The sequence below is a fragment of the Proteus sp. TSJ240517 genome (genome assembly GCF_047921575.1).
Lineage (GTDB): Bacteria > Pseudomonadota > Gammaproteobacteria > Enterobacterales > Enterobacteriaceae > Proteus.
This window is the reverse complement of record NZ_JBLRMH010000008.1, coordinates 1-230,686: the sequence shown is the minus strand read 5'-3', so window position 1 is coordinate 230,686 and position 230,686 is coordinate 1. Positions and strand designations below refer to the sequence as shown.

222 protein-coding genes, 8 tRNA genes and 5 pseudogenes (1 of these 235 cut by a window edge) are annotated in these 230,686 nt (G+C 38.3%); 161 read left to right on the top strand and 74 right to left on the bottom strand.

From position 1 onward, the window contains the following. The 3 genes from fadI to sixA all read left to right on the top strand — a co-directional run. Positions 1–109: the 3' portion of an acetyl-CoA C-acyltransferase FadI gene (gene fadI / locus ACNARN_RS14685; protein ID WP_109370932.1), read on the top strand. 1,196 nt of this gene lie to the left of the window's left edge; 109 of the gene's 1,305 nt are visible here — the last part of the coding sequence; its start codon lies off the left edge, out of view; the stop codon is at positions 107–109. Beyond that, positions 109–2,265 carry a fatty acid oxidation complex subunit alpha FadJ gene (fadJ, locus tag ACNARN_RS14680; RefSeq protein ID WP_198619750.1) on the top strand — a complete coding sequence of 719 codons (2,157 nt, stop codon included), beginning with the start codon at positions 109–111 and terminating at the stop codon, positions 2,263–2,265. The genes fadI and fadJ overlap by 1 nt, the downstream gene beginning before the upstream one ends. A 387-nt stretch (positions 2,266–2,652) precedes the next feature. Further along, the gene (gene sixA, locus ACNARN_RS14675; protein WP_196533845.1) at positions 2,653–3,126 is read left to right on the top strand and encodes a phosphohistidine phosphatase SixA; all 474 of its coding nucleotides are present in this window, start codon (positions 2,653–2,655) and stop codon (positions 3,124–3,126) included. Between the two features lie 88 nt (positions 3,127–3,214). Here sixA and smrB read toward each other — a convergent pair whose 3' ends face one another. Continuing rightward, positions 3,215–3,757, bottom strand: coding sequence for an endonuclease SmrB (gene smrB / locus ACNARN_RS14670; RefSeq protein WP_109370928.1), 543 nt, complete (start codon positions 3,755–3,757; stop codon positions 3,215–3,217). Positions 3,758–4,400: 643 nt separating this feature from the next. Between smrB and prmB the strand changes: the two genes are divergently transcribed. The 7 genes from prmB (at position 4,401) to ACNARN_RS14635 (ending at position 10,301) form a co-directional block, all read left to right on the top strand. Continuing rightward, a complete protein-coding gene (gene prmB / locus ACNARN_RS14665; RefSeq protein ID WP_232797528.1) occupies positions 4,401–5,270 on the top strand; it encodes a 50S ribosomal protein L3 N(5)-glutamine methyltransferase in 870 nt (289 codons plus the stop codon). 94 nt (positions 5,271–5,364) lie between these two features. Beyond that, the gene (aroC, locus tag ACNARN_RS14660) at positions 5,365–6,450 is read left to right on the top strand and encodes a chorismate synthase (protein ID WP_151435599.1); all 1,086 of its coding nucleotides are present in this window, start codon (positions 5,365–5,367) and stop codon (positions 6,448–6,450) included. 168 nt (positions 6,451–6,618) lie between these two features. After that, complete coding sequence (locus ACNARN_RS14655) at positions 6,619–7,419, top strand: sulfite exporter TauE/SafE family protein (RefSeq protein ID WP_198619753.1); 801 nt, start codon at positions 6,619–6,621, stop codon at positions 7,417–7,419. Positions 7,420–7,436: 17 nt separating this feature from the next. Continuing rightward, the gene (locus tag ACNARN_RS14650; RefSeq protein WP_088495095.1) at positions 7,437–7,991 is read left to right on the top strand and encodes an elongation factor P hydroxylase; all 555 of its coding nucleotides are present in this window, start codon (positions 7,437–7,439) and stop codon (positions 7,989–7,991) included. A gap of 154 nt (positions 7,992–8,145) precedes the next feature. After that, positions 8,146–8,418, top strand: a complete 273-nt coding sequence (locus ACNARN_RS14645) for a YfcL family protein (RefSeq protein ID WP_109370924.1) — start codon at positions 8,146–8,148, stop codon at positions 8,416–8,418. A gap of 328 nt (positions 8,419–8,746) precedes the next feature. Next, positions 8,747–9,643: a hypothetical protein gene (locus tag ACNARN_RS14640; RefSeq protein WP_416304606.1), complete on the top strand. Its 897-nt coding sequence runs from the start codon at positions 8,747–8,749 to the stop codon at positions 9,641–9,643. Between the two features lie 109 nt (positions 9,644–9,752). Continuing rightward, positions 9,753–10,301, top strand: a complete 549-nt coding sequence (locus ACNARN_RS14635) for a GNAT family N-acetyltransferase (RefSeq protein ID WP_198632658.1) — start codon at positions 9,753–9,755, stop codon at positions 10,299–10,301. A gap of 207 nt (positions 10,302–10,508) precedes the next feature. Here ACNARN_RS14635 and mnmC read toward each other — a convergent pair whose 3' ends face one another. After that, complete coding sequence (gene mnmC, locus ACNARN_RS14630) at positions 10,509–12,557, bottom strand: bifunctional tRNA (5-methylaminomethyl-2-thiouridine)(34)-methyltransferase MnmD/FAD-dependent 5-carboxymethylaminomethyl-2-thiouridine(34) oxidoreductase MnmC (RefSeq protein ID WP_416304605.1); 2,049 nt, start codon at positions 12,555–12,557, stop codon at positions 10,509–10,511. Positions 12,558–12,762: 205 nt separating this feature from the next. Here mnmC and fabB point away from each other — a divergent pair, with 205 nt between their 5' ends. Then, positions 12,763–13,974, top strand: a complete 1,212-nt coding sequence (fabB, locus tag ACNARN_RS14625; RefSeq protein WP_088495099.1) for a beta-ketoacyl-ACP synthase I — start codon at positions 12,763–12,765, stop codon at positions 13,972–13,974. A gap of 563 nt (positions 13,975–14,537) precedes the next feature. Here fabB and ACNARN_RS14620 read toward each other — a convergent pair. Then, on the bottom strand, positions 14,538–15,458 hold the full coding sequence (locus ACNARN_RS14620; RefSeq protein ID WP_109370919.1) for a DMT family transporter: 921 nt from the start codon (positions 15,456–15,458) through the stop codon (positions 14,538–14,540). 121 nt (positions 15,459–15,579) lie between these two features. Between ACNARN_RS14620 and ACNARN_RS14615 the strand changes: the two genes are divergently transcribed. From ACNARN_RS14615 to ACNARN_RS14565, 11 genes are all read left to right on the top strand, one after another. After that, positions 15,580–16,362, top strand: coding sequence for a helix-turn-helix transcriptional regulator (locus ACNARN_RS14615; RefSeq protein ID WP_349443297.1), 783 nt, complete (start codon positions 15,580–15,582; stop codon positions 16,360–16,362). Between the two features lie 149 nt (positions 16,363–16,511). After that, on the top strand, positions 16,512–17,654 hold the full coding sequence (gene pdxB, locus ACNARN_RS14610) for a 4-phosphoerythronate dehydrogenase PdxB (protein ID WP_198619757.1): 1,143 nt from the start codon (positions 16,512–16,514) through the stop codon (positions 17,652–17,654). Between the two features lie 45 nt (positions 17,655–17,699). After that, positions 17,700–18,710, top strand: coding sequence for an aspartate-semialdehyde dehydrogenase (locus ACNARN_RS14605; RefSeq protein ID WP_196533837.1), 1,011 nt, complete (start codon positions 17,700–17,702; stop codon positions 18,708–18,710). Further along, positions 18,710–19,594, top strand: a complete 885-nt coding sequence (gene truA, locus ACNARN_RS14600) for a tRNA pseudouridine(38-40) synthase TruA (RefSeq protein ID WP_232797506.1) — start codon at positions 18,710–18,712, stop codon at positions 19,592–19,594. Before ACNARN_RS14605 ends, truA begins: the two co-directional genes overlap by 1 nt. 24 nt (positions 19,595–19,618) lie before the next feature. After that, entirely contained in the window at positions 19,619–20,320 is a 702-nt protein-coding gene (locus ACNARN_RS14595; protein ID WP_109370915.1) for a DedA family protein, read from the top strand. 169 nt (positions 20,321–20,489) lie between these two features. Continuing rightward, entirely contained in the window at positions 20,490–21,452 is a 963-nt protein-coding gene (accD, locus tag ACNARN_RS14590) for an acetyl-CoA carboxylase, carboxyltransferase subunit beta (protein WP_109370914.1), read from the top strand. Then, positions 21,445–22,743, top strand: a complete 1,299-nt coding sequence (gene folC, locus ACNARN_RS14585) for a bifunctional tetrahydrofolate synthase/dihydrofolate synthase (protein WP_198625797.1) — start codon at positions 21,445–21,447, stop codon at positions 22,741–22,743. Before accD ends, folC begins: the two co-directional genes overlap by 8 nt. Next, entirely contained in the window at positions 22,733–23,386 is a 654-nt protein-coding gene (gene dedD, locus ACNARN_RS14580) for a cell division protein DedD (RefSeq protein WP_196533833.1), read from the top strand. Before folC ends, dedD begins: the two co-directional genes overlap by 11 nt. 185 nt (positions 23,387–23,571) lie before the next feature. After that, positions 23,572–24,063: a colicin V production protein gene (gene cvpA, locus ACNARN_RS14575; RefSeq protein ID WP_416304628.1), complete on the top strand. Its 492-nt coding sequence runs from the start codon at positions 23,572–23,574 to the stop codon at positions 24,061–24,063. A gap of 30 nt (positions 24,064–24,093) precedes the next feature. Continuing rightward, a complete protein-coding gene (gene purF, locus ACNARN_RS14570) occupies positions 24,094–25,611 on the top strand; it encodes an amidophosphoribosyltransferase (RefSeq protein ID WP_416304604.1) in 1,518 nt (505 codons plus the stop codon). 119 nt (positions 25,612–25,730) lie between these two features. Then, the gene (locus tag ACNARN_RS14565) at positions 25,731–26,312 is read left to right on the top strand and encodes a UbiX family flavin prenyltransferase (RefSeq protein WP_198619761.1); all 582 of its coding nucleotides are present in this window, start codon (positions 25,731–25,733) and stop codon (positions 26,310–26,312) included. Between the two features lie 341 nt (positions 26,313–26,653). Here ACNARN_RS14565 and ACNARN_RS14560 read toward each other — a convergent pair whose 3' ends face one another. Beyond that, on the bottom strand, positions 26,654–27,559 hold the full coding sequence (locus tag ACNARN_RS14560) for a TIGR01777 family oxidoreductase (protein ID WP_198630023.1): 906 nt from the start codon (positions 27,557–27,559) through the stop codon (positions 26,654–26,656). A gap of 66 nt (positions 27,560–27,625) precedes the next feature. Next, a complete protein-coding gene (locus ACNARN_RS14555; RefSeq protein WP_109374109.1) occupies positions 27,626–28,240 on the bottom strand; it encodes a glutathione binding-like protein in 615 nt (204 codons plus the stop codon). Between the two features lie 198 nt (positions 28,241–28,438). Here ACNARN_RS14555 and yfcD point away from each other — a divergent pair, with 198 nt between their 5' ends. Next, positions 28,439–28,981 carry an NUDIX hydrolase YfcD gene (gene yfcD, locus ACNARN_RS14550; RefSeq protein ID WP_099073791.1) on the top strand — a complete coding sequence of 181 codons (543 nt, stop codon included), beginning with the start codon at positions 28,439–28,441 and terminating at the stop codon, positions 28,979–28,981. Here yfcD and ACNARN_RS14545 read toward each other — a convergent pair. Next, positions 28,978–30,024 carry a LacI family DNA-binding transcriptional regulator gene (locus ACNARN_RS14545; protein WP_416304603.1) on the bottom strand — a complete coding sequence of 349 codons (1,047 nt, stop codon included), beginning with the start codon at positions 30,022–30,024 and terminating at the stop codon, positions 28,978–28,980. The genes yfcD and ACNARN_RS14545 overlap by 4 nt on opposite strands. A 227-nt stretch (positions 30,025–30,251) precedes the next feature. On the opposite strand from ACNARN_RS14545, the gene ACNARN_RS14540 reads away from it, so the two are divergent. The 4 genes from ACNARN_RS14540 (at position 30,252) to alr (ending at position 33,695) form a co-directional block, all read left to right on the top strand. Then, complete coding sequence (locus tag ACNARN_RS14540; RefSeq protein ID WP_198619763.1) at positions 30,252–30,695, top strand: PTS sugar transporter subunit IIA; 444 nt, start codon at positions 30,252–30,254, stop codon at positions 30,693–30,695. Between the two features lie 29 nt (positions 30,696–30,724). Next, positions 30,725–31,012, top strand: a complete 288-nt coding sequence (locus tag ACNARN_RS14535; protein WP_196533829.1) for a PTS sugar transporter subunit IIB — start codon at positions 30,725–30,727, stop codon at positions 31,010–31,012. A 10-nt stretch (positions 31,013–31,022) separates the two neighbouring features. Next, complete coding sequence (locus tag ACNARN_RS14530) at positions 31,023–32,279, top strand: PTS ascorbate transporter subunit IIC (RefSeq protein ID WP_196533828.1); 1,257 nt, start codon at positions 31,023–31,025, stop codon at positions 32,277–32,279. A gap of 192 nt (positions 32,280–32,471) precedes the next feature. After that, entirely contained in the window at positions 32,472–33,695 is a 1,224-nt protein-coding gene (alr, locus tag ACNARN_RS14525) for an alanine racemase (protein ID WP_416304602.1), read from the top strand. Positions 33,696–33,767: 72 nt separating this feature from the next. On the opposite strand, the gene ACNARN_RS14520 is transcribed toward alr, so the two are convergent. From ACNARN_RS14520 to ackA, 3 genes are all read right to left on the bottom strand, one after another. Then, positions 33,768–33,911 carry a Hok/Gef family protein gene (locus ACNARN_RS14520; RefSeq protein WP_109374114.1) on the bottom strand — a complete coding sequence of 48 codons (144 nt, stop codon included), beginning with the start codon at positions 33,909–33,911 and terminating at the stop codon, positions 33,768–33,770. A gap of 399 nt (positions 33,912–34,310) precedes the next feature. Then, on the bottom strand, positions 34,311–36,455 hold the full coding sequence (gene pta / locus ACNARN_RS14515) for a phosphate acetyltransferase (RefSeq protein ID WP_109374115.1): 2,145 nt from the start codon (positions 36,453–36,455) through the stop codon (positions 34,311–34,313). A gap of 77 nt (positions 36,456–36,532) precedes the next feature. Beyond that, positions 36,533–37,735, bottom strand: a complete 1,203-nt coding sequence (ackA, locus tag ACNARN_RS14510) for an acetate kinase (RefSeq protein WP_109374116.1) — start codon at positions 37,733–37,735, stop codon at positions 36,533–36,535. A gap of 392 nt (positions 37,736–38,127) precedes the next feature. On the opposite strand from ackA, the gene yfbV reads away from it, so the two are divergent. From yfbV to ACNARN_RS14485, 5 genes are all read left to right on the top strand, one after another. Continuing rightward, on the top strand, positions 38,128–38,583 hold the full coding sequence (gene yfbV, locus ACNARN_RS14505; RefSeq protein WP_069367978.1) for a terminus macrodomain insulation protein YfbV: 456 nt from the start codon (positions 38,128–38,130) through the stop codon (positions 38,581–38,583). Positions 38,584–38,722: 139 nt separating this feature from the next. Then, positions 38,723–39,217, top strand: a complete 495-nt coding sequence (locus ACNARN_RS14500) for a YfbU family protein (RefSeq protein WP_100158514.1) — start codon at positions 38,723–38,725, stop codon at positions 39,215–39,217. Positions 39,218–39,270: 53 nt separating this feature from the next. Continuing rightward, positions 39,271–39,933: a sugar phosphatase gene (locus ACNARN_RS14495; protein ID WP_198619764.1), complete on the top strand. Its 663-nt coding sequence runs from the start codon at positions 39,271–39,273 to the stop codon at positions 39,931–39,933. 109 nt (positions 39,934–40,042) lie between these two features. Then, on the top strand, positions 40,043–41,872 hold the full coding sequence (locus ACNARN_RS14490; protein ID WP_196735072.1) for an SLC13 family permease: 1,830 nt from the start codon (positions 40,043–40,045) through the stop codon (positions 41,870–41,872). A gap of 190 nt (positions 41,873–42,062) precedes the next feature. Further along, the gene (locus ACNARN_RS14485; protein WP_416304601.1) at positions 42,063–43,286 is read left to right on the top strand and encodes a hypothetical protein; all 1,224 of its coding nucleotides are present in this window, start codon (positions 42,063–42,065) and stop codon (positions 43,284–43,286) included. 47 nt (positions 43,287–43,333) lie between these two features. Here the strand turns inward: ACNARN_RS14485 and yfbR are convergent, their stop codons facing one another. Both yfbR and ACNARN_RS14475 read right to left on the bottom strand, forming a co-directional pair. After that, the gene (gene yfbR, locus ACNARN_RS14480) at positions 43,334–43,915 is read right to left on the bottom strand and encodes a 5'-deoxynucleotidase (protein ID WP_049203494.1); all 582 of its coding nucleotides are present in this window, start codon (positions 43,913–43,915) and stop codon (positions 43,334–43,336) included. Between the two features lie 135 nt (positions 43,916–44,050). Beyond that, entirely contained in the window at positions 44,051–45,265 is a 1,215-nt protein-coding gene (locus tag ACNARN_RS14475; RefSeq protein WP_100158515.1) for a pyridoxal phosphate-dependent aminotransferase, read from the bottom strand. Positions 45,266–46,125: 860 nt separating this feature from the next. Here ACNARN_RS14475 and hexA point away from each other — a divergent pair. From hexA to nuoN, 14 genes are all read left to right on the top strand, one after another. Beyond that, positions 46,126–47,043, top strand: coding sequence for a transcriptional regulator HexA (gene hexA, locus ACNARN_RS14470; RefSeq protein WP_109374122.1), 918 nt, complete (start codon positions 46,126–46,128; stop codon positions 47,041–47,043). A gap of 799 nt (positions 47,044–47,842) precedes the next feature. Then, positions 47,843–48,295, top strand: a complete 453-nt coding sequence (locus ACNARN_RS14465; RefSeq protein WP_036912633.1) for an NADH-quinone oxidoreductase subunit A — start codon at positions 47,843–47,845, stop codon at positions 48,293–48,295. 17 nt (positions 48,296–48,312) lie between these two features. After that, complete coding sequence (locus tag ACNARN_RS14460) at positions 48,313–48,987, top strand: NuoB/complex I 20 kDa subunit family protein (RefSeq protein WP_004243697.1); 675 nt, start codon at positions 48,313–48,315, stop codon at positions 48,985–48,987. Between the two features lie 76 nt (positions 48,988–49,063). Next, entirely contained in the window at positions 49,064–50,860 is a 1,797-nt protein-coding gene (gene nuoC / locus ACNARN_RS14455; protein WP_100158480.1) for an NADH-quinone oxidoreductase subunit C/D, read from the top strand. A gap of 2 nt (positions 50,861–50,862) precedes the next feature. Then, a complete protein-coding gene (gene nuoE, locus ACNARN_RS14450) occupies positions 50,863–51,408 on the top strand; it encodes an NADH-quinone oxidoreductase subunit NuoE (RefSeq protein WP_006533305.1) in 546 nt (181 codons plus the stop codon). After that, on the top strand, positions 51,405–52,769 hold the full coding sequence (gene nuoF, locus ACNARN_RS14445) for an NADH-quinone oxidoreductase subunit NuoF (RefSeq protein ID WP_023581728.1): 1,365 nt from the start codon (positions 51,405–51,407) through the stop codon (positions 52,767–52,769). Before nuoE ends, nuoF begins: the two co-directional genes overlap by 4 nt. 53 nt (positions 52,770–52,822) lie before the next feature. After that, positions 52,823–55,555 (top strand): NADH-quinone oxidoreductase subunit NuoG, encoded by a 2,733-nt coding sequence (gene nuoG / locus ACNARN_RS14440; RefSeq protein ID WP_198619768.1) that lies wholly within the window; start codon positions 52,823–52,825, stop codon positions 55,553–55,555. Next, the gene (gene nuoH / locus ACNARN_RS14435; protein WP_006533300.1) at positions 55,555–56,532 is read left to right on the top strand and encodes an NADH-quinone oxidoreductase subunit NuoH; all 978 of its coding nucleotides are present in this window, start codon (positions 55,555–55,557) and stop codon (positions 56,530–56,532) included. The genes nuoG and nuoH overlap by 1 nt, the downstream gene beginning before the upstream one ends. Before the next feature lie 14 nt (positions 56,533–56,546). Beyond that, the gene (gene nuoI, locus ACNARN_RS14430) at positions 56,547–57,089 is read left to right on the top strand and encodes an NADH-quinone oxidoreductase subunit NuoI (RefSeq protein ID WP_006533299.1); all 543 of its coding nucleotides are present in this window, start codon (positions 56,547–56,549) and stop codon (positions 57,087–57,089) included. Positions 57,090–57,101: 12 nt separating this feature from the next. Beyond that, entirely contained in the window at positions 57,102–57,635 is a 534-nt protein-coding gene (gene nuoJ, locus ACNARN_RS14425) for an NADH-quinone oxidoreductase subunit J (RefSeq protein WP_109374124.1), read from the top strand. Beyond that, a complete protein-coding gene (nuoK, locus tag ACNARN_RS14420; protein WP_099073810.1) occupies positions 57,632–57,934 on the top strand; it encodes an NADH-quinone oxidoreductase subunit NuoK in 303 nt (100 codons plus the stop codon). Before nuoJ ends, nuoK begins: the two co-directional genes overlap by 4 nt. Further along, positions 57,931–59,766 (top strand): NADH-quinone oxidoreductase subunit L, encoded by a 1,836-nt coding sequence (gene nuoL / locus ACNARN_RS14415; RefSeq protein ID WP_416304600.1) that lies wholly within the window; start codon positions 57,931–57,933, stop codon positions 59,764–59,766. Before nuoK ends, nuoL begins: the two co-directional genes overlap by 4 nt. A gap of 19 nt (positions 59,767–59,785) precedes the next feature. After that, complete coding sequence (gene nuoM, locus ACNARN_RS14410; protein WP_198619770.1) at positions 59,786–61,315, top strand: NADH-quinone oxidoreductase subunit M; 1,530 nt, start codon at positions 59,786–59,788, stop codon at positions 61,313–61,315. A 6-nt stretch (positions 61,316–61,321) separates the two neighbouring features. Next, positions 61,322–62,791, top strand: a complete 1,470-nt coding sequence (gene nuoN / locus ACNARN_RS14405) for an NADH-quinone oxidoreductase subunit NuoN (RefSeq protein WP_198619771.1) — start codon at positions 61,322–61,324, stop codon at positions 62,789–62,791. A 59-nt stretch (positions 62,792–62,850) separates the two neighbouring features. Here the strand turns inward: nuoN and ACNARN_RS14400 are convergent, their stop codons facing one another. Both ACNARN_RS14400 and ACNARN_RS14395 read right to left on the bottom strand, forming a co-directional pair. Further along, on the bottom strand, positions 62,851–63,894 hold the full coding sequence (locus ACNARN_RS14400) for an alpha-xenorhabdolysin family binary toxin subunit B (RefSeq protein WP_198619772.1): 1,044 nt from the start codon (positions 63,892–63,894) through the stop codon (positions 62,851–62,853). A gap of 15 nt (positions 63,895–63,909) precedes the next feature. Then, the gene (locus tag ACNARN_RS14395) at positions 63,910–65,124 is read right to left on the bottom strand and encodes an alpha-xenorhabdolysin family binary toxin subunit A (RefSeq protein ID WP_198619773.1); all 1,215 of its coding nucleotides are present in this window, start codon (positions 65,122–65,124) and stop codon (positions 63,910–63,912) included. Positions 65,125–65,334: 210 nt separating this feature from the next. Here ACNARN_RS14395 and ACNARN_RS14390 point away from each other — a divergent pair, with 210 nt between their 5' ends. The 7 genes from ACNARN_RS14390 to ACNARN_RS14360 all read left to right on the top strand — a co-directional run bounded on the left by ACNARN_RS14390 (position 65,335) and on the right by ACNARN_RS14360 (position 74,603). Continuing rightward, the gene (locus tag ACNARN_RS14390; RefSeq protein ID WP_109374130.1) at positions 65,335–66,666 is read left to right on the top strand and encodes an isochorismate synthase; all 1,332 of its coding nucleotides are present in this window, start codon (positions 65,335–65,337) and stop codon (positions 66,664–66,666) included. 346 nt (positions 66,667–67,012) lie between these two features. Then, entirely contained in the window at positions 67,013–68,707 is a 1,695-nt protein-coding gene (menD, locus tag ACNARN_RS14385; RefSeq protein ID WP_198630027.1) for a 2-succinyl-5-enolpyruvyl-6-hydroxy-3-cyclohexene-1-carboxylic-acid synthase, read from the top strand. After that, positions 68,682–69,449, top strand: coding sequence for a 2-succinyl-6-hydroxy-2,4-cyclohexadiene-1-carboxylate synthase (menH, locus tag ACNARN_RS14380; RefSeq protein WP_198619775.1), 768 nt, complete (start codon positions 68,682–68,684; stop codon positions 69,447–69,449). Before menD ends, menH begins: the two co-directional genes overlap by 26 nt. Positions 69,450–69,461: 12 nt before the next feature. Then, positions 69,462–70,319: a 1,4-dihydroxy-2-naphthoyl-CoA synthase gene (gene menB / locus ACNARN_RS14375; RefSeq protein ID WP_109374133.1), complete on the top strand. Its 858-nt coding sequence runs from the start codon at positions 69,462–69,464 to the stop codon at positions 70,317–70,319. After that, positions 70,319–71,290: an o-succinylbenzoate synthase gene (gene menC, locus ACNARN_RS14370; RefSeq protein WP_196533809.1), complete on the top strand. Its 972-nt coding sequence runs from the start codon at positions 70,319–70,321 to the stop codon at positions 71,288–71,290. The genes menB and menC overlap by 1 nt, the downstream gene beginning before the upstream one ends. After that, a complete protein-coding gene (gene menE, locus ACNARN_RS14365) occupies positions 71,278–72,702 on the top strand; it encodes an o-succinylbenzoate--CoA ligase (protein WP_416304599.1) in 1,425 nt (474 codons plus the stop codon). Before menC ends, menE begins: the two co-directional genes overlap by 13 nt. 173 nt (positions 72,703–72,875) lie before the next feature. Further along, positions 72,876–74,603 carry a M10 family metallopeptidase C-terminal domain-containing protein gene (locus ACNARN_RS14360; protein ID WP_416304598.1) on the top strand — a complete coding sequence of 576 codons (1,728 nt, stop codon included), beginning with the start codon at positions 72,876–72,878 and terminating at the stop codon, positions 74,601–74,603. A gap of 108 nt (positions 74,604–74,711) precedes the next feature. Here ACNARN_RS14360 and ACNARN_RS14355 read toward each other — a convergent pair whose 3' ends face one another. Beyond that, positions 74,712–76,166 (bottom strand): catalase, encoded by a 1,455-nt coding sequence (locus tag ACNARN_RS14355; RefSeq protein WP_198619778.1) that lies wholly within the window; start codon positions 76,164–76,166, stop codon positions 74,712–74,714. 283 nt (positions 76,167–76,449) lie between these two features. Here ACNARN_RS14355 and ACNARN_RS14350 point away from each other — a divergent pair, with 283 nt between their 5' ends. Next, a complete protein-coding gene (locus tag ACNARN_RS14350; protein ID WP_100158496.1) occupies positions 76,450–76,992 on the top strand; it encodes a YfaZ family outer membrane protein in 543 nt (180 codons plus the stop codon). Positions 76,993–77,077: 85 nt separating this feature from the next. Here the strand turns inward: ACNARN_RS14350 and tyrP are convergent, their stop codons facing one another. The 6 genes from tyrP to ubiG form a co-directional block, all read right to left on the bottom strand. Beyond that, positions 77,078–78,229, bottom strand: a complete 1,152-nt coding sequence (gene tyrP, locus ACNARN_RS14345) for a tyrosine transporter TyrP (protein ID WP_349443309.1) — start codon at positions 78,227–78,229, stop codon at positions 77,078–77,080. A 241-nt stretch (positions 78,230–78,470) separates the two neighbouring features. Then, positions 78,471–78,704, bottom strand: coding sequence for a YgdI/YgdR family lipoprotein (locus ACNARN_RS14340; RefSeq protein ID WP_109374138.1), 234 nt, complete (start codon positions 78,702–78,704; stop codon positions 78,471–78,473). Positions 78,705–78,795: 91 nt separating this feature from the next. Continuing rightward, on the bottom strand, positions 78,796–79,074 hold the full coding sequence (gene yfaE, locus ACNARN_RS14335; RefSeq protein WP_109374139.1) for a class I ribonucleotide reductase maintenance protein YfaE: 279 nt from the start codon (positions 79,072–79,074) through the stop codon (positions 78,796–78,798). Between the two features lie 25 nt (positions 79,075–79,099). Next, entirely contained in the window at positions 79,100–80,230 is a 1,131-nt protein-coding gene (gene nrdB / locus ACNARN_RS14330; protein WP_109374140.1) for a class Ia ribonucleoside-diphosphate reductase subunit beta, read from the bottom strand. Positions 80,231–80,241: 11 nt separating this feature from the next. Further along, entirely contained in the window at positions 80,242–82,533 is a 2,292-nt protein-coding gene (gene nrdA / locus ACNARN_RS14325) for a class 1a ribonucleoside-diphosphate reductase subunit alpha (RefSeq protein WP_198619780.1), read from the bottom strand. Between the two features lie 348 nt (positions 82,534–82,881). Then, on the bottom strand, positions 82,882–83,619 hold the full coding sequence (ubiG, locus tag ACNARN_RS14320) for a bifunctional 2-polyprenyl-6-hydroxyphenol methylase/3-demethylubiquinol 3-O-methyltransferase UbiG (RefSeq protein ID WP_109374142.1): 738 nt from the start codon (positions 83,617–83,619) through the stop codon (positions 82,882–82,884). A 172-nt stretch (positions 83,620–83,791) separates the two neighbouring features. Here ubiG and gyrA point away from each other — a divergent pair, with 172 nt between their 5' ends. Together gyrA and rcsC are read left to right on the top strand one after the other, a co-directional pair. Further along, complete coding sequence (gene gyrA, locus ACNARN_RS14315) at positions 83,792–86,419, top strand: DNA topoisomerase (ATP-hydrolyzing) subunit A (RefSeq protein WP_198619782.1); 2,628 nt, start codon at positions 83,792–83,794, stop codon at positions 86,417–86,419. Positions 86,420–86,612: 193 nt separating this feature from the next. Next, the gene (gene rcsC, locus ACNARN_RS14310; RefSeq protein WP_198619783.1) at positions 86,613–89,447 is read left to right on the top strand and encodes a two-component system sensor histidine kinase RcsC; all 2,835 of its coding nucleotides are present in this window, start codon (positions 86,613–86,615) and stop codon (positions 89,445–89,447) included. A gap of 389 nt (positions 89,448–89,836) precedes the next feature. On the opposite strand, the gene rcsB is transcribed toward rcsC, so the two are convergent. Next, positions 89,837–90,493 (bottom strand): response regulator transcription factor RcsB, encoded by a 657-nt coding sequence (rcsB, locus tag ACNARN_RS14305; protein WP_006533269.1) that lies wholly within the window; start codon positions 90,491–90,493, stop codon positions 89,837–89,839. A 2-nt stretch (positions 90,494–90,495) separates the two neighbouring features. Next, positions 90,496–93,204, bottom strand: coding sequence for a phosphotransferase RcsD (gene rcsD, locus ACNARN_RS14300; protein WP_198619784.1), 2,709 nt, complete (start codon positions 93,202–93,204; stop codon positions 90,496–90,498). A gap of 202 nt (positions 93,205–93,406) precedes the next feature. Here rcsD and ACNARN_RS14295 point away from each other — a divergent pair. The 4 genes from ACNARN_RS14295 to ACNARN_RS14280 all read left to right on the top strand — a co-directional run bounded on the left by ACNARN_RS14295 (position 93,407) and on the right by ACNARN_RS14280 (position 94,036). After that, a tRNA-Ser gene (locus ACNARN_RS14295) sits at positions 93,407–93,494 on the top strand. A gap of 6 nt (positions 93,495–93,500) precedes the next feature. After that, positions 93,501–93,576, top strand: a tRNA-Thr gene (locus tag ACNARN_RS14290). 290 nt (positions 93,577–93,866) lie between these two features. Continuing rightward, positions 93,867–93,954: transfer RNA gene (locus ACNARN_RS14285), tRNA-Ser, on the top strand. A gap of 6 nt (positions 93,955–93,960) precedes the next feature. Then, positions 93,961–94,036: transfer RNA gene (locus ACNARN_RS14280), tRNA-Thr, on the top strand. A gap of 122 nt (positions 94,037–94,158) precedes the next feature. Here the strand turns inward: ACNARN_RS14280 and ACNARN_RS14275 are convergent. After that, positions 94,159–94,896 (bottom strand): LexA family transcriptional regulator, encoded by a 738-nt coding sequence (locus ACNARN_RS14275; RefSeq protein ID WP_160230518.1) that lies wholly within the window; start codon positions 94,894–94,896, stop codon positions 94,159–94,161. 238 nt (positions 94,897–95,134) lie between these two features. Between ACNARN_RS14275 and ACNARN_RS14270 the strand changes: the two genes are divergently transcribed. The 18 genes and pseudogenes from ACNARN_RS14270 (at position 95,135) to ACNARN_RS14185 (ending at position 108,984) form a co-directional block, all read left to right on the top strand. After that, complete coding sequence (locus tag ACNARN_RS14270) at positions 95,135–95,950, top strand: antitermination protein (RefSeq protein WP_416304597.1); 816 nt, start codon at positions 95,135–95,137, stop codon at positions 95,948–95,950. Between the two features lie 362 nt (positions 95,951–96,312). Continuing rightward, positions 96,313–96,621 (top strand): phage holin, lambda family, encoded by a 309-nt coding sequence (locus ACNARN_RS14265; RefSeq protein ID WP_088495157.1) that lies wholly within the window; start codon positions 96,313–96,315, stop codon positions 96,619–96,621. Continuing rightward, positions 96,614–97,006: a structural protein gene (locus ACNARN_RS14260; protein WP_416304596.1), complete on the top strand. Its 393-nt coding sequence runs from the start codon at positions 96,614–96,616 to the stop codon at positions 97,004–97,006. Before ACNARN_RS14265 ends, ACNARN_RS14260 begins: the two co-directional genes overlap by 8 nt. Before the next feature lie 8 nt (positions 97,007–97,014). Then, positions 97,015–97,464 carry a lysis protein gene (locus ACNARN_RS14255; RefSeq protein WP_198619787.1) on the top strand — a complete coding sequence of 150 codons (450 nt, stop codon included), beginning with the start codon at positions 97,015–97,017 and terminating at the stop codon, positions 97,462–97,464. A 98-nt stretch (positions 97,465–97,562) separates the two neighbouring features. Beyond that, on the top strand, positions 97,563–98,075 hold the full coding sequence (locus ACNARN_RS14250; RefSeq protein ID WP_198619788.1) for a phage gateway protein: 513 nt from the start codon (positions 97,563–97,565) through the stop codon (positions 98,073–98,075). A gap of 8 nt (positions 98,076–98,083) precedes the next feature. After that, entirely contained in the window at positions 98,084–99,571 is a 1,488-nt protein-coding gene (locus tag ACNARN_RS14245) for a DUF3383 domain-containing protein (RefSeq protein WP_416304595.1), read from the top strand. A 10-nt stretch (positions 99,572–99,581) separates the two neighbouring features. Continuing rightward, complete coding sequence (locus ACNARN_RS14240) at positions 99,582–100,034, top strand: phage tail fiber protein (protein ID WP_109373851.1); 453 nt, start codon at positions 99,582–99,584, stop codon at positions 100,032–100,034. Between the two features lie 63 nt (positions 100,035–100,097). Next, complete coding sequence (locus ACNARN_RS14235; RefSeq protein ID WP_198619790.1) at positions 100,098–100,556, top strand: hypothetical protein; 459 nt, start codon at positions 100,098–100,100, stop codon at positions 100,554–100,556. An 82-nt stretch (positions 100,557–100,638) separates the two neighbouring features. Beyond that, complete coding sequence (locus tag ACNARN_RS14230; RefSeq protein WP_416304594.1) at positions 100,639–102,840, top strand: hypothetical protein; 2,202 nt, start codon at positions 100,639–100,641, stop codon at positions 102,838–102,840. Positions 102,841–102,944: 104 nt separating this feature from the next. Beyond that, entirely contained in the window at positions 102,945–103,433 is a 489-nt protein-coding gene (locus ACNARN_RS14225; protein WP_198619792.1) for a phage baseplate protein, read from the top strand. A gap of 12 nt (positions 103,434–103,445) precedes the next feature. After that, on the top strand, positions 103,446–103,766 hold the full coding sequence (locus ACNARN_RS14220) for a phage baseplate plug family protein (protein ID WP_196533794.1): 321 nt from the start codon (positions 103,446–103,448) through the stop codon (positions 103,764–103,766). Further along, a complete protein-coding gene (locus ACNARN_RS14215) occupies positions 103,735–104,547 on the top strand; it encodes a baseplate hub protein (RefSeq protein WP_416304593.1) in 813 nt (270 codons plus the stop codon). Before ACNARN_RS14220 ends, ACNARN_RS14215 begins: the two co-directional genes overlap by 32 nt. 2 nt (positions 104,548–104,549) lie before the next feature. After that, positions 104,550–105,242, top strand: a complete 693-nt coding sequence (locus tag ACNARN_RS14210; RefSeq protein WP_416304592.1) for a Gp138 family membrane-puncturing spike protein — start codon at positions 104,550–104,552, stop codon at positions 105,240–105,242. Then, positions 105,239–105,583 carry a hypothetical protein gene (locus ACNARN_RS14205; RefSeq protein ID WP_198619794.1) on the top strand — a complete coding sequence of 115 codons (345 nt, stop codon included), beginning with the start codon at positions 105,239–105,241 and terminating at the stop codon, positions 105,581–105,583. The genes ACNARN_RS14210 and ACNARN_RS14205 overlap by 4 nt, the downstream gene beginning before the upstream one ends. Beyond that, positions 105,576–106,763, top strand: coding sequence for a baseplate J/gp47 family protein (locus ACNARN_RS14200; RefSeq protein ID WP_416304591.1), 1,188 nt, complete (start codon positions 105,576–105,578; stop codon positions 106,761–106,763). Before ACNARN_RS14205 ends, ACNARN_RS14200 begins: the two co-directional genes overlap by 8 nt. Then, positions 106,760–107,416, top strand: a complete 657-nt coding sequence (locus tag ACNARN_RS14195) for a DUF2612 domain-containing protein (RefSeq protein ID WP_196533791.1) — start codon at positions 106,760–106,762, stop codon at positions 107,414–107,416. The genes ACNARN_RS14200 and ACNARN_RS14195 overlap by 4 nt, the downstream gene beginning before the upstream one ends. Positions 107,417–107,421: 5 nt before the next feature. After that, a pseudogene (locus tag ACNARN_RS14190) lies at positions 107,422–107,793 on the top strand (hypothetical protein); the annotation flags it as partial. Beyond that, positions 107,767–108,984: a pyocin knob domain-containing protein gene (locus ACNARN_RS14185; RefSeq protein ID WP_416304627.1), complete on the top strand. Its 1,218-nt coding sequence runs from the start codon at positions 107,767–107,769 to the stop codon at positions 108,982–108,984. The pseudogene ACNARN_RS14190 and the gene ACNARN_RS14185, both read left to right, overlap by 27 nt. A gap of 86 nt (positions 108,985–109,070) precedes the next feature. Here ACNARN_RS14185 and ACNARN_RS14180 read toward each other — a convergent pair whose 3' ends face one another. Beyond that, positions 109,071–109,988 (bottom strand): helix-turn-helix domain-containing protein, encoded by a 918-nt coding sequence (locus ACNARN_RS14180; protein WP_198625776.1) that lies wholly within the window; start codon positions 109,986–109,988, stop codon positions 109,071–109,073. A 373-nt stretch (positions 109,989–110,361) separates the two neighbouring features. Continuing rightward, on the bottom strand, positions 110,362–110,541 hold the full coding sequence (locus tag ACNARN_RS14175; RefSeq protein WP_036912664.1) for a GhoT/OrtT family toxin: 180 nt from the start codon (positions 110,539–110,541) through the stop codon (positions 110,362–110,364). Between the two features lie 700 nt (positions 110,542–111,241). Between ACNARN_RS14175 and ACNARN_RS14170 the strand changes: the two genes are divergently transcribed. Continuing rightward, a complete protein-coding gene (locus tag ACNARN_RS14170) occupies positions 111,242–111,784 on the top strand; it encodes a DUF924 family protein (RefSeq protein ID WP_198619797.1) in 543 nt (180 codons plus the stop codon). A 72-nt stretch (positions 111,785–111,856) separates the two neighbouring features. Here the strand turns inward: ACNARN_RS14170 and ACNARN_RS14165 are convergent, their stop codons facing one another. The 4 genes and pseudogenes from ACNARN_RS14165 to ACNARN_RS14150 all read right to left on the bottom strand — a co-directional run bounded on the left by ACNARN_RS14165 (position 111,857) and on the right by ACNARN_RS14150 (position 117,302). Further along, complete coding sequence (locus ACNARN_RS14165) at positions 111,857–112,633, bottom strand: dimethyl sulfoxide reductase anchor subunit family protein (RefSeq protein WP_198619798.1); 777 nt, start codon at positions 112,631–112,633, stop codon at positions 111,857–111,859. Positions 112,634–112,636: 3 nt separating this feature from the next. After that, positions 112,637–113,254 (bottom strand): DMSO/selenate family reductase complex B subunit, encoded by a 618-nt coding sequence (locus ACNARN_RS14160; protein WP_023581764.1) that lies wholly within the window; start codon positions 113,252–113,254, stop codon positions 112,637–112,639. 11 nt (positions 113,255–113,265) lie between these two features. Continuing rightward, positions 113,266–115,698, bottom strand: a pseudogene (locus ACNARN_RS14155) (DMSO/selenate family reductase complex A subunit). 358 nt (positions 115,699–116,056) lie between these two features. After that, a pseudogene (locus tag ACNARN_RS14150) lies at positions 116,057–117,302 on the bottom strand (mechanosensitive ion channel family protein). A 600-nt stretch (positions 117,303–117,902) separates the two neighbouring features. On the opposite strand from ACNARN_RS14150, the gene ACNARN_RS14145 reads away from it, so the two are divergent. Beyond that, entirely contained in the window at positions 117,903–119,525 is a 1,623-nt protein-coding gene (locus ACNARN_RS14145; RefSeq protein WP_416304590.1) for a hypothetical protein, read from the top strand. Between the two features lie 91 nt (positions 119,526–119,616). Here the strand turns inward: ACNARN_RS14145 and ACNARN_RS14140 are convergent, their stop codons facing one another. Continuing rightward, entirely contained in the window at positions 119,617–120,195 is a 579-nt protein-coding gene (locus tag ACNARN_RS14140; protein ID WP_416304589.1) for an HdeD family acid-resistance protein, read from the bottom strand. 192 nt (positions 120,196–120,387) lie between these two features. Here ACNARN_RS14140 and ACNARN_RS14135 point away from each other — a divergent pair, with 192 nt between their 5' ends. Further along, positions 120,388–121,242, top strand: coding sequence for a D-amino-acid transaminase (locus ACNARN_RS14135; RefSeq protein WP_198619803.1), 855 nt, complete (start codon positions 120,388–120,390; stop codon positions 121,240–121,242). 110 nt (positions 121,243–121,352) lie between these two features. On the opposite strand, the gene ACNARN_RS14130 is transcribed toward ACNARN_RS14135, so the two are convergent. Next, on the bottom strand, positions 121,353–121,913 hold the full coding sequence (locus ACNARN_RS14130; RefSeq protein ID WP_416304588.1) for a helix-turn-helix domain-containing protein: 561 nt from the start codon (positions 121,911–121,913) through the stop codon (positions 121,353–121,355). Between the two features lie 85 nt (positions 121,914–121,998). On the opposite strand from ACNARN_RS14130, the gene ACNARN_RS14125 reads away from it, so the two are divergent. Both ACNARN_RS14125 and ACNARN_RS14120 read left to right on the top strand, forming a co-directional pair. Continuing rightward, positions 121,999–122,661 carry an AzlC family ABC transporter permease gene (locus ACNARN_RS14125; RefSeq protein WP_109373833.1) on the top strand — a complete coding sequence of 221 codons (663 nt, stop codon included), beginning with the start codon at positions 121,999–122,001 and terminating at the stop codon, positions 122,659–122,661. Further along, entirely contained in the window at positions 122,661–122,987 is a 327-nt protein-coding gene (locus ACNARN_RS14120) for an AzlD domain-containing protein (RefSeq protein ID WP_416304587.1), read from the top strand. Before ACNARN_RS14125 ends, ACNARN_RS14120 begins: the two co-directional genes overlap by 1 nt. An 84-nt stretch (positions 122,988–123,071) precedes the next feature. Here ACNARN_RS14120 and ACNARN_RS14115 read toward each other — a convergent pair whose 3' ends face one another. The 3 genes from ACNARN_RS14115 to ACNARN_RS14105 form a co-directional block, all read right to left on the bottom strand. After that, entirely contained in the window at positions 123,072–124,475 is a 1,404-nt protein-coding gene (locus tag ACNARN_RS14115) for an ATP-binding protein (protein WP_198619804.1), read from the bottom strand. Continuing rightward, on the bottom strand, positions 124,476–125,141 hold the full coding sequence (locus tag ACNARN_RS14110; protein ID WP_198619805.1) for a response regulator transcription factor: 666 nt from the start codon (positions 125,139–125,141) through the stop codon (positions 124,476–124,478). A 688-nt stretch (positions 125,142–125,829) separates the two neighbouring features. After that, positions 125,830–126,561, bottom strand: a complete 732-nt coding sequence (locus ACNARN_RS14105; RefSeq protein ID WP_416304586.1) for a hypothetical protein — start codon at positions 126,559–126,561, stop codon at positions 125,830–125,832. Between the two features lie 162 nt (positions 126,562–126,723). On the opposite strand from ACNARN_RS14105, the gene ACNARN_RS14100 reads away from it, so the two are divergent. From ACNARN_RS14100 to ACNARN_RS14075, 6 genes are all read left to right on the top strand, one after another. Next, on the top strand, positions 126,724–127,062 hold the full coding sequence (locus tag ACNARN_RS14100) for a DUF5713 family protein (RefSeq protein WP_416304585.1): 339 nt from the start codon (positions 126,724–126,726) through the stop codon (positions 127,060–127,062). A gap of 242 nt (positions 127,063–127,304) precedes the next feature. Next, positions 127,305–127,583: a DUF2798 domain-containing protein gene (locus ACNARN_RS14095; RefSeq protein WP_109373827.1), complete on the top strand. Its 279-nt coding sequence runs from the start codon at positions 127,305–127,307 to the stop codon at positions 127,581–127,583. A gap of 173 nt (positions 127,584–127,756) precedes the next feature. Continuing rightward, positions 127,757–128,848: an NADH:flavin oxidoreductase/NADH oxidase gene (locus tag ACNARN_RS14090; RefSeq protein WP_416304584.1), complete on the top strand. Its 1,092-nt coding sequence runs from the start codon at positions 127,757–127,759 to the stop codon at positions 128,846–128,848. Between the two features lie 255 nt (positions 128,849–129,103). Further along, positions 129,104–129,733: a CatB-related O-acetyltransferase gene (locus ACNARN_RS14085; protein WP_198619809.1), complete on the top strand. Its 630-nt coding sequence runs from the start codon at positions 129,104–129,106 to the stop codon at positions 129,731–129,733. Positions 129,734–130,140: 407 nt separating this feature from the next. Then, positions 130,141–131,883 carry a YadA-like family protein gene (locus tag ACNARN_RS14080; RefSeq protein WP_198619810.1) on the top strand — a complete coding sequence of 581 codons (1,743 nt, stop codon included), beginning with the start codon at positions 130,141–130,143 and terminating at the stop codon, positions 131,881–131,883. Between the two features lie 134 nt (positions 131,884–132,017). After that, the gene (locus ACNARN_RS14075; protein WP_198619811.1) at positions 132,018–132,335 is read left to right on the top strand and encodes a hypothetical protein; all 318 of its coding nucleotides are present in this window, start codon (positions 132,018–132,020) and stop codon (positions 132,333–132,335) included. Between the two features lie 229 nt (positions 132,336–132,564). Here ACNARN_RS14075 and ACNARN_RS14070 read toward each other — a convergent pair whose 3' ends face one another. From ACNARN_RS14070 to ttrS, 7 genes are all read right to left on the bottom strand, one after another. Then, positions 132,565–132,975, bottom strand: a complete 411-nt coding sequence (locus tag ACNARN_RS14070; protein ID WP_023581781.1) for an acyl-CoA thioesterase — start codon at positions 132,973–132,975, stop codon at positions 132,565–132,567. 107 nt (positions 132,976–133,082) lie between these two features. Next, positions 133,083–133,862, bottom strand: coding sequence for a PhzF family phenazine biosynthesis protein (locus ACNARN_RS14065; RefSeq protein WP_198619812.1), 780 nt, complete (start codon positions 133,860–133,862; stop codon positions 133,083–133,085). 163 nt (positions 133,863–134,025) lie between these two features. Then, positions 134,026–135,561, bottom strand: coding sequence for a peptide MFS transporter (locus ACNARN_RS14060; RefSeq protein ID WP_416304583.1), 1,536 nt, complete (start codon positions 135,559–135,561; stop codon positions 134,026–134,028). Between the two features lie 420 nt (positions 135,562–135,981). Then, on the bottom strand, positions 135,982–137,190 hold the full coding sequence (gene mdtG / locus ACNARN_RS14055) for a multidrug efflux MFS transporter MdtG (RefSeq protein ID WP_100160056.1): 1,209 nt from the start codon (positions 137,188–137,190) through the stop codon (positions 135,982–135,984). 272 nt (positions 137,191–137,462) lie between these two features. After that, complete coding sequence (locus ACNARN_RS14050) at positions 137,463–138,404, bottom strand: Kdo(2)-lipid IV(A) acyltransferase (protein WP_416304582.1); 942 nt, start codon at positions 138,402–138,404, stop codon at positions 137,463–137,465. 74 nt (positions 138,405–138,478) lie between these two features. Continuing rightward, positions 138,479–139,081 carry a tetrathionate respiration response regulator TtrR gene (gene ttrR / locus ACNARN_RS14045; protein ID WP_075673842.1) on the bottom strand — a complete coding sequence of 201 codons (603 nt, stop codon included), beginning with the start codon at positions 139,079–139,081 and terminating at the stop codon, positions 138,479–138,481. A 10-nt stretch (positions 139,082–139,091) separates the two neighbouring features. Then, positions 139,092–140,855: a tetrathionate respiration histidine kinase TtrS gene (ttrS, locus tag ACNARN_RS14040; protein ID WP_198630083.1), complete on the bottom strand. Its 1,764-nt coding sequence runs from the start codon at positions 140,853–140,855 to the stop codon at positions 139,092–139,094. Positions 140,856–141,032: 177 nt separating this feature from the next. Between ttrS and ttrB the strand changes: the two genes are divergently transcribed. From ttrB to ttrA, 3 genes are read left to right on the top strand one after another with little or no spacing between them, the layout of a single operon-like run. Continuing rightward, a complete protein-coding gene (ttrB, locus tag ACNARN_RS14035; protein ID WP_072068548.1) occupies positions 141,033–141,776 on the top strand; it encodes a tetrathionate reductase subunit TtrB in 744 nt (247 codons plus the stop codon). Beyond that, entirely contained in the window at positions 141,773–142,801 is a 1,029-nt protein-coding gene (ttrC, locus tag ACNARN_RS14030; RefSeq protein WP_416304581.1) for a tetrathionate reductase subunit TtrC, read from the top strand. The genes ttrB and ttrC overlap by 4 nt, the downstream gene beginning before the upstream one ends. Next, a complete protein-coding gene (ttrA, locus tag ACNARN_RS14025) occupies positions 142,794–145,874 on the top strand; it encodes a tetrathionate reductase subunit TtrA (RefSeq protein ID WP_416304580.1) in 3,081 nt (1,026 codons plus the stop codon). Before ttrC ends, ttrA begins: the two co-directional genes overlap by 8 nt. Before the next feature lie 271 nt (positions 145,875–146,145). On the opposite strand, the gene ACNARN_RS14020 is transcribed toward ttrA, so the two are convergent. The 6 genes from ACNARN_RS14020 to ACNARN_RS13995 form a co-directional block, all read right to left on the bottom strand. Then, positions 146,146–146,748: a response regulator transcription factor gene (locus tag ACNARN_RS14020; protein ID WP_198619818.1), complete on the bottom strand. Its 603-nt coding sequence runs from the start codon at positions 146,746–146,748 to the stop codon at positions 146,146–146,148. A 294-nt stretch (positions 146,749–147,042) separates the two neighbouring features. Continuing rightward, positions 147,043–147,297, bottom strand: a complete 255-nt coding sequence (bssS, locus tag ACNARN_RS14015; protein WP_064720401.1) for a biofilm formation regulator BssS — start codon at positions 147,295–147,297, stop codon at positions 147,043–147,045. 211 nt (positions 147,298–147,508) lie between these two features. Next, complete coding sequence (gene pyrC / locus ACNARN_RS14010; protein ID WP_198619819.1) at positions 147,509–148,561, bottom strand: dihydroorotase; 1,053 nt, start codon at positions 148,559–148,561, stop codon at positions 147,509–147,511. A gap of 198 nt (positions 148,562–148,759) precedes the next feature. Then, positions 148,760–148,835: transfer RNA gene (locus ACNARN_RS14005), tRNA-Asn, on the bottom strand. 323 nt (positions 148,836–149,158) lie between these two features. Then, positions 149,159–149,234, bottom strand: a tRNA-Asn gene (locus ACNARN_RS14000). Between the two features lie 352 nt (positions 149,235–149,586). After that, positions 149,587–149,662, bottom strand: a tRNA-Asn gene (locus ACNARN_RS13995). Between the two features lie 296 nt (positions 149,663–149,958). On the opposite strand from ACNARN_RS13995, the gene ACNARN_RS13990 reads away from it, so the two are divergent. Continuing rightward, entirely contained in the window at positions 149,959–150,900 is a 942-nt protein-coding gene (locus ACNARN_RS13990; protein ID WP_232805435.1) for an AraC family transcriptional regulator, read from the top strand. Between the two features lie 89 nt (positions 150,901–150,989). Further along, a complete protein-coding gene (locus ACNARN_RS13985; RefSeq protein WP_198619820.1) occupies positions 150,990–151,583 on the top strand; it encodes an NAD(P)H-dependent oxidoreductase in 594 nt (197 codons plus the stop codon). 142 nt (positions 151,584–151,725) lie between these two features. Here ACNARN_RS13985 and ACNARN_RS13980 read toward each other — a convergent pair. Continuing rightward, positions 151,726–151,801: transfer RNA gene (locus ACNARN_RS13980), tRNA-Asn, on the bottom strand. Between the two features lie 156 nt (positions 151,802–151,957). Further along, positions 151,958–152,464: a YlaC family protein gene (locus tag ACNARN_RS13975; RefSeq protein WP_198619821.1), complete on the bottom strand. Its 507-nt coding sequence runs from the start codon at positions 152,462–152,464 to the stop codon at positions 151,958–151,960. Positions 152,465–152,919: 455 nt separating this feature from the next. Between ACNARN_RS13975 and cspE the strand changes: the two genes are divergently transcribed. The 17 genes from cspE (at position 152,920) to flhA (ending at position 174,513) form a co-directional block, all read left to right on the top strand. Then, positions 152,920–153,132, top strand: coding sequence for a transcription antiterminator/RNA stability regulator CspE (gene cspE / locus ACNARN_RS13970; RefSeq protein ID WP_004243573.1), 213 nt, complete (start codon positions 152,920–152,922; stop codon positions 153,130–153,132). A gap of 110 nt (positions 153,133–153,242) precedes the next feature. Then, on the top strand, positions 153,243–153,437 hold the full coding sequence (gene dsrB, locus ACNARN_RS13965) for a protein DsrB (RefSeq protein ID WP_099075784.1): 195 nt from the start codon (positions 153,243–153,245) through the stop codon (positions 153,435–153,437). Between the two features lie 403 nt (positions 153,438–153,840). Further along, a complete protein-coding gene (locus tag ACNARN_RS13960) occupies positions 153,841–154,539 on the top strand; it encodes an MgtC family protein (protein ID WP_072068540.1) in 699 nt (232 codons plus the stop codon). Between the two features lie 3,720 nt (positions 154,540–158,259). Beyond that, on the top strand, positions 158,260–158,610 hold the full coding sequence (gene flhD / locus ACNARN_RS13955) for a flagellar transcriptional regulator FlhD (protein WP_072063484.1): 351 nt from the start codon (positions 158,260–158,262) through the stop codon (positions 158,608–158,610). A gap of 2 nt (positions 158,611–158,612) precedes the next feature. After that, positions 158,613–159,194: a flagellar transcriptional regulator FlhC gene (flhC, locus tag ACNARN_RS13950; RefSeq protein WP_006533207.1), complete on the top strand. Its 582-nt coding sequence runs from the start codon at positions 158,613–158,615 to the stop codon at positions 159,192–159,194. A 134-nt stretch (positions 159,195–159,328) separates the two neighbouring features. Continuing rightward, on the top strand, positions 159,329–160,222 hold the full coding sequence (gene motA, locus ACNARN_RS13945) for a flagellar motor stator protein MotA (RefSeq protein ID WP_196571556.1): 894 nt from the start codon (positions 159,329–159,331) through the stop codon (positions 160,220–160,222). 2 nt (positions 160,223–160,224) lie between these two features. Continuing rightward, positions 160,225–161,271, top strand: a complete 1,047-nt coding sequence (gene motB, locus ACNARN_RS13940; RefSeq protein WP_416304579.1) for a flagellar motor protein MotB — start codon at positions 160,225–160,227, stop codon at positions 161,269–161,271. Positions 161,272–161,306: 35 nt separating this feature from the next. Next, positions 161,307–163,478: a chemotaxis protein CheA gene (cheA, locus tag ACNARN_RS13935; protein WP_198619823.1), complete on the top strand. Its 2,172-nt coding sequence runs from the start codon at positions 161,307–161,309 to the stop codon at positions 163,476–163,478. A gap of 21 nt (positions 163,479–163,499) precedes the next feature. Further along, positions 163,500–164,000, top strand: a complete 501-nt coding sequence (cheW, locus tag ACNARN_RS13930) for a chemotaxis protein CheW (RefSeq protein ID WP_023581802.1) — start codon at positions 163,500–163,502, stop codon at positions 163,998–164,000. A gap of 389 nt (positions 164,001–164,389) precedes the next feature. Beyond that, positions 164,390–166,096, top strand: a complete 1,707-nt coding sequence (locus ACNARN_RS13925; protein WP_160230501.1) for a methyl-accepting chemotaxis protein — start codon at positions 164,390–164,392, stop codon at positions 166,094–166,096. 59 nt (positions 166,097–166,155) lie between these two features. Continuing rightward, entirely contained in the window at positions 166,156–167,802 is a 1,647-nt protein-coding gene (locus ACNARN_RS13920; RefSeq protein WP_198619824.1) for a methyl-accepting chemotaxis protein, read from the top strand. 6 nt (positions 167,803–167,808) lie between these two features. Further along, positions 167,809–168,699, top strand: a complete 891-nt coding sequence (gene cheR / locus ACNARN_RS13915; protein ID WP_109373806.1) for a protein-glutamate O-methyltransferase CheR — start codon at positions 167,809–167,811, stop codon at positions 168,697–168,699. Then, on the top strand, positions 168,692–169,744 hold the full coding sequence (locus ACNARN_RS13910) for a protein-glutamate methylesterase/protein-glutamine glutaminase (protein WP_109373805.1): 1,053 nt from the start codon (positions 168,692–168,694) through the stop codon (positions 169,742–169,744). Before cheR ends, ACNARN_RS13910 begins: the two co-directional genes overlap by 8 nt. A 59-nt stretch (positions 169,745–169,803) precedes the next feature. Further along, positions 169,804–170,193 carry a chemotaxis response regulator CheY gene (gene cheY / locus ACNARN_RS13905; RefSeq protein WP_023581807.1) on the top strand — a complete coding sequence of 130 codons (390 nt, stop codon included), beginning with the start codon at positions 169,804–169,806 and terminating at the stop codon, positions 170,191–170,193. A 9-nt stretch (positions 170,194–170,202) separates the two neighbouring features. Next, positions 170,203–170,859, top strand: a complete 657-nt coding sequence (gene cheZ, locus ACNARN_RS13900; RefSeq protein ID WP_023581808.1) for a protein phosphatase CheZ — start codon at positions 170,203–170,205, stop codon at positions 170,857–170,859. A gap of 422 nt (positions 170,860–171,281) precedes the next feature. Next, positions 171,282–172,430 (top strand): flagellar biosynthesis protein FlhB, encoded by a 1,149-nt coding sequence (gene flhB / locus ACNARN_RS13895; protein ID WP_198619825.1) that lies wholly within the window; start codon positions 171,282–171,284, stop codon positions 172,428–172,430. Next, entirely contained in the window at positions 172,423–174,513 is a 2,091-nt protein-coding gene (flhA, locus tag ACNARN_RS13890; protein WP_198619826.1) for a flagellar biosynthesis protein FlhA, read from the top strand. The genes flhB and flhA overlap by 8 nt, the downstream gene beginning before the upstream one ends. A gap of 304 nt (positions 174,514–174,817) precedes the next feature. On the opposite strand, the gene ACNARN_RS13885 is transcribed toward flhA, so the two are convergent. The 3 genes from ACNARN_RS13885 to flgA form a co-directional block, all read right to left on the bottom strand. Beyond that, positions 174,818–175,255, bottom strand: coding sequence for a flagella synthesis protein FlgN (locus ACNARN_RS13885; RefSeq protein WP_232799390.1), 438 nt, complete (start codon positions 175,253–175,255; stop codon positions 174,818–174,820). Between the two features lie 16 nt (positions 175,256–175,271). Continuing rightward, a complete protein-coding gene (flgM, locus tag ACNARN_RS13880; protein WP_109396479.1) occupies positions 175,272–175,571 on the bottom strand; it encodes a flagellar biosynthesis anti-sigma factor FlgM in 300 nt (99 codons plus the stop codon). A 481-nt stretch (positions 175,572–176,052) separates the two neighbouring features. Continuing rightward, on the bottom strand, positions 176,053–176,709 hold the full coding sequence (gene flgA / locus ACNARN_RS13875) for a flagellar basal body P-ring formation chaperone FlgA (protein ID WP_198619827.1): 657 nt from the start codon (positions 176,707–176,709) through the stop codon (positions 176,053–176,055). 209 nt (positions 176,710–176,918) lie between these two features. Between flgA and flgB the strand changes: the two genes are divergently transcribed. The 11 genes from flgB (at position 176,919) to flgL (ending at position 187,088) form a co-directional block, all read left to right on the top strand. Continuing rightward, entirely contained in the window at positions 176,919–177,329 is a 411-nt protein-coding gene (flgB, locus tag ACNARN_RS13870) for a flagellar basal body rod protein FlgB (RefSeq protein ID WP_072068529.1), read from the top strand. Positions 177,330–177,339: 10 nt separating this feature from the next. Beyond that, positions 177,340–177,744: a flagellar basal body rod protein FlgC gene (gene flgC / locus ACNARN_RS13865; RefSeq protein ID WP_006533173.1), complete on the top strand. Its 405-nt coding sequence runs from the start codon at positions 177,340–177,342 to the stop codon at positions 177,742–177,744. A gap of 12 nt (positions 177,745–177,756) precedes the next feature. After that, positions 177,757–178,587: a flagellar hook assembly protein FlgD gene (locus tag ACNARN_RS13860; RefSeq protein ID WP_196534223.1), complete on the top strand. Its 831-nt coding sequence runs from the start codon at positions 177,757–177,759 to the stop codon at positions 178,585–178,587. Between the two features lie 27 nt (positions 178,588–178,614). Continuing rightward, positions 178,615–179,865: a flagellar hook protein FlgE gene (gene flgE / locus ACNARN_RS13855; protein WP_198619829.1), complete on the top strand. Its 1,251-nt coding sequence runs from the start codon at positions 178,615–178,617 to the stop codon at positions 179,863–179,865. A 21-nt stretch (positions 179,866–179,886) separates the two neighbouring features. Continuing rightward, positions 179,887–180,642, top strand: a complete 756-nt coding sequence (locus ACNARN_RS13850) for a flagellar basal body rod protein FlgF (protein ID WP_198626598.1) — start codon at positions 179,887–179,889, stop codon at positions 180,640–180,642. 19 nt (positions 180,643–180,661) lie between these two features. After that, entirely contained in the window at positions 180,662–181,444 is a 783-nt protein-coding gene (gene flgG / locus ACNARN_RS13845) for a flagellar basal-body rod protein FlgG (protein WP_109373796.1), read from the top strand. Positions 181,445–181,507: 63 nt separating this feature from the next. Further along, the gene (locus ACNARN_RS13840) at positions 181,508–182,251 is read left to right on the top strand and encodes a flagellar basal body L-ring protein FlgH (RefSeq protein WP_023581820.1); all 744 of its coding nucleotides are present in this window, start codon (positions 181,508–181,510) and stop codon (positions 182,249–182,251) included. 14 nt (positions 182,252–182,265) lie between these two features. Beyond that, a complete protein-coding gene (locus ACNARN_RS13835) occupies positions 182,266–183,372 on the top strand; it encodes a flagellar basal body P-ring protein FlgI (protein ID WP_099075765.1) in 1,107 nt (368 codons plus the stop codon). Further along, a complete protein-coding gene (gene flgJ, locus ACNARN_RS13830) occupies positions 183,372–184,358 on the top strand; it encodes a flagellar assembly peptidoglycan hydrolase FlgJ (protein WP_109373795.1) in 987 nt (328 codons plus the stop codon). Before ACNARN_RS13835 ends, flgJ begins: the two co-directional genes overlap by 1 nt. Positions 184,359–184,475: 117 nt before the next feature. Then, the gene (gene flgK, locus ACNARN_RS13825) at positions 184,476–186,116 is read left to right on the top strand and encodes a flagellar hook-associated protein FlgK (protein WP_198630080.1); all 1,641 of its coding nucleotides are present in this window, start codon (positions 184,476–184,478) and stop codon (positions 186,114–186,116) included. A gap of 27 nt (positions 186,117–186,143) precedes the next feature. After that, a complete protein-coding gene (gene flgL, locus ACNARN_RS13820) occupies positions 186,144–187,088 on the top strand; it encodes a flagellar hook-associated protein FlgL (RefSeq protein ID WP_416304578.1) in 945 nt (314 codons plus the stop codon). Positions 187,089–187,175: 87 nt separating this feature from the next. On the opposite strand, the pseudogene ACNARN_RS13815 reads toward flgL, so the two are convergent. The 14 genes and pseudogenes from ACNARN_RS13815 to fliF all read right to left on the bottom strand — a co-directional run. Beyond that, positions 187,176–187,301: pseudogene (locus tag ACNARN_RS13815) on the bottom strand (GNAT family N-acetyltransferase); the annotation flags it as partial. 156 nt (positions 187,302–187,457) lie between these two features. Then, positions 187,458–188,240, bottom strand: coding sequence for a flagellar biosynthetic protein FliR (gene fliR / locus ACNARN_RS13810; RefSeq protein WP_098942426.1), 783 nt, complete (start codon positions 188,238–188,240; stop codon positions 187,458–187,460). A gap of 5 nt (positions 188,241–188,245) precedes the next feature. Continuing rightward, a complete protein-coding gene (gene fliQ, locus ACNARN_RS13805) occupies positions 188,246–188,515 on the bottom strand; it encodes a flagellar biosynthesis protein FliQ (protein WP_072068516.1) in 270 nt (89 codons plus the stop codon). A 15-nt stretch (positions 188,516–188,530) separates the two neighbouring features. Then, positions 188,531–189,301: a flagellar type III secretion system pore protein FliP gene (fliP, locus tag ACNARN_RS13800; protein WP_109373791.1), complete on the bottom strand. Its 771-nt coding sequence runs from the start codon at positions 189,299–189,301 to the stop codon at positions 188,531–188,533. Continuing rightward, a complete protein-coding gene (gene fliO / locus ACNARN_RS13795) occupies positions 189,301–189,747 on the bottom strand; it encodes a flagellar biosynthetic protein FliO (protein WP_198632221.1) in 447 nt (148 codons plus the stop codon). Before fliO ends, fliP begins: the two co-directional genes overlap by 1 nt. Positions 189,748–189,750: 3 nt before the next feature. After that, positions 189,751–190,161, bottom strand: a complete 411-nt coding sequence (gene fliN, locus ACNARN_RS13790; RefSeq protein ID WP_006533153.1) for a flagellar motor switch protein FliN — start codon at positions 190,159–190,161, stop codon at positions 189,751–189,753. Continuing rightward, positions 190,154–191,185, bottom strand: a complete 1,032-nt coding sequence (gene fliM / locus ACNARN_RS13785; RefSeq protein ID WP_109373789.1) for a flagellar motor switch protein FliM — start codon at positions 191,183–191,185, stop codon at positions 190,154–190,156. The genes fliN and fliM overlap by 8 nt, the downstream gene beginning before the upstream one ends. Positions 191,186–191,190: 5 nt before the next feature. Beyond that, entirely contained in the window at positions 191,191–191,673 is a 483-nt protein-coding gene (fliL, locus tag ACNARN_RS13780) for a flagellar basal body-associated protein FliL (RefSeq protein WP_109373788.1), read from the bottom strand. A 177-nt stretch (positions 191,674–191,850) separates the two neighbouring features. Further along, the gene (locus ACNARN_RS13775) at positions 191,851–193,254 is read right to left on the bottom strand and encodes a flagellar hook-length control protein FliK (RefSeq protein ID WP_198619834.1); all 1,404 of its coding nucleotides are present in this window, start codon (positions 193,252–193,254) and stop codon (positions 191,851–191,853) included. Then, on the bottom strand, positions 193,254–193,700 hold the full coding sequence (fliJ, locus tag ACNARN_RS13770; protein ID WP_006533149.1) for a flagellar export protein FliJ: 447 nt from the start codon (positions 193,698–193,700) through the stop codon (positions 193,254–193,256). The genes ACNARN_RS13775 and fliJ overlap by 1 nt, the downstream gene beginning before the upstream one ends. A 36-nt stretch (positions 193,701–193,736) precedes the next feature. Continuing rightward, a complete protein-coding gene (gene fliI / locus ACNARN_RS13765) occupies positions 193,737–195,104 on the bottom strand; it encodes a flagellar protein export ATPase FliI (protein ID WP_198619835.1) in 1,368 nt (455 codons plus the stop codon). Beyond that, on the bottom strand, positions 195,104–195,823 hold the full coding sequence (gene fliH / locus ACNARN_RS13760) for a flagellar assembly protein FliH (RefSeq protein ID WP_109373785.1): 720 nt from the start codon (positions 195,821–195,823) through the stop codon (positions 195,104–195,106). Before fliH ends, fliI begins: the two co-directional genes overlap by 1 nt. Continuing rightward, complete coding sequence (gene fliG / locus ACNARN_RS13755) at positions 195,816–196,814, bottom strand: flagellar motor switch protein FliG (protein WP_109373784.1); 999 nt, start codon at positions 196,812–196,814, stop codon at positions 195,816–195,818. The genes fliH and fliG overlap by 8 nt, the downstream gene beginning before the upstream one ends. Then, positions 196,811–198,538, bottom strand: a complete 1,728-nt coding sequence (gene fliF, locus ACNARN_RS13750; RefSeq protein WP_198619836.1) for a flagellar basal-body MS-ring/collar protein FliF — start codon at positions 198,536–198,538, stop codon at positions 196,811–196,813. Before fliF ends, fliG begins: the two co-directional genes overlap by 4 nt. Before the next feature lie 276 nt (positions 198,539–198,814). Here fliF and fliE point away from each other — a divergent pair, with 276 nt between their 5' ends. The 7 genes and pseudogenes from fliE to ACNARN_RS13715 all read left to right on the top strand — a co-directional run bounded on the left by fliE (position 198,815) and on the right by ACNARN_RS13715 (position 203,137). Further along, on the top strand, positions 198,815–199,126 hold the full coding sequence (gene fliE / locus ACNARN_RS13745; protein ID WP_004248328.1) for a flagellar hook-basal body complex protein FliE: 312 nt from the start codon (positions 198,815–198,817) through the stop codon (positions 199,124–199,126). A gap of 487 nt (positions 199,127–199,613) precedes the next feature. Further along, positions 199,614–199,952: a GlpM family protein gene (locus ACNARN_RS13740; RefSeq protein ID WP_151435470.1), complete on the top strand. Its 339-nt coding sequence runs from the start codon at positions 199,614–199,616 to the stop codon at positions 199,950–199,952. A gap of 74 nt (positions 199,953–200,026) precedes the next feature. Next, a pseudogene (locus ACNARN_RS13735) lies at positions 200,027–200,125 on the top strand (DUF6500 family protein); the annotation flags it as partial. Between the two features lie 133 nt (positions 200,126–200,258). Continuing rightward, positions 200,259–200,474, top strand: coding sequence for a hypothetical protein (locus tag ACNARN_RS13730; protein ID WP_023581839.1), 216 nt, complete (start codon positions 200,259–200,261; stop codon positions 200,472–200,474). A 352-nt stretch (positions 200,475–200,826) separates the two neighbouring features. Continuing rightward, on the top strand, positions 200,827–201,960 hold the full coding sequence (locus tag ACNARN_RS13725) for a hypothetical protein (RefSeq protein ID WP_198626604.1): 1,134 nt from the start codon (positions 200,827–200,829) through the stop codon (positions 201,958–201,960). A 185-nt stretch (positions 201,961–202,145) separates the two neighbouring features. Continuing rightward, the gene (locus ACNARN_RS13720; protein ID WP_416304577.1) at positions 202,146–202,427 is read left to right on the top strand and encodes a DUF2622 domain-containing protein; all 282 of its coding nucleotides are present in this window, start codon (positions 202,146–202,148) and stop codon (positions 202,425–202,427) included. A gap of 251 nt (positions 202,428–202,678) precedes the next feature. Then, positions 202,679–203,137 carry a GNAT family N-acetyltransferase gene (locus ACNARN_RS13715; protein ID WP_416304576.1) on the top strand — a complete coding sequence of 153 codons (459 nt, stop codon included), beginning with the start codon at positions 202,679–202,681 and terminating at the stop codon, positions 203,135–203,137. A gap of 126 nt (positions 203,138–203,263) precedes the next feature. On the opposite strand, the gene fliT is transcribed toward ACNARN_RS13715, so the two are convergent. The 3 genes from fliT to fliD are packed head-to-tail and all read right to left on the bottom strand — an operon-like array spanning position 203,264 to position 205,484. Then, complete coding sequence (fliT, locus tag ACNARN_RS13710) at positions 203,264–203,617, bottom strand: flagellar protein FliT (RefSeq protein WP_023581843.1); 354 nt, start codon at positions 203,615–203,617, stop codon at positions 203,264–203,266. An 18-nt stretch (positions 203,618–203,635) separates the two neighbouring features. Further along, the gene (gene fliS / locus ACNARN_RS13705) at positions 203,636–204,034 is read right to left on the bottom strand and encodes a flagellar export chaperone FliS (RefSeq protein WP_023581844.1); all 399 of its coding nucleotides are present in this window, start codon (positions 204,032–204,034) and stop codon (positions 203,636–203,638) included. 19 nt (positions 204,035–204,053) lie between these two features. Beyond that, on the bottom strand, positions 204,054–205,484 hold the full coding sequence (gene fliD, locus ACNARN_RS13700; RefSeq protein ID WP_198619840.1) for a flagellar filament capping protein FliD: 1,431 nt from the start codon (positions 205,482–205,484) through the stop codon (positions 204,054–204,056). Positions 205,485–205,871: 387 nt separating this feature from the next. On the opposite strand from fliD, the gene ACNARN_RS13695 reads away from it, so the two are divergent. Beyond that, the gene (locus ACNARN_RS13695) at positions 205,872–206,981 is read left to right on the top strand and encodes a FliC/FljB family flagellin (RefSeq protein WP_416304575.1); all 1,110 of its coding nucleotides are present in this window, start codon (positions 205,872–205,874) and stop codon (positions 206,979–206,981) included. 227 nt (positions 206,982–207,208) lie between these two features. On the opposite strand, the gene ACNARN_RS13690 is transcribed toward ACNARN_RS13695, so the two are convergent. From ACNARN_RS13690 to ACNARN_RS13670, 5 genes are all read right to left on the bottom strand, one after another. Continuing rightward, positions 207,209–208,228, bottom strand: coding sequence for a tyrosine-type recombinase/integrase (locus ACNARN_RS13690; RefSeq protein WP_416304574.1), 1,020 nt, complete (start codon positions 208,226–208,228; stop codon positions 207,209–207,211). Between the two features lie 207 nt (positions 208,229–208,435). Beyond that, entirely contained in the window at positions 208,436–208,885 is a 450-nt protein-coding gene (locus tag ACNARN_RS13685; protein WP_235365437.1) for an HD family hydrolase, read from the bottom strand. 57 nt (positions 208,886–208,942) lie between these two features. Further along, positions 208,943–209,770, bottom strand: a complete 828-nt coding sequence (locus ACNARN_RS13680; protein ID WP_235365438.1) for a YfdQ family protein — start codon at positions 209,768–209,770, stop codon at positions 208,943–208,945. 65 nt (positions 209,771–209,835) lie between these two features. Next, positions 209,836–210,210, bottom strand: a complete 375-nt coding sequence (locus ACNARN_RS13675) for a hypothetical protein (protein ID WP_416304573.1) — start codon at positions 210,208–210,210, stop codon at positions 209,836–209,838. A 519-nt stretch (positions 210,211–210,729) separates the two neighbouring features. Continuing rightward, a complete protein-coding gene (locus ACNARN_RS13670; RefSeq protein WP_235365440.1) occupies positions 210,730–211,212 on the bottom strand; it encodes a hypothetical protein in 483 nt (160 codons plus the stop codon). A 103-nt stretch (positions 211,213–211,315) separates the two neighbouring features. Between ACNARN_RS13670 and ACNARN_RS13665 the strand changes: the two genes are divergently transcribed. From ACNARN_RS13665 to gp17, 31 genes are all read left to right on the top strand, one after another. Further along, positions 211,316–211,555: a transcriptional regulator gene (locus ACNARN_RS13665; protein WP_161748487.1), complete on the top strand. Its 240-nt coding sequence runs from the start codon at positions 211,316–211,318 to the stop codon at positions 211,553–211,555. Between the two features lie 84 nt (positions 211,556–211,639). Then, positions 211,640–212,098, top strand: a complete 459-nt coding sequence (locus tag ACNARN_RS13660; RefSeq protein ID WP_196533455.1) for a YmfL family putative regulatory protein — start codon at positions 211,640–211,642, stop codon at positions 212,096–212,098. Between the two features lie 88 nt (positions 212,099–212,186). After that, positions 212,187–212,396, top strand: coding sequence for a hypothetical protein (locus ACNARN_RS13655; protein ID WP_416304572.1), 210 nt, complete (start codon positions 212,187–212,189; stop codon positions 212,394–212,396). Further along, a complete protein-coding gene (locus tag ACNARN_RS13650; protein ID WP_235365443.1) occupies positions 212,386–212,577 on the top strand; it encodes a DUF4222 domain-containing protein in 192 nt (63 codons plus the stop codon). The genes ACNARN_RS13655 and ACNARN_RS13650 overlap by 11 nt, the downstream gene beginning before the upstream one ends. Then, positions 212,574–213,626, top strand: coding sequence for a helix-turn-helix domain-containing protein (locus tag ACNARN_RS13645; protein ID WP_416304571.1), 1,053 nt, complete (start codon positions 212,574–212,576; stop codon positions 213,624–213,626). The genes ACNARN_RS13650 and ACNARN_RS13645 overlap by 4 nt, the downstream gene beginning before the upstream one ends. A 171-nt stretch (positions 213,627–213,797) precedes the next feature. Next, entirely contained in the window at positions 213,798–214,505 is a 708-nt protein-coding gene (locus tag ACNARN_RS13640) for a phage antirepressor KilAC domain-containing protein (RefSeq protein ID WP_235365662.1), read from the top strand. Beyond that, positions 214,505–215,530 (top strand): DUF968 domain-containing protein, encoded by a 1,026-nt coding sequence (locus ACNARN_RS13635; RefSeq protein ID WP_311748418.1) that lies wholly within the window; start codon positions 214,505–214,507, stop codon positions 215,528–215,530. The genes ACNARN_RS13640 and ACNARN_RS13635 overlap by 1 nt, the downstream gene beginning before the upstream one ends. A gap of 27 nt (positions 215,531–215,557) precedes the next feature. Beyond that, positions 215,558–215,959 (top strand): antiterminator Q family protein, encoded by a 402-nt coding sequence (locus ACNARN_RS13630; protein WP_311748419.1) that lies wholly within the window; start codon positions 215,558–215,560, stop codon positions 215,957–215,959. A 436-nt stretch (positions 215,960–216,395) separates the two neighbouring features. Beyond that, the gene (locus ACNARN_RS13625) at positions 216,396–216,608 is read left to right on the top strand and encodes a hypothetical protein (RefSeq protein ID WP_160230483.1); all 213 of its coding nucleotides are present in this window, start codon (positions 216,396–216,398) and stop codon (positions 216,606–216,608) included. 72 nt (positions 216,609–216,680) lie between these two features. Next, positions 216,681–216,914, top strand: coding sequence for a hypothetical protein (locus ACNARN_RS13620; RefSeq protein WP_311747548.1), 234 nt, complete (start codon positions 216,681–216,683; stop codon positions 216,912–216,914). A gap of 232 nt (positions 216,915–217,146) precedes the next feature. Further along, on the top strand, positions 217,147–217,569 hold the full coding sequence (locus ACNARN_RS13615; protein WP_160230481.1) for a hypothetical protein: 423 nt from the start codon (positions 217,147–217,149) through the stop codon (positions 217,567–217,569). 65 nt (positions 217,570–217,634) lie between these two features. Beyond that, entirely contained in the window at positions 217,635–217,904 is a 270-nt protein-coding gene (locus ACNARN_RS13610; RefSeq protein WP_160230480.1) for a hypothetical protein, read from the top strand. Next, a complete protein-coding gene (locus ACNARN_RS13605; RefSeq protein WP_311747547.1) occupies positions 217,904–218,374 on the top strand; it encodes a lysozyme in 471 nt (156 codons plus the stop codon). Before ACNARN_RS13610 ends, ACNARN_RS13605 begins: the two co-directional genes overlap by 1 nt. Further along, positions 218,356–218,514: a hypothetical protein gene (locus tag ACNARN_RS13600; RefSeq protein WP_239739126.1), complete on the top strand. Its 159-nt coding sequence runs from the start codon at positions 218,356–218,358 to the stop codon at positions 218,512–218,514. The genes ACNARN_RS13605 and ACNARN_RS13600 overlap by 19 nt, the downstream gene beginning before the upstream one ends. Before the next feature lie 2 nt (positions 218,515–218,516). After that, positions 218,517–218,978: a lysis protein gene (locus tag ACNARN_RS13595; RefSeq protein WP_311747546.1), complete on the top strand. Its 462-nt coding sequence runs from the start codon at positions 218,517–218,519 to the stop codon at positions 218,976–218,978. A gap of 532 nt (positions 218,979–219,510) precedes the next feature. Next, on the top strand, positions 219,511–219,933 hold the full coding sequence (locus ACNARN_RS13590; RefSeq protein ID WP_129586838.1) for a hypothetical protein: 423 nt from the start codon (positions 219,511–219,513) through the stop codon (positions 219,931–219,933). Positions 219,934–221,277: 1,344 nt separating this feature from the next. Beyond that, positions 221,278–221,421 carry a hypothetical protein gene (locus tag ACNARN_RS13585; protein ID WP_235366030.1) on the top strand — a complete coding sequence of 48 codons (144 nt, stop codon included), beginning with the start codon at positions 221,278–221,280 and terminating at the stop codon, positions 221,419–221,421. Between the two features lie 325 nt (positions 221,422–221,746). Then, positions 221,747–222,259, top strand: a complete 513-nt coding sequence (locus tag ACNARN_RS13580) for a KilA-N domain-containing protein (RefSeq protein ID WP_161707179.1) — start codon at positions 221,747–221,749, stop codon at positions 222,257–222,259. Between the two features lie 80 nt (positions 222,260–222,339). After that, on the top strand, positions 222,340–222,747 hold the full coding sequence (locus ACNARN_RS13575; protein ID WP_135017195.1) for a hypothetical protein: 408 nt from the start codon (positions 222,340–222,342) through the stop codon (positions 222,745–222,747). Next, positions 222,744–223,082 carry an HNH endonuclease gene (locus ACNARN_RS13570; protein WP_416304570.1) on the top strand — a complete coding sequence of 113 codons (339 nt, stop codon included), beginning with the start codon at positions 222,744–222,746 and terminating at the stop codon, positions 223,080–223,082. The genes ACNARN_RS13575 and ACNARN_RS13570 overlap by 4 nt, the downstream gene beginning before the upstream one ends. A gap of 2 nt (positions 223,083–223,084) precedes the next feature. Further along, positions 223,085–223,297, top strand: coding sequence for a hypothetical protein (locus ACNARN_RS13565; RefSeq protein WP_006537823.1), 213 nt, complete (start codon positions 223,085–223,087; stop codon positions 223,295–223,297). A 124-nt stretch (positions 223,298–223,421) separates the two neighbouring features. Beyond that, positions 223,422–223,889 carry a phage terminase small subunit P27 family gene (locus ACNARN_RS13560; protein ID WP_161706176.1) on the top strand — a complete coding sequence of 156 codons (468 nt, stop codon included), beginning with the start codon at positions 223,422–223,424 and terminating at the stop codon, positions 223,887–223,889. Next, a complete protein-coding gene (locus ACNARN_RS13555) occupies positions 223,843–225,585 on the top strand; it encodes a terminase large subunit (protein ID WP_416304569.1) in 1,743 nt (580 codons plus the stop codon). Before ACNARN_RS13560 ends, ACNARN_RS13555 begins: the two co-directional genes overlap by 47 nt. Next, the gene (locus tag ACNARN_RS13550) at positions 225,586–226,908 is read left to right on the top strand and encodes a phage portal protein (RefSeq protein ID WP_416304568.1); all 1,323 of its coding nucleotides are present in this window, start codon (positions 225,586–225,588) and stop codon (positions 226,906–226,908) included. It abuts the gene before it with no gap. A 5-nt stretch (positions 226,909–226,913) separates the two neighbouring features. Beyond that, positions 226,914–227,765 carry a head maturation protease, ClpP-related gene (locus ACNARN_RS13545; protein ID WP_160230285.1) on the top strand — a complete coding sequence of 284 codons (852 nt, stop codon included), beginning with the start codon at positions 226,914–226,916 and terminating at the stop codon, positions 227,763–227,765. Positions 227,766–227,776: 11 nt separating this feature from the next. Then, the gene (locus ACNARN_RS13540; protein WP_160230286.1) at positions 227,777–228,991 is read left to right on the top strand and encodes a phage major capsid protein; all 1,215 of its coding nucleotides are present in this window, start codon (positions 227,777–227,779) and stop codon (positions 228,989–228,991) included. A gap of 45 nt (positions 228,992–229,036) precedes the next feature. Next, entirely contained in the window at positions 229,037–229,225 is a 189-nt protein-coding gene (locus ACNARN_RS13535; protein WP_099073699.1) for a hypothetical protein, read from the top strand. Continuing rightward, on the top strand, positions 229,225–229,551 hold the full coding sequence (locus ACNARN_RS13530) for a head-tail connector protein (RefSeq protein ID WP_161707262.1): 327 nt from the start codon (positions 229,225–229,227) through the stop codon (positions 229,549–229,551). The genes ACNARN_RS13535 and ACNARN_RS13530 overlap by 1 nt, the downstream gene beginning before the upstream one ends. Before the next feature lie 8 nt (positions 229,552–229,559). Beyond that, a complete protein-coding gene (locus ACNARN_RS13525) occupies positions 229,560–229,889 on the top strand; it encodes a phage head closure protein (protein WP_416304567.1) in 330 nt (109 codons plus the stop codon). Further along, positions 229,879–230,352 carry an HK97-gp10 family putative phage morphogenesis protein gene (locus tag ACNARN_RS13520; RefSeq protein WP_161729121.1) on the top strand — a complete coding sequence of 158 codons (474 nt, stop codon included), beginning with the start codon at positions 229,879–229,881 and terminating at the stop codon, positions 230,350–230,352. Before ACNARN_RS13525 ends, ACNARN_RS13520 begins: the two co-directional genes overlap by 11 nt. A 5-nt stretch (positions 230,353–230,357) precedes the next feature. Next, a partial coding sequence (gene gp17 / locus ACNARN_RS13515; RefSeq protein ID WP_416304566.1) for a tail completion protein gp17 occupies positions 230,358–230,686 on the top strand: 329 nt, incomplete at its 3' end.

The following is a 230,686-nucleotide window of genomic DNA, read 5'->3' as shown; positions in this document are numbered from 1 at the left end:
GGTCACACAGACACTACATGAGCTTAAACGTCGAGGTGGAGGTTTTGGGTTAACCACTGCTTGTGCTGCGGGTGGATTGGGTGCAGCGATGATTTTGGAGGTGGAATAATGGAACAACAAACAACACTAGAAAAATCATCTGTTTTTCAGTTCTCAGTTCGTAATGACAAAGTGGGTGTTATCAGCATCGATGTTGTTGGTGAAAAAGTAAACACGCTAAAAGCAGAGTTTGTGCAGCAATTTCAAGATGTTTTAAGGCAAGCTCAGCAACATTCTGGTGTAAAAGGATTAATTATCACCTCAGGTAAAACAGACAGTTTTATTGCGGGTGCGGATATCTCCATGATTGCGGGTTGTAAAACTAAAGAAGAGGCGAGTGCATTAGCAAAAGCAGGACAGGATCTTTTTACTCAACTTGAAAACTACCCATTGCCAGTTGTGGCCGCTATTAATGGCGCATGCCTTGGCGGAGGGCTTGAATTGGCCTTAGCCTGTCATGGGAGAATTTGTTCTGATAATAGCAAAACGCGTTTAGGGCTTCCTGAAGTGCAACTTGGATTGCTGCCTGGCTCCGGTGGTACTCAACGCTTACCACGTCTTATTGGTGTGACATCTGCGTTAGATATGATCTTAACGGGGAGACAAGTTAATGCGAAGAGAGCCTTAAAATTAGGTCTTGTAAATGATGTTGTCTCACAAGATATTCTATTAGAAGTTGCTGCTAAATGGATTTTATTGGGTAAAAAAGAACAGAAAAAACATTCAGTGATGGATCGTTTTTGGGCCAATACAACGTTAGGTAGAAATATTCTTTTTGGGCAAGCGAAAAAACGTACATTGGCAAAGACAAAAGGCCACTATCCAGCAGCAGAGCGTATTCTTCATGTTATAGAACGTGGTCTTGAAAAAGATATTCAAGCAGGGTTTAAAGAAGAGGCAAATGCGTTTGGTGAACTTGCTATGACGCCAGTTTCATCTGCATTAAGACATCTCTTTTTTGCTTCTACGGCACTTAAGAATGAGACAGGATCATCCGAAAAACCAGATAATTTGCATCATATCGGTATTTTAGGTGGTGGATTAATGGGGGGTGGTATTGCCTTTGTCACGGCGACAAAAGGTAATTTACCAGCAAGAATTAAAGATATCAGTGATAAGGGAATTGCTCAGGCACTTAATTATAGTTGGAAAGCGCTTTCAGCCAAAGTGAGTAAAAAAAGATTATCTGCACGTGAACGTCAGCGCCAAATGGGGCTGCTCTCGGGCTCCTTGGATTACAGCGGTTTCCATCAATCAAATATTATTGTTGAAGCTGTTTTTGAAGATCTTGCTTTAAAACAGAAGATGGTCGCAGATATTGAAGGCGTGGGGAAAGGTAAAATTATTTTTGCTTCAAATACCTCTTCGCTTCCTATTCATAAAATTGCAGAAACAGCAAAATACCCAGAAAAAGTGATCGGGCTTCACTATTTTAGTCCAGTAGAAAAAATGCCTTTGGTTGAAGTTATTCCACATGAAAATACGGATGAAAAAACGATTGCTACAACGGTAGCTTTTGCTAAAAAACAGGGCAAAGTTGCAATAGTTGTTGGTGATAAACCTGGATTCTACGTCAACCGTATCCTTGCTCCTTATATCAGCGAAGCATTGACATGCTTAGTACAGGGGGAGCCTATTGAGAATATTGATAAAGCACTTGTCCAGTTCGGTTTCCCTGTAGGACCTATTCAGTTATTGGATGAAGTGGGTATTGATATTGGCACAAAAATAACACCAATATTAGTGAATGCATTTGGTGAAAGATTTGCCTCTCCTCCTGCTGTGGATGCCATTATTGCTGATGATAGAAAAGGTCGTAAAAATGGACGAGGTTTTTATCTTTATGCAAAACATGCATTACCTTTCTCATTCAGTAAAAATAAAAAACAACCTGATCCAGCCATATATCGACTATTACAAATTAAGCCTAAAAACCAATTGTCTTCCTCTGAAATTACGGAACGCTGTTTATTATTAATGTTAAATGAAGCGGTTCGTTGTTTAGATGAGAATATTATAAAGCAACCACGAGATGGTGATATTGGTGCTGTATTTGGTATCGGTTTTCCTCCTTTTTTTGGTGGCCCATTCCGTTATATGGACAGTATGGGAACAACAAAGGTGGAAGAAAAACTTAACCAACTTGCCGATAAATATGGAGAAAAATATCGCCCTTGTGAGCGTTTAGTGGAAATGGCTAAACGAAATGAACGTTTTTACGATTAATATCATCTCTTTACCATTGCTTTTTCCTTTTGTGACATTTGTTTTGATTGAGGCGCTTAGGCGCCTTTTTTCTTGTACTCTTTGCGTCAGATTAATAATTGGTGAATTTTTAATGGAAAAAGAGGTCGAAAGTGTTAATTATAGCCAGATATGGCAAAATAGTTATTTGAAAATAAATTTAAAAACAAAGCTTTTTAAAATAAAATTCTGAAAATGATGTTAATTTGTAAACCAAGGGCATGACCTTAAAAAGATTAATAATGCTATTGCAATTAGGGTATTGACGATTTTATATGGGAACATATTGATTTAAAATGAATTAAATTAAGTATCTTACAAGTGTAAATACCAGTAATTACAAAAATAAAATAGGTTTAATAATTTACTATGCAAATTTTTATTATGCGCCACGGAGAAGCGGCTCTTGATGCTGCTAGCGATGCACTAAGACCACTGACTGAACGTGGGAAAAGTGAATCAATAAAAATGGCTGAATGGATGACAACGCAGGGACATACAATCGATTATGTTTTAGTTAGTCCTTATTTACGTGCTCAACAGACATTGGATGCCGTAAAAGCAGATTTAGCGCTACCTAGTAAAATAGAAATAGATGATGGGCTTATCCCCGGTGGTAATCCTTCACATGTTGCACATTACTTACGTGCCTTGGGAGATACAGGATATAAAAATATTCTTGTTATTTCTCACTTACCTTTAGTTGGCTATGTTGTCGCTGAACTCTGCCCAGCTGTGTGTGCTCCTATGTTTTCAACATCAACCATTGCTTGTGTTGATTTTGACTTATCAAAAGGAGCAGGGGAGTTGCTATGGCAAGTGTCACCCTCAACATTGAAATGAAATTTAAATCAATTATCTAAGTAAGTAATTAACACCTTATTTCACCTGATAGGTGATTTAAGGGTTAATGCGATAGAATTTTTTGGGTTTAGCGGCGAGCGATATCGTCGTTTTCCACTAAGACTAATAATGCAGCATCGCCTCCCCATTCTTTTGGGGCTTGATGAAAAGCGATAACATCAGGGTGTTGTGCTAACCAAAGTGGCGTTTGTTGTTTTAAAATATGTTTGCCATGACCATGCATAATACAGGCACAATAAACATGCTCTCGTCTACATGCCGCAATTAATGCGCCAATCTCTTGTTTTGCAATTAGTTGTGTTAATCCATGCAAATCTAGAAAAAACTCAGGTACATAATCACCACGACGTAGTTTTTTTAATTCATAAGCATTAGCGCCTTCTCTTAAATAGCGCATGGGGCCTTCTGTGGCTAAGTTAGGTTGAAATTCATCTGAAAAATAATAAGAGGCGTCAACTTGCTCTTGTTGTAAACGTTCAACAGCGTAGTGTGTCACTTTTTTACGTTTTGGTGAATGAAGTATTTTATCTTGAGCTAATTTCTTAGTGCCTTTTATCATCTCCTGAAATAACTCAATTTCAGAAGGCGGCAATGAAAATTTTTTATTCATTTTTTACGATTCTTCATAGTGTTACTGTCTTTATCAGGCAATAGTACATGAAATAGTGTTAGAGATAAAAAATATAGACTATAAATTTAGCATAAAAAAAGGCAGGGAATTTACCCTGCCGAAATAGTCACATAGTTAGCAAATATAGGCTGGTTAACAAGTTGCTCTACTCATGATATCTGTGGAACATAAAACGTTGTTATATCTTCAGGTTGCGATAAAAAACGATAAATTGATATCAAAAATAGTCTTTAAAATTAGCTATTTGCTTTAAAATGACTGTATATCGAATGAAAAAAATCTATAGGCGCATTTAGTACACAGTTAATTCTTTCATGTTTTAAGTATGGTTCAATTTCATTAACTTGCTAATAAAAGTTAAATTAAAAGTATAAAACACTAATTTTTATTTATGGGTAGATCGTAAATTTTGCTTTTAATTAGCTGATTGAAGTTTAAAACCATAGTAAGTGTGTGGTTATGGTAAAGAGAATAATAATGTAGTGATGTTTTTTTATGGTTTCCCGCTGATTTATCGCCATCTTCATGGCAAACTATAGACTTTCTATTTCTTCAGAGGACAACAGTTTTGGATATAACACTAAAAGAGGAAGCGGTTGCTGATCTAAGCACTATCCTAGATATGTTACGTTGGGCTATGAGTCAGTTTAATTCATCTGATATTTATTATGGTCATGGCACAGATAACGCGTGGGATGAAGCATTACAGCTTGTATTACCAACCATTGCACTTCCTTTAGATATTCCAGATGCACTGTTATCAACCAAGTTAACAACTTCTGAAAAGATGGAAATCATTACGCTTATCGAAAGCCGAATTGAGCAAAAAATTCCAGTCCCTTATTTAACTCATAGCGCTTGGTTCTGCGGTCACGAATTTTATGTTGATGAACGTGTGCTTATCCCTCGCTCTCCTATTGGTGAATTAATCAATAACCATTTTGATGGTTTAATTCAGCAAGAGCCAACACGCATTCTCGACTTATGTACTGGAAGTGGCTGTATTGCGATTGCTTGTGCTCATGAGTTTGAAGATGCTGAAGTCGATGCGGTTGATATTTCTGAAGATGCTCTGGAAGTGGCTGAATTTAACATTGAAAATCATGGTTTAGTGCATCGTGTTTATCCAATGCAATCAGATCTATTTAACGCTATTGTTCCAACGCCTTACGATATTATTGTGACAAATCCTCCGTATGTCGACGTCGAAGATATGGGTGATTTACCTGATGAATACCAAGTTGAACCTGAATTAGCATTAGCTTCGGGTATTGATGGTCTAGATATTACGAGACAAATCCTACTAAAAGCCCCTGAATATCTGAGTGAAAAAGGTATTTTAGTCTGTGAAGTGGGTAATAGTATGGTTCATCTTATTGAGCAATTCCCAGAAGTTCCATTTACATGGCTTGAGTTTGAAAATGGTGGACTTGGTGTTTTCATGTTGACCCGTGAACAACTTGTTGAACACTCACACTGTTTTATCCAATGATAAACGTTGATGTAACAGCAATGAGACGGTAGATTGTTACTTATTGCAAATAACATATTGATAACATCACACAGTAAAAGATAGGAATAAAGGGATGGCAGGAAACAGTATCGGACAATTATTCAGAGTCACGACTTTTGGTGAGTCTCATGGTATTGCATTAGGTTGCATTGTTGATGGTGTACCTCCTGGATTGCCTTTAACAGAAGCTGACTTACAAGTTGATTTAGATAGACGTAGACCCGGAACATCACGTTATACCACTCAGCGCCGTGAACCCGACCAAGTGCGCATTTTATCAGGTGTATTTAATGGTGTTACAACAGGAACAAGCATTGGTTTACTGATTGAAAACACTGATCAACGTTCTCAAGATTACAGTGAAATCAAAGATGTTTTTCGTCCTGGTCATGCTGATTATACCTACGAGCAAAAATATGGTTTGCGTGATTATCGTGGCGGTGGGCGCTCTTCTGCACGAGAAACCGCAATGCGTGTTGCTGCTGGTGCAATCGCAAAAAAATACCTAAAAGAGAAAATGGGTATTGAAGTAAAAGGCTATCTTTCTCAACTAGGCCCAATTACTTGTGATCTTGTTGATTGGTCTATCGTTGAAACTAACCCGTTTTTCTGCCCAGATCCTTCTCGTTTAGAAGCACTTGATGAATATATGCGTGCGCTTAAAAAAGAAGGTAACTCGATTGGTGCAAAAGTGACTGTGGTTGCAGAGGGTGTGCCAGCAGGATTTGGGGAGCCAGTTTTTGACAGACTAGATGCAGACTTAGCACACGCATTAATGAGTATCAATGCTGTTAAAGGAATTGAAATTGGTGATGGTTTCGGTGTTGTGACATTAAAAGGCACTGAAAATAGAGATGAAATCACTAAGAATGGTTTCACTAGCAACCATGCAGGTGGCATTTTAGGTGGAATTAGCAGTGGTCAGCCAATTGTTGCTCATATCGCTTTAAAACCAACATCTAGCATTACTATTGCTGGTAAAACGATAAATCGTGATGGCGAAGAAGTCGATATGATAACCAAAGGTCGTCATGATCCTTGTGTGGGAATACGCGCTATTCCGATTGCAGAGGCAATGATGGCAATTGTGTTGCTCGATCATGCATTGCGCCAACGTGGTCAATGTGGTGACGTTGTACCTCCATTAATGCAATGGTAATCATTCTACGTCAATAACGTAGTCGATAAACTGTTGTAAGTTTGATGTTAGCTTTAAAGGTGTGAGCGCCTAATTTTATTATGCTCAGATCGTGTTGCTGTAGCTTTTTTAAATAAATGAGATAAACACAGCAACACGTCCTTCATTCCTAATAATTCGGATAGATAAATGGATTGGCTCTTTTCAGATGGCATCTACCTTCTTCTCTTCTTTGTTGCTTTAATCGCAGGTTTTATTGATTCGATTGCTGGTGGTGGTGGGTTAATCACTATTCCAGCTTTGTTATCTGCTGGGATCCCGCCTGTTCAGGCTCTCGCAACGAATAAACTGCAATCGGTAGGTGGCTCGTTTTCGGCTACGCTCTATTTTATACGTCGAAAAGTTATTGATTTAAAAGCGCAGCGATTTGCAATTTTAATGACTTTTATTGGTGCGGTTTCTGGTGCCATGTTGGTACAGTTTATTAATCCAGAAATCCTTAAACAAGCACTTCCTATTCTTACCATAGCTATTGGTCTCTATTTTCTTCTTACTCCATCAATAGGCGCTCAAGACAGTAAACAACGTATTGGCTACTATACATTTGGTGCAGTGCTTGGTGGTGGTGTCGGTTTTTATGATGGTATTTTTGGACCAGGAACAGGCTCTTTTTTCGCTTTAGGTTATGTCATGTTACTTGGGTATAATCTCTCAAAAGCGACGGCTCATGCTAAGTTACTTAACTTCACCTCTAACTTTGGCTCTTTACTGTTTTTTATTATTGGTGGGCAGGTTATTTGGACTATTGGTTTAGTTATGCTTTGTGGGCAGTTTATTGGTGCTCGCTTAGGTGCAGGTTTAGTATTAACAAAAGGGCAAAAATTAATAAGACCTATGCTGGTCATTATCTCCTTTTTGATGAGCATCAAACTCATACATGACAATCATGGCGATACTATTGCACTTTGGTTTTCTGCTCTTTTTAATTAGGAATAGATGGTTTTTAAATGTCAGCACATCATTATCAACAGTTAATTGATATCTTTAATCAATGTTTTAGCGAAAGTTTCCAAACCCGTTTAGTTAAAGGGGATGATGAGCCGATTTATTTGCCTGCAAATGAAGAGACACCTTATCACCAAATTATTTTTGCTCATGGTTTTTATGCCAGTGCATTACATGAAATATCACATTGGTGTATCGCCGGAGAGGCTCGTCGTCAACAAGTTGATTATGGCTACTGGTATTGCCCAGATGGACGAGATGAAACCACTCAAGGACAGTTTGAAGTTGTAGAAATCAAACCTCAAGCATTGGATTGGTTATTTTGCCAAGCTGCTGGTTATCCTTTTAATGTCAGTTGTGACAATTTAGAAGGTAACTTTGAACCTGACCGCTATGAATTTAGAAATAAAGTTAGAGAACAAGTACTCGCTTATTTACGAGATAAAAACACGCCACCTCGAGCACAGCTATTTATTAATGCGTTACATTTGTTTTACAATACCCCAGAGCTAACGGAAGAGATGTTTCCTTATCAGGAAAATCCTTTAGTTAATTAAGGATTGCGAGAATAACTATCGCCTATCCACTGTGAAGGTTTTACCCAATAGGGTGGAGTCTGAAGTAGTAAGGTTGCTAGAACATACGTATTTATGCTTTGCTAATACAAGGTAAATATAAAAAAGTAGCAACATTATATATTGAGGATAAATAATGCTTTCTGAGTATGAAGCGTACTTATTAGATAAAATTGATAGCCGTGTTGAACATGCCTCTGACGATGAGTTATTTGCAGGCGGGTATTTACAAGGCCATATTACACTGGCTATTGCTGAACTTGAGCAAGAAAATAACACACAGTTAGAAGCGTTAAGAACGCGTGTAGAAGAGAGCATTCAAAAGGCGATAAAAGCAGGCGAGCTTTCACCTCCAGATCAAGCGTTAGTTTTGTCTACATGGCATGATTTAGTTAACTCAATTAATTAATTCGGCATGTCTACTAAGAGAACAACCGGCATAAATCGGTTGTTTTTTTCTTTCTTAAAATCTTATTAAGATCACTGCCTCTAAGTTATATTTAAGATATTTACTGTTGAATTAGATTGGTTTTTATACAAAAATTGATCCTTACTATTTATCAATTGTTTTTATTTGATTTTTCAAAGTCGATGTATCTCTCATTGATTAAGCATAATAGTGCTATCTTTTGTAACTCCTTGCCATTTCTGTAAAATTACTTTTAAATGTTTTTTAGGAATGTTTCTCGGGATGCAAATGATTTGCATAGAATATTTATGATAAGGATAACGATACGATGAAAAATTTCTTTAAAATAGGACTACTGACTAGCGCTGTTTTATTTTTATCTGCTTGTGATCAACTTGATTTAGATAATAAAAAAAATAAGTTTTATTACAGTAATCCAGGTGAAAAAGTCATTAGTTTTAGCGTCGATGGTAAAGAATATCAGGTAGAGCCGGGTAAAAATGGCTACATAACACTATCACCTGGTGAGCATAATTTAAAAGATAGTGCCGGTAATGATGCTCGATTTATGGTTTATGACCATAATAATGGTGGCATATTAAATCCTGATAATTTTATGTATTACACCCTTTCTGAAGTTTATGCAGTAAAGGGAAAAACAGATCAATTTAAACCTGTCGATTACCCAGTTATTATTAATGGCTATGAATTTGAACTTCCAGTGCGTAGTACTAATGCCACATTAATTGATGGTAATGTTTTTCAGTGTACTTATGCCTTAGGCGAGCCATTTCCTAATGAAATTCGCACTCGCAATAAAAATAATGACGGTAGCATAAAAAACAAATGCTTTGATAAACCTGAATTTATTAAATATATTTCAGCGGAATACAGTAAAGATTTAGCTCCGTTTACTCAAGAAGATGAATATAACGATTCTGTTAATCTTGATTTAGACTATATGTTACCGACAGCAGAATTTACTGATCCTGATATTCAAGCTGAAGCAGAAGAGCTAGTTTCATTATTAAATCAAATTCAAGAAAGTGAAGATCCGAAGATCCATAACACATTAAAAGATAAACTTTATAAGGCGACACTCGCTGTCTCTAGCGCGTATGCTAATAGAGCCGTGAAAGACTCTGTAGAAGACAACAAGTATTATAATCAGTTTATGGAAGAGAGTGGTAAATTTCAATCTTATGGCATATTACCTAAAGATTAACGATTTAAAAAATAAGAAATTATTTTAGCTTTAACATAAGCCATCCTGCGGGATGGCTTTTTAATAAATTAAGCATAAAAGTATAAAAACACCTGAGCTGGAAAAAGAGATGACAACAACACAAAACGAAATAAAAAATAACGATATTACTCTTCGCCCCACACAAATTGATGATGCAATTAAATTGCCTGCTATCGAGCAATCAGCAGGGCAACTTTTTAGTACTTTAGAAGATTTAAGTTGGATAAGTGAGAGTGGCGTACAAAGTGTTGAAAAACATTTAGCCTTTATTAACCATAAAGGGCATTGGGTTGCGGTTAATAGTGATAATGAACCAGTTGGTTTTATTATGACGATGCCATTACCTGAAAGTTTATTTATTCATGAGTTGTCAGTGAGTGAAGCTTGGCAAAATAGAGGTATTGGTAAATTACTTATTCAAAAAGTAAAAAATGAAGCAAAGGCACATCAATTTAGTGCCGTTACGTTGACGACATTTCGCCATGTTCCTTGGAATGCGCCGTATTATCAACGCTTAGGTTTTTCTATTTTGTCAGAAAGCGAAATTCCTCATTCTTTGCAAGAAATCTTAAATAATGAAGTTGAAAGCGGGGGTTTTGTAAAAGAAACGCGCTGTGCAATGAAATTTGAGGTTTAGTTTTTTTATACAAAGAAACGTTTTTTAGCGAAAAACGCCGTAAACCCTCGGCTAATGCGGGCGGGGAGCAGTCACCATTAAAAGTAGCTACATTGTAGCTACTTTTATGGCGTTTGGAGGTATGATATGAGTTATTTGGCTAAAATATTTTCTTTTATTATTAATAATCATTTCAATTAAGTGCTTCAATACTACTTATCACTTTGGCTATTTCACTTCAATCGGTTTTCCTCGTAGTAATGCTCTTACCCAAAAACGATTAGGGTGTAAGGCATTCAATACATCATCTTCAACCGGAAAAGGTTCATCAAAAATTTGGCTTGCCAGAATTTCAGCTGATAAAGGCGCTGAACATAATCCACGAGAGCCCAACGCACTGATAATATAAAGTTGATGATAAGCAGGAGCTAAAGCGGGTGTTTGTCTTCTACGCTTAAATCTATCTAAGTGCGTGTATGCCACGCGCAATTTTTCGAAATCAGGTACTTCACCTAATAACGGTAGGTGATCGCGAATAGTGCAACGAATCCCAATTCGCGCTTCATTTCGGCTAAAATCAACTTCTTTAACCCAAGGGGCTTTTGCTAAACACTGTATAAGATGAGCTTGGTTATTTTCTTGCTCTTGAGTCGAAATAGCTAAATCTAATCGATCGCGGCGAAAGCTTGCTCCTACACAATGCAAATTATCTTGGTGATCAACAGGCGTAAAATAGCCATCATAACAAAGTACCGTTTTTAGTTTTGATAATGTCTTTGTTGTTGGAATATGGCTAACTTGACCTCTAACTGCGCTAATGGGTAATTTTGCACTTTGAGTAAAGTCTGTGATTCGGTGTCCATTTGCCAAAATAACGCAATCATATTGTGATTGATATTGTGTCGCACTCACTCCATCGTGATGAACAATATCTAAGCACCAAGATGCTTTCTGCGCACTTATTTGAGTGACTTGATGATTAAATCGCAACGTTAAACCTAATTGTTCAGCGTATTTTAATGTATTGATCGTGAGCTCAGTCGGTGAAAGCCATCCCGCTTGTGGATAAAACAATGCATCACAATTAACATCTATTCCGCTGAGTTTATTGATTTCATTTTCATCGAGATAACATGCTATTTGAGCAAAAGGTATAGAATTATCCATAATTCTCTGTGCTTTTTTACGAACTTTCTCGTTATAAATAATCTGTGCGACACCAGACCATTGATGTGAAAAAGGAATACCTGCTTTACTCAAATTGTCATAAGTGCGATGAGCAAATAGAAATGCGGTTGTGAAAAATTGTTCTAGTTCATCGGATTTGCCATTAAGTAAAGGATATAACACACCTTGTCGATTGCCTGAGGCATTAGTTGCAGGTTGTTTATCTTCACAATATAAGGTGACATTGGCGCCTCTTCTTAGGCACGAAAGTGCCGTAAATGTGCTGGCAATACCGCCACCTATAATTGCAATATTCTGTGCTTTGGTTGCACTTGGTCTTGCATAGTAAGGGAGAAACTCAGGGCATGGAGTATGTGGAAAAACACCTGTCAGCATCTCTCTTTTTTGACCAAATCCTTTGATTTTATTTATCTCAAAACCAACATTTTGCAAACCTCGTTTGACGATCCCTGCGGCGGTAAATGTTGCAAATGTGCCGTTTTCTCTCATTGAATCAGCCATCGATTGAAAGAGAGTTTCACTCCACATTTGTGGATTTTTAGAAGGAGCAAAACCATCTAAGAACCATGCATCCACTTTGTTATGTAGCGCTTGGCGAGTTTGGGGTAACAAGGTGTTGATATCACCAAACCATAAATCCAATGTGATTGTTCCATCAGCAAGAATAATGCGGTGGCAACCTGCAATGGCTAATGGCCATTGAGAACAAAGCGCTTGTGAATATTTTTCGAGTTCAGGCCAATGGCGATGTGCAGATCGTAAATCACTTTTAGTCAGAGGGAATTTTTCGAAACTTACATAATGAAGGCGTTTTAAACGAGAGTCAGGAGACGTTTGTCTAAATTGCTCGAAAGCTTGCCATAGTGTTAAAAAGTTAAGCCCAGTACCAAATCCTGTTTCTGCGATAACACATTCAGAGCGTACATGTGTACCAAAACGTGATGGAAAATGATTTCCATGTAAGAACACATGTCGAGTTTCTTCTAGACCGTCTTGGTTTGAAAAGTAAATATCGCCAAATTGTTCAGAGATAGGCGTACCAAGTTCATTCCAACTTAAAGACGCAGTATTTATCGGGCTATTATTCACGGAACTGCCTGTATTTCTCGAAAAAATTATCCAACATCTTAGCGCTGTTAGGTAGCTTGTGCCAGCCTTAAAGGGGAAAGCGTTTTATTAGGTTATCTGTATTTTTGTAAAAAAGATCCTGATCGGACTTGTTCGGCGTACAACTGTACGCTAAAGTGCTAGTCAGAAATCCCGCAGCTACAACTATTATTGTAAAGAGGTATGAATGAAGCGCGCAGTGATCACGGGTCTGGGTATTGTTTCGAGCATTGGTAATAACCAGAAAGAAGTGCTGGATTCTTTAAAGGAAGGTCGTTCCGGGATAACTTTCTCAGAAGAATTTAAAGAGATGGGGCTTCGTAGCCACATTTGGGGCAACGTTAAGCTTGATACTGAAGGTCTTATTGACCGTAAAATCCGCCGTTTTATGAGCGACGCATCGGTTTATGCCTATTTATCTATGCAAGAGGCGATAGCTGATTCAGGTCTGACAGAAGACCAAGTTTCTAATATTCGTTCTGGCTTAGTCGTTGGCTCTGGTGGTGGTTCTCCACGTAACCAAGTGCAAGGTTCTGATGGCATGAGAGCTAAAGGCCTACGTGGCGTAGGTCCTTATATGGTAACTCGAGCAATGGCATCAGGTGTTTCAGCTTGTTTAGCAACACCTTTCAAAATTAAAGGCGTTAACTATTCAATCAGTTCTGCTTGTTCAACATCAGCACACTGTATTGGCCACGCTGTTGAGCTTATCCAGTTAGGCAAACAAGATGTTGTATTTGCTGGTGGTGGTGAAGAGTTAAGTTGGGAAATGACCTGCGAATTTGACGCAATGGGTGCACTTTCAACTAAATATAACGAAACCCCAACCAAAGCTTCTCGTACTTACGATAAAAATCGTGATGGTTTTGTTATCGCAGGTGGTGGCGGTATTGTGGTTGTTGAAGAATTAGAACACGCATTAGCGCGTGGTGCACACATCTATGGTGAAGTCGTAGGTTATGGTGCAACATCTGACGGTGCAGATATGGTTGCTCCTTCAGGTGAAGGTGCTGTGCGTTGTATGCAAATGGCGATGCAAGGTATTGATAAAGTTGATTATATCAATACACACGGTACTTCAACGCCAGTTGGTGATCTAAAAGAGCTTGAAGCTATCACGGAAGTGTTTGGTTCGCATACTCCAGCTATTTCAGCAACAAAAGCAATGACTGGTCACTCGTTAGGTGCTGCTGGTGTGCATGAAGCAATTTATAGCTTACTGATGTTAGAGCATGGGTTTATTGCACCAAGCATTAATATCGAAGAATTAGACGATAAAGCAATGGGGATGAACATCATTACTCAACCAACAGAACAGAAGCTGGAGACTGTAATGTCAAATAGCTTTGGTTTTGGCGGTACAAATGCTTCATTAGTCATGAGTAAATATAAAAAATAGTTAGATATACTTATATTTACTTATTAAAAAAAGCAGACTTCATTTTAATGGAGTCTGCTTTTTTATTTGAAATTTATTATGAAAAATAATTTATTATTCTAATAAAGATATTTTTCGAATAAAAATCATAAAAAAAAGATTATATAAATAACGTTTAAAAATACCTTTCCTAATAGTTACTCATTTTATTATTCTAATAAAATAGACAAAATTTGTTAATATGTTGTTTATATTGAGAAAAATAAATTAGCTTCATTTTATTTCAATCGTTTAATTTAATTCTATCCAAAATCATTAAATATTTTGTTTTATATGGAGTTAGGTGAATGGAAAAGTTGAATAAGACAAAAAGAGTGCAAAAAAATTGATCTGGGTTATTTTATTACAAATAAGTAGGAGCTATTTAATATAAAAGTTGGTAATGTTTGCCTCGGATACTTGTATTACTTTATATTTTATACTTTGATTTCTTGTGTCAGTTTTATTTATTAAACCTAACATTATGAATGTGACCGGCTAAGAATTTAGCCGGCATTTTTTATTGTTGTCTTTTTGACATTGACTCACATCTCCTGATGGCAATCTGCTTTTTTCTGAGCAGACTGACGTCGGAAATTCAGCGGCGTTCTAAGTTGTTGCACTAAGAGAACACCTAGTAACACAATACCACCACCCACTAAGTGATAACTATGCATTTCTTCACCGAGAAGCGCGATAGCAATCATTGCAGTAAATAATGGCATTAGGTTCATAAAAATAGAGGTCGTATTTGCACCTAATTTCATCACACCTAAAATCCACAGATAAGGTGCAAGAATAGAAGCTCCGATACCTGCGAAAATAACTAATCCAATATTATCTTTTGTTAACGCAACACTTTCGGCAAGAAAGAAGTTTGGCAATAATAGCAGAACACCAAATCCAATTTGCACATAAAGTGATTGCCAGTTAGGTAGTGCAATTGACCATCGTTTTGTTAATACACCGTAAAGGGCGTATGACGCCGAAGCAATAAACATCATCAGCTCACCATAACCCAAACCTTGAGAAAGCAATTGAGAGGGTTCGCCACGGCTAATTAGCCAAACTAAGCCACTAATTGAAAGCACTGTGCCTAAAACAATACCTACCGTAGGTACAACACGTAAAACAAAAATACTAATAATAACGGTTAATAATGGGATGAGAGAGTTCAGAATCCCCATAAATGTTGCGCTAACATAATGTGCTGCATAATAAGCTAAACTTTGGTACATCACCATCCCTAATGCACCAAGAATAAATAATTTCCACCAATATTGTTTGACGGTTTTACGATGATGCCAAACTGGCATGACCAAAAAAGGTGTCATAATTAAAAAGGCGAGGAACCAACGATAAAAAGAGATTGCAGCAGGATCGATAACAGACGCGGCTGCTTTATTGACAACTGCATTAATGGACCAGATTAACACCGCTAAAAGCGGAAAAATTGCGTTTTTCATTGTTCTCACATCTATTTTTAAACCAGGTCGCTATTGTAAGTCTGTCTGATTAGATATATATAATGAAAACCAGACAACAGATAGGCCAATAAAGACAACATGACAAGAGAACAACATAAAGATGACAATTGAACAACAAAAAATGCAATGGTTATTGTCTGATCCAGATACAGTTCGATTTCGTGATGAACAACTATTAGCTGAAACAGAGTTTGTTTATCATCAACATGATTTTGGTCAGTTACTTTATGTGATTTCTGGTGTCATGGATTTAGAAGCTGGAGGACAGCGGTTTTTAGCGCCACCAGAATTTAGTGTATGGATACCCAAAAATGTAGGGCATGCTAGTTACAATAAAAAAACACTCTCTTTTAAGGTGCTAGATATCGCACCAAGTTGGTGTGAAGGATTATTAGATAAACCTTGTTTGATTCAATTAAGTGCTATTTTTTCAACTATATTTTCCGACTTTTTTCATCGTGGTGTGTGTAAACCACAAACAGAAGAAGATTTTCGCTTAGCTCAAGTACTGATTGATCAACTTAAAATTTCGCCAATACATCATACTTATTTACCGTCTTCTAAAGATAAATTACTTGCTCCCATACTTTCTGTATTAGAGCAGGATCCAGCGGATAATACCTCGTTAGAAGAATGGGCTAAAAAGCGTTATACCTCAGAAAGAACACTTTCTCGTCGTTGCCAACAAGAATTAGGCATGTCATTTAGTGAATGGCGTAAGCGCCTACGCTTTTTACATGCAATTTCTTTATTAGAACAAGGGAAAAGCGTGAATGAAATAGCATTTGATGTGGGATATAGCTCTTCATCCTCATTTATTGCGATGTTTCAACAATATGCTGGCACAACACCGGAACGTTTTCGTCGATTACCCAATTGTTAAGTCTTCTTTTCATATATTTACTTAAAATCTAGGCGGATTTTACTGTCAATAATAGGCTTTACTGTGAATAAGTGGCAAAATAGATCGCTTAATTTTGTTTTTCGATTGATTGTTTACACACATAAATACCAAATCAGTGAGATAACACCGTGAAAATTCTGGTTGATGAAAATATGCCTTATGCGGAACAACTTTTCCGCCAATTAGGTGAGGTAAAAGCTGTTTCTGGTCGTCCATTACCTACTGATGAGCTTAATGATTCTGATGCCTTAATGGTGAGATCAATTACTAAAGTCAATGAATCCTTATTATCAGGCAAGCCAGTAAAATTTGTTGGAACCGCGACTGCGGGTTTCGATCATGTAGATATTGCATGGTTAAAACAGCAACAAATTGGTTTTTCATCAGCCCCAGGTTGTAATGCTATCGCGGTTGTTGAATATGTATTTTCTGCTCTGATGATGTTAGCAGAGCAAGATAGCTTTCAATTGACCGATAAAGTCGTTGGTATTGTCGGTGTGGGAAATGTGGGCGGTCGATTAGCAACGCGCCTTCGCGCATTGGGTGTAAATGTTTTACTTTGCGATCCACCAAGAGCGGATAATGGTGATGATGAAGAGTTTCATCCATTGGAAACATTGTTAGAAAAAGCAGATATTCTAACTTTCCATACACCTCTCAATAAATCAGGCTTATACAAAAGTTATCATTTAATTAATGAGAGCAACCTCGAAAAATTGCCTGAAGGTCGTATTTTAATTAATGCGAGCCGTGGCGAGGTTGTTGATAATCAAGCATTATTGTCTGTACTTGAGAAAGGTAAATCCTTACGTGTTGTGTTGGATGTTTGGGAGCCAGAGCCAGATCTCTCTATTGAGTTATTAAATAAAGTTGATATCGCAACACCACATATTGCGGGTTACACCTTAGAAGGTAAGGCGCGTGGTACAACTCAAGTTTTTGAAGCTTATTGTGATTTTATTGGACAGCCTCAAAAAGTTGAATTATCAACTCTGTTACCTGCACCTACTATTTCCACCATTTCAGTACAAGGTAAGTTAACTCAAACACTTTTAAAACAACTGATTCATCTTGTTTATGATGTGCGTCGTGATGATGCTCCATTACGAAAAGTAGCAGGAATAAAAGGGGAGTTTGATAAATTACGCAAATTTTATCCTGTTCGTCGTGAGTGGTCTTCACTCCATGTCATTTGTGATAATCAAACTACGGTTGATACATTAAATGCAATTGGCTTTAGTGCTACATATAAAAGTACTACACACAAATAAAGCAAAATATTATTTTTAAAAATTTATGTTATTGGAGGATATCTTATGGGAGAAGGTTGGAATATTGCAGTTGTTGGTGCAACAGGCGCTGTCGGTGAAGCGATTTTAGAACTGCTACAAGAGCGTGAATTTCCCATTGGTGAATTAACTGCAATCGCAAGTGAAGATAGCATTGGAAAATCGGTGCGTGTAAACAGCAAAAGTGTTGCGGTTCAAGGTATTCACAATATCGAGTGGGCTGATATTCAATTAGCTTTCTTTGCCGCACCAACAGAAATCAGTGCGCAATATGCACAACAAGCGGCTGATGCTGGCTGTATTGTTATTGATTGTAGTGGCATTTTTGCAATGGATTGGGATATACCATTGGTTGTTCCTGGCGTGAACAGTGCAATGCTAGCGGAATACCGTACTCGTAATATTGTTTCAATAGCTGATAGCATGGTAAGCCAATTATTACGTGCCATTAACCCATTAACAGAATCTGCGGGTTTAACACGCCTTAGCGTGACAAACTTAATGTCTGTTTCTCGTTTTGGAAAACAAGCCGTAGATGAACTGGCAGGGCAAAGTGCCCGTTTACTTAACGGTATTCCTCCTGAATTAGGTCGTTTTAATAAGCAATTAGCATTTAACATTTTACCTTTAATGGTTGATGACGAAGGCTCTATACAAGAAGAGCGTCGCATGGTTGACCAAATTCGTAAAATTTTGCAAGACGAAGGTTTGCCTATTTCTGTCACCACATTACAAGCACCCGTTTTTTATGGTAATGCGCAATCCGTGCAATTAGAAACATCTCGTCCAATGGGGAGTGATGAAGCGCGTGAGACATTACAAGAAAATGAAGATCTGAATATCAGTGATGAAAATGATTTTCCAACACAAGTGACTGATGCTTCAGGCAATGTGAGCTTGAATTTAGGTTGTTTCCGTAATGATTATGGTATGCCAGAAGCCTTACAATTTTGGTCAGTAGCAGATAACGTGCGCTTTGGCGGGGCATTAATGGCTGTTGAAGTAGCAGAGCAATTAATGCAGGAGCAGTTTTACTAATGAATGTGCAAGTGAGTGCTGAAGTGACAGAACAGCCCTTGACTGAGTCAGCGGTTGCCTCTGAAAGCACAACAATCAAAATTGCTTTAGGCGTTGAATATGATGGTAGTCGCTATTATGGCTGGCAACGCCAAAATGAAGTGCGTAGTGTACAAGAACGGCTAGAAAAAGCACTTTCACAAGTGGCTAATGAGCCTATATCGGTTTTTTGTGCTGGAAGGACAGATGCTGGTGTGCACGCAACGGGGCAAGTTGTCCATTTTGAAACAACGGCACATCGCAAAGATCCCGCTTGGACTATGGGAGTGAATACCCATTTGCCTGCGGATATTGCAGTACGTTGGGTAAAAACAGTTTCTGACGATTTTCATGCTCGCTTTAGTGCAACAGCAAGACGTTATCGCTATGTGATTTTTAATCATCGCTATCGTCCCGCTATCTTGTCATCTGGAGTGACACATTTTCATTATCCTTTAGACGCTGAACGCATGCATCAAGCAGCACAATGTCTACTGGGTGAAAATGATTTTACCTCTTTTAGAGCTGTCCAATGTCAATCTCGAACGCCATGGCGTAACGTTATGCATGTCAATGTTTCTCGATATGGTGACTATGTTGTCGTGGATATTAAAGCGAATGCGTTTGTTCATCATATGGTGAGAAATATTGTTGGCAGTCTTCTAGAAATAGGGTGTGGCAATCAGAATATTACTTGGATGGCTGAATTATTAGCCTTAAAAGACAGAACCAAAGCGGCTGCAACAGCCAAAGCAAATGGACTGTACTTGGTATCTGTGGATTATCCTGAGCAATTTGAATTACCAAAACCTGCAATGGGTCCACTATTTTTAGCGGATAACCCTATTGAGATATCTCAATCATAAAAACACCCAGTTTTCTGAGGATTTATGGAAATATTAACGCAATTTGTTGATTTAATAAAATTTCTAATCGATTTTATTTTACATATTGATGCCCATTTAGCTGAGCTTGTTGCTCAATATGGTACATGGGTTTATGCCATTTTGTTTCTTATTGTTTTCTGTGAAACAGGGTTGGTAGTAACGCCTTTCTTACCCGGAGACTCCTTATTATTCGTTGCTGGCGCTTTAGCTTCATTAGAAACTAATGATGTGAATGTTCATATTATTGTTTTACTGCTACTTTGTGCAGCTATTTTAGGTGATGCGGTTAACTATTCTATTGGACGACTTTTTGGCGAAAAACTGTTTAGTAAGCCTGATTCAAAGATTTTCCGTCGTGAATATCTAGATAAAACCCATGCTTTTTATGAAAAGCATGGTGGTAAAGCAATAATTTTGGCAAGATTCGTGCCGATTATCCGAACTTTTGCGCCATTCGTTGCAGGAATGGGTAAAATGTCATATCGTCACTTTGCCTTTTATAATGTTACTGGGGCAATTGCATGGGTACTGCTATTTACTTATGCAGGATACTTTTTTGGTGACTTAGATATAGTTCAAAAGAACTTAAAATTGCTAATTGTTGCCATTATTGTTATTTCTATTTTACCGGGCGTTATTGAGATCTTACGCCATCGTAGAGCGAGTGCAAAAGCAAAGAAAGAAAGTGATAACAAAGAGGTTTGAGCAGTTATCATCAGTTTTTGCCGTAGAATAGCCATAATAAAGAGATGCGCTGAAATTCAGTAAGCGGTATCATCATAAACTTTGCTAACCACACAGCCAGTGTATTGTGGTTGATACGCTAACAATAATTTTACTGGCGAAGGTCAGATTCAGACGAAAAGGTCCATTAATGAGCTGGATTGAAAAAATTCTAAACAAAAGCACTATCACAAGTTCACGTAAAGCCAATATCCCTGAAGGGGTTTGGACTAAATGTGATAGCTGTGGGCAGGTACTCTATCGCGCAGAATTAGAGCGCAATTTAGAGGTTTGCCCTAAATGTGATCACCATATGCGCATTTCAGCGCGCCGTCGCCTTGAGACTTTCCTTGATACAGGAAGTACAACAGAATTAGGTAGCGAATTAGAACCTAAAGATATTCTGAAATTCCGCGACTCTAAAAAATACAAAGACAGAATTAGCGCTGCTCAAAAGCAAACGCAAGAAAAAGATGCATTAATCGTGATGAAAGGAACGCTGAAAAAGATGCCAGTTGTTGCTGCATCCTTTGAATTTGCGTTTATGGGCGGTTCAATGGCTTCTGTTGTTGGGGCGCGTTTTGTTCGTGCGGTTGAACAAGCACTCGAAGATAACTGCCCATTAGTTTGCTTCTCTGCAAGTGGTGGCGCTCGTATGCAGGAAGCGCTGATGTCATTAATGCAAATGGCCAAAACCAGTGCAGCATTAGCAAAAATGCAAGAGCGTGGTTTACCTTATATTTCAGTTATGACTGACCCTACAATGGGTGGTGTTTCTGCCAGTTTAGCGATGTTAGGGGATATCAACGTTGCTGAACCTAAAGCATTGATTGGCTTTGCAGGTCCCCGCGTTATTGAACAAACAGTACGTGAAAAACTGCCTGCTGGCTTCCAACGTAGTGAGTTCCTGTTAGAAAAAGGGGCGATTGATATGATTATTCGTCGTCCTCAAATGCGTGATGAGCTGGCTGAATTACTGGCTAAGCTGACTCAATATGATTTAGTAGAAGATGAAGATGAAATCATCGGTGAAGAAATGATTGCTGATGAAATTGAATCTACAGACAACGAGCCAGAAATTAACATCGAAACGAATAAAAAAGAAGATGTCTAATATCATAACTGCTCCTAAAGCCACATCGCCTTTGTCGGTGTGGCTTTCTTATCTTGAACATTTACACTCCAGCGCCATCGATATGGGGTTAGAGCGAGTAGGCAAGGTAGGAAAAATATTAAATGTGTTACGTCCTGCGCCTAAGGTAATTACTGTCTCAGGCACGAATGGAAAAGGCACAACCTGTCATATGCTAGAGTCAATCTTGATAGCATCAGGATTGAAAGTCGGCGTTTATAGCTCCCCTCATCTTGTTCGTTATACAGAACGCGTTCGTATCCAAGGCAAAGAACTCTCCGAAAATGCTTTCTGTGAGGTTTTTGCAGAAATTGAACAAGCTAGAGGCGATATCTCGCTCACTTTTTTTGAATATGGCACTCTGGCTGCGCTGAAGTTATTTCAACAAGCACAACTTGATGTTGTTATTCTTGAAGTAGGATTAGGCGGTCGGTTAGATGCGACAAATATCGTTGATGCGGATATTGCTGCTATCACAAGTATTGCCCTCGATCATACTGATTGGTTAGGCGCAGATAGAGAGCATATTGGCCACGAGAAAGCCGGTATTTTCCGAGCTAATCATTATGCTGTTGTGGGTGAGCCAGATATGCCTCATTCCATTGCACAAGTTGCCAATGAAAAACAAGCCAAGCTTTTCCGTCGTGGAACAGATTGGTCCTTTGTTATTGAAGATGATCACTGGCATTGGCGTTGTGTTGACTGTGAATTTGATGCGCTGCCAATCCCTAATATTCCGCTAGCCAATGCGGCGACAGCGATGGGGGTTATTCGTTGCTTGCTTAAATCTGATGACAAAGTCAGCCAAGCAATAACACAGCAAAGTATTGTCGACGGTATGTCTCGTGCACAATTACCAGGTCGTTTTCAGGTAATTTCTCAACATCCTTTGGTTATCTTTGATGTGGCACATAATCCTCATGCAGCAGGATATTTAGCGGAAAAGTTATCACAATTACCACAAAAATCTGATACTCAAGTGCGTATTGTTGTTGGTATGCTGGGTGATAAAGATATTGCAGGAACTTTAGCGTGCTTAACACCATTGGCTGATCATTGGTATGTAGCTCCACTTAATGAATTTCGTGGCGCTTCTGCGGATGTGTTAGCTCAACATCTCGAGAAACCAATGGTATTCGATAGTGTTGAAAATGCATGGCAACAAGTAATGTCCGATGCTGCTCCTAACGATATTGTTGTGGTTTGTGGCTCATTTCATACAGTCGCGCATGTGATGGAACTTTTGGAAAAGGAGAGTGTGGGTGGCAAGTAAATTTCAAAATCGCTTAGTCGGTGCCGTTGTATTGGTGGCAGTAGGGGTCATTTTTTTACCCGCACTGCTCGACGGCGATAAGAAATATAACGAAGACCAGTTCGCCTCTATTCCTTTAGTACCCAAACCAGGTGATGAGCAAGAAATAGAATCTATCGCCCCGATAGAGCAAACTTCAGTGCCTTCTACTCCATCAGAAGGCGCATCTGAAGGTATGCTTTCTGAAGCTGTGACAGGTGTCGAGCAACCTGCTGTTACAACACCTGAACCACCTGCTGTTGTACCTGTTACACCACCGGTACAACCACCACAACAGCCAACGCCTACACCAGAGCCTCCGGCTGTGGTTACGCCACCAGTACAACCACCAGCACCACCAGTACAAGAAACTCAGCCACCGAAAGGCGAGGCTTGGGTTGTTCAATTAGGTGCGTTGAAAAATGCGGCGAAGGTAGAAGAAATTATTGCGAAAATGCATTTCTCAGGTTATCCGGTATATACCGTACCTGCACGTCCTGTTGCTGGACAAGTGACTCGAATTTACATTGGTCCTAGTGCATCTAAGTCAGAATTACAGGCTATTTTGCCTCATTTAAAAGAGCTTACGGGCTTACAAGGTGAGGTAAGGGCATATAAGCCTTAATTTTTTCTAAACGAGTCATCAGATGAGTGATGTAACAAAGCGTTAACTTATTGCGGCGATTATGATTTTTCATATCGCCGTAAATTATTTTGAAATTAGCGAAAATTAGCATTACGCAAACGTTTTCGTTTTCTGTTAGAATGCTTCCGTATTAATGCGGAGCATCATTATTGGATAAAGAATTTATGGTCTGGATAGATTACGCCATCATTGCCGTTATTGGTTTTTCCGCATTAGTCAGCCTGATCCGTGGCTTTGTTCGTGAAGCATTGTCACTCATCACCTGGGGTTGTGGTTTCTTTGTTGCTAGTCAGTTTTATCCTTATCTTGCCGTCTATTTTACCCGGTTTGAAGATGAGCTGGTTCGTAACGGGATTGCAATAGTCACGTTATTTATTGCGACACTGATTGTCGGTGCTGTTGTGAATTATGTGATTAGCTCTCTTGTTCAACGCACAGGGTTATCAGGTACAGATCGTGTATTGGGGGTCTGTTTCGGGGCTTTAAGAGGCGTGCTGATAGTTTCAGCATTACTTTTTGTTTTAGGCGCATTTACGCCTATGGCAGATAGCGCTGATTGGCAACGTTCTGAGCTTATTCCTCAATTCAACCATATTATTAGGTGGTTCTTTGACTACCTGCAAAATGCGTCAAGTTTCGTGTCGGAGAGAATATAACCTCTCCGTCTGGCTGATGAGGATCTATTCATGTGCGGTATTGTCGGTATCGCTGGAGCTAATCCAGTAAACCAATCAATTTATGATGCGTTAACGGTGTTACAACACCGAGGTCAAGATGCAGCAGGCATTGCAACAATAGACGGTAACAACGGCTTCCGTCTTCGCAAAGCGAACGGACTGGTTAAAGATGTATTCGAAACCCGTCATATGTTGCGTTTAAAAGGTACTATCGGGATAGGGCATGTCCGTTATCCAACTGCGGGTAGTTCTAGTGCATCAGAAGCGCAGCCTTTTTATGTGAATTCACCTTTTGGTATTACGTTGGCGCACAATGGTAATTTAACCAATGCGCATTTATTACGTCGCCAATTATTTGAAACAGCACGTCGCCATATCAATACCACCTCTGATTCTGAAATCCTGCTCAATGTATTGGCATACGAATTAGACCGTTTTGACCATTTCCCGCTTGAGCCTGATAATATTTTTGCAGCCGTTGCGGCAATGCATAAAAAACTCCGCGGGGCTTATGCTTGTGTTGCTTTGATCATCGGTCATGGCTTACTGGCTTTTCGTGATCCCTTTGGTATTCGCCCTTTAGTCTTGGGTAAACGTACCTTAGAAGATGGTCGCCATGAATATATGGTCGCATCTGAAAGTGTTGCGCTTGATACTTTAGGTTTTGAATTTTTACGTGATGTTGCACCGGGTGAAGCGGTTTATATCACAGAGCAAGGACAACTCTTTACTCGCCAATGTGCTGAAAATCCGCAGTTAATGCCTTGTTTGTTTGAGTATGTTTACTTTGCTCGTCCTGATTCCTTTATCGATAAAATTTCGGTTTATAATGCGCGTTTACGCATGGGGCAGAAATTAGGCGCTAAAATTGCCAAAGAATGGGATGATTTACACATTGATGTTGTGATCCCAATCCCTGAAACATCTTGTGATATTGCCTTAGAAATTGCGCATATTCTCAATAAACCTTATCGCCAAGGCTTTGTAAAAAATCGCTATGTTGGTCGTACCTTTATTATGCCGGGTCAGCAAGAGCGTCGTAAGTCAGTTAGACGTAAACTGAATGCAAATCGCGCAGAGTTTCGTGATAAAAATGTTCTGTTGATTGATGACTCTATTGTCCGTGGCACAACGTCAGAGCAAATTGTCGAGCTAGCAAGAGAAGCGGGTGCGAAGAAAGTCTATTTTGCCTCAGCTGCGCCAGAAGTTCGCTTCCCTAATGTGTATGGTATTAATATGCCAAATGCCAATGAGCTTATTGCTCATGGACGTGAAGTGGATGAAATTCGTAAATTAATTGGTGCTGATGGACTTATTTTCCAAGATCTCACTGATTTAATCGCTGCAGTACAAGAAGAGAATCCTGATATTAATCAGTTTGAATGTTCTGTATTTGACGGTGTTTATATTACGAAAGATATCGATCAAGATTACTTGGATTATTTAGAAAATCTACGTCGTGATGATGAACATAAAATTCGTGATCAGAATGAAATAGAAAATTTGGAAATCTATAACGAAGGCTGATTTTTCGGTAAGATACCTTCCTTATAAAGCGTCGATGCCAGTGTGTTCTGCATCGACGCTTGTTTTTTGAGGGTTAATCATCATAATGATTAACAAAGGTATATATTCTGAGGATTATAATGAAAAAGCTGATAGTTGGGCTAACAGGTGCCAGTGGTGCAATTTACGGTATACGTTTATTAGAGATACTAAAATCTGTGCCGTCAGTTGAAACACATTTAGTGATTAGCCAAGCTGCACGCCGTACGATTTCATTAGAAACTGATTATTCGCTAAAAGATATTCATGCTTTAGCGGATGTGATTTATGACGATCGCGATATTGGCGCATCTATCTCTTCAGGATCGTTTCGTGTCAATGGAATGGTCATATTACCCTGCTCAATCAAAAGCCTGTCAGGTATTGTTCATAGCTATACAGATACCTTAGTCACTCGCGCTGCGGATGTGGTATTAAAAGAAGGGCGTAAGTTAGTATTATGTGTGCGTGAAACGCCACTGCATTTAGGTCATTTGCGATTAATGACACAGGCTGCTGAGTTAGGCGCAGTGATTATGCCACCAGTACCTGCCTTCTATTTTCAGCCTAAAACGATTGATGATATTGTTAATCAAACAGTAAATCGTGTACTTGATCAGTTTGAGATTGATTTACCTGATGATTTATTTCAAAGGTGGGAGGGCGATAAGCCCACTCGCTAAGTATACTCGTCATTCTTCAAGTTGCAGCGTTGTTGACTGCGTTTATTCGCACTAGTCACATACTGATGTATGCTCCTAGCGACTCATTCACTTGTCGCCTAGCTGCATCTTGAATTATTTAGAGTATTTACTCGTCATTCTTCAAGGTATAGCGTTGTTGACTGCGTTTATTCGCACTAGTCACATACTGATGTATGCTCCTAGGCGTTTTTTCAAGGAATAGATTCACTTGTCGCCTAGCTGCATCTTGAATTATTTAGAGTATTTACTCGTCATACTTCAAGGTACAGCGTTGTTGACTGCGTCTCTTCGGTAGAATACCTAATTCGAATTAAAAGAGATTATTTTCCAGTGGTAATAATATCTTTTAATGCCTCTTCTAATTGTGGATAACGGAATTCAAAGCCTGCATTGAGTAATTTTTCAGGAATGGCTTGTTGTCCACCTAATACTAATGTCGCGCTTTCTCCCATCACTAGACGCAATACACTTTCGGGAACCGTCATTAATGCTGGGCGATTAAAAGCTTTTCCTAATAGGCGAGTAAACTCTTTATTTTGTACTGGGTTAGGTGCTGTTAAGTTAAAAGCGCCTTTAGCATCTTGGGTTTTAAGCAAGAAAACAATCGCACTGACCATATCATCGATATGTATCCACGGCATATACTGTTTTCCGCTCCCTAATTTGCCACCTAATCCTAATTTGAAAGGTTTGCTCATTTTAGGCAGTGCGCCACCGAGAGTTGAAAGTACAATCCCTGTACGCAACAAGCAAACTCGTGTTAATGGTGTTTGAGCTTCAAGCGCGATACGTTCCCATTTTGCACAGAGTTCATGTGTAAACTCAGGATTTGCTGGCGTCTCTTCTGTAACTCGTGTATCACCTTGATCGCCATAAAAACCTACTGCGGAGCCAGAAATGAAAACTGCTGGAGGAGAATCGCTAGCTTTAATCAAATCAACCAATTTCTGGGTTAAATGACAACGGCTATTAACCAGTTTTTGCTTTTGAGAGGGAGTCCAACGGTTATCAGCAATAGGTTCTCCAGCAAGATTAATAACGGCATCAAACTCATTAAGATTTTGTTTATCATTGAGTTGAGTCCAGCAGGTGATTTCATTACAAAAATGCGAATAAACTTTTTGAGGCGAACGAGAAAGCACCGTAATATCATTATTGGCGAGCGCAAGCTCACAAACTAATGCTTTGCCAATTAATCCTGTACCACCTGTGATAAGTATTTTCATCACAATCCTCCTGATCTACTTGCTTGATAAAGAATAAATATCATCCTGATATATAAATTGCTTATATTAGCTAAAGAGTTTTTTCGTTGCTGGGCGTTGGTTAATGTTGTTTAGCCATTTATCAATTGCGGGATAATTTGCTAAATCAATATTGTGGTGATCGTGCAGACGAGCCCATGTATATGTGGCGATATCCGCAATGCTGTACTCTTTGCCCCCAAGGTAAGGTGACTGCGCTAACCTTTTCTCTAATACACTATATAAACGCTGTGTTTCTTCAGTATAACGTTTAATCGCATAAGGGACTTTTTCTGTGGCATAACGGGTGAAGTGATGATTTTGTCCCAACATTGGGCCAAATCCCCCCACTTGCCAAAACAGCCATTGTAGTTGTGTTGTTTTTTCTCGTAAATTTTGACTGAGCAATTTGCCACTTTTTTCAGCTAGATAGATAAGAATAGCACCTGATTCAAAAATAGAGATAGGCTCACCACCATCAATAGGTGAATTATCTACAATCGCGGGAATTTTATTATTGGGTGAAATTGCTAAAAACTCAGGTTTAAATTGATCGCCTTTACTAATATCGATGCGATGTAACTGATAAGGTATGCCTGTTTCTTCAAGAAAAAGCGTTATTTTTTGGCCATTTGGGGTATCTGCATAATATAAGTCAATCATTAAAAGCTCCAAAATAAAGTAGGCACTAAATAGACAATATAATCACAGTCTGCCTTTTAACATCATAAAAAGCAAAAAAGCGCAAGATGGATAAAACAAGTCACGTATGATTATTGTAGTGGTGAAAAATAGTGATTTTGGTATATTCAGGATAAAAATTACGATCGTTTAGTATCGGTTAAAAAAGGTTTGTTGAGGATGGAACAAGAAAAGACGGCATTGGTTGAATGGGTTGATATTGTTGATGATAAAAATGAAGTCGTTGCACAAGCAACACGTCAACAAATGCGAGCTGAAAATCTAAGACATAGAGCAACTTATATCGTTGTTCATGATGGAATGGGGAAAATCTTGGCGCAGCGTCGAACTGAAATAAAAGATTTTTATCCTGGTTGGTTAGATGCTACTGCGGGTGGTGTGGTTCAGCAAGGTGAGAATTTACTTGAAAGTGCGCGTCGTGAAGCAGAAGAAGAGTTAGGTATTGCTGGAGTCCCTTTTGCTGAGCATGGTCAATTTTATTATGATGATGAAAGTTGCCGTGTATGGGGAAGCTTGTTTAGCTGTGTTTCTCATGGACCCTTCGCACTGCAAGCAGAAGAAATTGAGGAAGTGTGTTGGTTAACTCCCTCTGAAATTACTGAGCGCTGTGATGAATTCACGCCTGATTCATTAAAAGCCCTCTCTCTTTGGTTAACACGTAACAACAGTACACGCCTAGAAAGTAGAGAAACTGTGGACTAAGGGGTGCTTTGCCCTAACTCAAATCGATAAGCATAGTTGATAACGGTATCTTCGAATATAGCGTTATCATCTTCGTCTCTTAAACGTTGTAAAAGTGCTATCAGATGTTTTCCTGCCTCTTTTCCCATTTTGTGATAATCAAAACGAATTGATGTGAGAGAAGGGGATATCTGATCACTATTTTCAGAGCCTTCTAAACAAGCGATAGCCAGATCTTGTGGGATCTTAATTAATCGACGTTGACACTCAAAAATCATACCTAATGCAATACTCTCATGGCTACAAATGACCGCATCTAGTTCGGGTTGGCGCAATAAAATCTCTGTTAATGCTTGTCGACCGTATGCCATAGATGCGGGATCAGGTGTAGTGACACTTTGCTCAGCATTTAAATAATTTTTGAGTAACGCTCGTGACCAACCGGTTATTTGCTGGTGGTGCAGGCGTTGTCCTTGTAACGCACCAATATAGCCAATACAACGCTTTCCTCGGGTGACTAAATGGTTTGTTAAATCATATGCCGCTTGCTCATAAGAACAATCAATACTAATAGCGGCTTGTTCATCTAGTTGGCTGGCAACGCTGACAACAGGCACATTGGCATTACTGATATGCAAAAAATGAGTTGGGCTAAGCTGTGAACCAAAGACAACTAATGCGGCAGGATTACTTTGCAACAGCATATTAATCACATCGCTGGCTTTATGAGGTTGGTGCTCATAGCAACCCACTAAAATTTGATATTGATGGCGATTGAGTATTTGTTGTAAAGATTGCATAAAATCTGCACTGGCTCTATCTGTGAAGGAGGGCAACAGTACCGCAATAATATGACTTTGTGCTGAAGCTAAAGCACCTGCCGAGGCATTAGGAATATAGCCAAGTTCCTCTACGGCTTGATTAACTTTTTCTCGTAACTTATCAGAAACTAATTCAGGGGTTCGCAATGCACGAGAGACGGTCATTGATCCGACTCCTGCATGTTTAGCGACATCTTGTAATGTGACTCGACCTGTATTTCGGCGCTTACGTGTTTTGATCATTTGTTATTATGCTTGCCTAGCCTATTTTATTAACCGCAGATCCTACCTGAAATCTTCCTATTATGCTGAAACAATACAGTGTCAATTGTTGGCATTTTCTGCAATTAACATTTCATTAAAATGATAGCGCTATCACAATTACGAATGATCTATCTAGATAGCGCTACCATTAATGATTACTATCCTTAATAACGAAGCTCATAGAGAGTCTTATCGAGGTTGCAAGTATGCTTAAAACGTTATTAACGCCCGATGTGGTGCAAGTGGTTCCAAACGTTATCGATTGGAGAGATGCAGTCAAAGTGGCATGTCAGCCATTGATTGATAAAGGTTGTATTGAACCTCGTTATATCGATGCAATTTACAAATCACACGAAAAAATAGGGCCATATTATGTTTTAGGCCCCGGTATTGCGATGCCTCATGCTCGTCCTGAAGATGGTGTTAATCAACTTTCTCTTGCATTAACGATTGTTGAGCAAGGTGTTGAATTTGGTGCTGATGAAAACGATCCAGTGAAATTACTGATTGTTTTGGCTGCAACAGATAACGATAGCCATATTAATGCCATTGTGAAATTAGCCGAACTTTTTGATAACGATGCAGATATTCAAAAGCTATTTAATGCGAAAAGCAAAACGGATGTATTAGCCGTTATCAACAATTATTAATGATGATTTAAATTACCAAGGGGAATATCATGAAAATTACAGTTGTGTGTGGAAATGGTTTAGGTAGTAGCTTAATGATGGAAATGAGCATCAAAAGTATCCTAAAAGATATTTCTGTGAATGCAGAAGTAGATCACGTTGATCTGGGATCAGCAAAAGGCACACCAAGTGATATCTATGTAGGTACGCGTGATATTGCAGAGCAACTCAATTCACAAGCGGTAAATGGAAAGGTTGTTTCATTGGATAACATGATTGACAAAGTAGCGATGAAAGAAAAGCTTTCTGTCGCATTACGTGAATTAGGCGCGTTATAAGGAGCCTATCATGGACTTTTTCCGCTTTCTAATGAGTGATGTGCTTTCAGAGCCAGCCATTTTAGTGGGTTTGATCGCATTAATTGGTTTAATCGCCCAGAAAAAACCAGTGACAGAATGTATCAAAGGCACCGTAAAAACCATTATGGGTTTTGTTATTTTAGGCGCAGGTGCAGGGTTAGTTATCAACTCACTGGGTGATTTCTCAACAATTTTCCAACATGCATTTGGTATTCAAGGCGTTGTGCCAAATAATGAGGCGATTGTCTCTATTGCACAAAAAAGCTTTGGTAAAGAGATGGCTATGATTATGTTCTTTGCCATGTTGATTAATATCTTAATTGCACGTTTAACCCCGTGGAAATTTATTTTCTTAACGGGTCACCATACTTTATTTATGTCTATGATGGTGGCGGTTATTCTGGCAACCGCTGGCTTAGAAGGTACAGTATTAGTTGCGGTAGGTTCATTAGTTGTTGGGATTTCAATGGTGTTTTTCCCTGCCATTGCTCATCCTTATATGAAAAAAATTACCGGTTCTGATGATGTGGCATTAGGACACTTCTCGACTATCTCTTATGTTGTTGCTGGTTTTATCGGCAGTAAATTTGGTAATAAAGAGCATTCAACCGAAGAGATGAATGTGCCTAAAAGTTTACTATTTTTACGTGATACGCCTGTTGCCATCGCCTTTACAATGGGTATTATTTTTATCATTACGTGTTTATTTGCGGGCGATGCTTTTGTTCGTGAAGTCAGTGGTGGCAAAAACTGGTTTATGTTCTCATTGATGCAATCCATAACCTTTGCAGCAGGTGTTTATATTATTCTGCAAGGTGTACGTATGGTGATTGCTGAAATCGTTCCAGCATTTAAAGGTATTTCTGATAAGTTAGTCCCTAATGCAAAACCCGCTTTAGATTGTCCAGTGGTGTTCCCTTATGCTCCTAATGCGGTATTGGTCGGCTTTTTAAGTAGCTTTGCCGCTGGCGTTATCGGTATGTTCATTCTTTATGCCTTAGATTGGACGGTGATCATTCCAGGTGTTGTTCCTCACTTCTTTGTAGGTGCAACAGCGGGGGTCTTTGGTAATGCAACCGGTGGACGTCGTGGTGCTATTTTAGGTGCCTTTGCTCAAGGTTTATTAATTACCTTCTTACCTGTATTCCTCTTGCCTGTGCTTGGCGATATCGGTATTGCTAACACTACATTTAGTGATGCAGACTTTGGTGTTATCGGTATTCTGTTAGGTATTATTGTTCGCTGATTGTTTTAAGAATTAAGATAGATAAACGCCTCATTGAAATTAATTCATTGGGGCGTTTTTTTATGTGAATTTATATGTTTATTTTATGAATAATAATGCTATTATCCTGAGTGAATATTCACTGTGTGTATATTTTCGTACCTAATTAATTATAAAAATAGGTTTACATCACAATCACTAAGGAAAAAGAAGATGTCTTTTGGTATTCGATATCTTGCGTTGTTACCACTTTTTGTTATCACTGCTTGCCAACAACCGATTAATCACAATCCTCCCGTGACTCAAACGGCGCAGGTTCAACCTGCAATCGTGAATAACTCATGGATTGAAATCTCACGTAGTGCGCTCGATTTTAATGTGAAGAAAGTACAATCACTTTTAGGTGATAAATCCTCTCTTTGTGCTGTTTTAAAAGGCGATGCATATGGTCATGATTTATCATTAGTTGCACCTGTTATGATTGAAAATAATGTGCAATGTATTGGCGTAACGAATAACCAAGAGCTAAAAGAAGTTCGTGATCTAGGATTCCAAGGCCGTTTAATGCGTGTACGTAATGCCACAGAGCAAGAGATGGCTCAGGCAACAAGCTATAACGTGGAGGAATTGATTGGTAATTTAGATATGGCTAGAAAATTAGATGCCATTGCTAAACAACAAAATAGAGTGATCCCTATTCATTTAGCTTTAAATTCAGGTGGAATGTCTCGTAATGGATTAGAAGTGAATAATAATGCAGGGCTTGAAGAGGCGAAGAAAATTGCTCAATTAGCTAACCTTAAAGTGGTTGGCATTATGTCTCACTATCCTGAAGAAGATGCTGATAAAGTAAGAGAAGATCTTGCTCGTTTTAAACAGCAATCACAAAAGGTATTGGATGTTACAGGACTAAATCGTAAAGATGTCACTCTGCATATGGCAAATACGTTCGCCACAATTACCGTACCTGAATCATGGCTAGATATGGTGCGTGTGGGCGGAATTTTCTATGGCGATACTATCGCAAGTACAGATTACAAACGTGTTATGACGTTTAAATCGAATATTGCTTCAATCAATTATTATCCTAAAGGTAATACTGTTGGTTATGACCGTACTTACACACTAAAACGTGACTCGGTATTAGCGAATATTCCTGTCGGTTATGCAGATGGCTATCGTCGCGTTTTTAGTAATGCAGGGCATGCTTTAATTGGTGGCCAACGTGTGCCTGTTTTAGGTAAAACGTCAATGAATACGGTGATTGTTGATATTACAGATCTTAAAAATATCAAATCAGGGGATGAAGTCGTGTTCTTTGGTAAGCAAGGTAATAGCGAAATTACAGCTGAAGAAGTTGAAGATATCAGTGGTGCATTATTTACAGAGATGTCGATTTTATGGGGTGCAACCAATCAACGGGTATTAGTGGATTAAAGTAGGGTGCTTGTAACCACAAAACGCAACAACGTGTGATGAGAAATTGTGGGGGAAAATTCCCTCACAAAGCTATTTATCGCAAGATAAAGTCGCTTGAACTACTGTATGACCACTACGAATATTGAAAGAGCATAATCTTTCATGTCTAAGTAATGATAAACACAGTGCTGTCACACAGACAGCAATCAGCCCCATCAGGGCAAATTTAGCCATTTCTCTTGACACTCCTTTATAAAGGAGGCAGAATCAAGTTGTCTGGTTTGAGACTGCCTCGGATTTTAATAAAATAGAATTCGGGGCTTTCGTCTTTTTGGCTCTCACTAATGCTTGAACCAAAATGATCCAAGCACCCACCTGCATACTAACAGAAACCTACCTCATTTCTATCTTTTTTTGAATAAAAACAATATAAATAAACGATTAAAATCAATGTGTTAGTTGTATTTGTATTGGGAGTTTATATGCGAGATTTTTCTTGACTCTCCTTTATAAAGGAGACAGAATCGATGTTGACACTGCTTCGAATTTTAGTAAATTAAAAATCTGTAGAATAAAAAAACGCCAGATGAAATCAATCATCTGGCGTTTTTTATTTGAAGCGAACTTCAGTAATTATGCGTTTTCTTGTTGGCTTGCTTGAATTGCTGTTAACGCAACGGTGTAGACGATATCATCCACTAATGCACCACGAGAAAGGTCATTCACTGGTTTACGCATACCTTGTAACATTGGTCCGATTGAAACCAAGTCAGCTGAACGTTGTACCGCTTTATAAGTAGTGTTACCGGTGTTCAGATCAGGGAAGATAAACACAGTCGCTTTACCTGCAACAGGTGAATTTGGCGCTTTAGATTTAGCAACGTCAGCCATAACAGCCGCGTCGTATTGTAAAGGACCATCAATCATCAGATCAGGGCGTTTTTCTTGTGCTAAACGTGTTGCTTCACGAACTTTCTCTACATCGCTACCTGCACCAGAGTTACCAGTAGAATAAGAGATCATCGCAACGCGTGGGTCGATACCGAATGCAATTGCAGAATCTGCAGATTGAATTGCGATTTCAGCCAGTTGTTCTGCTGTTGGATCTGGGTTAATTGCACAGTCACCATAAACATAAACTTGTTCAGGTAACAGCATAAAGAACACAGAAGACACTAATGAGCTACCTGGTGCAGTTTTGATTAACTGTAATGGTGGGCGAATAGTGTTAGCGGTAGTATGAACAGCACCAGAAACTAGGCCATCTACTTCACCTTTTTCCAGCATTAATGTGCCAAGAACAACGTTATCTTCTAACTGTTCACGAGCAACAACCTCTGTCATACCTTTGCTTTTACGCAGTTCAACTAAGCGAGGCACATAGATTTCACGGACTTCTTTAGGATCGACTAACTCAATGCCTGTACCTAATTCAACACCTTGTGCAGTTGCTACACGACGAATTTCTTCAGGATCGCCTAACAGTACGCAAGTTGCGATACCACGTTCAGCACAAATTGCTGCTGCTTTGACAGTACGTGGCTCATCACCTTCAGGTAAAACGATACGTTTTTTCGCTTTACGTGCTAGTTCTGTTAACTGATAACGGAATGCTGGTGGTGATAGGCGGTTAGGGCGTTCAGAGTTCGCTGTCAGTGAATCAATCCATTGTGTATTGATATGTTGAGCAACGTAGTTCTGAATTTTTTCAATACGTTCATGGTCATCAGCAGGAACTTCTAAGCTAAAGCTTTGCAGATTTAAAGAGGTCTGCCAAGTGTTCGCACTAACCATAAAGATTGGTAAGCCAGTTTCAAATGCACGTTCACAAAGTTGTTTGATTGGTGCATCGATTTGGTAACCACCTGTTAGTAGGATTGCACCAATTTCAACGCCATTCATTGCTGCAAGGCATGCCGAAACTAATACATCAGGGCGATCCGCTGAAGTCACTAAAAGTGAACCAGGACGGAAATGCTCTAACATGTGTGGAATACTGCGTGCACAGAAAGTAACAGACTTAATACGACGGGTTTCAATATCGCCTTTATTGACGATAGTCGCATTTAAGTGTTTTGCCATATCTGTTGCACGAGTGGCGATTAAATCGAAGTTCCATGGAATGCAACCCAGTAAAGGCAGTGGGCTATTTTTTTCGATGGTTTTTAAATCGACATTAGAGATAATCGCTTTACTTGAATCATCAAAGATTTCAGATAAGTCAGGGCGAGTACGGCCTTGATCATCAACAGGTGCATTTAGTTTGTTAACAATAACGCCTGTGATATTTTGGTTTTTTACACCGCCGAATTCAGCACGCGCAAATTCGATACGCTCTTTTAGCTGTTCAACAGTGTTGTTACCTAATGCAGTAACGAAAACAATTTCAGCACCTAATGTTTTTGCAATTTCATAGTTTAATGATTGTGCAAAAGGGTGCTTACGCATAGGTACCAGACCTTCGATGAGAATAACTTCTGCATCAGCGGTGTTTTCATGGTATCTAGCAACAATTTCTTCCATCAAAACATCTTTTTGGTTTGAGCTGAGTAGAGACTCAACATAATCCATGTTTAAAGGTTCTGATGATTGAATAGTGGAGTGAGAGCGGATAATCGCAGTTGTCTGATCTAACGCGCCTTTTACACGAGGTTGTGCAATTGGTTTGAACACGCTCAGGCTAACGCCTTTTTGTTCCATAGAACGGATAACACCCAAGCTGACGCTGGTTAAACCTACGCGTGTATCAGTTGGGACTAGCATAATTGTACGGGACACGGAAACCTCTTTAAATATCGGTTGCTCGTTATGTAAAACAGTACTGCCAGTATTACACTGGCAGTACATCAAAGAACTTAAGCGGTCAGGCGACTTGCGTCCTGAGCGATAACTAACTCTTCGTTAGTTGGGATAACAACAGCAAGACGGCTGTTATCGGTAGTGATAGTGCCTGATTTACCGAAACGTGCATCTAAGTTACGTTGATGATCAACTTCAAAACCTAACAGAGCCAGTTTTTTCAGTGATAATTCACGTACCATTGCTGCGTTTTCACCGATACCACCAGTAAAGATAATAGCATCTAAACGACCTTCCATCAGTGCACAGTAAGAACCGATGTATTTCGCTAAACGATGGCAGTAAACGTCCATTGCACGTTTAGCATCTGCTTTAGTGTCGTAGTTATCTTCAACATAACGGCAGTCACTAGTGACTTCAGTTAAACCTAATAAACCAGATTCTTTAGTCAGCAGTTTGTTGATGTCTTCAACGCTCATGCCTAAAGCATCATGTAAATGGAACACGATAGCAGGATCGATATCACCACTACGAGTACCCATGACTAAACCTTCTAATGGAGTCAGCCCCATAGAAGTATCAACACATTTACCATTAACGATAGCAGAAACAGAACCACCATTACCTAAATGGCAAGTGATTACGTTCAGTTCATCAACAGGTTTGTTTAACATTTTAGCGGCTTCACGAGAAACGAAGAAATGGCTAGTTCCGTGAGCACCATAACGACGGATGCTGTGATCTTTATATAAGCTGTATGGCAGAGCATACAAATAAGCTTCTTCTGGCATTGTTTGATGGAATGCAGTGTCAAATACAGCAACCATTTTTTCAATTAAATGAGGGAATGCTTTACGTGCTTCTTCAATACCAATAAGGTGAGCTGGGTTATGCAATGGTGCAAATGGGATTGCTGCTTCAATACCTTTGATAACGTCGTCAGTGATCACGACAGATTTAGTGAATTTCTCGCCACCATGAACAATACGGTGACCAATAGACGCGATTTGTGCAGAAAGTTCTGGTTTTTGAGCCAGAATAGTATTTACGATGAAGTTTAATGCTTCGCTATGAGCAGCGCCTGCGCCTAACGCAGCTTCGTGTTTCTGGCCATCCATTTTCCATTTCAGGCGGGCTTCAGGAAGGTTGAAGCATTCAGCCAAACCTGACAGGAATTCATCACCATTTTCTGGGTTGATAATTGCAAATTTAAGAGAAGAACTACCGCAGTTCAGTACCAGCACCAGCTTACTTGACATGGAATTACCTATTTATCTTGTTGTCGTAGTGTCTTTTATATTATAAAGACGGTGGTTAATAAAACGTCAATCATAAAAGCCTATCGCATTCCTATGATGACATTAATGACGCGCATCATGCTTAAAGTAAAAAACTTGATGCTAATTATAGTTGCCAATCATTAATTGGACGATTTTTATTCACCCATTAACTTTTCGCGTTAAAATCGGCGAAAAGGGTTGAAAATCACGCCGGCAAACAAAATATAGCGCTTTATTGCCACAAAGCTTTAGAATGGGCACAGGATACAGAGTAAAGGCAACAAAGACAAAATATACTTAATTCTACTAAAAGATTTTTATTCTTTATAGGTATTTTTTAAAAGTTACAAAAGAAATTGATTGAGGTCATTATGAGCGAACCGACAGTGACTCCCCCCGGCTTTTTTAAGAAGCTTCGTTTGGGTAACGAGTATTTAAAAACCTGGCCGGTTGAAAAGCAGTTAGCGCCTGTTTTCCCTGAAAATCGTATTGTCAAAGCCACGCGCTTTGGTATTCGCTATATGCCACCTATCGCCATTTTTACAATGACATGGCAAATCGCATTAGGCGGCAATTTAGGGCCAGCAATTACAACAGCGCTCTTTGCTTGTAGCTTGCCAATGCAAGGATTATGGTGGTTAGGCAAGCGTGCAGCAACGCCTCTTCCTGCTACGTTATTGCGCTGGTTTTATGAAATTCGTGAGAAATTTGAAGAAGCAGGTATCGCTTTAGCCCCTGTAGAGCAAACACCGACTTACCTTTCTTTAGCCCATTTATTAAAACGTGCTTTTAAGCAACTGGATCGTTCTTTTCTTGATGATGTGTAGAACATTTGTTCTACCTTCTTCGTTTGTCATTATTGTCATCTGAATTACCCCGTTGAGATCAAAAAACGCGTAGTTAGCACTACTCAATACTTTTGATTAATGTCATGCTCTCCTCAATGATTTCTTTGGAGAATTAATGATGGAAATGACACACGCACAACGCTTGATCCTCTCTAATCAGTATAAAATGATGACTATGATGGATCCTGATAACGCTGAACGTTATCGTCGCTATCAGACAATTATTGAACGTGGTTATGGATTACAATTACGTGAACTTGATCGTGACTTCGATGAAATGTCAGAAGAGACTTGCCGTACCATTATTAACGTCATGGAAATGTACCATGCACTGCAAGTTTCTCGTGATAACTTAAAAGAACAAGAGATGCCAGATGCTCGACGTGTCGCATTTATAGGCTTTGATGCGGCGACAGAATCCCGCTATCTTAGCTATGTGCGTTTTATGGTGAATACAGAAGGGCGTTACACGCATTTCGATAGTGGCAGTCATGGTTTTAACTCTCAAACACCAATGTGGGAAAAATACCAAAGAATGCTTAATGTTTGGTTAGCGTGCCCTCGCCAATATCACCTTAGCACCGTTGAAATCCAGCAAATACTTAATGCGTAATTGCAGTACATAATAGTTAACGCATCACTATAAGGTAAAAGTAGGCATAAAATATGGCAATCACATGTAAAGGTTTTCTGTTTGATTTAGATGGAACATTAGTCGATTCATTACCAGTTGTTGAACATTGTTGGGCGTTATTTGGTGAGCGTGTCGGTGTATCAACACAAGAGATTAATGACTACATCCACGGAAAGCCTGCTATTGAGTCGATTCGCCATTTTATGCCTAATGCCACCGAACAAGAGATAACCGAGACATTTCGTTGGTTAGAGAAATTAGAATCAACACAAATAGAAGGTTTAGCCCCGCTTCCGGGGGCTATTGAGTTAATTAATCGCCTTAATGACTTAAATATTCCGTGGGCGATTGTCACATCAGGTACGGTTCCGATCGCAACAACACGCCAATCTGTTACGGGTATTCCAGAACCTAAGCATTGGGTTACAGCGGAATGCATTAGTAAAGGTAAACCTAATCCCGAGCCTTATCTTTTAGGTGCCAAAAAGTTGGGATTATTACCACAAGATTGTGTGGTTTTTGAAGATGCAGCTGCGGGGCTCTACTCTGGTTTAGATGCGGGATGCCAAGTTGTTGCCGTTCATGCCCCTCTTTCTCTCCCTCGCCGTAATGAGATTCATTTAATTATTGATTCTTTAAATGATATTCAAATCGAGAAGCAAGCTGAAAAAGTAATAATAACGCACAAAAGATAGTCTTTTCTTTGATCATATTAGAAGATTTATTGTTGTAAAAATGGTCTACTTATCAATGTAGTGAATTGATGTCTTAAACTGTTTTCACTTATTGCTGATCGAGGCCATTTTGAATAGCGAATTATTATGGGTTTTAAGCCTGCTATTGATAGCTATTGTCCTTTTTACGACCAACAAAATCCGCATGGATGTGGTCGCTTTACTTGTCATCATCGCATTCGTTCTTAGCGGTACTCTCTCATTAAATGAAGCCACGGTAGGGTTTAGCGATCCTAACGTATTACTTATTGCGGCCCTTTTTGTTATTGGTGAAGGGTTAGTGAGAACAGGTGTGGCTTATCAAATGGGGGACTGGCTAGTTCGTGTCGCGGGTAGCAGTGAAGTTAAAATGCTTGTGCTATTAATGATATGCGTTGCAAGTTTAGGTGCTTTCATGAGTTCAACAGGTGTTGTTGCCATCTTTATTCCTGTTGTATTGAGTGTTGCTGCTCGAATGAAAACATCGCCAGGTCGTTTAATGATGCCGTTAGGCTTTGCTGGACTGATTAGTGGATTAATGACCTTAGTGGCAACACCACCTAATATGGTTGTTAACAGTGAATTAGTCAGAGAAGGTTTACCGAGTTTTCAGTTTTTCTCCATTACACCTATTGGTATCGCCGTATTATTCGCAGGTATTCTCTATATGCTGGTGGTACGTCGATGGCTAGGAAATAACGATAATGGTAAGCAAAAAGAAGCTTATCGTCGGACTTTCCGTGATCTTATTCGTGATTATCAGTTAGCTGGGCGTGCTCGTCGTTTAGCCATTCGTAAAGGTTCTCCGCTAGTCGGTCATTCACTTGATGAATTACACTTACGTTCTCGTTATGGTGCAAACGTTGTCGGTATTGAACGCTGGAGGCGCTTTCGGCGTGTTATGGTTAGCGCAACGGGGGGTACTGAATTAAGAGAGCGTGATGTTTTATTGGTTGATATGTCAGCCAGTGATGTCGATTTACGTGAGTTTTGCCGTGAACAGCTATTAGAGCCAATGGTATTGCGGGGTGAATATTTTTCTGAACAATCTCGTGATGTAGGGCTTGCTGAAGTCTCCATGAATCCTGATTCCGAATTATTAGGTAAATCATTAAGAGAAATTAAATTTCGTACCCGTTATGGACTAAACGTGGTTGCTATTCGTCGTGAAGGAAGTGCTTTACCGGGTAAAATTGTCGATGAGCCATTACGCCTTGGTGATGTGTTGTTGGTGATTGGTGATTGGAAGTTAATCCGTATTCTTTCGACGAAACCACGTAATTTTATTGTGTTAAATTTAGCTGCAGAAATTGAAACTGTTGCCCCTGCTTCATCCCAAGCTCCTCATGCATTGTTTTCGTTAGCATTAATGGTGGCGTTAATGGTGACGAATGAAGTCCCTAATTTTATTGCGGCACTTATTGCCTGTTTATTAATGGGTAAATTCCGTTGTATTGATATGGAAAGTGCTTATCGCTCTATTCATTGGCCAAGTATTATTTTAATTGTCGGTATGATGCCTTTTGCAGCCGCATTACAAAAAACAGGTGGTATAGAGCTGATTGTTAATGGCTTAATGGATGTGGCGGGCAGTGCTGGCCCTCAAGTGATGTTGGTGTGTTTATTTATACTTTGTGCATCAATTGGGTTGTTTATTTCCAATACGGCAACGGCGGTATTAATGGCACCAATAGCTATTGCTGCTGCGAATCAAATGAATGTGTCACCTTTACCGTTTGCAATGGTGATAGGTGTTGCAGCATCTGCAGCATTTATGACGCCAGTTTCATCGCCTGTTAATACGCTGATCCTGGAGCCGGGTGGTTATAAGTTTGCCGACTTTATCAAGATTGGTGTGCCATTTACGGTTATTGTGATGTTGATTAGTGTCTTCCTGATCCCGCTATTATTCCCATTCTAAATATTAATACTTTTGTTTTGCTGAAACGCTGTTTGTTAATTAATAAACAGCGTTTTTTATTTATTGGGCGATGTTTTTTATTTGATGTATGCGACATATCTATGAATGTGTGTTTTCTGAAAATCTTTCTTAGAAAAAAAAGTATAGTCATATTATTGATCTGAAAATAATTTAATAAGAGAGACATATAATGTGTATAAATTCAATAAGCACCTCAAACAAAATTTTGATTCAGAATGATAAAAGTACTCAAGATAACAAGAGAATAAGCACTATATCAAACAATAGTAGAGAGTTTAAAACTAATGGCAATATTCATACATCAAAAGAAAGTAACAAAGTATTAAGTAATAAAATAAAAGAGATAATAATAGAAAAAAATAGCCAGGGTAAATCAACAGCAAGAGTAAATAATAAAAATTTAACTCAAAGTGTTAGCGATGATCTAAAACAGATAAAACAGGCTATTTCTACACGTCCTACTGTTTTTAAAGGATTGATCGCGAATAATTTGATGAATAATAAAGAAAGTGTGGGGAATGAGATATTATCAAAGTATAATAATTTTACTTCATTAGCACCTGAGTTTCATGATAAAGCATCAAAAGCAATGACTAATTTTTCTATTTCATTAGAATTAAAAAATGCAGATGAGGCAATAATCTTTTCTATATTAGAAAATAATAATAAGAATGATTCTGTTGAGTATGTAAAGGATTATTTAAATGAGAAATACCAAGGATATATAGACGCTGTAAAAAATAAGTTGAATATCACTAATAGAGCGAAAAATATATTAAAAACAATGGAGTCAAATAAATTTGATAAAAAAATAGAAGGTCTTTTTGAACTTGTTAATGATTTTAAAAATAAAAATATTGTTAGAAATAAAAGTGATTTAAATACACATGATATTTTTCAAGGAATTGCTGAACACTATCTTAATGACAATAATATTCATGTTAATTTAGAACAAGCCGAAAATATTATTGAAAAAATGATCAAAGATAAAGGTTTAGAGTTTGCTGCAACATTAAACTCAGAAAAACGATTAGAGACAGTTAATTCGGCAATTGACCAAACATTAGATTATATGAAAGCACTAAAACTTAATGAAAATAAAAATGATATAATAATGCTTGCTATGGGAAAAACAAAAAGTATCAATAGAAGTAATGTATTTATTAGAGGTATGAAAGGAATAAGAAATCTAGTTATTGGTAAAGATAATAGCAAAATTGAGAGGCTAAATAAATTAACAGAAGGTTTGATCGTAAGTTTTGAATCCAATACATTGAAGTTTTTAGCAGAAAATATAAAGGAAATGGAAAATATAAAGGAAATGGAAAATATAAAAGGTATGAATGATAAGGATATTAATCCTGATAAAAACGATGTAAAAAATGAAGATTGATTTATATCATTAAATTATAGTATCAACTTTAAAGTGAGTGATTATTATCACTCACTAATTTCATCAAGCGATAAACTAAACCCTGGTACAAACACCTTCATAAAATAGTCCATTTCTGGGCTATGTCTTTCTGCTAGGGTCTTTTCTAACCGATTTTTAGCCAGATTAAATTCGCTATTACCGGCTGCTAACTCTTCAAGACATTTTAAATAAGCGCACAGACTATCTGCTTGTTTTACAATAAAGGTTTCTTCCTCGCTATGTAATTGCTCATCAATAAGAGGGCGAAAGTCATCTTGTAATTCTTCGGGTAACATTTCAATTAGTTTTTGCTGCGCGTATTTTTCTATTTTTTTATATTCATGAGCAATTTGAGGATTGTGATATTTAATAGGCGTTGGCATATCGCCAGTGATCACTTCGCTTGCATCATGATACATCGCTTGTAATGCAATTCGTTCGGCATTGACATTGCCATCAAATTTACGATTTTTAATCACCGCTAAGGCATGGGCAACAAAAGCCACTTGTAAACTGTGCTCAGACACATTTTCTTGGCGAATGTTACGCATTAAAGGCCAACGAGTAATGAGTTTTAAGCGAGAAAGGTGGGCAAAAAAGTAACTCATAATATCTCCCAATTGCGTGATTGAAGTGATTATTGTGAGTGGATAATTAACAGATGTAAACGTAAATAAAAAAGAAAATAAAAAAACGCAATATAACTGATTGTTATACTGCGTTTTATTTTGATTTGATAAGTCTTATTGGTGATAACCCACGATAAAACGACCAAATTTTTGAATTGCCATATCTAAATCATCTTCACGAGGAAGGGTAACGATACGGAAATGGTCTGGGTGTGGCCAGTTAAATGCCGTTCCTTGTACTAATAGCACTTTTTCTTGCAACAATAAATCGAGGATCATTTTCTGATCGTCTTTAATACTGTAGCGATTTAAGTCAATTTTAGGGAACATATAAAGAGCACCCATTGGCTTAACGCAAGAAACACCAGGAATTTGATTGATCAGCTCCCAAGCTCGATTACGTTGTTCGTATAAGCGACCTCCCGGAAGGATAAATTCACTAATACTTTGATAGCCGCCTAATGCAGTTTGAATGGCGTGTTGCATCGGAACGTTAGCGCATAAACGCATAGACGCTAACATATTCAAGCCTTCAATATAGCTTTTAGCATGTTTTTTAGGGCCGTTTAGTACCATCCAACCTTGACGAAAACCAGCAACACGATAGGTTTTTGATAAACCATTAAAAGTGACGGTTAATAAATCCGGTGCCATTGCAGCAATAGAGTGATGCTCTGCATCATCATAGAGAATTTTATCGTAGATCTCATCTGCAAAGATAATCAGGTCATGCTGACGAGCTATTTCAACGATTTCCATTAGAATATCTTTGCTATATACCGCACCAGTTGGGTTATTTGGGTTGATAATAACAATGCCGCGAGTATTTTTTGTAATTTTACTGCGGATATCATCTAAATCAGGGAACCAACCTTGTTGCTCGTCACACATATAGTGAACGGCATTTCCTCCCGAAAGAGAAACTGCGGCAGTCCATAAAGGATAATCAGGCGCAGGTACTAGCATTTCATCGCCATTATTCAATAAGGCTTGCATTGCTTGTACGATTAACTCGGAAACACCATTACCAATATAAATGTCTTCAACCGTGATATCACGCATATCACGAGCTTGATAATGCTGCATGATAGCTTTACGCGCCGAAAATAGACCTTTGGAGTCACTATAACCCTGAGAGCTTGGTAGATTGCGGATCACATCTACTAAAATTTCATCAGGTGCTTCAAAGCCAAAAGGTGCTGGGTTACCAATATTGAGTTTTAAAACTTTGTTACCTTCTTCTTCCAGACGTTTTGCTTCTTGCAAAACCGGACCTCTAATGTCGTAACAGACATGTTCGAGTTTGTTTGATTTTTTAATCTGATTCATAGCGCGTTTACCTAATAGGGTCTGACTCGTATCTTTATTGTGATTATGGCGACTTAGCGATATTTATCACCGATTGCTATTCATATAGAAAGATACAAATGAAAAGGCTGTCCCAGCAAATAACTGTTCTATCACTCTACTCTTACGTTACAAACTTTTGAAGATGCTAGGTAATTTTTGGTGTAAAAGGTCAGTTTATTCTTAGAATGTTATTTTGATGACTAATTGTATTGCTTATGGCGGATTTATGTTTCAGTTTTGAAAAATAATCTGGATTATTATTCTATTGAAAGAGGGCTTTTTAGTGTGGTGATTAGAAATAAGTTGATGTGATACACAGGTAGATGAAATGTTGCATAATCAATTATTGAATAATTTTATCGGATTTGTATTATCTGGCTTAATATATTAAATTTTCAAATAATATGGTTAAATCTATTTAATTCTATAGCAATCAATTAGTTTAAGTATAAATTAAATTTAAATCTTAAATTTAATTTATAGGGGAAGATACTTAAATTCGAATGCATAGTTAAGATAATTTAAATTATTTTCAAAATGTTAAAATTTATGAATGAGAAAGCAATATAGTATGATCTAAGTCTAACTTGTGATGACGGTATACAGTTCTTTCTTGTGAATGCTTGAAATGATAATAAAATTTAATTTGTTACAAAAAGATGCAATTCCTTTCCATCTAGGAGGTGTAAACGATAAGAAACAAATGTAAAGTATTCGGTATGTCTTTGCTCTCTTTTTCAGAGTAGAGTACTGTCTGAATCGGAAGTCTTTTTTAGACTTTTGATATAAAACACCAGGTATATGTAATTTAAAAATCAAAAATAAGTGAAGAATAAACAATGATTAATGCAAATCGTCCGATAATGAATCTCGACCTCGATCTGCTTAGAACGTTTGTAGCTGTAGCAGATTTGAACACTTTTGCAGCAGCCGCTGCTGCTGTATGTCGAACCCAATCTGCTGTGAGTCAGCAGATGCAACGTTTAGAGCAATTGGTCGGTAGAGAGCTTTTTGCCCGCCATGGTCGTAATAAACTTTTAACAGAGCATGGCCTACAACTGTTAGGTTATGCTCGTCAAATTCTGCGTGCAAATGATGATGCAACGGCATCATTAACGTATAGCGATGCAGAAGGGGAGCTACGTATTGGTGCTTCTGATGACTCTGTTGATACTTTATTACCGTTTTTATTAAACCGTATCGCATCCGTGTATCCACGTTTAGCTGTTGATGTTCGCATTAAGCGTTCTCAATATATTGAAACAATGCTAGATAATCATGAAATTGATTTAGCATTAACAACAGCACGTATTGGTCATCATCCTCGTACAGCGTTACGTACAGCACCAGTGCTATGGCATTGCGCGCCAGATTTCCAATTACAAATGAATGAGCCTATTCCTTTAGTTGTAATGGATGAAACGAACCCATTCCGTCAATTAGCGATAAACACGTTAGATGATGCTGGGATCCAATGGCGTATTGCTTATGAAGCAGCTTCTTTATCAGCTGTTCGTGCCGCAGTTAATGCAGAAGTGGGTATTACTGCGCGTCCACTTGAAATGCAAAATGCCGATTTACGTATTTTAGGCGAAAGCGAAGGATTACCTCGTTTACCTGAAACACAGTATTGGTTGTATCGTAACTCTGATGAACAAAATGAAGCGGTGTTAACGGTATTCAATGCGATTGAAAACAAGAAGACACCTTATACCGTCACTGCATCTGAAGATATTAGCTCTACTGAACTTGAATAATCACATTAATAATTGTGTGAATTTTTTAGCGTTAGAACACAAAAATTAAAGATTAAAAAAGAGTCAAATAAAACTGGATAGTGATGAATAGTGATAAACGGGAATAGATGCAATTAAGTGCGTTTATTTCCGTTTTTTATTGCCATTTTTTGAAATAGTAACACCTTGTTAATAATTATGTTGTTTTATGTATTTATCTTTGTGACATTTCATCCCAAAACTACCTTAACTGTTTGTTAAAAAAATGTTTACCTTTCCGCTTGGTTAATCAGTTGTAGGATTTGTTAACAAATAAAAAGATTGTCTAGGTTTTAAGAGAATAAAAAAGTAAATCTAATCGGATATTTGACCTCCTCCACAATATTAGAAAGTTAATTTGTTAAAATTTGGATAAATTTTAAACTGATTAAGTATTTTTTCGACTATTTTGTGAGTTTGATCAAGAAAATAAGGCACATTTGCCTGTGTTGAGTCAGGTTTTTCCTGAGATACTGGTGTAGTAAAATCGAATTATCGGTTAGACTAAGCGTGTTAGCATAAAGTTTGTCGGTTGACTGACACGTTTTAGCATTAGCCAGTAATTGAGTGTTAAAAATGAGTGTTAAATTTGTTAAATCGCGATGGAAAACTGAGTGATTTGTCGCAAAGTTTTCCAAAAAATAATAAAGGTATAAATAGACTGTTATTATTTCTTTAATTAGCAAGTCTGTTTAATTCGCCTTTTTTTTCGTAATTAGAAATGTGGTGTAAACCGCCGGATAAGAGTTGGTTAATTGACACCACCTTTGATGAGTAAGCAATGAGTATGTCTACAACCACCGAAGTTATCGCCCATCATTGGGCATTTGCTGTCTTCCTCATAGGCGCATTGGGGTTATGTTCGCTCATGTTGTTGGGTGCCCGCTATTTAGGCGGACGCGCACAGGCAAGGGCAAAGCATGTTCCTTATGAATCTGGTCTTGATTCTGTTGGCAGCGCTCGTCTGCGCATGTCAGCTAAATTCTATTTAGTTGCCATGTTTTTCGTTATTTTCGATGTTGAAGCACTGTTTCTTTATGCCTGGGCTGTTTCCGTTCGTGAAGTTGGCTGGTTAGGCTTTATTGAAGCGTCAGTCTTCATCGCTATTTTATTAGCTGGATTATTCTATTTGGTTCGTATAGGCGCATTAGATTGGACGCCTGTTCGCTCTCGTCGTGAAACCGCGAGTAAAAGCCATGTTCGATTAACCAGCGGCAAACATCCGCAGCAGTAATAAGCGAGGCATTAGAAATGGATTATACGCTCACCCGCATAGATCCGAACGGTGAGAATGACCGTTATCCCCTGCAATCACAGGAAATTGTCAGTGACCCATTAGATGCTCACGTTCATCGCAGCGTGTATATGGGAAAACTGGAACATGCGTTGCATGATGTTGTGAACTGGGGACGGAAAAACTCTTTATGGCCATATAACTTTGGTCTTTCCTGTTGTTATGTTGAAATGGTGACGTCATTTACGGCTGTGCATGACGTGGCTCGTTTTGGTTCAGAAGTATTACGTGCATCACCTCGTCAAGCTGACTTTATGGTGGTTGCGGGTACTTGCTTTACTAAAATGGCACCCGTTATTCAACGTTTATACGATCAGATGTTAGAGCCTAAATGGGTTATCTCTATGGGGGCATGTGCAAACTCTGGTGGTATGTACGACATCTACTCAGTAGTGCAAGGTGTTGATAAGTTCATTCCAGTTGATGTGTATATTCCTGGCTGTCCACCACGCCCTGAAGCTTACATGCAAGCACTGATGTTATTACAAGAGTCCATTGGTAAAGAACGTCGCCCATTATCATGGGTTGTCGGCGACCAAGGTGTTTACCGTGCCAATATGCAATCAGAACGAGAAAGAAAACACGGTGAACGTATCGCAGTGAAAAACCTGCGTACTCCTGACGAAATTTAAAGGCTTTTGCCTAAGACGTAACCAGAGCAATGTGTTGCGATCATAGTAACCCTGATCAAAGTTGTGGTGAATAGAAATGACCGATCAGATAGCGCAAAAAGGCGCTCGGCCAGCGTGGGAAACGACCGATCATATTGATGATCAGGTGGTTAATGAACTGCGTCAGAAATTTGGGCCAGATGCGTTTACGTTCCAGCCTACTCGTACTGGCATGCCAGTTGTTTGGGTAAAACGGGAACAACTTATTGAGGTAATGCTATACCTCAAATCTTTACCAAAACCTTATGTCATGCTGTTTGATATGCATGGTTTTGATGAGCGTCTTCGTACGCATCGTCAAGGCTTGCCAGCAGCAGACTTTTCTGTTTTCTATCATCTGATATCAATCGATCGTAATAAAGATATCATGCTGAAAGTCGCATTAAGTGAAAATGATCTTAATGTTCCGACTATCACATCTATCTTCCCTAACTCGAATTGGTATGAGCGTGAAGTCTGGGATATGTTTGGGATTGTCTTTAATGGGCATCCAAATTTACGCCGTATTATGATGCTTCCTGATTGGGAAGGTCATCCGCTGCGTAAAGATTATCCTGCTCGTGCGACAGAGTTCGATCCTTATGTGCTGACAAAGCAGAAACAGGATCTGGAAATGGAATCGCTGACATTCAAACCTGAAGAGTGGGGGATGAAACGCGGTACTGAGAATGAGGACTTTATGTTCTTAAACCTCGGTCCTAACCATCCATCATCTCATGGTGCATTCCGTATTATTCTTCAGCTTGATGGCGAGGAGATCGTCGACTGTGTGCCTGACGTGGGTTATCACCACCGTGGTGCTGAAAAAATGGGTGAGCGCCAATCTTGGCACAGTTATATCCCATACACAGACCGAATTGAATACCTCGGCGGATGCGTTAACGAAATGCCTTATGTACTTGCAGTGGAAAAACTTGCCGGTATTGAAGTGCCTGAACGCGTTAAAGTCATTCGTGTCATGCTGTCTGAGCTATTTCGTATTAATAGCCACTTACTGTATATCAGTACCTTTATCCAAGACGTTGGTGCGATGACACCCGTGTTCTTTGCCTTTACTGACCGTCAAAAAGTTTACAACATCGTTGAAGCAATTACCGGATTCCGTATGCACCCTGCATGGTTCCGTATCGGTGGTGTTGCTCATGACTTACCTCGCGGTTGGGAACGCTTATTACGTGAATTCTTAGATTGGATGCCAAAACGTCTAGATTCTTACGTAAAAGCAGCACTGCAAAACAGTATCTTAAAAGGTCGTACTATTGGTGTTGCCTCATATAATACTAAAGAAGCATTAGATTGGGGTGTCACAGGTGCAGGTCTTCGTGCAACCGGGGTTGAGTTTGACGTGCGTAAATGGCGTCCATATTCAGGTTATGAAAACTTTGAATTTGAAATCCCTGTCGCAAGTAATGGTGACTGTTATGACCGCGTAATGCTGAAAGTAGAAGAACTACGCCAAAGCTTACGTATTCTGGAACAGTGCTATAAAAATATGCCAGAAGGGCCATTTAAAGCAGACCATCCACTGACAACGCCTCCACCAAAAGAGCGTACATTACAGCATATCGAAACTATGATTAACCACTTCCTACAGGTTTCATGGGGTCCTGTTATGCCTGCTAATGAATCATTCCAGATGGTTGAAGCCACTAAAGGGATCAACAGCTATTACTTAACCAGTGATGGCAGCACAATGAGCTACCGTACCCGTATTCGTACGCCAAGTTTTGCTCACTTGCAGCAAATCCCCGCAGTTATCCGCGGTAGTCTGGTTTCTGACTTGATTGTGTATCTGGGAAGTATTGATTTTGTAATGTCGGATGTGGATCGTTAATCATGCAAAATGAATTAAACCAAAAAGATGATGCTGTGCAGATCGAAATCGTTGATGTAACACATTCAAAGAAAGCAACGTTTGTTTTAACTGAAGAAGAACGTGCTGAAATTGAACAAGAAAAACATCATTACGAAGATCCGCGAGCAGCCTCTATTGAAGCACTGAAAATTGTGCAAAAGAACCGTGGTTGGGTTGAAGACGGCGCAATTTATGCGATTGCGGATGTTCTTGGGATCCCTGCAAGCGATGTTGAAGGCGTTGCGACGTTCTATAGCCAAATTTTCCGTCAACCCGTTGGCCGTCACATCATTCGTTTTTGTGACAGCGTGGTTTGTCATATTACAGGTTATCAAGGCATTCAAGCAGCGATTGAAAAGCACCTTAATATCATTCCTGGTCAAACTACACCAGATGGTCGCTTTACGTTACTGCCAACCTGTTGTTTAGGTAATTGTGATAAAGGCCCTACTATGATGGTAGATGACGATACTCACAGCTTTGTTAAACCTGAAGAGATTGAAACGTTACTGGAGCAGTATCCATGACAGCAATTTCAGGAGCAAAACCGATTATTCGTAGCGCAGAAACGCATCCGCTAACGTGGCGCTTACGTGATGATCGTCAGCCTGTATGGCTGGATGAATACCGTGCTACAAACGGTTATAAAGCGGCAGAAAAAGCATTAAAAGGTATGTCACCGACTGAGGTGACCACTGAAGTTAAAGATGCTGGCCTAAAAGGTCGTGGTGGTGCTGGATTCTCAACAGGCTTGAAATGGAGCCTGATGCCAAAAGATGAAAGCATGAATATCCGTTACATCCTTTGTAACGCAGATGAAATGGAGCCGGGTACTTATAAAGACCGTCTCTTAATGGAAGAACTTCCACATCTGTTAATTGAAGGGATGATTATCGGCGCTCACGCACTAAAAGCTTACCGTGGCTATATTTTCCTTCGTGGCGAATATATCGAAGCGGCTAAGAATCTGCGCCATGCTATTGAAGAAGCAAAAGCAGCAGGCTTTCTGGGTAAAAACATCTTTGGTTCAGGCATTGATTTTGAACTGTTTGTTCACACGGGTGCAGGTCGTTACATCTGTGGTGAAGAGACAGCATTAATCAACTCATTAGAAGGTCGTCGTGCTAACCCGCGCTCTAAACCTCCATTCCCTGCAACATCAGGTGCATGGGGTAAACCAACTTGTGTCAATAACGTTGAAACACTGTGTAATGTGCCTGCGATTATTGAACACGGCAAAGATTGGTATATCGGCTTAAGTGAAGGTAAAAGCCCAGATGCGGGTACTAAATTAATGGGATTCTCAGGTCGCGTGAAATATCCGGGCTTATGGGAATTACCATTTGGTACAACAGCGCGCGAGATCCTTGAAGATTACGCAGGCGGTATGCGTGATGGTCTTAAGCTAAAAGCATGGCAACCGGGTGGTGCAGGTACTGACTTCTTAACAGAAGATCACCTCGATCTTCCAATGGATTTTGGCACGATTGCAAAAGCAGGTAGCCGTTTAGGTACAGCACTTGCAATGGCGGTAGATAATGAAATTAATATGGTTTCATTAACCCGTAACTTAGAAGAGTTCTTTGCTCGTGAATCTTGTGGCTGGTGTACACCTTGTCGTGATGGCTTGCCATGGAGTGTCGAAATCTTACGTGCGATAGAAAACGGTAAAGGTCGCCCTGGTGATATCGAAACCCTTGAACATTTATGTCGTTCTTTAAGTCCGGGACACACATTCTGTGCTCACGCACCGGGTGCAGTAGAACCTTTACAAAGCGCCATTAAATATTTCCGTGAAGAATTTGAGGCTGGCATTATTCAAGAAGATTATACCAATGCCAACTTGATCAGAGGTATTCAGCCTAACTTACTGAAAAGCCGCTGGTAATTTTTCACGACACATTCTAGGTTTAACGCCTGCTGTGCAGGCCTTTGGGAAGCATGCTGACTATGGCTACGATTCATGTAGACGGCAAAGAATATGAAGTTAACGGGGCTGATAACCTGTTAGAAGCCTGTCTTAATTTAGGCTTAGATATTCCTTATTTTTGCTGGCATCCAGCGCTGGGAAGCGTTGGCGCTTGCCGCCAGTGTGCGGTTAAGCAGTATCAAAATGCTGAGGATACCCGCGGTCGTTTAGTGATGTCTTGTATGACACCTGCGACTGATGGCACGTTTATCTCTATCGATGACGAAGAAGCGAAGAAATTCCGCGAAAGCGTTGTTGAATGGTATATGACAAACCATCCTCATGACTGTCCAGTTTGTGAAGAAGGCGGTAACTGCCACCTTCAAGATATGACGGTAATGACAGGTCACACTATGCGTCGCTATCGCTTTACTAAGCGTACACATAGAAACCAAGACTTGGGACCGTTTATTTCTCACGAAATGAACCGTTGTATTGCTTGTTACCGCTGTGTTCGTTACTACAAAGATTATGCTGATGGTACTGATCTTGGTGTCTTTGGTGCACATAACAACGTATTTTTTGGACGCGTTGAAGATGGCACATTAGAGAGCGAATTCTCAGGTAACTTGGTTGAAATTTGTCCGACGGGTGTTTTCACCGATAAAACCCACTCATCTCGTTATAACCGCAAATGGGATATGCAGTTTGCACCAAGCATTTGTCAGGGTTGTAGCATGGGTTGTAACATCAGCCCTGGTGAACGTTATGGTGAATTACGTCGTATCGAAAACCGTTATAACGGGACTGTAAACCGCTATTTCCTTTGTGACCGTGGTCGTTTTGGCTATGGCTATGTGAATTTAGCAAGCAGACCTCGTCAACCTAAAAAACGTTTAGGCAGTAACTGGTTAGAAATTAACGCTGTTCAAGCGACTCAAGCAGCTGCGGATATGCTGAAGAAAAGTCAGCGTATCGTGGGTATTGGTTCCCCGCGTGCAAGCATTGAAAGTAACTTCGCATTACGTGAAGTTGTTGGCGCTGAAAACTTCTATAGCGGTATCTCTGCATCAGAGCAAAAACGTCTGACCTTAATGTTAGATATTTTACAAAAAGGTGGCGTTCATACTCCATCTCTGCGTGAAATTGAAGATTACGATGCCGTTTTAGTGTTAGGTGAAGATTTAACACAAACTGGTGCTCGTATGGCATTGTCTGTACGTCAGGCCGTGAAAGGTAAAGCGCGTGAAATGGCGGCAGCTCAAAAAGTGGCTGACTGGCAAATTGCTGCGATTATGAATATCGGGCAACGTGCAAAATACCCACTGTTTGTCACTCATGTTGATGAAACTCGCCTCGATGATGTTGCTGCGTGGAGTTATCGCGCACCCGTTGTTGATCAAGCACGTTTAGGCTTTGCGATTGCGAATAACATTAACGGTGATGCACCAGCTGTTGATGGTATTGATGAAGCGCTGAATAAACACATCGAAATGGTTGTTCAAGCACTTTCTCAAGCCAAGAAACCATTAATTATCAGTGGTAGCCATGCGGGTAGCGAAGACGTTATCAAAGCAGCCGCTAACATTGCTTTTGCATTAAAAGCAAAAGGTAATGAAGTAGGGCTTTCTTTCGTTGCTGATGATGCAAACAGCATGGGTCTTGCCATGATGAATGCACAGCCACTTGATGACGCATTAAAAATGATGCGTAGTGGTCAAGTTAACACCGTTGTTGTCATGGAAAACGATTTATATCGTCATTTTGATGCCGACGTGATTGATGATGCGATTGCTAAAGTAGATAACTTAATTGTCATCGACCACCAGCAAACTGACATTATGGCGAAAGCACATCTTGTTCTCCCAGCTTCTTCATTCGCTGAAAGTGATGGAACAATGGTGAGTCAAGAAGGCAGAGCACAACGTTATTTCCAAGTTTTCGAACCTTCTTTCTATAACAAAGAAGTGGTGATGCATGAAAGCTGGCGTTGGTTGAGTGCGGTTGATTCACAATGGCATGAAAGAACACTGGATTGGACACAGTTAGACAATGTGATTGAACATTGTGCGACGAGTCTTCCTCAGTTTGCTGGCATTGTTGATGCGGCACCAAATGCGTCATTCCGTATTCGTGGACAAAAACTGGCTCGTGAACCACATCGTTATAGTGGTCGTACATCTATGCTGGCGAATGTGTCTGTTCATGAACAGCGCCAACCAAAAGATATCGACACCCCATTTGCGTTCTCAATGGAAGGTAATAACAGCCCAACAGCACCTCGTCAGCAAATTCCATTTGCATGGGCACCAGGTTGGAACTCACCTCAAGCATGGAATAAATTCCAAGCAGAAGTGGGTGGTAGCTTACGCTTTGGCGATCCAGGTGTGCGTTTAATTGAATGTGGTGATAATACACTTGGCTACTTCACTGATATTCCTGCGCCATTTAATGCACAGAAAAATCAATGGACTGTCGCACCTTGCTACCGTTTATTTGGTAGTGAAGAGTTATCACAACGCGCTGAAGTTATCCAATCTCGTATGGAAACCGCTTATTTAACATTGAGTGAATCTGATGCCCAAGCATTAGCGTTAACTCAAGGTCAGCAAGCTATGTTTACTTACGAAGGCCGTGAATTCACCTTACCTGTGAAAATCAGTGCTCACCTGACTCAAGGTCAAATTGGCTTGCCGTTAGGTATGGCAGGTATTTCTCCATCGCTGGTGGGTGTATCGGTTCGTCAACTGCGGGGTATTGCATAATGAGCTGGTTATCTCCTGAAGTTACAGAGATTTTACTCACCGTATTAAAAGCCGTTGTGATCTTGCTTGTTGTGGTCACTTGTGGTGCTTTTATGAGTATGGGGGAACGCCGTTTACTGGGCTTATTCCAAAACCGTTATGGGCCTAACCGTGTAGGTTATGCAGGTTCAGCGCAGCTAATTGCGGATATGATCAAAATGTTCTTTAAAGAGGACTGGATCCCGAAATTTGCTGACCGCTTTATCTTCACCATTGCACCAGTAATTGCGTTTTCATCTTTACTGCTGTCATTTGCGATTGTACCTGTTAGCTCAACATGGGTTGTTGCTGACTTAAACATCGGTATTTTGTTCTTCTTGATGGTTGCAGGTATTGCGGTGTATGCCGTGTTATTTGCAGGATGGTCAAGTAATAACAAATATTCACTGTTAGGTGCAATGCGTGCATCAGCACAAACCGTAAGTTATGAAGTGTTCTTAGGACTTTCAATCTTAGGTGTTGTTGCACAAGCGGGCTCTTTTAACCTGACTGACATCGTAAACTCACAAGCAAATATGTGGAATGTCATCCCACAATTCTTTGGCTTTATTACATTTGCGATTGCTGGGGTTGCTGTTTGTCACCGTCATCCATTTGACCAACCTGAAGCTGAGCAAGAGCTGGCTGATGGTTATCACATTGAATATTCTGGTATGAAATTCGGTTTATTCTTTGTTGGTGAATATATCGGTATCGTTGCGGTATCGGGTCTTATCGTGACGTTATTCTTTGGTGGTTGGCAAGGGCCTTTCTTACCATCATTCATTTGGTTTGCACTGAAAACAGGGTTCTTCATGATGATGTTTATCCTTATTCGTGCATCGTTACCGCGTCCGCGCTACGACCAAGTGATGTCTTTTGGTTGGAAAATTTGCTTACCGTTAACGCTTATCAATCTGCTGGTCACTGCTGCAGTGATACTTTACAACGCTCAATAAGGGGTGATTGAACCATGACTTTAAAAGAGTTATTGACTGGTTTCGGCACCCAGGTACGAAGCATTTGGATGATTGGCTTACATGCCTTCGCCAAACGTGAAACACAGATGTACCCGGAAGAACCTGTCAATGTTGCACCACGTTATCGTGGACGAATTGTGTTGACTCGTGATCCTGATGGTGAAGAACGCTGTGTTGCTTGTAACTTGTGTGCAGCAGTCTGTCCAGTTGGCTGTATTTCATTACAGAAAGCAGAACATGAAGATGGTCGTTGGTATCCGGAGTTTTTCCGTATCAACTTTTCTCGCTGTATTTTCTGCGGTTTATGTGAAGAAGCTTGCCCAACAACGGCGTTACAATTAACGCCTGATTTTGAAATGGGTGAGTTTAAGCGTCAGGATTTGGTTTATGAAAAAGACGATCTGTTGATTTCAGGGCCAGGCAAATATCCTGAATATAACTTTTACCGTAAAACAGGTATGGCGATTAACGGCAAAGATAAAGGTGATGCGGATGATGAAGCTAAACCTATCGATGTCAAAAGCCTGTTACCGTAAGGAGCGATATTCATGGAATTTGCATTTTACATCGCGGGGCTGATTGCCATCCTTGCAACATTGAGAGTGATCACTCATACCAATCCTGTACACGCTTTATTGTACTTAGTGATTTCATTGATTGCGCTCTCTGTGGTTTTCTTCTCGTTAGGCGCCTATTTTGCTGGTGCATTAGAAATCATTGTTTACGCTGGCGCCATTATGGTGTTATTCGTTTTCGTGGTGATGATGCTCAACTTAGGTAAATCCGTTGTTGATCAAGAGAAAAAGTGGCTACAACCGAAGTTTTGGATTGGGCCTGCGCTTTTATCTCTGACGCTATTAGTCGTGTTAATTTACGCCATTAGTAGTGTCACTCACGGTGAAATTGCTGGAGAAGTGATTGGCGCGAAAGAGGTCGGTATTAGCTTATTTGGGCCTTATATTCTGGCTGTTGAGTTAGCATCTGTTCTCTTATTGTCTGGATTGATTGTTGCTTACCACATTGGTCGTGATAAGAGCCATGACGATCTCGTCGAAAACGAAAACGCAGGGGAGCAAAAATGATACCTCTTCAACATGGTTTGATCTTGGCTGCGGTACTGTTTGTGTTAGGTTTTACCTGCTTAGTACTTCGCCGCAACCTGTTGTTTATGTTGATCGGACTAGAAATTATGATTAATGCAGCTGCACTGGCATTTGTTGTCGGTGGTAGCTTTTGGGGTCAAACAGATGGTCAGATAATGTATATCATGGCAATCAGTTTGGCGGCGGCAGAGGCAAGTATTGGTCTGGCATTGTTGTTACAGCTTCATAGACATCGCCAAAACATCAATATTGATACAGTCAGTGAGATGCGCGGATGAATATACTCTATTTAACCATTCTGCTACCACTGCTGGGATTTTTACTGCTCGCTTTCTCGCGTGGTCGTTGGTCTGAAAACGTATCAGCATGGATTGGTACAGGTTCTGTTGGTCTATCTGCCCTTGTTGCACTTTGGGCAGGTATGGATTTCTTTGCTAATGGGCAAGAAACGTATGTTCTGACTTTATGGAACTGGATGTCAGTAGGGAATTTCAATATTCCGTTTACACTGGTTCTTGATGGTCTTTCATTAACCATGCTGGGTGTGATTACCGGTGTTGGCTTCCTTATTCATATGTATGCATCTTGGTATATGCGTGGCGAAGAAGGGTATTCTCGCTTCTTTGCTTATACCAACTTATTTATCGCAAGTATGGTTGTCTTAGTACTGGCTGATAATATGATGCTGATGTATATGGGGTGGGAAGGGGTTGGTCTATGTAGTTACCTGCTAATTGGTTTCTATTATAGCAATCCTGCTAATGGCGCAGCTGCGATGAAAGCGTTTATCGTAACGCGTATCGGTGATGTGTTCTTAGCTATCGGTATGTTTATCCTATTTGACCAATTAGGTACATTGAGCTTCCGTGAAATGGCAGTACTTGCTCCTGAGCAATTAGCAGTAGGATCAAGCGTCATTAACTGGGCAATGTTAATGGTATTAGGCGGTGCAGTCGGTAAATCAGCACAGCTTCCATTACAAACATGGTTAGCGGATGCGATGGCAGGCCCTACACCAGTATCTGCATTAATCCACGCCGCAACGATGGTTACGGCAGGTGTATATTTGGTTGCACGTAGTAACGCGCTATTCTTAATGGCACCTGAAGTACTTGAATTAGTCGGTATTATTGGTGCAGTCACATTAGTGTTAGCGGGCTTTGCGGCTTTAGTACAAACCGATATCAAACGTATTCTTGCTTATTCAACCATGAGCCAAATTGGTTATATGTTCTTGGCTTTAGGCGCTCAAGCATGGGATGCGGCAATTTTCCACTTAATGACTCACGCTTTCTTTAAAGCATTACTGTTCTTATCTGCAGGCTCTGTGATTGTTGCCTGCCACCACGAGCAGAATATCTTTAAGATGGGCGGATTACGTAAGAAGATCCCATTTGTTTACGCCTGTTTCCTAATTGGTGGTGGCGCATTAGCGGCATTACCACTGTTAACAGCAGGGTTCTTCAGTAAAGATGAAATCTTATGGGGTGCGTATTCAAACGGGCATTTTAACTTAATGCTTGCAGGTTTAGTTGGTGCGTTATTTACGTCACTTTATACCTTCCGTTTGATTTTCATCGTATTCCATGGTGAAACCAAAACCGAAGCACACCAAGTTAAAGGGTTTACACATACTTTCCCATTAGCGGTATTAGCACTGTTATCAACATTTATCGGTGCGTTAATTACTCAACCGTTAGGTGCTGTTTTCCCTGAAGGAAGCGCATCGCATGAGGGTAAATATGTATTAGAAGCGCTTTCTGGTGTGGTAGCGATAGTAGGCGTTGCCATTGCAGCATGGTTATACCTGAAACAGCGTCAATGTGTTTCTAAGGTTGCTAATACTCGTACAGGTCGTTTCTTCTCAACATGGTGGTTCCATGCTTGGGGATTCGATGCACTGTATGAAGTGCTGTTTGTCAAACCTTATAAAGGGGCGGCGTGGCTTATCCAAAATGATCCTGTTAACCAATTCTTTAATCTATTCGGTTGCCTGCTTAAAGGCACCAATAAAGGGTTAAGTTTCAGTGAGAATGGATTGGCACGTTGGTATGCGGCTTCTCTCGGTTTAGGTGCAGTGCTGGTTATCGCTCTGCTGCTTCTGGTTTAATTAAGGGACACATTGCGCCATGTTATTACCCTGGCTAATACTTATTCCCTTCATCGGTGGCCTGCTAAGTTGGCAGGCTGAACGAATCGGCTCGCAAGTCCCTCGCTGGGTTGCGTTGCTGACGATGGGATTAACACTCGTTATTTCTGTGCAACTTTGGTTGCAAGGCGATTATCAACTACTTAGTGCTGATGGAGCACCACGTTGGACAGAGTTTTTCTTTGTGCCGTGGATCCCTGCTTTAGGGATTAATATCCAATTTGCACTTGATGGTATGTCATTGCTGATGACTGTATTAACTGCGATTTTAGGTATCTTAGCAGTACTTTCATCGTGGAATGAAAATCAGCCATCACAAGGTGCTTTCCATTTTAACCTGCTGTGGATTTTAGCTGGTGTGATGGGGGTATTTTTAGCGACTGACCTGTTTTTATTCTTCTTCTTCTGGGAAATGATGTTGATCCCAATGTATTTCCTGATTTCTTTATGGGGACACAAAGGAAGTAGTGATAAAAAACACGTTAGTGCAGCAACAAAATTCTTTATCTATACACAGGCAAGTGGTCTGTTAATGTTGCTGGCCATTATCGGTCTTGCGGTTGCTTTCTACCGTGAAACGGGTATTTGGACGTTTAATTATGACACCTTATTACAAGCACATACGGTATTAGGCTCTGAACTGCAATTTATTCTGATGTTAGGTTTCTTCGCGGCATTTGCAGTAAAAATGCCTATCGTACCTGTACATGGCTGGTTAGCGGATGCTCACGCAGAAGCACCAACAGCAGGCTCTGTTGACTTATCAGGTATTTTGCTAAAAACAGCGGCTTACGGTCTATTACGTTTTAACTTACCACTCTTTCCTGAAGCGTCAGCGTTGCTGGCACCTGTGGCGATGTGGTTAGGTTTAATTACCGTATTCTATGCAGCACTGTTAGCCTTCCGTCAGACTGATATCAAACGTCTTGCGGCTTACAGTAGTATTTCTCACATGGGCTTTATCGTGATTGCGATTTATGCCGGCTCTGTATTGGCTTACCAAGGTGCGATTATTCAAATGATCACCAACGGTTTGTCAGCTGCGGGTTTATTTATCATGTGTGGCATGCTGTATGAGCGTTTAGGTACGCGTGATATGAACCAAATGGGTGGATTGTGGAAAAGCATCCGTTTCTTACCTGCGTTTTCACTGTTCTTTGCGGTTGCCTCTTTAGGTATGCCAGGAACAGGTAACTTCGTGGGTGAGTTTATGATCCTGTTTGGTACTTATGGTAACTTTAAGCTGATCACCATTATTTCGGTCTTTGGTTTAGTCTTTGCTTCTGTCTACGCGCTGTGGATGATGCAACAGGCTTACTATGGTTCACCGAAAACAGCTGAAAGAACCTATAAAGGGTTAGATCTGAGAGAATTCTTTATCCTGATCACATTGGTTGTTTTACTGGTTATTTTGGGTTTCTTCCCACAACCTGTATTAGACACATCAATATCAGCGATGGAAAATCTCCAGACTTGGTATTCCGCTTCTATTTCAACAGTAAGGCCGTAATTCGCCATGACAATAACTCCTGAACAATTGATCGCAATGCTACCGCTATTGATCGTCGGATTGACGGTGGTGGTTGTGATGCTGTCCATTGCATGGCGACGCGATCATTTTACCATTGCCACTTTGACAGCTACGGGTTTCATCATTGCGCTGGGCTCGCTCTATTACGTTAATGCATTAGGCGTAGTGGACGTGACCACGCTTTACCACGTTGATGGATACTCAAGCTTCTTTACTGCACTAGTGATCCTTTCTGGTATTGGCACTATTGCTTTTGCTTATCCTTGGTTAGAAGGCTATCAAGATAACAAAGAAGAGTTTTACTTGCTGATTGCGATTGCGGTAGTCGGAGGAATTTTACTCTCGTCTGCTCATCACTTCGCATCGATGTTTATTGGTATTGAATTACTGACATTACCGCTGTTTGGTCTTATCGGTTACGCATTCCAACAACGTCCATCACTGGAAGCAGGTATCAAATATATGCTGCTTTCTGCGGCAGCCTCTTCTTTCTTACTATTTGGTATGGCACTTCTTTATGCAGAAGCAGGGGGGCTCTCCTTTGCTGCAATGGGACAAAGTTTAAGTGATAGCAATATCCATAAACCATTAGTACTTGCAGGTTTAGGTATGATGTTAGTGGGAATTGGATTTAAATTATCTTTATTCCCATTCCAATTATGGACACCCGATGTTTACCAAGGTGCGCCAGCACCAACGGGCGCGTTCTTAGCGACGGCAAGTAAGATTGGTATTTTTGCTGTTGTTATGCGTTTATTCCTTGAAGCGCCAGCTGCGGATAGTGAAACCTTACGAATGATCTTAGGTTTCATGGCAATTGCCTCTATCTTGTTTGGTAACATCATGGCGTTAACGCAAAAGAGCGTAAAACGCTTATTGGGTTACTCTTCCGTATCACACCTTGGTTATCTACTCGTGGCATTAATTGTGCTGCAATACAGCCCTGTATTAGCACAAGAAACCGCTGAAATTTATTTAGCTGGTTACTTGTTTGCAAGTCTCGGGGCGTTTGGTGCTATTGCAGTAGCGTCAAGTCCTTATCGTGAAAGCGAAATGGATTCACTGGAAGATTACCGCGGATTATTCTGGCGCCGTCCTGTAGTTGCTGTGGTGATGTCACTGATGATGCTATCACTGGCAGGTGTACCAATTACATTAGGTTTCATTGGTAAACTGTATGTCATCATTGCGGGCATTAGCTCAAGCTTATGGTGGTTAACAGGTATGGTTGTGTTAGGTAGTGCGATTGGCTTATTCTACTACCTACGTGCTGCGGCTATTGTCTTTTTACGCAAACCAGACAATGACAACACTCCTGCGATTTCTACAACATCACAAAATATGGCAACATTTGTTGCGTTAATCTGTGCAGTTGTTGTGATTGCCTTAGGTGTATGGCCACAACCACTGATTGAATTAACGAATTTTGCGATTATTGCACCCGCAATCAACTAATCGTAATAACGTATCGTTAAATAATAAAACGGCTCTTTTATAGAGCCGTTTTTTAATTATTATTGATAAATATTTATTTTGTCTGCGCTCTCATAATATAAAGAGAAATCATCTAAAAATGAGAAGATAGGAATAATAATCTCTTCATTTAATAAGCTGTTATTTTCTAATGTTGATATTTTTAAGGCTATTTCCCGCCAACTTTCAGATAGAAATGTTAACTGTTTAATCAATATATGAAGAAAGTAATCAATATCCATAATATTATAATGATGTTTCATATTTAATAATATTTTTTGCTGCTTAGCTTTTAATTGATGAAGGCTCTTTATTTGTGATAAATAAAGCGAAGTAAGTTGATGCCGAGTTTCAACAACTTTACTATAAGAAAATCCAGAGTCTAACGTAGAAAATAAATTACTCAGTATTTTTACCAGTGAAGATAAAACATTTTTTTCTTGTGTTTCAATATTAAGATCTTCAATTTGTTGTTGCTGAGGAAGTTTGTTTTTGAACAGATCGAAAAAATTTCTTTTATGTAAGATATCTTCACTATCACGTATGATATCTAACTCATTTTTTGTTGTTTCGGAGGCGCTTTCTAAGATAATAATCTCTTCCGAACAGATTTTAACATCATTTTCTTTATTATAGATAAAAGGTATTACTTTATTTGTGAGGGATTTATTTTTTAATTTATTGATTTCAATTGAAAGTGAATGAGTATGTTCATTTATCATTTTCTCTATTTCATTTATTTCATTTGAAAATATATTGATTATTTCTTTTCTTTTTTTTTCTAATTTATTTTTTATTTCATTATCAAGATTTCCTGTTTTTATCTCATTGTCAATTTCATTTATTGTTTTAAAAATATCATTAAATAAACTTTGCCTTAATCTGCTTTTTAAACTCAGTGAAAAATAAATAATGCGTTCAATATTTTTATTGTTTATTTCTAATAGATTATTGACTTCTCCCTCAAGTGTACTATCTAGATAACATTTACTATTACTTAAAGAGAGAATATTTCTGTGCGCATGAAATAATTGATTATGTTTAAAACATTCTTCTAAATTGACGGGTTTTTCATTATGACTCATAACAATATCCTTTTGTTAATCTTTAGATGAATAAAATGTAGAAAGAGCATCATCAAAAGAGAGTAAGATCTCCTTTGAGTAACCAATGACCATATACCAAGGCGCGATAATCTTTTCTAAGTAAATACTAAATTTAATCAGCTCTAATGCACTGTTAATTTTATTAAAATGTGTTATTGATGCTTCTATTTCTGTTAAGATGGCTTGCCATACATATTCAATATGTTCTAACGCCATATTTGTATCTTCGATAAATAGTTCTATTTCAGATAATTCAATATAGAGTGTATTTAAATGCAAAGATAAGCCTTCATAGATATCGATGTCAGCATTGATTTTTTTCACCTTTTGAATAAGTTCATTTTTCTTTTTACGTATGACTTCGGCTTTTGCCCCGAATATTCCACCTGTGATAATAACACCAATAACACCTATTGCTAGCCCTGTAAATGCAAGACCAACATAGTGTTTATATTCATCTTTGAGTATTTCTATTTCTTCAACGAGTAAATCTCGTTCTTCAATAAGTGAACGACTATTATCTGTATAAAACTCATTAATAAATCTTTTCTTGTTAAGAATGTCGTGATAAATAGAATGATGATTAACATTCTGGCTATCTTTGCCTCCCATTATTTTACTTCTAAAGGTAGATAAGCTGTCTTTTATTTTTATGGTCTTATCACGTTCATTTTCAATATCCTCTTTCATACTTTCTAATATATGAATTAATTGTGTTGAAACTTCTTTATCTTGAGATGTGTATCGAATATTTTTTAACTCTTGCTCAGAAATGTCATTAATAATAGTAGATATTTTAGTTAATAAAGGCATTTGACTAATAAATAAAATGACACTTTCACCTGTAGAAGTGATTTCTCTACCCATTATTTCTAAATCAATTGCTTGTTGCTTTATTGCATATTCAATTTGATTCCATTCAAATGCATGCTCCCGTATTTGAATGAACAGAGACAAAATATTATCAGGAGAGAGTTGTGATTCATTTATTTTACTGTAATGAATAAATTTGATGACATCATCTATTTTGTAAGGAAGAGAAAGTGCTTTATTAACATAAGACTTTATTTTTATTAAATCATGAGATGTCACAATACCCGGTAATCGACCATTTTCGATATCTATTCCTAATATTAAACCGAGTGCAACTTTGGGTATATCGGAGGTCTCAATGATTTTATCGACATGTTCATAGATGGTTGTATCCATATAACCTCACTTATGTATGAAAATTTTTATCTTTACCACTTTATCTAATGAAGATGTGTTGGTTATTTCAGAAGTGCGAGTTAATGCTTCTACTTTGTAACATGAAAAATACAAAACTTTGATAAATGACAAAGGTTATAATTAATCAGCCCTTTGATAATTCGTATAGAGACGTATAATCTCCTTTTTAATTAGTTGTGGGTATTTGGAGTGGAAAAGGTTAATCCTGTGTTTTCGACACTGTACGAAAAAGTTAAAAATATAAATCTGACAGCACAAGGTAATCTTTTACATTTGAAAGTCACCTTGCCAGCAGAGGTTTCATTTTCATTGCTCTCATGGCTTGCTGCGCAGTCGTATTATCCTCAATTTTATTGGCAGCATCGTGATGAACATGAAGAAGTGGCAGCCTGTGGACAATTACGCTGTTTCAATCATATTCAAGATGCACACCAATTTTTAGCTGTGCACCAATCGGATCCCTGTATTGATGATGTACGTATTTGGGGCTTAAATGCATGGGATACTATTATTCCTGGTCGTATTGATGAAAAAAATGGCGATGATGCCTACCTTTTTCTGCCACGGATTGAAATTCGACGCCACCAGCAACAGCTTTCCGTTCATCTAAATATGTTGAATGAAGGTGATAAACAAAGCACCTTAGATTTTCTGCAAACTTTAAATCAAGCGCTGGATATTGAGCCGCTTGCTGTTTCTGTGGTTTCGGTGAATCACTCCTTAACGCAAGCTCAGTGGGTCGATTATCTCACTCTTGCATTAGATGAAATACGTCAAAATCATTTTGAAAAAGTGGTACCTGCGAGAGCAACTTGCTTGACGTTGGATAATCCGCTAAAAGCGATTCAATTTATGAAAGCAAGTCGTGATGTGAATCATCACTGCTATCATTATATGCTGGCTTTTTCGCCTTCTGATGCATTTATGGGGTCAACCCCAGAACGATTATATAAACGTGATGAGTTAATGCTGTATACCGAAGCGTTAGCAGGAACGGCTGCCAGCTCTGACAATGAACAGCAAGCGACAGAATTTGCAGATTGGCTGATGAATGACAAAAAAAATCAGCATGAAAATCTGGTGGTGGTTGATGATATTTGTCAGCGATTACAAGGAGGTGTTGAAGGTATCGATGTTTCAGCAGCGGATGTGATCCGACTCCGTAAAGTGCAACATCTTCGTCGTTATATACATGGGAAACTGATTGATTCTGATGATATTGACTGTTTAAAACGACTTCAACCTACCGCCGCAGTATGTGGTTTACCTCGTAGTATTGCTCGCGCTTTTATTCGTCAACATGAACCTTTTGAGCGCCGTTGGTATGCGGGTTCAGCAGGATATTTAGGATTACCACACACAGAATTTGCAGTAAGTCTACGTTGTGGTGAACTGCATGATGATACTCTGACACTTTATGCAGGTGCAGGTGTTGTTGCTGGTTCAGATCCGTTACAAGAATGGACTGAAATTGAGAATAAAGCGGCGGGTTTGCGTACATTGCTAGAAAAAGAAAATTAATTTATTACAGATAACCTCAAATTTATTAAATAGCATCATTAAAACCATCAAAATTTGATGGTTTTATTTTAAGCACATTTTTAGTGCTACTTTTCAATTAACTATTGCGATTTGTTAACTAATTGATGCTATTCTTTAAGCCACTTGTGCTATTTATTCTTATTCTTAACGATAAAAAGAGTTCATTGAAAATAGAGTGGATGATTAGCCTAAATAATGCACTCTTTGAGTGTTTCTTTAACGATTTATTTAACGAAAACGACTGTTCATTGAACTAGGCTAAAGAAAAGTATTTAGGAACAGATATTATAATAGCAATTGCAGGTTTTCGTTGTTGGGATGATCAATGTCTAATAGTTCGTTTAATCGCCAATGGGCTAAAGTTATACTCGAAGCTTTGACTCGTCATGGTTTACGCCATATCTGTATTGCACCTGGATCTCGTTCGACACCTTTAACACTTGCCGCAGCCGCAAATCATAAATTAACCTGTCATACGCATTTTGATGAGCGTGGATTGGGGCATTTAGCATTAGGGCTTGCAAAAGCATCGAAAGAACCGGTTGCTGTTATTGTGACATCGGGTACCGCGGTGGCTAACCTATATCCCGCTTTAATTGAAGCAGGATTAACGGGTGAACGAGTGATCTTTTTAACCGCAGATAGACCGCCAGAATTAATTGATTGTGGTGCGAATCAAGCAATTCGTCAGCAAGGTATTTTTGCAACTCATCCTTCAAAAACACTCTCTTTACCACGACCAACAACTGATATTCCCGCAAGTTGGTTAGTTTCTACACTTGATAATGCGATGAATACATTGGTTCATGGCGCATTACACGTTAATTGCCCTTTTGCTGAACCGTTATATGGTGATGATGTTGAAACATCTACGCCGTGGACTGAGGCATTAGGCCATTGGTGGCAAAGTGATAAGCCGTGGTTACAAGAATCCCTTTTTACCTCTGTATCGACGCATCCTCAATGGGATGTTATACGTCAGAAAAAAGGAGTGGTTATCGCAGGACGTATTAGCCCAGAAGAAGGTGTCGAAGTTGCCAAATGGGCATCTCAATTAGGTTGGCCTTTATTGGGTGATGTTTTATCACAAACGGGGCAACCGTTACCTTGTGCCGATTTATGGTTGAACAATCCACAGATAAAATCAGAATTAAATAAGGCTGAAATCGTTATTCAATTTGGTTCAAGTTTAACAGGTAAACGCTTATTACAATGGCAAGTCGGGTGCTCTCCAAAAACGTATTGGATCATTGATCCTATTCCGGGGCGCTTAGATCCTGGTCATCATCAAGGTGAGAAATTTACGTTATCACCGATGCAGTGGTTAACGGCACATTCTGCGGTTGATAATTCACCGTGGACTAATGTATTAACTAATATAGCCAAACAAACCTATAAAAAAGCCAGTGAAATAACCGATTATTTTGGTGAAGCACAGGTTGCGCACCAATTAGATAAATTACTTCCTAATGATGGACAATTATTTGTTGGCAATAGTCTGATAGTACGATTAATCGATGCATTTGCTCAGTTACCACAAGGTTATCCTGTGATGAGCAATCGAGGCGCAAGTGGTATTGATGGCTTAATTTCAACATCTGCGGGTGTTCATCGTGCAACAGAAAAGCCAACATTAACAATATTGGGTGATTTATCTGCACTGTATGATTTAAATAGTTTAGCGTTGCATCAACAAGTTTATGCGCCTAATGTTATTATCGTAGTGAATAATAACGGTGGGCAAATATTTTCAATGCTACCAACGCCAGAGGCAGAGCGAGAACGCTTTTACTGTATGCCTCATTCACTAAATTTCAAACACGCAGCTGCAATGTTTGGTTTGCATTATGTATCACCAACAAGTTGGGATGCACTGTTAACGACAGTTCAGAAATGCTGGGTAGGGGCGCCAATAACGACATTAATTGAATTAATTGTTGATGATACCGATGGTGCAAAAACATTAAATCAGCTGGTAAAACAGGTAACATCTCATGACTTTAGCATGTCAGCGATATAATACCCATAATGAAGGGCCTTGGTTAGTTTGGTTGCATGGGCTATTAGGTGAGGGTTGTGAATGGGAGCCTGTCATTCAAGCTTGCCATGAATATCCATCACTTGTGATTGATTTGCCTCGTCATGGTGATTCTGCTTCTATCAGCGTGAAAAATTTTGTTGAAGTGAGTACGTTGCTGACAGATACACTAAAAGAGCAAGGTGTTGACCACTATTGGCTAATTGGTTATTCGTTAGGTGGCAGGATTTCGATGTATCATGCGTGTTTTGGTGATACTACGGGATTAATGGGGTTGATTGTAGAAGGTGGAAATCCAGGTTTATATGATGCAACGGAAAGACAAAATCGCATTGCACATGATAAACGCTGGGCTGAGCGTTTCCGTAATGAACCTATCAGTGACGTATTGACACAGTGGTATCAGCAACCCGTATTTGCCGATCTTAGTGATGAGAAACGCCAATTACTCGTTGAAAAACGTTGTCGTAACGCTGGTTTTTGTATTGCAGAAAGTTTAGAAACGCTTTCTTTAGGCAATCAACCTTGGCTTGTCACAGAGTTGCAGCAACTCACATTGCCGTTTATTTGGCTTTGTGGTGAAAAAGATAATAAATTTCAATCTATTGCGCAGCAGTATTCGCTGCCATTAACGACTATCCCGCAAGCTGGTCATAATGCCCATCAGGCACAGCCTGTTGCTTACGCTGCGGTGATAAATCATGTTTTATCCCTCTTTGGTTAAAGGAACCTAATTATGCTTTACCCGAGCGAAGAAAAATTATATGCACCGATTGAATGGCAGGATTGTTCTGAAGGTTTTGAAGATATCCTCTATCATAAATCAGTCGATGGCATTGCAAAAATTACGATTAACCGCCCGCAAGTGCGTAATGCTTTCCGTCCTTTGACAGTGAAAGAGATGATCCAAGCATTAGCGGATGCTCGTTATGATGACACCATTGGTACTATCATTTTAACGGGTGCTGGTGAAAAAGCGTTCTGTGCAGGTGGTGATCAAAAAATTCGCGGGGACTACGGCGGATACCGTGATGATAGCGGTACACATCACCTGAACGTGTTGGATTTCCAACGCCAAATCCGTACGTGTCCAAAACCTGTTGTGGCAATGGTCGCGGGTTATTCTATCGGTGGTGGCCATGTGCTTCATATGATGTGTGACTTAACCATCGCTGCTGAAAACGCAATTTTTGGTCAAACTGGTCCTAAAGTCGGTTCTTTCGATGGTGGCTGGGGCGCTTCTTATATGGCACGTATTGTAGGCCAAAAGAAAGCACGCGAAATTTGGTTCTTATGCCGTCAATATGATGCAAAAGAAGCATTAGAAATGGGATTAGTGAATACCGTTGTTCCTTATGCAGATCTTGAAAAAGAAACGGTGCGTTGGTGTCGTGAAATGCTGGAAAATAGCCCAATGGCATTACGTTGCTTAAAAGCTGCATTAAATGCAGATTGTGATGGTCAAGCGGGTCTTCAAGAATTAGCAGGTAATGCAACCATGCTGTTCTATATGACTGATGAAGGTCAAGAAGGCCGCAACGCCTTTAACGAAAAACGTCAACCTGATTTCTCTCGATTTAAACGTAACCCATAATGCGAAACGCCAAACTCTATTCATTCAGCCTTCCTGTTGATGCAGGCGTTGTGTTGCGTTATCAAAGGCTAAAATCGCGTGATGGTTTTCTTGTCTGTTTAGAGCAAAATGGCAAACAAGGATGGGGTGAAATTTCACCTCTTCCTGAGTTTAGCCGTGAAACTTTAGAACAAGCCCAAGAAGCCGCACAATCTTGGTTAACGGCTTGGTGTGCAGGTGAAAACCCTGTTTATAGTGAACTACCAAGTGTCGCTTTTGGTATTAGCTGTGCATTAGCAGAGCTTGAAGGTACTTTGCCACAAGAAGCGAATTATCGTGCTGCACCTTTATGTAATGGCGATCCTGATGATTTGATTTTAAGCCTTAATGATATGGAAGGTGAAAAAGTCGCTAAAATCAAAGTGGGTTTATATGAAGCTGTGCGTGATGGAATAGTCGTTAATCTGTTATTAGAAGCCATTCCAGACTTAAAATTAAGATTGGATGCGAACAGAAGTTGGACGCCAGCAAAAGCCGAAGGATTTGCGAAATATGTAAATCCTGCATGGCGAGATCGCATTGCATTCTTAGAAGAGCCATGTAAAACACCAGAAGAGTCACTCGCTTTTTCACAGGCTACAGGGATTAACATCGCTTGGGATGAAACTGTGCGTGATGAAGGTTTTGAAATCAAACCTCAAGCGGGTGTAACAACGATTGTTATCAAACCTACATTGGTGGGAAGTATTGAACGCTGCCAATCTTTTGTTGAACAAGCACATGCTTTAGGACTAGATGCCATTATCAGTTCAAGTATTGAAAGCAGCTTTGGGCTGACTCAATTGGCAAGAATTGCGCAGTGGTTAACGCCTAATAGCACTCCAGGGCTCGATACCGTTGATTTAATTAAACAACAACTTATTCGTCCTTGGCCAAATGTGGATATTCCACTTATATCTCTTGAACAACTAGAGACAGTATGGCAACAGTAGTTCCATTTAAACAATGGCCGTGGCATCAATGGGCACAACTCTACCCAAATGAAACGGCCATCATTTCAGGTGTTTCACCTATTACATGGCAGCAACTCAGTTGTCATATTAATCACTTAGCTAACAATTTTGCTAAACAAGGTGTTGATACACAAAGCATAGTGTTGTTGCGTGGAAAAAATAATCTCAATCTTGTTTTTGCATTACTCGCTGTTTTTCAATGTGGAGCTAAGGTTTTACCTTTAAATCCACAACTTCCAAAGTCTTTACTTGATGATTTATTGCCTCATTTAAATATTGATTTTTATGCTGATCTGAGTGAGTCAACGCTAGATCTGGATGCGACTTTGCTTGATCTTAATGGTGTTGAGTTTAATAACACACCACGTCAACACAAAAATGAAATAGAAGATGTGCAGTGGGAGCCATCTCGTATGGCAACGCTTATTTTGACATCGGGCTCATCGGGTCTACCTAAAGCGGCTGTTCATACTTTTGATGCGCATCTTTGCAGTGCGGAAGGTGTTTTATCATTAATGCCCTTTGAGAAAGGTGATAGCTGGTTGCTCTCTTTACCTTTGTTTCATGTATCAGGACAAGGCATTCTTTGGCGTTGGTTGTTACGTGGCGCAACGCTGGTGGTGCGTGAAATGCATCCTTTTATTGATGCATTACAAGGTTGTACTCATGCTTCTTTAGTCCCTACACAACTTTGGCGTTTCTTACAAAATAAAGCGCAACAAGATAGGCAACACTCGATCAGCTTAAAATCTGTTTTATTAGGTGGTGCGATGATCCCCATTGAATTAACGCAAGAAGCAGAACATTGGGGAATTCAATGCTGGTGTGGTTATGGCATGACCGAAATGGCATCCACTGTTTGCGCCAAACGCGCAGATGGTAAAGCGGGAGTAGGGCTACCATTAAAAGGCAAAGGTGTAAGAATACTCGATGATGAAATTCAGATTAAATCAGACAGTGTTGCTTTAGGTTATTGGTTTGATGGTAAATTAAAACCGTTATCACTCACTGCGGATGGCTGGTATTCAACACGAGATAAAGGTGACTTTATCGCTGATGAATGGTGTGTTTTAGGACGCTTGGACAATCTCTTTTTTAGTGCTGGCGAAGGTATTCAACCAGAAGATATAGAAAAAATTCTTAATACACATCCAAGTGTTAGTCAGTCTTTTGTTGTCCCTATTGATGATGCTGAATTTGGGCAACGTCCTGTCGCGGTTGTGGATGCAGAAATTGAAATAATCAATCAATTACCACAGTGGTATTACATCCGATTAGCAGGATTTCAACGACCTATTGCTTGCCTACAACTCCCTGAAAGCCTTAAAAATGGGGGAATTAAAATTTCCCGTAAACAAGTGCAAGAGTGGGTGAAAACTCAATTAGGGTAAATAGTTACCCTAATAAATAACACTTTATAGATAATATTATTAATTTAATAAATTGTTATTATTATTATATTGCTCGGTTGAACACTTTATATTTGTGTTTTTTTTTAAATATTATTGTTTTTGAGTACGTAAAATAATCATCTCTAATTAATTATTAATAGAGATTATCTTTTATGAAAGTAAATAATAAAGAAAAAACACCTGGATTTAATACTATTATTGATATCATGAAGACCATGATGCCAACATTAAGATCGGAAAATTCAGAGCTTGATAAAAGCATCACTAAAATAACATTTAGTTTTCCTGATTGGAGTCAATTAAGAGGTCAAGAATATAAAACCTTAACAACAATGAATGACTCCCAAAAAAATGCGGTAAAAAAATCACTGCAACAATACAGTGATATTGCAAATATTGAATTTATAGAAAAAGATAATCAGCATGATACGCATATAAAATTTGGTGTTTATAACAATATAAATGAATTAACGAAAGATTATGATTACTCAACTTTAGGCGTAGCCTCGTATTTCAATGAACATTTAGATCAAAATAAAAAGATAGATAAAGTAAGTGATTACAGTTTAGATGGACAAGTTTGGATTAATATTTCTGAAACTGGGCTTATCTCTGTGGTTAATACAAGATTACATACAGAAGAAGAAAAAGAGAAACTACATTCATTTAAAGAGAATGCCGATGGTATTGTGACTTATTTTGAAGGATTAGATGACTGGGTTTTCCTGTATAAAAATAACAATGATAATGGACATATAAATAATCCAGAAAAAACATTGGGTCTCGGCTCTGCAATAAGAAAAACGATAATACATGAAATAGGGCATTCTCTTGGTCTGTCTCATACTTTTACGAGTGATTCTGAGTTACCTGATATTGAAGAAAATAGCCTAAAATATTCAATTATGGCTTATGAAAAACCGAAAAAAGAATACGCAGATTTTGGCGTTAATTACCCAATGAATCCATTATTATTGGATACTTATCTTATCCAAAAATTGTATGGGAAGAATATGACCACGCGAACTGGAGATACAATTTATGGGTTTAATTCTAATACAGAAAGAGATTTTTATAGTTTACATTCGACAGATGATGTTTTGGTCAGTTGTATTTGGGATGCTGGTGGTAATGATATTTTAGATTTTTCACAATATAACGTAAATCAGAAAATTAATTTAAATGAAGGGACTTTTTCTGATGTCGGTGGATTACGTAGTAATGTTTCTATTGCTTTCGATGTCGTTATTGAAAATGCCAAAGGGGGGCTAAGAGATGATTATATTATAGGAAATAGTACGGATAATGAATTATGGGGTAATAAAGGAAATGACACATTATTAGGTCGAGAAGGTAACGATACGCTATATGGTGGGTTAGGCAATGATATTCTTTTCGGGGATGATGGAAACGATATTCTTATCGGTGAAGCAGGAAATGACGTTCTTTTTAGTGGCAGCGGCGATGATTTATTATATGCAGGGCCGGGTGATGATACATTAATAGCAAGTGCGGGAAATAATATTTTGTATGGTGGTTATGGTAATGATACCTTTATTATAAAAAATGGTAATAACATTATATCAGCTAACCAAGGAAAGGATATCTTTATTTTTAATTTATCAGAAAAGGCAAGTGGTAATAATGTTATTTTTGATTTTAATAAAGAAGATGATGTTCTATTATTTAAATCAGAAGTAGATGACCAAATTATTAATCCAAGATTAGTTCAGTCGTTTACAGGGAATAAAAATGAGTTAACGCTAGACTATGAAGACAATAAAACCATTATTAAGATTATGACGGTGGAAAATCTAAATGTGCCGAATTTAGTGATTAATGTTACCGGGCAATTTAGTTATGATGAGCTTCTTTGTTAACAAGAAAATAATTAGTTTAGCGATAAATAAAACCTCCTAATTACCAATATATTAATAACTAGGAGGTTTGTTTTTGCCGAGTTGCTCACAGGGCTTCTTATTATAGGGTTATTTAGCGTCTTTTTTTGCTAATGCTTTCATTGCTTTTTCAACACCAGCACCATATTCAGGATGGACTTTCTTAAATAGGGCAATTTGGCGTTTTTGTGTATCTTTACTTGCTTGAATTAATTCGCCTGCGATGCGAGCAAACATACGTTGGTGCTCTTCATCACTCAGTAATTCATACAGTGCACGAGGTTGACTGAAGTAATCTTCATCTTCACGATGGTTCCAGTGATCCGCCGCGCCTTCGATAGATAATGGTGGCTCTTTGAAATTAGGCTGTTCTTGGAACATACCGCCATTATTTGGCTCATAGGTAATACCGCTGCCACTATTACCATCAACACGCATTGCACCATCACGATGATAATTGTGGAATGGGCATTTAGGAGCATTAACAGGGATCTGATGATGATTAACACCTAAACGATAGCGATGTGCATCACCATAAGAGAATAGGCGACCTTGTAGCATTTTATCTGGTGAAAAACCAATACCAGGAACGATGTTGGCTGGGCTAAATGCTGCTTGCTCTACATCAGAGAAATAGTTTTCAGGATTACGGTTTAATTCAAAATAACCCACATCTATTAATGGATAATCCGCATGAGGCCAAACTTTAGTTAAATCAAAAGGGTTATAAGGAACTTTCGAGGCTTCTTTCTCGGGCATTACTTGAATTTGTAAATTCCAACGTGGGAAATCACCGCGCTCAATAGCATCAAATAAGTCACGTTGTGAGCTTTCTCTGTCTTGACCTACTAGCATTTGCGCTTCATCATCCATCAGATTTTTAATGCCTTGTTGGCAACGGAAATGAAACTTAACCCAAAAACGCTCGTTATCTTTATTAATAAAGCTATAAGTGTGACTACCAAAACCATGAATAAAGCGATAACTTCTTGGTAAACCGCGGTCGCTCATATCAATGGTTAACTGGTGTAATGCTTCAGGTAAATGAGAGAAAAAATCCCATTTGTAAGCTAAATTACGCAGATTAGTTTTAGGGTCACGTTTTACAACGTGGTTTAAGTCAGGGAATTTCAAGGCATCACGAAGATAGAAAACGGGCGTGTTATTACCCACCATATCCCAGTTACCTTCTTCGGTATAAAATTTTAATGCAAAGCCACGAATATCACGTTCGGCGTCCGCTGCACCTCTTTCACCTGCAACAGTGGAAAAGCGAGCAAACATGTCTGTTTTTTTGCCCACTTTAGAGAATATTTTAGCACGAGTATATTTCGTAATGTCGTGAGTCACTTTAAATGTACCAAAAGCACCAGAGCCTTTTGCGTGCATACGTCTTTCAGGAATAACTTCACGATCGAAGTGAGCAAGTTTTTCTAGAAACCAGACATCTTGAAGTAACATTGGGCCGCGAGGGCCTGCTGTCATCGAGTTGTTATTGTCTACAACCGGCGCACCAGATGCCGTTGTTAGCTTTTTCTTTTCCATCACATATCTCCAGTTTATGAAATAATGAACGTTCTAAAAAATAGCATGTGTGAATAAAACGAAGCGAACAGCCTTATACTTATTATGGTTAATATTGACTGTAATTCCACTTTAGCAATAATAAACTCATTAATAAAACCAATTAGACCAATAACATTGATAGACGTAACTTATTTACATAGATTGAAAATTCTACAGATTAGCTTTCAATTTTAGCTAAAGTTGTTTAATAAATTTGTTGTATAATTATAAATTAGGACAATTATTTGCTGGAGTAATAACAATGAAAAAATATTTATTGGTCGGCGCTGTAAGTGCGTTATTTATGGCTGGTAATGCAAATGCAGTATCAATGAATATTCAAGCGGGCAAGCATTACACTGATGTTCGTGCGGGTTTAGGTGATCCTAACGCAGGGCTATCTTTTAATGGTAACTGGGCACGAAGTGATCATGATGGTCAGACGGGTAGCCTAGGTGCAAAATTCGCATTACCATTAGGACCTTTCTCAGCGAGTGTTGGAGGTAAAGCACTCTACTTATCACCAAAAAATGGTGATGATGGTGCTGCACTAGCGGGTGGTGTAGGTTTAAACTGGAATGTATTCCCTTCATTGAATGTTTATGGTGAAGCTTATGCTTCTCCTGAAGGATTAACCTCTGGCAGCAAATCTTATTATGAAGCCGATGTGGGGGCTCAATTAACAGTATTTAAACCACTGCATGTTAATGCAGGTTACCGTGTGATTGAAATCGAAAACTCACATAATAGAAGTAATAATAAAATTGCTGATGGTTTCTATGTTGGAGCTGGTTTAAGCTTCTAATTTAGAAAAAGCAGATAAGATCAAATAAAAAGCAGGTGTTGAAAAATCAGCACCTGCTTTTTTTGTTGTTGGTATAAGTGAGTATTTAGCCGACTTGTGGTAATAAACCAAAAGTGATAGCGATTTGAATACCAATAACCACCAGACCACAAATAAACACAATACCTAATGCACCTTTCCCGCCTTTAACTTTGTATTTATCTGCACCGTTTTGTTCTTGTCTAACTTTCCATACTAATAAAGCAGGTAGAAGCAACGCTAAGATTGACAGGGCAATAGCGGCATAGGCTAATGCTTGTACAAAGTTAGGGAAATAAAGCGCGCATAGTAAAGGAGGCACAAACGTTAATAGGCTTGATTGCATACGCCCAGTTGCACGATTACTGCGTTTGAATAGGTCAGCAAGATAATCAAATAGACCTAATGCAACACCAAGGAACGAGGTTGCTAAAGCTAATGCCGCAAATAGGTTAACTGCAATATTCACGCGAGGTGTAGCAACAACATCACGGATAGCAGTAAGAAGACCATTTAATCCAGATTGTTGCGCCATAATTCCCATAAAAGTATTTGTTGGGATGGCACCTAATGTGGCAATTTGCCATAAAATATAAGCAACAAGCGGAATAGCACTACCAACAATAAAGATAATACGTAGCTTTTTAATATCGCCGTTCATGTAACTTACAATACTTGGCACACTACCGTGGAAACCAAATGAGGTAAAAATAACAGGAATAGCAGAAAGAATAAGCCCATACGCCACAGGCATTGAGGTTAAGTTTACTGATTCAACGTGAGGTAACATAACAATCAGCATAAATATGAGGAAGAAAACTTTTGCGGTAAACAATAGGCGGTTAATCATATCAACCGATGTTGTACCAATTCCTACCACCGCTCCACCAATCACTGTAAAGATAATGATACCTTGTGTGATAGAAAGCTCATGACCAATCCAAGACGAGAGTGTGGATGAGAGTAGTTCACCTGCACCACTAATATAAGCAGTTGTTAGCGCATACATTAATAGTAATAGTGCAAGTCCTGTGATCACTTGACCACCAACACCAAGATAGCGCTTTGCAATAGAGCCAAGACCAGTATGAGGATCATTGTATTGATAAACTTCCACCAGCAGTAACGCGGTATAGCTCATCAATAACCATAAGCCAACAAGCAATAGCATCATGGTGCTAAAACCAATACCCACGGCAGCCAGTGGCATTGCCAGCATACCTGCCCCAATTGTTGTTCCTGCAACAATAAAAACACTGCCTATAGTGCGATTCTTCACAAAATCCTCTGTTCTCTAAACTATTTTATTTATTTAAAAAGCAGGGTATAAGAATGGTAAATTTCTGTCAAATTTTAATTACGTATGCTGTAATGATTGGTTTACAAAAAGGATTTTGTGAATAAAAAAACGCCAATTATAAATATGAATTGGCGCTTTAAGAGAGATATTTATAGGAGCGTTAATCGTCAAGCTCTACCATTCGTCTTATTTGATCACGATTAATTTGTTTAATTTGTCCTGTTTCTGAATCTTTGTAGGTAATTAATCCAGTTGCTTCATCTTCTTGGGGTTTATCTGTTGTTAAAATTGTTTCCCCATTCACTGTTTCTATTTTTTGTGGACTTGAACAGCCCGCGACGAGCAGAATTGATGTGGAAATAGCAACAGCGGAGAAAATAGAACTTAATTTCATAATATTTTTCCTTTTTTATCAATGTTATTTGTAACTTTAGTCAAAGATGAACAAGAGTGTTAGGAAAAAGCCAAAATTAAGATAATTCAAATTACTCAGAGCAAATTTCTATTTCGATATCACTAATGGGATGGCAACTACAGGGGAGTATTTCATCGGCTTGGATAAACGCTAAAGGCTCATTGCGATAACACACTTTGCCTTTCACTAAGCGTAGACGACAAGAGCCACAATAGCCTTCACGACATTGGTATTCGACTTGGACTTTCCCATGCTCTAATGCATCAAGCAAAGAAGGATGGGTGTCAGTATGAAATTCTAAAGGTGTTGAAAGACCCTGCTGATGCAGGGTCACTTTATGAGATGCCATAACGTATCGGTGTTATTTCTCAGTATTACAGTTCAAAGTTACTTAAGTCATCAGTATCAACTTGTGAATCGATTTGACCCACGAGGTAAGAACTGACTTCAACTTCTTGAGGTGCAACTTGAACGTTGTCAGACACTAACCATGCATTGATCCATGGAATAGGGTTAGAACGTGCTTTAAATGGTAATTTAAGACCCACTGCTTGCATGCGAATATTGGTAATATATTCAACATATTGGCAAAGGATATCTTTATTTAAACCAATCATAGAGCCTTCAGAGAACAGGTATTCCGCCCACTCTTTTTCTTGCTCTGCCGCTTCAACAAACAGGTCATAACACTCTTGCTCACATTCAGCCGCAATTTCTGCCATTTCAGGATCATCTTGACCTGAACGCAGTAAATTCAGCATGTGCTGTGTTCCTGTTAAATGCAACGCTTCATCACGGGCAATTAATCGAATGATTTTAGCATTACCTTCCATTAATTCACGTTCCGCAAAGGCAAATGAACAGGCAAAGCTAACGTAGAAACGAATCGCTTCTAATGCATTGACGCTCATTAAGCACAGGTAAAGCTGTTTTTTCAGTTTACGCAGTGTAACGTGCACCATCTCGCCTTTGACTTCATGATCACCTTCACCAAACATATGGTAAAGATTAGTGAGTCTGATCAGTTCATCGTAGTAAGAAGAAATATCACGTGCACGTTTTAAAATTTCTTCATTTTCAACGATATCATCAAACACAACTGACGGATCGTTAACAATATTACGAATAATATGAGTATAAGAGCGTGAGTGGATGGTTTCAGAGAATGACCATGTTTCAACCCACGTCTCTAACTCTGGGATTGAGATTAAAGGTAAGAATGCCACGTTAGGGCTTCTTCCTTGAATCGAATCCAACAGCGTTTGATATTTTAAGTTACTAATAAAAATATGTTTTTCATGATCAGGTAACGCATTATAGTCAATACGATCACGAGAAACGTCCACTTCTTCTGGACGCCAGAAGAAGGAGAGCTGTTTTTCAATTAGCTTTTCAAAAATAGGATATTTTTGCTGATCATAACGCGCTACGTTAACAGGTTGCCCAAAAAACATGGGCTCCTGAAGTTGATCATTTTTAACTTGTGAAAAAGTAGTATAAGACATAGCTTCCTCAATTAAATTTTACACGCGCCGCCTTCACAATCTGAATCTTCCGTCTCAACGACTTCTTCCAGATCACCCTGTACATCGTCTGCACCGTCACGGGTATTGTGATAATAAAGTGTTTTCACACCATATTTGTAAGCGAGCAGCAAATCTTTCAGCAGTTGGTTCATTGGAACCTTACCGCTAGGGAAACGAGTAGGATCGTAGTTAGTGTTTGCAGAAATCGCTTGGTCAACAAATTTTTGCATAATACCGACTAACTGCAAGTAACCTTCAATACTTGGCATTTGCCACAGTAATTCATAAGCGCCTTTCAAACGCTCATACTCAGGAACCACTTGACGTAAAATACCGTCTTTAGAGGCTTTAATACTGATATAACCACGCGGTGGCTCGATACCATTTGTCGCATTCGAAATCTGTGAAGAGGTTTCTGATGGCATCAGCGCGGATAGTGTTGAGTTACGTAAACCGTACTCTTTAATGTCTTTGCGTAAGCCTTCCCAATCGTAATGCAGTGGTTCATTGGTCAGTACATCTAATGATTTTTTATAGGTATCAATAGGTAAAATACCTTCAGCGTAAGTGGTTTCATTAAACCATGGGCATGCGCCTTGTTCTTTCGCTAATTCATTAGATGCTTTTAATAAATAGTATTGAATAGCTTCAAATGCACGATGAGTTAAGTTATTTGCACTACCATCAGAGTAGCGGACACCGTGTTTTGCTAAATAATAAGCAAAGTTAATAACACCAATACCTAAAGTACGACGACCCATTGCCCCTTTTTGAGCAGCCAAGATTGGATAGTCTTGATAATCTAACAAGGCGTCAAGTGAACGAACGGCTAAACGAGCAAGTTCTTCTAAATCATCAAGATTTTCAATTGCACCTAAGTTAAATGCAGATAACGTACACAGTGCAATTTCACCATTAGGATCTTTAATATCATTTAATGGTTTAGTTGGCAGTGCAATTTCTAAGCATAAGTTTGATTGGCGAATTGGTGCAACAGCCGGATCAAATGGGCTATGTGTATTACAATGGTCAACGTTCTGAATGTAAATGCGGCCAGTTGAGGCACGTTCTTGCATCATTAATGAGAATAACTCAACCGCTTTAACTTGTTTTTGGCGGATACTTTTGTCTTTCTCATATTGTACATATAAGCGTTCAAATTCGTCTTGGTCTGCAAAGAATGCATCGTATAAACCAGGAACATCAGAAGGGCTGAATAAAGTAATATCCTGACCTTTGATTAAACGCTCATACATTAATTTGTTTAATTGCACGCCATAATCTAAATGACGAACACGGTTATCTTCAACACCACGGTTATTTTTCAGTACCAGCAGGCTTTCAACTTCTAAATGCCATAATGGGTAGAATAAGGTTGCCGCACCACCACGAACACCACCTTGCGAGCAAGATTTCACCGCAGTTTGGAAGTGTTTATAGAAAGGGATACAGCCTGTGTGGAATGCTTCACCATTACGAATAGCGCTACCTAATGCACGAATACGACCTGCATTGATACCAATACCCGCACGTTGAGAAACGTATTTCACAATAGCACTTGATGTCGCATTGATAGAATCAAGGCTGTCGTCGCACTCAATTAAAACGCAAGAGCTAAATTGACGAGTTGGTGTTCTTACACCCGCCATGATTGGCGTTGGTAATGAAATTTTAAAGGTTGAAATCGCATTATAGAAGCGTTCGATATAGTCCATACGTGTTGCTTGTGGATAACGAGAAAACAAGCAAGCAGCGACTAGAACGTATAAAAATTGCGCACTTTCGTAAATTTCACCTGTAATACGGTTTTGAACGAAGTATTTGCCTTCTAATTGTTTAACCGCAGCGTAGGAGAAATTCATATCACGTTGATGAACAATAAAGTTATTCATCTGTTCGAACTCTTCTTGCGTGTAATCTTCGAGAAGATGGCGATCGTATTTGCCTAAATCGACTAATTTTTTAACGTGATCATACAGTGCTGGTGGCTCAAATTGGCCATACGCTTTTTTACGTAGATTAAATACGGCAAGACGGGCAGCGAGATACTGATAATCAGGCGTTTCAGCAGAGATTAAGTCTGCAGCAGCTTTTACCAGCGTTTCATGGATATCAGCAGTTTTGATACCATCATAAAACTGAATCTGAGAACGTAATTCAACTTGAGATACAGAGACATTTTCTAGACCTTCAGCGGCCCAGGCGATAACACGGTGAATTTTGTCTAAGTCAATGCGTTCTTTATGACCATCACGTTTTGTGACTAGCAGGCTGTGATTCATGAGCGATGCACCTTTCTTGCATTAGTGTTACCTGAAATTTTATACCGCAAAAAAACGCTCCCGATGACAATTTGTGTCAAGGAGTCTTGTGGTGTGAAATTTAAGGAAACACAATATATAGGGGTTGGTTCAAATGGTGATAACAAGATAAAGGTAATTGAGAGATTGATCAAGTGTACAAATCTGATTGTTTCTGTGGATAAATAGGGGATAAATTTTTTAATAACTGCCTGTACCCTGCATAAATACAGGCAGTAAGAAACACAAATTCAAGTGACAACGATGTAAAGTCAATTTTAAAAAATGTGATCGTTTGATGTTTTATTAAACCAAATCAAACTTTCAGTTTCATGAATTCGAGTTATGTGTCGATTGTGTGTGCACCATATAATTCACATCGACATTTGGCGCTAATCGGAATTTGTCAGTGATTGGGTTATAATGTAAACCAATCATATTTTTGCTACGTAAATCGGTTTCATCGACCCAACTAAGCAATTCTGATGGGCGAATAAACTTATTAGCATCATGTGTGCCTTTAGGTACCATATTCAGAATATACTCCGCACCTACGACCAGCATTAGCCACGCTTTTTTATTACGATTGATGGTTGAGAAGAAAACATGTCCACCAGGTTTTACCAGTTTTGCACAGGCTCTTACCACAGAAGATGGATCAGGAACGTGCTCTAACATCTCCATACAGGTAACGACGTCGTAAGTTTGTGGGTTGTCATTCGCGTGGTTTTCAACGGTATCTTGAATGTAAGTGACAGGTATACCCGATTCCAGTGAGTGTAAACGTGCAACTTGTAATGGCTCTGTGCCCATATCAAGTCCAGTTACTTCAGCTCCAGCACATGCCATACTTTCAGACAAAATACCGCCACCACAACCGACATCTAGGACTTTTTTTCCAAATAGGCCGTCTGCGCGTTCTTGAATATAGTTGAGTCTTAGTGGGTTGATGCGGTGTAATGGCTTAAATTCACCTTCAAGATCCCACCACCGTGATGCGACGCTTTCAAACTTGTCGATTTCATGCTGATCCACGTTAGCATGTAAAGAGGTTGTTTTATCATTCATCAGAAAGTATTACTCCTATTTTCATATTGCCATGATTCTACCAACGTTAGACGGTGAAATCGAAGAGAATAGCGAAAGGATCATTAATTTAGTTGTTTCCTTTTTCCAAAAATTGGCGATTTGTGGTATAGTTCTAAACCTTTGAATCCGTAGTATGAGGGACAGTGGCTCCATGAGCGACATTGCCAGAGAAATCACACCAGTTAATATCGAAGAAGAGCTGAAAAGCTCATATTTGGATTATGCGATGTCTGTTATTGTAGGACGCGCATTACCCGATGTTCGAGACGGACTGAAGCCAGTACACCGCCGAGTGCTTTTCGCGATGAATGTACTAGGAAACGATTGGAATAAACCTTATAAAAAATCAGCCCGTGTTGTTGGGGATGTTATCGGTAAATATCACCCGCACGGTGACAGTGCTGTTTATGAAACGATTGTTCGTTTAGCACAGCCTTTTTCTATGCGTTACATGTTGGTTGACGGGCAGGGTAACTTCGGGTCAGTTGATGGTGACTCGGCGGCTGCGATGCGTTATACCGAAGTTCGTATGGCGAAAATCGCCCATGAACTGCTGGCGGATTTGGAAAAAGAAACGGTTGATTTTGTTCCTAACTATGATGGAACAGAACATATTCCGGCAGTAATGCCAACCCGTATTCCAAACTTGTTAGTCAATGGTTCTTCAGGGATTGCGGTAGGGATGGCAACAAACATTCCTCCACATAACCTAGGCGAAGTTATCGACGGCTGTCTTGCTTACGTTGATAACGAAGACATCACGATTGAAGAGTTGATGGAACATATTACGGGGCCTGATTTCCCGACTGCCGCTATTATTAATGGTCGCAGAGGAATTTTAGATGCTTACCGTACTGGTCGCGGAAAAATTTATATCCGTGCTCAGGCTGATATCGAAACTGATGAGAAGACAGGTCGCGAAACTATTATCGTGACAGAAATTCCTTATCAGGTGAATAAAGCTCGCTTAATTGAAAAAATTGCAGAGCTTGTTAAAGATAAGCGTATTGAAGGTATTAGCGGCTTACGTGATGAGTCTGATAAAGACGGTATGCGTATTGTCGTTGAAATCAAACGTGATGCTGTGGGTGAAGTGGTATTAAATCACTTATTCTCACAAACACAAATGCAGGTTTCTTTTGGTATTAATATGGTTGCGCTTCACCAAGGCCAGCCAAAATTATTAAATTTAAAAGAAATTATCTCTGCCTTTATTCGTCATCGTCGTGAAGTTGTTACTCGTCGTACTATTTTCGAATTACGTAAAGCACGCGACCGCGCCCATATCTTAGAAGCACTGGCTGTTGCCTTGGCGAACATTGACCCAGTTATTGAAATGATCCGTCAAGCACCAAATCCAGCAGAAGCAAAAGCGGCGTTAATTGCACAACCTTGGGATTTAGGTAGCGTTTCTACCATGTTAGAGCGTGCTGGTGACAGCAATGTTGCTCGTCCTGAATGGTTAGAGCCACAATATGGTGTGCATGACGGTAAGTACTATCTAACAGAGCAACAAGCTCAGGCTATTTTGGATCTGCGTTTGCAGAAACTGACCGGCCTTGAACATGAAAAACTGTTAGATGAATATCGTGAGTTATTGCTCCAAATTGCTGAGCTATTACATATCTTAAGAAGCCCAGAGCGTCTGATGGAAGTCATTCGTGAAGAGCTAAATGCGATTAAAGATCAATATAACGATCCTCGTCGTACTGAAATCACTGAAAATACAGCAGATATTAATATCGAAGACTTGATCAATGAAGAAAATGTTGTTGTGACACTTTCTCATCAAGGTTACGTTAAATATCAGCCACTTACCGATTACGAAGCACAGCGTCGTGGCGGTAAAGGTAAATCAGCAGCAAGAATTAAAGAAGAAGATTTTATAGATCGTCTGTTGGTAGCTAACACCCATGACACCATTCTGTGCTTCTCAAGCCGTGGTCGTCTCTACTGGATGAAAGTTTACCAATTACCAGAAGCAAGTCGCGGTGCTCGTGGTCGCCCAATTATCAACTTATTACCTCTTGAGCAAAATGAACGTATTACGGCTATTTTGCCAGTGAGAGAGTATGAAGAAGGTAAGTTTGTCTTTATGGCAACAGCAAGCGGCACCGTGAAGAAAACACCTCTGCAAGATTTCAGCCGTCCTCGTAGTGCAGGTATTATTGCCGTCAACTTAAATGAAGGTGATGAGTTAATCGGTGTTGATTTAACCGACAGCACTAACGAAGTTATGTTGTTCTCTGCGGATGGTAAAGTGGTTCGCTTTGCAGAAGATTGTGTTCGCCCAATGGGACGTACTGCGACAGGTGTTCGTGGTATGAAACTGAGCGATGACGATAAAGTGGTTTCACTTATCATCCCTCGTGGTGAAGGTGATATCTTAACCGTAACTGAAAATGGTTATGGTAAACGTACTGCTCAAAGCGAATACCCAACGAAGAATCGTGCAACACAAGGCGTTATCTCTATTAAAGTCAGTGAGCGTAACGGTAAAGTTGTTGGTGCAATTCAAGTTGAAGAAACTGACCAGATTATGATGATCACGAATGCGGGTACATTAGTTCGTACACGAGTTTCTGAAGTCAGCATTGTTGGACGTAATACACAAGGTGTTACCTTAATTCGTACAACCGAAGGTGAGTTGGTCGTTGGCTTGCAACGTGTTGAAGATGAAGATGATGCATTAGATGACGATGAAGTTAATGAAGTTATTAACGAAGAGTCATCAGAAGCACCTGATTCAGATTTAGCGGATGATGCAGACGAAGAATAATATTTATCATTATTGTGATGTATAAATAAAAGAAAGCAGGCATAATTGCCTGCTTTTTTTATATGGTAGGATCAGTTCATCATCAGAAAAAATTATCTTGATGATAAAGATCATATCATTCAGACATACAGTAACTTCTGCTAGAATAGAATAAGTTTCTTATGCGGTAGGCATTATTGATTAGGGTGGTTGTTTGAGATATCTCTCGTCCTTTAAAACATCGTTAAAAATTTCCCGCTACCTTTTTCGTGTATTAGGTATCATGTTGTGGGCGATGGGTGCATTGTTAACCATGTTTTACCTCATCAATATTTTCAATGATACAAAGTCAGATATTCGGCAAGAGTATAGTAATAACTACACCAATCTCCTTGGCTTCTTTAGGCAAACTTCTGGCACCATCCGTGATTTACAATACCTCGCAGAACGACATCAAGAACAGATCAATTTAAATCCGAGCATGAAAAATTCATTATTTTATGAAGGACCTTTTTCACTTCATAAACTTAATGACACTGCGGATTGTGAATTGTTTAAAGGACAAACAAATAACTATTTTCGCTCATTTAACAGCATCTTATATTATTGGAAAGATAATACACCCGCCCTGCAAGGAATAAACCAAGTCTTTATGGTTGGCTCCCATAGCATGTGTATGATTAACTTCCCTTTGCGCGCATCCCCTGTTGATACTGAAATGTTGAAAAAGATGGTTTACGAAAATACACGTAACTACATCAATCAACGCGCACAAGGTAAAGAGGTTAACCAATATTGGATAGTGCCAGATGCAAAAGGAGATAGCGGCATTTTATATGTTATGTCGCCAGTTTATGCCTCAGGTAAATTTATTGGCTTGATCGGTATTGAAAGGGCAATTCGCCTTGAATATTTTTCTCCCGCCAAAGACAGAGTGATTTCAATTCACCTTCTTAATAGTAGAAATACCACTGTTTTAAGCTATCCAGCAGAAAATAACTATCATGCCGTTAAACAAGTTCCTGATGTTAGTGCCCCTTATTTTGGTTTTGATGAAGACTTTAGTGACTTAGTTGCTAAGCGTAAATTATTACCTTCATCTTTTAGTGTGGTGTATTCATTACCACTCAAACAAATTTTAAATGAATTTAAATTTACGATTTTTAATGCGCTGATCTTAAATATTATTTCAGCCATTATGATTTTTATCTTCGTATGGATCTTTGAGCGAAAAATATTCTCCCCAGCTGAAAACAATGCCTCTCGTCTGGAAGAACACGAGCAGTTTAACCATAAGATTGTAGCATCAGCGCCAGTTGGGATTAGTATTCTTAGAATACGTGATGGCATGATCATTTTAAGTAACGAACTCGCTCATAACTATTTTCGTTTACTTAGCCATAGCGATAAACAAAATATCCTCTCTATTATTGCAGAGAAAAGTAGCAATATGGTCGATGTAGTGACCAACAATCGTAATCATCTGCAAATCAGCTTTGTTAATTCACGTTATCAAAATGAAGATGTGGCCATCTGTGTTTTAGTGGATATTAGCGCACGGGTTAAAATGGAGCGCTCATTACAAAACATGGCGACAGCTGCGGAGCAAGCTAACCAAGCTAAATCGATGTTCTTGGCAACTGTCAGCCATGAATTACGAACGCCACTTTATGGCATTATTGGTAATTTAGAGTTATTACAATCTCTTACACAAAGCGATGATGCTGCTCGATTATTAAAAACGATGGATAACTCCTCATCGTTATTACTAAAAATTATTAGTGATATCCTCGATTTCTCGAAAATTGAATCTAAACAGTTAAAAATTGATATTAAGCCATTTAATTGTCGCCAAGTGCTCTCTTTTGTTATCTCTAACTATTTACCTTTGATTGCGAAAAAAGACTTAGCTATTTACTGTTTTATCGAACCTGATGTACCTAAAATTGTAAATAGTGATCCTGTTCGTGTGCAACAAGTTATCTCTAATTTATTGAATAACAGTATTAAATTCACTACGACAGGGTGTATTACCTTGCATCTTTATAAAGATGATTATTATCTCTATTTCGATATTCACGATACAGGGCGAGGGATCAGCGACAAAGCATTGCATGAGCTTTTTGAACCATTCTTCCAAGTGTCTCAAAATACAGAAAGTGCATCAGAAGGGACAGGATTAGGTTTAGCTATTTGTGAAAAACTAATTAACTTAATGGATGGGGATATCAGCGTTGTTTCCCAAGAAAATATTGGTAGCCGCTTTACAGTTCGTATACCTCTTTATGGTGCTTTAGAAGGCGTTGAGCCTTCTTCTAAACAGAATATTTATAAAGAAAGTAATGTTCGCTGTTTTATTGATATTAAAAATCTCTATTTAGAAGGCTTTATTGGTCGATACCTTCGTTATTTTGGCTTGAGTTGCGAATTACTTACTGAAGAAGTGGTGTTATCTTCAACCGATTTTATTATCACAGATTACGATATACCAAGAAAAGATAACTGCCAATTTATTAGGATCAACGAGCATTATTTTGAGCCGTCGAAGAAAACAGCTGGAAACGTATGGGTCTGCAGTACTTATAAATTAAACGAGTTAACAAAAATAATACTGCAATTGCCACAAAATAAAGTAGAAGCAAATTGTGTGGATATGGTGGAGCAAGATACTGATTGTAGCTTACAAACCTTAACGATTCTTATTGTCGATGATCACCCAATAAACCGCTTATTGTTGACTGATCAACTGAAAAAAATCGGTTTTAATACAGTAACAGCAGAAGATGGCTGTGACGCATTAACGTATTTAGCTAAAAATCATGTTGATATCGTTCTGACGGATGTCAATATGCCAAACATGAATGGTTATCAGCTGGCAACACATATAAGAGAAATAGGCAGTAATATGCCTGTGATTGGTGTGACGGCGAATGCGATTGCAGAAGAGAAACAACGCTGTATTGATGCAGGAATGAATGATTGTGTATCTAAACCTGTTTCGCTTTCTATTTTAAGAGAAGTGTTGGTGAAGTATATACCTAAAGAATAATTCTAGATCGTGAACAATAAAACGAGTAAAAAAACCAAGGCTAATTTATTAGCCTTGGTTTTTTTTAAGTCAAAATAAGGTAAAAATGACGTAATTACAAAGTATTTTGATAGATAAAATGAAACAAAGTACAGCCATAATAAGACAAGCCGATTAAAAGGAGAGTGAGGGAGTCTCTGTAACAGCCTATAAGCGAAAAAACTAGTAAAGGTACGATATAAGCCATGCAGCTTATAAGGTGCTTCTGAACAGGAAATATTTGCAAGAAAAGAGAAAGGCAAACCCAAAGAGAATGAGGGATAAAGAGTAAAAATTAAAAAGCAGAGAAGCTCCCACAAAGGGATGAGCTTCCTGATTTTATCGGTGCGACTAAGGTAACTACGGTGAAATTAATCTGGGCCGTTAATTTCCTTATCAATAGTCACTGATGACAAGTAATTAAGTAATGCGATATCGTTATCGACACCTAATTTCATCATGGCTGATTTTTTCTGACTACTAATCGTTTTAATACTACGATTAAGTTTTTTCGCGATTTCAGTCACAAGAAAGCCTTCAGCAAATAATCTCAGCACTTCACTTTCTTTTGGTGATAAACGTTTATCGCCATAACCATTTGCATTTACTTTTTCAAGTAGCTTCGCAACGCTTTCAGGCATAAATTTCTTGCCTTTTTGTAGTGCAGCCAATGCTTTTGGTAGATCAGTCGGAGCACCTTGCTTAAGCACAATACCTTCAATTTCAAGATCAAGAACTGCGCTCAAAATAGCTGGGTTGTTATTCATTGTGAGTACAATAATCGACAAATTAGGATAATGTCTTTTAATGTACTTAATGAGTGTAATACCATCACCATACTTATCGCCAGGCATAGACAAGTCAGTAATTAAAGCATCCACATTTAACTTAGGTAAGTTATTGATAAGTGAAGTCGAATCTTCAAATTCACCTACAACATTGACCCATTCAATTTGTTCTAAAGATTTACGAATACCGAATAAAACGATTGGGTGATCATCGGCAATAATAATATTAAGGTTATTCATGTTTAATTGTTACCTTGCTGCAGCAACTGTTGAATCCATTTATCCAGTTGAGTGATACGTTCTTTGATCTCTAATTCATTATGATTTTTTATGTCATGCTCTAAATATTCACAGCTTTCTCTGAGATATTCTAAATCTAACATGGCAAAAACCCCTTTTAGACGGTGAGCTGTCTGGGCTAGAGAATAAAAGTCTTTATTTGTTGCTTCTAAGTGTAGTTTTTCAACATCAATAGGAACAGTACTGATAAATAGTTCCTTATAATCACTACCATTCAACTTCTTCCTATAATTATTAAGAATTACTTCGTATTTATCAAGGTTATTATTTTCATCCCAAATACTCTCTTCAGTTGTATCTAGGGAAAATGACTCATTTTCTTCAATTAAATAAGTAATAGCCTCTATTAAAGGATCACCGAAGTTATAGTTACACTTTATTAAATCTTTTGATATTTTTTCAAATCCAACAATAGAACTCATTAATAATATTGTTGGAGATTCAGGGTTATCATTCGGCGTATCCTTAAGTATGATATCGTATTCAGGATAAAGATTCTCTCTATTTTTATCAAAGTATGTGGCGCCATATTTATCAAGCTGTTGACAGATAATTTTTTCTATTTCAGGATTTTTTATAGCGAGTTTTGCGTTTACTCCCTCTAATAATACGTTAAATGTTCGTTCTTCAGTATCTATATGCTGGTATGGGAGTGCAATTTGGAAATGAGAACCAATACTTTCTTGGCTCTTAATCGTTAATTCTCCTTGTATTTTGTTGCATAGCAAATGGCATAAATAAAAAATGATACCTGAATTAGAATAATATTTGTCTCCCATTGCTTGTCCTAAGAATGGGTATTTTATATTAGCAATATCTTGAGGGGTAAGCCCGCTTCCACTGTCAATAATATCTATAAGTATTTCTTCTTTATCTTTATTTTTAACTAAATTCAGATTAACGGTTATCTTTCCATAATTAGTCGTGCTAATGGCATAATTAATCAATGATAAAATAATCTTACTTAAAGCGGGACCATCGTTAATTAAAAGTAATCCAGGTCTTATATTATTGTGGAAATAAAGTGTTAGGCCTTTTCTTATCATAAAAGGTGATGCTGTTATCAGAATAGATTCAACTAATGTTGATAGTTCAAATTCATCCTTATGAATTTTCCATTCTTGGTTTTCTAACTTATTAATTAATGTAATGTTTTCTATCCATTCAGAAATGTAATTTGTTTTCTCTAATAATAAGCTAAGCAATTGTTGATGAGTGTCTTCGGGTAATAATTCTTTAAATTGATAAACCATCTCATTTATATCTTTGATAGGACGCATTAATTCTAATGACATATTAGATAAGATCTTGCGTCGTGCGATGGTATTTTTCTCATATTCTTGCTGTGCAAGTTGTAATTTTTTATTGATTAGCGCTTCGTTATCTTTATTCAGAAATATGAATAATGAGGTATTGTCAATATTGTTATTATTACTTGTTCTTATTTCATAAATTTCGTTGTTGATAGCCGTTTGAATTAAGCCATTGTGCTCAACTGCCATTTGGCGGATCTTAGATAAATCGATATGAGGCAGTAATTTTTCCGCATGACTATTACTAATAATCTTATGGTTAGAGGAAAAATTATAGACTAGTAATCCTATCGGAAGGTTTGAAATGATGTCGTTTGTCATCTCTTCTTTGATCCGTAGATTACGAGTCATAGAGATATAAGGGAAAACGTACTTGTTACGGATATAAATATGGCCAAAAACGGAGATAGAAATAAATATCAGCAGACTGATTAATAACCAAATATTTTTGTAGGCAATCTCTTTTATAATCGACTTCATAGGGTATTCATAAGAGAGTGAATATGGGATCCCAATAATCGGTTGAGAAAAAATCAGTGAAGAGCCATCGGTTGATATTTCAATGTTATTCTTGTCATAAACAGATTGCTGACCTGTCGGAAGTAATCTTAAGTAGTGTGGAGATAGCTCTGAAGGCAAGAAATTATTGATAGGCAAATCAAACGCCACTACGCTGGTTAGCTGACCCGGAACATTAAACATAATACGATAAGTATAGTAATAAATGTTTTCCGTAGACATTTTCCTAATAGGAGAAAGGCTCTCTTTTTCATCTAATGCAGTTGATTGCATCAATAACTCAGACCGTTTACTTTCAGCCGTTAATGTTAAATAGCTTTCTTTGTAACGGATCTCCGGTTTAAGCACAGAATGGGTCGTAATTAAGATAAGATCATTCCCTTTACCATTTAGATAATAAAGTGAACTGTAATCATTACGCACACCCCAAAGAATTTCGAGTGAATTTGCAAATCGTTGTGCTAACTGAAAGGTTTGCTCATTGGGTTTACCAAATATAATGGAATCTACGGTTTGGTCTCGTCCTTCAAGCCAAAATACATCAGAACGCAATTTTATTGGATTAAGTCGCAATACAGGAAACATCGAGGTATCGGTTATTTTATTTGATAACTGAAAAAGCTGATTAGAGTGATAACGGTAATCTTCAACCTGTCGAGAGAATTTGAGAGTTGTATTGTTGATAGCGTTTTTTTTGCTATCTAGCCAAGTGTCAAAATAACTGTAAGCGTATAGAAAAAGCGATATGACCATAAAAAGAAGGAATAGGGCATATAGACGAGTTAGTGTATTTGGCTTGAGTTGGTTCAATGTACGCATTCAGTTTGCGAGCCTTTAAGAGACAATGTAATTAAAAATAGAAAATTGAATAAACAATCACCATTATTCAGCCATTATATTAACAGGTTATCCTTTTAAAAGGGATATTCGGATGAACTTTGAGCAAACAAACAAAAAAATCTATTTTTTTTACAATCGGAGCTAGACAGCGGAGTCAGAGATAGGCATAATTCCGCGCTATGGAAGGATGGCCGAGTGGCTGAAGGCAGCGGTCTTGAAAACCGCCGATGGGAAACCATCCTAGAGTTCGAATCTCTATCCTTCCGCCAGAATTAGCCGGCTTAGCTCAGTTGGTAGAGCAACTGACTTGTAATCAGTAGGTCACCAGTTCGACTCCGGTAGCCGGCACCATATAAGAACCCGTTATCTCGTAAGAGGTAGCGGGTTTTTTCTTATCTATAATTCTCTTTTTTATTTTTCCTCTTATTTATTTTTATTTAGTTCCTTATGGGGTACTCCGTTTATTTCTTGATATCACTCTGCTTTTTTATCTTTAGTTATCAAAAATTAATCAATATATTAGTGAGTTAGCATTTTTTAAGCAGAAAGCGTTTGAAGATTGAGCAAACAGATAAAAAAGTCATTTTTTTTACAATCAGGACTAGACAGCGGGGTCAGAGATAGGCATAATTCCGCGCTATGGAAGGATGGCCGAGTGGCTGAAGGCAGCGGTCTTGAAAACCGCCGATGGGAAACCATCCTAGAGTTCGAATCTCTATCCTTCCGCCAGAATTAGCCGGCTTAGCTCAGTTGGTAGAGCAACTGACTTGTAATCAGTAGGTCACCAGTTCGACTCCGGTAGCCGGCACCATATAAGAACCCGTTATCTCGCAAGAGATAGCGGGTTTTTTCTTGGATCAATTTTAATATTGAAATGATATAGTAAAAAAACACCACATAAAAAGATTGTGGTGTTTTTGTGTATTATCGTGATCACCAACCCATCACAGACCAATTAAATACTCGTCCCAAAATTTTTACTTCTTCTAATGTCGAACGCTCATCTGGGTAATCAATAGTATTATAGCTACGGATGATAATGGTGTTATTGGGGAGTCGGTGTAAAATTTTAACTCTCAAAAGATCGCCTTGTTGAATAGCATAAATACCACCATCAACAATTTTTGTATGTCCTGTACTGATAGTGACAATCGAACCATCAGGAATAACTGGGGACATACTGTCACCATGAACTTTAAAAGCAACGGCATCACTAGGTTGAACGCCATAGCGATTAAATGTAGAACGAGAAAATCTCAATAATTCCACCTTTTGATTATCAGTGGTACAACTTCCGAAACCTGCAGCCAATTCAATAGTAGTATAGAAGGGGATCTCAACTTCATCTCGTTCTATCGGCGTATTATTATCCCAATCATCAACAGGTGTCATTTCATTTACTGAAACACCATCGTTTCTTTTTGCTCCTCGCCCATATTCTAACCATTCTGCTCGAACATCGAGCCATCGACTTAATGCTAAGATATTTGTTGGATCAGGAATTGACTCATTGTTCAGCCATTTCCATACAGCTGGAGCACTGACTTTTATGCCTTGCTCAGCGAGTGCATCTGTAATTCTTTTACCTAATCCACGTCCTGCAATCCCTGAATCTAAGCAAGCTTCTTGAAGCCTTTTTGTGAACTCCGTTTTATTATCATTTTTAACCACTAGTTAATTTCCTTTGCTGCTTGACGTCACTTTGGTTAAAATATAGCATTAACTATTAGTTAATAAAAGTGCGAAAAGTACAAAAAAGTAACTAAATAAACCAGTGCAAGAGTGGTAAGTAAAAATCACGTTGAGATAACGCCGTAAAATGCGGGTGATTTAGATGCATAAATGCCATGCCTTGTCGTGGTACATGGATGACCAATGAGTAGTGATAGGAAATCAAAAGGAGCATTAAATGAGACTAGCAGACTTACCTAAATATTTTTCACCAAAAAGCATTGTATTAAGTGATGTAAGAACAGTGAAGGCAGTAGATTCACTGTCAGTGACTGATGTGATGACATCAATTAGTTTAGCAACTCGAAAAGGGCGAATGGGCATAGAGTTATTTTTAGCTAAACATAGTATTAATCATCCCAGTGAAGCAATAGAAAGCCTTTATCAATATGCACTAACTCAGGCTTATCAATATAAAGCCATTGATAAACTTAATGAAGATGTGAAAGCTAACGTTTTACACATTATTGCTAATTATGCTTTCCAAGATTACGCAAGAAGTGCCGCAAGTAAGAAAGCGTGTCCTGATTGCAGTAATGGATTTATTGAAGTTGACGTTTTTACTACCAAAAGCTACACCTCAAAATCTGTTAAAGAGCTTGAGCGAAATTTTAAAAATGAGCTTAAAGTTAAACCCCAAAATAAAACTTCTTACCGTGAACTAAGAGAAACAACTCGAGTGGTTTGTCCTACATGTAAGGGGAAAGCTGAAATTCGTTTAGCATGTCGTTGTCATGGACGTGGTCAAGTTTTAGATAAAAAAGAGAGTGAAAAGCAGGGTATGTCTGTTTTCAAACCTTGTAATCAATGTTCAGGACGCGGGTATCCTCGTTTAAAATTCAGCGAAGTATTAGAGAAAGTACAAATGGTGGTGAGTGTTTCTAAAACTGCTGCGTACAGTAACTACAAGCCGTTATTTGAACATTTAGTTGAAGAGTGCTTTAAAGAAGAGTCCTTATCAGAAAAAATTCTGCAAGAAGTGACTGCTAAGTAATAATTTTCTCTATTTATTTATTTTTGCAGAAACTAGTTATTGACTTCTAGGAAAAATAAGCATACTATAACTCCACAGTGAGAGATTTGTATCTAAAGACCTCACAACAGAATATAAAAAGCCCCACTTTTGAAGTGGGGCTTTTTTGTATCTCTATTTTCGTAACTAATATAAATTAACGATATCTGTTAAATTTTATTTTCAATAGAAGACCACCATGTGGTCTTTTTTTCTATCTGCCACTTATCTAATTAGATAAAACATAAACATACTCATGTTAAAACAGTACTTAAATTTAAGTGCTGTGGATGAGTATATTATTTATTACAGTTCCTCCTATTGGAGGTAAGCCATGAGAAACAATGAAAGAAAATCCAGATCTATGGGAACAGATATTTATTGTCCTTTCTTCAATGAAAGAACAAGGAATATCAGCCTCTCTAGCTGGAGGAATGGCTATTCTTCGAGGTTTATATAACGGCGGAGGATGGAAAAAAACCTCTATAGATGGGCTGATGTGTGCAATGTTTGCTTGGTTTATTAAAGATATTCTAATTTTATTTAATATTAATCATGAGTTTGCTTACTTAGCCAGTGTGTTTATTGGCTATGTCGGAGTAGATTCCGTGAGTAAACTCCTTAAAGGAAGAGCAGGAGTTAAAAATGGCTAAAATAGCACGAGGTGAGCGTAATAATAATCCCGGTAATATCCGGCACGGTTCGAAATGGCAAGGATTATCCATAGAGCAAACCGATAAAGATTTTTGTCAATTTATTTCACCTGAATATGGAATACGAGCTATCTACAAATTATTACAAACGTACCAAAAAAAATATGGTTTAAACACTATTAAAACAATTATCAATCGTTATGCTCCACCTAACGAAAATAATACGGCAGGCTATATTATTAGAGCATCAAAAGAAATTGGTATTGAGGAAGATAATCCAATTAATACACAATTAAAAAATGTCGCTATTCCTTTAGCAGTAGTGATTGTTAATATTGAACTTGGCTATCAACCTTATTCAGAAAAAGTTTTTGAAGATGCCTAGTTGTTATTATGAATTATTTATTAAAAATAATGGCAATAGTGATTTTATGCCTAGGTATAGGATCGATTTGGTTAATTGATAAAAATAAATCCTTGAAAAAGGAATACAATAATATTAATCAATCTCTTATTCAACAGATTGCAGAGAATAAAGATTATCAATTAAGAATAAGTCAGCTTAATCAACTTGATAATCGTCATTTACAGGAACTTGTGCATGCAAAAAAAGAAATTGATCAGTTGCGTGATATTAGTGAGCGTACTCCTGAGCGGGTGTATATCAAAGCAGAATGCCCCAAAATATCAGCCAATTCCACCACCGGCTTGGTTGATGCAAGCACCGCCAGACCTACTGACACCGCTATCCGAAATTATTGGGTACTCAGAGAACGAATTGCGCAATCAGAACAGATCATTTTAGGTTTACAAGATTATATTCGGCAAGAGTGTATTAATTAAAAATCCCTTTAATTAATTTATAATCAATAAAAATTATTTATAAAATAAAATAGATTAAATTCTTATAAAGAAAAGGAGAGTTATATTAAGGAGGTAAAATGAAAGATAATGATATTAATATTGCCATTCGTGAACAACTATTAAAACAATTTAAATCAGCAAATATTAATGTTGATGTTATTGCTGGTTATCAGCCAGATAAAAAACAAGATAATAATATTATTATGTTTTTTCCTATAAAGGAGGTTGGCCAAGGTTGGCAAAAAAGAAATTATAATATTCAAGGTGATAATGCAAATCATAAAGAAAAACAACTGTTCGAATTAACATTTCAGGTTCAAGGTTTTATTAAACAACATCCAAATTTAACAGCAGGTGATTTAATTCGAATGACTCGAATGATTATTAATTCGTTGTCTTTTGTCGAATCAATGAGAAAAGTGGGAATAGGGATACAACGTGCGAGCGAAATTAGACGAGCGCCGATAATAAATGCTGGAAATAGTTATGAGCATAATCCCTCATTTGATTTTAATGTCACTTTTTCCAGTACGTTATCTTTAGACACTGCTGCAACAAATTTAATTATTACTAATCTATATCGTATTTAAGGATAAATATGTCTATTAAACAAACGCGCTATATTGATATTGCGAGCGCAGTTATTGGTGCATCAGCCGCACCTATGCGTAAACTTACAGCTCGTATTTTCTCAACAAACCCTAAAATTCCAGCAGGGAAAGTACTTGAATTTGCTAGTGGGCAAGTGGATGAATTACTTGGTGCAGGATCACCAGAAGCGAAATTTGCTCGTCAATATTTTAGTTATGTTAGTCCCGCACCTATTAGTAAACCTAAAGAGCTACAAATTGCTTCTTTTGAACCCGTAGGTCGTGCTCCGACATTATTTGGTACGCCAGCAGCAACGCTTGATAAATTAAAGTTAATTGAAGAGGGTGCATTTACTTTGACTATCGGTGATATCTCTAAAAATATTACTGATATTTCCCTAAAAGATGTTGAGTCTTACGCTGATGTTGCTTCTCTGATCCAAGCTAAATTAAATGCTGAAAGCGAACCTCAATTTGCCAATTGTTACGTCACTTTTAATGCACTTGATGGTGCTTTTTTGATGAGTGGTGGTGTACAAGAAAAAGCGAAGATCACCATAGATCACTCACCTTTAGCCGATGCTATGGGGTTAAGTGACGGAGAGGCATCTGAGGGTAATGTGGCACAAACGGCGCTTCAAGCATTTATCGCTGCAGAAGCGATTTCTGATTCATTTGGTAGTGCGACATTCTTAACCGAGCTTTCAGTAGAGCAAAGTGTTGAGTTAGCAGAGTATATTGCGGGTGAAAATGTAAAATACCAGCTCTATTTATCAGTTCCGGATAAACAAGCCGAAATTTATAGTAAAGCATTAATCGGTACCGCATCAACGGGATTAAATTTAAAAACAGATGATGACTTTTTTGTTCAAGCTCTACCGATGGCAATTATGGCGGCAACAGATTTTGATCGCACAAACGCGACGACTAACTATATGTATCGTCAATTTGGTATCACTTTCCCATCTCAAGTTAAGACAGATATTGCGGCGGATAGATTAGATAAATTACGCGTGAACTATTACGGTGAAACAGCTGTTACTGGCACTGATATTAGCTTCTATCAACGTGGTTTTTTATGTGGAAATGCTTCTAATCCATTAGATATGAGTGTTCATACTAATGAGCAATGGCTAAAAGCCCATATCGCACAGCAATGGTTAAGCTTATTGCTTTCCACTCGTGGTATTCCAGCGAATAAAGATGGTGAAGCAAGAGCGATGATGGTTATTGCGGGTGCGGTTACGAAAGCATTAAATAATGGCACTATTCTTATGGGTAAAACGCTGGCTGAAGTACAAAAAATCGCAATTACAGATGCAGCAGGTGATGATTTAGCGTGGCACGATGTACAAAATAAAGGTTATTGGTATAACGCTGAAATCGTTGAAGAAACAGGCCCTTCTAATTTACCAGAATACATCATGAAATATGTATTAATTTACGGTAAAGGCGATTGGGTTCGTAAAGTTGAAGGCTCACACAATTTAGTTTAAGGAACAAACAATGAACGATATTTCAGCAACAGGTTTAAGTTTAATTATTCAGGCAAGTAACACATTTCCTGCAGGTATTCCTATTACCACATTTTCAGATGATGGTGATCCTTTAGATTTACCAGCAGTAGATATCACTCAAACCGCAGTAGATATTAATGGTAATTTAGTGAGTTGGTCAGCGCCTACACCTCAAACTGTGACGGTTAATGTATTAGCGGGTAGTGAAGAAGATGAAAACTTGGCTATTTTGCTTGATGCAAATACAGCAAGACGAGGACGTCGTCATGCAAGCGATATTATTACATTAGTGGCTTCTTATGGTGATGGCTCTATTACCACTGCTCGTAATGGTCGAATTACTAATGGTAGTCGTGGTAATTCAATTGCGAGTGCTGGGCGTCTCAAATCTAAGCAGTACACCTTTATTTTCCAAGATTTTGATCGTGTCAGAGCACGTTAATTTTTAGCGTTATTCTTATTCATCTAATGGCGGCTTTGGCCGCCTTTTTTATGGAATTTAATTATGTTAATTAAACCAAAAGAGATCACTGTTATTGATAGTGATCGTGAAGAACATACTTTTATTATTAGCCGATTACCTGCAACTATTGGGCGAGAAATTCTTGCTAAATATCCTTTATCAAATGCACCTAAAATTGGCGATTATGAAGTTAGCAAAGAAGCCATGTTAAAAATGATGGCTTATGTGGCAGTTGAAAAAGAAGGGCAAGAGATTTATCTAAAAACCAGCACATTAATTGATAATCATGTGCCTGATGGGGAAGCTTTGATTCGTCTTGAACTCGAAATGCTGAAGTACAACACCAGTTTTTTCGGCAAAGACGGGAGCCCAAATTTCCTACAATACCTGCTAGGCAAGTTCAGCGGTTCTCTCCCGTCGATTATAAAAACGCTGATGGCTTCTTTGCAGTCATCATCTCCGCGGGTTTCGCCTCCTTCACAGAACTCAAAACAACTATAGATCTAGAGGAAGCCTTTGATCTGTGGGAGATCGCGATTACTAATCGTTATAACGAGGCGCTTGCGGCGTCAAAGGAGAGATAATGTCTCTATTACAGGTATTTTCTCAGGTACTAATGTTGGAGGCTGAAGTATCTGATAGTGCATTAGCAAATATTAGAAAATCAGCAGATGAAATTCTTGTTGAAATGAAAAATATTGAACAGGGGGTTTCAGGAGGTATTACTAGTTTCTATAACTTTGTTCAAGAAATTCACCTCAATCTTGGGGAATTACCCGAAGATCATGACATAAGTATTTCATTTAATAGTGATGAAATGACAAGTGCTTCTGTAACTATTGAAAACTCAATTCAAAGCATTGTTAAAAGCGCACTAATGGGAACGCAAGAGTTTGATAAATTCTTGCAAGAAATCTTAGTGGGCATGCTGGGCTTATCACTTAATGAGCCAATAAATATTGATCTTAATATCAGTGAAACTCAAGATAAAATTAATTCAGTAACACAAAGTATTGATGACCTGAAAAGCGCTATGTCGGTGTTAGATTACCAAAGAGGATTGGTCAATAATAGTGGCGGTGATGAAGCTCATATTTTAGCAAACCTGAATGCTGAATATGATGCAATGGAGGCGCAATTATCTTCACTTAATGGTGAGTTGAGTTCTTTAACTGAAGCTGAAAAGAAAAATAAAGAAAGTAAAATTGTCATCGATGCACTGATTAAACAATTAGGTGCTGATTACGATACTTTTATTACCATAATGCAAACGCAAGGCATTGAAGCGGCAGTTAAAGAAGCAAAGGCTCAACGTCGATTAGGTGATAGTGTTGATGAAACAGGTAAAAGCTATCAGAAAACCACAGCGAAAATGAAGGACTATATTCTTAACGCCATTGGCGCTAAGGATATTACGGGGACTTTGCAAAAGGTTTTTTCTGCTTCATTAGATCGCGCCAAAGAAATAGAGTCGCTAGATAAACTGAGTAAAAAAATAGGTATCGCAGCTATCGATATCGATGCATTTTCAGGTGCTATGGCTGAAATTGGGGGCACAAAAGAGGCCGCTCAAGCTGATTTGACGGCAATGGCCAATGCATTTAATGATACAGAAGATCCTATCGAACAACTTTTAAAGACCGCAGATAAAGTCAAAGGGATGAGCTTTGATGGTGCCCAAAAAGAGCTGGAAAAACTGGGTGTTGTCGATGAAAAAACCATTGAATTAATGATGAAGGGGCGCGAAGAATTAGAGCGCACAATGGGGGTTCAAAAACAATTTTCTGGTATTAATGATGAAAGTATCGAAAGTTCTATTCAACTTAATACAGTAATGAATAAGTTTGATCAATTAGCAGCACAATTAAAAAATAACTTTTTAGAGATAATTATTCCCGTTCTTGCAAAAGGAATAACGTGGTTTGATAAATTAGTTAATTTTTGTATTGACAATAAAGATTTTGTTATCGGTTTCTTTTCAGCTATTGGTAGTGCTGTTGCCATTTTTTATTTACCTGCAATGGTGTCTGCGGCAGTTGCTACACTTGCAACGGCACTTCCTATATTAGCTATTGCTGCTGTTATTGGCATCTTAGCGACGGCATTTAAACTCGTTTATGACGATATTATGAATTTTATTAATGGTAATGATTCAATGATAGGCAGTATATTGGATCAATACCCCGCGCTTAAAGACGCAATAATGATTGTATGGGAAGCATGGCAAGTTTTTGTTCAATCTTTAACGATTGCTTCAAAGGCTATTGCTGAACATGTTATTGCTGCTTGGAATTATATATCTGACGCATTTAATCAATTTGTTATAGCGCTTAATGCAGGCATTAATAATATTATCGAGTGGGGGCAATCAATTATTAATGTTTTTGTTTTTGTCTCTGATGCTGTGGTTAGCGTATTTAGTTGGATGTGGGAATATATAGAGAAAATATTAGGTTGGGTTAATGAAGGTATTGATTCAATAAAAGGGATTTGGCAATCAGCAAAAAGCTTTTTAGGTATGGAGGATGCTGAAAACGAAATAAAAGTTGTTCAAAAAGTAGAGCGACAATTATCTGACGAAGGCAATCTCAATTACACCATTCCACAACCAAAGCCAGCAATACCCTATTATAATCCAGTACAAGATGTAAATGCGTTAAATAATGGATTAACACTGTCATCAACAAATAGTTTAAACCCGATGACCAGTCAAATGATCAGTAACCAATCAAGCGTTAAAAATGAAAGTAATGTTCAAATTGGTGAAATTAGAATTGAAACATAAGCCACTGACGGGTCTGGTGTTGCGAAAGCGATTAATGAAACATTGATAAATGAAGCTGCTAAAGAAATTTCAGAGCACTACTCTAGCGGAGGTAAGAGTTAATTATGATAACTGAAGTTAGAATTTTTGATTTAGAGTCATTTGCAACACTATTTGATAGCGTTAATCCGATGAAAGTTTCGATTACTGATAGTCACCAAGTTATTAAATTTGCGGTTGAAAATGGTGAAAATCGTAGCGACCACATCATTGTTGATCCTATTAGTATAAGTGTCGAATTACTATTAACGGGTGATATTGTGAATCGTTACTCTATTATCAAGCAGCTTTATGACGAACACACACTGGTGGGAATTCAAACTAGAGCCAAAACCTATCAACCGATGTTGTTAGAGAGCCTCAGTCATGATGAAGATCCCCAAAAAGTGAATGCCATCGAATTAAAACTCAAATTTATAGAATGGAAAACAATAGAGCCTGAATATAATAAAAAATCTTCTAAATCGACAAAAAAACCAAAGCAAACCTCAACAGTCAATCGTGGAAATGTCAAAAGTAAAAAATCAACACAAATAGGAAAAAAAGAAAAATAGGAGGTAGATAAAATGCAAACTATTCCATTACAAGCTATTCCTAATCAGCGATTTTCTGTCGAAATAGCTGGTGTTGATTGGATTTTTACGTTGAAGGTCGCTAATCAAACCATGTTTTGTGATATTGAGCGAGATGGTGAAGTACTTATTACAGGTATTCGCTTGGTCGCTAATACACCTATTATTCCTTATCGTTATTTAAACCAAGGGATTAATTTAGTTTTTTTAACAGAAAATGATGCTTTACCGTGGTATGAGGAATTTACAAAAACACAATCATTAGTGTATTGGAGTAATGAAGATGGATCTTCGGCGAATAAGGGTGGGGATTGAGGTCGGCGAAAGGCTTCAATGGTATGAAGGATTGCGTATATCAGCAGGAGGAAAGAAATATGCAAATCCATTACAAAACGAATGTAAAATCGCTATTACAGGGCTTAATGCCGAGACAAGGGATTATTTGCTGACGGAAACCAGCCCTTATAATAAAAATAAGCAAGCTCGGCGACTTTATTTAGAAGTTGGTCGAATTAACTCTGGTTTATTTTCGCTTTTTATTGGCGATATCGTCAGTGCAGAAATAGACTCTCCTCCGAATGTCACCGTAACGTTATCTGCAAAAACCAGCCATTATTGTTCTGGGAAAATTATTTCTTCTAGTGGTGGCGCAATTCAAAAATTGAGTGAAATCGCGTTAGCCATTGCTAATGACTGTGGTGTGAAATTAGATTTTCAGGCGACCGATAAGAATATTGCTAATTGGTATTATTGTGGCTCCGCATTACATCAAATAGAGCGTTTACAAGAGTCAGGAAATGTTAAAGCTTTTATTGATGATGATACGTTATTCGTAAAAGATGACGATAAAGCATTAAAAAGCCGATTTCGTATTTTGAATATGAATTCAGGCATGATTGGCATTCCTAAAGCCACAGAGAGTGGATTGACGGTGAGTTATCTTATTGATAGTACCTCTGAATTAGGCGGAATGCTTCGCCTTGATAGTAAACTAAATACCTCACTAAATGGCGATTACATTATTGAGCAGCTTGAATTTAAAGTTGCCTCTCATGATGCTGATTTTGCCTATACCGCAACATGTAAACGAGCTTAACTATGAGTAAACCCAATAATGATATTGCCAGTGTTGGTTCACTGGCAGGGGCTTTTTCGTCTGCATTTCGCCATTTTATGATGAATACAGATGATATGTTACCCGCAACTGTCATTAATTATGATGAAAAAACCAACCGAGCCATGATAAAGCCCTTGGTCATGATGTTGACTACGGATGATGAAAAAATCTCTCGAGCCCCTGTTGCTAACATTCCTGTGTTTCGATTTGGTGGCGGTGGATTTTTTATTAGAGCCCCCATTAAACCCGGTGATTTTGGCTGGTTAAAAGCCTGTGATCGTGATATTAGCCTTATTTTTCAACGTGGTGGTTTAGAAGATCAACCCAATACAACACGATTACATTCGTTTAGTGATGCTATGTTTTTTCCTGACACGATCAAAGGATGGGCTATTGATGGGAGGAACATTGATGCCTTAGTTATTCAGTCAATGGATGGTTCAGTCTGTTTCTCTCTTCATAACGATAAAGTTGTATTAGAAACCCCAAAATATGAGATCAACGCACCTGAAACGATATTTACTGGCAATGTTACTGTTAATGGTAATTACGCTGTAAATGGTAATAGTGATTCACAAGGTGGGCTGATGCGCCATAACGGAAAAGATATCGGCTCAACACATACTCATAGTGGGGTGCAAGCAGGGAAAGACAATACAGGGAGTCCAATATGAGGACATTTTCAATAAACCAGCAGAATGATTTTGCGATAGGTGCTGATGGTAACCTTCAAATTTGTGACAACGATGATGCAGTAAAAAATCTCTGTCAGCATTTTATTAAGGCTGTCCGTGGTGAAATGCTACATAAAAAAGATAAAGGTATTCCTTATTGGTCAGCAACATTTAGCCGACAAGCTGATCTTCCTTTATTTGAAATGGCGTTTCGACAACGTATTGCTGAAATAGAGGACGTTGTCTCTATCACTTATTTCCATGCTTTTCTAGAAGAGGGAACATTGAAATATCAGGCAGATATACGCACGATATATGGAGGATTTACATTGAATGGCTGACTATCGTTATATCAATAATAAAGGTGTGATTGTTCCTGATACATCAACATTACGAAATCGTGTAGAAGACGAATTTCGTGCTGTATTTGGTCAATCCATTAATTTATCGCCAGAAACTCCACAAGGAGTATTGGCGACTATGGAAATTGAAAATCGGGATGCGATTGTTCGTAATAATGCTGAACTGGCAAATCAAATAAATCCAGATATTGCTGGCGGTATTTTTCTCGATGCAATATGGGCTTTAATGGGCGGCGAGCGTATTAATGCCACACATTCCTATTTAAGTGATGTCGAGTTTATGGGTATTCCCGGTACTATTATTCCTAAAGGTTCTCAGGCACTCACAATAATGGGGGCTGTTTTTGAAACGTTATCGCCATTAATTATTGCTAATAATGGGAAAATTAATGGCGATATGCGAGCCAAAGAATATGGCTCTATTACTTGTAGTATTGGGCAATTAAATAAAGTGGCAAGTTCTGTATTAGGATGGGAAAAAGTGAATAACTTAACCCATGCAGTTGTTGGTCGTCATGCTGAGTCAGATATAAAGGCAAGGCGTCGGCGTAAACAAACACTCGCTAAAAATACAGTCAGCGTTGCAGACGCAATTACTTCTTCGTTATATGAATTAGAGGGCGTTAATTCTCTTTCTTTTCGTGAAAATTTTAATGATAAAGCGTTAATTGTTGATGGTATTTCATTATTACCGCATAGCATTTACGTGTGTATAGAAGGTGGGGATAGCCATGAAATTGCTAAATCATTATTAAGAACAAAAACAATAGGTGCTGCATTTAATGGTGATATTGAAATAAAGGTAATAGAGCCAGCAAGTGGTCAAGAATATCCTATTAAATTTTCACGACCGAAAGAAATATCGGTGTTTTGCCGTGTTTCTGTAAAAAAATCCAATATTGATGCACAAACCATTATTCCTAATGCGTTAGAGAAATGGGTACAGGGTGAAATAGATGGAGACAATGGGTTGGTGGTCGGGCGAGAAGTCTCCCCTTTTGAAATTTCAGCGGCGGTTAATGCGGTGGAGCCTCATTTATTTGTCACTAAAGTGGAGCTTTCAACAGATGGAAAGAATTGGAATGTTGCATTAATTCCTATTGGTCTTAATCAAATTGCCCGATTACCAAAAGGGGCAGTACAAGTGGTGATCGTATGAATATTCAAGAATTTGATTTTCATTCTGATCTACTTAAAGCGATCCTCTGGCAATATGAAAATGCAGATAAGCTAAAAGCATTAGCACATTTAAAAGCAGCTTACTTTAATCAATCTACGGTTTCATTTTGGCAAAACTGGTATCGAGATGTATTTAATATTGATACAGCTAACGACTTTGGTTTATCCGTATGGTCACGTATTTTAGATGTGCCTTTAGGGATTGATATTCCTCCTAGTGATAAAAATAAAATAGGTTTTGGCTTTGGTAAAAAGAAAACCAATTTTAAGGCAAACTTTAGACGAAATGCGGATTACACTCTATCGCTGACTTTAGATCAAAAAAGAATGCTGGTGAGAATGCGTTATTTTAATCTCACTCAAAGTCCTACCGTGACCAATATTAATGAGTTTCTTAAACGTTTTTTCTGGCGTGAAGATAGCAAAGTCTTTGTGCTCGATCCTTTTGATATGACGTATATGTATTATGTTTTTAATTTTAATCCAGATGAACGTTTACGTCTTTTATTAGAAAACTTCGACTTAATGCCGCGTCCTTCTGGCGTGGGCGTCAAATATCGTATCGTAACCAAGAAGGCCTTTGGTTATGGTCAATATCGTAAAAACTTTCTGAAGAGTAATTTCGGAGAATAATTCCTATGACTAAAATATTTAAAACCCCCTTTGCAACACAAGGGGATAAAACAGTTGTGCCTGTTGAAATTCAATCTGATGGTTCTGTGTCTTATACACAAGGTTATGGTTACGATTATGAACGTGACCAAGTTACTGATCCAGCAGCAAAAGATATTGAACGTGAAAAAATGAATAGTTTATTTCACGATATCACCGAGTCTATTGGTGAAATGCAATTGCAGGGTTTTGCTAAGTGGTTGGAAGCAGGCAAACCTTATCCTATTCGTAGTGTGGTTTATCATAAAAATAAAGCTTGGCAGTCTAAAATTGAAAATAATAATGTTGAACCAATTGCTGGTAATGCATGGATTGAATTAAAAGCGGATATTACAGCGAATGAAGTTGGCGCTTATTCTAAAGACGATGCGGACAAACGCTTTCAACCACTAGGTAAATATCAAGTTGAAGGTCATAGTTATTCAAAAGCCGAAACTGATACGAAATATCAACCGAAAGGGAATTATGCCCCTGCGGGAAATTATGCTACTAAGGGCGAAAGCTATACCAAAGTAGAATCTGATGGTAAATATCAGCCAAAAGGAAGTTATCAACCGTCGGGCGATTATGCGACTAAAGGTGAAAGCTATACTAAAGCTGAATCTGATAGTAAATATCAGGGGAAAGGGAATTACCAAGTAGCGGGTTATAGTTACTCAAAATCTGAAGCGGATAATAAATATCAAGCGAAAGGTAATTATGTTGCTGCCACACGTAAAGTTAATGATAAGCCATTGAGTGGTGATGTAACGGTAACATCGCAAGATATTTTTTCTAATCAGGCGATTTCAATTGGCGCTAATCAAAATTTAAATAACTATAAAACAGCGGGTATTTATTTTCAGCCAGCGAATGCAAATGCGACTACAAATTTAAATTACCCAGAAACCATGGCGGGTACATTAATTGTTTTAAAAAATGCGGGTATTACTCAACTTTATTATGTTTATAACACGAGCCGTATTTATTCTCGTAGCCAGTATGATAAAGGTAATTTTACACCATGGGCAAAAGAGTTTAATAGCCAAAATAAACCAACCGCAGGTGATGTAGGCGCATATTCCAAAGGCGAATCAGATGGTAAATATCAACCCAAGGGGAATTATCTAGCTTCGGGGTATAGTTATTCAAAAGGTGAGTCTGATGGTAAGTATCAGCCGAAAGGAAATTATTTAGCTTCTGGATATAGTTATTCAAAAGGTGAGTCTGATAATAAATATCAACCAAAAGGGAACTATGCTCCCGCAGGTAGTTATGGAGCTAAGAATACGGCTAATAAAACTGGAAGTGGGTGGTGGAAATGTGGTGATACAGGCATTATGCAACAGTGGAATGAACATAAATGGAGTGCAGGGCAGTCATTAGATTTTAAATTTTCAGTGCCTTTTCCTAATACTGTTTTGACAATAATGGTTACAGCCGCAGATGGGTATGCAATGTTAGGTACAACTAACCGAACAAGGACAGGGTTCACTTTAACTGGAAATTCTGGTTATATCCATTTTACATATATAGCGATTGGGTATTAATTTTGATTCTGAGTGTTAATTCTCAACTTTCTATTCCCAACAAAAGCCACCTATTTTATAGGTGGCTTTTCAGCAATAAGATAAAACTACTCTTTTATCTTACTTTTGTCCTTATCATCCACTTCAATTGGAATATAATAATTAACATCTTTTAATAGTGATGCAGGTTTGTTTAAAAGAATTGAAATAGGATAATCATCTTTAAAAATATACTCTTCAATATCTGGAGCACCGTTCTTTCTTGGTATATTGAGTTTTCTAAGTAAAATACCATAGGTGTTATAGATGATATCTTTATAATCTAATTTTAATAATGCTTCAGGAATACTAAATTTTAAATATCTTGTGTTTTCTATCTGAGTTCGATGAGTCAATTGAGCATTATAAATTTCAGGCGTATTACCCATCATAGTTGAATATTTAACGGTTAATTCATCATTTTTCTTAGATAAAATATTATGTACCGCATAGACTTTATCATGTTTATAAAGTGCATATTGAAAGAAAATCTTCCAGTAATCTTCCCGCGCTTTTTCTGTACTAAAATTCCAATCAATCATATTTGCTTTATAGGTATGCTCTATACCGATTAATGGAAGAGAGTCTATTGTGACAATCTCAATATCGAGGTTAAAACCACTAAATTTTCTTAACGGTAGTGTAAAGCCGTGAGCTTGCCAATTCTCTTTTCTACGATAATTATAAGGCGTTATATTAAACAGTTTTTTAAACGCTCTTGAGAATGTCTGCTGAGAATCAAAACGATATTTTAACGCAATATCAAGTAGTGGCGTTCTTTGTAAACGTAATTCGACCGCAGCACAAGAAAGACGCCTTGCTCGAATATAAGAGGCTAATGTCAGACCTGTTTGTTCTTTAAACATACGTTGAAGATGCCATTTCGAATATCCTGATTTCTGTGAGACATTTTCGAGTTTGAGATCTTTTTCTAAATTCTCTTCAATCCAATAGATAATATCTGTAATGACATTTTCGCTAAACATATTTAGGCTCTGATTAATAATTTATTTTCGGTAATATAAAAAGAAAGGCATTTAACCAATTTATATTAGATACTGTAATTAAATTAAGTTTGATTGTAAATTTATAAAAACATTGTAACTTATAAAGTGTATTTAAACGGGCATCTATATTTTTGAAAAACCGATCTAGCTTTAACTGATTGATATATATAGCGTAAGTTAATGTCATTTAAGTTTTAAACCAACCATTAAATATTTTTTCTTTAATAAAATCTAAGCTAAATGTGTTATTTTTATAATTAAATTAATATAAGTAATTATCCGTATAATAATAAATAGTTATTATTCTAATTTAATAGAATATAACTACATTATCCGTTTTGTTTTGGAAAAATTAACTAAAAATAGAGAAGATAAGTGCCATAGGGAAGCTAAGAGGCCAAGTTAAGGCGATTAATAATGCACTTAAAAGGCGCATGGCTAGGCTAGGATCTTTGGTTAAAAAGAAAGTAATAATAAACGATATTACAGCCCCAATAAGGTAGCTTATTCCAATAATAGAGATAGCAGACATAACAGATCATTCAGTAAATAGACTGCAACAATTGTACTCCAAAATTGTTAAAGAAACAGAGGAATAGGGCAAACTTTTCAATAAATGTCATTACTAATGTGCAAATTTTAAACATTCATCTCATTTTTGATCTCCGATTTCTTTGCGGTGTAGTCACACAAGATAATAACAAGGTTAAAGCCTAAAAATCAAAAAAATAAAATGTAGTAGATTGATTTAGCTGATTATTTGTAACAACCTTTATTGTTTTGAAAAGAGGGTTATTAAAAAATAGAACAAAATGGTATCGATCTTTTTTAGTGGTTTCACTATAAAAATTAAAATTTTTAAATGCTGATTTTTAAGGCAGGATAGTGATGAAGAGATAAATTCAATGTTTGTAAAGTGCACAGGTTAATTATATTACATCATGATATCGACAGAATGTAATAAATGGGATGAATGCCATTTTATACATACTTGTAGATAAATGAGCTTATGGATGGCGCGACTTAATGGATTTAAGCGTTAGCTAGGAAGCATTTAAAATCCCCTTTTAAGATTGAAAAGGGGATTTATTTTTATGTCTTTTTCGGATAGGGGTTAATAGCCGTCACTATATTAAAATGGTAACTTACCAAAGTCGTAATCCGCCAATGACGTTTATTTTGATGAAAATAAACGCTGTTTTGATTAATAAATAACTAGCGTGGTAGTTTTTATGATCCCTTATCAATCAACTTTGACGTTTTGGTTTGAAGAATGCACACCAGAGCAATGGTTTAAAAAAGATATTCAGTTTGATAAAGAAATTAGCCGCAGATTTGGTGAATTATGTTTAAGTGCGAGTCGTGGCGAGCTGGCATCATGGAGAGAAACAATAGAAGGGCGCTTAGCTGAGATTATTATTCTTGATCAGTTCTCACGTAATATTTGGCGTGATACGCCAAAAGCTTTTGCCCAAGATAATATGGCATTAATCTTAGCGCAAGAAGCTATCCGATTACCTGAATACCTGACTTTAACACCTGTTAAACGTAAGTTTATTATCATGCCATTTATGCATTCAGAATCATCTAAAATTCATCAAGATGCGGTTACCTTGTTTTCTCAGCTTAATGATGAAAACACATATCAATATGAACTGCGACATAAAGAAATTATTGATAAATATGGTCGCTATCCTCATCGTAATGAGATTTTAGGCCGAACGTCTACACCCGAAGAATTAGCCTTTTTACAGCAACCGGGCTCTGCATTCTAAAAAAATGCATACCTAAAAAGGTATGCATTTTCGTTTATTTCTCTTACGGATTACTTTGTAAGAAAATTAAGACTACATTGTAATATGCCATAAGTTATAGAATGCAATACGACCTGATAACTCTGCAATAATGACCGCAGCAGCACAAGTTGCTAGCGTCATTTTTGATGCTTGGGCTTTTACTGCAGTAAATCCTACAATAACCACACCTAATGCTAATACAGCTAATTGGAATCCCCAAAATAGAGATTGGTCAGCGCTGAGTTCTGGGCCTGTAAAGCCAAGGAAACTCACATAACCAGAGCGAGTAGCAAAAGTGATAATGGCACCGATAATAAAGGACAATGCGCCTAAACGTCTTGAACCTGTTGCCATTGCTAATACACCACCGCCAACTAATAACGTCATCCAAAATTGCAATGTGGTGTAGTCTGTGTTCCAGTTAGCAATTGTAGGAATATGGTAAACTTGAGGAATTGACCAAACAAATGCTAGACCAAAAACAACGGTAAGTAGGTTACAAATTTCACGTAAGCCCTTCCATTTTTTCATCATAGTGAGTGCAACAGTTGCAAAAGCAAAACCTGTAAACACACCACTTAAAAACGCTTCATTACTCATTGGAGAACGACCAACGCCTAAGAGCATATTGAAAAAACGCAGTGGCTGACCAACGTGTAATCCACCAATACCTAAGCCAACTAATGTTAAAATCAGGGCTAAAATATTAGCATTACGCAGTTGGTTTTCATCAATTTGACCTAATTTTTTACTGATATAAGCAATAAGAAACAGGCCTGCTGCTGACGAACCTAAAACAGTAAAAAAGACTAGAGGAAGTTCATGCATGGTTTATACCTCCGCCGCATTTTGAACTGAGCCGGTTTTATCACCAGAAGGTTTCGCTTCTTTGTGGGCTTTGATCACGATATTTGGATTGGTCAAGCTAGGATCAGGCATTGGTGCAATACCACATTCAGTACCATGTTTTGCTCTGATCACTTCAATATCATCAAAATCAAGTGCACGTTGAGGACAAGACTCAACACAAACCGGTTTCATGCCTTGTGCTACACGCTCGTAGCAACCATCACATTTAGACATGAGTTTTTTCTTCTCATCGAATTGTGGTGCACCATAAGGGCAACGCAATTCGCAATAACGGCAACCAACACAAATATCTTGGTTAACAACCACTAAACCATCTTCTTCACGTTTATGCATAGCGCCAGTTGGGCAACCTGCAACGCAAGTAGGGTTTGAACAATGGTTACAAGAAATTGATAAATAATAACTATAGATATTTTGTGTCCAGATCCCGTCTTGTTTTGCCCAGCTACCACCACCGTATTCATAAACACGGCGGAATTTAGGGCCTAGATCTAAATCTTTTTCATCCTTGCAACTGACTTGACACGTTTTACAGCCAGTGCATTTAGTGGAGTCAAAATAAAAACCATATTGCTTCATGAGTTAACTCCTTATGCACGTTTCACTTCAACAAGGTTTGTATGTTGTGGATTTCCTTTAGCAAACGGCGATGGGTGCCAGCTTGTTAATGTATTAATACATCCACCAGTATCTACACCTGTTGTATCAAGTGAACGCCATGCACCTTGCGGTACTGCAATCACACCAGGTAATACACGATCTGTCACTTTGACGAGAATATTTAAACGACCACGAGCATTATAAATCTCAGCAATATCGCCAGATTTTAATCCACGTTCAGCTGCATCAATTGGGTTTAACCAGAATTGATGAGGAATAGCTTCACGTAACATAGCAACGTTATAGTAGCTTGAGTGAACGTGCCCTTTATCGTGGAAACCCGTCATTTGCAGAGGGAATTTCTCTTTAAGCTTAACGTTTTCAACGCCTTCTTCATTTTTACAATATTCTGGAATTGCAGGAATACGATCGCCTTCTGGTAAAATCCAGCCATCAGTATCTTGCATAAGTTTTTCAGAATAAATTTCAATCTTACCTGACGCTGTTTTTAATGGATTCGCGATAGGATCTTGACGGAATGCTTCAAGTGCAACGTATTGATTACGGTTAGGTAATTTACGATCGATAATTCCTACATCATTAGTTTCTGCAAATGTAGGCAGTGCTGGGTTTTTCTCACGCATTTGGTTATAGCAATATTCAATCCACTCTTCGTAAGTACGTCCTTCGGTGAATTGCTCTTTGGTGCCCATCTTTTCTGCAATATCAGTTAAGACATCATAGCAAGGGCGGTTTTCCCAAAGTGGTTTAATCGCATTTTGTAAACGGACGACATAGTGGTAAGCACCACTTGCGTAAGAGTTATTGATAAGATCGTTTGTCTCAACGGTTGTCACATCTGGCAGTAAGATATCAGCGTATTTTGCAGATGGTGTCATGTGGTTATCCCACACTAAAATAAACTCACATTTTGATTCATCTTGCAGTAAATCATGTGTTTTATTCAAGTCAGCGTGTTGGTTACCAATCACGTTACTGGAATAACACCACATAAATTTAATACCCGTATCGAGCTTATCTTTATTTCTGACACCCGCATTTTTGCTGGTAAGTTGCTCACCGCGAGCAATTGCTTCAGACCACATAAATGTTGGGATCAAGGTCTTAACTGGGTTAGGTAGAGCAAAACTTGCAACTGGATAAGCAACGTTACCACCCCAACAACCTGTATTTGTACCAGGGCGACCAATATGACCTGACATTAATGGTAGCATCATAATCGCACGACAGGCTTGTTCACCATTTGAAGTACGCTGAATACCCCAACCTTGAGAGATCCACGCAGCTCTTGCACCGCCAATTTCACGCGCTAATTGGATAATACGTGCAACAGAAATACCAGTTAATTTGCTTGCCCACTCTGGTGTTTTTGCAATGCCATCAGGGCCATTACCTAAAATGTAATCTTTATAAGAGCCATTTTCAGGTGCTGATGCAGGTAGTGTTTGTTTATCCCAACCGACACAGTATTCGCGTAAGAAATCTTCATCGGTGAGGCCTTCTTGGATCATCACATAGCCTAATGCAGCGACTAACGCAGCATCAGTACCCGGATAAATAGGGATCCATTCTGCACCTAATGTTGTCACACTGTCGGTACGGCGAGGGTCAATAATGATAACTTTACTTTTGCTCTTATCTAACGCATTTAACGTTTCATAGAACTGACCACCACCAGACATACGTGTTTCAGCAAGGTTATGACCAAACATCACAACTAAATCTGAATTCTCAATTTCTGTTAACAGTGATTCCAGCATGTCACCATAAACATAAGGCACAATACCGGTTAATTGAGAGTATGAATAAGTACCATAGTCACTTAAAAAACCACCAACAGTACTTAATAAGCGTTTACATGCCGTTCTACCGTGTAAGTTTGCACCTGTAGAGCCTGTACCATATTGGTAATAAATAGACTCATTACCGTATTTTTCGATGGTATATTTTAATTTTTCCGCGATGATTGAAGTGGCTTCATCCCAAGAAATACGCTCAAATTTACCTTCACCACGCTTACCAACACGCTTCATTGGGTATTTTAAACGATCGGGATTATATGTTTTCCAACGTACAGAACGACCACGCAGACACGGACGAATTTGGTGAAGACCAAATGTTGAATCGTCATACATAGTTTCATTAGAAATACGACGAATAACGCCATCTTTCACATGAACTTTTAATGGACAACGGCTACCACAGTTCACTAAGCATGCACTGTATTTGATAGTTTCAGATGTCTCATCAGGACGAATACCCTAGGGAGTTTGAGCATTAGCAGCGAATGGTAATGAAACCGTTCCTGCAACAGCAGCAGCACCAGAAATAACGGCTGCAGACTGAATGAATCCACGCCGACTCATTTCAGTAATAGAAGTATTATTTTTAATTTTTGACATTGACATTACCCTAACATTTTTCACAACAAGTAAAGTTGTATATATATGTTAAGTTATAACCCTTCTACCTATAATGATTTATATCAATATAAAAAATGTTAACAAGGTTATATAAAAAAATAATTATTAAACAAATGGTTACATTTTTTGATAAATACCACTTTAGTGGTAAATGAAATATCAAATAAATAGGATTAAACAATCAATCGGTGTATAAAAAATAATATAACGATTATTATTAATATATAGAAAAACAAGATTGTTAACATGATAACAAAATAAGAGATTAAAAATATTTGTTAATAAGAAAAGTAAAAAAGAAGAATAATTCTCCTTTTTTACTTTATACAAAAATGATTTATTGCGGATTATTTTCGACAGGTAATCTGAGTGCTCTTACATCATTTCCGGTTGGAGATTGGTGAACTCTTAAGCCAAATTGAGGCAAAATAGCAAAGATATGATCAAAGATATCTGATTGAATCGCCTCGTATTGAACCCAAACGGTGGTGTTCGTAAAAGCGTAAATTTCAATGGGAAGCCCATCCGAGGTTGGGGCTAATTGTCTTACCATAATTGTCATTTGCTTATGAACATTAGGATGGTTTTTTAAATAAGCTTCAACATACGCACGGAAGGTTCCAATATTGGTCATGCCACGTTGGTTTAATGGTGTTTGATATTCATTGCCCAAGGTTGCATTGAATTGATTAATTTCACTTTCCTTATTTTTTATATAAGGAGTCAACAAGTGGGCCTTTTCTAGATCATCAAGTTGCTTTTTATCTAAAAAATGGATGCTGTTAATATCAAGAGCAAGACTTCGTTTAATACGACGTCCTCCTGATTTTGTCATTGCTTGCCAGTTTTTAAATGAGTCTGAAATTAGAGAATAAGTTGGAATAGTTGTAACTGTATTATCCCAATTACGCACTTTAACCGTTGTTAAACTAATATCAATAACGGCGCCATCAGCACCATATTTAGGCATTTCTAACCAGTCACCAAGGCTTATCATGTTGTTTGCAGATAATTGAATACCAGCGACTAATCCCATAATAGGATCTTTAAACACCAACATTAATACAGCCGTCATGGCGCCTAAACCACTGAGTAAAATAAGAGGTGATTTGCCAATAAGTAGGGAAATAATCATTATCCCAATCAGCACAGAGGCGGCGAGTTTTAAGCTTTGAAAAATACCTTTTAATGGTAATCGGCCAAATGAGGATGAATTTCTCATGATCTGCATACAGAGATCCATAATAGAGAAAAGCATCAACAAGCCAAAAATTAAGCACCACGCTTGGGCGCTGGTGGTGAGGATCTCTTGATCCCATCCACACCAGCGCTTGGATATTAACAACAACGCCTTGGATTAAAAACGCAAAACGACTAAATAGTTTATTTATTTCTAGAGAAAGTTGCCATTTCTGATCGTACTGACTTATGGCTTTGGAAATTTTAGGTAAGACCAACTTGTGCAAAATAAAATGAAGAATGATTGCGACAAGAAAAATAATGGCTAAAACGAGTAGTAGAGAAGCGAGTTGGGCATACTCCTCATTGAATTGACGTATCCATGTAAGCAGTTGCTGCTGCATAAAATATCCTCATAGTTAATGTGGGTCGTATATTAAGAGTATAGAAACGAGAGCTTAGTTCAAGAAGGTGAATTTTTTGTTACGACAAATGTGAGGGTAAACGAGATGATAATTAAGCGTAGCAGAGTGAATAAAAGCCAGAAATAGTCTTTTGTGCGATGAGGGTGCTATTTCTGGCTTTATGCTGTATTTTATTTTTAAATCAAATAATTACAGTAAACGAGTTGATGATAATTTTACAACAACTTGGTGCAGGTTAGTAATAAAAGAAGTCATTGATTTCATATTAAGTGTCCTATTAATAAAATGTGATTCATGTCACAAATATTTTCTAAGATTGATTTTAATCACATTTCCATAACAGTCAATAGCTTTATACAAAAATATTTTAAAATTTAAATTATTTTTTATTTTAAAGATGTTTTTTATCGATCAAGTAGAGGGTTTTCTATTGAAAACTTTCTTTATCTTATTGTTTATTTTCTCTTTTTTACTTTCATCTAACAACAATGCTTAGTTGACTTTTTTCTATTGTGATTTTCACTCAAATTTTTTGCTTTAAGCTAAAAATGGAATCGGAAAAAGAAAGGAAATCACTCAATGAATATCGAAACAAAAGAAGAACGTTTACAAAAAATTTTACAAGGTGAGAAAAGTGCAATAGCACTAACACCACCTGTTTATGGTGCCCATGCTCAAGCCGTTATTGATGCTGATGTGGATATTAAATTCAATCAGATAAAATCATCTCCTGATGAGCCTGATAACGAAGTAAAACTGAATCGAGTTATCAAATATGAAGTTAGTGTAACGGGGATTAATCTACGTTTGGCTGAATGGCGCACAAGTCCGAAAGGTATTTTAATTTTACCAAACAACAAAGATGTCTACATCACAATAGTGGATAACAGCAAAACAGAAATCTCTTTAACGGGTAATCGCAGTGGTGTGGCGTCATTACAATTGATCTTAAAAGATGAGGATAATGAGAATATTGTTTATTATGCAACACCAATACAAATTCGTGTTACCCCACCTAAAACCAATCCTAACACTGACTGTTCATCGAGTAATTGTGAACAATTTGATGACTTGTTGACAATACGTTCAGAATCTATGCAATGGCCAAGTCAGTGGGAGAGTGTTTCTAAAAGTTTTGTGGTACATCTTCAAGATAAAGAAGGTGAAGATGTTCAAAATAAAGAGGTTAAATTAACTTACAATGTAGAGAATAGTACATTGGCTGTTGAGCCAGAAATCTATAATTCTGATGGCGAGAAAATTAATATTGGCAAAACGAATAAATACGGTATTGCGAATTTTAAAGTCAAATTTAAAAAGAGTGAACCGAAACAAGTCGCTATATTTCATGCCGAAACTGAAAATAGTGAAGATCTAGATAAGCCAATTAAATCCAGAGATTATTATGTTGAAATGACAACGGAGAAATTACCTTCTCCTAAAGTGCCTGCAACATTAAATGGTATTCTCAGCTATCATAGTGAGAACTATTGCGTTAACGCTAATCTTATTTTAGGTCGTGATATTAGTGAAAGCACCCAAGTTGGGTTTTATTTTAATGATCAACTTAAGATGTTGCCATGTACTGATAAATCAGCCGTTTCTGTGAGATTAGAGAACCAGTCATTAACAAATGGCATTCATTACATTTCTTTCTTCACTGTTGATATCTTCGATAATATCTGTTTTTCTCGACGTGAGCGTATTATTGTTGATAACTCTTTAACTGGGGAATGCAGTAAGCAAATTAAAAATATTGCGCCCAAGCCTTGTATTAGTGTCACTATTCCTCAGATTTGCGATCGCTACTTTAATTCTGTCAATATTAGACTTGTTCCTTCTTTATGTTTACAAATTAAAAATCGTGTAGCGAAAATGAATATCCAAAAAATGGTTATCATTTTTAATGGTTATTCTAAGGTAAATAGTAGTGAAAGAACGTTGGTATATCGCTCAACATTAGAAATCTACGCTGATGATCCTCGTTTAGGTAATTTCTTACACGATACAACACCTAATAACGATCCTATTAATATGGTTGAGATCGTTGAGCCTGCATTAGAGAGTATTTTGGCTGATGCATTGCCTAATATTGAAGTAGGGCAACTAGGTATCCAAGTGATGGTATTTGAAAAAACAGGAAATTGTTACCTTTGCGGAGAAAATATGTATACGGTATCTCTGCGCTTACCTTGTGCTTAGTACAAATCTATTTTGCTTTATACTTAAGAGCCACCTTGTGTGGCTCTTTGTCTATGTTTCATCAATAAGATTATTATCACTAAATAGTCAATTAGTGAGTCATTCGTTTTATCGCACTTATTATCGATAAAATGGTGATAGAGCTTAAAATAAGTTGTATACCAATTAACGCCATGACGAGTGCGACTGAGGTTTCAGGGCCAAAAGCAATTAAGAAATAGGCAATTACTAAATCTAAAAATCCAACCAAGATATTAAACCAGCCATAAAAATTATCTTTGATTTGTTTAAAGCCTATATTTAGACGCAGTATACCCGCAAAAATAAATAGGAAGCCGATAAAAAAGGCGAGACTAAGCATACCTTGTAGTGGATCAGTGACAAAAATATAGCCAAGCAGAAGATAAATAAAACCCGTTAATAACGTAATCAACATTGACCAACCAGAAGAAACTTGAGCATTAAAACCACCAATAATGCTGGATATCGCACAGGCAAAAAATACAACACCGAGTAATACACTGATAACAATGCCAGAAGAAAGAGGGTTAATTATACAGATAAAACCTGCAATAAAGCCCAATGTGGCAATAACAGTCATTAAAGTACATTGTTTTTTAACCAGTTTCTCTGTTAGCTGAGATAAATTATTTTTATTAATATCTAACATAGCCACCTCTTATCCTTATATTTGATACATAAGTTAAATTATAGCAATTTTTGCTTATATAACATGACTTAGTTACATAAAACTATAATTAAAAAGAGGTAAGGATGAGGGGAGCATCTTTAAAATAGAAAATTGAAGGAGTAAGGTAGTGAATTGAGATAGATTGTTAATAAAATTTATAACGGAGGTAAAATGTCTGATATCGTGTATTTAGACAGTCACTTTGTACCTAAAGAGCAGGCTAAAATATCTGTTTTTGACCGTGGTTTTTTATTTGCAGATGCCGTTTATGAAGTTACTGCTGTTATTGATGGTCAGCTCATTGACTTTAATGGGCATTTTCAACGCTTACAGCGTTCATGCAAAGAATTAGGTTTATCGCTTCCTATTACCAAAGAGTTGCTAATTGATGTTCATCATCAACTTATCGAAAAGAATAATCTTCATGAAGGGCTTATTTATTTACAAATAACACGAGGTACTGATTCCTCTCGTTTTTTTGATTTTCCATCTTCATCTGTTCCTTCCACAATAGTTGCTTTTGTACAACATTCAACAGTTGTTAATCATCCTAATGCAAAAAAAGGGATTTCAGTAATCAGTGTTGAAGATATTCGTTGGCAACGTTGCGATATTAAAACAGTGGCATTATTAGCGGCGTGTTTAGCAAAAAACTATGCACATCAACAAGGTGCTGACGATGCTATTTTAATTAAAGATGGCTATATAACAGAAGGCAGTTCAAGTAACTTTTTTATTGTTAATCGTGATAATGAAATTATTACACGGCCGCTAAGTCAGGATATTTTACCTGGTATCACACGCCAAGCGATTATTCAATTGGCGCAAGAAGAAGGGCTTAAAATAACAGAACGTCGATTTACACTTGATGAAGCGAAAAAAGCAAAAGAAGCTTTTATTAGCTCTGCGACTACATTAATTTGGCCAGTTATTTCAATCGACAATGAAGATATAAATCAGGGAGCCGTTGGGCATTTATCTCAACGATTACGAGAGATTTACCTTGATAAAGCACTTAAAAAATAATTGTCTAGACAGACATTCTCTATCGAATTTATCGCACTGCTTTCAGATTTTTATTGCTATATAGCAGTGCGGTAAATTTACCATTTACTATGTTAATTCGTTTTACTATGTTAATTATGATGCTCAATAATCATGACGGCAGTTGTATCTGGCTCTAAAGCTCGTAATACATGAGTGACGTCACCGGGATAGCAAATATAATCACCGGGTTGTAATTCTTGTTGATTATCTAAAGTACCTACCATTGCGCTTCCACTGATAATAATAATATGTTCAGTCACATTTTTACTGTGAGGATCAGAGACTCTATCTTTCCCAGGTTGTGCAATCACGGTGTATATATCGCGCTTTGCGCCTACAGGACAGGATGAAAGTAAAAAAGCATGATAGTACGCTTTTTCTGCACTAATTTTAAAGCCATCACCTTTACGGATCACCTTAACTTCAGGTTGTGGTGCTGAAATAAGTTGAGAAAAAGGAATATTTAACGTAACACAAATTGCCCAAAGTGTTTCAATACTTGGATTTCCTTGTCCCGCTTCTAATTGAGATAATGTTGATTTTGCAACACCAGCTCGTCTTGCTATTTCAGCAAGTGAAAGACCCGCTTTTTTTCTTTCTCTAGCTAGTGCTTGAGAAATAATTTCAATAGGCGCACAAGGTGATGACATCATAGCTTCCTTCAAAAATCATCTTGCAAAAAAATAAATCGTTCAACATAATGAACGAATGGTTCGATAAAAAATACTATGTTCTATGCAAATTAACAGTCGTCTTGATAATAACGTACTTAGAGATATTGTGCTTGTTTCATTAGCTGACGGTATTGTCGGTATCTCTTATGGTGCTTTAGCTCACACACAGGGTTTTGATTTTTGGGTGCCGTTGGTGTTATCCATTTTTGTTTTGGCGGGCGCTTCTGAATTTCTTTTTATTGGCGTTGTGGCAATGGGAGGAAGTGCAATATATGCGGCTCTTGCGGGATTAATGGTGAATGCACGACATATTCCTTTTAGCATGGCAGTAAAGGATTTACCAGGAAAAGGGCTTAAATCATTATTAGGTTTTCATATATTAAATGATGAGAGTGTTGTATTTGGTTTATCTCAACGTACCGCTGAACAAAATAAATTAGCATTTTGGGCTTGTGGGTTAGGAATTTTACTTGTTTGGCCTTTGGGAACCATGCTTGGTGTTTACTTGGGGTCATTTATCGTAGATATAAAGATGCTAGGGCTGGATGCGATGTTTCCAGCTATTATTCTCGCATTAAGTTTGCCAGCATTAAAAAATAAACTAACACGTCATGCTGCAATCATAGGGAGCATTATTGCACTCGTAACCACATTATTCCTTCCTGCTGGAATACCTGTTTTATTATCGCTATTAGGCGTACTGTTTGTGATAAGGAAAATATAATGTCCGCAGCTTCTATTATTACAGGAATTATTATTCTTGCTGTTGGTACATACGCCATGCGTCTTTCCGGAATATTGCTCAATAATAAAGCAGGTATATCAGAGAGGGTTAAAGAGCTCCTCTCATTATCTGCGATTGTTATTCTGTTTTCGGTGGCGATGACATCGACATTTTTTGATGGTGACCAACTTGCTGATATTTCAAAAATTATTGGTGTTGGTGTCGCGGGAGTACTTACTTGGCAGAAAAAGCCCTTTATTATGATTGTCCTTAGTGCAGCAATAGTGACAGCAAGTCTACGTTGGTTAATTAATCTTTGGGGATAACACTCATTAGAGCCTCATCGCGATAAAATAAAAGGAGGTATAATTACCTCCTTTATTCTGGAACATCGGTTATCTATCTATTTATTAATCGTTTTCTGATGATTTAGCTTCTAAAGGTAGAACAATAATAAAGCCAATTCCTTTATTATTCAGTCCTTCAGTAACAATGAGTGATGCTTGAATTTTATTAGCGAGATTTTGTGCAATAGATAGACCTAATCCGCTACCTGTTTCGTTAGAGCCAGGAACGCGATAAAAACGTGAAAATAGAGCATTAATATGTTCTTTTGCGACACCAGGGCCATTGTCACGCACGATAACATGTATCCCTTCGGCGTATCGATTCTCAATAGTTACCTCAACTTGGCTACCTTCAGGGCAATATTTTATGGCATTATCAAGCAGATTATTAAATATAGAGAGTAAAGCCTGTTTATCTGTTTTAAGTGTTAAACTTTGGCCTTCATTAAGTGATAACTCAATATTTTTAGTAATCGCATAAGGAACGCGCTGTGCTATTGCATTTCCAATGACGTTATAGATATCAATAGATTCTATTTTTAATGGGAAATCGTCACATTCTAATCGCGCCAGATCAATTAATTGATGAGAAAGTGCAGCTGCTCTATCAAGAGATTGTTTCATATCATCAATAATTTCTTCACGCTCTTGCTGATCATCGACTAAAGAAAGCAGGTGTAATTGAGCAATAACCGCAGCTATTGGTGTTCTTAATTCATGGGCGGCATCGGCCATAAATTGTTTTTCACGAATATTAGCAGCGTCAATTCTTGCCATTAATTGGTTTAGCTCTTTAAAGATAGGGCGAATTTCTTTAAATTGCTGACTGACATTAATAGGCGTTAAATTACGTGGTTTACGATTAGAAATAAGTTCTGCTGCTTGCCTTAAAGGGCGTAAACTAAAATAAGCAGTAATTAGGATTGCAAAAATAACAGTTGCGAGAATAAATAGAAAAGGAACAAAGGTGCCTTCAACAGGGTTACCAATAACATGGCCTCTGTCTTCAACCGATTCACCGATAAACACTTTTATTTTATGTTTTTCTCCCCAGCTAAAAGAGAGTATCCACTTTTCACCTGCGACAGACACTTTTTCTGATGCTAATGAAAGTACTCTTGTAGGGATAGGCAACTCAGGACGATTAGTATAAATCAGAGTATTATTTTCATCTAAGGCAATAAACCACGGTAAATATTGTAGTTCATCATCTTCACCATTAAGCATGGCGTCGATATACATGCCTTGTAAATTATGAGCGACTTCTTTGAGAACTTCAGGCTGGTCAGCAACAATCTCTAAGGTATTAGCAAAACCCTCAGCAATAATTTCTTGCTGTTTGTTATACACTTTTTCGAACTCAGCAAGATAATCAAATTGTATCCAAGCTAACCAAACGCCCCAAAGCATAACGATGGAGATAATCTGAAGGACAATGGTGTAAATAAAGAAGGAGCGGATCTTCATTTAATTAGTTTCTTTTTTTAATAAATAACCTACGCCACGAACCGTGATAATACGTTCTTTGCCTATTTTTCTCCGTAAATTATGCATATGTACTTCAAGGGAATTGCTCTCAATTTTATCGTCTAAACCAAATAAACGCTGTTCCAACTCTGATTTACGCACCACATTGTCAGTATTACGCATTAATTCATATAATAGTTGGTATTCTTTACCTGATAATAAAAGCAATTCGTTATTTAAAGTGACTTGATGGTTTGCTGGATTAAGCTGTAAATCGCCAATAGACCATATTTGTGAAGAAAAACCGGCCATTCTACGACTAACCGCTTTTACGCGAGAAATAAGTTCAGGCATAGCAAAAGGCTTTGGTAAAAAATCATCTGCGCCTGAATCTAATGTTTGTACTAAATTATCAATTTGAGTGCGGGCAGTTAAAATAATAATCGGAATTTTCTCGCCACTTTTTCTAAGTGCAATCAGCTCATCTTGCCCATCACCATCAGGTAGACCTAAATCTAATAGCATTAAATCAAAAGGGCGTTGACTTAATTGAACACGAGCATCCGCAAGCAATCTGACCCAACATGGTTGAAAACCAGCAATTTCAAGCCCGCGACAAAGCGCTTTACCGAGTTGTAAATCGTCTTCAACTAATAAAATGTTCATAATAATACCTACCTAAAATCGTCTTAAGAAAGTATAAGAGCCAAATAAAAATTGAGCAATATAATAAAATGTAAAGCAAGGTTTGATTAATGAACTCTTAATGTAAGATAAATTTTTATTTAATACGGTTTACTAAAAATAAATGACTAGAATTTTCAGGAATGGATTGAGATAAGTATGCTATTTATTTCATATTTATCACGTTAAGGCATTTAATGTTAAATTTAAAGATCTATTTTAGATAGAATTAGCATAATTAATCTAATGTGAATAATAAATACTTCACTCTATTATGCTAAGGTAACTTAAATACTTTATTTAAGATACTTTAGGTTTAAAAGAGAAGGTTATTAAAAATTAACATTGACTAAATAAGTTTTTATATTTAAAACAATATAAATATAAAATATCAATTTTATTGAATAATATAACTATTAAATTTATGTCTTATTCTTTTATTGAAATTGGATAACTGTTTTAATATATCCCTGTTGTGCAACATTTTTATTAGATTTAAATTATTTACTCTATTCATCTATACTCTTGCAGTAAAAATTAACTACTTGAAAGGAATTGATTTTTTAATAAAAGGAATTTACATGAAATTAGATGGTGTTATTTAGTATAAATTAAATCATTCTGTGTCAGAAATGCTCCCAACCCTCTGGGAGCATTTCACATGATGTTATCACTGACAAAGTGAGTTATCCCACAACATTAAGTTAAATGGTAAATTTAATGGCGCCACTAATTCATTCACCGTGGTTTGAAGCTCTGCTTTTGCTTGAATCAGCCTTTGTTTATCTATATCAGGAATAAAGTTATCTTTTGCTGGTAAATCATCTAATGTGTATTCTTCCACCAAAACGCCATTAGCCCAACGTTGAAATAGCCAATAACTTTCTGGCATCAATGTATATTTTGTACCATCAATAATTGTTGTTTTATCTTCCTGATAACGAAAGGAAATAAGCTGATTTGCAACATTATCCCACATCCAACCTTTGTATGTTCCATCCTCTAATCGATTTATCGACCAATGCATATCATCAGGTTGATAAAAATACAGCTCAGTTAATATAACATAAGGTGTGGTTTTTGTTGATAATGAGGCTTGAATAAGACCATCAGTAAAATAAGAAATATTAAGCGTTTTATTATCAATGTTCAGTCCAATACTGCAAGTATCCCAATGTGTTATTGTTAAACCTTCTTTAGTTGGTTTTTCTGGAATGGAAATCACGGCATCTGTTGCATCATTTTCTGTTGGTAGGTAGTAATGACCTGTAATATATTCACCGTTATTGCCATAGAAGTACCATGTCGCTAAAGGTGAGTTTTGGAAATATTTATTAATGATCAAAAATGAGAGCAGTGCAATCGTCAAAAAAAGAAATATAAATCGTATTTTTTTAGCCATTTTAATTAATTGCCTATTTTCCGTTTGCTGGTCAGAATTCTATAAATTCATAGAAATAAAAGCGAGACATTTAATTAATAAACGTAATATACTTTCCCGTAATTAAGATAATAAGTGCACTTTAATGACCTTAAGATAAATACTTAGATAAGGATATTTTTCATGATTAAAAATAAAGTACTTGCCGCACATTATTTTTTAAAGGGAATGGACAATGATAATTATTATCCAACACACCTTGTAAATAAAGGGCAAGATTTACTAAAAGCACTTTGTGTAAAAATAGAAGCGACTTCACCTAAAAATTTGGCAGAACTTTATATTCTAACGCAAGAAACAACAGATCAATTTAATGAGTTAGCGGAAGAGTTTTATGAAGAAAATAGCGAAATTGAAACAGTAGCAAGAGAGTGTATTGCTGAGGATTTTTGCGTTATCGCTGATGAATACGGTTTTGAGAATGCTGATATAGAAGAGTTAATTGCAACACGAGATTGGTAGGGAAAAGATGAGAAAACCGTATCGTGTTTTCTCATTTTTCACTAATCTTAATTTTATCAATTATCACCTAAATGATAATGAGAATAATTTAGTTGACAAAGAAATATTTATTAATAAACTAGCTCTCAGTTTGGTCAAAAAGACTCGTAAGCGTTTACGTTAATCAACGCATATAACTTTTTTAGCCTGTTGTATCGGCAGTTATGTGCTGTTGTACAATCGTATTATTGGAGTCTTTATCTATGTCTTTTCATGACAAAAATTACTTTTTAGGTATTCCTAAACTTCCTACTCGAGCAATGATTTTTCTTGTTCCCTTTTTCCTTTCTTTTATCATGTCAGGTATTGTTGCTTTTATTAGTACCGTCAAATCGTTAGGAATGGGAACATACGTTATCTCCCCGTGGTTAACTTCTTGGGGGATCTCTTGGATGATTGCTTTTCCTACTGTTTTATTCGTCTTGCCGATCGCAAGACGCTTTTCACTGTTATTGGTGAAACCAGCCAAATCTAATGATTAATTAAAAAAGAGATCAGCAATTGATGCTGATCTTTTTGTTTTTCACAATGTGAAGTAAACCATCGCCTAAATGAATAAGATCCGATAGCCTTAAACTTGTATATTTAAATGGTATATCGAAAAGCGAAGATATTTTTCTTTGCATAAATTCTTATTGATAGCAGGAGGCTTTAAATGAGTTTGTTGTTCTCCCCTAAAAAACTAGGCCCCCATCAGTTAGATAACCGTATTATCGTTGCACCTATGTGCCAATATTCAGCACAAGAAGGTTACCCGACAGCATGGCACACGATACATTACGGGCAGCTAGCATTATCAGGTGCTTCGCTAGTGATTGTTGAAGCAACAGCGGTTGAGCCTAGAGGTCGTATTAGTTATAAAGATTTAGGTATTTGGTCGGATCAACATGGCAGTGAATTAAAAAAACTTGTTGATAATGTTAAGCAATATTCATCTGCAAAAATTGGTATACAGATTGCACATGCAGGACGTAAAGCATCGACCGATGTACCTTGGAATGGCGGAGCGTCATTAGCGCCAGATTCTCCTAATGGATGGCAGAAAGTTGCACCTTCAGAAATTCCTTTTGGAAAGAATCATCAGCCTCATGCTTTGGCTATTGATGAAATTGAAGAAATAAAACAAGCTTTTGTTGATGCTGCGAGAAGAGCGGAGTCAGCAGGATTTGATGTAATTGAGATCCACGGTGCTCATGGATATTTATTGCATGAATTCTTATCTCCATTATCAAATCACAGAACGGATCAATACGGTGGCGATTTTAATAATCGTAGTCGGTTATTAGTGGATGTCTTTGTCGCCGTGAAAAATGCAGTTTCTGATAATGTTTGTATTGGTGTCAGAATTTCTGCGACAGATTGGGTTGAAGGCGGTTGGGACTTAGAAAGTGCGATTGCGTTAACACAACATCTTGAAGAATTAGGTTGCCATTATATTCATGTTTCTTCTGGTGGATTATCAGAAAAACAAGAAATTAAACTAGGTCCTAATTATCAAGTACCATTTGCTCAAGCAATTTATAATGAAACGCAACTACCTGTTATTACTGTTGGTCTAATTACTGAGCCAGAACAAGCCGAAGCCATTTTACTTACAGAGCAGGCTGATTTTATCGCTTTAGGCCGAGGTATTCTTTATGATCCTCGTTGGCCTTGGCATGCGGCGGAAAAACTCAAACAAACCATAAAAGTGGCGCCTCAATATTTACGTTGTGCGCCTCATGGTAGCAAAGACTTTTTTAAATAGTGATACCAAGCCACGGGGAATAACAGGGTGTTATTCAGGGGAGCCGTGGCTTTTTCTTTAATAACCGTTATGATGATGCGCATAAACAGCAAGCATAATTGAATTGCGTTGTAATAATTGGTCGTAAATAAGATGAAAAAAAATCCCTTATTGCTTCAACCAAGGATTGCTTAAGACGATGTGTTTTGAATGCGAACACATCATCAGAGAATTAAGCATTCTTTGATGACTCATTAATTTATTGCGAGTCATATTATGAAAAATAAACATTGGTCGCGTGTAGAATATCTACACGAAACGGTTAAAAATAAAAATATTATCATCAAAGGACAACACAGCTATTACAGTGATTGTTGGGATGAGGGTTTTGAGACCTCTGTTGTTCGCTATCTTTATGGTGATGAAGCTAGTCTGCAATGGGAGCCATTGTGGGAAATTGATAAATTATATGTTGGCGATTATGTCTGCATTGGTGCGCAAGCCGTCATATTAATGGGAGGAAACCATACACATCGTATGGATTGGTTCTCTCTTTATCCTTTTATGGATAAAATTGAAGAGGCATATATTGGTAAAGGTGATACTCATATTCATGATGGTGCATGGATAGGAATGCGTGCAATGATAATGCCTGGTGTGACGGTTGGAGAAGGTGCTATTGTTGCTGCTAATAGCGTTGTTTCCAAAGATGTTGAACCTTATAGCATTGTTGGAGGAACACCTGCACGACACCTTAAATATCGTTTTGAGCCAAAAGTTATTGAGCAACTTTTATCTTTAAAGATTTACCAATGGTCAGAAAAGAAATTTGATGCTCTGAGGCCTTATTTATGCCAATCATCAATTGATAAATTATTAATTGCAGAAGCGAAATTTATTGAGTAAAACAAAATCCCTAAACGTAACCACGTTTAGGGATTTTTACTTAGATACTATTTTAATATAAATTAATCATATCACTAAAAGATAAAAAATAATGTTGTTTTTTTATTTGATCTCTATCTCAAATTCCAAAATATTTTAATTTTATTAAAATACTTATTATTTTAATTTTTCATGTTTGTTTTTATTTTTTATTATTTATGCTTTTTCTTTAGTGGTTGATTTTATTTTAAAAATAAAAATTAGTTATTTGTTTTTTTATTAAATTTAAAATCATCTAATGATGTTACTATTTATATTTAATAGAATCGTCAAGAGTTATTAAGTTGTTTTATAAGATATATAATGTGTAAAAAATAAAATACATATTACTCTACATGTGAGTTTATTAATTTTGGAGTGATATAGGTATGGTTTGTAATATAAATTTTAAGATAAAACTATTAGTTATTATATTATTTTCATCTACTTCTTCCTATGCCAATAATACCACGTTATTAGGTGGAAATAGTAAAGCAGATGGTAATGAATCGACCGCGGTTGGATATAATACATGGGCACATTCAGACCAATCAACCGCAATTGGTGCTAACGCGGGAGCAGAAGGTAAAAATGCAACGGCAATAGGCCATAAAAGTACAGCAATAGGAGATAATGCGATGTCATTGGGAAGTGGTGCAATGGCAATCGGTGACGGTTCTCTTTCTATTGGCTCTCAAGCTTATAGTGAAAATAAAGATTCAATTAGTATAGGGAAAGGGGCAATAAATAATGCTGAAAATGGGGTTATTTTAGGTAGTGGCAGTCGCCTTTCTGATAATGCAGATAATTCAGTTATTATTGGTAGCAAATCTTCAGGATCAGCAAGTAATGCAATTATATTAGGCGATAACAGTAGTAATAATCGCAATAATACATTATCAATCGGTAGTGATAAAAATCAGCGACAAATTATTAATGTCGCAGCAGGTACAGAAGATAACGATGCTGTTAATGTTTCTCAATTAAGAAAAGAAAAAGATAATATTCTTATTGAGGCAGATAAGCGTATTAATGACAATAACCAGAATATTTATAATAGAATTGAGCAAGAAAAAGATCGCATTCTTAAAGAGACAAATAATCAAATAAATGATAATAATAAAATAATAAAAGGCGATATTGCTAAAGCAAATGAGGAGGTGCTAAAAAGAAGTGAAACAAAAGCAAATGAATTAGCCAATAGTGCAGAGAAGAAAGCAAATCAATATACTGATAGTAAAATAGAAAAACATCAAGAGAATACGATTAATTATATCAATGAAGCAAAAAACGAATTTCATATCTATAGTGAAAATAAATATGCTGAAATAAAATCAGGCGTTGAAGATTATACTAATAATCGAGTGGATGAAATGAAAGGTAATATTGAGAAAAACACCAATGATAAAATTACCAAATCTGAAAATAATATTAAAGAATATACCAATAATAGAATTGTTGAAGTTGAGAATAGTGGTAAAGGATACACTGATTTTAAAGTCAATGAACATCATGAAAAAACAGTAGAACATATCAAGAATACCCGAGATGAAATAACATCATTGACAGAAGGGCGAGTTATAAAATCTGAAAAAAATGCCAATAATTATACTGATATAGAAATCAGTAAAATTTCCACAGGTATTGAGGGTGCAATAAATAGAAATAACGAAAAAATTACAAAAGAGCGTGAAAAATATATTACTCAAAAAGGAAATGAATATATCAATATCACCAATACTGTTATCAATGAAAGAGATGAGTCCCTAAGAGAATACATTGATTCGTCAAAAAAAGACTCTATTTCTATTGCGAATGAATATACCAACAATAAGATTAAGAATATCTTTATTGATAATGATGTCGCGCTCAATAATATGGATAACAAAATAGATAAAGCTGACAAAAGGGCAAGTGCAGGTATTGCCTCTGTTGCGGCAATGGCCAATATTCCTTATGTGACTAATCATACTTTTAGTTTAGGTGTGGGAGTGGGTAATTATCGCGATGCTAATGCCCTTGCAACAGGTGCTCAGTATCAAATAACAGAAAGTGCCATTATTCGTGTCTCTGCTTCATGGAATACAGAAGATCGCGGTGTTGTCGGCGGAGGTGTTTCTTATGGTTGGTAAAGCACTTTTATATTGTGCTCAATAGAATGAAAAAATAGAGATAAGGCTGTTTCTTTTTTATCTATCTGCTGGCTTTTATGGCTTGGATTTGAATAATAAAGGTAACAGCCTTTGTTTTCTATAATGAGCAAATTATGATCTTTCTTCATTCGGGTGGTGGCGCTTTTGAAAAACAAACAAGAGTTAATCAGGCCGCAACAGAAAAAGCACAAGAGATTGCTAAAAGTAAGATAAAACAAGTGGTGCAACTTAGATCACTTGCAGACTTTCCTGTTGATATTGAACAGATTGGGGTGATATTACTGATTGAGCCCACTATTGAGTTAGCGCTTGAAGTGGGGCGACAGTATTCACAATCTACGGATATTGTTATTGCTGAAAGTGCAACTGTAGGAAGGAAACTGACTATTTGTCAGATTGAGTTTGCAGTAACAAAAATCTGTGTTCTCTGATTTTTGAACTTAATCAGTTATCCACATTAACTGTGGATAACTCTTGTCTTACATGTTAGTAATCTTATTATCTATTGATTTTGTTGGATATTTTATGTTGATTGAAAAATATCCATTTAAATTAATGTTCTTACTCTTTGTTATTATTCAAAATAATAAATCACATTATAAAATAATGCAGTTTTTAATTAAGAGAGATAAAAAGTATGATAAATCTCTCTATAAGATGCTATTTATCGAATAATGGCGTTGGTTTACCGTCATGATCAACCGCAACGAAATTAAACTGACCATGGATCACTTCTTCACGGCCTTCTGCGTACATATCTTCAAGAAAAATAGAAACATTTACCGTCAAACTTGTACGTCCAACACGAATAACTTCACCCACTAATTCAATAATCGTACCCGATGGAATAGGGTGATTAAAATTTATTTTTTCAGTTGAAACCGTCACTAGGCGTTTACGGCTAAAGCGAGTGGCGGTAATAAATGAAACTTCGTCCATCCAAGCTAATGCAGTGCCACCAAAGAGTGTTGAGTGATGATTAGTCGTGGTAGGGAATATGACTTTAGATACACGAGTGACTGAATTTTTAATTTTATCTTGTAGCTCAGGAGATAAGTCAGAGATGGACATAACAATAAAGCCTTCTTCTTTTATACTGTAGGGGAGAAATTCCCCACAGTATAAAATAGAGTAAATTGAAAGCAAAGTAGATGAATGGCTGATTATGCCGTCTGTAATTAAAAGGTTATTTCGCCAGTTAAAAAGAGTGCAGCATCTCCTGTTAGTAAAACGCGATTATCTTTTAATTCACAGTCGATATTTCCACCTCGTTTTGAAACTTGTCTTGCTTGTAACTGTGTTTTATTGAGTTTATTACCCCAAATTGGGGCTAATACACAATGCGATGTGCCTGTAACAGGATCTTCATTCACGCCTTTTACGGGCGCAAAGAAGCGAGAAATAAAGTCAAAAGGAGCATGACCTTTAGCTGTGATAATAACGCCAGGTAAAGGCAACTGTGCGATTTGAGTGAAATCCGGTTGGTAGTTAATGACAGTTTCTGGATCAGATAAAAAGCAAACATAACGATCACGCGCTTGCCAAACTTCATCTATTTGTAATGCTAATTTTTCTTCAAGCGCTGATTTTATATCGTTATTTAATGTCGCGGGTATAGCTGGAAAATTAAGTGTAAAGAGAGATCCTTGGCAAGAAATAGTGAGCTCACCTGAAAGAGATTGGAATTTAAAGAGCTTATTAGGAGACTGTTTTATCGTTTTTAGTACAAAAGCTGTGGCCAATGTTGCGTGTCCACAAAGAGGAACTTCAATTTTAGGTGTAAACCAACGAATATGATCACCAACTAAAAAAGCGGTTTCAGGCAAATTAATCTCACTAGCAAGTGTAATTAAGGTGTCATCAGGCAACCACTCTTCTAACAAAACGACAGCTGCGGGATTTCCTGAAAAAGGCAGAGAGGAAAAAGCATTAACATAATAAATAGGAAGAACTGTCATCGTATTACCTTAGTGATAAACTACCAATAAATAGAAGGTAATGAGATTAAGTGTTTTAAATATTGGGTGCAATACTTAAAAACAGCGTTACAAATTGTAGGATATAAAAGCAAAAAGCCATGTCTAAGTAATTAGACATGGCTTTAATAATTAACGCATTAGATTAAGCTTGTGCTTTCTCTTTGCTATCTGCACTTTGTAAAAGTTTACGAACTGGAATAATCAGTGCAGCAAGAACAGCAGCACAAATAACCAGAGCGATAGAAACATGAGAGAAGAAATCAGGCATTACATCCAGTTTGTCTGGACGGATATTTCCACCCATTAAACCTGCTGCCAAATTACCTAATGCACTTGCACAGAACCATAATCCCATCACCTGACCACGCATTTTAGCAGGCGCTAAAATAGTCATAGTGGCAAGACCAATTGGGCTTAAGCATAATTCACCTAATGTCAGTAATAAGATACTGCCAATTAACCAAAGAGGTGAAACGCCTTGTCCTGTTGCAATAACGCTTTCAGATGCAAACATCATGACGGTAAAGCCACCCGCTGCAAATAAAATACCAATCACAAACTTAGTCATACTGCTTAAATTCATATTCTTACGTGCCATCATTGGCCATAACCAGCTAAATACAGGTGCAAGAATAATAATAAACAGGGCGTTAACAGACTGGAACCAAACTGCTGGGATCTCGAAACCCATAAAGTTTAAGTCAGTATAGTCGTTGGCAAATAAGTTAAATGATGTTGGTTTTTGTTCGAATGCAGACCAGAAAAGGGCTGCTGAAACCAATAAGAGGAAACAAACAAATAAGCGAGAACGGTCACTACTACTTAATCCAGCAAATAGGAATAAATAGATAAAATAAGCGATAACACTACCTGAAATTACATAGACCATAAAGTTAGCCACAACAACTGGGTTAAAAGGAATAACACCAGAAATAATAAGGCCAACAATTGCTATAAGAACGACAGATAACGCTAAGATCCATTGACCGACATTACGACGAACGACGGTTGGGCGATCCCAACTTGAATCTAAACCGACTTCGCTATCAAAGCGACGCATGGTCGGTACTGCGTAAAAGCGGAAAATCAGTAACGCAACAAGCATACCAATCCCACCGATACCAAAGCCCCAATGCCAGCCATAATCACGCACTAAGAAACCCGTGATGAGTGGTGCAATAAATGAGCCCATATTGATACCCATATAAAATAAGGAGAATCCACCATCACGGCGAGTATCATCCCTTTTATATAAGGTTCCTACCATCACAGTTACGCAGGTTTTAAATAGCCCTGTACCCAATACAATCAGTAATAAACCGATAAAGAACAGATCTTGTGACCAAAACGCTGAAAGTGCGATGGATAGGTGCCCTAATGCAATAAAGATAGAGCCATACCATACAGCTAGGCGCTGACCTAACCAGTTATCAGCCAGCCAACCTCCTGGTAGCGATGTTAAATAAACACCGCCTGCGAAAATACCCACAATAGCAGATGCCTGCTCTCTGGGGATTTCCATGCCACCCTCATAAACGGTTGCCGCCATAAATAGAATTAATAATGGGCGAATACCATAGAAAGAAAAGCGTTCCCACATTTCGGTGAAGAAAAGGGAGCTTAATGGATATGGGTGGCCAAAGAAAGTTCGGCTAGATTTTGAGTGAGTAGATTGCATCTTAAATTCCCAAAAAAAACCTCTACAGGTCGTTTGCAAGTAAAAAGAACAAAATATCAGCTAGTGGTGAAACAAAATTATTTCATTCTGTTATCAATACCCACTGCATTTAATTAATATATTTTTAACATACTTTTGTCAGAATTTAGTGACTAAAAGTATATTTAATACTTTATAAACCATTTTTTGGTGCAAAAGTCGATAAAAATCTCATTTTGCAATAGTTAACCTTGCAATTTTTTGAAAAAAGAGGACAAGAAAATTTTATAGGTCTTAACAAATAGGGGGTGAGAATATTCTTAATAAACAATAAATTACAAAAAATAGAATAAAAAAAATAACAATTAGGCCTTTAAATGTAAAAGTGTAATTTTTTGAAGAAAAAAAACTATTAACTAATCTAATTTGTAGATTTTTTGACTACTTTTCTTGTGGTGTTCTAAAGCTTAACCAAGAATAAATTAGATTAAAAAAGACAACGGCTGCGGTGAAATAAAAAACAGCTCTAAATCCATAGCTTGCAGCGACAAAAGCCCCCATTAACGGTCCCGTAACATTTCCAACATCTCTTAGTGCTTGGTTATAGCTGAAAATTCGACCCGCAATAGCAGGGGTAATGTTATAGAGAATAAGCGTTTGTACCGCAGGTAACATGGCTGCGTTGACCGCACCAAGTAAAAAACGTAGCGCGCCAAGTTCCCAATAACTACTGACCAGTGCCATTGGAATTAACATAAAAATAGAGAGTCCGAGGGTAAAAAGAAGGACTTTATCAGGACCAATTCGGTCACCTAATTTACCAAAACGAGGTGCGCTAATAAGTGCAGCAATACCAGGTACAGAGGCGACAACACCACTGATAAAGGCAAGGTTGCTAACTGAACCTGTTAATTCACGAATATAAAGTGTCAAAATAGGCGTAACGGAGCCTGTTGCTACTTGAATGATCATCGTAGTGAAAAATAGGCATACAACGAGTCTTTTATTTTTAAGTGATGAGAATACTTGTTTGGTGGTCAGTGCGTCTTTTTTAGAAACAGGTGTAAAGTTTTCACTGACAAAAAAGAGGGTGACTAAAAAGCAAATAAATAAAACGGCAGAAGTAATAAAGAAGACAGGACGTAAACCATAGAGATCGGCAAGCATACCGCCAATTAAAGGACCTATTAATGCGCCACTCACTGCACCTGTTGAAAGTGTTCCTAATGCCCAGCCGCTTTTTTTAACTGGAACCTGAGTGGCAATTAACGCATTTGCATTCGGAACAAAGCCACCTAATACACCCAGCAAGGCTCGCAATACTAATAATTGCCATATATTTTGAGCAAACCCAATTAATACCATCACAATTGCCATACCAAGGGCAGAACGTAACAGCATTAATTTTCGACCTTTTCTATCTGATAATTTCCCCCAAAAAGGTGCTGCAATGGCAGAAAAAAGGAAAGTAATACTAAATGCAACACCTGTCCAAAGATTAAGCTCTTCGTGATCGGTTATACCCAGTTCTTCTACATATAAAGGAAGAAAGGGCATGATCAAACTAAAACCAGCGCCAGTTAAAAAACAGCCAAACCAGACAATATAGAGATTACGTTTCCAAGAGTTATTTCGGGGCTTGAGATCCATGTTACTCCTTTAACCGAGAACGAGAGAGTAAACCAAGAAAATAGGCTGACAATAACCGTAGCGATGTTGGGCGTGACAACAACGAGTCGGTTTTCTTATTTTATGATGAATAAGAATATAGCCATGATACAGAATAAGTGCGATAGGTCTTGCTCTTATAATGTGTTTTGCAGGAGTTTACAGCTTATGCTGTTATTGATTTTATTATTGTTATTTCAGTGTATTGCAATATAACAAAGTGGCTGTTTTATTTCAAAACAGCCACTTTGTCGTTAGTGTACTTTCTTTATTTCGTTATATAAGGAAGCGTCACCTTCTGGGCGAGTTTTAAAGCGACGATGTAACCACATATATTGGTCTGGCGCGCGTAAAATCTCTTGTTCAACGACTTTATTCATCGCTCTCGCGGTACTTTCCTCATTATCAGTAGGAAAATCAGCAACAGGTGGCGATATAATTAATTCATAACCCTTGCCTTCAGGTAAGCGTTTTGGGGTAAATGGAATTAATGCGGGCTTGCTCGTTTTTGCCAGAATATAAGTTCCCGTTGTTGTTGCCGCTTTATCAACTGCAAACAAAGGCACAAAAACACTTTTACGAGGACCATAATCATGGTCAGGTGCATACCAAATAATTTCACCTGCTTTTAAACTACGGATCATGCCTTTGACATCTTTTCTGTCAATCATAAATTTATTAGAACGTAATCGACCCCATGTTTGTAGCCAGTCCATAACGGGATTATCGTTAGGGCGATAAACACCAACGCCAGGATTACAAATACCAAAAATCCTAGCACCAAGCTCTAGTGTCAGAAAATGGATCCCAATAAGTAAGATCCCTTGTCCTGAGCCTTTAACCTTTTTGATATTTTCAAGCCCACTGACTTTAAACCAACGTTTGACACGCCACTCTGGCCAAAACCACGCCATACCCGTTTCGAATAATCCCATACCAACAGATTCAAAATTTTTATTAACTAAGGCTTCTCGTTCACTTTTTGGCATCTGTGGAAAACAGAGTTCAAGATTACGTTCCGCTATTTGGACACGTTTTTTTAAAAAAACTTTTGAAAAACGGCCTAGGCGCGTACCTAGCCAATAAATGACAGGATAAGGAAGGAGAACCAGAATATAGAGTAATCCGATCCCGAACCAAGTCAGCCAATATTTAGGATGCAAAAATGATTTTTTAAATGGAGGTGACTTTATCATAAGCCTATCTATTTACTATTTTTCCAATGAATATCTTATATTGTGACACTTTTTAGCGCAGATAAGAAATTTTGTCATAAATTAGGTGAAATTATTTCGATACCTTGTAATGCCGTCACCAATTCGGCTATATTTTTAGCTGCCATTTTGTCCATCACTTTTGCTCGATGAACTTCGACAGTTCTTATTGAAACACAAGCAACTTCCGCAATTTCTCGGTTCATTAATCCTTGTATAACATAATAGGCAATGTCTTTTTCTCTTGGGGTTAATGAAGCATAACGGCGACGAATATCATGGGCGGTAAAACGCGTATTGGTTTCAAGAAATGCTGCATCTAAAGCAGATAACAACGCATTGCTATCAACGGGTTTTTGTAGAAAGTCGATAGCTCCTTTTTTGATCTCTTCAACTGCCATGGGGATATCGCCATGACCAGTTAAAAAAATCACAGAAAGGGTGCTGTGCTTATCAATTAAATGCTGGTGGACTTGCCTGCCATCGGGTTTTGGCATTCTCATATCTAACAATACAACACCTTGCTGATAGAGATTGACATTGTTGATAAAGAACTCGCTATCATTCCAGACATGGGCTGAATAACCTAAGCTTTCTAATAAAAACTGACAAGCATCAGTGACAGCAAGATCATCATCAACAAGATGAATTGTTGGCATTTTTTCTCCGTTATTTATTTTTGTTAGGGAAAATAAGTGTGATTTTTATTCCAACTTTATTTTGTTCATTCTTTTGGTTTTCAATATGAATATCAGCACCTTGAGAAAGCAATAAACGTTGGCAAATCACCAAACCTAACCCAAGTCCTTCCGTTTTTGTTGTTTGGAATGGGGAAAAGGGCTGTTCAAGTTGGCTGTGGCTCATTCCACCTGCATCATCTTCAATGACTATAAGTAACCTATCAGGAGCCTTATGGGTGCTAATTTTTAGTTCGTTAGCGCCAGCTTGGAGACTGTTGGTGATTAAATTCGATAAAATTTGCTCTAATAATGTTTCGGGTAAACACAGGGTATCATGTTCATCAATATGGGTGATCAGTGAAACTTGTGGGTATTTGTCTTCTACGCGTAAAAGCTTCCAAATATGTTGGATACACTCTGCAATACTTTGATGAGAAAGCAAAATGGTATCAGTATTAGGTGTTTGTTTTCCAACCCATAAGCGTAGATTTCTAATGATATCAGCGCCGCGTTGCGCCTGCTTATCTATTTGTTGCAATGCAGGTAGCAATGGGTGCGATTCATTCTCTCTTTTGAGGCGAATAACGCTCCCTTGCGCATAGCTTTTAATAGCAGAAAGTGGCTGATTAAGCTCATGAGCAAATCCTGATGCCATTTCTCCCAATATATTTAAGCGTTGAGCGTGTTCTAACTCTTCCTTTTGCTGTCTTAATCGATTGTGAGCGTGTTCCAGTTGGCGACTACGACGCCTAACTAAATAGCTGATCCAGACTTGGTTTAGGATGAGAAAAAGGATAGCCGCCAATGAAAGACCAATAATAAATTGGTGCTGAATAGCCCAACTTTGCGCATCTTGCCAAAGCTGTCTTTGGCGAGGATGTTGGTTGACTTCCCTTAATAGCTTTTCAACTTGTGTATGTGAAGCAGGGGCTCCCCATTTCATCGGTTTACTATCATCGGTGAGTAAAACGCGAGTGACTTTATCAACAAGTTCATCAGGTACGGTATCTAGTGCTGCGAATGACCAATTAGGGTAGAGCGGTGTACTGGTTAAACATGGCGTATTGGTTTGATAGGAAATCAAGGGGCGGTAATCACTTTTACGAATAAGCCCTTCGCTATCCATATTTTCCAGTAAACAGACGGGAATAATTGCCGCATTAATATCCTCATCTCGTAATAGATAAAGTAAAGCATCCGCCGGAAAACCCGTGAAACGCAATGTGAAATCTTTATCAGGATCAATTCCGTCTTCTCGTAGCGCTTTGTAACCTAAAAGATAGCCGCCAAAGGCATCAGGGGCAATGGCGCCAACGCGTTTTCCGATTAATTCATGTGCAGAAGTAATCGGGCTATCGTTACGGACGAGAATTAGGCTACCAATGACATTTCGTGTCGTGTTATCAGGCTCATAGCCAGAACGTAAAGAGAGCAACCAGCGTAATGGAAATGCATTATCTAATTGAATAAATTGCGCAGGATTTGTGAGTAAGAAATCAACACTTTTCTTCGCAACTGCTAATTTCATCTCCTCCAGATTTAATGGCATTAACACAAAGTTTTCTGACGGAAATTGTTCATTTAATGTATCAACAAGTGGATGCCAGTGTCTTTGAGTGGACGCATCACCACGTAGTGCTAAAACACCGATTGTCCACTCTTTTGCTGTGGCTTGTAGAGGAAGTACAAAAAAGAGCAGCAATAACCCGATACTTACTGCGTTTCTTATCCCAATTGTCTGTTTTATCGTCATAAATATCTAATGTTAAATATTGTCTTGGATCAAGTTCGCACTTGGTATGTGGTAAACCACAATAGGTGTCATCTTCAGTAATTTTTACAATGCACTTATAACAAAACACATACTTTTTAATTTCTATTTCCTTCACTCATAGTGAGATTGTGTTATTGAGTGATGCTGGAGACAAATATGGATCTTGGAAAACGAAAATTTTTACAACAATTAGGGGTCCTTACTGCGGGTGCTTCACTGGTTCCTTTAGCTGAAGCCGGCATTAAATTATCACCTGAGCGTCGTGAGGGCTCGGAAGATAAACGCTACGGTATGCTGATTGATTTACGCCGTTGTGTAGGATGCCAGTCCTGTACTGTGAGCTGCAACATCGAAAATCAGACGCCTCAAGGACAATTTAGGACGACAGTAAACCAATATCAGGTTGCTATCAAGGGGCAAGAAGGGATAACCAACGTCTTACTGCCTAGATTGTGTAACCATTGTGATGAACCACCTTGTGTGCCAGTTTGTCCTGTTCAAGCGACTTTCCAACGTAAAGACGGCATTGTCGTCGTTGATAATGAACGTTGTGTCGGTTGTGCTTATTGTGTTCAAGCATGTCCTTATGACGCACGTTTTATTAATCACTCAACACAAACAGCAGATAAATGCACTTTCTGTGCACATCGCCTTGAAGTTGGATTATTGCCTGCGTGCGTTGAATCTTGTGTTGGCGGTGCTCGTATTATCGGCGATATGAAAGATCCTAATAGCACTATCAGCAAAATGCTACGTACACATGAAAAAGAGCTTAAAGTATTAAAACCAGAAAGCGGTACATTGCCACAAGTTTTCTATCTCGGCCTCGATGATGCATTTGTACAACCGTTAGCAGGTCAAGGACAACCCGCATTATGGCAGCAGGAGGTTCACTCATGATCCCGCAAATTTCTCAAATTCAAGAAGTCATCGCGATCCCTCAAGAATATTTTTGGTTACCTTGGGCTGTGCAATATTTCTTTTTTATCGGTATTGCTTGTAGTGCAACGCTTTATGCGTGCTGGCAGTGCTGGAAAGGCGGTGCAGGTAATCAACGTTTAGAAGCGGTTGCTGTCTTTATTGCGGTAACAGCTGGCATTACAGCACCTCTTGCTTTAACGGCAGATTTACACCAAACAGCACGCGTGTGGCACTTCTATGCTTATCCAACACCGTGGTCTTGGATGGCATGGGGATCACTATTACTGCCATTGTTCTCAGTATTTAGCATGCTTTACTTTGCTGCGATGGTCGTTCGTTTAGTCTGGAAGCGTGAATACAAATTAACTCGTTGGGTAGCATTAGCTTGCTCATTAACTGCGATTGGTTTGTTGTTATATACAGGTCGCGAAGCTTCTATCTTAAAAGCAAGACCTGTGTTGTATACCTACTGGTTACCAATACTGTTGTTCTTTAGTGCAATGCAAGTACTACCGACATTACTCGCATTAGGCACACGTCGTGAACCTGTACATCAGCGTGAATTAGCGATGTGGTTTGTGAGTTCACTGATGTTATTAGCAGTATGTACGGGCTTTTGGGTTGCAGGCGATACGATTTCAGGTCAGGCAATTAGAGAACAATTAGTAATGGGAAGCCTTGGCTGGTGGAGTGCCATGGGCGTTATCGTACTATGGGGTATCTCTGTTGCGATGGGACTTTTGATGGCAAAACAAGTACGTTCGGTTGCGTTTGTTACCATCATGGCATTTGTATCAATGGGACTTGCGTGGGTATTACGTTGGTTGATGTTGATGGGTGCTCAATACATTCCAAAATATAACATAATTACAAACCCTTATGAGTTTACGCTAGGTAATGATGGATTGATGGCAATTGTTGGTACATTTGGATTGTGGATAGCGTTAACTATTTTATTTAGAGAAAGTATTCGTTGGGTTGTCAGGAGAGTGCAGCATGGCTAAGTTTACAAGACGTCAATGGCTTAAAGGTGGGTTAGTTATCGGTGGTATTGCCGCATTTGCTGCCAGCTACCGTGATGTTGCTAAACGTGCCATAGATGGTTTAGTTGATGGCACATCAGGTAAAGTGACACTTGATAGGATCAACGGAAACTCGTTATTACCTGAAGGTAAAGTTGTAAAAGACGCAAAATGGCAAGCGAATACAGATCAATCTGTTTGTATGACGCAATGCTTTGGTTGCTGGACACAATGCGGCGTTCGTGCCCGTGTTGATAGAGCCAATAATAAAGTTTTACGTATTGCAGGTAATCCTTATCACCCACTTTCTCATGATCATCATTTTGGCTATAACATGCCAATTAAAGAAGCATTTGAAAAAATGGGTGGTGAAAGTGGTTTAGAAAACCGCTCTACGGCGTGTGCTCGTGGTGCAACCATGATGGAAAGCCTTGATAGCCCAACACGTATTCTTGAGCCGATGAAACGCGTGGGTAAACGCGGTGAAGGTAAATGGAAACGCATTAGTTTTGAGCAGTTGATCCAAGAAATTGTTGAAGGTGGCGATCTCTTTGGTGAAGGCCATGTTGATGGCTTACGCGCCATTCGTGATTTAGAGACTTTAATCGATCCAAAGCAACCGGCTTTAGGCCCTAAAGCTAATCAATTATTAATGACAAATGCGGGTGATGATGGTCGAGATACGTTTATTCGTCGCTTTGCTCAAAACTCATTTGGTAGTAAAAACTTTGGTGCTCATGGCTCTTATTGTGGATTGGCGTACCGTGCTGGCTCTGGTGCGTTAATGAACGATTTAGATAAAAACGCCCACGTTAAGCCTGACTGGGATTACGTTGAATTTGCACTATTTTTAGGAACATCACCAGCACAATCAGGTAACCCATTTAAGCGTCAAGGTCGTCAGTTAGCTAACGCACGAATTCGTGATTCGTTTAACTATGTGGTTGTTGCACCTGCTTTACCTTTAACAACAACATTAGCTAACGATCATGGGCATTGGGTTCCAGTTCAACCGGGAACGGATGCCGCTTTAGTTATGGGGATGATCCGCTGGATCATTGAAAACAATCGCTACAATGCAGAATATCTGTCAGTACCAAGCGAAGTTTCAATGAAAAATATGGGGGAGAAGAGCTGGACGAATGCGACTCACCTTGTGATCAGTGATGAAAAACATCCTTTGTCAGGACAAATGCTGACAACTGCACATTTTAATGATGTTGCAGAAGGGGAAGAACAAACCTTGGTTTTATCACTTGAAGGTGAATTAGTTCCATCGACCCAAGTTAATAAAGCACAATTGTTTGCTACGCATACTGTGACATTAAAAACGGGTGCTACCGTTACGGTTAAATCAAGTTTCCAATTACTTGATGAAGCGGCTAAACGTATGACACTGGCAGAATATAGTGAGCGTTGTAAAGTACCAGAAACAACAATCGCTGCATTAGGTCGCGAATTTACCGCTTATGGACGAAAAGCGGCGGTTATCTCTCATGGCGGTATGATGGGCGGTAATGGTTTCTATACTGCATGGAGCGTGATTATGCTGAATGCGCTAATAGGTAACTTAAACCTTAAAGGTGGAGTATCTGTTGGTGGCGGTAAGTTTAATGGTGCAACCGATGGGCCATGTTACAAAATGGATAGCTTTAAAGGTAAAGTTAAACCAAAAGGCATGGTGTTATCACGCAGCAAAGCCGCCTATGAGAAATCTGATGAATACCGTGAGCGTATAGAGAAAGGGGGATCCCCATATCCAGCAAAAGCACCTTGGTATCCGTTTGCTGCTGGACAATTAACTGAGCAGCTAGGCTCTGCATTAGCAGGTTATCCTTATTCATTAAAAGCATGGATAACAAATATGACCAACCCTATTTATGGGATTGCGGGTATTCGCCAAGTGATGGAAGAGCGCTTGAAAGATCCGAAGCACCTACCTTTGATTATTGGTATTGATGCTTTTATGAATGAAACAACAGCGCTGGCAGATTATATTGTTCCTGATACGCATAACTTTGAGAGTTGGGGATTTAGTGCGCCTTGGTCTGGTGTTCAAACTAAAGCAAGTACAGCACGCTGGCCGATTGTTGAACCTCGTGTTGCAAAAACAGCTGATGGTCAGCCAATTTCAATGGAAACATTCTGTATTGCTGTTGCAAAAGCCTTAGATTTGCCAGGCTTTGGTGAGAAAGCAATCGAAGATATGGATGGTAACTTCTATCCAATCAATAGTGCAGAAGATTACTATTTACGCGTTGCCGCTAATATGGCGTTTATGGGGGAAAAACCTGTTGCCCCTGCAACCAATGAAGATATTTTATTAAGTGGTGTAGACCGTATTTTACCTACGATAACATCAACATTAAAAAATGAAGAAGTTCTTCAAGTTGCCTATATCTATACACGAGGCGGTCGTTTTGCCCCTTATGACAAAGCGTGGAATGGTGAAGAAACTGGACCTCAGTGGAAAAAACCATTACAAATCTGGAATGAAGAAGTGGCTAAAAACCATCATGCAATAACAGGTGAACGTTATAGTGGTTGCCCGACTTATTATCCACCACGTTTATCGGATGGTAGTGATATTCATCAGCATTATCCTGAAGAGCAGTGGCCATTAAAATTAATGTCCTTTAAGTCTCATGTGGTGAGTAGTTCAACAGGCATGATCCAGCGTTTAAGAATGGTAAAACCGAGTAACTTAGTCGCAATTAATCCTCAAGATGGTAAAAAATGGGGGGTTAATCATGGTGATAAAGTTCGCATTGTTACACCCGGTGGACAAGTGGAAGCTGAGATTAGTTTACTTGATGGCGTAATGCCGGGCGTTTTAGCGATTGAACATGGATATGGGCATCAAGAGTTAGGCTCTCGTCAGCATTATTTAGATGAACAACCATTACCGATGGATAAAGGCATTGGCAACGGTATCAATCTTAATGATTTAGGGTTTGCTGATCCAACACGTCAAATCACTAATACATGGTTAGATTGGGTATCTGGTGCATCTGTGCGCCAAGGTTTACCAGCTAAGATTGAGCGCATAGCTTAATTATCGATTTGGTATTTTAAATAATCACTTCACTCTTTATTAAAAGAAGAGTGAAGTGATTGCATAACAAATCAGTTTTACTTTATCTTTTATAAGATAGAGCTATATCAGTTTAATTATTTTAATATCATATGTATCCTACATACATAATATTATAATAAATTTAAGGTGGTCAACACGCATATTAGCCACCTCATTTACAGGGAGTAATAATAGGAATTGGATTCCTTTTTTCTTCTGTTTGTTTTTTTTTGATTGAAATGTAATAGGATTATTTCTCATATATGTATTTTAAAATATTATATATGAAAAATAATTCAATTCGATTTTTCACATTAATTTTTTCGGTAATATGCCTTTTGTGTGAATATACTGTACTACTACTAATGGATAGTTTTTTAGCAATTTGATGATTAGGTATTTCATTCATCCAATAATTAATAATTTTTTGTTCTTGTGAACTAAAAATAGAACATAATGAATGTTTATAGGTCGGAAAGTAAACTTGGCATCGAGAAGTGAACAAAGATGTCTTTTCAAGCACCCAAGGAAGTATCTTCTTCGGAAGGATAAAACAGTTATTTGTCAATGCGATAGGTCTTTCTTTGTCTGGGTAGTTAGCATCAATATAAAGATAAAGCCGACAGCTTCTTGTTGAAATAAAAAAAAGTTGCAAATGCGGGCAATGTGCTACTTCTCGACAATATCTTGTGAGATCAATAAATATAATATCTGGCATTGAGTGATTAATATAACTATTGGCTTCTTGTATAGATGATATGTCAATTATTTCATGTCTTAGATTTCTCTTCGAAAAATAATGTTTTATACCATTACGAGTAAAAAAACATTCATCAATAATTAATACTTTCACAAATAACTTCCTTGTTTGTAGCTGTTTTAATTTATTAAAATAAAGATAACCTTATTTTATGTCAATTCGGCTTATATATTATTTTTCTGAAGATATATCGAATAAAAAGGTTATGATTATTTTTTCATTAAATGAAAGTTGATTTATTAATATGGGCAATTATTTGCATGCAGTAAGAGCTGGTTTATATATTGATATAAATAATATGTGATAGAGGACTGTAGGGAGATAAAATGAGAACAGGAGTACCAAGTACTCCTGTTTTACGTTCGCTAACTTTTCTAGATCTTTTTATTAATGTTTGGTGTTGTCTGAAACAGAATCTTCAGATGATTCAATTTTATCAATGCCAGCTTGAAGAATATGAATCAACTGCTTAGCTATGTCTGTTGTGAGCCAAAGTGTCTTATCTACAACTGCATTTTCTGGATGATGTTCGTTTTCAGGAAGATAATGTAAACGCAACATCATGGCATCGTAGATGTCAACGGTACTGATGTCCCAGCCTACAACAGGATGTGTCTGAATAACTTCATTTTTTCTACTCATAATACCTCCTAATCATACAACCGGTTTTGACTAAGAGAGAAGCTCCCACACAAAGTGGTTACTTTTCAGTATACGAGATTTATCGTGATTAAAAAGATAAATTTTGGTTATAACAAAAAAATGTGTACTGGCTCTGATAAAAGAGTAATGCACCATTAACAGTCGAACAAATGTTATATGGTGCATTTTAGATAAATATCAAGGGGGAGAATTAATCGACAGTGATATCCCAATGAATATTTTCATTCGCTAAGAAAGGAATAAGCGCTTCATTACCACAAAGGATTTGTGCTGGAGCCTCAACAGTTTTTTCAGTTAATGTGATTGTTCCTTCATTAACGGGTAAACCATAAAAACGCGGACCATTTAGAGAACAGAAGGCTTCAAGGTGTTGTAATGCATTGAGTTCTTTAAATACGGTTGCGTAGGCTGCCAGTGCGGTTGGTGCATTAAATACCCCAGCACAACCACAAGATGATTCTTTGCGGTGCTGTAAGTGAGGTGCTGAATCTGTACCTAAGAAAAAGCGAGAGTTTCCTGATGCAACTGCTTCTCTTAGTGCTTCTTGGTGAACGTTGCGTTTAAGAATAGGCAAGCAATATAGGTGAGGTTTAACACCACCAACTAACATATGATTGCGGTTAAACATCAAATGTTGCGGAGTAATGGTAGCACCGAGAAATTCATTTCCTTCTAATACATACTGAGCGGCTTCTTTAGTTGTAATATGTTCAAAAACAATTTTTAGCTCAGGAAATTGCTTGCGTACAGGAGACATAACGCTATCGATGAAACGTGCTTCTCTATCAAAAATATCAATGCTTGAGGCGGTTACTTCGCCGTGGATCAGCAATGGCATTCCGATTTTTTCCATCACACTTAAGATTGGATAAATCTTTGTGATATCGGATACACCATGACTTGAGTTAGTTGTTGCATTCGCAGGATAAAGTTTACAAGCAGTAAAAACACCTTGTAAGAAACCTTGCTCTACTTCTGAAGGCAATGTGCTATCTGTTAAATAGCAAGTCATTAACGGTTCGAAGTTATCGCTGGCAGGAATAGCCGCTTTGATGCGATCACGGTAAGTGCGAGCCGCTTCAATCGTTGTAACAGGTGGAACAAGGTTTGGCATGACAATAGCTCTGCCAAAATAGCGACTGGTATAAGGAACAACAGTTTTTAGCATGTCATCATCACGAAAGTGAACATGCCAATCATCAGGACGGCGAATAGTGAGGGTGATAGGTTGTGCAGTGGTCATATACCGGCTCCGTGTGTCTTAGGAAAATCGAAAGATCAAGGATTGGATTGGACTAGATAGTCAAGCCGGAAACGAATGCTAATACGAAAACGATTAAATAGCTACCATTTAATCGTATTTTTTTATTATGTTTTTGAAATTATGTAAGGTGAAACAGAGAATAAAATCAAGAAGTTACGAGGGTGACACAAAAAGAAATGGCTCCTCCAACTGGACTCGAACCAGTGACATACGGATTAACAGTCCGCCGTTCTACCGACTGAACTATGGAGGAACATCATTAAGTGGCGTGTATCATATAGTGGGTGATTTGATATGTCAAAGGACAATCGACGATATTTGTTTAAGTGCATAGATAAACAACATATTGTGTGTTTCTAAAACAGATAATCTAATAATGAGGTGGTGAACTCGTTTAAATGGCTATTTTTTTCACACTGAAGACTAAAAATAAAGATAAAAAATAAAGAGATAACGTATTTGAGACCATGTTGGGCTCTGAAAAATAAAATAGATAGAAAAATGAGAAAGGTATTGATAATAGAGAAGGTGGAAAGCAAAAAGCCCGCACTGTAATAGCGCGGGCTTTTCTAAATTTGGCTCCTCCAACTGGACTTGAACCAGTGACATACGGATTAACAGTCCGCCGTTCTACCGACTGAACTATGGAGGAAGCGAGTCCTCGTGAGAACGAGACGGATAATAGCGAGGGTGATGAACTTTGTAAAGTAAAAAAAGTGAAATAATAGTTTAAGTGGCTAAAAAATAACTAATTTATAGTTTTTAAATCAAATAAGGTGGTTTTACGTTTAAAAAACAGTCAGTAGAGCTATGTTGATTGAAATAGTTTTATAAAAAGGTGTTTTTTATTGATGATTTTGAGTTAACACAGAACAGAAATAACAGATGCATAAGATGAATATGTAGAGGATACAAAGGAAATAAATAAGAAATAGAGGAATAAAAATAACTGATGAGTAGAAAGCAAAAAGCCCACACTGTAATAGCGTGGGCTTTTCTAAATTTGGCTCCTCCAACTGGACTTGAACCAGTGACATACGGATTAACAGTCCGCCGTTCTACCGACTGAACTATGGAGGAAGCGAGTTCTCGTGAGAACGAGGCGAATAATAGCTATCCTCGCTCACCTTGTAAAGTAAAAAAATGAAAAAAATAACCGTTTGCTCAAGAGTGCATCAGATTGTTTCTTTTTTGACAAAAATGTATAAAAAATAAATGGTTATCAATAGAAATAATATTCGAAATTACATTTCTACTCGCTGAAATGTGTCTTACATTGGAAAGAAAAGATAAAGCGTTTTTTTAAAAGAAAGTTTTTCATACTGTTTAGTTATACAATCTGACGAATTCAAAGACTAATTGAAGATCCCGAGACGATGGATACTACGAATTTATCAGTACCGATGGTATTAGAGTTTGAGCAATTTAAAAAAACACTTCTTCTATATACAAAAGATAAAGAAGGGGGATGGGATACCTCTGTTTCTGGTTTAGCGTTATGTCGGTATACTTCTATTACAGAGTCTGAAGGCTGGATGTATGAACCCAGTTTGGCTATTGCTGCACAAGGTGCAAAGCAAATAACGATAGGGCTAGAGACAAACTGTTATCGTCCTATGAATATGCTTTTAACATCATCAGATATACCTACTTTTGCTAAAGTCTGTGAAGCGTCAAAAGAAACACCTTTTTTAGCAATGTTACTAAAATTAGACCTCGCTCTATTACCTGAGCTGCTGGCTGAAAATAAGTTTGAATTACTACAAGAAAATAACGAAATCAGCGCTCAACAAATTGTTCAAGCAACCGCGCCAATCTTACAAGCAGTAACAAGGCTTATAAAACTAATAGATACACCAGAAGATGCACCTTTTATTGCTCCTTTGATCCAAAAAGAGATCCTTTATTACTTATTAAGATCGAATGATGGTGCGCGTCAGCAACTATTAGCATCACAACATCCTCAGTGTCGGCAAATTAGTCATGCGCTTGATTGGATTAAACAACATTATCACGAAACAATTCGGATTGAAGATCTTACAACGTTAGTGGGTATGAGCACCTCATCATTTCATTTTCACTTTAAAAAACGAACTGGCATGACGCCGTTGCAGTATCAAAAGTGGTTGCGGCTGAATGAAGCAAGAAGGATCATGCTGATTGAAATGAGTGATGTTTCTAAAGCAGCATTTATCGTCGGTTATGAAAGCCCCTCACAATTTAGCCGTGAATATCATCGATTATTTGGTTTATCGCCCTTAAAAGATATTCAACGATTAAAAGAATCAGAAACTGAAACGGTATCTTTGGATTATTAGGCAAGAATAATGGAGGAATGAGTTAAAGCAGTGATGAGTAATTGCGTTACAGTTTGCTTATTAAATATGTGTATACAAGGAGTTTAGAAGTGACTAACGTTTTTATTATTAATGCTGCAAAAGAGTTTGATGGTTCTGAAGGGAAACTCAACGATCATTTAACGCAAGTCGCCACAGATTTGTTGTCTTCACATCAGATAAATGTGCAATCAACACGCATTGATGATGGTTATGATACTAACGAAGAAGTTGATAAATACTTATGGGCTGATGTCATTATTTATCAAATGCCAGCATGGTGGATGGAAGGCCCTTGGATCTTAAAAAAATACATTGATGATGTATTTAGTGCTGGGTACGGCAAAATGTATATTGATGATGGTCGTACACGAAAAGATCCTTCGAAAAAATATGGTTCAGGTGGATTATTACAAGGCAAAAAGTATCTTCTTTCTGTAACTTGGAATGCGCCTTTTGAATCTTTTGAAGAACAAGAACAGTTCTTTGAAGGAAAAGGAATTGATGCTGTCTATTTTCCATTCCATAAAGCGAACCAATTTTTAGGTATGGAAGGATTAAAAACCTTCGGAATGTTTGATGTGGTGAAACAACCGCAAATTGAGCAAGATGTTGAAGCGTATAAAAAACACCTAAAACACGAAATTGTTGGAATAGCAGGTTAGGTCTTTATCGTACTAGATATAAATTAGCTATTTATTAATCAAGCAAGATAACGATACAGATTGGATTTAGGTAGCTGATTTAGATGATAAGAATGTAGAAAGCAAAAAGCCCGCACTGCAATAGCGCGGGCTTTTCTAAATTTGGCTCCTCCAACTGGACTTGAACCAGTGACATACGGATTAACAGTCCGCCGTTCTACCGACTGAACTATGGAGGAAGCGAGTTCTCGTGAGAACGAGGCGCATAATAACGATGATATATCAGAGTGTCAACGTTAAAAATGGATTAAATATCTGTTTGGTTGGTTTATCAACAAAGTGGCTAAATAATAGAAGTTATTCTCCGTGTTTTTGTGTGTAACACGGAGAATCAATTAAGTTTGAGGGGATAATTGTGATGCTGAAATTGATTGTTGTACGGGATCAAATGCCATCAGGTACACATCGTAAAAATGAATTTCTTGTTTTTTATTAATAATCTCGCGAATATCTTCTTTTATTTGTTTAGATATTGCAGGGTGCTGGTGAATTTCATTTATGGCTTCATCAGAGAGTTTTTCAAAGGTATACCATTCACCGTTATAGCAAACTCTCAAATCGAGAACACCAATATCTTCAAATTTATAGATAGGTTTTATATCAAATAACAAGATACCTGCCATAACTAAGAACATGACAGTAAAGAGAACGAGCGAGATAACACCAAAGTAAGGTGAATAAATTAATAACGCAGCGAGCAATATATAAGAGAGAACCATGCTGATACATAACCAGATATGGTTTTTTAAAAACTGACTATTAAAATGTGGTTTCCCGTCTCTTTTTTCTGCTGTATTGATCCGGTCTAAATCACGCTCTAAGATTTCTTTTAATACATTCATTGTAAACACCTTAAGAGATGAATGTTGCAAACTTGTTTCTTATTGCTAGATTATCACGGGGACAAGATAAGCGGGTAGAACAGTTTTTTTAAATTCTGGTATTAACTGTTATTGTTAGACCATTAAGAATATTCTTAGTCATTGTTAATAATAGAGATAAAATATCAAATAAATTTTATGCACAGTGATAAAAATAGAGGAAGAATTGTATTTTTAATGTGCAATTCGCATTTTTTTAATCTTTAGACGCATAAAACTATTGCTATTAAACTTGTCTCATGCGTTAATGAGTAAGGCCTCAATACAGACCTGATTTATGATTGACATTCTAAGTTAATGAGTTTTAAACAGCATCGCTTTTTGACCGTTTTCTTCATGTGTGCCCATAAGTTATAGGTAGTTCAGGCCAGTAGATGCCGAGAAGGCAACGTTTTATTGATATATAGGAAAGTCACATGTCTGACAAAATGAAAGGTCAAGTTAAGTGGTTCAACGAGTCTAAAGGCTTTGGTTTTATTACTCCAGCAGACGGAAGCAAAGACGTATTCGTTCACTTTTCTGCCATTCAAGGTAACGGTTTCAAAACTCTGGCTGAAGGTCAGAACGTAGAATTCACAATTGAAAACGGTGCAAAAGGTCCAGCAGCTGCTAACGTAACAGCTCTGTAATTTAAAGCCTTTTAAAAATTTTCTTCAAGCCTGTCACCTTATGGTGGCAGGCTTTTTCTTTATGGGTAAAATAAAGAAAAAGAGAATGATAATATTTATCAGGAGAGAAAATGCAGGTTAATGATAACGTTGTTGTGAAAACTGATGGTATTGACGATCGTGAAGGAACTATCCTACTTATCGAAGAATTTAATGAAGGCATAATGTATTTAGTATCACTCCCTGAATATCCAAAAGGAATTTGGTTTTTTAATGAAAAAGAGGGCGGTGAAGGAACATTTGTTAGACCAATACAGCAAAAGTGACTGACGTTTAGGTACGGTTCATTTACATTTTCAAATCAGCTACTTATACTTTTGCCAAATTTTAGTTAGGAGAAAACATAGTGGAGACAGAAAGTTGTAGGTTAATGATAACTCCATTAACTGAGAATAATTTTATTCAAAATAATAGGTAAGCTGTTTTCTTCACTAAAACTGCTTACCATTTTGGTGGGCAGTGCATTGTAATATTCCTTTCTTATATATTCCTATTATGTACTTACCCAAATGATTTCCCTTATGCCGCTAACATAAGAAGGGTAACTTCATGTGCTACATTTTTTTCTCTTTATTTCCTCCACCTAAGGCGATGAATTAATTTCAACACTCTGAACTATCAGAGCAAAATTTTCATATCGATTTTAATCATCATGTAGAGGAAATAAACATGACGATGACGCCTTATATTTTAAATCTCGTGATTGCAATGTGTCTTGGTGCTTTGATTGGTGCCGAACGTCAATGGCGACAAAGAATGGCCGGTTTAAGAACAAATGCTTTAGTTGCAACCGGTGCCGCTGTTTTTATTTTAAGTTCAATAGAAACTTCGCCAGATAGTCCCGGTCGGATCGCAGCTCAAGTTGTTTCAGGTATTGGATTTCTTGGTGCTGGTGTGATCATGCGTGAAGGAATGAATATACGCGGACTTAATACTGCCGCAACGCTTTGGTGTTCAGCAGGAATTGGCGTGTTATGTGGTTTAGGTTTATATCAATTGGCAACTATAGCAACACTTCTTATTCTTTGTGCGAATATCTTACTACGAGAAGCAGCTCAGCGGATAAACGCTCAGCCACAACATCAAGCAATAGATATAGAACAACGCTACTCAATACGAATTATTTGTCATGAAGAAGATGAAGTTTTGGTTAGAACACTCATTTTACAAGCAATAAATGGATTACATGTTCGATTACAGTCTTTAAGCAGTGCTGATACATTGATGCCTAGTCAGCTAGAAGTGTGTGCTGAATTGCTGGCAACACCTGTCGAGCAAAAAGAGATAGAAGCGATTGTTTGCAGAGTAAGTTTAGAAAAGAGTGTCAGCGCAATTAATTGGAAGATAGCGGCAGAGCATCCTGCTTGATGGATCTTTTCAAGATAATATCTTTCTACTTGAGGCGCCCTATATTAAATATAGGGCGCTTTTTTTGTCGTATAAAGACGAGATAGATATCAAATTACAAAGTTATTTCAAAAGGGAATATGAATATTGATAAAAGTTATAAAGAATATAACTTTGTAACTTGTAAGTAATAGAACTGTCATATTTCAAGCTGTTGTGTCGTCGATTATGTTTATTCATACCAGTCACATATTTTTGTTTGTTCTTAGTAAACCATTCACTTTTGCCTATCTAAACCTCAAGTTATTAAGAGCCTTAGCATAATACTTAATTCAAAAACTCATTTCTCTGATGGGAATAATGAGATCTTAGTCATGAGTTACGTATTATTACTGATATATAGAAATAAAGTATTTTGTTTATGTAATTATTATTTTTGTAACTATTACTTTATGGAATAAAAAATAGAAAAATGTGCTCAAAAAAACTAATTAAAATACGCAATAGGGTGGAATATATTCATTTTCGTTTTAATAAAAACAAACATTTTTACCTAAATTGATTAATGTACAATTATTTGTATTGTGGTTAACCCGTATATAATGAGTTATGAATGAAAAATGTTGAACAGAGTTTGGATGTATTTGACGTTATTTCTCATCTTTATTAATCGTCCTTTTTAGACTGATTTGATTTATCTCTGTTTATTTTGTTTTTAATAAACAGGAAAAACTAAAATCAAGTAAGCGATTGCTTCCCATAGTTTGCTTATTAAATGAGGTACTTAGGAGTATTGTAGGACAAAAAATCGTTATTAAGGGGCTTAGTGCAGTATAGAATTTTGGGAAAAAAGCGGTGTTTTCCATTGATTATATTGGATTTTTTTTTAATACCTAAATTATACTCTCAAATTATTTCAATGTATTTGGCGAAAATTTTATCAATATTTTCTATTGTATTTAATTTAAGTGTGACTTTTTGAGTAATATTTTTAATTTAATCAAATTAGACTTTCAAAAAATGAGGAAGAATTCAGGAAAATGGTGAGTTTAGACCGCTACAGTAAAGCTGATGAATTGCTGTGGTATGTTGTTTGTAATCACTAATCAATTATGAATGAAAACCTTTTGAAAAATTGTAGGATTTTTTGTAAAAGTCATGTAGAAAAATTGATACCAATAAGTAATCTTATAATAAGAGTAGAAAAACCACACCACTCTTTCCATCCAATAAAATAATAATTTCAAAATTATATTGTTTATAAATTTGTCAAGGACGTAAATCTTACTTATTACAGAAGGAGAATTATCTTAGTATGAAATAGATGTGTCATTAGTATTCGCTGTAAAAATATATATAAAAGATAATTGTGGTACTGACCTTTTTCGATTTACCAAAAAAGATAAAAACAACGATAAGAGGTACATTAATTTAAAAAATTGCTGGTATAAAAGGGTGAACAATCATTTCATGTTTACTTACTAAAAACGATGTAACTCATTTCAATAGAACTGAAAGCAATGCATAAAGTATTTGCATTCACCGCATGAATGATCTCAATTATTACTTTTGAAAAATACAGTTACAATATTTTCAAAACCTTTCTTTTCCAAAAATTTAGAACAGTTTAGGTGTATAGAATACTAAGGTCTGTTATTGGTTTTTAAGACTAATCTAATAAATGAGATATAAGTCTTGATTATTTAGATACACCAATATTTTTATTAGGTTTTGATCGAGAGGAAAAGTCTTTTTAAACGCAAAATTACTCATAAAAAAGGTAATAAAATGAGTAAAATTAGTGGTTAGAATAGAAGAATATTTAGAGATATATTTTAGTGCTTTAAGTAAAGATATACCGATATATAAATCTTTATACTCTCCTAAGCCCATCAACATCAACTTTTGTTAAGTAATGGTGTTGTTACTAAGTCAGCACTTTTGGCTCTGTAATGTCTTGATACTTGTGCTAGCTAGGTTAAAAAAAAGAGGCTAACCACATAATAAGAGGAAACGTGAAACAATGCTCATCATTGGTAAGAGTAAAACTAATTACTGATAGGGACTATTTTTGGGCTAAAAGGTAACATTTGATATTTTTTAGTTCGCACTAATGCTAATAGAATAGTCAATGAGATGTTATTTTGATCATATTTGTTTTTCTGTCTTTACATTGAAAAAGTTGATGTGTACAAGTGTTAACTTCAGGTTGTCATATTTGTCATTACAGCCGTTTATTGTGTTGAGATAATGCTGATAACAGGAAAAACAGAATTTATATTTTGCCTTATTATTTTATGAATTAATCACTTTATATTGGAGATCTTGGGATCTTTTTTTATGAAATCGAAATTTATATTTCATAAAATGTCTTTTTTTATAAAAAAAGATGTGTATTTATATAAGATATAAATTATAAATCTGCTTTTTTATTTATATTTTTTACTGGATATTATGTTTTTAATTAATCGTCGATTATTTTATTAATATATATCTATATAAAGAGAAAAATAAGCGGATTTTAATTTGATTTTTTATACTAATAAATTGTGACTTTATTTTATAAAAAAATGATTGTTTTTTTTAATTTAACTTAAGTTAAATGCTATATTATTTTTATATTCCATTTTGAATCGATAATTAAATAACAGTTTTTTTATTTAATTAAATAAAAAGTATTCTTTTGTTTTTATATTAAAATTGTGGCAATTTTAAATTTATATTGTTCATAAAATATACTGTGATTCATAAGTAAAACTTACTTATATGTGGATATTATTTCTTTGTGACTAATTTACAGCCAATAAAACTCTTATTAAGAGTTCTGTAATTTAAGTGTTAAATAGCGCTTAATAATCATTAATTAAATTTTATTATTACAGTTGAAACTTTAATAATGTGGAAATAAATATTCAATGATTTAAGGGTGAAGATGCATAACTAAGAATTTAATTTTATATGACTTATCGTTCTGCTTAATAAATACATCAAGTTATGGTATTGATTTTAAAGGATAATTTTTATCGTGAAATAATAAAAAAATTTAGGATAACTATAAATAATTAGAATGGGTTGTTTTTCAAACAAATTGTAAATAAAAAGTGATCATTTCTGAAGGTTTACGTAAATGATGAAAAAAATAATATCTATAGAAATATTTATTAAATTTGGGGGGCTTGTTTAGATAAAGATGAGGAGGAGATATATCAATATATGTTACTGTGATCAAAAAAATCTACAATTTAGGATTTGTCAAATTTTTATGCTGTATTTTTAGATTTATAAGTTTAATAGATCGTATAAAATAAAAAATTATCATTAATATTTTAATTTGGGTAGATTAGCTTATTAATTTACACCATGTTTTATTACTTTTATCACTTGAATAGTTAATGAACTAATTCCATAATAATGATTATCTTTTTGTGATGTGACTCACAGAGTATTTAAATTAGACTACTTTATCCGTTGAATAACTTAATCGTTAAGGAGTAAAGTTGTTGCGTTAGGATTATTCTTAACGAGCTATATTGGCGAGCATTTAAAGTTTACTTTTAATTTAAATGTTTTTTTCGCTACTTTTGAAAATGACCGTAACTAAGTAATACAAGGTAGTGTTACTACGTGTCATGTTCATAAAATGGGGCCTGGAAATTTAATATTACATTTATATTAATTTCCTCGGGATCTTTCATTAGAGAGATCCTCTTTGTTCAATATAATCGGACGGGATGTAAAGAGATGAGTACGGTTGAATTGCTTAAGCATATTTATGACATAAATTTATCGTATTTGCTTTTAGCGCAAAGGTTAATTAACCAAGAAAAGGCTTCCGCAATGTTTCGGCTTGGGATTAGTGACGCGATGGCGGATGCGCTGGCAGAGCTTACATTGCCTCAATTGGTTAAGTTGGCTGAAACAAACCAACTAATCTGTAATTTCCGGTTTGAAGACAGCGAAACAATAGAACAACTCACTAAAGAATCTAGAGTGGATGATTTACAACAAATTCATACTGGTATTCTTCTTTCTTCTAACTTGTTTCGTCAGTTATCGGAACAAGATACTACTGCGACAAAGAAGCGGGCATAACAATGAGTGAGAAAAGTATCGTCCGAGAAGCGAAAGATATTCGCTTAGCAATGGAATTAATCACCTTGGGTGCCCGCTTGCAAATGCTTGAAAGTGAAACTCAATTAAGTCGGGGGCGTTTAATTAAATTATACAAAGAATTAAGAGGGAGCCCCCCTCCAAAAGGAATGCTACCATTTTCAACGGATTGGTTTATGACATGGGAACAAAATATCCATTCCTCAATGTTTTATAACGCTTATCGCTTTTTATTAAAAAATGGCGGTTGTGTTGGTGTTGAGGCTGTTGTTAAAGCTTATCGTTTATACTTAGAACAATGTCCGCCTGTTAAAGATCAAGAACCTATTTTAGCACTAACAAGAGCATGGACATTAGTACGCTTTGTTGAAAGTGGCATGTTGCAACTTTCTGTTTGTACCAAATGTAATGGTTCATTTATTACACACGCACACCAACCAGCTAGCAATTATGTTTGTAGTCTTTGCCAGCCACCTTCTCGCGCAATAAAAAAACGTAAACTTTCCGCCAATCCTGCCGATATTAACTTACAACTGTTGGATGGTCTTGAACAGTTTGCAATGTGATTCGAGATTGAAAGTTAAATATCAGGTTATAGAGTTTAGTTATCTATAACCTGAGCCGTTTCCTCTCCCCCTCCTATCTCTTGCTGCTATGTTCGCCATTCTCTCTATAACGAAATTAGCTAAAGGGATATCGCGTGTTAGTACTCTTAGGATATATCGTGGTGATTTGTGCTGTCCTCGGAGGGTATACCCTCGTCGGAGGTAGTTTAGGCGCATTATATCAACCAGCCGAGTTTTTAATCATCTTTGGTGCCGGCATCGGTGCTTTTATTGTAGGTAATAATGGTAGAGCAATTGTATCAACAATGAAGATCCTACCAAAATTACTTCGTAGCACAAATTACAATAAAGCGATGTACATGGATTTAATGGCACTGATGTTTCGTTTATTGTCAAAAGCGCGTCAAAACGGGATGTTGGCATTAGAGAGAGATATCGAAAACCCACAGCAAAGTGATATTTTTTCTCAGTATCCCCGCATTATGAAAGATGCTTATATGCTTAGCTTTATTACGGACTATATGCGCCTGATGGTGACAGGGAATATGAACCCTTATGAGATTGAATCTCTGATGGATGAAGAGATCGCAACCTTTGAAGAGGAAAGTGAAGTACCCGCTTTAGGTTTGTCAACTATGGGTGACTCATTACCAGCATTTGGTATCGTTGCCGCCGTTATGGGGGTTGTAAATGCGTTAGGTGCTGCGGATAGGCCTGCTGGTGAAATGGGGGCTTTAATTGGACACGCAATGGTTGGTACTTTCTTAGGTATTTTATTAGCTTATGGTTTTATTTCACCATTAGCTTCTCGAATTAGACAACGCTCTAGTCAACAAATGAAAATGATGGAGTGTATCAAAACAACATTGTTATCTAGCATGAATGGATATGCGCCACAGATAGCAGTTGAATTTGGACGTAAAACCCTCTTTCTGGCAGACAGACCTTCTTTTGTTGAATTGGAAGAACATGTACGTCAGGTACGGACACCGATGCAGGCAAATCCTGATGCAATGAAAGAAGAGTAATCATGAAGAGTAATTCACAAATCATTCGAGTTAAAAAGCGAGGGAGAAAACAACATAACGCTCATGGTGGTGCATGGAAGATAGCTTATGCTGACTTTATGACTGCAATGATGGCTTTCTTTCTGGTGATGTGGTTACTTTCAATCGCTAGCCCTCAAGAATTAACTCGTGTAGCCGAATATTTTCGTACGCCATTAAAAGTTGCTATTGAGAAAGGGCGATTTAGTGGGGATGCAACCAATCCTATTCCTGGAGGAGGGCGTGATCCTGTCTATAACGAAGGTGATATTTTGCCAAAAGGCCAGGAAGATAAACAGCTCAATGAAAAGCAACAATTCCGTCGTTTAAAAGACAGTTTAGAGCAAGTCATTTTAAATGATCCTCGGTTAAAAGATCTGAAGCCTCATTTATTAATAGACATGATGGATGAAGGGTTACGAATTCAGATTATAGATAAAGAAAGCCGACCTATGTTTAGAGTCGGTAGTGCCACCGTTGAACCTTATATGAAGGATATTTTGACGGCAATAGCACCTATTTTAAATGACACGCCATACAAAATCAGTTTATCAGGTCATACCGATGATATTCCTTATGCAAGTGGCGCTTTAAAATATAGTAACTGGGAACTATCAACAGATCGTGCGAATGCCTCTCGTCGAGAATTAATTGGTGCAGGATTGAGTGAATGGAAAGTGTTGCGTGTTGTAGGTATGGCATCAACAGTTCATTTAGTTAAAGAGGATGGTTTTGCACCTGCTAACCGACGGATCAGTATTTTGGTCTTAACGAAGCAAGCAGAACAAAAAATTGTACAAGAAAATGAGCGGGTTGCACCGACAGTAACAGAGACTTCAGAAATTGAACCTCTACTTTCAGGGCAAGAAACCCCACAAGAAAAAGCAGGAAACACACAGACGGGTTCGTCTGTGTCTTCTGCATCTGAGCTTCCCGAATCAAAAAAGGAAAATGTTGAAACAGGATTTTCTGGGGAAAGTTTGCCATCACAATCGACAAATATTACTACAAAGCAGGGAACAGCACCCTAATTTGTTAGTAATCGCGTAAAGGTGAATGAGTAACGATGGATATTACTGAGTTTTATCAAACATTTTTTGATGAAGCAGATGAGTTGTTAGCTGATATGGAACAGCATTTACTGTTACTTGATCCTGCAAATCCAGATCAAGAACAGATGAATGCGATTTTCCGTAGTGCACACTCCATAAAAGGAGGAGCTGCAACATTTGGCTTCGTTAAACTTCAACAGACCACTCATGTGCTTGAAAACTTGCTCGATAGTGCAAGACGTCATGAGATGGCGCTCACCGACGACATTATTAACCTGTTTCTGGAAGCGAAAGATATTATGCAACAGCAATTGGATGCACATAAAAACTCACAAGAACCTGATGAGGAAACATTTAACTATATTTGTGAGAAGTTGCGTCAGCTGGCTCTCGATGTAAAAGAAGAACAATCCGCTCCTCACGTTGAGGCTGTTGCTGGATCTGAAGCTTCAGACTCACAGGCCACAATGACTGAAACTCCTGTTTTGTCATCTGACGCTGAAAATGTGCAAAGTGAAGCCGTAGAAACTATGGTCGAAGTCGCATCGACGATGGCGGCTGATGGACATTATTATCATCATATTATTTTGTCTGATCTTAAAGAGACAGATATTGATTTAATGCTTGATGAATTAAAACATCTTGGTGAAGTTAGCCAAGTTGAAAAACAGCATCATGGTCTTGAAGCAATATTGAAAACCACTGCAACAGAAGAAGATATCAGCGCTGTACTTTGTTTTGTGATTGAACCTGAACAAATCTCGTTTAAAAAAGTGGCTGTTGCAGAAAAAAACACAGTTACAGAAGAAAGTACAACATCTGTTGATGATGCTCATGTTGAAATCCAAGTTGAGCAACCAGCGCCTGTACAAAAAACCGTTGCTGAAAAAGTGACGCCATCGGCAGAACCTGCTAAAGCACCAGCAGCATCGGCAGCACCAACGAAAAGACCTGTTGCCGCTGCTGCACCGAAAACAGAATCAAGCAGTATTCGTGTTGCCGTTGAAAAAGTTGACCAATTAATCAACTTAGTGGGTGAGCTGGTTATCACTCAGTCAATGTTGGCACAGCACAGTGGTAGTCTTGATCCAGCAATATATAGTGATTTACTAAGTTGTATTGCTCAGCTACAGCGTAATTCTCGTGATTTACAAGAATCTGTTATGTCAATTCGTATGATGCCGATGGAGTATGTTTTCAGTCGCTTCCCTCGAGTTGTGCGTGATGTTGCAGGTAAAATGAATAAGAAAGTTGAGCTAAACATGATTGGTAGCTCAACAGAACTTGATAAAAGCTTAATTGAAAAAATTATCGATCCTTTAACTCACTTAGTGCGTAACAGTCTTGATCACGGTATTGAAATGCCCGCTGATCGTGTTGCGGCGGGTAAACCGGAAGCGGGGCAATTAACCCTGTCTGCGGAACATCAAGGCGGTAATATTTGTATTGAAGTGACTGATGATGGTGCTGGATTAAACCGCGAACGTATTTTGAAAAAAGCGATTTCCTCTGGGCTTGCTGTTTCTGAAAATATGAGCAATGAAGAAATTGCTATGCTGATTTTTGCACCCGGTTTCTCTACCGCAGAAGTAGTAACAGATGTTTCTGGTCGCGGTGTGGGTATGGATGTTGTAAAACGAAATATCCAAGAGATGGGTGGTCAAATTCAAATCAGTTTTGAAGTGGGTAAAGGAACGCGCATTCGTATTTTACTTCCACTGACATTAGCAATTTTAGATGGTATGTCCGTTAAAGTTCATGACGAAGTCTTTATTTTACCATTAGGAACGGTAGTCAGTTCTTTACAACCGGAAGAAGACGATATTTATCCATTGGCTGGCGATGAGAAATTATTGCAGGTCAGAGGGGAATATTTACCACTGATTGAACTGCATCGTACTTTTAATATTGAAGGCGCTCAAACTGATATTACCCAAGCAATTGCGGTTATTGTTCAGAGTGCCGGACGTCGTTATGCTTTATTGGTAGATCAATTAGTTGGCCAGCATCAAGTTGTTGTTAAAAATATAGAAAGCAATTACCGAAAAGTTCCTGGTATATCTGCTGCAACAATTATGGGCGACGGTAGTGTGGCTTTAATTCTTGATGTACCAGAATTGCAACGTTTAAGTCATACACAAATGACGAATAAGAAAAAGAATACAACTGCAAGCGCAGTCATTTAATAGTGAGGATAAAATAAGATTATGGCTTCGGAACATTTCGAGAAATTATCCGGTGAAACTGTTGGACAAGGATTTCTAATTTTTACGCTGGGCGATGAAGAATATGGAATTGATATTTTAAAGGTTCAAGAAATTCGCGGATATGACCAAGTTACACGTATTGCTAATTCACCTAGCTTTATTAAAGGCGTAACTAATTTACGGGGCGTTATTGTTCCGATAGTTGATCTGCGTATTAAATTTTCACAAGAAAGTGTAACTTATAATGACAATACTGTTGTTATTGTGGTTAACTTATTAAATCGAATTGTAGGAATTGTTGTTGATGGCGTTTCTGATGTTCTTACGCTAAAACCAGAGCAGATCTGCCCCGCGCCAGAGTTTGCGGTCACAATGTCTACTGAGTATTTAACAGGTTTAGGTACTTTAGATGAAAGAATGCTTATTCTTGTGGATATTGAAAAATTACTCAATAGTGAAGAAATGGAATTAGTCGATAGCGCAACAATTCAAGCTAAATAAGTTTTGTTTTTTTAAAAATAATCTAAATACTGTTCCGGTAATTTTGCCGGAATAGCTATTTCTATCTTTTTTTATTTTATTAGCGAGTGCTAAAGCATTAAATTAACTTTAAGTAAAATTAAAAGATAAAAAAGAACTAATAATTTTAGTTAAGTTCTATTTTATTATTTATCAACTTATAAGTAGCTATCACCTAGCTATAATATTTTTCTACTGACGGAAATAACTTTAAAGTTTTTTATACTTATACTTATAATTTTAATTAAAAACAGTATTACCACCGCTTTCTAATGGAGCAAAAATGCGACTAAGGCGAAATGAATCCTATAAAGTTTCTCTTAAGTCTGCCGATAACTTGCTCATTACCATTTATTATAAAAAGGGAAACTATGTTTAGCCGAATGAAAATAGTGACTGGATTATTATCCATTCTTCTGTTGTTTGGTGTTTTGCAGTTTGTATCTGGGGGTGTTTTTTACTCAAATATCGTTGAGACAAGAAATGACCTGAATAAAACACTAACAATACAGGATCAACGTGAGCGTCTAGATGAAAGCTGGGCTAACTTACTACAAGCGCGTAATAATATTAATCGTGCAGCGATTAGTTTTTTATTACAAGATAAAAATCTTAATGTAGATGATTCTCTGTCTGTTGACTATTTGACGGGGCTTGCTCGTAAAAATATGTCTCGTGCAGACGAGAAATTTAAAGAATTTGAAAAGAATATTACCGCTTATCAAGTTCACTCAGAAGATGATGTTCGTAGCTTAAAAGGGCGTTTTATCGAATATTTCTCTGCATTAAACCAACTAGAAATTTTACTTCAAGATAGAAACTTAAAAGACTTTTTTGAGCAACCAACCACGGGTTATCAAGACGCTTTTTATAAAGAATATCTTGCATATGTCATGCGCAATGAAAAATTTAACGAAGAGTTAAATGTGGCACTAGAAGCCTCTCATCAACGTACTGTCATTACTATGGTTGTGTTAGCTATTATCGTTATCTCGGCATTAATTCTATGCTGGTTTGCATTACGTAATGCCTTAATTAGACCATTAAATTCACTTCTATTAAGTATTAAAACCTTCTCTGAAGGTGATTTACGTCCAAATATCGAAGTGAATGGTCGCAATGAAATGAGCTTGTTAGCAAATGGTTTAAAACATATGCAACAAGAGCTTATTCAAACTGTTCGTGGTGTCTATCAAAGTACGGAAAACATTTATAACAGTACAAGTGAAATTGCTGCTGGAAATAATGACTTATCTGCTCGTACAGAAGAGCAAGTGGCTTCGTTAGAAGAAACTGCTGCAAGTATGGAACAGTTAACGGCGACCGTGAAACAGAACGCGGACAATGCTCGCCAAGCAAGTAACCTTGCTAATGACGCCTCAGATATTGCCCGCCAAGGCGGAAAAGTTGTTGCTAATGTGGTGCAAACGATGCACGACATAGCCGGAAGTTCTCAGAAAATCACCGATATCACAGCTGTTATCGATGGCATTGCATTCCAGACCAATATTTTGGCACTGAATGCAGCTGTTGAAGCTGCAAGAGCCGGTGAGCATGGTCGCGGATTTGCGGTAGTTGCCGGTGAAGTTCGTAACCTTGCACAGAGAAGTGCAGAAGCTGCTAAAGAAATAAAAACACTGATTGAAGATTCTGTAAATCGTACTGAAACGGGTTCTGTACTCGTTGAAAGTGCGGGTGAGACGATGACGCGTATCGTGGATTCAGTAACGCGTGTTACTGACATCATGGGCGAAATCGCTTCTGCATCAGATGAGCAAAGCCGAGGTATTTCACAAGTTGGCCTTGCGGTTTCTGAAATGGATCGTGTCACTCAGCAAAACGCCTCTTTAGTAGAACAATCTGCAGCCGCTGCTGCTGGTCTTGAAGATCAAGCAGTTGCATTAACTCGCTTAGTTTCAATCTTCAAATTACCGGGTCAGGAAGAAAAAACGCTAGAAAGAAAGGAATCGGATGCAACCCCTGTAGTTAAAGCCGCTGCTCCACTTATAAAACCAGGAACCTCAGAAAAGAAAAAGAGCAGCAGTGTTGAAGACCCCGCTAACTGGGAAACTTTCTAACAACAACAAGTGGCTGACAAGCGGTGGCTTTTAACCACCGCTTTAAACGAGGTGAAGGCATGTTTAGGTTTCGCAAATTAAAGATATCCACCAGTCTCTATTTATTACTGATGATGTTTTGCGTTATGCAGGTGATTTCTAGTGGTATTTCGTTAGGGATCGTTCATTTGAATAACGAACAACTCACCAAAGTAGATATAGATACATCTAAGCGAGATGAATTAGGATTAAGTTGGGCATCTTTAATACAAACACGTAATGCGATTAATCGTGTAGCTATTGCAGTGAAAACTGAACAGTCAACGGATTATATTCAATCTATTGAATCAATTGCACTTTCACGTTTGGAAACGGCGAATACTCATTTTCAAAATTTCCTTGCTGAGATAAATAAAGAGGCAATCCCAACAGAAGAAAAAGAAATCGTTGAAGCTGTAAAAAACGATTATCACGTTTTATATGGTGCATTAACTGAATTACATAGCATGTTAAAAAACAATAACTTCCAAGGTTTTTTAGATCAACCAACGGAACGTTATCAAACAGCGATGGAAAATTCATTTAATACCTATATGAATTATGTTCAGAGCGAAATTACTGAATCTATAGAGCAGGGACATCGCTCTTATACTATTGCTATCTTGATGTTTATCGGTGCAATAGCGATGGTTATTGTTGTATCACTCGCCGCTCATCGCTGGCTAAGTTTTAATATCATTAAGCCTTTCGCAAGTTTAAGCCGTTATTTTAATGATGTTGCTACCGGTAAATTAAATCGTGAAATTCTTGTCTTCACCGATGATGAAATAGGGGATGTGTTTAGACGACTACGAGATATGCGTGGTGAGCTCGCGCGTTCTATTCGTATCGTTCGAGACAACAGCCATGCTATGTATTCTGGTATTCAAGAAATTTCCAAAGGAAATACGGATTTATCCTCAAGAACTGAACAACAAGCTGCTTCGTTAGAAGAAACTGCGGCAAGCATGGAAGAGTTAACAGCAACGGTAAAACAAAATGCTGATAACGCCCTGCAAGCGAGCAAGCTCGCAGAGTCTGCTTCTGAAACAGCCATTCGTGGTGGCCAAATCACGAATAGTGTTGTTGAAACCATGGATGCGATTACACAAAGTTCTCAAAAGATAGGGGCTATTATCAGTGTGATTGATGGTATTGCGTTCCAAACCAATATATTAGCACTTAACGCGGCGGTTGAAGCTGCTCGCGCGGGTGAACAAGGACGTGGATTCTCTGTTGTTGCTGGAGAAGTTCGTAACCTTGCTCAACGTAGTGCTGATGCTGCAAAAGAAATTAAATTGTTGATTGATGAATCTGTTTTACGTGTCTCTCAAGGTTCTCAACTCGTTAATAATGCAGGGCAGACAATGGAGGAACTCGTCACATCAGTAAATAAAGTCACTGAGTTAATGGCAGAAATCGCCTCAGCTTCTGATGAACAAAGCCGAGGTATTCACCAAGTCGCTGATGCAGTCAGTCAGATGGATCAGGTGACACAGCAAAACGCTGCTTTGGTGGAGCAATCAGCATCTGCTGCCGCAGCATTAGAAGATCAGGCTAATAACCTTGTTAATGCTGTATCGGCATTCGAGTTGCCTGACACGGATGAGGATAATAACTCTTCATCCCTAGAAGGTAATGGGTTGAAAAAAGCAGATAAAAAATCATTTTTTAAAAAGACCCATTAAAAAACAATGAAACGTAATGTTACTGAAGTCTTATCAGATATCGCTGCTCAACCGTTGGATATTTTTACCCAACGGTTTATGTTGTCCGATGATCAGTTCCAATCTATATGCCAATTGATTTATCAAAAGGCAGGTATTGTGCTGACTAACAACAAAAGGGAGATGGTTTATAACCGTCTCACTAGGAGGTTACGTGAATTACGGATGAATAACTTTGGTGACTATCTTGCGTTTCTTAAAAGTGATGTACGCAACCCTGAATGGCAAGAGTTTGTAAATGCATTAACAACCAATCTCACCGCATTTTTCAGGGAAGCGCATCATTTTCCTATTTTGGCAAAACATGCCAGAAAAAGAGCAGGAGGCGTCTACCGAGTATGGTGTGCAGCTGCATCTACTGGAGAAGAACCTTATTCAATTGCGATGACTTTACGCGATGTTTTTGGAAATAACCCTTATAAAACCAAAATTATTGCCAGCGATATCGATACTAATGTGTTGGATAAAGCACGAAAAGGTGTTTACCGACAGGAAGAGCTTAAAACATTAAATAATGAATATTTGAAAAAATATTTTCTCAAAGGTGTCGGCGATTTTGAAGGATACGTGAAAATTAGACAGCAAATTAGCGAGATGGTCTCTTTTCAGTATTTGAATTTACTCGATAAGCAATGGGATTTAGAAGGCAGTTTTGATGCGATTTTTTGTCGTAATGTCATGATCTATTTTGACAAAGCGACACAACAAACCTTACTTAACCGCTTTACCTCATTACTTAAGCCAGACGGAATGCTGTTTGTTGGACATTCTGAAAATGTAAGCCAGCTTAGCAAGGATTTCTACTTGCATGGGCATACCGTTTACGGGCTGACACCAGCAAGGAGAGGTTATGAATAAAATAACGGTACTCTGTGTTGATGATTCGGCGCTAATGCGTCAAATCATGCGAGAAATCATCAACAGTCATAGCGATATGGAAGTTGTTGATTGTGCACCAGATCCTATAGTGGCTCGTGACTTAATAAAAAAGTACAACCCACAGGTATTAACGTTAGACGTTGAAATGCCACGCATGGATGGTATTGATTTCTTGGAAAAACTGATGCGATTAAGACCAATGCCTGTCGTTATGGTCTCATCATTAACAGCAAAAGGCTCAGAAGTGACGTTAAAAGCGTTAGAACTGGGCGCAGTTGATTTTGTGACTAAACCACAGCTTGGTTTGCGTGAAGGTATGATGGCTTATAGTGAACTGATTGCCGAGAAAATTCGTGCTGCTGCACAGGCACGAATTAATCGCCGAGAAGTACAAGCACCTCCTTCTAAATCATTGTCATTTACACCGATGATTTCGAGTGAAAAGTTGATTGCAGTAGGCGCATCAACTGGTGGCACAGAGGCTATTCGTAATTTTCTAGAACCATTACCTATTACCAGCCCTGCGATATTAATTACGCAACATATGCCCGCAGGGTTTACACACTCATTTGCAGAACGATTAAATCGTTTATGCCAAATTAGTGTAAAAGAAGCAGAAGATGGCGAACGTGTATTACCTGGGCATGCTTATATTGCGCCAGGTGATTATCACATGGAGCTTCGTCGTAATGGTGCTAACTACCAGATCCACATTAATAAAGAGCCTGCGGTCAATCGTCATCGTCCTTCTGTCGATGTGCTATTTAGGTCTGTCGCAAAATATGCGGGACGTAATGCCATCGGTGTGATTTTAACCGGAATGGGAAGTGATGGTGCTGCTGGTTTATTAGAGATGCGTCGCGCTGGTAGTTATACCTTTGCACAAGATGAAGCGAGTTGTGTCGTCTTTGGTATGCCTCGTGCTGCGGTTGAATTAGGCGCAGTAGACGAGGTGAAAAGCATAAGCGCAATGAGTAAAGCTGTTCTGATGAAAATCAGTAGCACACAATCATTGCGTATCTGATTAAGTTCAGTTTAAAAAGCAACACAGTAATTTGCCGATATATTTTGAAGGAGTTTTCAATGGCAAGTAAGGATCTGAAATTTTTAGTGGTTGATGATTTTTCAACAATGCGCCGCATAGTTCGTAATTTGCTAAAGGAATTAGGATTTACGAATGTAGAAGAAGCAGAAGATGGTGCTGACGCGTTAGCTAAATTACGCAATTCGGCAATCGATTTTGTGATCACAGACTGGAACATGCCAAACATGGATGGTCTAGAGCTTCTTAAAAATATTCGTAGTGATGCGGGACTTGCAGCAACACCAGTACTCATGGTAACCGCTGAAGCTAAAAAAGAAAATATCATTGCAGCAGCGCAAGCTGGTGCAAGTGGATATGTTGTTAAACCTTTTACAGCAGCAATTCTTGAAGAAAAACTAAATAAAATTTTTGAAAAACTGGGCATCTAAGGAGTCGCAATGAGTGGGAATCCAATTATGCCGAAAGATAATATTGAAATGACATCTGATATTATCAGCCGGATCGGACAATTGACGCGGATGTTACGCGACAGTTTGCGAGAATTAGGATTGGATAAAGCAATAGCCGAAGCAGCAGAAGCCATCCCTGACGCTAGGGAACGACTGGACTATGTTGCTCAAATGACCGCTCAGGCAGCTGAGCGTACATTGAACTGTGTCGAAGCTGCGCAGCCTAAACAGGATGCGTTAAGTGCCGATGCGACTAAGCTTACTGAACGTTGGGACCAATGGTTTGAACAGCCAGAAGAGCTGAAAGATGTACGCTCTCTTGTAACAGATACCCGCAATTATTTGCGGGATATCCCTGAGAGTACGGCTTTTACTAACAGTCAGTTATTGGAAATTATGATGGCACAGGATTTCCAAGATCTGACCGGCCAGGTAATTAAGCGCATGATGAGTGTCGTTCAAGAAATTGAAAAACAACTTGTGATGGTCCTAATGGAAAACCTGCCACCAGAGCAACTTGAAAAGTCTAATGTGAAGAAAGAGACTGACTCTTTATTAAATGGTCCACAGGTTAATAAAAACAACGCTGGTGTGATCAAAAATCAAGATCAAGTTGATGATTTACTGGAAAGTTTAGGTTTCTAACCTTCTAATGAGTTTTAGGGCGATAAGGACGTTGAGATATGCAGGACGCATTCGCTCTATGCTCAGCTCTTTTAGGATGATGTATTTTATGGATAAAAAAGTACGTAATAATGCTTTAATAGCCCACGCTATTGAAGAAAATGTAAGCCGCTTTTTTTAAGCGGCTTTTGATGTTGTCGAAATAATCATCAAAAGCAAAATTACTCAATTTTACTGTGAATTTTGCTGATTTCCTTATAATCAGCGTCAATATTGCTTATATCTCCATTTTTATCATTGAGTTGTTTTTCCAGTGCATACCGTCATAGCCCAAAAAGCCCCGTAAATTTGCGATTGTTCAGCCCATCAATTTCCTCTGAATTTGTCATGCTTAGAGTCATTTCATTCATGCTTTTAATCTCAATATCTAAATCGGACAGACTGTGGCTGAAGATAGCGATCTCGAAAAAACAGAGGAACCCACACCCCATAAACGGGAAAAAGCCAAAAAGGATGGACAAATTGTCCGTTCTAAAGAGCTATCGTCCGTATTAATGATCTTGGGGGGCGTGAGTTTGCTGTGGATGAGTGGTGGATTTATCACCCGTGGGCTACATGCCATGTTAACAGAAGGATTTACGTTTAATCATCACCTTATTGGTAATGAGAATTTGTTGATCCCTCGATTTGGTAGCTTGATTAAACAAGCTGTTTTTGCGCTATCTCCCGTGTTTTTGGGGTTAGTGATCGTGGCAATTGGTGGCTCTGCCTTATTAGGCGGGATTAACTTTAGCAGTAAATCCATTAAGTTTGATCCAAAAAAATGGAACCCTATTTCTGGGTTAAAACGCATATTTTCAATGAATGCGTTGGCTGAATTATTTAAAGCGATACTGAAATCAACTTTTGTGGGGATCGCCGCAACCGTTTTTTTATGGCACAACTGGAACGATATTCTCCATTTGATCACACTGCCACCGCTTAGTGCGCTAGCCAATGCAATGCAACTGCTGATTTTTGCCGTCTACATTACGGTTTTTATGCTGATACCGATGGTGGCATTCGACATTATTTTCCAAATTCGTAGTCATTTGAAAAAGCTACGTATGACGCGCCAAGAAATTAAAGATGAATTTAAACAGCAAGAGGGTGATCCGCAACTTAAAGCGCGTATCCGTCAGCAACAACATGCGATGTCTCGTCGCCGAATGATGGCGGATGTACCGAAAGCAGACGTTATTGTTACGAACCCAACACATTATGCTGTTGCACTGCAATACAACGACAAAATGACCGCACCTAAAGTTTTAGCAAAAGGTGCAGGGGCTATTGCGTTAAAAATTAAAGAGATTGGTGCAGAAAATCGAATTCCGCTTCTAGAAGCGCCACCGCTTGCTAGGGCGTTATATCGTCACAGTGAAATAGGTCATGCAATACCTTCAACCCTTTATGCTGCGGTTGCCGAGGTGCTTGCATGGGTTTATCAACTGAAACGATGGAAAACCGAAGGTGGTTTAAAACCTAAACAACCTATGAACTTGCCAGTGCCTCCCGCACTGGACTTTGCTGGAGAAGATAATCGTCATGGCTAATTTGGCCTCATTACTCCGCTTGCCGGGAAATTGGAAAAGTTCTCAGTGGCAGATACTGGCAGGGCCAGTGCTTATCTTGTTGATACTGTCAATGATGGTATTGCCATTGCCACCTTTTCTATTGGATTTATTATTTACCTTTAACATCGCACTCTCCATCATGGTGCTGTTGGTCGCAATGTTCACTCGACGTACTTTGGACTTTGCTGCTTTCCCTACTATTTTGCTGTTTACTACGTTGTTACGTTTATCATTAAACGTGGCTTCAACACGTATCATCTTAATGGAAGGACATACAGGGCCAGATGCTGCGGGACGCGTTGTTGAAGCCTTTGGCCATTTCCTTGTTGGCGGTAACTTTGCTATCGGTATTGTGGTCTTTATCATCCTTATTTTGATTAACTTTATGGTTATCACTAAGGGGGCGGGACGTATTGCTGAAGTAGGTGCGCGTTTTGTGTTAGATGGAATGCCGGGTAAACAGATGGCAATCGATGCTGACCTGAATGCAGGCATTATCAACGAAGACGAAGCAAAAAAACGCCGTAAAGAAGTTTCATTGGAATCCGACTTTTACGGTTCAATGGATGGTGCGAGTAAGTTCGTTCGTGGTGACGCCATCGCAGGCTTAATGATCCTTGTGATTAACGTGGTGGGTGGTCTTATTGTCGGTGTCGCTCAACACGGGATGGCATTAAACGATGCTGCAACGACTTATACTCTTTTAACCATCGGTGATGGTCTGGTTGCTCAAATTCCTGCATTGATTATCTCAACAGCAGCGGGTGTTATCGTTACTCGTGTTGCAACAGATGAAGATGTTGGGCAACAGATGGTTACCCAACTGTTTGACAACCCTCGTGTTCTACTGTTAACCGCAGGTGTGCTAGGTCTGTTAGGTTTAGTACCAGGAATGCCTAACTTTGTTTTCCTTTTCTTCACCGCAGCATTAGGTGGATTAGGTTGGTATATCTTACGTCGCAACGCTAACCCTGAAGTGCATCAACAAAAAGAGATGGAAGAAGTTGAAAAACAAAATCGTGTTGTTGAAGCTTCATGGGAAGATGTACAACTTGAAGATCCATTAGCGATGGAAGTAGGGTATCGCTTAATTCCAATGGTAGATAGTCGCCAAAATGGTGAGTTGTTAGGCCGAATTAGTGGTATCCGTAAAAAGTTTGCTCAGGAAACGGGGTATCTTCCTCCTGTTGTTCATATCCGAGACAATATGGAATTAAGACCTTCTTCTTATCGCATTTTAATGAAAGGGGTTGAAATTGGTCATGGTGAAGCGCATCCAGGTCGTTGGTTAGCAATCAATCCGGGTAATGCCGTTGGCTCTTTAGAGGGCGATATTACTCAAGAGCCTGCATTTGGTTTACCTGCTGTTTGGATTGATGACAGCTTAAGAGAGCAAGCTCAGGTTCAGGGCTATACCGTTGTTGCTGCAAGTACCGTTATTGCAACACATTTTAACCATGTATTAGCGAAATATGCATCGGAATTATTTGGTCGTCAAGAAGCACAAATGCTGTTTGATAGGGTGAGTAAAGAGCTCCCTAAAATGACAGAAAATATGATCCCAGATATGCTTTCACTCACTGTATTGCACAAAGTATTGCAAAACCTGCTGTCTGAACAAGTGCCTATTCGTGATATGAGAACCATATTAGAAGCCTTAGCAGAGCATGCACCAGATCAAAAAGATCCGGCTGAATTAACGGCGGTTGTTCGTGTTGCACTTCGTCGTGCGATTACACAACACTGGTTTGGCGATCAAGATGAAATCCAAGTCATTGGGTTAGATGCAAGCTTAGAGCGTATTCTTGTTCAAGCAATGCAAAGTGGCGGCGGTTTAGAGCCAGGACTGGCTGAAAATATTGAACAACAAGCAGCGGATGCGGTACGTCACCAAGAGATGTCAGGTGGAGCTCCTGTATTATTAGTCAATCATGCGTTACGTTCATTATTGTCACGTTTCTTACGCCGTAGCCTGCCACAATTAGCTGTATTGTCGAATATGGAAGTCAGTGAAGGTCGCCATATTCGTATGACATCAATGATTGGTGGACAACCTCATTAATCATTCTCGCTAATATGTCATTATCTAAATTTAAGGCCACTTTATTAAGTGGTCTTTTTTGTGTTTGTAATGGTTGATAAAACTGAAGAGTGCGATGGGTTAGTGTGTTAGAAAAGGTGCGGTAATAAAGGCTCAAATAAAAGCCAATGTTTAGAGAAGAAAATGATGTGCCACGAAAAGATGATAGATAACAGTGCTAGTGTGATCTGCTGGTGGCTTAAAGTGAGAGGTGTTTTATTGGAAAAGCAAAACGCTATCAATATTGATAGCGTTTCGTGTAAATTCTGATAATTATTGAAAAAACCTAAACCTGAATTTTACGCCCAGCCAGTGTTGAACGCTGTGCTTGCCCATCAGAACCATAAAGGGTTGGGCTGTGGTTCTTCTGCAAAAAACGGATAGCATCACTATTACGAGAGATGTGTTGATCGAGTAGTAATCCGTTATGTTGATTTAGATATCTTAACTCCGCCGTGATGTCTATTATCTGTGTCCATAAATCAGATAAGAACGGCAACCCTGTATAAGGTTTTTCTACACCGGCTTGTTGGCTTAGCGTATGACGCTGTTGGTCTGTATGACCTAAAGCAGACAAGACAAAATTCTTCTGTTCAGTCACTTCGTGCAGGGCATTGATATCAATATTACCTGCGCATAATAACTGTTGTTCAGCACGTAAAATACCCGCAATGGTATTAAGCTGTGATAATTGAAGATCTAAAGTCTGGCGGAGTTCTTCCATCATAATCATTAAAATATTATTGAGTTATGCTTTCAGCAGCTTCACGGAAAAGAGCATCCGCAATTTTACCACTGTCCATGGTTAATGTTCCGTTGGCAATTGCTTCTTTCAAGTGAGCAACTTTCTCAACGTTAATGTCTTTATTTCCAGGTTGAACAAGTTTTTTCTGCGCTTCACTAAGTTTTACAGAAGTGTCGCCTGTTGCAGTTTTTTGTTCAGTTGTTCCCGATTTACGAGAGCCCTGAGTGATTTCACTCGGGTTGCGTTGTGCAATTGCGTTAATCGGAAGCAGTGGATTTGCGCGTTCAATACTCATAGGAAAATCCTTTGTTAGGCATCAATTAATAGTCAGATGAAGCCATTGTAAAACAACCTATGTGTTTTCGCCTATCATCTTGTTTCTTTATATCGGCTGTGAAATCAAAAACTTTAATCTTAGTCGTGATACTCGTTATACTTTAAGCTGTAGCGTTGTTAGCTACATTCACTCGCACTAGTCACACTACTCGTCATACTTCAAGCCGTAGCGGTGTTGACCGCATTCACTCACACTAGTCACATACTTATGTATGCTCCTAGCGATTCGTTCATTTGTCGCCTAGCTACAACTTGAGTTATTTAGAGTATCTATATGCGATGCTTTAAATATGCGATGTTTTAAATTATTGTCTAACTACAGCTTTAATTATTTAGAGTGAAAAATGTAGCGCAAGAGAGTTTACCTTGGCTTGCCATAACTGAAACGGGTAACAAGCAATTCAATATAGGCTTATTCTGCTTATCAGCTTTTTTATCCATTAAAGAGGGATGCGTACAGAGCCGTTTTCAAGTGCTTCGCCAGTGACAATTTGGCCTGATTTAACTCTCACTCGAATGGTTTCGTTGGCAACCGCGTTGTTTACAGCTTTGCCTTCATAACGGATCTGAAAGTGAGGGCCTTGTGCAAATACGGTGACGGTTTGTCCTGCCAAAATAGCCCAAGGGCGACGAACCATTGTGGAGGTTAAAGGTTTTCCTGCGGATATTTGTCGCATTGCGATCGCATTTTTAATTAATGCGGGATCACGTAATACATCATAAGGTAATTTTTCTAATTCGCCCGTTGCCGTACTAATAGCAGACGTTTCAATAATATCATCACGATTGATGTCTTTTTTCGCGATTAAGTATTCACCATTAACGCTAACATCAATTTGAATAAAACGACGTTGCTTATCGCACTGAATTGGGATTGAAAGACGTCCCCAATTACGAGAGCCAGCATGACGTTGGATCTCTTGTGTTTGGCAGACAGGCCATTTCTCTTCTGGCGTTAAAACTGTCACAGTCACTTTATCGTCTTGTTGGTGAAGTGCGACAAAGAAATCTTGCAGTTCTTCAGGCAGTGATTTCGCGATACTCACATTCACCATAAAGAAAAAAGAAAATAGACCGATAAGAGTTCTAACTAACATAATTTGTATCACCTTACAGAGTTGATGCTAATTGTGCGTTTGTCATTATTTAGCAATAACAGTGTACATCGACTTTGCACGCCTTAAACGCATAAATAGCAATCCAATTTACGCCTATTCCTCCAATCATCTTTTTTTTGAGCGTTTATTCTGTCAACTGAAATTGTTTTATCAGCTGAGGTAAGTGGCTTAGCCACCAAGGATAGAAGATGCTCGATAAATTAGAAAATACGTTTCATTTTCAACAAGAAGCGCTCTCAATACGCAATAAACGCCAAGAAATTCTCGCTGCGAATATCGCAAACGCAGATACCCCAGGCTTTCAGGCTCGTGATATTGATTTTGCTTCTGAATTGAAGAAAACCATTGAAAACGGACGTACTGGTAGTCATGGCATGCAATTGGCGATGACATCAGAGCGCCATATCCCGATCAAACCCGGTTATCGCTTAGAAGCGGACTTACTCTATCGCGTGCCTCATCAGACTGCGATGGATGGTAATACCGTGGATATGGACATGGAACGTAGTAATTTTGCTGACAATAGCCTTAAGTATCAGGCTGATGTGACATTTATTAATTCACAAGTTAAAAGCATGATGTCTGTATTGCAACAGTAGGGTAAAGAGCATGTCTTTATTTAGTATTTTTGATATTTCAGGTTCAGCACTTTCCGCGCAATCTCAACGTTTAAACGTAAGTGCTAGCAATATGGCAAATGCCGACAGTGTTGCGGGCCCAGATGGTGAACCTTATCGTGCAAAACAGGTTGTTTTTCAGGTAAACGCACCTGCTGGTCAAGAAGTTGGTGGTGTTCGTGTCACTGAAGTGGTGGATGATCCTGCTCCATTTCGCATGGAATATCAGCCGGGACATCCTTTTGCCGATGAAAAAGGGTATGTACGTATGCCGAATGTTGATGTTGTGGGTGAAATGATTAATACCATTTCTGCTTCAAGAAGCTACCAAGCTAACGTCGAAGTGATGAACACGGCAAAATCGCTGATGCAAAAAACACTGATGATAGGTCAATAGGGAGAATAAATTGTGGGTATTTCCTCCTCAATGAATGAACCTTATGATAATACCATTATCGGGGATACACCTTCTTCATACCATACGAAAAAAAGTGGTAGTGAGGATATTAAAGGGAATTTCCTGACACTTCTCATCACTCAGATGAAAAATCAAGATCCAACAAACCCAATGCAAAATAATGAGTTAACCTCCCAGTTGGCTCAAATTTCAACCGTTGAAGGCATTGAAACACTGAATAAAACAGTGAATAACATTGTTGGACAGATTGATCAAAGTCAGGCGTTGCGCGCTTCTTCTCTAGTAGGCCGTGGTGTTATGGTCTCTGGGAATAAAATTGTTGTCTTTCAGCCAACCGACGGTAAAGGTGAAACTGAAAAGCCCAGTGATGGGGATGACACAATTCCAACACCTGATACTCAAAATGAAAAAACGCGCCAGCAAATGGGAATATATAAATCAGGTGATACTGACCCAACTGCGCCTAGCGATGAACACCTATTTTCAACACCTTTTGGTTTTGAATTACTCAGTCCAACCGATTCTCTTACGATAAACATCACTAATGCCAGTGGTGCTACCGTTCGTACAATCCAAATGGACAAAAAGATGCTACCGGATGTTTATAACTTCTCTTGGGATTGTACTGATGAAGATGACAATCCTGTTCCAACTGGCAGTTATAAATTTACCGTTAACGCCACGCTTAATGATGCTCAGGTCCCTGTTAAGACACTGAATTATGCGCTGGTGAATAGTGTGTCCATGGTGGATGGTGGTGCCCGCCTTGATGTTGGCTTAGGTAATACCGTTTCATTGGATGAAATTCGTCAGGTTCTTTAACTAACACATATTCAACTTGGAGGGCGCATGTCCTTTTCACAAGCAGTAAGTGGTTTAAACGCAGCAGCCGCTAACTTAGATTCTATCGGTAATAATATTTCTAACTCCGCAACCTATGGCTTCAAAGGTGCAACTGTCTCTTTTGCTGACGTTTTCGCCGGCTCTGGTGCAGGTCTAGGTGTTAAAGTGGCAGGTATTAGCCAAAACTTTAAAGACGGTAGTATCACAACCACTAACCGCCCAACAGACGTAGCGATTTCTGGCGGTGGTTTTTTCCGCATTGAAGACCAAAACGGTGGCGTTTTCTATTCACGTAATGGCGAATTCGGTAAAGATAAAAATGGTTTCCTGACTAATATGCAAGGTATGCGTATTACAGGTTATCCAGTACAAGTTGTTGATGGTAAAAACGTTGTTCAAAAAGGGGCAACACCAACACCTATCGTTATTCCTACCGATATGATGAATGCCAGCGCAACCAACAAAATTGATATGGCGGTTAACCTGAACTCTGGTGAAGATAAACCCGCTAAAGCTCCATTTGATGCTAAAGATGGTGATACATATAACTTTAGTACTAACGTTACTACTTACGATAGCTTAGGTAATGAACATAATCTGAACTTATTCTTTGTAAAAACGAATGACAATGAATGGAAAGTTTATGGACAAGATACATCAACTAAGACTGCTGGTGGTACTCCAACTCTTCACCAAGATTTAGGGACTTTAAAATATACTAAGTCAGGTGTATTAGAGAGTTATACCGCAGCGGGTGTAACACCACCAGCATTACCAAGTATGTCTATTGATTCTTTAAATGGTTCTGCTGTAGGCAAAATTGAACTTGATTTCACCGGTAGTACCCAACAAAAAGTTGCTGAATCAAGCGTTTCTAAATTAGCGCAAAACGGTTACCAAGCGGGTGAATTCACCAATTTCCGTATTGAGCAAGATGGCTCCATTATGGCGACCTACTCAAACCAACAAAGCCAAGTTGTTGGTCAAATCGCACTCGCTAACTTTGCAAACCCAGGCGGCTTAAGCTCACAAGGCGACAACATGTGGTCTGAAACTAACGGTTCAGGTTCACCAATCGTGGGTGTTGCAGGCGCTGGTGTATTCGGCAAATTAACCAATAACGCATTAGAAGCGTCTAACGTGGATATGAGCCAAGAGTTAGTCAACATGATCGTTGCTCAACGTAACTATCAATCAAACGCACAAACCATCAAGACTCAGGATCAGATCCTGCAGACTCTGGTTAGCTTGCGCTAATAACGCAGGAAATAATCTGTTATGGATCATGTGATTTATACCGCGATGGGCGGCGCCAGACATTCGATGGAAAACCAAGCTGTCGTGGCGAACAACTTAGCAAACGCATCAACGCCGGGATTCAAAGCGCAGCTTAGTGCAATGCGAGCCGTACCTGTCAATGGCGATACCTTACCAACTCGTACATTAACGGTAGCCTCAACGCCAGGTAGCGATCAGAGTCAAGGAACGATGAACTATACCGGCAGATCAATGGACGTTGCTTTAAGTGATAACGGCTTTTTGGCCGTTCAACTTGAAGATGGCACAGAAGCGTATACCCGAAACGGGAATATCCAACGCAACGCTGATGGCATGTTAATGGTACAAGGGCGTTTGTTAATGGGCGATAACGGTGCGATTGAAGTGCCTGCTCAAGCAAACGTCAGTATTGCCAATAACGGTATTGTGACTGCGCATGTACCGACTGATCCACCGAAAATGTTGGGTCAAATTGGTCGTTTGAAAATGGTAAAACCAGAGCAAAACGACTTAGTTCGTGGCGATGATGGTTTATTCCATTTATCCCCTAAAGGGGCTGCGCGTGCCGGTGAGGAATTACCTGCGGATGATAGCGTGAAGGTGCTAGCTGGTGTTTTAGAAGGCAGTAATGTTAATCCAGCAGAAGCCATGGTCGATATGATAGCAAACGCAAGACGTTTCGAAATGCAAATGAAGGTTATCCATAGCGCTGATGAAAATGCGCAAAAGGCTAACCAATTGCTATCACTGAGTTAAATAGTGTAAGGGGAAAACCATGATCCGTTCTTTATGGATTGCTAAAACTGGGTTGGATGCACAACAAACTAACATGGATGTGATTTCCAACAACCTCGCAAACGTCAGCACCAATGGCTTTAAACGCCAACGTGCGGTTTTCGAAGATTTACTGTATCAAACGATCCGCCAGCCGGGTGCAATGACATCAGAACAGACGAATGCACCGTCAGGTTTACAAATTGGTACAGGTGTTCGTCCTGTTGCTACTGAGCGTTTACATAGTCAAGGTAACTTGGCTCAAACAAACGGTACTCGTGATGTGGCGATTAAAGGACAAGGTTTTTTCCATGTTCAGTTACCTGATGGTACCGATGCTTATACTCGTGATGGTTCTTTTCAAATGGATCAAAATGGGCAATTAGTGACAACTAGCGGTTTCCAAGTTGTTCCAGCCATTATTTTACCTGATACCGCCAAAAAAGTGATGATTGGTCGTGATGGTACTGTCAGTGTTGAAATTGAAGGCTCACCTGCACCACAACAAGTGGGTCAATTGACGCTAACAACCTTCATTAATGACAGCGGATTAGAAAGTGTTGGTGAAAACTTGTACTTAGAAACCGCAAGTTCTGGCGCACCTACTGAGAATGCCCCAGGTATCAACGGCGCAGGCTTGTTGTATCAGGGATATGTTGAAACCTCTAACGTTAACGTAGCTGAAGAGCTGGTCAATATGATCCAGACTCAACGTGCTTATGAAATTAACAGTAAAGCGATTTCAACATCTGATCAGATGTTACAGAAACTAACGCAACTCTAATTTCGTTTGTTTATTAGCCTGGCAGGGGTTCCTGTCAGGCGTATTACTAAAAGAGTATCGAAGATGGATACAAAGGTCATTACTGACAATTCTGGGGCAAGAAAGCTTAGTGTCAGATGGCGTCGTCATCAACGTTTAGGTACCGCCCTGTTGGTACTGACACTGGCGGGATGCGCACATATACCCAAAAAACCGTTAGTAGAAGGTAACACAACGGCGGTTCCAACGGCACCAACAGCACCTGCACCTAATGGCTCTATTTTTCAGTCAGCTCAGCCTGTTTATTTTGGCTATCAACCTCTATTTGAAGACAGACGTCCTCGAAATATTGGCGATACGCTAACGATTACATTGCAAGAAAACGTGAGTGCAAGCAAAAACTCATCCGCAAATGCGAGCCGTAATGGCAAAGCAGGATTCCTTGCTTCGATCACGCCAAGATTTTTGGAAGGATTGTTTGGTAATAGCCGTGCTGATATGGGAATGGAGGGAAACAGTGACTTTGGCGGTAAAGGTGGCGCAAATGCAAACAATACCTTTAAAGGCACCATCACTGTTACCGTCGATCAGCTTCTTGCCAATGGAAACCTGCACGTTATCGGTGAAAAGCAAATTGCTATCAATCAAGGTACTGAATTTATCCGTTTTTCAGGTGTTGTGAACCCAAGAACAATCAGTGGTGCTAATACCGTAAATTCAACCCAAGTTGCTGATGCTCGTATTGAATATATCGGAGACGGTTATATCAATGAAGCACAGTCTATGGGATGGCTACAACGCTTCTTCTTAAATGTATCACCTTTTTAATGAGTAGGGTCCAGATGAAAAAAATAGCGATGAGCCTTTTCTTTATCGTGATGACATGTGTCGGTTTTTCCGCTCATGCCGAACGGATCAGAGATCTCACCTCTGTTGAAGGGGTAAGAGAAAATGCGCTGATTGGTTATGGTTTGGTTGTGGGATTAGATGGAACGGGTGACCAAACAATGCAAACCCCGTTTACCACGCAAAGTCTGAATAACATGCTCTCACAATTGGGGATCACAGTACCACCTGGCACCAATATGCAATTGAAAAACGTTGCAGCGGTAATGGTAACTGCAAAATTACCGCCTTTTGGTCGTACAGGGCAATCAATCGACGTCGTTGTTTCATCCTTAGGTAATGCCAAAAGCTTACGTGGTGGTACGTTGCTGATGACACCATTAAAAGGTGTCGATAATCAGATTTATGCTTTAGCACAAGGCAATATTGTTGTCGGAGGAGCAGGTGCATCTGCGGGTGGTAATAGCGTTAAAGTGAACCAGTTAGCGGGTGGACGCATTAGCAGCGGAGCTATCATTGAACGTGAACTGCCTTCGCAATTTGGTCAAACAGGTCTGCTGAACCTACAACTGAATGAAGAAAACTTCACTTTGGCACAACACATCTCTGATACCGTTAATAAATTGCGCGGTGTAGGTACAGCTATTCCTTTAGACGCCCGTACAGTTCAATTGCGTGTTCCTATTGGTAAAAGTGAACAAGTACGTTTTCTGGCTGAAGTTCAAAACCTTGAAATTAAACGTGTTGTTGCAGATGCGAAAGTGATCATTAATGCAAGAACAGGTTCTGTTGTTATGAATCGTGATGTGACATTAGGAAGCTGTGCTATTGCTCAAGGCAACCTTTCCGTTACGGTTGATAGCCAAGTTAATGTAAGCCAACCTAATACTCCGTTTGCAGGGGGTAGCACTGTTGTAACGCGTAATACTAGCGTAAATATGAGTGAACAAGGTGGTTCATTACAACAAGTGAATGCAAGCGCAAGCTTAAACGAAGTGATCCGCACATTAAATGCACTTGGTGCAACACCAACAGATTTAATGTCAATTTTGCAAGCAATGGAAAGCGCGGGTTGCTTACGTGCGAGACTGGAGATTATCTGATGAAAGATTTATCTCTGCTTTCTTCAATGCCGACGATGTCTGCGCCGGCATATGACAGTAATGCATTGAATAAACTTAAATATCAGGTTGGGCAAAATGCTGATCAGCAAGGGCTGCGCCAAGTGGCGCAGCAACTTGAAGGTGTTTTTGTTCAAATGATGTTAAAGAGCATGCGTGATGCTATTCCTCAAGAAAGCATGTTCAACTCAGAAAGTACCAAGATGTACACCTCTCTTTATGATCAACAAATCGCTCAAGACTTATCACAAAAAGGCTTGGGCTTTGCTGACATGATAGAAAAACAACTTTCTGCCAAAGTCACGCTAGACCCAAGTGAAATGGCGGGCAAAACACCTATGCCATTAGATGGTAGTGATATATTTCAATCCATGCCAACGCAAGCATTGGGGCAAATTTATCGTGCGATGCAGCCCTATCAAAATGCAGTTGAAAGTACGATTGGCAAGCTTAAGGGCTTATCTGAAAGCAGTGCTTCTTTTGCTTCAAAACTGTTAGGGCCTGCAAAACAAGCCACAGAAGGTACTGGTGTACACCATCTTTTAGTTGTTGCTCAGGCTGCACTTGAATCAGGTTGGGGTAAGCGTGAAATTCTAACTGGTGACGGTAAACCGAGTTATAACCTGTTTGGTATTAAAGCAGGAAGTAGCTGGAAAGGGCCTGTTACGAATATCATGACAACTGAAGTGATCGATGGTAACTCGATTAAAATGCGTGACAATTTCCGTGTTTATGGCTCATATGTTGAAGCTATTCAAGATTACCTTAGATTGATCACTGAAAGTCCTCGCTACGCTAAAGTACCTCAAGCTCAAACTCCTGAACAAGCGGCTTACCGTATCCAAGAAGCAGGCTATGCTACCGATCCGGGTTATGCCAAAAAACTGGTTTCAATTATTGGTCAATTAAAAGGAAGTGGTGAGCAAGTTGCTAAAACTTATACTCACGATTTAAGCGACCTATTTTAATCATTTTCCCCTCAAGTTTAGAGGGGAAGAACCGATAATAAAGACCAGAGCATCCATTTAACTTGCCAGTTATGCTCCGTGCATACGGGTGATGACTAAACGTAAAAGGATAGACAAATGTCCAACAGTTTAATTAATACAGCGATGAGCGGACTTAATGCGGCACAAGCTGCGATGAGCACTGTGAGTAATAATATCGCTAACCAAAATGTGAAATGGTACAACCGTCAAATGACTGTTTTTAATGAAAACAGTGGCACAATGACCGGTAATGGTTATATCGGTAATGGTGTTAATGTTAGCCGTATTCATCGAGAATATAACGAATTCCTTGCTGGCCAAATGAACCGTGCAATGGCAAAACAAAGTGCTTTAAACAGTTATACCAAAAATATCTCACAAATTAATGATTTGTTAGCAGATAAAGGGAATGACGTTTCGAGCGCAATTGACGAATTTTTTACAAGCTTACCTAACGTTACCAATAACGCAGAAGATAATCCTGCGCGTACAACCGTTATTGGTAAAGCGGAAGCGATGGTTAATATGTTTGCTAAAGCAGACCAATCATTGCGCGATCTAGAAAAAGATATTAATAGTCAGGTCACTAACACCTCTAAAAATATCAATGAATATACAAAACAGATCGCAAAATTAAATAATGAAATCAGTCGTGCTAAAGGCTTTAATGGCGCTGAACCTAATGATTTATTAGACCAACGTGACCGTTTAGTTCAAGAGCTAAACACACTGGTTGATGTACAAGTGACTCAACAAGACGGTGGTTTTGTTAACGTCACATTTGCTAATGGTTTGCCATTAGTGTCTGGTACTCGTGCTTATGAAGTTTCTGCTATTCCATCTAATAAAAACAGCGAACGCCTTGTTATTGGTTATAGCAACGGTATTGATGAAGTTCGTGAAGTGGATGCAAAACGCATTAAAGGTGGCGAACTCGGCGGTGCTTATCGTAGCCGTGAAGAAGTGTTAGATCCAAGCCGTAATCAATTAAACCAATTAGCGTTAGTGTTGGGCGATCAATTTAATAAACAACATGAGCAAGGTTTTGATTTAAATGGCGACAAAGGTGGAAAATTCTTCGACCTTGGTGGCGCTCATGTTATGCCAAACGGCAAAAACAAAGGTAATGCCACCTTTGATGTGAAATATACTGACACTAAAGAAGTAAAAGCGGCTGATTATACGGTTAAATATGACGGCAGCAATTGGAATGTGACGGTAGAGCCGGGTGGTCGTAAAGTTGCATCTAAAGTTGGTGCAACGGGCGAATTAGAATTCGAAGGGATGAGTATCAAAGTCAATGGTACACCACAAAAAGACGATTCCATTGTCGTTCAATCTGTGGGTAACGTGATTGCTGGTATGAAAGTTGCTTTGACTGATCCTAGCAAAATTGCGGCAGCAGGTTCTAAAGATACTGGCCCAAGCGATAACGAAAACATGAAAAAACTGTTTGAGTTACCCGATGAAAAAATTATTGATGGTAAAACAACAATTGCTGGTGGTTATGGCTCATTGATCAGTATGGTCGGTAATAAAGTGAATACCGCTCAAGTTGACTTTGATGCTCAGGTTTCTATCACTAAAAGTATTGTAGAACAACAACAGTCTGTTTCTGGCGTGAACTTGGATGAAGAGTATGGCGAGATGTATCGCATTCAAGAATATTACATGGCAAATGCGAAAGTTATTCAAACAGCAAACAGTATGTTTGATGCAATTATGCAAGTTCTCTAAGCCTTCATCAGAATAAGGAATAACACGGTGCGTTTAAGTTCAAATCAAATTTTTAGTCAGCGAGTGGACAATATCACCAGTTCGCAAAGCAAATGGATGACTGAAGGAAATAAAATCTCCAGTGGTCGTCGCGTTGAAAAACCATCAGATGATCCAATGGCGGCTTCTCAAGCGGTGATGGTTAAACAATCTGAATCGCGTAATCAGCAGTATGCGACAGCTCGTGGATTTGCAAAAAACAGTATGTCTTTGCAAATGAGCTTAGCAAGCCAAATGGTGAATATTACAACCAAAATTCAAGAAACACTGGTTGCAGCAGGTAATGATGCAACATTAAGTGATGAAGACCGTTCGTCTTTAGCTGAACAATTAGCTGGTTTAAAAGACCAGCTAGTGGGTATTGGTAATACAAAAGATGGTGTGGGGCGTTATATTTTTGCAGGCTTCCAATCAGACAAACCTCCTTTTGTCGCTGATGCAACAGGCAAAATCACCTATCAAGGCGGTGATAAGCAAATTACCCAAAAAGTAGATAGTAATATTGAAATGGTCACTAACTTTACAGGGATCGAAACATTACAATCTTTAGGTAGTAAAGGGACAGAGCCAGACATTTTTAATGCCCTTGATGATGCGATTACAGCATTGCGTGACCCTTTAACAGGTAAATCACAAGCTGAGCGTGATGCTGCATTAGATAAAATTGATGCGGCAAACCGTATTAACCGTGCAACGCTAAATAATATTTCTAGTGTTGAAGCTAAATTAGGCTTACAACTTCAAGAGCTTGATAATTTAGATGATTTAGGTGCGGATACGTCTTTAAGAAATGCAAAACGTTTAAGCGAATTGCGTGATTTAGACTGGACACAAGCAATTTCAGATTATTACCAAGAAGAGTCTGTATTAAAAGCTTCTTATAAAGTCTTTAACGACATGAAAGATATGTCGATGTTCAAAATGTATCGCTAATTATTTAGTTCGGTTCTAAGACATTTTGATATCACCCCTGGTATTTATTTATCAGGGGTTTTTTTTTATTGAATACAACAGATGAGTTCATTTCTTTAATGCTAGAAATAAAGTGTCTTTTTGTGTTGAAGAGGCTTTAAAACTATTATGAAGATAAAACTGTTTTGCATTTTCTGTAAGAGCATGAACCATAATCGCTTGAACGCCCGCATTGACCGAGGGTTTACGGCGTTTTTCGCTAAAATGATGACAGGTATAATGATATACAAGGATTGTGGAATAAATGACCATTGATGGCTAGAGTGAAAACAGATTAATTTTAATGAGTGAGATGAAAAATAACTAATTAAAAGTTAATAATCCGAAATCTCAAGAAACCAACTGTTGCAATATCAATGTAATACGATTAAACGTATCGCTAAAGACACGCTCTGTAAACACAGGTAATGCAGGCATAATCATGGATAATGCTAACATACCGATAGTCAGCGTAAGAGGGAAGCCAACCACAAAGACTGAAAGTTGTGGTGTCATTCGGTTTAGAATACCTAATGAAAGGTTGAGTACTAAAAGTAGAGTGATTAATGGCATGGCTAACATCATACCGTTAATAAAGATTGTGCCACCACTTTGAACTAAAGTGAGAATACCTAATGAGTTAAACGTCTGATTTCCAATAGGAACAACATAGAACGTATCAACTAATATAGACAATAGCCATAAATGTCCATCAAATACCATAAATAATAGCATTGTTAGCATATTAAAAATACGTGCCAGAATAGGCATATTAGGGCCGCCTGATGGATCGACGAAGGTGGCGAATGAAAGCCCCATCTGTAAACCAATCACTTCACCTGCATGACGAACAGAAGCGAACGCCAACTGCATTGATAACCCTAGAATTGTGCCAATTAGAATTTGTTGCAACAGTACCCAAAAGGCAATAAGCGAGAATAAAGGTACATTACTTTGCGGTAAGCCTGGTGCAACTAATGCGGTAATTAAAAAGGCGAGCGCAATGCGAAATTTTTTAGGTGTCTGCTTTTCACTAAATAGCGGTGCAGTGCTAAAAAGGGCGAGTATACGCACAAATGGCCAGAAAAAATCACTAATGTAGCCGTTAAGCATTTCACTGGTCAGGGTTATCATTGCTATTAACCAATCATCCCAGGAATGCCAGTAAATAAGTTATGCATATAATCGATAAGTAAACTTAACATCCAAGGACCCGCAACTAAAATAGCAGCTAATACAGCAAGAATTTTTGGAATAAACGACAATGTCATTTCGTTTATCTGCGTTGCAGCTTGAAGCATACTGATCACAAGACCCGTCACTAGAGCGGACAATAAAAGAGGGCCAGCTAGTGATAAAGCGATTTTCATCGCTTCAGTACCTAGTGCTAAGACGGATTCTGGTGTCATGGGGTTACCTCTGCGCTAATTGAAAAAGCTTTGTGCAAGCGAGCCTAGTATTAATTGCCAACCATCTACTAAAACAAAAAGCATGAGTTTAAATGGCAATGAGACTGTGGCAGGTGGCACCATCATCATACCTAGCGCCATTAATACACTGGCAACAACTAAGTCGATAATAAGAAAAGGAATAAAAATCATAAAACCGATTTGGAAGGCGGTTTTTAGCTCACTCGTAATATAAGCAGGCACCAAAATACGCATTGGTACACTTTCGCGAGTTTCAAACGCAGGCGCATCGGCAAGACGAGCAAACAGAGCTAAGTCAGTTTCACGCGTTTGTTGCATCATAAACTGACGCAAAGGTTTAGAGCCATTCTCTAAGGCTTGCTCGAAGGTAATTTGATCTTCAGTAAATGGCATATAGGCATCTTGATAAATTTTATCAAAAACCGGTGCCATAATGAAAAAGGTCATAAATAATGCCAAACCAAGAACCACTTGGTTTGGTGGTGCAGAAGGTGTACCTAAAGCATTACGTAATAATCCAAGGACAATAATAATGCGGGTAAAACTTGTCATCATCAGCAAAACAGCAGGAATAAACCCCAATGCTGTAATGAAGATTAATGTTTGTACTGGTAATGACCAACTTTGACCACCACCCGGTAAAGGCTGTGTAATAACACTCGGAAATTGGGCAAACGCACTGGTAGGTAACAAGATTAAAACCAGCACACTAGCGAAGAGACGCCAACGCTTTAATGCGTTAAAAAAAGTGACACACTGATGCATTATGAGTTGCCTTTATCTCGCTTTAGCGTTTTTTGTAATATTTGAGTAAACAATGGCGATGTTGGTGATGAGTTCGCTTCCTGCGAGGCTTTATCAGGGATGGGTAATTTATGCAGCAGATTTACCTGCGATGCAGTTACACCTAATACGAGCCATTCCTGTTCTACTTCAACCACCACCACACGTTCTTTTGCACCTAATGAACAACTTGCTTTAACGCTAAGTTGTGCTGTCGTTCCTTTAAATGAACCACGGGTAAAGCCAAAACGGCGAAATAACCACATAGCAACAATAATAAGAACGATAATGCCTGCAAGTGCCGTGCTAACTTGAGCAAGACTTTGACCTACAGGCAACGGCTGTGTAGGTGTTTGAACAGTTTGTGTTGTAGCGGGTGCGGTAGTATTTACCGCACCTTGGCTGGAAAAGGAAGGAAGCTGTTCCATAGATTAACGGCTCAGACGACGCATACGTTCTGATGGCGTAATGATATCGGTAATGCGAATACCGTATTTATCAGAAACAACAACAACTTCACCTTGAGCGATTAAATAGCCATTGATAAGAATATCAAGAGGCTCACCAGCTAAACCATCCAGTGAAACGACAGAACCTTGTGACAGGCTCAGTAATTTTTTAATGGTCATTTTGGTACGGCCTAACTCTACTGTTAATTTGACTGGAATATCCATAATCAAATTGATATCAGATAGATGGTTCAGCGTATCGTCTTCAGGTAAAAGATGTTCAAATAGATCGGAACTATTATCCTGGCTTTTCCCAGTTTGCTGTTCCATTGCATCAGCCCACATATCCTCAGCCGATTGTGAATTATCAGTTGGGCGATTTGCATCACTCATTGGTTTGTTCCTCATCCAGAGCGTTTAAAACAGGGTTAATTAGGTGTTCAACACGAAGGGCATATTGCCCATTTACTGTACCGTATTGGCTTGTTAATACGGGCACACCATCAACATGTGCAATCAATCTTTCTGGTCTATCAATTGGGATAACATCCCCAGCTTTAAGTGTTAGCACTTTTGATAAACGCAGTGGGATGTCAGCAAAGTTTGCGACCAGTTCTAGCTCCGAATGCTGAACTTGGTTGACTAAACTATCTAACCAAACCCCATCTTCTTGACGAACATTTTCAATTGGTGGATTAATCAGTCGTTCACGTAATGGTTCAATCATGGCAAATGGAATACAAATACTAAATTCCCCAACCATTGAACCAATTTCCACCTGAAAAGGTGTTGTAACAACAATGTCATTCGGTGATGAGGTGATATTGGTAAATTTCACCTGCATTTCAGAACGAACATATTCCACCTGAATTTTGAATATGGAATCCCAAGCATCACGGTAGGCATCAAGTGCCAGTTTCAACATTTTGTTGATGATCCGCTGCTCTGTGTTGGTAAATTCACGTCCTTCCACAGGGATTGGAAAACGGCCATCACCACCGAACAGGTTATCTACCGCGATATAAACCAGATTGGGTTCAAAGGTAAATAATGCTGTTCCTCGTAAAGGCTTTAAATGCACCAAGTTAAGGTTTGTTGGCACAGGTAAGTTACGAGCAAAGTCGTGATAAGGGTGAATTTTAACGCCACCAACAGTAATGTCAGGACTCCGACGGAGCATGTTAAACAGCCCCATACGGAATTGACGTGCAAAGCGTTCGTTAATAATTTCTAACGACTGTAAACGTTCTCGAACCACACGACGTTGCGTGTTGGGGTCATAAGGCTGAATATCCGGTTCATTCGGATCCTTCGCTATCGCAGGTTCCCTGTTCGCGCTTTTTTTGGCGTCGTCACCTGATGTGTCATCATTCAGCAGAGCATCAATCTCTGCCTGTGAAAGGATATTATCGCTCATAATGATTATCGCAGAATAAACGTGGTAAACAGTACATCGGAGAGGATCTGTTCAGATTCTCCCGGTACGAGAGTCGGTCTCAGCGTTTCTTTTACATCCGTCATTAGCTGGAGTTTTCCATTGTCTGTCGCGAGCTTATTAGCCTGTTGACGAGAAAGCAGTAATAACAAGCGGCTACGAACCTCAGGTAAATAATCATGTAGACGTTTACGAGTTTCTTCATTATGTAATCTTAATGTGATCCCTATGTAGAGCACTCTGTCTAAGTGTTCTTCGTCATCAATTAAATTTACCGTAAAGGGTTCTAATGACATAAAAACGGGTGCTGGTATAACTTTTTCCTGATTTGTGCCCGCTGAACCTGATTTAGCATGCTTCAATGCCCACCAACTATATCCACCGAATGCCGCTGCAATAATGGCGATCACCAATAATACGATGATCAGAATTAAGCTATAGCTTTTACGTTCATTGCTGTAATTAGACATGGACAGTTAAATTCCTGTTTTGTAGTGGATACGTGTTCACTGTTGTGGACTTCCATATCCATCTAAATCAACCTTAATTATCCCGCTATTTCTGTTTTTTAATTGCAGAAACAGATAGGGAAAAAACCATTAACTCTTACGTTTATTGACATAGGGTGTCCTCCCAATACATTTGTATTAGGCAAAAATATCAACACCACCACGAGCAGATGCTAATTCTTGAGGCGTAAGGGTTATCTTTTGTAGTGCCGTTTCAGAGGCTAATTGCAGAGAATTACCCTCGCTTCCTTGATGATTATCGGCACCATCTCCACTAAATTGAGAGGAATCTGACATATTTTGTTGTTGCCAACTGTCATGAGTGTCGCTAGACACCTGACTCTGCGTGAGCTGGATCCCATTTTCAGAGAGAGCTTGACGCAATTGATGCATGGCATTTTCTAATACAGAACGAACTTGTCCGTTTTGTGAAGCAAGGTGCAACTGCGCTTGCCCATCTTCTATTTTCATGCGGATATGCAATGAACCTAGCTCTTCAGGGTGTAAACGTAGCTCTGCCTTTTGTAAGCCATTACGGCTAAACATCACAATTTGTTGATTTAGTTGCTGTTGCCACTCTTGTGTTCCCACTTGTGCATTTAATACCTGTGTTGCCATCGGTGAAAATTGCATTTGTGGTTGTGTTGAAGAGTGAGCATGACCCGTAATGCTTTGCGAAGCCAAAGAAGAAGAGGTAGAAAGGGTGTTGTGAAGATCGCTTTCTACAACACGATTACCTGTCACCATTTGCTGAGCAACATTGTCCGCTAATTTTGCATTTGCAACTTGCTTATCGCCGTTTAGCAATGCATTCACTTTTTCTGCTGTTGGCGTTAAAAGTGTCGCGATGCTATCTACTTTTTTCGCAGAAGGCTTTTCTGTTTGATTAGCAGCGACAAGCGTACTTTCTGTTGCTAATGTCGCCGTCTCTGGACGTAGCTGGGTTAACAAGGACTTTTCATCTGATTTTGATAGATTAAGCTTGTCGGTAAGGTTGAAGTCCGACATATCACCATCTTTTGAAATAGTGCGTGCTAACGAGGCTAAATCTTCACCACGTTTAACTGATTGAGGCTGTTGTAATGCTTGAGTCAGTTGCTCTGAGGGAAGGGTAAGCCGTTTTAATCCAGGTAGTCCTGCTAACTGAACGGGAAGTTCAGCAGCAAGTTCTTCTGCTGACATTAATAAAGAAGGGGTTTTATTTTCAACAATAGCCGCAAATTGTTCATTATCTGGCAAAGTCAGAGTCAATTGAGATTTCTCAAAAGATGGCTCTTCTATCACATTGGGTTCTGTGGTGACAGACGCAAGATGACTACCGTCTTCTTTTGTTTTGTCTTCATCAGAGTGTGAATGTGCTTTGTTTTCTTTCGTTGAATGGTTTGTGATATTGGCTGTCTTTTTATCACTCTGTGTATTTTGGGGTTGAGAGCCCAAAAGCTGAGCAAATGTCGGGGCATTATCACCGGGCTGACTATTTGAAGCGGATGTCGTTCCCGAAGAGGTTGCAGCGACATCCATGGTCAGAAGCGTTATCTCCATCAAGTTGTTCTCCGTAAAGTACTACGCTGTGCGTACTCGTCCATTTGTTTCTGTTCAATACGATCAAGATGTCGCTTACGGCTATCTTCAGCACGTTGCTCCAAAGTCTCAAATGCATTGAGTCGTTGCTGTTTTTCTCTCCATTGTTCAGTTGCAAGATCGAGCTGCGCCTGCCAATGTTGAAGTTGTTGTTTATGTTGTTCGATAGTCAATTCGAGCGTTTTGAGAAATTGTTGGTAGTTTTGCCACGATGCTGACGACATCCCCCCCAAATTCAACGTTTCATTTAGACGTACACGGTATTCATCCTGATACCCAATCAACATATTGAGTTGCTGTTCCATTTGTTGATGACTCTGCCGGACCTGAGCCAGTTGAATAGCGGCTTGTTCAGCCGCTGTCTGTGCCAGTTCTCTCAGTGTCACTAAAGGTGACTGCTCCCGCATTGGAACCCTCTTTACTTTCTCTGATTATGTTCAGAATTAGTTTACTGTGATCAGTTGATTAAGTTGCTCACATGCACTTTGATAACTGCATTGCTCTTGGATATCTTGTTGTAAGAACTTCGCGAGGGACGGATAAAGTGCAATGGCTTTATCAAGCATAGGATCACTACCCGCAGCATAAGCACCTACGTTAATTAAATCGCGGTTACGTTGATAGCTAGACAAAAGCTGTTTAAATACTTGTACGCGACGATAATGTGTTTTATCAATCAGTGATGTCATTGCACGGCTAATAGAGGCTTCGATATCGATAGCAGGGTAGTGCCCAGATTCTGCCAGAGAACGCGAAAGCACAATGTGACCATCTAAAATCGCACGAGCAGAGTCTGCAATTGGATCTTGCTGATCATCACCTTCAGTTAAAACGGTATAGAAAGCCGTGATAGAACCACCACCATCAACGCCATTTCCTGCACGTTCGACGAGTGCAGGTAATTTAGCGAAGACAGAAGGTGGATACCCTTTGGTTGCAGGCGGTTCGCCTACAGCAAGAGCGATTTCACGTTGCGCCATACTGTAACGTGTGAGTGAGTCCATAATCAGTAAGACATGTTTTCCGCGATCACGAAAATCTTCTGCAATACGCGTTGCATAAGAAGCACCTTGCATACGAAGAAGTGGTGATACGTCAGCAGGCGCTGCTACAACCACTGAGCGTGCTAAACCTTCAGTACCGAGAATATTTTCGATAAAGTCTTTAACTTCACGTCCACGTTCACCAATTAATCCAACAACAATGACATCAGCTTGGGTAAAACGCGCCATCATGCCTAATAGCACACTTTTACCTACACCAGAACCTGCAAAAAGCCCCATACGCTGACCACGACCCACGGTTAACAGCGAGTTGATTGCACGCACGCCTACATCCAGTACATCAGTAATAGGGGTACGTTGTAGTGGGTTGATAGGTGGAGTGATCAGTGGCGCACGATAACCTGTATCGGGTGGTGGTAAACCATCTAAAGGATAACCAGAGCCATCTAAAACACGCCCTAACAGCGCATCGCCAAGAGGCAATTGGCGACCTTCATTTTCACCACTCGGAGTGGCCTGTGCATAAACACGAGCACCCGGTGTTAATCCCTCGACTTCCTGTAAAGGCATTAACAACATTTGGCTACCATTGAACCCAACGACTTCACTTTCAACTTCTTCAACAGTTTTACCAATGGTACGTTCTATTAAACACGTAGAGCCAAGGGGCATAACAAGCCCCTTAGCTTCCATGACTAAACCTGTTGCTCTGGTTAAACGACCATATTGACGTACACGCGGAATTTTATTTAAACGTGCTTCTGCATCACTGAGTTTTTCTAACCAACGCCCCAATCTTGCTGTCATTACAACGCCTCCGGAGCAGCAAGACGACAAAGCTCATGCCAACGAGTTGCAATCGTGGCATCAAGATCGCCATCATTTGTCACAACACGGCATCCACCAACATGAATACTGTTATCGGCAACTACTTTCCAACCATGAGCAGAAAGTGAATCACCCAGCTCTTTTTCAATTTGTGGAATATGTTTTGGGTTAACTCTTAACTGTGGGTTGTTTGAGAACATTTGTTCTTGTTGCAACATTAAGGTTATTTGCGCCAGTAATGCAGACCCATCACAAACAGCAGGCTGACCCAGAACTTCTTTTGCCGCTGTGAGGGCGATTTGCATTAAACGTGAAGCAATAACACTGTCTAACCCATTTAAAGAGTGCCTAAATTCAGCCAACAATCCTTGCCATTCATTAATTAATGGCGATTGTTGAGCAATGCCTTGGCGAATACCTTCTTCAATACCTGATTGTAATCCAGCCTGATAGCCTTCCTGATAACCCTGGTTTTTCCCTGCCTCAAAGCCTTCAGCGTGGCCCAATTTTTGAGCCTTTTCTTTCATGTCATCAAGCATATTAATTTGCTCAAGGACTTTCTGTTGCTGAACGACTTCTTTTTCCTGTTTTTCGACTTCCTTTTCGTCTTCTGTCGTGTCCTCGACATTTAATGCCCAATCAGTGAGTTCTTTGGGAACCCAAGGCTTCCAGTTAGTATCAGTATGTTTATCAGACATAGGTATCGTCTCCTCCATGAAGAACAACCTCACCAGTCTCTGCTAATTTGCGTACCACAAGCAGAATTGCTTTCTGCTCTGCTTCCACTTGAGACATACGAACAGGGCCGCGAGAACTCAAGTCATCACGCATGATCTCAGCAGCACGTTGCGACATATTGGCAAGGAAGTGATCGCGCAGCTCTTGATCGCACCCTTTCAATGCCACAACCAAGGAGTCGGATTCCACTTCCTGTAGAATGCGCTGAATTGAACGGTTGTCGATATCGATAAGGTTTTCGAACAGGAACATTTCGTCGATAATTTTTTGTGCCAATTCACCGTCGTAATCGCGAACTGCAGTAATGACATTCTCTTCTTGCTGGCTCTTCATCAAGTTGATGATTTCAGCAGCAGTACGAACACCACCCATTTTACTGCGTTTGAGGTTTTGACCATCAAGCAGGTTATTCAGTACTTCAGTTAACTCTGCTAATGCTGACGGCTGAACACCCCCAAATGTCGCGATACGAAGCATTACGTCATTACGCAGTTTCTCATCGAACAGTGCCAGAATATCTGCCGCTTGACCTCGTTTAAGGTGAACCAAGATGGTTGCGATAATCTGCGGATGTTCGTCGCGGATAATATCGGCAGCCATTTGTGGTTCCATAAAGTTAAGCGTTTCAATCCCTGTTGAAGTTTCTCGTGTTTCAGAGATCTCATCTAACAGGTTATTAGCGCGTTCTTCACCCAATGCTTTAACAAGAACAGAGCGCAAGTAGTCATTTGCATTCACGTTCAATGCGGCATATTGAACCGCATCTTCTTCAAAGCTTGCCATAACATCAATTAATTGCTGATTTGAGATATGGCGCATTGATGACATTGCAATACTGAGTTGCTGAACTTCTCGTGTACTTAGATGTTTAAATACTTCCGCCGCTCGGTCTTCACCGAGAGTTAGTAACATAACGGCGCTTTTTTCGGTTCCAGTTAAGTTATTACTCATTGCTCTTTACTCATCCATTGACGAATTACCATTGCGACGACACGAGGATCTTTCTCTGCCATTTCACGGATACGTTGGCTCTGCAATTCGGCACTCACACGTTTACGTGCTTGTTTACGTCTTGCTTCGTCATCTAATTCTGCTTCATCAACATCATCTTTAACTTGTAGCTTGGTTTTCAGCACGGCTTTCTGTGCGGCAATTTCAGCTTCACGGCGTTTTTCAAGCTGTGGTTTCACCAGTTTGCGCCATAAGATCCATGCGATGATGACAAGTAATAACCAGCGACCTAAATCTAATGCTTTCGCAAGAATATCTGGGTTTTCCCATACAGGAACGGTGATCACTTTCTCTTCAATATCGTTAAACTGGGAGTTCACGACACTTAAAGAGTCACCACGCTCTTGGGAATAGCCCATCGCTTCACGAACAAGTCCTTCAATTTGCTGAATTTGCTCATCAGTTAGCGGAACAAGTTTAGTTTCAACAACAGGCTCTTCGCCTTCAGCGGCTTCTTTCTTATCTTCAACTGTTTTGTAGTTCACAATAACAGCGACAGAAAGACGCTCGACATTACCTACTGGACGCTTGATATGGCGAATTCGGCGATCAACCTCATAGTTGGTTGTTTCATCTAAACGGCTATTACTGTTTGGATTACGCGTTAATGTGCGATTTGTACCCGTTGCATTGGCGTCATCTGCTTTCTCACCTTCTTGCGCTTTTGGCGCTTCAATAGGTGCTTGTGGTGGAGCAACAGGTTGATTAGATAATGCACCAGGAACGCCGCCAGCTAACATGCCACCATTCTGCTCACTTTGGCTCAATTGTTTTGAACGCACTGCGGCTTGATTTGGTGGCTGGTTTGGTTTGTACTCTTCAGCAGTCTCTTCTGTATGAGAGAAATCAACTTGAGCAGTCACCTGTGCATGAACGTTTCCACGACCCACAATTGGGCCTAATAACGTTTCAATACGTTGCTGATAACGGCTTTCTAGCTCTTGAACATATTTCAGTTGGATAGAATTAAGATCACGACCTAATGCATCAGGTTGTGTCAATAATTTGCCGCTTTGGTCGACGATGGTCACACTGCTATCAGGCATACCTGCAACACTGCTCGCAACGATATGCACGATGGCATTAATTTGACCTTCATCCAGCGCTCTACCCTGTAAAAGACCCACCGTAACGGATGCAGAAGGGGATTTCTGTTCACGAACAAAAAGAGATGGTTTTGGTAGTGCTAAATGAACTCGGGCATTTTGTACAGGACCTAATGTCTCGATAGTGCGAGCAAGCTCACCTTCAAGTGCACGTTGATAGTTAATCTGTTCACTAAATTGGCTGATCCCGAACTTTTCTTTATCTAACAGTTCAAAACCGGCAGCACCGCCTTTTGGAAGCCCCGCTTGCGCGAGTTTCAGGCGTAATTCATGAACCTGATTGTCAGGCACCATAATCGCTGCGCCATTTTGTGACAAGCGATAAGGTACATTCATCTGTGTTAACTGTGTGACAATTTCGCCACCGTCTTTATCGCTAAGATTACTATAAAGCACCTTATAATCAGGGCTTTGTAACCATAAAAATGCAGCAACAAAAATGGCAATAGCCGCCGAACCCGCAATAATGAGCGGAATTTTCGGATCGGCTTTTATCCGGTTAATAATGGCGTTAAAACCCTTATTCTGGTTCACAACGTCGGTTTTTTCGGCATTCATAGACAATCCTTGCCTTGTAGTTCGGGATGAATACTAAAAGCGTGGCGTAACAAAACAGACTCCCCTTACGCAAATAAATAAACCTACTCTCAGGTGTCTCATTATTGGCCTTTTGCGTTTCATTTAATGGCGTAATTAGCCCTTAACTTTTGCGTTAATTACTCGCTTTGGAATGAAGCCCCTGTGTTAGGGTATAACTCGGTAAGCGTGTTGGTTCACTTCCTTACTATGACATTGATTCAGTAATTGAATTAGATGATTAACGCAGAGGTTTATATGTCAATTCCAGCTATTGAAAGTGTTCTGGATAAAATGCAAATCCAGACTTTGCAAGCATCCAATATTGCGAAACCCCAGCCAGTACAAGCAGGATTTGCAACTCAGCTTGTTCAAGCCGTGGGTAAAATTAATGAAACTCGAGTGAATGCAACCAACAAAGTTCAAGCGTTTACCTTAGGTACTCCAGGTGTTGAATTAAACGATGTGATGGTGGATATGCAAAAATCCAGTATTTCATTACAAATGGGTGTACAAGTGCGTAATAAGTTAGTCGCTGCTTATCAAGAAATTATGAGCATGCAGGTGTAGTACCTTATTTATTTGATAAAGGTGACTTTTCTTTTCTATCACGAGATAAAAAACACCTAATCAAAATAGAGATGGGGCATCTTGCTCAATGTCATTGAATAGATGATATAAGCTTTCGAATGTGATTAAACATTCGAATACTTATACTATTGTTTGTTATTTATGATAATGAGCGCCCCGATTTTTGCAGATGGGATAGACACATCATTTTATTGATGTGCGCTTTTGCATATCTATATCAAAGCAACTCATTTTTTTATCTCTTCTTATCTTTCAAAAAAGATCAAAAGTAATTGTTAAATAAGTTAATTAACCTATGTTGGATTAGTTTTGTATAAAGCATAGTCATCATCTTTCTTCTCAATTTTTTCTATTTTATTTTCTAAATATTTAATTACATTTTAAATAACTAAAAATAAAACCAGCTCACATACCAATATGAATAAGTATGATAGTAGTAAGGTTTTTATAACTTGATGAAAAAATAATGGGATTACTGATTAAAGCACTGATAGGTGCGTTTGTAGTGGTATTAATTGCCGTTTTATCGAAATCTCGTCATTACTATATTGCGGGATTGGTTCCGTTATTTCCAACTTTTGCACTTATTGCACATTATATTGTTGGCTCTGAACGTTCTATTGAGGCGTTACGAACCACAATTATTTTTAGTTTATGGGCTGTTATACCTTATATGATTTACCTAATTTCACTCTATGTGATGATCAACTATGTAAAATTATTTACAGCATTGGCTACGGCAGTTATTTGCTGGATTATCGCGGCTTGGTTGCTTATTCTGTTATGGAATAAATTTCATGGATAGAGTATTTACTCTTACCTATTTATTCTCACGCTAAAAAATAAAGATAGAGAGAATATGAGAAAATCACTACAACAAAAAATAACAATCCTGAATTACTTATGGAAGTTGCAACGTGGTGGATAATGACACATAAATTTAATCACTTTGAAAAAGCAGTAAAAATAAAAAAATAATACAATCAGAAATGGAAAATCACGCTTAATTTTCCTACGATAAAGCTCATCTTTTTATAAAACGATTTTATTAAACTAAAAATTATTGATTATTATCACATTAAAGCAGGTCATAAACGGCTATGGTAATTACATGATTAATAACGTAAACGGTGATGATATGGAATATTGGTTTATTGCGTATAAAGTGCGTTCCAGAAATGGTGATACCTACGCCGGACATAAAATTGTAGAAACAGAGAGTGGGATCACACCCCATATTGCGTTAGAAAAAGCATGTCAGGAAGTTGCTGAAGGAGCACAAGCCGATATTCCTGCGGTGAGAGTAGTTGCTTTTAATCGTTTATAAGACATTCTACCTAATAGAAAATCCTACATTTATTAATGTGGGATTTTTTTTATCTAAATTTAAGGATTGGTTATTTAATGCGCTTTATGTATAGATCGATTTACTAATAGAAATAATAAAAAAATAAGGTGTTCATTAATATAATTTAATTACATTGATCTGATAGCGATTTTTTATTTGTTTTACTTAATTAAAATTCAATTATGTGATCTCAGCTCTACTAATTTACTTTTACGCATTGAATAAAAAAAGGCTTATGGTTAATGTGCTGGTGGGCTAAGGAATAGCTCAATACAAGGAAATAAAAATCATTATTTTGATTTTTTAGTTATTAATAAAAGGAAATTTAATTATGACAGTATTAACCGTTTATTTATGTGGTACTGGGTCTAACTCATTTGATAATAATAATCCGACCTTCTGGCAAGGCGAATTAGTCTCCACTTTAGCGCAAAATAACCAAGGAAGAGAGTTTGCACAGTGGTTTATTGTTGATGGCCCGGGTAGTGGTAATCTGCAAGAAGATGATTTATGGGTTGAAAGTCCTAATTACTCTGATATCAAGGGTTCGCTATTTGGTAGTGGTTGGGAAGAAAACGTGAAGCATGCACTTTGCTTAATGAAAGGTAACTTTGATTGGCAACGTGAAAAGTTAACCGAAGAGCAGTATAACCAACTGAAAAAAGCGGGCATTCCCATTGAAGATGTCAAAGTAACAGGCTCTTTTTTATGGCGTAAATATGACTATGGCGATCGTCAAGTCACTCAGCAACAACTTCAACAGCAAATTATTCGAATCTTCCGTAAAGATGGCATTATTCCAACACAAGTTAACTTAGTGGGTTGGAGTCGTGGTGGTATTACTTGCCATATGTTAGCGAATGCGATGTTGGCAGATCCTCAATTAAAAGATATTCCCGTGAATATTTTTGCTATTGATCCTGTCCCTGGTCCACTGAATTTCCAACCTGAAAAAGTCACGCTTGGTAAAAACGTCAAAGAATATGTCGGATTTTATGCAAGAGATGAACGCTCTAAAGGATTTACTTGTGTTATTCCAACAATTGAATCTGAAACTAAAATGCATATTTTCCCTATTTCTGGACGTCATGCCACATTAGTGGGTAATGCTTCTTTAGATGGCGCTAATGGTGAAAATGGCTTATATGCTCCAGGTTTATTAGTCCGTCATTTTGCAGAGGTCTGTTTAACGCGCTGGGGCTGTGATTTAGCAAATAAATTAGCCTTAACGGATGCACAAATTACAGGCTATCACAGTGATATTGCTAATGATGCAGATAAATATGTAGCAATGCGTCGTAAAACCTATTCTATCCATGAAAGTACGGGTAAAGATGAACGTAAAGTCTCATTAGGTAAAGAGGGTAAAGCATTCTCTGAGATCCACGGTGGACAATATAATCCATCAGTAGGTTTAACCGCAGATTACTTATCTAATCAACAACTCTATGATGTGATTAAATAAATTATTATTTATCAGATTATTATGAGCTAATAAATTGCCCATAGTGAAGTGGGCGATTCTAATTTCAATCATTATCACATTATTTATCACAGTTTCTGACTAGGAAAATGATTGTTGATTTAATATACTGCCTTTTGAGAGCTAACAGAATTTCAATAGACATAGATAGACTGTAGGAGGTTTCTATGCCTGAGTTTACTGTTAGAGTAGAGTTATCCGATCCCGAAAATGCAGACTATGTGTTATTAACACAGAAGATGGTAAAAGAAGGGTTTAAAAAAGAGATTAATGGTTTGAAAGGTAAATATGTTCAGCCTCATGCAGAGTTTAATTATCATACTGAAACTAAAGATCACAAAGAAGTTATCGAGTTGGCTTTTTCAATTGCAGAAAAAATAACCTTAAATCCTGCCATTTTAGTGACAGAAGTAAAAAATAGAGCGTGGAAAGGGTTAGAGCGACTTTGAGATTATCTTTATAAATAGATAAGCAAAGTAATAAAAGTCATCAAGGCTCGTGGGGGAGTCTGAACGTATTGAGATTAACGGTTTTATCGCCTATCTTTCTGCATTGAGTATTTATCCTTCTGCATTTTTCACTAGCAAAACGCACCATCAACATTATCATTTCATTATTTATAGTAAACACAAATTTTGTCGATGATATTGCATTATCATTGATTGTTTTGTTATCACTTTTAAACCATGGGATAAAGTGCATGAATTGGGTTTTAAAATCATTTTCACAACTCACTACCGATGAGCTTTACGCTATTTTAGCCTTAAGAAATCAGGTTTTTATTTGTGAACAGCAATGTGCTTATCAAGATTTGGATGGTATTGATCAACAATCATTACATCTATTTGCTAATGATAAAATAACTTCACAGTTAATCGCTTATGCGCGTTTATTGCCTCAAGGTATGGTATTTCCACAGGCATCAATAGGGCGGGTGATTGTTGCTAAAGAGTATCGTGGTGGTAGCGTTGCTCATCTATTATTAAAAGAAGCCATTTCAGTATCTTTTAAACAGTTTAAAACCAATAGTGTAAAAATAATGGCTCAAACTTATTTAGTCGATTTTTATCAATCTCATGGTTTTGTTATCGACTCAGAAAGTTATCTTGAAGATAATATTCCTCATATCGATATGGTATTCATGCAGTCTAATAAATAAAACAACTTACAGATAAACCAGAAAAGAGTACGTTACCGATAACAAATTTAGCTGAATAAAAGTCTCTAATTGCTTAGATAAAAAGACGCCATTAGCTAATAAAACCGCTTTTGGCGCAGAGGAGAGTTATTTCAGGTTGAGATCAGGATAATAACTATGTTCTGTAAACTGACCATAGCTATTTTGTACCCTCTGCTCTTGTTCAGTCTGTCTTATTAATATGCCAAGCTCATCTAGACGAGCCCGTAATAAATTTCGCGTCTCATTTTCGTTTTCTAAGATTTTCTTTAGCATATCTGTGAGGCGTTGTTGTAGTCTCAGCTCACCGTCAGCAGGTTTTATCATCTTAGTGATACTTTCTACGCTTTTTAAATAATCCATTTCCATTTCTATCAGCTTATCCCATTGCTGATCTTTGGCAAGCGTTAACATTTGCTCACTTGATTTTAAAACATGCTCGTAAGCCGCCATAATATCCATATTGTTATCCACTCTAATTTAATAAGAATTAATCTGTGTGCCGATTTGTTGCCAAGCATCAGAAATTTCAGTTAAGAGCTTGATGACTTCATGAATTTTTTCTGGATTATTTTTTAAGTTAGCATCGAGTAGCTGATTAACCATATAGTCATAAAGGAGCTCCAGATTTTCTGCAAGCTCGCCACCTTTTTCTTTATCCAAACCTTGCTTTAACCCGTTACCAATAATATTAATGGCTTTAGAAATGTTTTCGCCTTTACCTGCGATATTTCCTTGCTCCATTAATATTAAGGCACGGCGAAGGGCGCTAAGCGCCCCATTAAATAGGATCTGGATCAGCTGGTAAGGCGTGGCATTTAAAATCTCGCTTTCAACGTCGATTTGAGCATACATTTTACTGGCTGATTGTTGATACATATTATCCTACTTTTAAAAATTACATTAATAAACGGCCGATTGATGCACTGGAGTTAGTCATGGAGTTCACCATTTTATCTAACTGTTGGAACTGGTTTTTATAACGTTCCATCGTGGCAGCAATATTACGTTCCGTATTTTTAATTTGGTTATCTAACGTTTTTTTCCGTTTTTTTACACCATCAGTGGCAATATCTAAGGTGCCATCTGTAGATTGCAGTGTTTTCTTCAGGAAATTATAAGTTTGAGTACCAAATCCTGTCTCTTTACCATCACCCATAAAAAACTCTTTGACGTTAGCTGGCTTTTCTTTTAACGCCTCATCAAGTTTTTTATTGTCGATTTCTAATGTGCCATCGACTTTAAATTTAATACCCATTTTATTAAGGGTATCTAATTCAGATGTGCTTTGTGAGCTAGTAACAAAGCTTTTTAGCTCAGACATAATCATACGGCTGGTGCTATCACCTAATAAAACCCCGTTGTTTTTAGACGATTCTTCGCCTTTTTCAACTTGGGTGTATTTGGTTAAATCTTTATACGTTGTGCTCAGTTCGTTATAAGCATCAGTCCAGGCTTTAATCGCCTTTTTCATTGGTTCAATGTCACGCGCTACATTGATAATTTCAGGCTTATCGACACCATCTTTATTATTGTCAGTGGTTTTTTTCAGATTTAAAACGATCCCTTCAGGCGCATCTTTAATCTCATTAGTCTGACGTTCAATCGCAATTCCGTTAACGGTTAATTTCGCATTTTTAGCGTCAACAATTTGTCTCATGCCTGATGTATGTGATGCATCGTCTTTGGCAGTTGAATTCGACAGGAATTGATTTAACTTATCATCACCTTCAACGGTGATTTTCATTTCAGATTTAGTACCTTCTTTACGTGAAGTTAGCACTAAATAGCTAGTATTATCATCAGCTTTAACAATAGTCGCTGAAACATTACCTTCTTTTTTATTGATAGCATCACGTAATTCAAGAATTGAAGTTTGTTTATCTTCTAATTCGATACGTAATGGTTTTTCTTCGCCGGGTTGTGTAATAACTAATGTCCGTTTATTACCTTCACCTAAGGTTTCCCCAAGCGGTTTCTTTACATCACTGACTGCTGTAGATTTTAATGTTTGAGCTTGAGCTAATTGGGTAACAGAAACGGTGTAGTTACCGACACTTGCTTTACCATCAGTGGTGACTTTAAAAGCATCAAATTCATCTTCAACTTTGGTACCTACAATTTTGTCGAATTTTTTTAAATCTTCTGATGCTTTTTGTAATTTATCGAGCTGTCCGCGCATTTTACCGTAAGCAGTAATTTGAGCTTCGTAGCTTTTCATCTGTTTATCAAGGGGTTCAAGGCGTTTATTTTCCGCCGCTTCTAATTGTGCCAATGTTTGACCTAGAGGCATCCCTGAGCCTACGCCTAGTGAAGCAATACCAGCCATACTGGTCTCCTTTCTGTGTTCGTAAAATGATCCTCAAAAAATGTTATCGGTAGAATCGGCGAAAAGTTTACGTCTATTTAGTATTTTTGATGAGTGAAACAGGCTGCCATATAGAAGCCTTTTATTGCCATTGATGACCAAAGTCGAATTTAGATGGGTTAAAAAAACGTTGAGACGAAAATTGATAAAAAATAAATAAAAAAATGATAATTTAATTTCTTTATTTATCATTGACTTGATATCGACTCTATAAAAAATCGCAGAAATTTTTGTAGGAAAAGTTAAAGGTTGTATGTGGAGTGCCGATAAACTTGTTGCCGGTGATTAACACCGAAAATGAATAGGCAAACTTTTATTTTATCGACTTGATTTTAAAGGAATCTAGCTATGGCACAAGTCATTAATACCAACTATCTGTCTCTGGTAACTCAAAACAACCTGAATAAATCTCAGGGAGCTTTAGGAAGTGCAATCGAGCGTCTGTCTTCTGGTTTACGTATCAACAGCGCGAAAGACGATGCAGCAGGTCAAGCGATTGCTAACCGTTTCACTTCAAACGTAAATGGTTTAACTCAAGCAGCACGTAATGCGAACGATGGTATCTCTATCGCTCAAACTACTGAAGGTGCTTTGAACGAGATCAACAACAACTTACAACGTATCCGTGAGTTAACAGTTCAAGCTAAAAACGGTTCTAACTCAGAATCAGATATCAAATCAATCCAAGAAGAAGTTGGTGAGCGTTTAAAAGAAATCGACCGTATTTCTGAACAAACTCAATTCAACGGCGTTAAAGTATTAAGTGGTGAAAAATCTATCATGAATGTGCATGTTGGCATGAATGATAAAGAAGCCATTACTTTTAAATTAGATAAAGTTGACAGCAAAGAATTAGAAATTGATAAATTTGCTGTAGGTGCTGAAATTGCTAAAGTTGATGCTACTTTTGATAAATTTAAAGACAAAGATGGCAATGTTGCAACTGAATTCGAAGTTGACACAACTGCTATCGATATTAAAGATGCTAAAGGTGTTAAACAAGTTGTTACTGAAGCTAAGGTTCAACAAACTGCTGACGGAAAATATGTTGTAACTGCAAAAGTTGGTGAAAAAGTTATGACTTTCGGGTCAGATTTAACTGATAAAACTGTTGCAGCAGATAAAGCCGGTGCAGATGTTAAAGTAAAAGTTAAAGCAACAGCAGTTGAAGTTAAAGATGAAAATGCAGAAGCTTTAACTAAATTAGACAAAGCAATGGCTAAAGTTGACGGTATGCGTTCTTCTTTAGGTGCGATTCAAAACCGTTTTGAATCTACTATCAACAACCTGAACAACACTGTTAACAACTTATCTGCTGCACGTAGCCGTATCCTAGATGCTGACTATGCAACAGAAGTTTCTAACATGAGCCGTGGTCAAATTCTGCAACAAGCGGGTACTTCAGTACTTGCTCAAGCAAACCAAGTACCACAAACTGTTCTGTCTCTGTTACGTTAATTCGTACACTGACACAAAAGATACCTTTCTATATCCAAAAGGCCCTCTTAAGAGGGCCTTTTTATATTAAGCAAACTATCTTTTCTTACCTTTTAAATTTTTTAATTTCATTAAATATTAATAGATTGAGATTTATTATTTATTTTATGATATCTCAAGCATTGAATTGAATATAATAGAACATTATTACTATTGTAAAATATCAATTAATTAAGATATTAGTTGTTTCATTTTTTGGTCTTATCTATCGAGTGTGGCGAAATTGTGACGAGCTCACTATATTTACTTAAATGCTCTGCATTTAAATGGGCGTACCTTTTAACCATTTCTAAAGTCTCCCATCCTCCCATTTCTTTAAGTACCATCAATGGGGTTCCATTTTGCACATGCCAACTTGCCCATGTATGTCTCAGATCATGAAATCTAAAATCAACCAATCTAGTTAACTTTATTGCTCGTGCGAAATCCTCTAAGCCGATTGAATGTTTTTTCTTTCCAGTTCTAGTAAATATGTAATCGAATTTTCGTGGGATATTTTTTAGAATATTTACTGCCTCTTCATTAAGTGGAAGAGTGCGAGCTCGTTTCGACTTTGCATTTTCAGCAGTAATAATAGCTATACCTTTGTCTAAGTCTACATTGCGCCACGTTAATGAAAGTAATTCTCCTTGTCTGGCTCCAGTCAGTAAAGCTAAACTAACAAGGTCTTTCATCCACTTAAGTTTTAAATTATTAATTAAATCAATTGCTTGCTCTTTTTTAATCCATCGGACTCTAACCGTAGGTTCCCTCATTCTTGGAATATATAATTGTTCTTTAATCCATCCCATTTTATGAGCAAGTGAAAAAGCTCGCATAATGAAAGCTCTATATCTATTTTTAGATGCATTAGATAGCTTTCTTTTTCTCGCTGTACTATAAATAGGTAAAGAGTTAGCTATTTCTTCCCTTGTGATTGTTGATATTTTTCTCCCTTTAAAAATACCTAAGAAATATTTAGCTTGGGTCTGTTTATTTGAAAAACTTCTCTGTCCTTCTGCATCTTTTAAAGCAAGAATAATAATTTCATCGAAGATCTTATCAGGATGCTTATCCAATTTATCTAGTTGCCATAAGTCATATTTCAACTTGTCATGATATTCTTGCGCTTTTGTTTTGTCCGAGGTGCCAGCAGATTGTCTAATTCTTTTTCCATTTGGAGATGTGATATCAATCCAGTATTTTTTACCTCTTTTGTAGATCGGCATTTTGAATTTCTCCCACCACTGACTAATGTTAGCCAGTAAATATTGTTGTCATTAAACTGTGCTAGCTCAAATTTTTTCAAACTTTCGCGGTTTGCTCTCCATGAACCACCTACTCGAAACATAAAAAAATTAGTAGGATTTCGATATATAGTATGACGAGAAAGCTTTAGTTTCCTTGCGTACTCTTTCAGTGTGAAATAACTATCATCATCCATTTATCTTTCCTTTACATAACTCATAAAAACGGCGTAGGAACATTGACTTTGCTTGTGGTGGTGTTAGTGGGTTAACAACAAAATCACTTTCTGGAATATCATCAAGCATTAACCAATTACTACCAACATCAATTTCCAAATCACGTTTTTCTGTGGCTAACATCATTAAGTCAGCAAAATTAACCGCATCAGATATAGTTGATGGCAGATCTTTTACATAGACTTCACTAGCATCATGAAGTAAGGCTTCTAAAGCATATTCAGGTGCAACTAAATAGCTGACATATACCAAGTGTTGAGCAACTGAATAGAAATTATCAATCAGCCCATTAAAGCGACATTCATTAGCAAGGCCACTGGCAATATCTTGAATATCTATATCTTCGATCCGTACATCGAGATAATAGAAATGTTTATTTGTTGCTGTTGCAATATAAAACATTATTCTCTCCACACAATTTTATAAACGCCACCAAGTTAGTGGCGTTTATATGATTAATTACGCTGAAAATTTACCAATGAATGTTTCAATTTTGCTTTCATCGAATTCATTGCAAAGCATATCTCGAAACTCTTGAGCGATTTGTTCTTCAAGTTTTTCAAGTTGAATGATTCGAAGGACTAAAACGGGAATATCATCACCAGTGAGTACGCTATAACGTAATTTAATGCTACGTTCTTTTAATTCGTCATAAGGAGTACAAGTAAACTGGAATGTGGCAGGCATAATGTCTTTGCTTTTTGCTTCAACATTTTCTAACACTGAGCGCTTAGCACTAAAATCAGCATCTTCATGTTCAGCAGAGCGTGTTGATTCAATCGTAATACGACGAACAGCAGAAATAGCTTGTTTGATATCTAAAACATTACCGTCAGCATCAAATGCCATTAAATAATCGTGCCAATCTTCTAACCACTCGGCTAATTGTTTTTGACGATATTTAACACCATCCATTTTTAATAATGCTGTGAATGGGGCTGTTTGTTTTAATTTTACAATAGCAGTGTTATCAGCATGACCAGCTTTACCGATTGTGCCAATATTAAAAATTGTTTTGGCACTCATTTCATCGGCATCAATAAAGCAACTGACACCTTCTTCAATTGCATTCTTGATTGAGTATTTAACAAAGTCGCTGATACTGGTTGTTTTCATTTCCCCGCGAAAGCGGAAACGACCTTCTTGTAAATTTTCTAAACTACTTACTTTAAAGTCATTCGGAAGAACAATCGCTGGGCATAATGACTTCTCTATTGCATCGAGACTTAATGAAGCCACCGCCATATTTTGAATTTGTGAAATAGCATTACCGTCTAATTGAGACATGAGTAGACTCCTACTTATTTAAAAGTATTAAATTAAATGGATAGGTTTAATTAAAAATAAGAAAACTAATTAATGGCTTTTAATTTACCATCGGGCTGGCCTTGTAAAGAAAATAATTGACCTTGATCTTCTTGCATAATGGTCAACTTGCCACCTTTACCCACGTACATAGGTGTTTTAGTTGCATCTTCTTCAGTCCGTTTCCCGCGTAGGGTTGGTGCGGTAAATTTGAGCTTATGAGTTATTTCAACTCGTTTTTCTTCCATAGAATTACTAAGGCGCTCAATATCTAATTCAATAATTACTTTGCCTTTTCCTCCATTATTCAAAACGCCTAAAGCGACATCATTTAAAGCAACAGAGACTTTATTTTCAAAAACGCCGACGTCTAATTCAGAAAGAAAGTCGGGGACATTTGTCTTACGATCTTCTTGGCTCATTTCTATAACCTCACGTTATCACTTCACACAATAAGAAAGGGTACTAGCGAGTTGATATAATCCTGATAAGACATTTCACAAATAATGCCAGTACCCTTGCTTATTGTTAGATTTGACAAAATGGCTGACTGAGCAGAACATTATCACCACAACCCATTTTAATGGTTAAAGACTCAGCCAGCCATTGTTTCTCTTCACACATAAAAAATCATTTATTTTGTGTTTGAATAGCACTTTTGATTCTCTACTCGTCTATTTCAGCATATAGTTTGCAATATCTTCATCAGTGAAACTTACTGGAAGTATGATTACTGGTTCAGTTATCATTTACTTTTCCTTCACATATAAAAATTTAGCTTATTGCTATAAATGATATTAGGCGAAGCCTAATCTTTAGTCAATAGGCTATGCCTAATAAATTGAGTGAAATTAGACGATGATTATTTTTTATATCAAAATCAATTGAGTAGATAATTAGGAAAGGCCTAGCTTAACAAGTTTCCATCAGACCAAATGAGTTTAAGCTGGACGCTTTGAGGATTTTTTATTGCTTTTATTGTTATTTAACCATTCAGAGGCTTGTCGTTCTAAAGTTATAATGTATGCCCTAGTATCACTATTAACCCAAGAAGGTTCTTTTGTATTATTTTGCAGCAAAAGATATTTTATTATTTCTTTTCTTTCTGCCGAAGCTGACATATAAGCATGAATAAGGCCATTAAGTTGATGTTCATCATGTGTACATCTTGATTCAGCTTTATTTACTGGGAGGTGAAACTCCTTTAAGCCCCAATGTTCAGGTCCAACAACATCAGAAAAATAACTCCATAATTCAGGTAGCTTATCTTTTGAAATGGAGCCTTTTTTTATCCAATCATAAATAGATGGTAGCTTTACATTGAAATGTCGAGCAATCTCAGTCTTTGATTTAACTGATCCTGATGATAGTTTTTTATTAATTGCCTGCTCTATCGCACGGCCTAAATCTTTACCATTAAGCATAGCCTAATTATCTTATCTTTATATTGTGTAGGCAATTCCTATTGATTTGATGTTAGGCTTAGCCTAATATTGTATTTCAATATAGGCCGGAGGTAATTGAATAATGGATCAAATAAGTGCCACAACCGCAATAAAAAAAGCATGTAATTATGTCGGTGGGCAGTCTGAAATGGCTAAACGCTTGGGTATTTCACCACCTACAGTAAATCAATGGATCAATGGAACTCGAAAAATTCCAGCACGACGTTGTCCTGAAATAGAAAAAGCAACTTCAGGAGTGGTTCGATGTGAAGAACTAAGGCCTGATGTTGATTGGTCTTATTTACGGGGAACTCAACAATGATTTTTATACTTACTTTATTGAAATAAACAATAGCAAAACCGTTTAAAGCAGTTAACTACAAGAATCTATCAATGGTGGTAGGAAATGAGTTGTCAATCAATAAAACAAGTAGTGAAAGCAATGTGTGAGGCAACTGCTGGTGGACGTGAAGCAATGGCTGGTGCGCTTGGTCTGTCTTTAACATCATTCAATAATAAACTGTACGAGAAAAACGGTTGTCGTTCGTTTGATTTAAACGAGTTGTTAGCGATGCAAGATATTTCTAAAACCGTTTTGTTTGCTGAGTTTGTTGCTCGTGAATCAAATCGCTTGTTGGTGGATAGAGTCAATCCAGCTGAACTAGACACAACCGAGTTATTCACATTACGCAGCAATGTTGACGAAATGCAAGGGCATTTAGCATTACTGATGAAAAATAGTTTGGCTGATGGCGTTATTGATAACGAAGAAGAGCAGAAAATAAAAATGATGTTGGATGGATTAATTTCGCAGATCCACACATTTATGAATGCGTTTGTTTCGTTACATCAAAAGAGAAATTAAAGATGGCTATATCCAGAAAGGGTGAAGCCAAAGGTGTACGGCCTCTGGCTTCGGTTTGCAAATTTCAATTGTGTGAAGAGAAATTAGCATGAGTAGATTAGCGCATTTAGTACCTAAAAAGCAATTTCGTTGTTTACCTGTCTCAGGTCGTCAGTCATTTCGCTATGTGGAAATCATAGCCTCTGACGAACAACTAAACAACTACCAACAAAAAATAGGTCTGGTAGATAGACAGTCCCTTAAAAAGGCATGGGCTGATATTTATTTTTCAAGTGGAGAGTGGGGCAATGAGCAATGAGAACCCAAACCAACTTGATCGCTACTACAAAAATCATCGGGGGATCGTTGTTCATGTTGTTTGTTATGGCCGAAAAAAACAGCACGTTATTTTTATGCTCGATGGTTGTGATGTTCCCCAGTGTGAGCCAGTTAAAAAATTTAGAGAGAAATATACCCGAGCTAAGGGAGGTCTCATATGAGTGTTAAATTATCTAGTTATGTTTGGGATGGTTGCGCCCATGCAGGTTTAAAACTCACATCAGTTGCTATCATGGCCAGATTAGCTGATTTTTCTAATGATGAAGGCATTTGTTGGCCTTCTATTCTGACTATTGCTCGCCAAATCGGTGCGGGAGAAAGTACAGTACGCACAGCAATAAAACAGCTGGAAAAAGAGGGGTGGTTAACCAGTGAAAAACGTAGAAAAGGGAATCGTAATGCAAGCAATATTTATCAGTTAAATGTAGTGAAGCTATACCAAGCGGCAAATAAAGGGCTTTCTCAACCAACAAAATCTGACGTGTCAAAATCTGATGCATCAGAATCTGACCCATCAAAATTTGTTGCATCAAATTCTGTTCCATCAAAATCCAGTAAAAAGGTCGTTTTTGACCCGTCAGCTCCTGAGGGCGATCCATCAGTAACTTCAAAATATGATCCATCAATAAATCATTCTTTGTCGCAGAATTCTGGCGAATCCAGCGACCAGCCGAAAAATGATTTTTTAACTCGTTATCCTGAAGCAGTGATTTACAGCGCTAACGGTCAAAAATGGGGCGATGAAGGTGATCTAAAAACGGCGAAATGGATGTTTGGTCGTGTTAAAAAACTGAATCCATCCGCATTAGAGCCTACTTGGTATGGCTGGGCGAACGATATCCGCCTGATGCGCCAAATCGATGGGCGTACCCATGAGCAAATTTGTGCCTTGTTCGATTGGGCTAACAAAGATTCATTCTGGCACAAAAATATTTTAAGTCCTCGAAAATTACGTAAACACTTTGATGAACTCACTGTCCGTAGCCAAGAGCCAAGGAATGAACCAAAAGTTCAAGTTGACACCGTTGAACGTGATAGTGCCTTTTCCCGCTTGATTGGCTCTCGGTCTAAACCTAAAAATCGCATTGAAGAAATTGCACTTGAGCTAGCAGGTAAAACAGGCATTCGTCGTATGAGTGAGTTTTCAGGTCGCCAAGCATGGAACTGCATTTGGAAGCAAACGATAGAAATGTTACAGGAGACTCAGTAATGCTAACTAAATACATTTTGTTCGTTGGTTTTTGGTTTGTAGTGACATTACTGATTGGGTTATGGGGTACTTATGCCTGAGTTGATGTTAATGGATATTGTGAAGGAGAGAATAATCTGCCCATTTAATCACGTGATGTACGGTCACGAGTAAAACGTGGAGAGAAATAGCATGATGCAAAAAATAATGGAAGTTTCAGTATTACCCATAATGAATCGTGAATTAACTATGTCGAGTCGAGAGATTGCCAGTTTAACGGGAAGTAATCATTCCGATGTTAAGCGTTCTGCCGATAGGCTTTTTGTTGCTCAAATTTTAACCCAGCCATTGGCTGAGTTCCCTTTTGAACATAACGGCAATCAATATACTGAATATCGTTTTAATAAAAGAGACTCTCTGGTGTTGGTAGCTCGATTGTCACCTCAGTTCACAGCAAAAATAGTTGATCGCTGGCAGGAATTAGAATCAAAAATGCAGCCAGTCATTCCTCAAACATTACCAGAAGCATTGCGATTAGCAGCAGACTTAGCAGAAGAAAAACAAAAATTGGAAAGTGAACTGGCGATTGCGACACCTAAGGCTCAGTTTGTTGATAATTATGTTTTATCCCATGGTTCTATGACGTTTCGACAAGTGTGTAAATTACTGCAGGCGAAAGAAACCGATTTTCGCTGTTTTTTAATTGATAAGAAAATTATGTATCGCTTGAATAATACGTTTACGCCTTATCAAACTCATGTCGATCTTGGTCGCTTTGAGATAAAAACGGGAACGAACCCAAAAAATAACCACGCTTTTGCACAATCAAGGTTTACTACTAAAGGTGTGAAGTGGATTGCAGGGTTATGGGCTGAATATAAAGTTGGGGATGAGATTTAATGAAACTACTCTTAACGCCCTATATTCAGTCTGACCTTGGCGTTGTTTTATTGAAGCCTGGAGCGGAGTTGCTTAAGCAATTTAAACCACATTCTCGCGTGATTATTAGCGATGTACCAAAAAGTTTAGATAAATGGCCTTCTGGGGCATTAACAGGAAATGAACAGCCATTATTGGATAACAAGGGCATTGTTGATTTTTTGAATAATAAAAAAGTTATCCAAGTTATGGGGGGATTGTCATCGATGAATATGTGGATAGGCAGAAATATCCATTGTTGTCAGATTAACGATAAGCATGACAGTTATCATCACCATGAATTAACAACCACATGGCATAAAGACGGTGTGATACGGACTTGTTGGTACCATGATAATCATATTCGTCATTCATCAGCTGAGTGGGTTGCTGAATTGGCTCATAAAAATCGTATTGCTTGGATGGTAGACACTATTCGCAGTCGTTTAAGATTGGATAATGGCCACCAGCTGACAGTACCCGATTTTTTCTCATTTGCTGTGATGCATAAACTGGTTGATGAATTACCTGATGCGATATTACGTCAAATTTTGGATTGGTCTGAAAAACCTAAAGAGCGCAGGGTACATGGTGGTTTTCCTGAAGCAGATATTATTCCAAGCAATGTAACAGCACTATCAACAATGAATGAACGATTAGACATGATAAGACCAGTTATAAAAGTTGCTATCGTTCCTGAGCCACCAGCGTCATTCCTTTTGAAACCTAAAATGCAACGTTGGGAGAATTCCCAATGGCTTCAATGGGTGAAAACACAGCCTTGTTGTGTTTGCGGACAACAAGCTGACGATCCACATCACATTATCGGCCATGGTATGGGAGGTATGGGAACGAAAGCTCATGACTTATTCACCATTCCATTATGCCGAACTCACCATGACGAGTTACATCGTGACCCCAAACAATGGGAAGCCACTTATGGCAACCAACTCGAATTATTATTTTCTTTTCTAAACCGCTCATTAGGAATGAGGGCATTGGTTTAACGTGTGTACAGAGCTGGGAGTATTAGCATGAGAGATATACAGGAAGTTTTATCACGTTGGGGAGCGTGGTGTGCTGATAATACTGAATCAGTTCAATGGTATTCTATCGCTGCAGGTTTTAAAGGATTAATACCTAATAAAGTGAAATCCTGTCCTCAGTGCAGTGAAGATGATGCAATGATAATTTCCAGTTGTATGGCTCAATTAAATAAAAAAAGCAGTGATATGCATGATCTATTGGTCGATTATTATTTGTTTGGAATGACCTTCATTCAGTTAGCAGAAAAACATCATTGTTCTGATACTTATATTGGAAAAAAACTACAAAAAGCGGAAGGTATCATTGAAGGAATGTTGATGATGCTTGAGGTTCCATTAGAAATGGATCGATATGTAGAAAAAAATCGTTTTAAGACTTTACGATCGTAAGATAATTGATATTGTGATAAGACTGACATCAAGGTCAACCAACTTATGAACCTCGCTTCGGCGGGGTTTTTTGTTATCTGGAGTTTATATGTATGAAGAATTCGATGGATTCTAAATATCCAGCTATAGCTGATTTAGTTAAAGCTAAACTTTACACCGAGCACGATAAGTTGTCAGAAGAAGAGCGCAAAGAGAGGAGCAGAAGCTTTAATTCTCCTGAGTTCTAAGGCATTACCTTCATAGATGGGGGATCATAGGTTAATTTATTGATATTATCTTGATGAGTTCCAATGACGTTATTTCAACCTGTAAGTAATCCTTGCAAGTTTATTTATCCAAAATTACCAGATAGATCTTTGATATGTGAGCTAAGGGTAAGAACAACTTAACTATTTAACATATTATCTCTTTGTGTACACAACAATAAGAGGTATTTATGTATCATCATTACTATGTTCATACATCTACTGATAATCATGGTGATTATGAGGTTCATCAAGATGGTTGCGACCATATGCCTAATGCGTCAAACCGGCAATATTTAGGTTATTTTACCAGTTGTGCTCAGGCTGTTTCTCAAGCAAAGGTTAATGGTTATAGAACTGCTGATGGTTGTTATTGGTGCTGTAGTGAATGCCATACATCATAAATAAAAAATGTGTGAATTAATCAAAGATCGCTTAGGCGGTCTTTTTTATTATCTAAAATAAGGAACGAATGTATGTACGCACTTAAATTAATTACTGAACGTGAAGGCCGTAAAGTAGAGGAGGTTCACTACTTAGGCGAAATGTATCGCTTAGAGTTTTATCCTGAGCCTGGAAATAAAGATATCGTAGCGCGAGTCGAACACACAAAAAAAGACTCTATTCCATCGTTTGATATTAAGCGTACAGACCAAGCCTACATTACAACAGTGACTGGAGATACTGTTCGTGTTATTTGCCGAGGCTAGCTTAAATTTGAGCAAAAAAAAAGCCGACACGCTAGGAGTTATGTCGGCATAAACTCTCGGGAATAGTGTTAATAACGAGATAAATTATCAATAAAACAATGTATCAATATCAGGGAAAACCAGATATGTGCTGTAATGATAATTATTATCATTAAAATATCAATTATATGAATCCACAACAGTGGTTTTTTTCTTGTCTAAATATGACATATATCAATAAAAGGTGCGCATCATGCCAAAAGAGATAAACGAATTACAGTTTAGTCTTCACTATGCTTCAGAAACAGACAGTGAAAAGAACACCTCTATCATTTTAACGGCGAATATCCATACGGCTGATGGTGAAACTCAACAACTGACACAATTAATTTGCACAACGTCTCCCGCAGGTAAAAAGCAATATCGAATCGGCTTGCAAAAAATTGGTAATGCTGGTGCTCCATTGCTGGTGGCGATTGAATCCTATTGGCGTAAAAACACACAAGAGAGTTGTGTTTATTTGTTAGAGAAAGCGAAGCAATTTATTCAGGGACACTTACAACAAACGAATACATGGATATCTATGTATGGTCTTGTGATTGTTTCTAATGCGTCACTGGAAGAACAGTTGCCTGAAGGTTTATTAAAGGCACTTAAAGTATCAATGCCCGCCTAATTTTTATCGTTTCACTTTTAACTTTCTCACACTCATCATCAACGGACACTCCTTTGGGGGTGACTATGCGTATGGAAAAATTAACCAATGTAACCTATGGAACAGCAGGCCTAACGGCCTTTTTTGCCAGCCTCTCATTATATGAATGGGGATTTGTTATTGGGATGGCGTTTAGCATGGTTCTGGGTTTAGCTACTTATTTTATGACTCGTCGAGAACAGCGAAAACGCACTCAATTATTTGAAGAGCTTGTTCAACATATTGACCCACAAAACCCAACTGAAACCCTAAAAAGGCTTGCTGAATTAATGGTGAAAGCGCCAAAGGATATTTAATGTCTCTCAAACAGAAAATAGCTGCGCTAACAACAGCGGGAGCCACAGCAATCGCGTTAGTAGTAATAGCCCATTTTGAAGGTGTGCGTTATGAACCTTATCGTGATGTGGCGGGTGTTCTAACAGTTTGTTATGGGCATACAGGCAAAGACATTATTCAAGGTAAGAGATACACACAACAAGAATGTGATGCGTTATTACAAAACGATTTTATTAAGACACAACAGCAAGTCGATGCATTAATCAAAGTACCACTCGATGACTACACCAAAGCCGCTTTATATTCCTTTGCTTTTAATGTGGGAACAACCGCATTTTCTCGTTCAACATTACTTAAGAAACTAAACGCTGGTGATAGAGCGGGTGCTTGTGAAGAAATGAAACGTTGGGTTTATGCAGGAGGAAAGGTTTGGCGAGGGCTTGTCAGTCGTCGAGAAGCGGAGTCAGCACTATGTCATGGAAACCTTTAATCATCATTATCAGCTTTATCCTCATATTACTCATCACAGTCGCTGGTGGTATTTATCTCTTGATTGATAACTCATGTACTAAAGACCCAGTGAGTTTAGAAAAACGCTGTCAGATTGCACTCTCACATCATCGGTATTAATCATGAAATATGGGAAACTCTATGCTGTCATTGTGATGGTAGGCATCATTGTGGGGGGCTATTGGGTGATTAATTGGCAAGCTAATAGGATTAATTCACTGACAGATACCAACAAAAAACTGACAGTAGCTCTCGAAGAGCAGAAGTCTATTAATACTGATTATCAAGCACGCATAATGCGGTTAAACCAACTGGATATTCAATATACGCAGGAGTTAGCGAATGCCAAGAATGAAATTAGTCGCTTGCGTGATATTAGCGAGCGTCATCCTGAGCGGGTGTACATCAAAGCCGAGTGTCCCAAAGTCAAAACCACTCCCTCCACCAGCTTGGCTTATGCAACCACCGCCCGACCTACAGACACCGCTATCCGAAATTATTGGTTACTCAGAGAGCGAATTGCAGAGTCAGAACGAGTGATTCTTGGGTTACAGGATTATATCAAACATGAATACTTAGAATAAAAAAATGCGCTCATGGTATAGAGCGCGAATAAAAAGTTATAAAAAATGAATTATGACGATATGTAGTATATTTATCTGTTTAATAAATTTCTAGTATCTAGTGTGAATTGTTAAGGAAAAATTAAGAGGAATGAAGGCATTCAAGAAAAAAGCCCAATATAAGAAATGGGCTAAACAGGAAAGGATATTAATCAATATTATGATCTTCTCTTAAGATATCATCAATTGTCATATAAATAAACGAATTAATCTAAATTACCACAATAAAAGGTTAAATTATTAAAAAATTAAATGGGATATCTCTGTATGATTGGAAGTAAGATAAAATTATTTTTATTTAATTTGGTTATGAAGATTAATGTTATATGCGGTGATCGAGTTTTAAAAATATAAATTTTTATACATTGATATTATGATTAAAATGAATTTTATATGATGAAATGATAGGGATTATAATTTCATTGAGAAATATTTGGATTATTTAATAATGATGTTATTCTAAAAGTAATAGAAAATACTATAAATTATTTTTATGAAAATGATAAATAAAATATTAATTATTATTACTCTGTTATCCTTATCAATTAATACTCAGGCATTAATGGAAAGAACTCTAGTTACAACGGCAACATATGAATCTTATGTTGCATGTGTTGCAGCGAAAGAGGATATAGCGTTTGATAATGTTTATCTTTTAATGCATAACAATAGAAATAAAGTAAACAGTGAAGGTGATCAAATACCATTATCTTTTAACCCTAGGTTTGATACTGAGTTACTTCAACATTATCATTTAATTTATGAACTTACAAAAGATGAGAGAATGGTGGATTGTGATATGTTTGCAAGCATTATTTATGATTCTTTGAAAGAGGAGTTTGATGTTTGTGATATGGGAGAATATTCACCTATGGGTAAAAAATATGAGGATGTTGTGTTATCTTTATTAAAATAGAAAGAATATTTTAGTATTTTATAAATTATATTGGATATAAATGTCTGAAATTGAGTTATATAAAATGGACTGAAATACTCAAATTACTAATCACTATAAGTATAGTGATGTTAATAAAGTATAACTCAGATAAACATATCAACCTTATTTTTGATTAGTTGTCTTTAGAAAGTTAGATATGGAATAAAAAAAGCCCCATGAGTTTGAGTTCATAGGGCGGCTGAAATGAAGCAACAATAAACATGTGTCAATTATACTGTTATTTCTGCATGATGCCAAGAAAAATATTGTATTTTGATTGTTTAACATACAGTTGTTATCAGATATTCTCTACGAATATCACTACGTTGCTATTTGGGGCATAACAAGCAATGCTAGTTATAGAGAAAGGAAGATAAGAAATATCCAACATAATCTCCATCAGTTTTGATTGCTGGTGGCTTTTTAATTGAAAGATATTATAAACAAGCTTTATCTTTATAGCTGCTGATTAGTAAATGAGGGGATACTAATATTATTGTTGAATTTGATATTTAGTGCTACTTTTAATAAGAAAAGCCCTTCATATCTATATGAACGAAAGGCTAAGTAGAACAAAATATCAATTTAATGATAAATATAGCGATACTATTATGCATAACTTTTTTAAGTATAATTACTAATTTGAGTTTAGCAAATTGTTTAGAAAAAAACCCCCTGTAAGCTAGGATAATTACAGGGGTGACAATAAAGCTAAAATACAGAGTCTAATCAGTGTGCCCAAAGGAAGACACTAAGTCTCATAGATAGAAGTAACTTATACGTTGTATAAGTTGCTAAGCATATATACTTGCTTAATATGTTTCTAGTGTTTAGATCAAAGATTAGATAAGTAACCTTATGATTTTTAATGGATACTAAAAATATTGGGTTAGAAATCGTTATTTATGAGGTTTTATGGTTAAGAATTATCTGTGATAACTTGTTTATTTTTTCATTGAGTAGATTCAGTGCCAAAAAATATCAGGTAACAGAGAATAGAATGTAAAGGCTACTTTATGAATAAAAAAACGCCTCGGGAGAGAGGCGAAAAACGGCGTTATAATTAACATATCATCAAGAAAAATATTAACTGATAAATTTTGATTCGTAAACTTAAATTATTAATTTATAAATAATTTTTTGTATGATTCTTGTGCAATATCTAAAATATCATATCTGTCTAGGTTTATAATGAAGATAGGTATTATCGTAACCAATTTTCATGTTGCATCAATAGTTAAATGAAAAAGAAGCCGGATCACAAAGATTGTGCGTATTTTTAAAAATGCTAGTTGATGGCATGATTTATAAAGGTATTAAGCTATGTGGCAAAAGTGCATTGATAAAGGTGAATTGTATCAAGGCACATTGGGTATGCAGTTAGCTGCTATTTTATATGTAGCGTCGCGTTGTCGCTGTTCTTATTACATTAACGATGACATGTCCTTCTTCACATTGAGTATGTAAGAGAAATCAAAAACAACGAATACCGCCGTTTTGTTATTTTTCGGTCATTATCAGCAACGTCAGCTGTAGGTAGAAGAAGGGGCGTGACGATGGAGAGACATCATCTACAAACATCATTCATTGAGTTGTGTATACAGATAGCCATCAGTTAATCGCTGGTGGCTTTTTTTATACGCATTACATCGCTCATTCACAGAGCAATTCACAAACGTCGAATCCAATCACTTTGATATGAGCCTTCGAGAAAGTCAGTTATAGCTGGCGAGCTTCGACGGGCTGATTTTCTATGTGAACGAGGGTTCATTTCAAATGAAGGTAATACGTTATGCAATATCCAAGAGTAAGTATTAATGGTGTATCTGTTCGCGTTGATGACAAAGGAAGATATAACCTAAATGATTTACATGCCTCAGCCGTGGCAAATGGCGAAGCCAGAGAGAATCAAAAGCCAAGTCAATTTTTGAGAAGCAAACAGGTTAAGACATTTGTAGAAAAATTAAGCGCAATGCAAAAATGCACTGCGGTCAAAGTCATTAACGGTGGGCTTAATCATGGTGTGTGGGCATTAGAATTGGTTGTTATTAGATACGCAGCTTGGCTAAAGCCTGAGTTTGAAATTCTCGTATATAACACCTTTAGGGATGCTACGAGAAAAGGGTTAGATATCATGGCTAAGTTGAACAAGTTAGATCATGTAATCAATACCGAAACAAAAAATGTTAGTAGCTGCGCGAGAACGATGGCTAACTGGGGTGTTGGTGGTAGAAAGCAGTTACTACTAACAGCGAGGGAACGAATTCTTAAAGAAGCTCAAATCTATATTCCTGGTATTGAATAGCGATCCTTAAAATTGAGGATGTTGATTTAATTAATATCTAACGATGAATAGGCCCTAATGGCTTTTTATTGGAGTTTATTATGTCAAACAAACAGATTAATTATGAGGCAATAGGTCATTGTGTTTACTTGCAAAAAGAAATATCGCAGCTAATTGAAGAGAGAAGCAACCTATATAAAGAATTCATAGCGATTTGTCATTCAGGGCAATTTCCTTATACAGATCCAAGAAACACAAAAATTATCGATTTAAATAGTATTGATAAGCCAGCTAAATTGCTAAAAAAAATACATGAGATAAATCAAACTATCATCACACTAGCAACCACTCATAATCAATGGGCGGATAAGGCTGATTATGAACATTATGTTATTAGTAGCGATAATTCTTTAGGTTTTAGTACGTCTAGTGACGCTATATTCAAAGGAATTATTACCTGCAATAAGCAATCATCAATAGACGCTGATGTCGTCAGAAATAAACCATGAAAAAACGCAATGTCTATGGTGGTCGGTGGGCAAAGGTGCGATTAGCATTTCTTAATGAACATCCACTTTGCGTCATGTGCCAAGAGCAAGGACGTATTACTGTAGCTACAGTAGTTGACCACATTACTCCGCATCGTCTTAAAGAGGCACTTGAATCAGGTGATAAAGAACGTATCGCAAAAGCTCAAGCCTTATTCTGGGACACAAAGAACTTTCAAAGCTTATGCGAACTGCATCATAACTCAACCAAACAACGTATCGAAAAGAGTGGCAAAGTCATTGGCTGTAATGCGGATGGCATTCCACTCGATCCGAACTCTCATTGGAATAAATAACGATGTGTAATCAAAAACAAGTGAAGTTATCCAAGCTATTTCGTGGCGGTCGCTTCGTTGGTCATGCATTAAGTGTTGATGGTGAGTTGTTAAGTAATCAAAAGTTAGTTGTTCTTCCACCCGCTGATGGATTATGTAAACAAGTTGATATCACAGTCACACTGACATGCACTAATGACATGATCATGAATGCACCCGATATCCATTTGAAATAATTCTAAATTGAAATAACAACGGGTGGGGGCGAGGTAAAAGTTCAAACACTTTCGCTCTGATTACCTAGCGCCCTCATTTGTGTGCACAACCGCGAAATGAAAAGTTTTTTTCTGGGAGGTTCCGATGGCAGGAAGACGCCCGAAACCGACCCACTTGAAGGTGGTCACCGGTAATCCGGGAAAACGAAAACTCAACGATAAAGAACCCCAACCCAAACGTGAAATTCCAAGCCCACCCGAACATTTAACGGATTGGGGGAAAATGGCGTGGGCAAAATTAACCTTAATACTCGATGGGATGGGCGTTTTAACCGTGGCTGACACGCTGGCATTAGAACGGCTGTGTGATATCTACGCCGATATTCTTCAATTGCGAGACACCATTGCCATTGAAGGTAAGACATACACCACAAAAACGCAATTAGGGGATTTTTTAATTAAAGCGAATCCAGCGGTTGCCATGTTGGACAAAAAAGACGGTCTTTTTAAAAGTTATTTAGTCGAGTTTGGTTTAACCCCCGCCGCTCGTTCGAAGGTGAAGATAGATGGTGGAGAAGAAGAGGAAGATCCGCTCAACCAATATTTCGGTTGATCCCGCAACGCAATACGCGCAAGACGTGCATCAAGGCAAAATTTTAGCGGGGCCTGATATTCGTCATGCTTGTGCGCGTCATCTCAAAGATTTAAACGAAGCCGAGCAACGGGGATTAGTCTGGGATGTTGAGGCTGTCAAAAGGGTGATCGACTTTTTCGCGAAAGTCTTAAAACTCAATGGCGGGGAGCATGAAGGGAAACCGTTTATTTTATTGCCTTGGCAATGCTTTGTGATTGGCTCTATTTTTGGCTGGAAAATGACAGACGGCACACGCCGATTTCGCATGGTGTACGTTGAATCAGGTAAAGGTTCAGGAAAATCCCCGATGGCGGGTGGCGTTGGGCTGTATTGTTTAGTCGCCGACAGTGAACCGCGTGCCGAAGTGTATGCGGCGGCCACGAAAAAAGACCAAGCCATGATTTTGTTTCGTGATGCGGTGGCGATGGTTGATCAATCTCCCGCATTAAGTCAGCGGATCACCAAATCAGGCGGAACAGGCAAAGAGTGGAATTTGGCTTATTTGAAAACGAGTTCATTCTTTCGACCGATTAGCTCAGATGATGGGCAATCAGGGCCTCGTCCCCATTGTGCGTTGATTGATGAAATTCATGAGCATAAAAATAATACTGCCGTTGAGATGATGCGAGCGGGTACTAAAGGTCGGCGACAAGCCTTGATATTTATGATCACCAACAGTGGCCATGATAAAACCAGCGTGTGTTATGACTATCATGAATACGGTCGAAAAGTCGCCGAAGGCACTATAGAAGACGACAGTTTCTTTTCCTATATTTGCTCACTGGATGAAGGCGATGATCCCTTTAAGGATGAGTCTTGTTGGGGGAAAGCCAATCCATCACTGGGCTACACCTTTTCTGATCGCTACTTACGCGAACAAGTGACACAAGCCCGAGGTATGCCCGCAAAAGAAAGTATTGTCAGACGGCTTAATTTTTGTCAGTGGGTGGATGCCGATAATCCGTGGATTAACAGTGAAACATGGATGCAGTGTGAAAACATGTTCACCTTCGATGATCTTCAAGGTGAAGAGTGTTATGGCGGATTGGACTTATCAGGAACCAAAGATTTAACCGCATTAGCCCTGTATTTTCCTCGCCTCAAACGTCTTTATGTTGAATTTTGGACACCCAAAGACACTTTATTGGATAGAGCGAAAACCGACCGAGTGCCCTACGACTTATGGGTAAGGCAAGGTTTTATGCATACCACGCCAGGGAATGCGGTGAGGTATGAATTTGTGGCAGAACGCATTGCTGAAATGGCGATGCACGTCAGCATGAGAGCCATTGCCTTTGACCCTTATCGCATTAAATACCTTGAACCCAAACTCGATGAAGTGGGGGTGACGGTTCCCTTAATCCAACATGGACAAGGATTTTACAAAGCCAAAGATTCAGGGCTATGGATGCCACACTCTATCGAACTGTTTGAACAGCTCATTGATGACAAGAAGATTGAGATCCACGCCAATCCTTGTTTGAGATGGAATGCCGCATCCGCTGTGCTTGAGGCTGACCAAAAAGATAACCGCGTCTTTGCCAAGAAAAAAAGCACGGGTCGAATTGATGGTGTGGTGGCCTCTGCAATGGCGATTGGTGCTGCGGAAGGGGAATTCGAGGATGAAGGGGATATTGATGGTTTCTTTGATAACCCAATTATTGTGGGGATCTAAATGCGTAACGTGAAAAAAAAGAGCCGAATAAAATCGGCGATCCTCAATTGGATGGGGATACCCATTAGTTTAACTGATGGCGCCTTTTGGGAAGAATGGATTGGAAAGAGTAGCTGTGGCAAGGTGGTCACCGCAGATAATGCATTACAGCTGTCTGCGGTATGGTCTTGCGTTCGGTTACTCAGTGAATCTATTTCGACATTGCCATTGAAAATCTATCAAACGAAGGCGGATGGCTCGCGCGAACTGGCGAAACATCATCCCGCTTACACCGTATTATGCCGAAAACCCAATGCAGAAATGACACCTTCTCGCTTTATGTTGATGGTTGTTGCCAGCTTATGTTTAAGAGGAAATGCGTTTATTGAAAAATGTTATATCGGGAAAAAGTTGGTTTCACTTCAACCGTTATTACCTCAAAACATGACGGTAAAACGATTGGAAAATGGGCAGTTGGAATATACCTATACCACGCCTAAATCGAATAAACGGGTTATTCCCGTTAAAAATATGATGCATATTCGAGGGTTTGGTATGGACGGTGTGTGCGGAATGATACCGATTCAGATTGGGCGTGATGTGATTGGTACCGCGTTATCGACGGATGAAGCGGCCGGAAAAGTGTTTGAAAATGGATTACAAACCAGTGGATTATTAACGTCAAAGAATGCCTTGAAAGCCGATCAACGAGAACGCCTAAGAAAGCATTTAATGACGTTTACCGGCTCAAAAAATGCTGGAAAGGTGATGATCCTCGAAGCGGATTTGTCTTATCAAAATGTCACCATGAACCCTGAAACTGCGCAATTATTACAAAGTCGCGGATTTAGCATTGAGGAAATTTGCCGTTGGTTCCGCGTTCCACCTTTTATGGTGGGGCATGCCGATAAGCAAAGTAGTTGGGCATCCAGTGTGGAAGGGATGAATATGCAGTTTTTGACTAATACACTACGTCCCTTATTGGTCAATATTGAGCAAGAAATTAATCGTTGTTTACTCGACAGTGATGATGATTATTATGCGGAATTTTCTGTTGAGGGCTTATTACGTGCAGACAGTGCAGGACGTTCAGCTTATTACACAACAGCGTTACAAAATGGCTGGATGAGCCGAAATGATGTTCGACGGTTAGAGAATTTACCGCCTATTGAAGGGGGCGATATTTATACGGTTCAGCTTAATTTAACGCCACTGGATCAGCTCGGAAAAGACATCACGAACAATGAAGCTGAAAAGCTCAAAGCACAGATCACTAACTGGTTATTTCCTGAAGGTGAGCCTGTAACCCCATCTCAATCCAATCCACCTCGTCCCGAGGAGTAATCGTTATGAAAAAAAATCAGTTGCCAGTCGCGCTGGAGGATCGCCCCTGCGCATCGATTCGCTATGAGCTGAAACCCAAAGCACTGGATAAATGGAATAGCCGTATTCGAGCATCCAATGCGGATAACTCGATTTCGATATTGGACGTCGTTGGAGAAGATTATTGGGGGGAAGGTGTCACCGCTAAACGGATTTCCGCCGCGCTTCGTGCCATTGGTGAGCAAGATATTGTCGTTAACCTCAATAGCCCAGGGGGCGATATGTTTGAAGGGTTGGCAATTTATAACTTGCTTCGTGCTCACAGTGGCAAGGTAACGGTCAATATTTTGGGCATTGCCGCTTCCGCTGCGTCCATTATTGCGATGGCAGGGGATGAAATAAAAATGGGGCGCGGTGCCTTTTTAATGATCCATAACTGTTGGGCAATGGGGGTAGGAAATCGTCACGACTTTGCAAAACTTGCTCATGATCTCGCCCCTTTTGATGCCTCGATGACCGATATCTATGTTGCACGTAGTGGGCAATCGAGTGACGTGGTGAGTCAGATGATGGACAACGAAACATATATCAGTGCGAGTGAAGCGATAGAAAAGGGATTTGCGGACAGCCTACTTTCTGCCGATGTGATTGACGAAGGTGATGAAAGTCCCCAAGCCGCGATCCGAAAACTGGATGCGCTACTTGCCAAAACCAACACACCTCGTGCTGAACGACGAAAACTAATTAGTGCATTAACCCGAAGTACGCCGAGCGCTACTTCCCAATCTAATGGTATGCCAAGCGCTACCTGCGATATTAATCCTGAAATCCTGTCAAAATTGGAGGAGGCGGTGACCGCCTTTGCCTGCGTTAAGTAATTGGAGTGACTATGTCAGAGACAAATGAATTATTAAAAAACCTATCGGCAAAAATTGAAGAAGCCAATCAGCATTTTAATGCCAAAGCTGAAGAAGCGTTAAAAGAAGCGCAGAAAGTGGGTGGATTAAGTGAAGAAACGAAACATGCCGTAGACAAAATGGCAACCGAGCTAAATGCGCTACGCGAATCTGAAAAAACACTGAAAGCCGCATTAGGGGATTTAGAACAACATGTTGCGCAAATGCCACTCAATAATGCGGTGCTGGTTGTAAAAAGTGTTGGTCAACAAGTGATCTCGGCTGAAGTATTAAAAGAGATCAATTCCAGCATTCAAGGGGGCAAACGTGTTTCAATTCCTGTTCAAGCAGCATTAACATCTACGGGCGTTGCCGAAGGTGTGGTTGAACCACAACGTTTGTCGGGTATCGATGTTGCACCGAAACAACGACTTTTTATTCGTGACTTAATTGCGTCAGGTAAAACGCAATCTCCCGCCATTTTCTGGGTTCAGCAAACGGGGTTTACCAACAAGGCGGCGGTTGCGCCTGAAAATACCACTAAGCCGTATAGCGACATTGCCTTTGCGACTAAAATCACTCCAGTGACGACGATTGCTCATATGTTTAAAGCGTCTAAACAAATCTTAGATGATTTTTCTCAGTTGCAGTCGTTGATTGATGCAGAAATGCGTTATGGATTGAAGTTTGTTGAAGAGCAAGAAATTTTATTTGGTGATGGCTCTGGGGCTCATTTGCACGGCATTATCCCACAAGCCACTCAATATAAAGCCTCCTTTACGGTTGAAAAACAAAACGGTATCGATGATTTACGGCTTGCCATGCTTCAAGCTCAATTGGCGCGTTTCCCTGCTTCTGGTCACGTTTTACACTTTATTGACTGGGCGAAAATTGAACTAACCAAAGACTCTTTGGGGCGCTATATTTTGGCTAATCCTTCCGCATTAACAGGGCCGACTTTATGGGGATTACCGGTTGTGGCAACAGAAACCCCCGCGTTTAAAGGGAAATTCTTAACAGGGGCATTTAATGCGGGTGCACAGCTCTTTGATCGCGAAGAAACGAATGTGGTGATTTCAACGGAAAACGCCGATGATTTTGAGAAAAACATGATCTCTATCCGTTGTGAAGAGCGTCTTGCTTTGGCGATCAAACGCCCGGAAGCCTTTGTTTACGGTGATTTTACGGTAGCAACGTCAAGTGATTAATGTAACTAAGGCGGTCTTTATGGCCGCTTTTTCTTTGGAGGTGATATGAAATTAGTCATCTTACGAGCCATTTATTTTGAGGGACGAGTGGTGCTTGAAGGTGAGCAGATTGATACCTTAGAGCAACATGGACGGGAGTTAATCCAAAAAGGCTATGCCAAAGAACAGGAAGAAGCACATCTTGTTATTGAACCTGAACCGAAAAGAAATATTAAGGCGAAAAAGGAGAAATAATGCTTTCTCTCGAATTGGTGAAGCAGCATTGCAATATCGATCCTGATTTTACGGATGACGATAATTTATTGACGCTGTATATCGGTTCCGCCGTGAAATATGTTGAAAATTACACGCGTCGAACATTACATAAAACACAGGAGATGGATAAAGCACAAGAAGATCCCGATTTCTTATTCTTAACGGATGACGTGATTGCGGCAATGCTCTTATTAATTGCGCAATGGTATGAAAATCGTGAGGGGGTGATTTCGGGGCAAGCTTTTTCTACACAACCTTTTGCGGTCACTGCACTACTTCAACCTTACCGGATTTATGGGTTGTAGGAGGTTTTATGCGAGCAGGACGATTACGCCACACCATTAATATTCAAAAATCAGTATTGGCGCCCGATGCCATCAGTGGCAGTGATGTGATTTGGACGGATCATGCGACAAAAGTACGTGCAGCGATCATGCCTTATCAAGGGCGAGAATATTTTCAAGCTCAGCAAGTACAAAGTGAGGCCACAACGCGAATTCTTATTCGCTATATCGCTGATATCGATACCTCAATGCGTATTGTATGGGGTAAGCGACTATTTAATATTATTTCGATTATTGACCCTGATGAGCGTCATCGTGAGCTTCAATTAATGTGCAAAGAGGGCGTGAATGATGGGTGAGATTAAAATCAGTGGATTGTCTGAACTCGCTCAACGAATGCAAGACATCGCCCGTAAAACCAGAAATCAAAGTGCGCGTAAGGCGATGAATACAGGCGCTTCGGTGTTAAAGGAAGAAATCAAACATCGAGTGCCTATCCTTAAGGAAACGGTGCCCCATCGACGCAAGGGTACCCTCAAGCGCAATATTCGTTCTAAAACGAAAGTGCAGCGCAATGGGCAAGTCAAAACACGTATTTGGGTAAAATCATTATCGGGTAAAAAAGTGTCTGCCTTTAAACAAGCAACGGGAAAAAGTGCAGCATTGAACCCAAATGATCCGTTTTATTGGTGGTTTGTCGAGTTTGGTACCGCCAAGATGCCCGCACAACCGTTTATGCGCCCCAGCTTTGAAGCGAAAAAGGAAGCGACAGCTAAAGTGATAGTTCAAACACTCAAAGAGGATATTGAAAAAGCAAGGTAGAGACCATGATACAGCAATTAAAAGAGACCCTTTCACCGCTTGTCGATGGAAGGGTTTTTTTTCAGGTATTACCTGAAGGCAAAGGGCATTATCCCGCCATTGTGATCCAGTTTGCCAGCATCACACCTAACAGTGCGCTGGAGGATGCGGATTTAGATAACTATCGCGTGCAACTTGATGTGTATGCGCCACAACCACAATCCCTGATGGTATTGCGTAAAAAAATCGAGGCTCAGATTGTCGAGGCGATCCCATTTGCACAACGGGTAAATGCGGTCTTTGGGTATGAAGCGGATGTCAAATTGCATCGGCTTGTTCTTGAATTAATGATTTC

What these genes read in the sequence shown, in the direction of transcription:
- ACNARN_RS14270 (WP_416304597.1), top strand. Translation starts at nt 95,135, where the DNA reads ATGAGACTAGCAGACTTACCTAAATATTTTTCACCAAAAAGCATTGTA.
- fliI (WP_198619835.1), bottom strand. Translation starts at nt 195,104, where the DNA reads ATGACAGCAAGATTGGGGCGTTGGTTAGAAAAACTCAGTGATGCAGAA.
- ACNARN_RS13610 (WP_160230480.1), top strand. Translation starts at nt 217,635, where the DNA reads ATGCGTATGGAAAAATTAACCAATGTAACCTATGGAACAGCAGGCCTA.
- ACNARN_RS14540 (WP_198619763.1), top strand. Translation starts at nt 30,252, where the DNA reads ATGCTTAAAACGTTATTAACGCCCGATGTGGTGCAAGTGGTTCCAAAC.
- ACNARN_RS13675 (WP_416304573.1), bottom strand. Translation starts at nt 210,210, where the DNA reads ATGAGCCAAGAAGATCGTAAGACAAATGTCCCCGACTTTCTTTCTGAA.
- ACNARN_RS14065 (WP_198619812.1), bottom strand. Translation starts at nt 133,862, where the DNA reads ATGACAGTTCTTCCTATTTATTATGTTAATGCTTTTTCCTCTCTGCCT.
- ACNARN_RS13725 (WP_198626604.1), top strand. Translation starts at nt 200,827, where the DNA reads ATGACAGTATTAACCGTTTATTTATGTGGTACTGGGTCTAACTCATTT.
- ACNARN_RS14220 (WP_196533794.1), top strand. Translation starts at nt 103,446, where the DNA reads ATGCAAACTATTCCATTACAAGCTATTCCTAATCAGCGATTTTCTGTC.
- flhA (WP_198619826.1), top strand. Translation starts at nt 172,423, where the DNA reads ATGGCTAATTTGGCCTCATTACTCCGCTTGCCGGGAAATTGGAAAAGT.
- ACNARN_RS14125 (WP_109373833.1), top strand. Translation starts at nt 121,999, where the DNA reads ATGCAAATTAACAGTCGTCTTGATAATAACGTACTTAGAGATATTGTG.
- nuoK (WP_099073810.1), top strand. Translation starts at nt 57,632, where the DNA reads ATGATACCTCTTCAACATGGTTTGATCTTGGCTGCGGTACTGTTTGTG.
- ACNARN_RS14260 (WP_416304596.1), top strand. Translation starts at nt 96,614, where the DNA reads ATGGCTAAAATAGCACGAGGTGAGCGTAATAATAATCCCGGTAATATC.
- cheY (WP_023581807.1), top strand. Translation starts at nt 169,804, where the DNA reads ATGGCAAGTAAGGATCTGAAATTTTTAGTGGTTGATGATTTTTCAACA.
- yfcD (WP_099073791.1), top strand. Translation starts at nt 28,439, where the DNA reads ATGGAACAAGAAAAGACGGCATTGGTTGAATGGGTTGATATTGTTGAT.
- pyrC (WP_198619819.1), bottom strand. Translation starts at nt 148,561, where the DNA reads ATGACCACTGCACAACCTATCACCCTCACTATTCGCCGTCCTGATGAT.
- fliD (WP_198619840.1), bottom strand. Translation starts at nt 205,484, where the DNA reads ATGGCTGGTATTGCTTCACTAGGCGTAGGCTCAGGGATGCCTCTAGGT.
- fliL (WP_109373788.1), bottom strand. Translation starts at nt 191,673, where the DNA reads ATGTCTAATTACAGCAATGAACGTAAAAGCTATAGCTTAATTCTGATC.
- ACNARN_RS14115 (WP_198619804.1), bottom strand. Translation starts at nt 124,475, where the DNA reads ATGAAGATCCGCTCCTTCTTTATTTACACCATTGTCCTTCAGATTATC.
- ACNARN_RS14615 (WP_349443297.1), top strand. Translation starts at nt 15,580, where the DNA reads ATGACAATTGAACAACAAAAAATGCAATGGTTATTGTCTGATCCAGAT.
- ACNARN_RS14105 (WP_416304586.1), bottom strand. Translation starts at nt 126,561, where the DNA reads ATGGCTAAAAAAATACGATTTATATTTCTTTTTTTGACGATTGCACTG.
- ACNARN_RS14620 (WP_109370919.1), bottom strand. Translation starts at nt 15,458, where the DNA reads ATGAAAAACGCAATTTTTCCGCTTTTAGCGGTGTTAATCTGGTCCATT.
- ACNARN_RS13835 (WP_099075765.1), top strand. Translation starts at nt 182,266, where the DNA reads ATGAAAAAAATAGCGATGAGCCTTTTCTTTATCGTGATGACATGTGTC.
- ACNARN_RS14395 (WP_198619773.1), bottom strand. Translation starts at nt 65,124, where the DNA reads ATGGATACAACCATCTATGAACATGTCGATAAAATCATTGAGACCTCC.
- nrdB (WP_109374140.1), bottom strand. Translation starts at nt 80,230, where the DNA reads ATGTCTTATACTACTTTTTCACAAGTTAAAAATGATCAACTTCAGGAG.
- ACNARN_RS14465 (WP_036912633.1), top strand. Translation starts at nt 47,843, where the DNA reads ATGAGTATGTCTACAACCACCGAAGTTATCGCCCATCATTGGGCATTT.
- fliN (WP_006533153.1), bottom strand. Translation starts at nt 190,161, where the DNA reads ATGAGTGATGCAAATCGCCCAACTGATAATTCACAATCGGCTGAGGAT.
- ACNARN_RS14135 (WP_198619803.1), top strand. Translation starts at nt 120,388, where the DNA reads ATGTCTGATATCGTGTATTTAGACAGTCACTTTGTACCTAAAGAGCAG.
- ACNARN_RS14200 (WP_416304591.1), top strand. Translation starts at nt 105,576, where the DNA reads ATGGCTGACTATCGTTATATCAATAATAAAGGTGTGATTGTTCCTGAT.
- nuoE (WP_006533305.1), top strand. Translation starts at nt 50,863, where the DNA reads ATGCAAAATGAATTAAACCAAAAAGATGATGCTGTGCAGATCGAAATC.
- nuoF (WP_023581728.1), top strand. Translation starts at nt 51,405, where the DNA reads ATGACAGCAATTTCAGGAGCAAAACCGATTATTCGTAGCGCAGAAACG.
- ACNARN_RS13840 (WP_023581820.1), top strand. Translation starts at nt 181,508, where the DNA reads ATGGATACAAAGGTCATTACTGACAATTCTGGGGCAAGAAAGCTTAGT.
- ACNARN_RS14500 (WP_100158514.1), top strand. Translation starts at nt 38,723, where the DNA reads ATGGAAATGACACACGCACAACGCTTGATCCTCTCTAATCAGTATAAA.
- ttrC (WP_416304581.1), top strand. Translation starts at nt 141,773, where the DNA reads ATGATCCCGCAAATTTCTCAAATTCAAGAAGTCATCGCGATCCCTCAA.
- nuoC (WP_100158480.1), top strand. Translation starts at nt 49,064, where the DNA reads ATGACCGATCAGATAGCGCAAAAAGGCGCTCGGCCAGCGTGGGAAACG.
- menH (WP_198619775.1), top strand. Translation starts at nt 68,682, where the DNA reads ATGACTTTAGCATGTCAGCGATATAATACCCATAATGAAGGGCCTTGG.
- ACNARN_RS14460 (WP_004243697.1), top strand. Translation starts at nt 48,313, where the DNA reads ATGGATTATACGCTCACCCGCATAGATCCGAACGGTGAGAATGACCGT.
- ACNARN_RS14080 (WP_198619810.1), top strand. Translation starts at nt 130,141, where the DNA reads ATGGTTTGTAATATAAATTTTAAGATAAAACTATTAGTTATTATATTA.
- ACNARN_RS13850 (WP_198626598.1), top strand. Translation starts at nt 179,887, where the DNA reads ATGGATCATGTGATTTATACCGCGATGGGCGGCGCCAGACATTCGATG.
- ACNARN_RS14265 (WP_088495157.1), top strand. Translation starts at nt 96,313, where the DNA reads ATGAAAGAAAATCCAGATCTATGGGAACAGATATTTATTGTCCTTTCT.
- ACNARN_RS13680 (WP_235365438.1), bottom strand. Translation starts at nt 209,770, where the DNA reads ATGTCTCAATTAGACGGTAATGCTATTTCACAAATTCAAAATATGGCG.
- ACNARN_RS14520 (WP_109374114.1), bottom strand. Translation starts at nt 33,911, where the DNA reads ATGGCTAAATTTGCCCTGATGGGGCTGATTGCTGTCTGTGTGACAGCA.
- ACNARN_RS13595 (WP_311747546.1), top strand. Translation starts at nt 218,517, where the DNA reads ATGAAATATGGGAAACTCTATGCTGTCATTGTGATGGTAGGCATCATT.
- ACNARN_RS13885 (WP_232799390.1), bottom strand. Translation starts at nt 175,255, where the DNA reads ATGGAAGAACTCCGCCAGACTTTAGATCTTCAATTATCACAGCTTAAT.
- motB (WP_416304579.1), top strand. Translation starts at nt 160,225, where the DNA reads ATGAAGAGTAATTCACAAATCATTCGAGTTAAAAAGCGAGGGAGAAAA.
- ACNARN_RS13585 (WP_235366030.1), top strand. Translation starts at nt 221,278, where the DNA reads ATGTGGCAAAAGTGCATTGATAAAGGTGAATTGTATCAAGGCACATTG.
- ACNARN_RS13590 (WP_129586838.1), top strand. Translation starts at nt 219,511, where the DNA reads ATGAAAATGATAAATAAAATATTAATTATTATTACTCTGTTATCCTTA.
- rcsB (WP_006533269.1), bottom strand. Translation starts at nt 90,493, where the DNA reads ATGAATAACCTTAATATTATTATTGCCGATGATCACCCAATCGTTTTA.
- fliE (WP_004248328.1), top strand. Translation starts at nt 198,815, where the DNA reads ATGTCAATTCCAGCTATTGAAAGTGTTCTGGATAAAATGCAAATCCAG.
- fabB (WP_088495099.1), top strand. Translation starts at nt 12,763, where the DNA reads ATGAAGCGCGCAGTGATCACGGGTCTGGGTATTGTTTCGAGCATTGGT.
- ACNARN_RS14485 (WP_416304601.1), top strand. Translation starts at nt 42,063, where the DNA reads ATGTGTATAAATTCAATAAGCACCTCAAACAAAATTTTGATTCAGAAT.
- ACNARN_RS14475 (WP_100158515.1), bottom strand. Translation starts at nt 45,265, where the DNA reads ATGAATCAGATTAAAAAATCAAACAAACTCGAACATGTCTGTTACGAC.
- ACNARN_RS14535 (WP_196533829.1), top strand. Translation starts at nt 30,725, where the DNA reads ATGAAAATTACAGTTGTGTGTGGAAATGGTTTAGGTAGTAGCTTAATG.
- ACNARN_RS14530 (WP_196533828.1), top strand. Translation starts at nt 31,023, where the DNA reads ATGGACTTTTTCCGCTTTCTAATGAGTGATGTGCTTTCAGAGCCAGCC.
- ACNARN_RS13630 (WP_311748419.1), top strand. Translation starts at nt 215,558, where the DNA reads ATGAGAGATATACAGGAAGTTTTATCACGTTGGGGAGCGTGGTGTGCT.
- ACNARN_RS13925 (WP_160230501.1), top strand. Translation starts at nt 164,390, where the DNA reads ATGTTTAGCCGAATGAAAATAGTGACTGGATTATTATCCATTCTTCTG.
- tyrP (WP_349443309.1), bottom strand. Translation starts at nt 78,229, where the DNA reads ATGCTGGCAATGCCACTGGCTGCCGTGGGTATTGGTTTTAGCACCATG.
- ACNARN_RS13635 (WP_311748418.1), top strand. Translation starts at nt 214,505, where the DNA reads ATGAAACTACTCTTAACGCCCTATATTCAGTCTGACCTTGGCGTTGTT.
- ACNARN_RS13665 (WP_161748487.1), top strand. Translation starts at nt 211,316, where the DNA reads ATGGATCAAATAAGTGCCACAACCGCAATAAAAAAAGCATGTAATTAT.
- smrB (WP_109370928.1), bottom strand. Translation starts at nt 3,757, where the DNA reads ATGAATAAAAAATTTTCATTGCCGCCTTCTGAAATTGAGTTATTTCAG.
- nuoH (WP_006533300.1), top strand. Translation starts at nt 55,555, where the DNA reads ATGAGCTGGTTATCTCCTGAAGTTACAGAGATTTTACTCACCGTATTA.
- flgA (WP_198619827.1), bottom strand. Translation starts at nt 176,709, where the DNA reads ATGTTAGTTAGAACTCTTATCGGTCTATTTTCTTTTTTCTTTATGGTG.
- truA (WP_232797506.1), top strand. Translation starts at nt 18,710, where the DNA reads ATGAATGTGCAAGTGAGTGCTGAAGTGACAGAACAGCCCTTGACTGAG.
- ACNARN_RS13730 (WP_023581839.1), top strand. Translation starts at nt 200,259, where the DNA reads ATGATTAATAACGTAAACGGTGATGATATGGAATATTGGTTTATTGCG.
- ACNARN_RS14250 (WP_198619788.1), top strand. Translation starts at nt 97,563, where the DNA reads ATGAAAGATAATGATATTAATATTGCCATTCGTGAACAACTATTAAAA.
- ACNARN_RS13645 (WP_416304571.1), top strand. Translation starts at nt 212,574, where the DNA reads ATGAGTGTTAAATTATCTAGTTATGTTTGGGATGGTTGCGCCCATGCA.
- ACNARN_RS14565 (WP_198619761.1), top strand. Translation starts at nt 25,731, where the DNA reads ATGAAAAAGCTGATAGTTGGGCTAACAGGTGCCAGTGGTGCAATTTAC.
- fliF (WP_198619836.1), bottom strand. Translation starts at nt 198,538, where the DNA reads ATGAATGCCGAAAAAACCGACGTTGTGAACCAGAATAAGGGTTTTAAC.
- cheA (WP_198619823.1), top strand. Translation starts at nt 161,307, where the DNA reads ATGGATATTACTGAGTTTTATCAAACATTTTTTGATGAAGCAGATGAG.
- flgB (WP_072068529.1), top strand. Translation starts at nt 176,919, where the DNA reads ATGCTCGATAAATTAGAAAATACGTTTCATTTTCAACAAGAAGCGCTC.
- ACNARN_RS13975 (WP_198619821.1), bottom strand. Translation starts at nt 152,464, where the DNA reads ATGAATGTATTAAAAGAAATCTTAGAGCGTGATTTAGACCGGATCAAT.
- hexA (WP_109374122.1), top strand. Translation starts at nt 46,126, where the DNA reads ATGATTAATGCAAATCGTCCGATAATGAATCTCGACCTCGATCTGCTT.
- ACNARN_RS14225 (WP_198619792.1), top strand. Translation starts at nt 102,945, where the DNA reads ATGATAACTGAAGTTAGAATTTTTGATTTAGAGTCATTTGCAACACTA.
- ACNARN_RS13530 (WP_161707262.1), top strand. Translation starts at nt 229,225, where the DNA reads ATGCTTTCTCTCGAATTGGTGAAGCAGCATTGCAATATCGATCCTGAT.
- sixA (WP_196533845.1), top strand. Translation starts at nt 2,653, where the DNA reads ATGCAAATTTTTATTATGCGCCACGGAGAAGCGGCTCTTGATGCTGCT.
- ACNARN_RS13990 (WP_232805435.1), top strand. Translation starts at nt 149,959, where the DNA reads ATGGATACTACGAATTTATCAGTACCGATGGTATTAGAGTTTGAGCAA.
- ACNARN_RS13545 (WP_160230285.1), top strand. Translation starts at nt 226,914, where the DNA reads ATGAAAAAAAATCAGTTGCCAGTCGCGCTGGAGGATCGCCCCTGCGCA.
- nuoN (WP_198619771.1), top strand. Translation starts at nt 61,322, where the DNA reads ATGACAATAACTCCTGAACAATTGATCGCAATGCTACCGCTATTGATC.
- ACNARN_RS14340 (WP_109374138.1), bottom strand. Translation starts at nt 78,704, where the DNA reads ATGAAATTAAGTTCTATTTTCTCCGCTGTTGCTATTTCCACATCAATT.
- flgE (WP_198619829.1), top strand. Translation starts at nt 178,615, where the DNA reads ATGTCCTTTTCACAAGCAGTAAGTGGTTTAAACGCAGCAGCCGCTAAC.
- ACNARN_RS13650 (WP_235365443.1), top strand. Translation starts at nt 212,386, where the DNA reads ATGAGCAATGAGAACCCAAACCAACTTGATCGCTACTACAAAAATCAT.
- ACNARN_RS13685 (WP_235365437.1), bottom strand. Translation starts at nt 208,885, where the DNA reads ATGTTTTATATTGCAACAGCAACAAATAAACATTTCTATTATCTCGAT.
- ACNARN_RS14635 (WP_198632658.1), top strand. Translation starts at nt 9,753, where the DNA reads ATGACAACAACACAAAACGAAATAAAAAATAACGATATTACTCTTCGC.
- yfaE (WP_109374139.1), bottom strand. Translation starts at nt 79,074, where the DNA reads ATGGCATCTCATAAAGTGACCCTGCATCAGCAGGGTCTTTCAACACCT.
- ACNARN_RS13660 (WP_196533455.1), top strand. Translation starts at nt 211,640, where the DNA reads ATGAGTTGTCAATCAATAAAACAAGTAGTGAAAGCAATGTGTGAGGCA.
- ACNARN_RS14215 (WP_416304593.1), top strand. Translation starts at nt 103,735, where the DNA reads ATGGATCTTCGGCGAATAAGGGTGGGGATTGAGGTCGGCGAAAGGCTT.
- ACNARN_RS13580 (WP_161707179.1), top strand. Translation starts at nt 221,747, where the DNA reads ATGCAATATCCAAGAGTAAGTATTAATGGTGTATCTGTTCGCGTTGAT.
- prmB (WP_232797528.1), top strand. Translation starts at nt 4,401, where the DNA reads ATGTTACGTTGGGCTATGAGTCAGTTTAATTCATCTGATATTTATTAT.
- flgC (WP_006533173.1), top strand. Translation starts at nt 177,340, where the DNA reads ATGTCTTTATTTAGTATTTTTGATATTTCAGGTTCAGCACTTTCCGCG.
- ACNARN_RS14245 (WP_416304595.1), top strand. Translation starts at nt 98,084, where the DNA reads ATGTCTATTAAACAAACGCGCTATATTGATATTGCGAGCGCAGTTATT.
- cspE (WP_004243573.1), top strand. Translation starts at nt 152,920, where the DNA reads ATGTCTGACAAAATGAAAGGTCAAGTTAAGTGGTTCAACGAGTCTAAA.
- ACNARN_RS14210 (WP_416304592.1), top strand. Translation starts at nt 104,550, where the DNA reads ATGAGTAAACCCAATAATGATATTGCCAGTGTTGGTTCACTGGCAGGG.
- ACNARN_RS14175 (WP_036912664.1), bottom strand. Translation starts at nt 110,541, where the DNA reads ATGTCTGCTATCTCTATTATTGGAATAAGCTACCTTATTGGGGCTGTA.
- mdtG (WP_100160056.1), bottom strand. Translation starts at nt 137,190, where the DNA reads ATGGATCTCAAGCCCCGAAATAACTCTTGGAAACGTAATCTCTATATT.
- ACNARN_RS13655 (WP_416304572.1), top strand. Translation starts at nt 212,187, where the DNA reads ATGAGTAGATTAGCGCATTTAGTACCTAAAAAGCAATTTCGTTGTTTA.
- ACNARN_RS14205 (WP_198619794.1), top strand. Translation starts at nt 105,239, where the DNA reads ATGAGGACATTTTCAATAAACCAGCAGAATGATTTTGCGATAGGTGCT.
- accD (WP_109370914.1), top strand. Translation starts at nt 20,490, where the DNA reads ATGAGCTGGATTGAAAAAATTCTAAACAAAAGCACTATCACAAGTTCA.
- ACNARN_RS14160 (WP_023581764.1), bottom strand. Translation starts at nt 113,254, where the DNA reads ATGAAGCAATATGGTTTTTATTTTGACTCCACTAAATGCACTGGCTGT.
- nuoM (WP_198619770.1), top strand. Translation starts at nt 59,786, where the DNA reads ATGTTATTACCCTGGCTAATACTTATTCCCTTCATCGGTGGCCTGCTA.
- ACNARN_RS14060 (WP_416304583.1), bottom strand. Translation starts at nt 135,561, where the DNA reads ATGCAATCTACTCACTCAAAATCTAGCCGAACTTTCTTTGGCCACCCA.
- ttrS (WP_198630083.1), bottom strand. Translation starts at nt 140,855, where the DNA reads ATGACGATAAAACAGACAATTGGGATAAGAAACGCAGTAAGTATCGGG.
- ACNARN_RS14095 (WP_109373827.1), top strand. Translation starts at nt 127,305, where the DNA reads ATGTCTTTTCATGACAAAAATTACTTTTTAGGTATTCCTAAACTTCCT.
- ACNARN_RS13525 (WP_416304567.1), top strand. Translation starts at nt 229,560, where the DNA reads ATGCGAGCAGGACGATTACGCCACACCATTAATATTCAAAAATCAGTA.
- ACNARN_RS13910 (WP_109373805.1), top strand. Translation starts at nt 168,692, where the DNA reads ATGAATAAAATAACGGTACTCTGTGTTGATGATTCGGCGCTAATGCGT.
- ACNARN_RS14400 (WP_198619772.1), bottom strand. Translation starts at nt 63,894, where the DNA reads ATGAGTCATAATGAAAAACCCGTCAATTTAGAAGAATGTTTTAAACAT.
- nuoI (WP_006533299.1), top strand. Translation starts at nt 56,547, where the DNA reads ATGACTTTAAAAGAGTTATTGACTGGTTTCGGCACCCAGGTACGAAGC.
- ACNARN_RS14545 (WP_416304603.1), bottom strand. Translation starts at nt 30,024, where the DNA reads ATGATCAAAACACGTAAGCGCCGAAATACAGGTCGAGTCACATTACAA.
- fliH (WP_109373785.1), bottom strand. Translation starts at nt 195,823, where the DNA reads ATGTCTGATAAACATACTGATACTAACTGGAAGCCTTGGGTTCCCAAA.
- ACNARN_RS13540 (WP_160230286.1), top strand. Translation starts at nt 227,777, where the DNA reads ATGTCAGAGACAAATGAATTATTAAAAAACCTATCGGCAAAAATTGAA.
- bssS (WP_064720401.1), bottom strand. Translation starts at nt 147,297, where the DNA reads ATGAGTAGAAAAAATGAAGTTATTCAGACACATCCTGTTGTAGGCTGG.
- cheZ (WP_023581808.1), top strand. Translation starts at nt 170,203, where the DNA reads ATGAGTGGGAATCCAATTATGCCGAAAGATAATATTGAAATGACATCT.
- ttrB (WP_072068548.1), top strand. Translation starts at nt 141,033, where the DNA reads ATGGATCTTGGAAAACGAAAATTTTTACAACAATTAGGGGTCCTTACT.
- cheW (WP_023581802.1), top strand. Translation starts at nt 163,500, where the DNA reads ATGGCTTCGGAACATTTCGAGAAATTATCCGGTGAAACTGTTGGACAA.
- flgM (WP_109396479.1), bottom strand. Translation starts at nt 175,571, where the DNA reads ATGAGTATTGAACGCGCAAATCCACTGCTTCCGATTAACGCAATTGCA.
- ACNARN_RS14595 (WP_109370915.1), top strand. Translation starts at nt 19,619, where the DNA reads ATGGAAATATTAACGCAATTTGTTGATTTAATAAAATTTCTAATCGAT.
- fliQ (WP_072068516.1), bottom strand. Translation starts at nt 188,515, where the DNA reads ATGACACCAGAATCCGTCTTAGCACTAGGTACTGAAGCGATGAAAATC.
- fliM (WP_109373789.1), bottom strand. Translation starts at nt 191,185, where the DNA reads ATGAGCGATAATATCCTTTCACAGGCAGAGATTGATGCTCTGCTGAAT.
- nuoJ (WP_109374124.1), top strand. Translation starts at nt 57,102, where the DNA reads ATGGAATTTGCATTTTACATCGCGGGGCTGATTGCCATCCTTGCAACA.
- ACNARN_RS13920 (WP_198619824.1), top strand. Translation starts at nt 166,156, where the DNA reads ATGTTTAGGTTTCGCAAATTAAAGATATCCACCAGTCTCTATTTATTA.
- yfbR (WP_049203494.1), bottom strand. Translation starts at nt 43,915, where the DNA reads ATGAGTTACTTTTTTGCCCACCTTTCTCGCTTAAAACTCATTACTCGT.
- ACNARN_RS14100 (WP_416304585.1), top strand. Translation starts at nt 126,724, where the DNA reads ATGATTAAAAATAAAGTACTTGCCGCACATTATTTTTTAAAGGGAATG.
- ACNARN_RS14230 (WP_416304594.1), top strand. Translation starts at nt 100,639, where the DNA reads ATGTCTCTATTACAGGTATTTTCTCAGGTACTAATGTTGGAGGCTGAA.
- ACNARN_RS14140 (WP_416304589.1), bottom strand. Translation starts at nt 120,195, where the DNA reads ATGTTAGATATTAATAAAAATAATTTATCTCAGCTAACAGAGAAACTG.
- ACNARN_RS13690 (WP_416304574.1), bottom strand. Translation starts at nt 208,228, where the DNA reads ATGCCGATCTACAAAAGAGGTAAAAAATACTGGATTGATATCACATCT.
- nuoL (WP_416304600.1), top strand. Translation starts at nt 57,931, where the DNA reads ATGAATATACTCTATTTAACCATTCTGCTACCACTGCTGGGATTTTTA.
- nuoG (WP_198619768.1), top strand. Translation starts at nt 52,823, where the DNA reads ATGCTGACTATGGCTACGATTCATGTAGACGGCAAAGAATATGAAGTT.
- fliT (WP_023581843.1), bottom strand. Translation starts at nt 203,617, where the DNA reads ATGGATATTATGGCGGCTTACGAGCATGTTTTAAAATCAAGTGAGCAA.
- ACNARN_RS13535 (WP_099073699.1), top strand. Translation starts at nt 229,037, where the DNA reads ATGAAATTAGTCATCTTACGAGCCATTTATTTTGAGGGACGAGTGGTG.
- ACNARN_RS14085 (WP_198619809.1), top strand. Translation starts at nt 129,104, where the DNA reads ATGAAAAATAAACATTGGTCGCGTGTAGAATATCTACACGAAACGGTT.
- fliR (WP_098942426.1), bottom strand. Translation starts at nt 188,240, where the DNA reads ATGATAACCCTGACCAGTGAAATGCTTAACGGCTACATTAGTGATTTT.
- ACNARN_RS14180 (WP_198625776.1), bottom strand. Translation starts at nt 109,988, where the DNA reads ATGTTTAGCGAAAATGTCATTACAGATATTATCTATTGGATTGAAGAG.
- gyrA (WP_198619782.1), top strand. Translation starts at nt 83,792, where the DNA reads ATGAGCGACATTGCCAGAGAAATCACACCAGTTAATATCGAAGAAGAG.
- fliP (WP_109373791.1), bottom strand. Translation starts at nt 189,301, where the DNA reads ATGCATCAGTGTGTCACTTTTTTTAACGCATTAAAGCGTTGGCGTCTC.
- menC (WP_196533809.1), top strand. Translation starts at nt 70,319, where the DNA reads ATGCGAAACGCCAAACTCTATTCATTCAGCCTTCCTGTTGATGCAGGC.
- ACNARN_RS14195 (WP_196533791.1), top strand. Translation starts at nt 106,760, where the DNA reads ATGAATATTCAAGAATTTGATTTTCATTCTGATCTACTTAAAGCGATC.
- fliS (WP_023581844.1), bottom strand. Translation starts at nt 204,034, where the DNA reads ATGTATCAACAATCAGCCAGTAAAATGTATGCTCAAATCGACGTTGAA.
- ACNARN_RS13960 (WP_072068540.1), top strand. Translation starts at nt 153,841, where the DNA reads ATGACGATGACGCCTTATATTTTAAATCTCGTGATTGCAATGTGTCTT.
- ACNARN_RS14235 (WP_198619790.1), top strand. Translation starts at nt 100,098, where the DNA reads ATGTTAATTAAACCAAAAGAGATCACTGTTATTGATAGTGATCGTGAA.
- ACNARN_RS14495 (WP_198619764.1), top strand. Translation starts at nt 39,271, where the DNA reads ATGGCAATCACATGTAAAGGTTTTCTGTTTGATTTAGATGGAACATTA.
- cvpA (WP_416304628.1), top strand. Translation starts at nt 23,572, where the DNA reads ATGGTCTGGATAGATTACGCCATCATTGCCGTTATTGGTTTTTCCGCA.
- ACNARN_RS13615 (WP_160230481.1), top strand. Translation starts at nt 217,147, where the DNA reads ATGCCAAAAGAGATAAACGAATTACAGTTTAGTCTTCACTATGCTTCA.
- ACNARN_RS14350 (WP_100158496.1), top strand. Translation starts at nt 76,450, where the DNA reads ATGAAAAAATATTTATTGGTCGGCGCTGTAAGTGCGTTATTTATGGCT.
- nrdA (WP_198619780.1), bottom strand. Translation starts at nt 82,533, where the DNA reads ATGAATCACAGCCTGCTAGTCACAAAACGTGATGGTCATAAAGAACGC.
- ackA (WP_109374116.1), bottom strand. Translation starts at nt 37,735, where the DNA reads ATGTCAAGTAAGCTGGTGCTGGTACTGAACTGCGGTAGTTCTTCTCTT.
- flhC (WP_006533207.1), top strand. Translation starts at nt 158,613, where the DNA reads ATGAGTGAGAAAAGTATCGTCCGAGAAGCGAAAGATATTCGCTTAGCA.
- ACNARN_RS14050 (WP_416304582.1), bottom strand. Translation starts at nt 138,404, where the DNA reads ATGATAAAGTCACCTCCATTTAAAAAATCATTTTTGCATCCTAAATAT.
- purF (WP_416304604.1), top strand. Translation starts at nt 24,094, where the DNA reads ATGTGCGGTATTGTCGGTATCGCTGGAGCTAATCCAGTAAACCAATCA.
- ttrA (WP_416304580.1), top strand. Translation starts at nt 142,794, where the DNA reads ATGGCTAAGTTTACAAGACGTCAATGGCTTAAAGGTGGGTTAGTTATC.
- rcsD (WP_198619784.1), bottom strand. Translation starts at nt 93,204, where the DNA reads ATGCGTACATTGAACCAACTCAAGCCAAATACACTAACTCGTCTATAT.
- cheR (WP_109373806.1), top strand. Translation starts at nt 167,809, where the DNA reads ATGAAACGTAATGTTACTGAAGTCTTATCAGATATCGCTGCTCAACCG.
- ACNARN_RS13620 (WP_311747548.1), top strand. Translation starts at nt 216,681, where the DNA reads ATGTACGCACTTAAATTAATTACTGAACGTGAAGGCCGTAAAGTAGAG.
- ACNARN_RS14170 (WP_198619797.1), top strand. Translation starts at nt 111,242, where the DNA reads ATGATCCCTTATCAATCAACTTTGACGTTTTGGTTTGAAGAATGCACA.
- fadJ (WP_198619750.1), top strand. Translation starts at nt 109, where the DNA reads ATGGAACAACAAACAACACTAGAAAAATCATCTGTTTTTCAGTTCTCA.
- flgK (WP_198630080.1), top strand. Translation starts at nt 184,476, where the DNA reads ATGTCCAACAGTTTAATTAATACAGCGATGAGCGGACTTAATGCGGCA.
- ACNARN_RS13605 (WP_311747547.1), top strand. Translation starts at nt 217,904, where the DNA reads ATGTCTCTCAAACAGAAAATAGCTGCGCTAACAACAGCGGGAGCCACA.
- ACNARN_RS13575 (WP_135017195.1), top strand. Translation starts at nt 222,340, where the DNA reads ATGTCAAACAAACAGATTAATTATGAGGCAATAGGTCATTGTGTTTAC.
- ACNARN_RS13565 (WP_006537823.1), top strand. Translation starts at nt 223,085, where the DNA reads ATGTGTAATCAAAAACAAGTGAAGTTATCCAAGCTATTTCGTGGCGGT.
- ACNARN_RS14165 (WP_198619798.1), bottom strand. Translation starts at nt 112,633, where the DNA reads ATGCATGAACTTCCTCTAGTCTTTTTTACTGTTTTAGGTTCGTCAGCA.
- yfbV (WP_069367978.1), top strand. Translation starts at nt 38,128, where the DNA reads ATGAGCGAACCGACAGTGACTCCCCCCGGCTTTTTTAAGAAGCTTCGT.
- flhD (WP_072063484.1), top strand. Translation starts at nt 158,260, where the DNA reads ATGAGTACGGTTGAATTGCTTAAGCATATTTATGACATAAATTTATCG.
- ACNARN_RS14555 (WP_109374109.1), bottom strand. Translation starts at nt 28,240, where the DNA reads ATGATTGACTTATATTATGCAGATACCCCAAATGGCCAAAAAATAACG.
- ACNARN_RS13555 (WP_416304569.1), top strand. Translation starts at nt 223,843, where the DNA reads ATGGTGGAGAAGAAGAGGAAGATCCGCTCAACCAATATTTCGGTTGAT.
- ACNARN_RS13775 (WP_198619834.1), bottom strand. Translation starts at nt 193,254, where the DNA reads ATGGAGATAACGCTTCTGACCATGGATGTCGCTGCAACCTCTTCGGGA.
- ACNARN_RS14560 (WP_198630023.1), bottom strand. Translation starts at nt 27,559, where the DNA reads ATGAAAATACTTATCACAGGTGGTACAGGATTAATTGGCAAAGCATTA.
- menE (WP_416304599.1), top strand. Translation starts at nt 71,278, where the DNA reads ATGGCAACAGTAGTTCCATTTAAACAATGGCCGTGGCATCAATGGGCA.
- ACNARN_RS14655 (WP_198619753.1), top strand. Translation starts at nt 6,619, where the DNA reads ATGGATTGGCTCTTTTCAGATGGCATCTACCTTCTTCTCTTCTTTGTT.
- ACNARN_RS14605 (WP_196533837.1), top strand. Translation starts at nt 17,700, where the DNA reads ATGGGAGAAGGTTGGAATATTGCAGTTGTTGGTGCAACAGGCGCTGTC.
- menB (WP_109374133.1), top strand. Translation starts at nt 69,462, where the DNA reads ATGCTTTACCCGAGCGAAGAAAAATTATATGCACCGATTGAATGGCAG.
- ACNARN_RS13520 (WP_161729121.1), top strand. Translation starts at nt 229,879, where the DNA reads ATGATGGGTGAGATTAAAATCAGTGGATTGTCTGAACTCGCTCAACGA.
- ACNARN_RS14120 (WP_416304587.1), top strand. Translation starts at nt 122,661, where the DNA reads ATGTCCGCAGCTTCTATTATTACAGGAATTATTATTCTTGCTGTTGGT.
- ACNARN_RS14650 (WP_088495095.1), top strand. Translation starts at nt 7,437, where the DNA reads ATGTCAGCACATCATTATCAACAGTTAATTGATATCTTTAATCAATGT.
- ACNARN_RS13625 (WP_160230483.1), top strand. Translation starts at nt 216,396, where the DNA reads ATGTATCATCATTACTATGTTCATACATCTACTGATAATCATGGTGAT.
- ACNARN_RS14360 (WP_416304598.1), top strand. Translation starts at nt 72,876, where the DNA reads ATGAAAGTAAATAATAAAGAAAAAACACCTGGATTTAATACTATTATT.
- ACNARN_RS14645 (WP_109370924.1), top strand. Translation starts at nt 8,146, where the DNA reads ATGCTTTCTGAGTATGAAGCGTACTTATTAGATAAAATTGATAGCCGT.
- ACNARN_RS14255 (WP_198619787.1), top strand. Translation starts at nt 97,015, where the DNA reads ATGAATTATTTATTAAAAATAATGGCAATAGTGATTTTATGCCTAGGT.
- dsrB (WP_099075784.1), top strand. Translation starts at nt 153,243, where the DNA reads ATGCAGGTTAATGATAACGTTGTTGTGAAAACTGATGGTATTGACGAT.
- ACNARN_RS14075 (WP_198619811.1), top strand. Translation starts at nt 132,018, where the DNA reads ATGATCTTTCTTCATTCGGGTGGTGGCGCTTTTGAAAAACAAACAAGA.
- ttrR (WP_075673842.1), bottom strand. Translation starts at nt 139,081, where the DNA reads ATGCCAACAATTCATCTTGTTGATGATGATCTTGCTGTCACTGATGCT.
- fliG (WP_109373784.1), bottom strand. Translation starts at nt 196,814, where the DNA reads ATGAGTAATAACTTAACTGGAACCGAAAAAAGCGCCGTTATGTTACTA.
- flgG (WP_109373796.1), top strand. Translation starts at nt 180,662, where the DNA reads ATGATCCGTTCTTTATGGATTGCTAAAACTGGGTTGGATGCACAACAA.
- ACNARN_RS13600 (WP_239739126.1), top strand. Translation starts at nt 218,356, where the DNA reads ATGTCATGGAAACCTTTAATCATCATTATCAGCTTTATCCTCATATTA.
- fliO (WP_198632221.1), bottom strand. Translation starts at nt 189,747, where the DNA reads ATGGAACAGCTTCCTTCCTTTTCCAGCCAAGGTGCGGTAAATACTACC.
- ACNARN_RS14110 (WP_198619805.1), bottom strand. Translation starts at nt 125,141, where the DNA reads ATGAACATTTTATTAGTTGAAGACGATTTACAACTCGGTAAAGCGCTT.
- ACNARN_RS13560 (WP_161706176.1), top strand. Translation starts at nt 223,422, where the DNA reads ATGGCAGGAAGACGCCCGAAACCGACCCACTTGAAGGTGGTCACCGGT.
- ACNARN_RS13695 (WP_416304575.1), top strand. Translation starts at nt 205,872, where the DNA reads ATGGCACAAGTCATTAATACCAACTATCTGTCTCTGGTAACTCAAAAC.
- ACNARN_RS13570 (WP_416304570.1), top strand. Translation starts at nt 222,744, where the DNA reads ATGAAAAAACGCAATGTCTATGGTGGTCGGTGGGCAAAGGTGCGATTA.
- ACNARN_RS13715 (WP_416304576.1), top strand. Translation starts at nt 202,679, where the DNA reads ATGAATTGGGTTTTAAAATCATTTTCACAACTCACTACCGATGAGCTT.
- ACNARN_RS14240 (WP_109373851.1), top strand. Translation starts at nt 99,582, where the DNA reads ATGAACGATATTTCAGCAACAGGTTTAAGTTTAATTATTCAGGCAAGT.
- alr (WP_416304602.1), top strand. Translation starts at nt 32,472, where the DNA reads ATGTCTTTTGGTATTCGATATCTTGCGTTGTTACCACTTTTTGTTATC.
- aroC (WP_151435599.1), top strand. Translation starts at nt 5,365, where the DNA reads ATGGCAGGAAACAGTATCGGACAATTATTCAGAGTCACGACTTTTGGT.
- ACNARN_RS13640 (WP_235365662.1), top strand. Translation starts at nt 213,798, where the DNA reads ATGATGCAAAAAATAATGGAAGTTTCAGTATTACCCATAATGAATCGT.
- folC (WP_198625797.1), top strand. Translation starts at nt 21,445, where the DNA reads ATGTCTAATATCATAACTGCTCCTAAAGCCACATCGCCTTTGTCGGTG.
- ACNARN_RS14070 (WP_023581781.1), bottom strand. Translation starts at nt 132,975, where the DNA reads ATGTCCATCTCTGACTTATCTCCTGAGCTACAAGATAAAATTAAAAAT.
- ACNARN_RS13550 (WP_416304568.1), top strand. Translation starts at nt 225,586, where the DNA reads ATGCGTAACGTGAAAAAAAAGAGCCGAATAAAATCGGCGATCCTCAAT.
- ACNARN_RS14130 (WP_416304588.1), bottom strand. Translation starts at nt 121,913, where the DNA reads ATGTCATCACCTTGTGCGCCTATTGAAATTATTTCTCAAGCACTAGCT.
- ACNARN_RS13740 (WP_151435470.1), top strand. Translation starts at nt 199,614, where the DNA reads ATGGGATTACTGATTAAAGCACTGATAGGTGCGTTTGTAGTGGTATTA.
- ACNARN_RS13720 (WP_416304577.1), top strand. Translation starts at nt 202,146, where the DNA reads ATGCCTGAGTTTACTGTTAGAGTAGAGTTATCCGATCCCGAAAATGCA.
- flgJ (WP_109373795.1), top strand. Translation starts at nt 183,372, where the DNA reads ATGAAAGATTTATCTCTGCTTTCTTCAATGCCGACGATGTCTGCGCCG.
- ACNARN_RS13670 (WP_235365440.1), bottom strand. Translation starts at nt 211,212, where the DNA reads ATGCTTAATGGTAAAGATTTAGGCCGTGCGATAGAGCAGGCAATTAAT.
- fliJ (WP_006533149.1), bottom strand. Translation starts at nt 193,700, where the DNA reads ATGCGGGAGCAGTCACCTTTAGTGACACTGAGAGAACTGGCACAGACA.
- ACNARN_RS14145 (WP_416304590.1), top strand. Translation starts at nt 117,903, where the DNA reads ATGAATATCGAAACAAAAGAAGAACGTTTACAAAAAATTTTACAAGGT.
- menD (WP_198630027.1), top strand. Translation starts at nt 67,013, where the DNA reads ATGTCTAATAGTTCGTTTAATCGCCAATGGGCTAAAGTTATACTCGAA.
- ACNARN_RS14355 (WP_198619778.1), bottom strand. Translation starts at nt 76,166, where the DNA reads ATGGAAAAGAAAAAGCTAACAACGGCATCTGGTGCGCCGGTTGTAGAC.
- ACNARN_RS14090 (WP_416304584.1), top strand. Translation starts at nt 127,757, where the DNA reads ATGAGTTTGTTGTTCTCCCCTAAAAAACTAGGCCCCCATCAGTTAGAT.
- ACNARN_RS14640 (WP_416304606.1), top strand. Translation starts at nt 8,747, where the DNA reads ATGAAAAATTTCTTTAAAATAGGACTACTGACTAGCGCTGTTTTATTT.
- ubiG (WP_109374142.1), bottom strand. Translation starts at nt 83,619, where the DNA reads ATGAATGATAAAACAACCTCTTTACATGCTAACGTGGATCAGCATGAA.